193 protein-coding genes and 7 tRNA genes (1 of these 200 only partly in view) are annotated in these 230,686 nt (G+C 45.3%); 88 read left to right on the top strand and 112 right to left on the bottom strand.

Annotated elements, in window-relative coordinates:
• The 7 genes from H3S94_RS08105 to H3S94_RS08075 form a co-directional block, all read left to right on the top strand.
• Positions 1-440, top strand: partial view of an LLM class flavin-dependent oxidoreductase gene (locus H3S94_RS08105; RefSeq protein WP_198240755.1) — the end only. Its footprint begins 547 nt before the window's first position; the window shows 440 of its 987 coding nt (coding positions 548-987); the start codon falls outside the window, past its left edge; the stop codon is at positions 438-440.
• Between the two features lie 510 nt (positions 441-950).
• A complete protein-coding gene (locus H3S94_RS08100) occupies positions 951-2,405 on the top strand; it encodes a cobyric acid synthase (RefSeq protein WP_198240754.1) in 1,455 nt (484 codons plus the stop codon).
• Positions 2,406-2,671: 266 nt separating this feature from the next.
• The gene (gene cobU / locus H3S94_RS08095) at positions 2,672-3,184 is read left to right on the top strand and encodes a bifunctional adenosylcobinamide kinase/adenosylcobinamide-phosphate guanylyltransferase (RefSeq protein ID WP_198240753.1); all 513 of its coding nucleotides are present in this window, start codon (positions 2,672-2,674) and stop codon (positions 3,182-3,184) included.
• A gap of 5 nt (positions 3,185-3,189) precedes the next feature.
• On the top strand, positions 3,190-4,257 hold the full coding sequence (cobW, locus tag H3S94_RS08090; protein ID WP_198240752.1) for a cobalamin biosynthesis protein CobW: 1,068 nt from the start codon (positions 3,190-3,192) through the stop codon (positions 4,255-4,257).
• Complete coding sequence (gene cobN / locus H3S94_RS08085; protein WP_198240751.1) at positions 4,257-8,006, top strand: cobaltochelatase subunit CobN; 3,750 nt, start codon at positions 4,257-4,259, stop codon at positions 8,004-8,006. Before cobW ends, cobN begins: the two co-directional genes overlap by 1 nt.
• Positions 7,985-8,611 carry a cob(I)yrinic acid a,c-diamide adenosyltransferase gene (cobO, locus tag H3S94_RS08080; protein WP_198240750.1) on the top strand — a complete coding sequence of 209 codons (627 nt, stop codon included), beginning with the start codon at positions 7,985-7,987 and terminating at the stop codon, positions 8,609-8,611. The genes cobN and cobO overlap by 22 nt, the downstream gene beginning before the upstream one ends.
• On the top strand, positions 8,611-9,039 hold the full coding sequence (locus H3S94_RS08075) for an EamA family transporter (protein ID WP_077992447.1): 429 nt from the start codon (positions 8,611-8,613) through the stop codon (positions 9,037-9,039). The genes cobO and H3S94_RS08075 overlap by 1 nt, the downstream gene beginning before the upstream one ends.
• Positions 9,040-9,140: 101 nt before the next feature.
• On the opposite strand, the gene H3S94_RS08070 is transcribed toward H3S94_RS08075, so the two are convergent.
• A complete protein-coding gene (locus H3S94_RS08070; protein WP_198240749.1) occupies positions 9,141-9,929 on the bottom strand; it encodes a TSUP family transporter in 789 nt (262 codons plus the stop codon).
• A 159-nt stretch (positions 9,930-10,088) separates the two neighbouring features.
• Here H3S94_RS08070 and H3S94_RS08065 point away from each other — a divergent pair, with 159 nt between their 5' ends.
• Genes H3S94_RS08065 through cobM form a run of 3 tightly spaced genes read left to right on the top strand, consistent with a single transcriptional unit; the run spans position 10,089 to position 11,692 of the window.
• The gene (locus H3S94_RS08065; protein ID WP_077992443.1) at positions 10,089-10,526 is read left to right on the top strand and encodes a TerB family tellurite resistance protein; all 438 of its coding nucleotides are present in this window, start codon (positions 10,089-10,091) and stop codon (positions 10,524-10,526) included.
• A gap of 15 nt (positions 10,527-10,541) precedes the next feature.
• Positions 10,542-10,928 carry a cobalamin biosynthesis protein gene (locus H3S94_RS08060; protein ID WP_198240748.1) on the top strand — a complete coding sequence of 129 codons (387 nt, stop codon included), beginning with the start codon at positions 10,542-10,544 and terminating at the stop codon, positions 10,926-10,928.
• The gene (cobM, locus tag H3S94_RS08055) at positions 10,925-11,692 is read left to right on the top strand and encodes a precorrin-4 C(11)-methyltransferase (RefSeq protein ID WP_198240747.1); all 768 of its coding nucleotides are present in this window, start codon (positions 10,925-10,927) and stop codon (positions 11,690-11,692) included. The genes H3S94_RS08060 and cobM overlap by 4 nt, the downstream gene beginning before the upstream one ends.
• Here cobM and H3S94_RS08050 read toward each other — a convergent pair.
• Both H3S94_RS08050 and H3S94_RS08045 read right to left on the bottom strand, forming a co-directional pair.
• Positions 11,625-12,404, bottom strand: a complete 780-nt coding sequence (locus tag H3S94_RS08050; RefSeq protein WP_198240746.1) for a cobalt-precorrin-6A reductase — start codon at positions 12,402-12,404, stop codon at positions 11,625-11,627. The genes cobM and H3S94_RS08050 overlap by 68 nt on opposite strands.
• Positions 12,391-13,494, bottom strand: a complete 1,104-nt coding sequence (locus H3S94_RS08045) for a cobalt-precorrin-5B (C(1))-methyltransferase (protein ID WP_198240745.1) — start codon at positions 13,492-13,494, stop codon at positions 12,391-12,393. The genes H3S94_RS08050 and H3S94_RS08045 overlap by 14 nt, the downstream gene beginning before the upstream one ends.
• 117 nt (positions 13,495-13,611) lie before the next feature.
• Here H3S94_RS08045 and cobA point away from each other — a divergent pair, with 117 nt between their 5' ends.
• From cobA to cbiB, 4 genes are all read left to right on the top strand, one after another.
• A complete protein-coding gene (cobA, locus tag H3S94_RS08040; RefSeq protein WP_198240744.1) occupies positions 13,612-14,433 on the top strand; it encodes a uroporphyrinogen-III C-methyltransferase in 822 nt (273 codons plus the stop codon).
• The gene (locus H3S94_RS08035; RefSeq protein WP_198240743.1) at positions 14,430-15,728 is read left to right on the top strand and encodes a cobyrinate a,c-diamide synthase; all 1,299 of its coding nucleotides are present in this window, start codon (positions 14,430-14,432) and stop codon (positions 15,726-15,728) included. Before cobA ends, H3S94_RS08035 begins: the two co-directional genes overlap by 4 nt.
• A gap of 237 nt (positions 15,729-15,965) precedes the next feature.
• Positions 15,966-17,189, top strand: coding sequence for an MFS transporter (locus H3S94_RS08030; RefSeq protein ID WP_198240742.1), 1,224 nt, complete (start codon positions 15,966-15,968; stop codon positions 17,187-17,189).
• A gap of 5 nt (positions 17,190-17,194) precedes the next feature.
• On the top strand, positions 17,195-18,172 hold the full coding sequence (gene cbiB, locus H3S94_RS08025) for an adenosylcobinamide-phosphate synthase CbiB (protein WP_198240741.1): 978 nt from the start codon (positions 17,195-17,197) through the stop codon (positions 18,170-18,172).
• On the opposite strand, the gene H3S94_RS08020 is transcribed toward cbiB, so the two are convergent.
• The 4 genes from H3S94_RS08020 to grxB form a co-directional block, all read right to left on the bottom strand.
• Complete coding sequence (locus H3S94_RS08020) at positions 18,131-19,588, bottom strand: MFS transporter (RefSeq protein WP_198240740.1); 1,458 nt, start codon at positions 19,586-19,588, stop codon at positions 18,131-18,133. The two genes, cbiB and H3S94_RS08020, sit on opposite strands and share 42 nt — an antisense overlap.
• A 158-nt stretch (positions 19,589-19,746) precedes the next feature.
• Positions 19,747-20,958, bottom strand: a complete 1,212-nt coding sequence (locus H3S94_RS08015; protein ID WP_077994560.1) for an NADP-dependent isocitrate dehydrogenase — start codon at positions 20,956-20,958, stop codon at positions 19,747-19,749.
• A gap of 79 nt (positions 20,959-21,037) precedes the next feature.
• Complete coding sequence (locus H3S94_RS08010; RefSeq protein ID WP_077992428.1) at positions 21,038-21,388, bottom strand: DMT family protein; 351 nt, start codon at positions 21,386-21,388, stop codon at positions 21,038-21,040.
• 20 nt (positions 21,389-21,408) lie between these two features.
• A complete protein-coding gene (gene grxB, locus H3S94_RS08005; protein WP_198240739.1) occupies positions 21,409-22,059 on the bottom strand; it encodes a glutaredoxin 2 in 651 nt (216 codons plus the stop codon).
• Between the two features lie 626 nt (positions 22,060-22,685).
• Between grxB and H3S94_RS08000 the strand changes: the two genes are divergently transcribed.
• A complete protein-coding gene (locus H3S94_RS08000; RefSeq protein ID WP_077992425.1) occupies positions 22,686-23,330 on the top strand; it encodes a hypothetical protein in 645 nt (214 codons plus the stop codon).
• A gap of 289 nt (positions 23,331-23,619) precedes the next feature.
• The gene (locus tag H3S94_RS07995; protein ID WP_198240738.1) at positions 23,620-24,099 is read left to right on the top strand and encodes a thermonuclease family protein; all 480 of its coding nucleotides are present in this window, start codon (positions 23,620-23,622) and stop codon (positions 24,097-24,099) included.
• Positions 24,100-24,667: 568 nt separating this feature from the next.
• Here the strand turns inward: H3S94_RS07995 and H3S94_RS07990 are convergent.
• A complete protein-coding gene (locus H3S94_RS07990) occupies positions 24,668-25,384 on the bottom strand; it encodes a FadR/GntR family transcriptional regulator (RefSeq protein ID WP_198240737.1) in 717 nt (238 codons plus the stop codon).
• Between the two features lie 115 nt (positions 25,385-25,499).
• On the opposite strand from H3S94_RS07990, the gene H3S94_RS07985 reads away from it, so the two are divergent.
• The 11 genes from H3S94_RS07985 to H3S94_RS07935 all read left to right on the top strand — a co-directional run bounded on the left by H3S94_RS07985 (position 25,500) and on the right by H3S94_RS07935 (position 37,990).
• Positions 25,500-26,252, top strand: coding sequence for an SDR family oxidoreductase (locus tag H3S94_RS07985; protein WP_077992421.1), 753 nt, complete (start codon positions 25,500-25,502; stop codon positions 26,250-26,252).
• A 17-nt stretch (positions 26,253-26,269) separates the two neighbouring features.
• Positions 26,270-27,112, top strand: a complete 843-nt coding sequence (locus tag H3S94_RS07980) for a fumarylacetoacetate hydrolase family protein (protein ID WP_198240736.1) — start codon at positions 26,270-26,272, stop codon at positions 27,110-27,112.
• Positions 27,113-27,198: 86 nt separating this feature from the next.
• Positions 27,199-28,509: an MFS transporter gene (locus tag H3S94_RS07975; RefSeq protein ID WP_198240735.1), complete on the top strand. Its 1,311-nt coding sequence runs from the start codon at positions 27,199-27,201 to the stop codon at positions 28,507-28,509.
• Positions 28,510-28,577: 68 nt separating this feature from the next.
• Positions 28,578-29,855: an L-fuconate dehydratase gene (locus H3S94_RS07970; protein ID WP_198240734.1), complete on the top strand. Its 1,278-nt coding sequence runs from the start codon at positions 28,578-28,580 to the stop codon at positions 29,853-29,855.
• A gap of 18 nt (positions 29,856-29,873) precedes the next feature.
• Positions 29,874-30,698 carry an amidohydrolase gene (locus H3S94_RS07965; protein ID WP_198240733.1) on the top strand — a complete coding sequence of 275 codons (825 nt, stop codon included), beginning with the start codon at positions 29,874-29,876 and terminating at the stop codon, positions 30,696-30,698.
• A gap of 24 nt (positions 30,699-30,722) precedes the next feature.
• Entirely contained in the window at positions 30,723-31,502 is a 780-nt protein-coding gene (locus H3S94_RS07960; protein WP_077992411.1) for an SDR family oxidoreductase, read from the top strand.
• 14 nt (positions 31,503-31,516) lie between these two features.
• Positions 31,517-31,858: an L-rhamnose mutarotase gene (locus H3S94_RS07955; protein ID WP_198240732.1), complete on the top strand. Its 342-nt coding sequence runs from the start codon at positions 31,517-31,519 to the stop codon at positions 31,856-31,858.
• 19 nt (positions 31,859-31,877) lie between these two features.
• Positions 31,878-33,095, top strand: a complete 1,218-nt coding sequence (gene fucP / locus H3S94_RS07950) for an L-fucose:H+ symporter permease (protein WP_198240731.1) — start codon at positions 31,878-31,880, stop codon at positions 33,093-33,095.
• 154 nt (positions 33,096-33,249) lie between these two features.
• Positions 33,250-34,209, top strand: a complete 960-nt coding sequence (locus tag H3S94_RS07945; RefSeq protein ID WP_077992404.1) for a 2-keto-3-deoxygluconate permease — start codon at positions 33,250-33,252, stop codon at positions 34,207-34,209.
• Between the two features lie 817 nt (positions 34,210-35,026).
• A complete protein-coding gene (locus H3S94_RS07940; protein WP_198240730.1) occupies positions 35,027-36,460 on the top strand; it encodes a PucR family transcriptional regulator in 1,434 nt (477 codons plus the stop codon).
• 126 nt (positions 36,461-36,586) lie between these two features.
• Positions 36,587-37,990: an amino acid permease gene (locus H3S94_RS07935; RefSeq protein WP_198240729.1), complete on the top strand. Its 1,404-nt coding sequence runs from the start codon at positions 36,587-36,589 to the stop codon at positions 37,988-37,990.
• 1,461 nt (positions 37,991-39,451) lie between these two features.
• Here H3S94_RS07935 and H3S94_RS07930 read toward each other — a convergent pair.
• Positions 39,452-40,003 carry a cupin domain-containing protein gene (locus H3S94_RS07930; protein WP_077992396.1) on the bottom strand — a complete coding sequence of 184 codons (552 nt, stop codon included), beginning with the start codon at positions 40,001-40,003 and terminating at the stop codon, positions 39,452-39,454.
• 148 nt (positions 40,004-40,151) lie between these two features.
• On the opposite strand from H3S94_RS07930, the gene H3S94_RS07925 reads away from it, so the two are divergent.
• Positions 40,152-41,480, top strand: coding sequence for an aspartate aminotransferase family protein (locus tag H3S94_RS07925; protein WP_077992395.1), 1,329 nt, complete (start codon positions 40,152-40,154; stop codon positions 41,478-41,480).
• A 1,211-nt stretch (positions 41,481-42,691) separates the two neighbouring features.
• Here H3S94_RS07925 and benD read toward each other — a convergent pair.
• From benD to H3S94_RS07890, 7 genes are all read right to left on the bottom strand, one after another.
• A complete protein-coding gene (gene benD, locus H3S94_RS07920; RefSeq protein ID WP_198240728.1) occupies positions 42,692-43,486 on the bottom strand; it encodes a benzoate diol dehydrogenase BenD in 795 nt (264 codons plus the stop codon).
• Positions 43,483-44,517 (bottom strand): benzoate 1,2-dioxygenase electron transfer component BenC, encoded by a 1,035-nt coding sequence (gene benC, locus H3S94_RS07915; RefSeq protein ID WP_198240727.1) that lies wholly within the window; start codon positions 44,515-44,517, stop codon positions 43,483-43,485. Before benC ends, benD begins: the two co-directional genes overlap by 4 nt.
• A gap of 49 nt (positions 44,518-44,566) precedes the next feature.
• Positions 44,567-45,055: a benzoate 1,2-dioxygenase small subunit gene (gene benB / locus H3S94_RS07910; RefSeq protein ID WP_198240726.1), complete on the bottom strand. Its 489-nt coding sequence runs from the start codon at positions 45,053-45,055 to the stop codon at positions 44,567-44,569.
• Entirely contained in the window at positions 45,052-46,410 is a 1,359-nt protein-coding gene (locus H3S94_RS07905; protein WP_198240725.1) for a Rieske 2Fe-2S domain-containing protein, read from the bottom strand. Before H3S94_RS07905 ends, benB begins: the two co-directional genes overlap by 4 nt.
• A 156-nt stretch (positions 46,411-46,566) precedes the next feature.
• Positions 46,567-47,505, bottom strand: coding sequence for a catechol 1,2-dioxygenase (catA, locus tag H3S94_RS07900; RefSeq protein ID WP_198223064.1), 939 nt, complete (start codon positions 47,503-47,505; stop codon positions 46,567-46,569).
• 102 nt (positions 47,506-47,607) lie between these two features.
• Positions 47,608-47,898 (bottom strand): muconolactone Delta-isomerase, encoded by a 291-nt coding sequence (gene catC, locus H3S94_RS07895; RefSeq protein ID WP_198223063.1) that lies wholly within the window; start codon positions 47,896-47,898, stop codon positions 47,608-47,610.
• 12 nt (positions 47,899-47,910) lie between these two features.
• Positions 47,911-49,080 carry a muconate/chloromuconate family cycloisomerase gene (locus tag H3S94_RS07890; protein WP_198240724.1) on the bottom strand — a complete coding sequence of 390 codons (1,170 nt, stop codon included), beginning with the start codon at positions 49,078-49,080 and terminating at the stop codon, positions 47,911-47,913.
• Positions 49,081-49,241: 161 nt separating this feature from the next.
• Here H3S94_RS07890 and H3S94_RS07885 point away from each other — a divergent pair, with 161 nt between their 5' ends.
• Positions 49,242-50,153, top strand: a complete 912-nt coding sequence (locus H3S94_RS07885) for a LysR family transcriptional regulator (RefSeq protein WP_198240723.1) — start codon at positions 49,242-49,244, stop codon at positions 50,151-50,153.
• Between the two features lie 436 nt (positions 50,154-50,589).
• Here the strand turns inward: H3S94_RS07885 and H3S94_RS07880 are convergent.
• The 6 genes from H3S94_RS07880 to H3S94_RS07855 all read right to left on the bottom strand — a co-directional run bounded on the left by H3S94_RS07880 (position 50,590) and on the right by H3S94_RS07855 (position 55,806).
• Positions 50,590-50,665 (bottom strand) — tRNA-Thr (locus tag H3S94_RS07880).
• A gap of 137 nt (positions 50,666-50,802) precedes the next feature.
• Positions 50,803-51,408, bottom strand: a complete 606-nt coding sequence (gene aat / locus H3S94_RS07875) for a leucyl/phenylalanyl-tRNA--protein transferase (protein ID WP_198231192.1) — start codon at positions 51,406-51,408, stop codon at positions 50,803-50,805.
• A gap of 5 nt (positions 51,409-51,413) precedes the next feature.
• Entirely contained in the window at positions 51,414-52,769 is a 1,356-nt protein-coding gene (gene accC, locus H3S94_RS07870) for an acetyl-CoA carboxylase biotin carboxylase subunit (RefSeq protein ID WP_198231191.1), read from the bottom strand.
• 14 nt (positions 52,770-52,783) lie between these two features.
• The gene (gene accB / locus H3S94_RS07865; protein WP_198231190.1) at positions 52,784-53,260 is read right to left on the bottom strand and encodes an acetyl-CoA carboxylase biotin carboxyl carrier protein; all 477 of its coding nucleotides are present in this window, start codon (positions 53,258-53,260) and stop codon (positions 52,784-52,786) included.
• 253 nt (positions 53,261-53,513) lie between these two features.
• Positions 53,514-54,302, bottom strand: a complete 789-nt coding sequence (locus H3S94_RS07860) for a DsbA family protein (protein WP_246786446.1) — start codon at positions 54,300-54,302, stop codon at positions 53,514-53,516.
• An 88-nt stretch (positions 54,303-54,390) separates the two neighbouring features.
• The gene (locus tag H3S94_RS07855) at positions 54,391-55,806 is read right to left on the bottom strand and encodes a M48 family metalloprotease (RefSeq protein ID WP_077992387.1); all 1,416 of its coding nucleotides are present in this window, start codon (positions 55,804-55,806) and stop codon (positions 54,391-54,393) included.
• A gap of 119 nt (positions 55,807-55,925) precedes the next feature.
• Between H3S94_RS07855 and H3S94_RS07850 the strand changes: the two genes are divergently transcribed.
• Positions 55,926-57,071: a pyridoxal phosphate-dependent aminotransferase gene (locus H3S94_RS07850; protein WP_198240721.1), complete on the top strand. Its 1,146-nt coding sequence runs from the start codon at positions 55,926-55,928 to the stop codon at positions 57,069-57,071.
• A 33-nt stretch (positions 57,072-57,104) separates the two neighbouring features.
• The gene (dusA, locus tag H3S94_RS07845) at positions 57,105-58,088 is read left to right on the top strand and encodes a tRNA dihydrouridine(20/20a) synthase DusA (RefSeq protein WP_198240720.1); all 984 of its coding nucleotides are present in this window, start codon (positions 57,105-57,107) and stop codon (positions 58,086-58,088) included.
• A gap of 67 nt (positions 58,089-58,155) precedes the next feature.
• On the opposite strand, the gene H3S94_RS07840 is transcribed toward dusA, so the two are convergent.
• Both H3S94_RS07840 and cobS read right to left on the bottom strand, forming a co-directional pair.
• Positions 58,156-58,848 carry a TIGR02281 family clan AA aspartic protease gene (locus tag H3S94_RS07840; protein WP_198240719.1) on the bottom strand — a complete coding sequence of 231 codons (693 nt, stop codon included), beginning with the start codon at positions 58,846-58,848 and terminating at the stop codon, positions 58,156-58,158.
• 36 nt (positions 58,849-58,884) lie between these two features.
• Positions 58,885-59,658 (bottom strand): adenosylcobinamide-GDP ribazoletransferase, encoded by a 774-nt coding sequence (cobS, locus tag H3S94_RS07835; RefSeq protein ID WP_246786445.1) that lies wholly within the window; start codon positions 59,656-59,658, stop codon positions 58,885-58,887.
• 94 nt (positions 59,659-59,752) lie between these two features.
• Between cobS and cobT the strand changes: the two genes are divergently transcribed.
• Positions 59,753-60,763 (top strand): nicotinate-nucleotide--dimethylbenzimidazole phosphoribosyltransferase, encoded by a 1,011-nt coding sequence (gene cobT, locus H3S94_RS07830; RefSeq protein WP_077992381.1) that lies wholly within the window; start codon positions 59,753-59,755, stop codon positions 60,761-60,763.
• A gap of 27 nt (positions 60,764-60,790) precedes the next feature.
• On the opposite strand, the gene thiM is transcribed toward cobT, so the two are convergent.
• The 3 genes from thiM to H3S94_RS07815 all read right to left on the bottom strand — a co-directional run bounded on the left by thiM (position 60,791) and on the right by H3S94_RS07815 (position 62,846).
• Complete coding sequence (thiM, locus tag H3S94_RS07825; RefSeq protein ID WP_198240718.1) at positions 60,791-61,612, bottom strand: hydroxyethylthiazole kinase; 822 nt, start codon at positions 61,610-61,612, stop codon at positions 60,791-60,793.
• 2 nt (positions 61,613-61,614) lie between these two features.
• Entirely contained in the window at positions 61,615-62,100 is a 486-nt protein-coding gene (locus H3S94_RS07820) for an Lrp/AsnC family transcriptional regulator (protein WP_077992377.1), read from the bottom strand.
• A gap of 95 nt (positions 62,101-62,195) precedes the next feature.
• Entirely contained in the window at positions 62,196-62,846 is a 651-nt protein-coding gene (locus tag H3S94_RS07815; protein ID WP_198240865.1) for a uracil-DNA glycosylase family protein, read from the bottom strand.
• A 34-nt stretch (positions 62,847-62,880) separates the two neighbouring features.
• Between H3S94_RS07815 and H3S94_RS07810 the strand changes: the two genes are divergently transcribed.
• Positions 62,881-63,084 carry a hypothetical protein gene (locus H3S94_RS07810; protein WP_198240717.1) on the top strand — a complete coding sequence of 68 codons (204 nt, stop codon included), beginning with the start codon at positions 62,881-62,883 and terminating at the stop codon, positions 63,082-63,084.
• 452 nt (positions 63,085-63,536) lie between these two features.
• On the opposite strand, the gene H3S94_RS07805 is transcribed toward H3S94_RS07810, so the two are convergent.
• The 4 genes from H3S94_RS07805 to H3S94_RS07790 are packed head-to-tail and all read right to left on the bottom strand — an operon-like array spanning position 63,537 to position 65,877.
• Complete coding sequence (locus tag H3S94_RS07805) at positions 63,537-64,073, bottom strand: thermonuclease family protein (RefSeq protein ID WP_198240716.1); 537 nt, start codon at positions 64,071-64,073, stop codon at positions 63,537-63,539.
• A 53-nt stretch (positions 64,074-64,126) separates the two neighbouring features.
• Positions 64,127-64,750, bottom strand: coding sequence for a glutathione S-transferase family protein (locus tag H3S94_RS07800; protein WP_198231183.1), 624 nt, complete (start codon positions 64,748-64,750; stop codon positions 64,127-64,129).
• 1 nt (position 64,751) lies between these two features.
• On the bottom strand, positions 64,752-65,279 hold the full coding sequence (mobB, locus tag H3S94_RS07795; RefSeq protein WP_077992366.1) for a molybdopterin-guanine dinucleotide biosynthesis protein B: 528 nt from the start codon (positions 65,277-65,279) through the stop codon (positions 64,752-64,754).
• Complete coding sequence (locus H3S94_RS07790; RefSeq protein WP_198240715.1) at positions 65,263-65,877, bottom strand: molybdenum cofactor guanylyltransferase; 615 nt, start codon at positions 65,875-65,877, stop codon at positions 65,263-65,265. Before H3S94_RS07790 ends, mobB begins: the two co-directional genes overlap by 17 nt.
• A gap of 530 nt (positions 65,878-66,407) precedes the next feature.
• Here H3S94_RS07790 and H3S94_RS07785 point away from each other — a divergent pair.
• On the top strand, positions 66,408-68,417 hold the full coding sequence (locus tag H3S94_RS07785) for a murein L,D-transpeptidase (protein ID WP_198240714.1): 2,010 nt from the start codon (positions 66,408-66,410) through the stop codon (positions 68,415-68,417).
• A 459-nt stretch (positions 68,418-68,876) separates the two neighbouring features.
• Here the strand turns inward: H3S94_RS07785 and rpmG are convergent, their stop codons facing one another.
• From rpmG to topA, 4 genes are all read right to left on the bottom strand, one after another.
• The gene (gene rpmG, locus H3S94_RS07780; RefSeq protein ID WP_075870557.1) at positions 68,877-69,044 is read right to left on the bottom strand and encodes a 50S ribosomal protein L33; all 168 of its coding nucleotides are present in this window, start codon (positions 69,042-69,044) and stop codon (positions 68,877-68,879) included.
• Positions 69,045-69,149: 105 nt separating this feature from the next.
• A complete protein-coding gene (locus H3S94_RS07775; RefSeq protein WP_198240713.1) occupies positions 69,150-70,322 on the bottom strand; it encodes an MFS transporter in 1,173 nt (390 codons plus the stop codon).
• Positions 70,323-70,625: 303 nt separating this feature from the next.
• The gene (gene rnr / locus H3S94_RS07770; protein WP_198240712.1) at positions 70,626-72,890 is read right to left on the bottom strand and encodes a ribonuclease R; all 2,265 of its coding nucleotides are present in this window, start codon (positions 72,888-72,890) and stop codon (positions 70,626-70,628) included.
• 24 nt (positions 72,891-72,914) lie between these two features.
• Positions 72,915-75,560 carry a type I DNA topoisomerase gene (gene topA, locus H3S94_RS07765; RefSeq protein WP_198240711.1) on the bottom strand — a complete coding sequence of 882 codons (2,646 nt, stop codon included), beginning with the start codon at positions 75,558-75,560 and terminating at the stop codon, positions 72,915-72,917.
• 240 nt (positions 75,561-75,800) lie between these two features.
• Here topA and H3S94_RS07760 point away from each other — a divergent pair, with 240 nt between their 5' ends.
• A complete protein-coding gene (locus H3S94_RS07760; RefSeq protein ID WP_188318004.1) occupies positions 75,801-75,968 on the top strand; it encodes a hypothetical protein in 168 nt (55 codons plus the stop codon).
• On the opposite strand, the gene dprA is transcribed toward H3S94_RS07760, so the two are convergent.
• The 4 genes from dprA to H3S94_RS07740 are packed head-to-tail and all read right to left on the bottom strand — an operon-like array spanning position 75,949 to position 80,074.
• On the bottom strand, positions 75,949-77,124 hold the full coding sequence (dprA, locus tag H3S94_RS07755) for a DNA-processing protein DprA (protein WP_198240710.1): 1,176 nt from the start codon (positions 77,122-77,124) through the stop codon (positions 75,949-75,951). The two genes, H3S94_RS07760 and dprA, sit on opposite strands and share 20 nt — an antisense overlap.
• 21 nt (positions 77,125-77,145) lie before the next feature.
• On the bottom strand, positions 77,146-77,784 hold the full coding sequence (gene plsY / locus H3S94_RS07750) for a glycerol-3-phosphate 1-O-acyltransferase PlsY (protein ID WP_077992356.1): 639 nt from the start codon (positions 77,782-77,784) through the stop codon (positions 77,146-77,148).
• Between the two features lie 35 nt (positions 77,785-77,819).
• The gene (locus tag H3S94_RS07745; protein WP_198240709.1) at positions 77,820-79,115 is read right to left on the bottom strand and encodes a dihydroorotase; all 1,296 of its coding nucleotides are present in this window, start codon (positions 79,113-79,115) and stop codon (positions 77,820-77,822) included.
• Positions 79,112-80,074 (bottom strand): aspartate carbamoyltransferase catalytic subunit, encoded by a 963-nt coding sequence (locus H3S94_RS07740; RefSeq protein WP_077992352.1) that lies wholly within the window; start codon positions 80,072-80,074, stop codon positions 79,112-79,114. Before H3S94_RS07740 ends, H3S94_RS07745 begins: the two co-directional genes overlap by 4 nt.
• A gap of 130 nt (positions 80,075-80,204) precedes the next feature.
• On the opposite strand from H3S94_RS07740, the gene H3S94_RS07735 reads away from it, so the two are divergent.
• On the top strand, positions 80,205-81,833 hold the full coding sequence (locus H3S94_RS07735) for an acyl-CoA dehydrogenase family protein (RefSeq protein WP_077992351.1): 1,629 nt from the start codon (positions 80,205-80,207) through the stop codon (positions 81,831-81,833).
• On the opposite strand, the gene ruvX is transcribed toward H3S94_RS07735, so the two are convergent.
• Positions 81,818-82,297 carry a Holliday junction resolvase RuvX gene (ruvX, locus tag H3S94_RS07730; protein ID WP_198240708.1) on the bottom strand — a complete coding sequence of 160 codons (480 nt, stop codon included), beginning with the start codon at positions 82,295-82,297 and terminating at the stop codon, positions 81,818-81,820. The two genes, H3S94_RS07735 and ruvX, sit on opposite strands and share 16 nt — an antisense overlap.
• Positions 82,298-82,413: 116 nt before the next feature.
• On the opposite strand from ruvX, the gene H3S94_RS07725 reads away from it, so the two are divergent.
• The 3 genes from H3S94_RS07725 to gatA all read left to right on the top strand — a co-directional run bounded on the left by H3S94_RS07725 (position 82,414) and on the right by gatA (position 84,994).
• The gene (locus H3S94_RS07725; protein ID WP_198240707.1) at positions 82,414-83,118 is read left to right on the top strand and encodes a metal-dependent hydrolase; all 705 of its coding nucleotides are present in this window, start codon (positions 82,414-82,416) and stop codon (positions 83,116-83,118) included.
• Positions 83,119-83,195: 77 nt separating this feature from the next.
• A complete protein-coding gene (gene gatC / locus H3S94_RS07720) occupies positions 83,196-83,483 on the top strand; it encodes an Asp-tRNA(Asn)/Glu-tRNA(Gln) amidotransferase subunit GatC (protein WP_077992347.1) in 288 nt (95 codons plus the stop codon).
• A 29-nt stretch (positions 83,484-83,512) separates the two neighbouring features.
• The gene (gene gatA / locus H3S94_RS07715; protein ID WP_198231171.1) at positions 83,513-84,994 is read left to right on the top strand and encodes an Asp-tRNA(Asn)/Glu-tRNA(Gln) amidotransferase subunit GatA; all 1,482 of its coding nucleotides are present in this window, start codon (positions 83,513-83,515) and stop codon (positions 84,992-84,994) included.
• A 566-nt stretch (positions 84,995-85,560) separates the two neighbouring features.
• Here gatA and H3S94_RS07710 read toward each other — a convergent pair.
• The 6 genes from H3S94_RS07710 to H3S94_RS07685 form a co-directional block, all read right to left on the bottom strand.
• Positions 85,561-86,271, bottom strand: a complete 711-nt coding sequence (locus tag H3S94_RS07710) for an ABC transporter ATP-binding protein (RefSeq protein WP_198240706.1) — start codon at positions 86,269-86,271, stop codon at positions 85,561-85,563.
• Positions 86,258-87,040, bottom strand: coding sequence for an ABC transporter ATP-binding protein (locus tag H3S94_RS07705; RefSeq protein ID WP_077992342.1), 783 nt, complete (start codon positions 87,038-87,040; stop codon positions 86,258-86,260). Before H3S94_RS07705 ends, H3S94_RS07710 begins: the two co-directional genes overlap by 14 nt.
• The gene (locus tag H3S94_RS07700) at positions 87,037-88,095 is read right to left on the bottom strand and encodes a branched-chain amino acid ABC transporter permease (protein ID WP_198231169.1); all 1,059 of its coding nucleotides are present in this window, start codon (positions 88,093-88,095) and stop codon (positions 87,037-87,039) included. Before H3S94_RS07700 ends, H3S94_RS07705 begins: the two co-directional genes overlap by 4 nt.
• Positions 88,095-89,171: a branched-chain amino acid ABC transporter permease gene (locus H3S94_RS07695; RefSeq protein ID WP_198240705.1), complete on the bottom strand. Its 1,077-nt coding sequence runs from the start codon at positions 89,169-89,171 to the stop codon at positions 88,095-88,097. The genes H3S94_RS07700 and H3S94_RS07695 overlap by 1 nt, the downstream gene beginning before the upstream one ends.
• 113 nt (positions 89,172-89,284) lie before the next feature.
• On the bottom strand, positions 89,285-90,418 hold the full coding sequence (locus H3S94_RS07690) for an ABC transporter substrate-binding protein (protein ID WP_077992337.1): 1,134 nt from the start codon (positions 90,416-90,418) through the stop codon (positions 89,285-89,287).
• 124 nt (positions 90,419-90,542) lie between these two features.
• The gene (locus tag H3S94_RS07685) at positions 90,543-90,983 is read right to left on the bottom strand and encodes a VOC family protein (RefSeq protein WP_198240704.1); all 441 of its coding nucleotides are present in this window, start codon (positions 90,981-90,983) and stop codon (positions 90,543-90,545) included.
• Positions 90,984-91,226: 243 nt separating this feature from the next.
• Here H3S94_RS07685 and H3S94_RS07680 point away from each other — a divergent pair, with 243 nt between their 5' ends.
• The 5 genes from H3S94_RS07680 to H3S94_RS07660 all read left to right on the top strand — a co-directional run bounded on the left by H3S94_RS07680 (position 91,227) and on the right by H3S94_RS07660 (position 94,411).
• Positions 91,227-91,805, top strand: coding sequence for a cold-shock protein (locus tag H3S94_RS07680; RefSeq protein ID WP_198231167.1), 579 nt, complete (start codon positions 91,227-91,229; stop codon positions 91,803-91,805).
• A gap of 115 nt (positions 91,806-91,920) precedes the next feature.
• On the top strand, positions 91,921-92,400 hold the full coding sequence (locus H3S94_RS07675; protein WP_198240703.1) for a DUF192 domain-containing protein: 480 nt from the start codon (positions 91,921-91,923) through the stop codon (positions 92,398-92,400).
• Positions 92,401-92,426: 26 nt separating this feature from the next.
• Positions 92,427-93,200, top strand: coding sequence for an alpha/beta fold hydrolase (locus tag H3S94_RS07670; protein ID WP_077994553.1), 774 nt, complete (start codon positions 92,427-92,429; stop codon positions 93,198-93,200).
• Positions 93,201-93,255: 55 nt separating this feature from the next.
• The gene (gene cysE / locus H3S94_RS07665; RefSeq protein ID WP_198240702.1) at positions 93,256-94,065 is read left to right on the top strand and encodes a serine O-acetyltransferase; all 810 of its coding nucleotides are present in this window, start codon (positions 93,256-93,258) and stop codon (positions 94,063-94,065) included.
• A gap of 133 nt (positions 94,066-94,198) precedes the next feature.
• A complete protein-coding gene (locus tag H3S94_RS07660) occupies positions 94,199-94,411 on the top strand; it encodes a DUF3126 family protein (RefSeq protein WP_077992331.1) in 213 nt (70 codons plus the stop codon).
• A gap of 131 nt (positions 94,412-94,542) precedes the next feature.
• Here H3S94_RS07660 and radC read toward each other — a convergent pair whose 3' ends face one another.
• Positions 94,543-95,316: a DNA repair protein RadC gene (radC, locus tag H3S94_RS07655; protein WP_198240701.1), complete on the bottom strand. Its 774-nt coding sequence runs from the start codon at positions 95,314-95,316 to the stop codon at positions 94,543-94,545.
• Positions 95,317-95,331: 15 nt separating this feature from the next.
• On the bottom strand, positions 95,332-96,162 hold the full coding sequence (gene map, locus H3S94_RS07650) for a type I methionyl aminopeptidase (RefSeq protein ID WP_077994547.1): 831 nt from the start codon (positions 96,160-96,162) through the stop codon (positions 95,332-95,334).
• Positions 96,163-97,163: 1,001 nt separating this feature from the next.
• Between map and H3S94_RS07645 the strand changes: the two genes are divergently transcribed.
• From H3S94_RS07645 to ttcA, 4 genes are all read left to right on the top strand, one after another.
• The gene (locus tag H3S94_RS07645; protein WP_198240700.1) at positions 97,164-97,994 is read left to right on the top strand and encodes an RNA methyltransferase; all 831 of its coding nucleotides are present in this window, start codon (positions 97,164-97,166) and stop codon (positions 97,992-97,994) included.
• A complete protein-coding gene (murI, locus tag H3S94_RS07640; protein WP_198231162.1) occupies positions 97,987-98,790 on the top strand; it encodes a glutamate racemase in 804 nt (267 codons plus the stop codon). The genes H3S94_RS07645 and murI overlap by 8 nt, the downstream gene beginning before the upstream one ends.
• A 532-nt stretch (positions 98,791-99,322) precedes the next feature.
• Positions 99,323-99,940 carry a 30S ribosomal protein S4 gene (rpsD, locus tag H3S94_RS07635; protein WP_077992327.1) on the top strand — a complete coding sequence of 206 codons (618 nt, stop codon included), beginning with the start codon at positions 99,323-99,325 and terminating at the stop codon, positions 99,938-99,940.
• 84 nt (positions 99,941-100,024) lie between these two features.
• Complete coding sequence (ttcA, locus tag H3S94_RS07630; protein WP_077992326.1) at positions 100,025-100,858, top strand: tRNA 2-thiocytidine(32) synthetase TtcA; 834 nt, start codon at positions 100,025-100,027, stop codon at positions 100,856-100,858.
• Between the two features lie 213 nt (positions 100,859-101,071).
• Here ttcA and H3S94_RS07625 read toward each other — a convergent pair whose 3' ends face one another.
• From H3S94_RS07625 to purC, 8 genes are all read right to left on the bottom strand, one after another.
• Positions 101,072-102,352: a multidrug effflux MFS transporter gene (locus H3S94_RS07625; protein ID WP_198240699.1), complete on the bottom strand. Its 1,281-nt coding sequence runs from the start codon at positions 102,350-102,352 to the stop codon at positions 101,072-101,074.
• A 72-nt stretch (positions 102,353-102,424) separates the two neighbouring features.
• Positions 102,425-102,757 carry a Grx4 family monothiol glutaredoxin gene (gene grxD, locus H3S94_RS07620; RefSeq protein WP_077992322.1) on the bottom strand — a complete coding sequence of 111 codons (333 nt, stop codon included), beginning with the start codon at positions 102,755-102,757 and terminating at the stop codon, positions 102,425-102,427.
• Between the two features lie 98 nt (positions 102,758-102,855).
• A complete protein-coding gene (locus tag H3S94_RS07615; protein WP_077992321.1) occupies positions 102,856-103,101 on the bottom strand; it encodes a BolA/IbaG family iron-sulfur metabolism protein in 246 nt (81 codons plus the stop codon).
• A gap of 64 nt (positions 103,102-103,165) precedes the next feature.
• The gene (purL, locus tag H3S94_RS07610) at positions 103,166-105,373 is read right to left on the bottom strand and encodes a phosphoribosylformylglycinamidine synthase subunit PurL (protein ID WP_198240698.1); all 2,208 of its coding nucleotides are present in this window, start codon (positions 105,371-105,373) and stop codon (positions 103,166-103,168) included.
• 49 nt (positions 105,374-105,422) lie between these two features.
• Positions 105,423-105,824: a hypothetical protein gene (locus H3S94_RS07605; RefSeq protein WP_077992317.1), complete on the bottom strand. Its 402-nt coding sequence runs from the start codon at positions 105,822-105,824 to the stop codon at positions 105,423-105,425.
• On the bottom strand, positions 105,821-106,489 hold the full coding sequence (purQ, locus tag H3S94_RS07600; RefSeq protein ID WP_077992315.1) for a phosphoribosylformylglycinamidine synthase subunit PurQ: 669 nt from the start codon (positions 106,487-106,489) through the stop codon (positions 105,821-105,823). Before purQ ends, H3S94_RS07605 begins: the two co-directional genes overlap by 4 nt.
• Before the next feature lie 18 nt (positions 106,490-106,507).
• On the bottom strand, positions 106,508-106,747 hold the full coding sequence (purS, locus tag H3S94_RS07595; RefSeq protein ID WP_077992313.1) for a phosphoribosylformylglycinamidine synthase subunit PurS: 240 nt from the start codon (positions 106,745-106,747) through the stop codon (positions 106,508-106,510).
• A 61-nt stretch (positions 106,748-106,808) separates the two neighbouring features.
• Positions 106,809-107,573 carry a phosphoribosylaminoimidazolesuccinocarboxamide synthase gene (gene purC / locus H3S94_RS07590; RefSeq protein WP_077992311.1) on the bottom strand — a complete coding sequence of 255 codons (765 nt, stop codon included), beginning with the start codon at positions 107,571-107,573 and terminating at the stop codon, positions 106,809-106,811.
• A 206-nt stretch (positions 107,574-107,779) separates the two neighbouring features.
• Between purC and H3S94_RS07585 the strand changes: the two genes are divergently transcribed.
• A complete protein-coding gene (locus tag H3S94_RS07585) occupies positions 107,780-108,100 on the top strand; it encodes a DUF1476 domain-containing protein (RefSeq protein WP_198231159.1) in 321 nt (106 codons plus the stop codon).
• Between the two features lie 85 nt (positions 108,101-108,185).
• On the opposite strand, the gene H3S94_RS07580 is transcribed toward H3S94_RS07585, so the two are convergent.
• The 3 genes from H3S94_RS07580 to rpe all read right to left on the bottom strand — a co-directional run bounded on the left by H3S94_RS07580 (position 108,186) and on the right by rpe (position 110,878).
• Complete coding sequence (locus tag H3S94_RS07580; RefSeq protein WP_198231158.1) at positions 108,186-108,734, bottom strand: alpha/beta hydrolase; 549 nt, start codon at positions 108,732-108,734, stop codon at positions 108,186-108,188.
• Between the two features lie 155 nt (positions 108,735-108,889).
• Complete coding sequence (gene purB / locus H3S94_RS07575; RefSeq protein ID WP_198231157.1) at positions 108,890-110,191, bottom strand: adenylosuccinate lyase; 1,302 nt, start codon at positions 110,189-110,191, stop codon at positions 108,890-108,892.
• A gap of 18 nt (positions 110,192-110,209) precedes the next feature.
• Positions 110,210-110,878, bottom strand: a complete 669-nt coding sequence (gene rpe, locus H3S94_RS07570; protein ID WP_198240697.1) for a ribulose-phosphate 3-epimerase — start codon at positions 110,876-110,878, stop codon at positions 110,210-110,212.
• Between the two features lie 207 nt (positions 110,879-111,085).
• Here rpe and H3S94_RS07565 point away from each other — a divergent pair, with 207 nt between their 5' ends.
• On the top strand, positions 111,086-111,622 hold the full coding sequence (locus tag H3S94_RS07565) for a flavin reductase (protein WP_077992303.1): 537 nt from the start codon (positions 111,086-111,088) through the stop codon (positions 111,620-111,622).
• A gap of 57 nt (positions 111,623-111,679) precedes the next feature.
• Here the strand turns inward: H3S94_RS07565 and H3S94_RS07560 are convergent, their stop codons facing one another.
• From H3S94_RS07560 to H3S94_RS07545, 4 genes are all read right to left on the bottom strand, one after another.
• On the bottom strand, positions 111,680-112,213 hold the full coding sequence (locus H3S94_RS07560; RefSeq protein WP_198240696.1) for a hypothetical protein: 534 nt from the start codon (positions 112,211-112,213) through the stop codon (positions 111,680-111,682).
• A 103-nt stretch (positions 112,214-112,316) separates the two neighbouring features.
• Positions 112,317-113,351, bottom strand: a complete 1,035-nt coding sequence (locus tag H3S94_RS07555; RefSeq protein ID WP_198240695.1) for a YcjF family protein — start codon at positions 113,349-113,351, stop codon at positions 112,317-112,319.
• Positions 113,348-114,784: a YcjX family protein gene (locus H3S94_RS07550; protein WP_198240694.1), complete on the bottom strand. Its 1,437-nt coding sequence runs from the start codon at positions 114,782-114,784 to the stop codon at positions 113,348-113,350. Before H3S94_RS07550 ends, H3S94_RS07555 begins: the two co-directional genes overlap by 4 nt.
• Before the next feature lie 101 nt (positions 114,785-114,885).
• Complete coding sequence (locus H3S94_RS07545; protein WP_198240693.1) at positions 114,886-115,389, bottom strand: histidine phosphatase family protein; 504 nt, start codon at positions 115,387-115,389, stop codon at positions 114,886-114,888.
• A 191-nt stretch (positions 115,390-115,580) separates the two neighbouring features.
• Between H3S94_RS07545 and dksA the strand changes: the two genes are divergently transcribed.
• Positions 115,581-115,997 carry an RNA polymerase-binding protein DksA gene (gene dksA, locus H3S94_RS07540; RefSeq protein ID WP_075870874.1) on the top strand — a complete coding sequence of 139 codons (417 nt, stop codon included), beginning with the start codon at positions 115,581-115,583 and terminating at the stop codon, positions 115,995-115,997.
• Positions 115,998-116,644: 647 nt separating this feature from the next.
• On the opposite strand, the gene H3S94_RS11895 is transcribed toward dksA, so the two are convergent.
• Positions 116,645-117,505 (bottom strand): flagellar biosynthetic protein FliO, encoded by an 861-nt coding sequence (locus tag H3S94_RS11895; RefSeq protein WP_246786443.1) that lies wholly within the window; start codon positions 117,503-117,505, stop codon positions 116,645-116,647.
• A 258-nt stretch (positions 117,506-117,763) separates the two neighbouring features.
• Between H3S94_RS11895 and H3S94_RS07530 the strand changes: the two genes are divergently transcribed.
• Complete coding sequence (locus H3S94_RS07530; RefSeq protein ID WP_198240692.1) at positions 117,764-120,328, top strand: PAS domain-containing sensor histidine kinase; 2,565 nt, start codon at positions 117,764-117,766, stop codon at positions 120,326-120,328.
• Positions 120,329-120,438: 110 nt separating this feature from the next.
• Positions 120,439-121,542, top strand: coding sequence for a branched-chain amino acid ABC transporter substrate-binding protein (locus tag H3S94_RS07525; protein WP_369805249.1), 1,104 nt, complete (start codon positions 120,439-120,441; stop codon positions 121,540-121,542).
• 108 nt (positions 121,543-121,650) lie between these two features.
• Here the strand turns inward: H3S94_RS07525 and H3S94_RS07520 are convergent, their stop codons facing one another.
• The 3 genes from H3S94_RS07520 to purM all read right to left on the bottom strand — a co-directional run bounded on the left by H3S94_RS07520 (position 121,651) and on the right by purM (position 124,900).
• Positions 121,651-122,802, bottom strand: a complete 1,152-nt coding sequence (locus H3S94_RS07520) for a hypothetical protein (RefSeq protein ID WP_210327994.1) — start codon at positions 122,800-122,802, stop codon at positions 121,651-121,653.
• 416 nt (positions 122,803-123,218) lie between these two features.
• Positions 123,219-123,830, bottom strand: coding sequence for a phosphoribosylglycinamide formyltransferase (gene purN, locus H3S94_RS07515; RefSeq protein ID WP_198240690.1), 612 nt, complete (start codon positions 123,828-123,830; stop codon positions 123,219-123,221).
• A complete protein-coding gene (purM, locus tag H3S94_RS07510) occupies positions 123,827-124,900 on the bottom strand; it encodes a phosphoribosylformylglycinamidine cyclo-ligase (RefSeq protein ID WP_198240689.1) in 1,074 nt (357 codons plus the stop codon). Before purM ends, purN begins: the two co-directional genes overlap by 4 nt.
• Before the next feature lie 206 nt (positions 124,901-125,106).
• Between purM and H3S94_RS07505 the strand changes: the two genes are divergently transcribed.
• Both H3S94_RS07505 and hdaA read left to right on the top strand, forming a co-directional pair.
• Positions 125,107-126,291, top strand: coding sequence for an AI-2E family transporter (locus H3S94_RS07505; RefSeq protein ID WP_246786463.1), 1,185 nt, complete (start codon positions 125,107-125,109; stop codon positions 126,289-126,291).
• Positions 126,288-126,983, top strand: a complete 696-nt coding sequence (hdaA, locus tag H3S94_RS07500) for a DnaA regulatory inactivator HdaA (protein ID WP_198231146.1) — start codon at positions 126,288-126,290, stop codon at positions 126,981-126,983. The genes H3S94_RS07505 and hdaA overlap by 4 nt, the downstream gene beginning before the upstream one ends.
• Before the next feature lie 15 nt (positions 126,984-126,998).
• Here the strand turns inward: hdaA and H3S94_RS07495 are convergent, their stop codons facing one another.
• Positions 126,999-127,634, bottom strand: coding sequence for a hypothetical protein (locus H3S94_RS07495; protein WP_198240687.1), 636 nt, complete (start codon positions 127,632-127,634; stop codon positions 126,999-127,001).
• A 154-nt stretch (positions 127,635-127,788) separates the two neighbouring features.
• Between H3S94_RS07495 and H3S94_RS07490 the strand changes: the two genes are divergently transcribed.
• The 3 genes from H3S94_RS07490 to H3S94_RS07480 all read left to right on the top strand — a co-directional run bounded on the left by H3S94_RS07490 (position 127,789) and on the right by H3S94_RS07480 (position 128,360).
• Positions 127,789-127,865, top strand: a tRNA-Pro gene (locus tag H3S94_RS07490).
• Positions 127,866-127,952: 87 nt separating this feature from the next.
• Complete coding sequence (locus H3S94_RS07485) at positions 127,953-128,258, top strand: ETC complex I subunit (protein WP_198231144.1); 306 nt, start codon at positions 127,953-127,955, stop codon at positions 128,256-128,258.
• Positions 128,259-128,283: 25 nt separating this feature from the next.
• A tRNA-Arg gene (locus H3S94_RS07480) sits at positions 128,284-128,360 on the top strand.
• 769 nt (positions 128,361-129,129) lie between these two features.
• Here H3S94_RS07480 and H3S94_RS07475 read toward each other — a convergent pair.
• Both H3S94_RS07475 and H3S94_RS07470 read right to left on the bottom strand, forming a co-directional pair.
• Positions 129,130-129,204, bottom strand: a tRNA-Glu gene (locus H3S94_RS07475).
• A gap of 63 nt (positions 129,205-129,267) precedes the next feature.
• Positions 129,268-130,524: a D-Ala-D-Ala carboxypeptidase family metallohydrolase gene (locus tag H3S94_RS07470; protein WP_370541015.1), complete on the bottom strand. Its 1,257-nt coding sequence runs from the start codon at positions 130,522-130,524 to the stop codon at positions 129,268-129,270.
• A gap of 375 nt (positions 130,525-130,899) precedes the next feature.
• Between H3S94_RS07470 and H3S94_RS07465 the strand changes: the two genes are divergently transcribed.
• The 4 genes from H3S94_RS07465 to glpX all read left to right on the top strand — a co-directional run bounded on the left by H3S94_RS07465 (position 130,900) and on the right by glpX (position 134,983).
• Positions 130,900-131,247, top strand: a complete 348-nt coding sequence (locus H3S94_RS07465; protein ID WP_077992274.1) for a hypothetical protein — start codon at positions 130,900-130,902, stop codon at positions 131,245-131,247.
• Between the two features lie 61 nt (positions 131,248-131,308).
• Entirely contained in the window at positions 131,309-132,502 is a 1,194-nt protein-coding gene (locus H3S94_RS07460; protein WP_198231143.1) for an LL-diaminopimelate aminotransferase, read from the top strand.
• Positions 132,503-132,505: 3 nt separating this feature from the next.
• A complete protein-coding gene (locus H3S94_RS07455; RefSeq protein WP_077992271.1) occupies positions 132,506-133,822 on the top strand; it encodes a homoserine dehydrogenase in 1,317 nt (438 codons plus the stop codon).
• Between the two features lie 171 nt (positions 133,823-133,993).
• The gene (gene glpX, locus H3S94_RS07450) at positions 133,994-134,983 is read left to right on the top strand and encodes a class II fructose-bisphosphatase (RefSeq protein ID WP_198240686.1); all 990 of its coding nucleotides are present in this window, start codon (positions 133,994-133,996) and stop codon (positions 134,981-134,983) included.
• 692 nt (positions 134,984-135,675) lie between these two features.
• Here glpX and H3S94_RS07445 read toward each other — a convergent pair.
• From H3S94_RS07445 to H3S94_RS07430, 4 genes are all read right to left on the bottom strand, one after another.
• Positions 135,676-136,785 carry a branched-chain amino acid aminotransferase gene (locus H3S94_RS07445; RefSeq protein WP_198240685.1) on the bottom strand — a complete coding sequence of 370 codons (1,110 nt, stop codon included), beginning with the start codon at positions 136,783-136,785 and terminating at the stop codon, positions 135,676-135,678.
• 1,055 nt (positions 136,786-137,840) lie between these two features.
• On the bottom strand, positions 137,841-140,918 hold the full coding sequence (locus H3S94_RS07440) for an SPOR domain-containing protein (protein ID WP_198240684.1): 3,078 nt from the start codon (positions 140,916-140,918) through the stop codon (positions 137,841-137,843).
• Positions 140,919-141,104: 186 nt separating this feature from the next.
• The gene (gene argS, locus H3S94_RS07435; protein WP_198240863.1) at positions 141,105-142,862 is read right to left on the bottom strand and encodes an arginine--tRNA ligase; all 1,758 of its coding nucleotides are present in this window, start codon (positions 142,860-142,862) and stop codon (positions 141,105-141,107) included.
• A 30-nt stretch (positions 142,863-142,892) separates the two neighbouring features.
• Positions 142,893-144,095, bottom strand: coding sequence for a deoxyguanosinetriphosphate triphosphohydrolase (locus H3S94_RS07430; protein ID WP_198240683.1), 1,203 nt, complete (start codon positions 144,093-144,095; stop codon positions 142,893-142,895).
• A 96-nt stretch (positions 144,096-144,191) separates the two neighbouring features.
• Between H3S94_RS07430 and H3S94_RS07425 the strand changes: the two genes are divergently transcribed.
• On the top strand, positions 144,192-144,518 hold the full coding sequence (locus tag H3S94_RS07425) for an iron-sulfur cluster assembly accessory protein (protein ID WP_077992261.1): 327 nt from the start codon (positions 144,192-144,194) through the stop codon (positions 144,516-144,518).
• 86 nt (positions 144,519-144,604) lie between these two features.
• Positions 144,605-145,663: a hypothetical protein gene (locus tag H3S94_RS07420; RefSeq protein WP_198240682.1), complete on the top strand. Its 1,059-nt coding sequence runs from the start codon at positions 144,605-144,607 to the stop codon at positions 145,661-145,663.
• Positions 145,664-145,979: 316 nt separating this feature from the next.
• Here the strand turns inward: H3S94_RS07420 and thrS are convergent, their stop codons facing one another.
• The 3 genes from thrS to H3S94_RS07405 form a co-directional block, all read right to left on the bottom strand.
• Complete coding sequence (gene thrS, locus H3S94_RS07415; RefSeq protein WP_198240681.1) at positions 145,980-147,959, bottom strand: threonine--tRNA ligase; 1,980 nt, start codon at positions 147,957-147,959, stop codon at positions 145,980-145,982.
• A 122-nt stretch (positions 147,960-148,081) separates the two neighbouring features.
• On the bottom strand, positions 148,082-148,414 hold the full coding sequence (gene yidD / locus H3S94_RS07410) for a membrane protein insertion efficiency factor YidD (protein ID WP_225868161.1): 333 nt from the start codon (positions 148,412-148,414) through the stop codon (positions 148,082-148,084).
• A gap of 4 nt (positions 148,415-148,418) precedes the next feature.
• On the bottom strand, positions 148,419-148,856 hold the full coding sequence (locus tag H3S94_RS07405; RefSeq protein WP_198240680.1) for an iron-sulfur cluster assembly scaffold protein: 438 nt from the start codon (positions 148,854-148,856) through the stop codon (positions 148,419-148,421).
• Between the two features lie 123 nt (positions 148,857-148,979).
• On the opposite strand from H3S94_RS07405, the gene folE reads away from it, so the two are divergent.
• From folE to H3S94_RS07365, 8 genes are all read left to right on the top strand, one after another.
• Entirely contained in the window at positions 148,980-149,600 is a 621-nt protein-coding gene (gene folE, locus H3S94_RS07400; protein ID WP_077992254.1) for a GTP cyclohydrolase I FolE, read from the top strand.
• 16 nt (positions 149,601-149,616) lie between these two features.
• Positions 149,617-150,045, top strand: coding sequence for a phosphoribosyl-AMP cyclohydrolase (hisI, locus tag H3S94_RS07395; protein ID WP_210327993.1), 429 nt, complete (start codon positions 149,617-149,619; stop codon positions 150,043-150,045).
• 155 nt (positions 150,046-150,200) lie between these two features.
• Positions 150,201-150,285 (top strand) — tRNA-Leu (locus H3S94_RS07390).
• 535 nt (positions 150,286-150,820) lie between these two features.
• The gene (locus H3S94_RS07385) at positions 150,821-151,894 is read left to right on the top strand and encodes an HlyD family secretion protein (RefSeq protein WP_077992250.1); all 1,074 of its coding nucleotides are present in this window, start codon (positions 150,821-150,823) and stop codon (positions 151,892-151,894) included.
• On the top strand, positions 151,891-154,737 hold the full coding sequence (gene rbbA, locus H3S94_RS07380) for a ribosome-associated ATPase/putative transporter RbbA (protein ID WP_198240679.1): 2,847 nt from the start codon (positions 151,891-151,893) through the stop codon (positions 154,735-154,737). The genes H3S94_RS07385 and rbbA overlap by 4 nt, the downstream gene beginning before the upstream one ends.
• A 4-nt stretch (positions 154,738-154,741) precedes the next feature.
• On the top strand, positions 154,742-155,854 hold the full coding sequence (locus tag H3S94_RS07375) for an ABC transporter permease (protein ID WP_198231135.1): 1,113 nt from the start codon (positions 154,742-154,744) through the stop codon (positions 155,852-155,854).
• Entirely contained in the window at positions 155,851-157,035 is a 1,185-nt protein-coding gene (locus tag H3S94_RS07370) for an alpha/beta hydrolase (protein ID WP_077992247.1), read from the top strand. The genes H3S94_RS07375 and H3S94_RS07370 overlap by 4 nt, the downstream gene beginning before the upstream one ends.
• Before the next feature lie 130 nt (positions 157,036-157,165).
• Entirely contained in the window at positions 157,166-158,314 is a 1,149-nt protein-coding gene (locus tag H3S94_RS07365) for a hypothetical protein (protein WP_198240678.1), read from the top strand.
• Positions 158,315-158,873: 559 nt separating this feature from the next.
• Here H3S94_RS07365 and H3S94_RS07360 read toward each other — a convergent pair.
• The 4 genes from H3S94_RS07360 to H3S94_RS12105 all read right to left on the bottom strand — a co-directional run bounded on the left by H3S94_RS07360 (position 158,874) and on the right by H3S94_RS12105 (position 163,915).
• Positions 158,874-158,949: transfer RNA gene (locus H3S94_RS07360), tRNA-Ala, on the bottom strand.
• Between the two features lie 164 nt (positions 158,950-159,113).
• Entirely contained in the window at positions 159,114-161,618 is a 2,505-nt protein-coding gene (gene torA / locus H3S94_RS07355; protein WP_077992245.1) for a trimethylamine-N-oxide reductase TorA, read from the bottom strand.
• A gap of 9 nt (positions 161,619-161,627) precedes the next feature.
• On the bottom strand, positions 161,628-162,293 hold the full coding sequence (locus H3S94_RS07350; RefSeq protein WP_077992243.1) for a molecular chaperone: 666 nt from the start codon (positions 162,291-162,293) through the stop codon (positions 161,628-161,630).
• Complete coding sequence (locus tag H3S94_RS12105) at positions 162,293-163,915, bottom strand: c-type cytochrome (RefSeq protein WP_077992242.1); 1,623 nt, start codon at positions 163,913-163,915, stop codon at positions 162,293-162,295. Before H3S94_RS12105 ends, H3S94_RS07350 begins: the two co-directional genes overlap by 1 nt.
• A 1,304-nt stretch (positions 163,916-165,219) precedes the next feature.
• On the opposite strand from H3S94_RS12105, the gene adhP reads away from it, so the two are divergent.
• The 3 genes from adhP (at position 165,220) to H3S94_RS07330 (ending at position 169,273) form a co-directional block, all read left to right on the top strand.
• Positions 165,220-166,254: an alcohol dehydrogenase AdhP gene (adhP, locus tag H3S94_RS07340; RefSeq protein ID WP_198240677.1), complete on the top strand. Its 1,035-nt coding sequence runs from the start codon at positions 165,220-165,222 to the stop codon at positions 166,252-166,254.
• Positions 166,255-166,943: 689 nt separating this feature from the next.
• On the top strand, positions 166,944-168,989 hold the full coding sequence (locus tag H3S94_RS07335; RefSeq protein WP_198231132.1) for a carbon starvation CstA family protein: 2,046 nt from the start codon (positions 166,944-166,946) through the stop codon (positions 168,987-168,989).
• Between the two features lie 86 nt (positions 168,990-169,075).
• Positions 169,076-169,273, top strand: a complete 198-nt coding sequence (locus H3S94_RS07330) for a YbdD/YjiX family protein (protein WP_077992235.1) — start codon at positions 169,076-169,078, stop codon at positions 169,271-169,273.
• 1,115 nt (positions 169,274-170,388) lie between these two features.
• Here H3S94_RS07330 and H3S94_RS07325 read toward each other — a convergent pair.
• Together H3S94_RS07325 and mprF are read right to left on the bottom strand one after the other, a co-directional pair.
• Complete coding sequence (locus H3S94_RS07325; protein ID WP_198240676.1) at positions 170,389-171,798, bottom strand: virulence factor family protein; 1,410 nt, start codon at positions 171,796-171,798, stop codon at positions 170,389-170,391.
• A complete protein-coding gene (gene mprF, locus H3S94_RS07320) occupies positions 171,795-174,419 on the bottom strand; it encodes a bifunctional lysylphosphatidylglycerol flippase/synthetase MprF (RefSeq protein ID WP_198240675.1) in 2,625 nt (874 codons plus the stop codon). The genes H3S94_RS07325 and mprF overlap by 4 nt, the downstream gene beginning before the upstream one ends.
• Before the next feature lie 194 nt (positions 174,420-174,613).
• Between mprF and H3S94_RS07315 the strand changes: the two genes are divergently transcribed.
• From H3S94_RS07315 to glmS, 3 genes are all read left to right on the top strand, one after another.
• Positions 174,614-175,402 carry a cytochrome c biogenesis CcdA family protein gene (locus tag H3S94_RS07315; protein WP_077992231.1) on the top strand — a complete coding sequence of 263 codons (789 nt, stop codon included), beginning with the start codon at positions 174,614-174,616 and terminating at the stop codon, positions 175,400-175,402.
• Between the two features lie 15 nt (positions 175,403-175,417).
• The gene (gene glmU / locus H3S94_RS07310) at positions 175,418-176,773 is read left to right on the top strand and encodes a bifunctional UDP-N-acetylglucosamine diphosphorylase/glucosamine-1-phosphate N-acetyltransferase GlmU (protein ID WP_198240861.1); all 1,356 of its coding nucleotides are present in this window, start codon (positions 175,418-175,420) and stop codon (positions 176,771-176,773) included.
• Positions 176,774-176,937: 164 nt separating this feature from the next.
• Entirely contained in the window at positions 176,938-178,761 is a 1,824-nt protein-coding gene (gene glmS / locus H3S94_RS07305) for a glutamine--fructose-6-phosphate transaminase (isomerizing) (RefSeq protein WP_077992228.1), read from the top strand.
• Between the two features lie 55 nt (positions 178,762-178,816).
• On the opposite strand, the gene H3S94_RS07300 is transcribed toward glmS, so the two are convergent.
• Complete coding sequence (locus H3S94_RS07300; RefSeq protein WP_198240674.1) at positions 178,817-179,731, bottom strand: phosphodiester glycosidase family protein; 915 nt, start codon at positions 179,729-179,731, stop codon at positions 178,817-178,819.
• A 3-nt stretch (positions 179,732-179,734) separates the two neighbouring features.
• On the bottom strand, positions 179,735-181,843 hold the full coding sequence (recG, locus tag H3S94_RS07295) for an ATP-dependent DNA helicase RecG (protein WP_198240673.1): 2,109 nt from the start codon (positions 181,841-181,843) through the stop codon (positions 179,735-179,737).
• 719 nt (positions 181,844-182,562) lie between these two features.
• On the opposite strand from recG, the gene dnaE reads away from it, so the two are divergent.
• The gene (gene dnaE, locus H3S94_RS07290) at positions 182,563-186,051 is read left to right on the top strand and encodes a DNA polymerase III subunit alpha (RefSeq protein ID WP_198240672.1); all 3,489 of its coding nucleotides are present in this window, start codon (positions 182,563-182,565) and stop codon (positions 186,049-186,051) included.
• A 134-nt stretch (positions 186,052-186,185) separates the two neighbouring features.
• Here the strand turns inward: dnaE and H3S94_RS07285 are convergent, their stop codons facing one another.
• Positions 186,186-187,355: a cystathionine beta-lyase gene (locus H3S94_RS07285; RefSeq protein WP_198240671.1), complete on the bottom strand. Its 1,170-nt coding sequence runs from the start codon at positions 187,353-187,355 to the stop codon at positions 186,186-186,188.
• Between the two features lie 182 nt (positions 187,356-187,537).
• Here H3S94_RS07285 and H3S94_RS07280 point away from each other — a divergent pair, with 182 nt between their 5' ends.
• From H3S94_RS07280 to H3S94_RS07265, 4 genes are read left to right on the top strand one after another with little or no spacing between them, the layout of a single operon-like run.
• The gene (locus tag H3S94_RS07280; RefSeq protein WP_077992218.1) at positions 187,538-188,569 is read left to right on the top strand and encodes an amino acid ABC transporter substrate-binding protein; all 1,032 of its coding nucleotides are present in this window, start codon (positions 187,538-187,540) and stop codon (positions 188,567-188,569) included.
• A gap of 46 nt (positions 188,570-188,615) precedes the next feature.
• Positions 188,616-189,794 carry an amino acid ABC transporter permease gene (locus H3S94_RS07275; RefSeq protein WP_077992216.1) on the top strand — a complete coding sequence of 393 codons (1,179 nt, stop codon included), beginning with the start codon at positions 188,616-188,618 and terminating at the stop codon, positions 189,792-189,794.
• A gap of 1 nt (position 189,795) precedes the next feature.
• Complete coding sequence (locus H3S94_RS07270) at positions 189,796-190,956, top strand: amino acid ABC transporter permease (protein ID WP_077992214.1); 1,161 nt, start codon at positions 189,796-189,798, stop codon at positions 190,954-190,956.
• A gap of 49 nt (positions 190,957-191,005) precedes the next feature.
• A complete protein-coding gene (locus tag H3S94_RS07265; RefSeq protein WP_246786462.1) occupies positions 191,006-191,719 on the top strand; it encodes an amino acid ABC transporter ATP-binding protein in 714 nt (237 codons plus the stop codon).
• Here the strand turns inward: H3S94_RS07265 and H3S94_RS07260 are convergent.
• Together H3S94_RS07260 and H3S94_RS07255 are read right to left on the bottom strand one after the other, a co-directional pair.
• Entirely contained in the window at positions 191,714-192,952 is a 1,239-nt protein-coding gene (locus H3S94_RS07260) for an FAD-binding protein (RefSeq protein ID WP_198240670.1), read from the bottom strand. The genes H3S94_RS07265 and H3S94_RS07260 overlap by 6 nt on opposite strands.
• Before the next feature lie 30 nt (positions 192,953-192,982).
• On the bottom strand, positions 192,983-193,246 hold the full coding sequence (locus H3S94_RS07255) for a zinc-finger domain-containing protein (protein ID WP_198231121.1): 264 nt from the start codon (positions 193,244-193,246) through the stop codon (positions 192,983-192,985).
• Positions 193,247-193,926: 680 nt separating this feature from the next.
• Here H3S94_RS07255 and H3S94_RS07250 point away from each other — a divergent pair.
• Both H3S94_RS07250 and ppx read left to right on the top strand, forming a co-directional pair.
• Positions 193,927-196,146, top strand: coding sequence for an RNA degradosome polyphosphate kinase (locus tag H3S94_RS07250; RefSeq protein ID WP_198240669.1), 2,220 nt, complete (start codon positions 193,927-193,929; stop codon positions 196,144-196,146).
• Positions 196,147-196,153: 7 nt separating this feature from the next.
• Positions 196,154-197,668, top strand: a complete 1,515-nt coding sequence (gene ppx / locus H3S94_RS07245; protein ID WP_198240668.1) for an exopolyphosphatase — start codon at positions 196,154-196,156, stop codon at positions 197,666-197,668.
• Between the two features lie 1,099 nt (positions 197,669-198,767).
• On the opposite strand, the gene H3S94_RS07240 is transcribed toward ppx, so the two are convergent.
• Both H3S94_RS07240 and rnd read right to left on the bottom strand, forming a co-directional pair.
• Positions 198,768-199,733: a 1-phosphofructokinase family hexose kinase gene (locus H3S94_RS07240; protein WP_198231120.1), complete on the bottom strand. Its 966-nt coding sequence runs from the start codon at positions 199,731-199,733 to the stop codon at positions 198,768-198,770.
• 82 nt (positions 199,734-199,815) lie between these two features.
• Positions 199,816-200,967 carry a ribonuclease D gene (gene rnd / locus H3S94_RS07235; RefSeq protein WP_198240667.1) on the bottom strand — a complete coding sequence of 384 codons (1,152 nt, stop codon included), beginning with the start codon at positions 200,965-200,967 and terminating at the stop codon, positions 199,816-199,818.
• 148 nt (positions 200,968-201,115) lie between these two features.
• Between rnd and aspS the strand changes: the two genes are divergently transcribed.
• Complete coding sequence (aspS, locus tag H3S94_RS07230; RefSeq protein WP_198240666.1) at positions 201,116-202,906, top strand: aspartate--tRNA ligase; 1,791 nt, start codon at positions 201,116-201,118, stop codon at positions 202,904-202,906.
• A 78-nt stretch (positions 202,907-202,984) separates the two neighbouring features.
• Here aspS and H3S94_RS07225 read toward each other — a convergent pair whose 3' ends face one another.
• The gene (locus H3S94_RS07225) at positions 202,985-204,262 is read right to left on the bottom strand and encodes a hypothetical protein (RefSeq protein WP_198240665.1); all 1,278 of its coding nucleotides are present in this window, start codon (positions 204,260-204,262) and stop codon (positions 202,985-202,987) included.
• A 131-nt stretch (positions 204,263-204,393) separates the two neighbouring features.
• Between H3S94_RS07225 and parC the strand changes: the two genes are divergently transcribed.
• The gene (gene parC, locus H3S94_RS07220) at positions 204,394-206,643 is read left to right on the top strand and encodes a DNA topoisomerase IV subunit A (RefSeq protein WP_198231116.1); all 2,250 of its coding nucleotides are present in this window, start codon (positions 204,394-204,396) and stop codon (positions 206,641-206,643) included.
• 95 nt (positions 206,644-206,738) lie between these two features.
• Here parC and queF read toward each other — a convergent pair whose 3' ends face one another.
• The 20 genes from queF to H3S94_RS07120 all read right to left on the bottom strand — a co-directional run bounded on the left by queF (position 206,739) and on the right by H3S94_RS07120 (position 229,191).
• The gene (gene queF, locus H3S94_RS07215) at positions 206,739-207,209 is read right to left on the bottom strand and encodes a preQ(1) synthase (protein ID WP_198240664.1); all 471 of its coding nucleotides are present in this window, start codon (positions 207,207-207,209) and stop codon (positions 206,739-206,741) included.
• A 42-nt stretch (positions 207,210-207,251) separates the two neighbouring features.
• The gene (queC, locus tag H3S94_RS07210) at positions 207,252-207,959 is read right to left on the bottom strand and encodes a 7-cyano-7-deazaguanine synthase QueC (RefSeq protein ID WP_198240663.1); all 708 of its coding nucleotides are present in this window, start codon (positions 207,957-207,959) and stop codon (positions 207,252-207,254) included.
• An 85-nt stretch (positions 207,960-208,044) separates the two neighbouring features.
• Positions 208,045-208,668 carry a YrbL family protein gene (locus H3S94_RS07205; protein ID WP_225868160.1) on the bottom strand — a complete coding sequence of 208 codons (624 nt, stop codon included), beginning with the start codon at positions 208,666-208,668 and terminating at the stop codon, positions 208,045-208,047.
• Positions 208,669-208,697: 29 nt separating this feature from the next.
• Positions 208,698-209,444 (bottom strand): arginyltransferase, encoded by a 747-nt coding sequence (locus tag H3S94_RS07200; RefSeq protein ID WP_198240662.1) that lies wholly within the window; start codon positions 209,442-209,444, stop codon positions 208,698-208,700.
• Positions 209,445-209,561: 117 nt separating this feature from the next.
• Positions 209,562-210,875, bottom strand: a complete 1,314-nt coding sequence (rimO, locus tag H3S94_RS07195) for a 30S ribosomal protein S12 methylthiotransferase RimO (RefSeq protein WP_077992188.1) — start codon at positions 210,873-210,875, stop codon at positions 209,562-209,564.
• A 322-nt stretch (positions 210,876-211,197) separates the two neighbouring features.
• Positions 211,198-211,917, bottom strand: coding sequence for a transcriptional repressor LexA (gene lexA, locus H3S94_RS07190; RefSeq protein ID WP_198240661.1), 720 nt, complete (start codon positions 211,915-211,917; stop codon positions 211,198-211,200).
• 1,737 nt (positions 211,918-213,654) lie between these two features.
• Positions 213,655-214,287 (bottom strand): TetR/AcrR family transcriptional regulator, encoded by a 633-nt coding sequence (locus tag H3S94_RS07185; RefSeq protein WP_198240660.1) that lies wholly within the window; start codon positions 214,285-214,287, stop codon positions 213,655-213,657.
• Positions 214,288-214,769: 482 nt separating this feature from the next.
• Positions 214,770-216,887 carry a TonB-dependent receptor gene (locus H3S94_RS07180; RefSeq protein WP_198240659.1) on the bottom strand — a complete coding sequence of 706 codons (2,118 nt, stop codon included), beginning with the start codon at positions 216,885-216,887 and terminating at the stop codon, positions 214,770-214,772.
• A gap of 98 nt (positions 216,888-216,985) precedes the next feature.
• Positions 216,986-217,948, bottom strand: a complete 963-nt coding sequence (locus tag H3S94_RS07175; RefSeq protein WP_077992181.1) for an ABC transporter substrate-binding protein — start codon at positions 217,946-217,948, stop codon at positions 216,986-216,988.
• An 11-nt stretch (positions 217,949-217,959) separates the two neighbouring features.
• Complete coding sequence (locus H3S94_RS07170) at positions 217,960-219,021, bottom strand: FecCD family ABC transporter permease (RefSeq protein ID WP_369805723.1); 1,062 nt, start codon at positions 219,019-219,021, stop codon at positions 217,960-217,962.
• On the bottom strand, positions 219,018-220,028 hold the full coding sequence (locus H3S94_RS07165; protein WP_077992179.1) for an iron ABC transporter permease: 1,011 nt from the start codon (positions 220,026-220,028) through the stop codon (positions 219,018-219,020). Before H3S94_RS07165 ends, H3S94_RS07170 begins: the two co-directional genes overlap by 4 nt.
• Before the next feature lies 1 nt (position 220,029).
• Positions 220,030-220,830: an ABC transporter ATP-binding protein gene (locus H3S94_RS07160; RefSeq protein ID WP_077992177.1), complete on the bottom strand. Its 801-nt coding sequence runs from the start codon at positions 220,828-220,830 to the stop codon at positions 220,030-220,032.
• A 540-nt stretch (positions 220,831-221,370) separates the two neighbouring features.
• Complete coding sequence (locus H3S94_RS07155; RefSeq protein ID WP_198240658.1) at positions 221,371-222,183, bottom strand: MBL fold metallo-hydrolase; 813 nt, start codon at positions 222,181-222,183, stop codon at positions 221,371-221,373.
• A 10-nt stretch (positions 222,184-222,193) separates the two neighbouring features.
• Positions 222,194-222,967: a TatD family hydrolase gene (locus tag H3S94_RS07150; RefSeq protein WP_198240657.1), complete on the bottom strand. Its 774-nt coding sequence runs from the start codon at positions 222,965-222,967 to the stop codon at positions 222,194-222,196.
• A 2-nt stretch (positions 222,968-222,969) separates the two neighbouring features.
• Positions 222,970-224,517, bottom strand: a complete 1,548-nt coding sequence (metG, locus tag H3S94_RS07145) for a methionine--tRNA ligase (protein ID WP_198231104.1) — start codon at positions 224,515-224,517, stop codon at positions 222,970-222,972.
• An 80-nt stretch (positions 224,518-224,597) separates the two neighbouring features.
• Positions 224,598-225,644, bottom strand: coding sequence for a DNA polymerase III subunit delta' (locus H3S94_RS07140; RefSeq protein WP_369805233.1), 1,047 nt, complete (start codon positions 225,642-225,644; stop codon positions 224,598-224,600).
• Positions 225,628-226,281, bottom strand: a complete 654-nt coding sequence (gene tmk, locus H3S94_RS07135; RefSeq protein WP_077992169.1) for a dTMP kinase — start codon at positions 226,279-226,281, stop codon at positions 225,628-225,630. The genes H3S94_RS07140 and tmk overlap by 17 nt, the downstream gene beginning before the upstream one ends.
• 28 nt (positions 226,282-226,309) lie before the next feature.
• Entirely contained in the window at positions 226,310-227,473 is a 1,164-nt protein-coding gene (locus tag H3S94_RS07130; RefSeq protein ID WP_198240656.1) for a D-alanyl-D-alanine carboxypeptidase family protein, read from the bottom strand.
• A gap of 52 nt (positions 227,474-227,525) precedes the next feature.
• The gene (locus H3S94_RS12055) at positions 227,526-228,680 is read right to left on the bottom strand and encodes a septal ring lytic transglycosylase RlpA family protein (protein WP_198240655.1); all 1,155 of its coding nucleotides are present in this window, start codon (positions 228,678-228,680) and stop codon (positions 227,526-227,528) included.
• Between the two features lie 435 nt (positions 228,681-229,115).
• Positions 229,116-229,191, bottom strand: a tRNA-Lys gene (locus tag H3S94_RS07120).
• A 548-nt stretch (positions 229,192-229,739) separates the two neighbouring features.
• Between H3S94_RS07120 and gpt the strand changes: the two genes are divergently transcribed.
• The gene (gpt, locus tag H3S94_RS07115; protein ID WP_077992167.1) at positions 229,740-230,237 is read left to right on the top strand and encodes a xanthine phosphoribosyltransferase; all 498 of its coding nucleotides are present in this window, start codon (positions 229,740-229,742) and stop codon (positions 230,235-230,237) included.
• Positions 230,238-230,462: 225 nt separating this feature from the next.
• Here the strand turns inward: gpt and H3S94_RS11825 are convergent.
• On the bottom strand, positions 230,463-230,686 hold a 224-nt coding region (locus H3S94_RS11825), incomplete at its 5' end, for a hypothetical protein (RefSeq protein WP_210327991.1).

The following is a 230,686-nucleotide window of genomic DNA, read 5'->3' as shown; positions in this document are numbered from 1 at the left end:
CGTTTGCCTCGCATTTTGCACCGGCCGAGCTTTATCGCGCACTCAAAGTTTACCGCGATAATTTCCAGCCGTCGGAATATCTTGATAAACCGGTTGCAATGGTTGCAGCCAATGTCGTTGTTGCTGAAACGGATGACGAAGCAAAGTTTCTATTTTCTTCCCAACAACAATCCTTTGTCAATTTAAGGACGGGGCGCGCCGGTCCATTACCGAAACCGGTCATGAATTATGTTGACAATCTTCCCTTCAATCACCGTCTGGTGCTTGAACAATCTTTGTCCTGTTCTGTGGTTGGTTCATCCGAAACAGTCGAGCTGGGCCTAAAAAAACTGATAGCCGATACAAATGCAGACGAGTTGATTGTTACGAGCCCGATTTGGGATAATAAAAAACGCATGGATTCATTCACACTTCTTGCCCGCATCATCAAGAACCTTTGAAATTCGTGCAAGTCCTTTATTTAACGCATAGCAAGCGGTGATAAACATCCCACTTCAGATAAATTTGTCGGCTTAATGTCACTTTTGAAGAACAACGCTTGCTGTCAAGCAGTTGGCAGCTATCACGCAGTTGAAATGTCCTCGGCAACGTGGCTCGCAACAAGTCACATTTTTAAAAATGTGTGGAGGAATTTTAAAAAGTGTGGAAGCTCGATCAAGCCTTATTTCAATAGTCGCAGATAAGGGCTAAAAAACGTAAAACTGCGCAAGCGGTGGCCCGTTTACGCAGTTTTATCTTACGCATTTTCCGGACGATACTCATACACATGTCCGGAATTACACCTCTGGTACGCACTACCTGATCCAGAGAGAAACAAGTTGTTTTTGTTTCTGGAGCCTTTGTAGATGAACAATGTTAATCACGGGTTAGCGAACACTTAATGAAGTATGAAAATCGCTATTTTTTTTTAAAAAAATTGCGGTTTTTTTTATTGGTAAAGGGTGATTGATTTGGCGCGTGCATTGATGTTTCAGGGCACAGGTTCGGATGTCGGAAAAACAGTTCTTGTTGCCGGCTTTTGCCGTTTGGCCTCCCGAAAAGGAATCAAGGTAATGCCGTTCAAACCGCAGAACATGTCGAACAATGCCGCTGTTGCCGACGATGGTGGCGAGATCGGGCGTGGTCAATGGCTGCAAGCTTTTGCAGCAAATGAGAAACCTTCCGTTCATATGAATCCGGTTTTGTTGAAACCGCAAAGTTCTACCGGTTCCCAAATCATTGTGCAGGGTAAGCTTTCGGGTTTTAAAAAAGGCGCCGATTATCAAAAAATGAAGGGTGAACTTCTTGATCGGGTAATGGAATCTTTTGCCCGATTGAAGGAGAGAGCCGATTTGGTGCTGGTGGAGGGGGCCGGTTCGCCGGCAGAAATCAATTTGCGCGCTTGCGATATTGCCAATATGGGATTTGCACGAAGCGCCGATGTGCCGGTTATATTGATTGGCGATATTGACCGCGGTGGCGTGATCGCTTCACTTGTCGGCACGGCAACAATTCTTGATCGTGAAGACCGTGCAATGGTCTCAGGTTATCTCATTAACAAATTCCGCGGGGATTTGAGCCTTTTTGATGATGGAATCAAAGCAATCCGGAATTTTACCGGCTGGCCTTGCCTCGGCGTTATTCCCTGGCTTGAAGGGGCAAGCCTTTTGCCTCCTGAAGATTCGATGGCACTTGAACATAGATCGCCGAAAAAACACGGCAAAGTAAAAATAGCTGTACCGGTTTTACCCCATATTGCCAATTTTGATGATCTCGACCCGTTAGTTCACGAAAGTGATGTTGAAATTGTCTTTGTCCGGAAGGGTGAGTGTTTTCCAACCGACAGCGATGTTATTATCCTTCCCGGTTCCAAATCGACCATAGCGGATATGATTGCCCTTCGTGAAAATAAGTGGGACGGGGAGATTATCGCACACGCCAAAAAAGGCGGCATGGTTATCGGCATTTGCGGCGGCTTTCAAATTCTTGGCCGAAAAATTTTTGATCCCGATTCTCTGGAAGGAAATATTAGCGAAACAGAAGGGCTCGGACTTCTTGATATGGTAACCGAAATCGGAGAACGAAAACTTACACGCAATAGCAATGCTGTTCATCTTTTAAGCGGACTTCCGCTCACAGGCTATGAAATCCATATGGGCAAAAGCTTCGGTCCGGATTGTCGCCATGCACCTTTAAAAATAAACAATGTTGAAGACGGTGCGGCCTCGCCTGATGGGAAAATCTGGGGAACCTATCTCCATGGTTTGTTTTCGGCAGATGCTTTCCGTCATTATTTTATTGGAAGTTTTGGTGCAAAGCCTGATAAGTCCGGACATTTTGAAAAACTTGACAATGCGCTCGATAAAATAGCCGATGAACTGGAAAAGGCCGTCGACGTAAACGCGCTTTTTCGGCTTGCACGATAAAGTTTAAGCAGCTATCTCTATAAATAACCGGTTTTTTGCAAAAGAATTTGCAAAAAATAAACTGGAATTTCAGGAAGTGGACCCAATTCGGGCATTTCATTCAAGCCGGTCAGTCAAATTATTGTATTTATGAATGGGCTAGAAATCCGGTTCCGGTTTGTGTTCTCATCATTCAAGAACTCTGATTCTGTATCAAAGGCATGAAGCCGGTTTTTCAGCTTTCTTTGTAAAGTGATGAATGTCTATTCCGCAAATGGAGGAGATTTTTGGCAAAGATAACATTGATTCTTGGCGGGACGCGTTCGGGTAAGTCGGTTTTTGCCGAAAATTATGTGTTGTCTGCCAATAAAGTACCGGTCTATCTCGCAACCGCAGAAATTTTCAATGAAGAGATGAAAAAACGGGTCGACATGCATCGCTCACGCCGCGAGATGGGCTGGATCAATGTTGAAGAACCGATTGATATTATGGGCGAGATCGCAAAACATAATAGTGAACAAAAGATCGTCCTTATTGATTGCCTCAGCGTTTGGCTTGGCAATCTATTGGAGCATCACCGGAACGTTGAAACAGAAATAGTAAAGCTTGTCGATGGTCTTGCAAAGCTTGAGGTCGAAACAGTTTTTGTTTCGAGCGAGGTAGGGCTTGGCATCGTGCCGGACAACAAGCTTGCGCGTGAATTTAGTGATTATGCCGGTCTCATGAACCAGAAAATTGCAAATATAGCAGAAACGGTGTTTTTTGTTGCGGCCGGTCTGCCGCTTAAATTGAAAGGCTAAGTTTGATGTCGGAACAAAAATTTTTACAAAGCAAAATCCCAACCACCGTCATAACCGGATTTTTGGGTTCCGGAAAAACCACGATGATAAGGCATTTATTGGAAAATGCGCAAGGCAAACGCATTGCTCTCATCATTAATGAATTTGGCGAGCTTGGCGTGGATGGCGGTTTGCTCAAAGGCTGCGGTCTTGATAATTGTCATGACGACGATCTCATTGAACTCAATAATGGCTGCATCTGTTGCACGGTTGCCGAAGAATTTATTCCGACTATGACGAAACTGCTTGAGCGTGAGGATAGACCCGATCATATTGTGATCGAAACATCCGGTTTGGCACTTCCCCAGCCGCTTGTTGCAGCCTTCAATTGGCCTGAAATCAAAACACAGGTGACCGTTGACGGGGTGATTACCGTGATTGACGCTCCGGCTGTGGCCGAAGGCCGGTTTGCCGATGATATTGACAAAATCAATGCGGAACGGGCTGAAGATAGTTCGATTACCCATGAAAGCCCGCTTGAAGAATTGTTTGAAGATCAAATTCATGCGGCTGATCTCATTGTCCTCAACAAGGTCGATCTTATCGACGAAGACACGCTCGACAATGTGCGCAATATCATTTCAAGCCATAGCGACAGAGTTCCCCAAATGGTCACATCGAGTTTCGGCAGTATCGGAACCGATCTTATATTGGGGCTTGGCGTCGGCACAGAGAGCGATATTGAAAACCGCAAATCTCACCACGAAATGCATCATGCAAATGGCGTTCCGCATAATCACGACGAATTCAAAAGCTTTGTCGTTAACGCACCATCAATCCATGATCCCAAGGCTTTGATCGAGCGGTTGAAAACGATCATTGCAGAAAATGATATTTTGCGGCTCAAAGGCTTTGTCAATGTAGTGGGAAAGCCGATGCGTCTTGTTGTTCAAGCCGTCGGTCAGCGGATTGATTCCTATTTTGATCGTCCCTGGCAAAAAAACGAAGAGCATAAAAGCCATCTTGTTGTTATCGGCCTTCACGAAATCGACGAGGAGAAGGTGCGCAAAACTATTGAAGCGCTTGATGTCTGATGCATTTGCTTCTTGCCCAGAAGGGAACCATAGCCGAACAGGACAAGGCGATTGATCTTGGACAGTCGCCTGCCGACGTTATTTTTCTTTCGGCAGCAGATACCGAATTGGCAAGCCTTTCGGTTGCAAAGGCCGCGTTGAAGAAAACAACGTCTTCGCTAAGGCTTGTCAATTTGCTTTCGCTTTCACACCCCATGTCGGTCGACACCTATGTCGAAAAAACCGCGTCATATGCGAAATTGATTGTGTTGCGCGTGATAGGCGGCGAAACTTATTGGCCTTATGGCTTGCAAGTTCTCCACTCGCTGGCACTAGAAAAGAATATCAAACTGGTAGTCTTGCCAGGTGACGATAAAATAGACGAAAATTTGCAAAAATTTTCTACTGTTGCCGAAGAGGATTGCCGCAATCTTTGGCACTATCTTATTGAAGCGAGCGCGCAAAATATGCGCTCCTTTCTTGAATATTGCGATTATTTGTTAGGCCGCCACGAAAAGCCGGTCGAGGCGATCCCCTTGATGAAGGCAGGTCTCTGGTCACCGGATGACCCGCCGTTCACTGTTGATGATCTTGTAAAACGTCACAATGCCACCCATAAACCGGTTGTAGCGATCTGTTTTTATCGTGCATTGGTGCAGAGCGGGCAAACAGCAAGCGTGGAAGCGCTCATTAACGCTCTTCAAAAACGCGGCTTAATCGCGCTGCCGATTTTTGTTTCAAGTCTCAAAGACGAATTGAGCGTTGCAATTGTCGATTCAATTTTTGACCGGCTTTCGCCCGATATTGTGTTGAATGCAACGGGCTTTGCGGTTTCAAACGGGCATACGGGACGCAAACCCACTGTCCTAGAAAAGCGCGGTGCAATGGTTTTGCAGGTGGTTTTTGCCGGAAGCAGCAAAGAGCAATGGGAAAAAGATGGGCGTGGATTGACCGCCCGTGATCTAGCCATGAATGTTGCGCTTCCGGAAGTTGATGGGCGCGTATTCACCCGCGCTGTGTCTTTCAAATCGGCAGTGGAATATGATGACGAGACAGAATGTAATGTTGTCGTCCATAAACCTTTGAACGACAGGGTCGACTTTGTTGCAGAGCTTACCAAAAACTGGGTAAGACTGCGCAACAAGAAGCCTCATGAGCGCCATATTGCCATTGTCATGGCCAATTATCCCGGTGGCGATGGCCGCTTGGGGCACGGTGTCGGGCTTGATACACCGGCTGCGATGATTGTGACGCTTAACGCCATGAAAAGCCAAGGCTACGAAATAGAAAATATTCCGGAAAATGGCAATGAGCTCATGCGGTTGATGATTGAAGGTCCAACCAATGAAGGGGTGAAGGGAAGGATAGTGCGGACAGCACTTTCTTTGAGTCTTTACAAGAAGTTCTTTCAATCACTTGATAAAAAGATTCAAGATGAAGTGACTGCACGTTGGGGGGCGCCGGAAGACGATGCCTATGTGGTTCAAAATGGATTGGCCTTGCCGGTTTTAATGTTGGGGGAAACGGTTGTCGGATTACAGCCGGAACGCGCATTCGGAATGGTTGCAAAGCAAGTCTACCATGCACCCGATATTGTTCCCACCCATCATTACCTTGCATTCTATTTCTGGCTCCGTTTTGTTTATAAAGCCGATGCCATTATTCATATGGGTAAACACGGCAATCTTGAATGGCTTCCGGGAAAAGCTTTGGCACTCTCGAACCATTGCTATCCCGAAATAGCTCTTGGACCGATGCCGCATATCTACCCGTTTATTGTCAACGACCCCGGTGAAGGAACACAGGCAAAACGACGCTCTTCAGCCGTTATCATTGACCATCTGACCCCGCCTTTGACGCGCGCGGAAAGTTATGGCCCGTTAAAAGATCTGGAGGGGCTTGTTGATGAATATTACGAGGCGTCAGGCGTTGATCCGCGTCGTCTCGTAAAGCTCAAAGGCGAAATACTTGATCTAGTGCGGCTTACCGGTCTCAATCATGATGCCGGAATTGAAGACCATGATAGCGATGATCTGGCACTTGAGAAACTTGATGCCTTTTTGTGTGATCTTAAAGAATTGCAAATCAGGGACGGGCTACATATTTTTGGCAAAGCGCCTTCCGGCGAACAATTGGAAAATCTCCTTGTTGCAACGGCGCGTGTCCCTCGTGGAGAGGGGGAAAACGGCAGTTTACACCGCGCTATAGCCGATGATCTCGGCCTTGCTTTTGATCCGCTTGATTGTGTTTTTTCAGAAAAATGGCAAGGTGAAAAGCCTGAAATATTGAAGGGCATGACCGACAGCCTATGGCGCACAAAAGGCGACACGGTTGAACGCATCGAGCTTTTGGCGCTGGCGCTGGTTTCCGGAAAGAGCACCCTTCCTCAAAATTTTACGAAAACAGCGCCAATTCTTAAAAATATTGAAGAAACATTGCGGCCATTGATTTTAAGTTGCGGCAAGGCGGAAATTGACGGGCTTTTAACCGCTCTTGACGGGCACTTTGTCGAACCGGGGCCATCCGGCGCCCCGACACGCGGCCGGCCGGATGTATTTCCGACAGGGCGAAACTTTTTTTCGGTCGATACAAGGGCAGTGCCCACACAATCGGCTTGGCAATTGGGTAAAAAATCGGCCGAGCTTCTCATTATCCGCTATGTTCAGGATCACGGTGATTGGCCGAAGGCTTTCGGCCTCACCGCTTGGGGAACGGCCAATATGCGCACCGGTGGTGACGATATTGCGCAGGCTCTCGCACTTATCGGCGTCAAACCTTTGTGGGATGCGGCATCCCGCCGTGTGACCGGTGTTGAAGTTATTCCGATAGCAGTTCTTGGAAGGCCACGTGTCGACGTAACATTAAGGATTTCCGGTTTCTTCCGCGATGCATTTCCCGAACAGATAGCCTTGTTCGATCAGGCGGTGCGTCTTGTTGCCTCGCTTGACGAGGAGGAAGAAGATAACCCGCTCCATGCGCATTATTTGAAAGACGTAAAAACGCTCACAGAAACCGGAAGAACCGCAAAAGAGGCAGAAAGAGAAGCCGGTTTTCGTGTTTTCGGCGCTCGTCCGGGTGTTTATGGAACCGGCGTTCAGGAGCTTCTCGACAAGGGCGAATGGAATGACCGTAATGATCTAGGTAAAGCATGGATTGCCCATTCTTCATTTGCTTACGGTAAGGAAGACGGGTTGGCTGCACAAAATATGCTTGAAAACCGGCTTCATCATATCAATGCCGTTGTCCAAAATCAGGATAATCGCGAACATGATCTTCTCGATTCCGGTGAATATTATGCCTTTGAAGGGGGCATGGCTTCGGCAGTTGCCGATAAGCAGGGTGCTTTTCCGAAAGTCTATCACAATGATATGTCGCGCCCCGAACGGCCGATGATAAAAACATTGCAGGAAGAAATCGGGCGGACACTCCGCGGGCGGGCTGTTAATCCGAAATGGATAGAAGGGGTTATGCGACACGGCTTTAAAGGTGCTGTCGAAATGGCTGCAACTGTCGACTATCTCTTTGCTTTTTCGGCTACAACAAATGCCGTATCCAACGAACAATTCGAGGCGATTTATAATGCCTATATCGACGATGAAACGGTGCGGAATTTTTTGATCGGGAACAATCCTGCAGCTTTAAGAGAAATGGCACATAAACTTGAACAGGCAATCCGGAGAGAATTATGGAAACCGCGCTCCAATTCTGCTTTGTTTGAACTGGAAGAACTACAGAAAGGCTCGATAACATGGACGCCAAGGAAAAGCTGACGGAAGCGGAATTGAATGCCCGTCATGCCGAAAAAATGAAAAAGAAAGATGCCGCGCGCAAAAAAATAGAAGCCGGTAAAACCAAGGAAAAAGGCCTTCTCATTGTTCATACGGGCAAGGGCAAAGGCAAGACAACAGCCGCTTTCGGTATGGTTTTTCGTGCTCTCGGCCAGAATATGAAGGTTGGGGTGGTGCAGTTTGTCAAGGGATTGCGCCAAACCGGCGAGCGTACCGCACTTGAAAAATTTGGCGATCAGGTACGCGTTTATGCCCATGGCGAAGGCTTCACATGGGAAACGCAGAATCGTGAAAAAGACATTGCCGAAGCGCGAAAAGCATGGGACATTGCCAAAGAGATGATCCTCGATGACACCACGGATATGGTGCTTTGTGACGAGTTGAATATCGTATTGCGCTATGATTATCTACCATTGGAAGAAGTGCTTGATGTATTATCGAAGCGACCTTTCATGAAACATGTTATCATTACCGGTCGCAATGCACGAAATGAATTGATTGAGGCTGCCGATCTGGTAACAGAAATGGAATTGGTCAAACACCCGTTCCGTTCTGGCATAAAAGGACAGAAGGGGATTGAATTCTGATGACCGCTACCTGGCAGTTCTGGGCATTTCTTTCAGCAATTTTTGCGGCTTTAACCGCTATTTTCGCAAAAGTCGGTATAAGCGGTATCAATTCCGATTTTGCCACTTTGATAAGAACAATTGTTATCATTGCTGCATTATGTCTCTTTTTAAGCATCACTGGACAATGGCAACGTCCGGGAGCTATTCCGGCAAAATCATGGGTTTTCCTTGTTCTGTCAGGTCTTGCCACGGGTGCTTCATGGCTTGCCTATTTCCGCGCTCTGCAATTGGGAGATGCTTCCCATGTTGCTCCGATAGACAAATTGTCGGTTATCTTTGTTGCCATTTTTGGCGTTACTTTTCTTGGTGAAAAATTGACAGCCATCAACTGGACCGGTGTCGTACTGATCGGCGCAGGCGTTATTTTGCTGGCATTAAAAATCTAGAAGAGCATAATTGTTCTGTCTTTAAAACCGGTTCGGCAGCTTTATCTAAACCGGTTTTTTAAAAGCCCTATGATGATATTCTGATGGAGAGGCTTTAAGTCTCAGAGGTTCAGCCATTGCCGCAACGGATTGTCATGTGCTTGTAAGAGTTTATAGGCAAGAATAACGCATACAATAACCAATAGCGGTTTTATGAGCTTGGCGCCGGTTTTCATGGCAACGCGTGCCCCCATTTGCGCACCGATAAATTGGGCAATTCCCATAGCAATGCCGATTTTTACATTGATCGAGCCCATGACGGCAAAGGTCAGGAATCCACCGAGATTGGATGAAAAGTTCAACAGTTTGGTATGGGCTGTCGCTTTGAGGATTCCGAACCCTGACAGGGAAACAAAGGCAAGCATATAGAAAGAACCGGCACCCGGACCGAATATGCCGTCGTAAAAGCCGACAAGAGGTGCCATAGTCAGCGAAAAGATGATCGGCCGCATCCGCTCCTGTTTATCAATGTCGTTAAGGTTTGGCTTGAATGCAAAATAACAGGCAACAACAATGAGCAGAACGGGCAACAGTGCTTGAAATAATTTGACAGGAATGAGGGTCGCAACCAATGCGCCGATAATACTTCCGATAAAGGCCATGGTGGCTTGGAGGATTTGTTTCCTGATATTGACATGTCCACCACGGGCATAGGCCACCATTGCAGAAAATGAGCCGAAAAGTCCCTGCAACTTGTTTGTGCCCAATGTTTCGACAGGCGGAAGGCCCGAAAGCATAAGGGCAGGGATGGTGATGAGGCCACCGCCACCGGCAATTGAATCTATAAAACCGGCAAGCAAACCGGCAAAAATCAAAATCAGAACAGTCGGGTCAGAAAGAAATTCCAGCATTTGCGAATATTACCTGAACAGAATAGAATAAGGAATAATAGAATAATTTCTATAAAGAAACGTCAAACGTTGCATTCATGCACTTGTGTTTTTTGTGCAATATTGGCAAGCTCTGCTTTTAGTTCAGCTCTTCTAACGTGGCAAGAAGCGGAGTTTCGCATGTTTGACAGCATCGCAAATTATTTTTCCCGTCATAATTCGGTTCGTAAAGTGGCCGAAAATCCGGCAACAGCGGCCGAACTTCTCTTGCTCATTCATTTGGGTTTTGCCGATGGCAAACATACACCAAGCGAAACCGCTGCTTTTTCAAAAATTGCCGAACAACAATTCGGCGTATCTCCCGATGCTTTGCCGGATGTCATCCAATATCTTTATGATTATGGCTATGAAACAACAACCGGTCAGGCTGCGGCTCTCTTTGGCGAATTGGCGCCGGATAGGCGCATTGCACTTATCGAGAATTTGATGACAATTGCCGCTGCCGATAACCATGTCGACGCTGATGAAGTTGCGCTCATCCATCGGATAGCAGCCATTCTCGGTGTTCCCTCACAAGAGGTAGAGCGGATTTATAACACCGTCAAAGAACGCGCTTGAAAGGCAAAACCGGACATGGTCGCTAGAAGCTCTATGCCGGTTTTTGTGGGCATAGGCATTTCATCATCTGCCACAACGGGTGACATGGAAAAGGCTCTCGAAACTCTTGAAAAATGGAATATTGCGGCTTTTTCAACGCTTGAAGGTAAAGAATCCAACGGTCTTATTTTAAGCGCTTTGAAACGTCTTTCTGTTCCTCTCCTTACATTTTCGTCTGAAGAGTTGGAAACAATGACTTGTTTTCTCAAGAACCCTTCCGATATTGTTTTTCAACATACGGGCTGCCATGGCGTTGCGGAAGCTGCGGCTTTGGCGGCTTCAGGTAAAGGTGGTATTTTGCTCATTGAAAAGACAAAAATTGGTGGGCTTACCCTTGCTGTGGCAGGACGGAAGGAAGAATGACAGTATATTTTATCGGCGCAGGTCCGGGGGCATATGATCTCATTACAGTGCGCGGGCTCAATCTCATAAAACGTTGTCCGGTCTGCCTTTATGCCGGCTCGCTTCTTTCGGATGAATTGATTGCCGAAATTCCTCATGAAGCACGCCGTGTCAATACCGGTCATCTTGACCTTGATGCCATTGTCGAAGAGTTTGTCAAAGCGGAAAAAGAAGGAAAGGATGTTGCAAGGCTTCATTCCGGCGACCCTTCCATCTATAGCGCAATAGCCGAACAGATGGCAGCACTCGACAAGCTTGCGATCAATTACGAGGTGGTACCGGGGGTGGCTTCCTATGCGGCAGCAGCGGCAGCCATGAAGCAGGAATTGACACTTCCAAAGCTAAACCAATCGGTCATTTTGACACGGACATCGGTCAATTCTTCACCAATGCCGGAACTTGAGACATTGTCAAATTTAGGACAAGCAAAAGCGACAATGGCAATTCATCTTTCGGCAAAAAATATTGCAGCAATCCGGAAAGAATTATTGCCAATTTACGGCGCCGATTGCCCCGTTATTGTTGCCTATCATGTAAGCTGGCCGGATGAAAAAATCATTTCAGGCACACTTGCCGATATTCACGAAAAAATAGCGCAAGAAAAAATAGAAAAAACCGCAATCATCTTTGTCGGGAAAGCACTTCGGCCGGAAAAGCTTAGCCGTTCGTCCCTTTATGCTTTTCCGCACGGTCCGCTTGGTAAAACTTCTGCACCAAGTCGATAACATCTTTTTCCGCACTCAAAGTGACGACATCGGGCAGGGGCTTTCTGGTTATCATAATCACCGGAAGGCCGAGTTTGCGTGCAGCCTTCAACTTTGGAAAAGAGGCAGAACCTCCGGAATTTCTGCACACGAGACAATCAAAATGATGGTTGACGAGAAAGTCATATTCTTCTTGTTCATTTTCCGGTTTACCGAGCACAATTTCTATATTGGCTTCGGGAACAAAATTTTCCGGCTTCTCGACCATACGTGCGACAAATGAAGCATCTTTACGCACCAGAAATTCATTGACGTGCTGGCGCCCTATCGCAAGAAAGCAGCGGCTGTTTACTGGAATAGCGGCAACGGCTTCCGCAATATTATTCACTGTCAGCCACTTGTCTTCTTTCGCCGCTTGCCAAAGCGGACGCTCGAACCGGATATAGCCGATTTTTTCCGCGCGCGCTGCCCGCCAGGCATGATCGGTCATTGTTTCGGCAAAAGGATGGGTTGCGTCAACAATAAGCCCTATGTTTTCTTTTTCGATTGTATTGATAAGCCCGTCAATGCCGCCAAACCCGCCAATGCGATACCGCCCCGCCGGAATTTTCGGATGCGAGGTACGACCAGCGAGAGACGAAAGAACCGGATAGTTCTCTTCGGCAAATTTTTCTGCGAGAGCATAGGCTTCGCTGGTGCCACCCAATAATAAAACTGTCCTACTTTCTCGCAAGAATATTTCCCTTTCTGTCGGTCACAATGATTTCGACAGCAACCGGCGCATCCCTTAATGTTTCTTCAGCAATATGTTTTGCCTGAAGCGCAATAGGAGTGGCAATATCAATTCCTTCTTTTGTAGCAATATCAAGCACTTCTTTTGCAGTGTTCGCATTTTCGATGAAGTTCTTGAAAGATTGGTTCAAGCCGACATTCTTTGCAACATTCCACAAAAATGTCTTGTCGACTTGGGAGCGGGAAGAATGAAGATCCATTTCCCCTTGCGCGAGTTTTGTCAATTTTGCAAAACCGCCTGCAATTGTCAGTTTATCAATCGGGTGGTGACGCAAATATTTTAACACGGCACCGACGAAGTCTCCCATATCCAATATGGCATAATCGGGAAGATGGTAGATTGCCTGAGCCGCATCTTCCGAAGTTGCTCCGGTTGCACCAAGAACATGGCTTGCCCCTTCTGCACGGGCGACATCAATACCGCTATGAATAGAATGGATCCATGCCGAACATGAGAACGGATGAACAATACCGGTAGTGCCGAGAATGGAAATACCGCCCAGAATCCCAAGGCGCGGATTCCATGTTTTGAGCGCGATGTTTTCGCCATCCGGCACTGAAATTGTAATGACCAGATCTTGCGGAAAAGAATATTTGTCACAAATTTCCTTGCAAACCTCGCTCATCATGCGGCGCGGAACGGGGTTGATGGCCGCTTCCCCGACATCAAGCGGTAAACCCGGTCTTGTAACAATTCCAACACCTTTTCCGGCTTTGAATATAATTCCGCTGTTTGGAGAGGCAGGGGTGACAGTTGCAATAATGGTCGCCTTGTCTGTCACATCGGGATCATCGCCTGCATCTTTGACAATTCCTGCTGTCGCCTGATTTTCTCCAAGACTTTTGAGAGATAGCGCAAATTGCGGCATTTGCCCTCTTGGTAATCTTATCTCGACGGGATCGGGAAAAGCACCAGTTATGAGAGCAGTGAGCGCTGCCTTGGTTGCAGCGGTTGCGCAGGCCCCTGTTGTCCAGCCCAAGCGAAGGGGACCTTCCGGTTTGTGTTTCAATGTGCTTTGCAGGTCTGCCATTTTGACAATATTTCTTGAAAATTAAACGTTTACAGTGGTTGGAAACTGCACAATAGATAACACATATAATGCATTGATTCTTGTTTTCTATAGATTTTACCATCAAAAGGACCCGAAATGACGGCAGATTTGCCATTCAAATTGCCACAGTTCATTGCCGGGCATGTATGGTTGGTGGGCGCAGGGCCAGGTGACCCCGGACTTCTCACACTCCATTGTGTCAATGCACTCAAACAGGCCGACCACATCCTTTATGATGCGCTGGTCGATCATTCGTGCCTCAAGCTTGCAAAACAAGGCGCAATTTTAGAATTTGCCGGTAAACGCGGTGGCAAACCCTCGCTTAAACAGCAAGAAATCACGGAACGCATGATTTGCCTTGCCAGAGAAGGCAAACGGGTTTTGCGTTTGAAAGGCGGCGATCCATTTGTTTTTGGCCGTGGGGGTGAAGAGGCGCTCGCCTTGATAGAAGCGCATATTTCTTTTCGTGTTTTTCCCGGAATAACAGCAGGAATAGCAGGACCTGCCTATGCAGGTATTCCGGTTACACATCGCTCCATTAATCACAGTGTGTTGTTTTTAACCGGTCATGATGCAGACGGTACAGTGCCGAAGTCTTTTGACTGGAAGGCAATTTCCCAAGCCGCACCGGTTCTTGTGTTTTATATGGCAATGAAACACATTGATGAAATTGCCGATGACCTTATCAAAGGGGGGCGCAAGGGTGATGAGCCGGTCATGTTTATCACGCATGCGACGACTTCCAATCAGCGGATTTATAAAACCGAACTTGGTCATGTAAAACAAACGATCAAAGAGCATGACATTGAACCGCCGACAATTGTTGTCGTTGGTAAAGTTGTTTCGCTTGCTGATAAACTCTCGCCGGACAGTGTTACAGACGAATTGGAAGACGAATTGGATAACAGATCATTATGAATGGCTTTATGGTGAGCGCTGCCAATTCGGGAGCCGGTAAAACTGTTATCACTCTGGCATTGATGCGAGCCTTGAACGAAATGGGATTAGATGTGGCTCCGCGAAAAGCAGGGCCTGACTTTATAGATCCGGCATTTCATAAAGCGGCAACAGGTGAGGATAGTTATAATCTCGATTGTTGGGCAATGCGTGACCCGCTCATAAGAAATATCAATTTTACCGACAATTCGGAGCAGAAGTTTTTTGTTGTTGAAGGCATGATGGGGCTTTATGACGGCGCCATCAACGGCAAGGGTTCGTCTGCCGAACTTGCCCGCTTGTTGGATTTGCCGGTATTTTTTGTCGTTGATGTGACAAGCCAATCACATTCGGTCGCGGCACTTGTTAAAGGTTTTGCCGAATTTATGCCGGGGTTGCGCTTTTCCGGAATTATCCTGAATAAAATTGGAAGTCCGCGGCATGAAGCCATGCTTCGCGCGGCCTTGCAACCGCTTGATATACCGGTGGTTGGTGCTGTTTACAGAAATAACGCGCTGACACTCCCCTCACGCCATTTAGGGCTGGTTCAGGCTTCCGAACGAACCGACCTTTATGCTTTTATCGGAAAAGCGGCAGAAATCATAAAGGAGAGCGTTGATCTTGAGGCGATGATCGCATTATCGACTTCAAATCGGGTGAAAGTTGCTCGTGCGACGATTGATTATATCCCGCCACTTGGACAGCGTATTGCGGTGAGCCGTGATGATGCTTTCCGCTTTTCTTATCCACATTTGCTTGATGGCTGGAGAAAAGCCGGTGCCGAAATTACATTCTTTTCGCCTTTGGCGAATGAAGTGCCGGATAAAGAGTGTGATAGCGTCTATTTATGTGGCGGTTATCCGGAACTTTTTGCCGGAAAACTGGCGGCAGCAGAGAAGTTCAATAAAGCCATGATTGATATGGCAAAAGCCGGAAAAACCATTTATGGCGAATGCGGTGGTTATATGACTTTGGGGGAAACATTGGAAGATAGTGAAGGGGTTAAACACCCGATGCTTGGTCTCTTGCCACTGAATACCAGCTTCAAACAGAAAAAACTGCATTTAGGCTATCGTCGTTTGGTTTCTGAAGGGGAGTTTTTCGGAAAAACAGGCTTTCGAGGGCACGAATTCCATTATGCTTCCATTGTAGATGAAAAAGGCGGCATACCGCTTTTTAAAGCCTATGATGCGCTTGACCATTCTTTAGGGACAAGGGGAATGAGAATAAACAATGTTGCCGGTTCGTTTATCCATCTGATAGATATAGAGGGATGAAAAAATATCCTACACGCTAAAAGAAAATGCGGCGTTACTGTTTGATGTGTTTTCGAGTAAATTTACCAAAAAGCCTGTCGTTTCGGCTTTCTATCAAGAGAGCAGGCGAGGCGACGGTGGTGGAAACAAACTGCCTCGAACAGATTGAATTTGGAAGATATTTTCTTGCGCCGACAGGGTGTTGACTGGCAAACCGGATATTTGAACCAAACGCATTCAGGGATTCGTTCTTAGGCTATGAAATATAAAATTGATCGACTCAATGTTGCTTCGGGAATTGACGCCAAAACGCGCCGTTTGTGTATTTTCGCGCTCGCCGTCGGTGCGTTTGCAATAGGCACGTCCGAATTTGTGTCCATGGGGCTGCAACCGGAAATGGCCAAAAGTTCGGGTGTCGATATACCGACCGCCGGCCAATATATTTCAGCCTATGCACTCGGCGTTGTTGTAGGTGCGCCGGTTCTGGCTGTCGCGACCGCGAAATATCCGCGGAAATATGTTCTGGTTGCTTTGATGCTGTTTTATGCGTTCTCGAACATTGCCAGTGCCTGTGTGACGAGCTTTCATGCCCTTGTCGGTTTGCGATTTATGAGTGGTTTGCCCCACGGTATCTATTTTGGCGTTGCCTCTATTGCCGCTTCCTCCATGGTAGAGATGAAAAATCGCCCCAAGGCAATTGGTGCGGTTATGCTTGGGCTTACAATTGCAACAGTTGTCGGTGCGCCTTTTGCGACCTGGCTTGGTCAGCAACTTGGATGGCAAATGGCTTTCGTTATGGTGGGCAGCATCGGAGCCCTTTGTGCAATTTTGGTGTTTTTCTTTCTGCCCAGTTTGCCGACAGCATTGGGAACAAGTCCCTTGACCGAGCTTAGCGCGTTGAAAGAAAAACAGGTCTGGTTCATGCTGGCAACAGTCGCCATTGGAACAGCCGGTCTCTTTGCTGTTTTCAGCTATATCAAATCGACTTTGACTGTCGTTTCCGGCCTTTCAATAGGTTGGGTTCCCTTTATCATGCCGCTTATCGGCCTTGGCATGGTTACGGGAAATATTCTGGGCCCTAAAATTGCTGTGAAAATCGGTCCGATGAGAATGCTGTTTTTCGCTCTGCTATGGAGCACAATTACATTCTTCCTGTTTTATTTCCTTTGCCATTCCGGCATCACGGCTGCCATCGGTTGTTTCCTGATTGGTACGTCTTTTGCCAGTATGCCTTCAATCCAGACGCGCGTTATGGATGTTGCAGCCAACGCCCAGACCCTTGCCGGTGCACTTATGCAATCGGCTTTCAACGTTGCCAATGCTTTGGGTGCTGAATCCGGCGCGGAAATCTTGCGGCTTGGTTTCGGCTATCAGGATACGGCGATTTTGGGAGGCTGTCTCACATTTTGCGGCCTGTCGATTTTTACTCTCTCCTGGTATGTTGAAAAACGCGATCAGGCTAAAGCATTAAAACAGGCGTGAAAGCTGTGGAGCGTCTCTGTTTTATCCTTTTATTGGCGCTCCTGATTGATCGGTCAATTGGCGACCCCGACTGGTTATGGCGCAAGCTCCCTCATCCGGTAGCTGCATTCGGGGCAGGCATAAAGTGGTTTGAAACGCGATTTAACAAGAAGACAATGTCTTCCCGCTGCCGCAAATGGTATGGCCTCGGTGCGCTTCTCATCTTGTTGCTGGCAACCTTTATTGTTGGGCTTGTTGTTCATAGGCTTTTGCTTCCACTGGGGTTTACAGGGATAATCATTGAAGCGCTGGTTGCCTCCATCTTCCTTGCGCAAAAAAGCCTTGTCGATCACGTCGCTAGAGTTGAAAAAGCGTTCAAACAAGGTTCGCTTGCCGAAGCGAGAGGCGCTGTTTCGCTCATAGTCGGGCGGGACACAAAAAATCTCGATGAAAGCGCAGTTTGTCGCGCAGCTATTGAAAGCCTCGCCGAAAATAGCTCTGATGGCGTTGTAGCACCGGTGTTCTGGTATCTTATCCTCGGTCTTCCCGGCCTTTTTTGTTATAAATTGGTGAACACGGCCGACTCGATGATCGGCTATAAAAACGAGCGCTTCAAGGATTTCGGCTGGGCTTCGGCACGGCTTGACGATGTTGTCAATTCTATACCGGCAAGATTGACAGCGTTTATCGTTATCCTGACAAGCGGACTTTTTATCAATAAGAAAGCTGCCGCAAAGTCACTTGAAGTGGTGAAACAAGATGCGCGCCACCATCATTCGCCCAATGCCGGTTTTCCCGAATGTGCCTTTGCGGGCGCCCTTGATGTCAAGCTTTTGGGACCAAGAATCTATTCAGGCGAAGCTGTTGACGAACCTTTCCAGAATGAAAGCGGGAAAATGGCCGCTCCCGACGATATTTACCGTGCCATCCGACTCTTCAAGCGTTCAATGGATGTGCTATTTTTAATTATTCTGGTTGTGTTTCTGATTGCTTTTGTTGTCTGAATGTTTCCCATCAGGCCGGTTGAGCATATCGCGGGAAATAATAAAGGCAAGCGGCACTGCAAGCAGCAATATGATAATCAGAAAGATAAACAGCACTTTGGAAGCCGCAATCATACCGCTCACTCCGCCCGGATCAAATAATCCGGCAAGATTGGTAATGCTTCCGGCGAGTGCTGCACTTAAAGCTGTTGAAAACAACTGGATTGTTGTAAGGGATGCACTGGCACGTGTCGCGTCTTTTTCGGAAGCACATTGTAATACGCGGGTGAGCAAATGCGGCCATGACGTTCCAGCCCCGACACCGATCAGGAACAGCGCGAGACAAATCGAAATCAGAAATCCCGATGACTTCATTTCAGACGGGATGAAATAGAACAACGTCGCCATTCCGAGCATATCAATCACGGGTGCGAGAATGATGATTTTGCGCACAATTTTCGGCGAAGCTCCGGCACTTGGCAATGAACCGCAGGTCCAGCCGATGCTCATAAGGGCGGCAATATAGCCTGCAACAAGTGGCCCTCTCCCGTGAAGTTCCTGAAGAAACAGGGGAAGGTAAAGCTCCGCACCGTTTACCGCGACCGAGATAATAACCATCAGGCCGTAAAGCGGCAGAAATATCGACTGGATTGAAAATGAACCGTCGGGAAGCATTTTATTTTCCGATCGTTTGTCGATAATCCCAAGAACAAGAAGCAGAATAGCACCGATAATAATACCGGCAATTTTGATATTATTGTCGCTCACCGCACTGCTTGCCGAAATGATAAGAACCATAACAGTCAAAACAGCAAGCTGGATAACAGGAAGCCGTTCCGAAACGTTTTGACGTTCTGTCGTGCCGGGCAAAACTTTAAGCGCAACGCCGGAAAATAAAAGTGCCAGAATACCAACTGTCCAGAATGAAGCACGCCAAGTGCTGTATTCGGCAAAAATGCCGCCAATGGCGGGGCCGAGTAATGTCGAAATTCCCCACATGCCGGAAATGAGCCCCATCGCCCGTGGCCATAACGCAGGGTCAAATACAATTCTCACCATGGAATAGGAAAGTGATAGCAAAAAGCCGCCACCGAAACCTTGAATAAGCCGACCGAACAGGAATGTTGCCATCGTCGGGGCAACACTACAAATAAGGGTTCCCGCAGCAAACAGAAGTGCCGAAAGGACATAAGCGGTTTTGGGCCCAAAACGGGACAACAATTTTGCTGCAAGCGATGCACCGATGAGCGATGCTGTCACAAAAATTGTTGCTGCCCATGAATAATATTGCTCACCGTGAATATCGGCAACAAGGGAGGGCAGGATAGTGACGACTATGTAGACATTGACCGCATGCAGAGCAACCCCGCCTGCAAGTGTTACAGAGCGGACACCATTTCTACCTGAAAGAAGTGTTGACCAGCCTTGTTCATTCATTGTCATCCCTATATTTTTTTAGAATCAGTGTCGGTCTTTTAAATAGCCTCATAAGGCTTTAGTGCCAAGAAACGAAACTTTGATCGGCAATTTTTGTTCCCGCAAAAACAAAAAGCCCCGTGTGAAACGGGGCTTTTTGCTTTTCAAATTGGAAATGTTCAAGCAAGTGCTTTGGCAAGATTTTCCGCAATTTTGTCGAGAAAACCTGTTGTTGAAAGCCATTTCTGGTTCGGTCCGATGAGCAAGGCAAGATCCTTGGTCATGAAACCGGATTCAACAGTATCGACACATACTTTTTCAAGTGTATCGGCAAAGTGCTTCAACTGGTCATTGTTGTCGAGCTTTGCACGGTGTGCCAAGCCACGTGTCCAGGCGAAGATCGAAGCGATCGAGTTGGTCGATGTTTCTTCGCCGCGCTGGTATTGGCGATAGTGGCGGGTTACTGTTCCATGTGCGGCCTCGGCTTCAACAGTTTTGCCGTCCGGTGTCATGAGAACGGAGGTCATGAGTCCCAAAGAGCCGAAACCCTGAGCCACTGTATCGGATTGGACATCACCATCATAATTCTTACAAGCCCAGACATATCCGCCGGACCATTTAAGTGACGAGGCAACCATATCGTCGATCAGACGGTGCTCATATGTGAGATTATATTTATCGAATTCGGATTTGAATTCCTTATCGAAAACTTCCTGAAAAATATCTTTGAAACGGCCATCATAGGCCTTCAAAATGGTATTCTTTGTGGAAAGATAAACCGGAACTTTGCGCTGCAAGCCGTAATTGAATGATGCACGGGCAAAATCGCGGATAGATGCATCAAGGTTGTACATAGCCAATGCAACACCGGCACCCGGTGCATCATAAACATCATGTTCGATAACGGTTCCGTCTTCACCGACAAATTTGATTGTCAGCTTGCCTTTGCCGGGGAATTTGAAATCTGTCGCTTTATATTGGTCACCAAAAGCATGACGGCCGATAATGATCGGTTTTGTCCAGTGCGGAACGAGACGGGGAACGTTTTTGCAAATAATCGGCTCACGGAAAATAACGCCGCCGAGAATGTTGCGGATTGTGCCGTTCGGCGACTTCCACATTTTTTTCAGGTTGAACTCTTTTACGCGGGCTTCATCCGGTGTGATTGTCGCACATTTAACGCCAACACCATATTTCTTGATGGCGTTTGCAGCATCGGTTGTTACCTGATCGTTGGTCGCATCGCGATTTTCAATCGAAAGATCATAATATTTCAGATCTATGTCGAGATAGGGATGGATCAATTTTTCCTTGATATATTGCCAGATAATGCGTGTCATCTCGTCGCCGTCGAGTTCGACGACGGGATTTGCGACCTTGATCTTTGCCATATGATAATCCTCTTCCATAATTTTGGTTTTTTGCCGTTATAACATTCATGAACAGGACCTGGAAAGCCCTAAACCGATATTATAACGGACCTTTGAAGATGAAGTAGGCTCCGCTTACAATAAGTGCAAAGCCGACAAAATGGTTTATCGTCAGTTTTTCGCCCAGATAGAGAATCGAAAAACCGGAAAATATCAAAAGGGTTATAACCTCCTGAATTGTTTTGAGTTGGGCGGCGCTATAAACGGTGTGTCCCAAACGGTTTGCGGGAACCGCAAGGCAATATTCAAAGAATGCAATTCCCCAGCTTGCTATAATGACGATCATTAATGGCTTGTTGGTGAATTTTAAATGGCCGTACCAGGCGAAGGTCATAAACACATTCGACAACAACAACATGCCAATCGGGGCGATGTAAGGTAAAATCTGCATTTGTGGCAAACCGACAGAGCTTAAAATGCGCGATCGTAATAAAGCTGAACGCCGGTCAGAGCAGAAATATGTTTGACATAATCCTCAAGTTGCTGTGGCATTTTGATGTCTTTTACAATCGTCAAATTGCGTAATGTCGGAAATATCATGACATCATCCCAACCGAGACCGTTACTTGTATTATCGGGATTAAAAGACAAAGTAGCCAGTCTCTCTTCAACATTCTTTTTATGCTCGGCTGTTTCACTCATAGCCTGATCGAATGATTTGCCGAGTGACTTTTCTTTTTTTGCCTGAAAATATTCAATGGCCGATTTCGTAGCAAATTCGGGAAGTGATGCTTTTACATTGCGTGGATAAAGCAATGCATTAATATCCGAAGAGACCTCGGAAAGCTCGTCGGTGACCCGCTTTTGAATATCGGTTGCCGGAACAATAACGCGACTTTTCTCGCCAATTTCATCAAATTTATGCGCAATATCCAGGCTTTCGACCATGGCCGAACCATCGTCAAATTCCAGAATAGGAACCTGTTTTTTATGAACAAGCCGCATACACGTTTCGGAATCATCATTCAGCAAAACAATATATTCAACTGGAACTTGTTTATATCCCGCTGTCATCTTGGCACGGACACAGAACGGGCAATGGTCGTAATAATAAAGTTTCATCGGAATTTCCTTGGGCGTGTTTCTGGCTATTGAATGGTAAAGCGGTCAAACGGTGTCGTTTGGGCGTGTCGTTTGGCTCTGAACGTATGCCAGCTTACCGCAAAACAATTGAATGTGAAAGAAAAGTAAAATTGATAATAACAGCCTTATCTATCTCCTCATATTTCATTCAAGTTTACCGCGTTTCTGGAGCCGGAAATTCTATTTTCACCCGCGAATGAAAAAGGCGGAACAAACAATTTTCAGTTTTATTTGCGTATTAAAATCAAAGTGCCTAAACTGGTATAATTATCTTTAATTCAATTCAAAATATAACGACAGGAAATTGTAATAATTGTTATTATAAATATTATATTCATAAATCAATTTTCTTGATTTGATTTTATATCATTGATTCAATAAAAGAAAGTATCAGTTATTATCAACATAATTGAGATATTCAGATCGACGTTTATCAAAAGACCCTTGTAATAGTGGGAGCTTGAACAGTTCAAGAGCTGGCCCGTTCTGTTTGACAGCCGGCTTTTTCAGAGTTTTGCGGGATTATTTGCATAATTTGACTATTTGAACTATATTATAAACAAAGAATAGTGCACGCTCATATCGGCATTATATCGGAGGTTAAAATGGTATCTGTTACATCAACCGATTTGAATCTGGTCAATCATGGTTTTGATGTTCCGGGATTGCGAGCAGCCCAGAATATTCAGGAAATTGTCCAGTCGAAAAATACGACACAATCTGTTCGTGTCGATGATCGTAACGTGATGTCGCCTCGTATTTCCGACGCTTTGTCGCGTATTCAGGAACTTGTTGAAAAAGGTATCAGTGCATCCGGCATTATCAATCAGCAAGTCAACACGAATATGACCAATCCGCAATATTTCACCGGTACATTAAAGGACGCGGATGCTGCAAAATATGCAGGTTTCGAGGGCGTTCCGGCTGGCAATTTTCAGGTGTTCACCCCGCCTGAAATCAGCGACGACAAGCTGAAAGACCTTGTTAAATCGGCTGCCCAGCTTGGCGGCTTCCCGAATGGCGATGATGCATTGTTCAAAGCACTGCAAAATAATACAGCGAAGATCTACAACCAGAAAGATTCCGAAAGTCTTCTTGGCAAACCTGTTGATTGGAAGCAGGGGAGCATTGGCGGTACAATGTGGGATCGCACTGCAGTTGACCAAAAGGCAGTGCAACAAGTTGCACAAGATGGCAAGAAAATTTTTGCCGGTGCAATCGGGTCTATCCATTTCGCGGTTGTTTACTAAAGCTTGATTGCCAGTTTCAGATTTCAATGGCTCAATTCATGATAAATGTTGAGCCATTTTTATTTTAACAATTGTAATGTGAATTTTTGCACCCGATGAAAAAAGCGCATCTCCTCATTGAAGTGATAGCTTGGCTGAAGGCTGCGTTATAGCGGAGAGTTCCATTATCGCTCGCATGAGACAAAATATTTTGCTTTATAGAACCTCATTTGGCCCGAATTTATTCTTTGAAATAATGTAAGAAACGTCTAAACTCTGGTAACTTCCGAAAGATAGTATGGTGTGAACGATGCGCTTTTTCATTTCATTTCTGTTGTGTATTTTGTCATTGCCTGCCTTGGCTGAAAGTCGCGCAGCGATAACGGGAGCTATCAATGTAATTGACGGCGAAACACTGGAAATCCGCAATCAACATATAAAACTGTGGGGGGTTGACGCCCCGGAGCTTGGGCAGATATGTCGGAGCGCGAATGGTAGTGGCTATGACTGTGGTAAGCAGGCAGCATCTGCACTTTCGGATTGGTTGACCAATTTACAACCGGTTCAATGTGAGCCTCGTGGCAATGACAATGCTGGAAATGTCATTGCTATTTGTTATTCGTCCACAGGGGATGATATAGCAGGCTGGCTGGTGCGCAATGGCTACGCCATTGATTGGCCAAAATATTCCAACGGCTTTTATGGTGTCTCACAAAAAGAAGCTCGACAAAACAAGAGCGGTATTTGGCAACATGATGAAGCCGCACCGTGGAAAATCACCGAGAAGTAGAACGATTTTTCAACTTGAAATCGAACTTGTAAGTGGATGTGAAACACGCAAATGCGGTTATGACATATCATAAAAACTGCCGCTTTTGCATGAGTTTAGTGGAAGTTCTGTTTGCAACGTTAACCGGAAAAAATTTGCCTATCCGTTCGATTGCAGAATTTATTTGATTTCTGACCGGTGTGGATACCAGAATTCAAAATAAAAACATTAATAAATATAAATATGTTATAATAAAAATCAATAAAAATAACTATATTTAAGGATTGATGTAATTATAACATTATTTAATGTATAAACATTTTAAAAATCTTTTTTGTTTTGAATTTTAGAAATTCTATTCAATTTTTTTTAAAATGGTTTGTTTTGAACAATATTCCGGAAAAATAAATGAAAACCTGAGAAGACAGAACCGAAACAACCGGATTGAAGTCGGTCCGAATTTGCATTGCGATGACACCTTTGATCGGCAGGATTTCAGCCAACATATTTTAAAATTTATGTATGTTGTTCAGAAATAAAATTGATCTTCATAGGCTCATGGCACAAAGCAATAATAATCGGAAAATCTCTATTCGGTTTTTCGTGAAAAAATGTTTATAACATTCCGGATATGGTTCGCCATTGCGGAACGCGCCCTATCAGGTTGTTTTTGTTCGATTGCTACCAATATCTGGTGATGTTCAATCTGTGAACGGAGCGGCATATCCTCTGGCGTATAAAGCTTCTGTAATCCGCTGAAAAGTTCGGTATATTGCTGTCCTAAAAGATATTCGAGGAAATAAACGTAAGCAGCATTTTGTGACGCTTCAGCGATTCTGATGTGGAACAATCGGTCGCCGATATGGTCTTTTGAATGTTCGAGATTGTCCGAGACATTCATGATGTAAGCCTGTTTAATTCCTTCCATCTGCTCGTCGGTGCGTTCCAATGCTGCAATTTCGGCAAGATGTGGTTCAAGGTACAAACGCGCTTCCAGTAGCTCGAATGGAGCTACGTCGCCATTAGACTTGAGATAAGGTTGAAGCAGAGAGTGGATTTCCCGCTTCAAATTCGGCGAGCGGGCACTTTTGGTCGATAACACATAAACGCCGCTACCGACTTTGACTTCGACGATACCCGATACCTCAAGTGCAATAATTGCCTCGCGAACGGAAGTGCGGCTAACTTTCAGTATTTCAGCAAGATCGCGTTCAGGCGGAAGTTTATCGCCAATATGATAGCAACCGTCTTCTATGTCCTGCACAATTCTATTTGCGATAGATTGGTATAAACGGGAATTATTCATCAGGTTGTTTCCAAAAAAAGTGCTTGCCAAGTTTAAAATTCCATTGTTAATTGGTCGAGCCAAAATAATTGGTCTAACCAATAAACATGACAATACTGTCATATAAGGAGGAACGATGCGCCTCAATAGGAAAAGATGTGTCATTACCGCAGCAGCGCAAGGTATAGGACGTGCTTCGGCACTGAAATTTGCACAAGAAGGCGCGCAAGTGATTGCTACAGACATTAATAGCGAATTACTTGCAACCATTCGGGAGGAAAATCCGGATATAGAAATTGCTGTTCTTGATGTAACCGATAGCCAAGCGATTAACGCTTTTGTACATAAGGTAGGCACAATTGACGTACTTTTTAACTGTGCAGGATGGGTTCCTGCCGGCTCGATCGAAGAATGTGACGACGCGCAATGGCAAAAGGCATTCTCGATAAATGTTGACTCGATGTTTCATATGATAAAAGGGTTCTTGCCATTGATGCTGAAAAATGGTGGCGGATCCATTATTAATATGTCATCCGCAGCCTCCAGCATAAAAGGTGTAACAAACCGTTTTGCATATAGTGCTACGAAGGCTGCAGTGTTGGGAATTACCCGCTCGGTTGCCGCCGATTATGTAAAAAAGGGTATCCGCTGCAATGCAATTTGTCCCGGAACAGTAGATTCACCTTCGTTACGCCAACGCATTTCAGTGCAAGCCAAGCTTGAAAATCGCAGCGAAGCAGAAGTTTATGAACAATTTGTCGCGCGCCAACCTATGGGACGGATAGGTAATGTGAACGAGATTGCCGCTCTTGCGGTTTATCTGGCAAGTGACGAAACGTCGTTCACTACCGGTACATTCAACATGATTGATGGTGGTTGGACCAATTAATTAGCAGGAGGATAAAAGTGAAATTATTGCGTTTCGGAAAAAAAGGATATGAAAAGCCCGGAATTCTGGATAGGGATAACAATATTCGTGATCTTTCAGGCATTGTTCGCGATATTGACGGGGAAGTGCTTGAGAACGAATTAACCAGAATTCGTGATATAGATATATCAAGTTTACCGATTGTGGATGGATCGGTACGACTTGGCCCCTGCGTTGCCAAAACAGGAAAATTCATATGTATCGGCCTCAATTATTCCGACCATGCAGCCGAAACAAATGCTCCGATCCCAAGCGAACCGGTTATATTCAATAAGTGGACCAGTGCGATCATTGGCCCCTTTGATGATGTTGAAATCCCCCGTGGTTCCAAAAAAACCGATTGGGAGGTCGAATTGGGTGTGATTATCGGCAGAAGCGGTCGCTATATCGAAAAAGATCAGGCGATGGACCATGTCGCAGGATATTGTGTGATCAATGATATTTCCGAACGTGAATACCAGATCGAACGCGGCGGGACATGGGATAAAGGAAAAGGTTGCGATACATTCGGGCCTATCGGTCCTTGGCTCGTTACAAAAGACGAGATTGAAGACCCGCAAAATCTTGATCTCTGGCTTGATATAGACGGGAAACGTTACCAGAACGGCAATACGCAAAAGATGATTTTCGACGTTGTTACAATCGTCAGTTATGTCAGTCAGTTCATGAGTTTGCAGGCGGGTGATATTATCTCGACCGGTACGCCTCCGGGAGTGGGTCTGGGGTTGAAGCCGCCGGTTTATCTGAAGCCGGGGCAAACGATGCATCTTGGTATCACCGGTTTGGGCGAGCAAAAACAGAAAGTTGTTTCCGCCGGTTAACGGACCGAATTCAATAGTATAGCTTCCGGCGCGGGAGGTGCCTGAAGCTTTGCAAGCCACAGACATGGTATTTTGGGAGGATAACCATGAAAATAATTGCGGCATATCAAGATCCGTTATTAAACAAAACAGTTACAAAAGTATGGGTAAGGCTTATGCCATTATTATTCGTACTCTATTTTGTGGCTTTTATAGATCGGGTAAATATCGGCTTTGCCAAAGATGCAATGCAAAGCGATCTCCATCTTTCCGATAATGCCTATGCTCTGGGGGCCGGAATATTTTTTTCCGCTTATGCGCTTTTCGGTGTGCCGGCCAATTTGATATTAAATCGTATCGGCGCACGAAAATGGATAAGCATGACCACTATTGTGTGGGGTGCGTTGTCCATGACAACCGGCTTTATCACGAACGAATATGAATTTGTTCTTCTCCGGTTTTTCCTTGGAGTGGCGGAAGCCGGGTTCTATCCGGGTATTCTTTTGTTAGCTTCAATGTTTTTTCCCGATAAAGTACGCGGAACAGTTATAAGTGCTTTTGTTTTAGCTGTTCCATTTGCCCTCGCATTGGGTTCCCCGATCTCCGGTGCACTTCTGGAACTCGAAGGCTTGTTCGGATATGCCGGTTGGACGTGGATGTTCATAATAGAAGGACTTCCAGCAGTATTCACCGGTATTTTTTGTTATTTCTACCTTGATGACGCTCCTGACGATGCAAAATTTTTGTCTTCTGACGAGCGGGCGGTACTGTGCGGGCAATTGGCAAAAGAGAGCAAGAAACAGCAAGTGCGTCATTTTGGCGGAGCCGTAAAAAGTATGGCACTTTGGCATCTTGCATTGATATACGGATTTCTCCAAATCGGTGTTTACGGGATGTTATTCTTTTTGCCTTCCCAGGTTGCCGCTCTTATGGGTACGACAATAGGCTTCAAAGCGTCGATAGTCGCATCCATTCCCTATATAGCCGCTATATTCGGAGTTTATTACATACCGCGTTATACCGATAGACATCCCCATTTGCGTTTGATGGTAGCCGCATTGATCGTTATCCTTGCAGCGATCGGATTGGTTGTTTCCGCCTATGCTTCTGCACCTTTCGCAATTGTTGCCCTTTCGTTTTCGGCAATCGGTTTTCTCGCTGTACAACCCATTTTCTGGACATTTCCGCCGCAGGTATTATCAGGCAGTGCGCTTGCTGCGGGAATAGGCATATGCACCATGGTTGGAGCGATAGGAAGTTTTTTTGCTCCGATAATTCGTGTTGAATCGGAAAGGCTGTTGGCAAGCAAGTCGGGCGGCCTTGTCGTTCTCTCCCTATGCACGCTCGTCTGCGCAGCTCTCATCGCTACATTTTCCGTGTACCGCCAATACGGCTATGAAAAGCAGGCGGCAGCGTGACAAGCAAAAAATATGTCATCGGATGCAAACAGACCAATTAACTTGAACGCTTATCAAAGGTAGAAATAATGACAAAAATCATCGATATGGACGTTTTGGACATACGGTTCCCGACTTCACAAGATCTGGATGGTTCCGACGCTATGAATCCTGATCCGGATTATTCTGCTGCATATGTAATTTTAAAGTCCGATGACGACAGCCTCAGCGGACACGGGCTGACCTTCACAATCGGTCGGGGGAATGAAATTTGCTGCGCCGCAATTAAAGCAATGCGCCATTTGGTAGTGGGAATGGATCTTGAGGAGATTAAACGAAGCCCTCGCAAAATGTGGCGTACTCTCACCTCTGACAGCCAACTTCGCTGGATTGGTCCCGACAAAGGAGCAATCCATCTCGCAACAGGGGCAGTAGTGAATGCCATATGGGACTTGTGGGCTAAAAGCGAGGGAAAACCCGTTTGGAAGCTTGTTGCGGATATGACACCGGAAGAATTGGTGAATTGTATTGATTTCCGTTATTTGACCGATTGTGTCGACGAAGATGAAGCAACGGATTTATTACGCAAATGGGCGGCGAACAAGTCGAATAGAGAGGCAATCCTTCGCGAAAAGGGATATCCCTGTTATACAACTTCGGCAGGTTGGCTAGGTTATAGCGACGAAAAATTGGCGAGGTTATGCAAAGAGGCAATCGACGCCGGTTTCAATTATGTCAAATTAAAAGTCGGGCGCGATGTCGAAGAAGATAAACGGCGCATAAAAATTGCGCGTGAAATCATTGGCAATGATCGCCAATTGATGATCGACGCAAATCAAACCTGGGAAAGAAATGAGGCAATAGATTGGGTAAAACAGCTTTCTTTTGCCAATCCCTGGTTTATCGAAGAGCCGACCAGTCCGGACGATGTCGAAGCGCATCGTGCCATACGTCAGGCAGTCAGCCCGGTCAAGGTTGCGACGGGAGAAATGTGTCAAAACCGTATTATCTTCAAACAATTCATCATGCGCGAAGCAATAGACATCGTGCAGATCGACGCTTGCAGGCTTGGGGGTGTCAACGAGGTACTCGCAGTATTGCTTATGGCGGCAAAATATAAGCTGCCGGTGTGTCCGCATGCCGGAGGTGTTGGTCTTTGCGAATATGTGCAACATCTCGCCATGATCGATTATCTTTGCTTTTCCGGCAGTATGGAGGGAAGGGTAACAGAATATGTCGACCATCTCCACGAACATTTCGTTTCTCCCTGCATCATCCGTAATGCGGCCTATGTTGCACCTGTAGATCCCGGATTTTCTATTGAAATGAAACCGGAGTCGTTAAAAAAATACTCGTTTGCCGGATAGCGTGTGACGGAGAACAAGATGATCGATTGTCACGTACATTTCTGGTCTTATAACAAAGCAGAATTTCCTTGGATTTCAGGAGATCTGAGTTCCATTCAATGCGATCGACTTGTCGATGATCTGTTGTCTGTTATCGGCGATAAAGTCAGCAAGGTTATTGCCGTGCAGGCCCGCCCCAAACAGGGCGAGAATAATTTTTTGTGCACTCTCGCCCGGAAGTATCAAGCAATAGCCGGCGTTATTGGCTGGTTCGATTTCGATGGTGATGCAGAGCTTCAACTGGCAGACGCAAAACAACAATCCGTTATAAAAGGTTTCAGGCATCTCATTCAGGACGAAATTGACCCGTCAAGCTATCTTCGTGAACATTCGGGACTTCACTATGCAATGCCCCTCATTCAGGCAGAAGAGTTTGTCTATGAAATATTGATCCGTCAAAAAGATATTGATGCGGCTTTGGAATTTTGTTCCCGACATGATCGACATTATCTGGTCGTCGACCATCTGGCAAAACCGATATTCGGAGATGAAGAAGCATTCATTGACTGGAAAAACCGGGTTCTGCAACTCACCGGAATGGATCATGTATGTTTAAAGATTTCCGGATTGATGCTTGAAGCGGGAGGGGATGTTCCGCCTGATACTTTTCGTCGTTACACCGATTTTGTTTATGAAACATTCGGGCCGGAACGTCTCTTATGGGGCTCGGATTGGCCTGTGTCGTCAGTGGTCAAAAGTTATGCAAGTGTTTTGGATTACTGGAAAATCTGGACAGAACATTGGGACGGGAATGAAAGGCTGATTGTGGAGGAACAAACTCCCAAGCAAATTTACAGACTTTAGAAACATAATTACGGGAGTGGAATAATGGATCTTCATCTGAAGGACAAAGTAATTATCGTAACCGGTGGCGGAGCAGGAATTGGAGGAGCAATATCGCTCAATCTCGCAGCCGAAGGGGCAATTGTTGCGATTATCGGCCGATCGGCCTTGCATGATGATTTTGTCGAAAAGCTAAAGAAAAATGGTGCCCGTTACTGGTTCGGTCAATCCGATTTAATGGATGAGCAGGCCTGCGCAAATAATGTTCAGGAGATAGCAACGCGTTTCGGCAGGATCGACGGACTGGTCAATAATGCAGGTGTCAACGACAATATAGGAATAGAAAACTCCGTTCAGGAATTTCGACAATCTCTTGAGAAAAGCCTCGTACATTATTTTACAATGGCTCATTATGCCTTGCCCCATTTGGTCAAAACGCGTGGCTCGATTGTTAATATCGGGTCGAAAACCGCAATTACGGGACAGGGACATACCAGCGGATATGCGGCGGCCAACGGCGGCCGGTTGGCCTTGACACGTGAATGGGCTGCCGCGCTGGTGAATGACGGTATTCGCGTCAATGCGGTTATCCCCGCCGAAGTCATGACACCGCTCTATGAAAGATGGATTAAAACGTTCAAAAATCCACAAGAGCAACTTGAAAAAATCACTGCCAACATTCCTCTTGGAAAACGAATGACGACAGTGGACGAAATAGCAAACACTGTTGTTTTTCTTTTGTCGGACAGAGCATCTCACACAACCGGTCAGCATCTTTACGTCGATGGAGGATATACGCACCTCGATCGGGCGCTCACAGTTTGATCGAGGAGCCTTGAATGAAACGGTTTTGTCAAGCTTTGGATCTTGTCGATGATCCCGAAAAAATGAAGTTATATCAACAATATCACGAGCATATTTGGCCGGAAGTTGCGGCCAATATAAAGCGGCGCGGCATTAAAGACATGCAAATCTGGCAAGTCGAAAATCGGTTATTCATGATTATGGAAGTCGCCGATGATTTTAATCCCGAAGAAGCTCAAGAAATAGCGGAAAATGATCCGGTTAACGAAAAATGGGAAGCGTTAATGTCACAATTTCAAAAGCCGCTTGGCGTCGCAAAACCGGATCAAAAATGGGTCGAAATGACGAAAATTTTTGATTTGTCGGATTGCCGTTAGTCACTCTGGGAGGAAATCTATGAAGGCAAAGATAACAGAGCCAAAATATCTGACGGGATTTATTCTTGTCACAACACTGTTTTTCATGTGGGGGCTTTCTTACGGGCTTGTTGACGTATTGAACAAGCATTTCCAGGAAGCGCTACAGATTTCAAAAGCGCAATCCGGTCTCATTCAAGCTGCCTATTTCGGAGCCTATTTTGTAATTGCATTACCTGCGGGGATATTTATCTCGAAACGTGGCTATAAATCGGGCATCATAATGGGACTTTCATTATATGCTCTGGGAGCCTTATTGTTTGTACCAGCATCTATTGTAATGAATTTTTACTTCTTTCTTTTTGCGCTGTTTGTTCTGGCTCTTGGCTTGGGATTTCTGGAGACATCTGCCAATCCATATTCGTCGGCACTTGGAAATCCGGAAACAGCCGAGCAACGGCTCAATCTTTCTCAGTCTTTTAACGGACTTGGGCAGTTTATCGGGCCGTTGATAGGCGGGATGTTCTTCTTCAAAACTGTCGCGCCGGATGCTCAGGGGAATTTCGACGCTGTAACATTGACTTACGTTGTGATTGCTTGTGCTGTTGTCGGCCTTATTTTCCTGTTTCTGAAAACACCTTTACCTGATTTACGCTTGTTAGAAAGCGAGCGCGATGGAGCCAACGCTAAAACCCATCACGCGTCAATGTGGTCACATACAGAATTTGTGACAGGGGTTATAACGCTTCTGTTTTATGTGGCGGCGCAGGTGGGAGTTGGCGCATTCTTCATTAACCTGACAGTGGAAACATGGCCTAACGCCACGAGTCAGAACGCCGCCTATTATTTGTCGATCGCAATGTTGGCCTTTATGGCAGGCAGATTCATAACGACAGCTTTGATGATTAAAATAAACGCCGTAAAATTGCTGTGCATCTATGCGATTATCAATACGATTTTATGCGCAGTCATTTTGATAGGTTGCAATTACATCTCGGTTATTGCCGCAATCGGAATTTTCTTTTTTATGTCGATTATGTTTCCGACAATCTTTGCAATGGGAGTTAAAAATCTCGGTTCTCACACCAAGATGGGTAGCTCTTATATGATTATGGCGATCGTCGGTGGTGCTATTCTGCCATATTTTATGGGACGGCTTTCAGATGCATTCGGAACCCATTATTCCTATGGTTTGCCTCTCGTTTGTTTTCTCATAGTGGTGGCATATTCAATTTCGTATCGAAAATTGGCAGCTTGACCCCCGAAAATTCGCCTTTCTGCCAACAAGCACATCAAGGCGCAACAGGCTTTGCGCCCCAATAAACAAGCGATGAAGTTTCAAAAGGAAACTTGTTCGCAACACCAACATATCCACAATAGCAGTTATTACGCACAAAAGCGGAGGAGTTGGAATGCGTATATTACATTATGTTGAAAAAATACCCGGCGGGCTTATGATCGTCCCTCTTTTTTTGGGGGCATTGGTAAAAAGTTTTGCCCCCGGCACAGCTTCCTATTTCGGTTCATTCACCCAAGGGATAATTACGGGCGCTATACCTTTATTAGCAGCATGGCTTTTTTGTATGGGCACGTCAATCGACTTGCGAGCGACCGGAACAGTTCTAAGAAAGTCGGGAACGCTGATTGGTACTAAAATTCTTGTTGCCTGGATAGTTGCGTTTATCTGTATGCGGTTTTTGCCGTCGGCTGGCATAACGGAAGGGTTTTTCGCAGGTCTCTCAACTTTGGCAGTTGTCTCGGCGTTAGATATGACCAATGCCGGTCTTTATGCGTCTCTCACCCATATGTATGGCTCAAAAGAAGAAGCTGCCGCTTCGGTTCTCGTATCAATGGAATCGGGACCATTGGTAACAATGATAATTTTGGGTACTATCGGAGCCGCAGCATTTTCACCCGCCCATCTTGTCGGCGTATTAATTCCGTTTCTGGTCGGATTTGTGCTCGGTAATCTTGATAACGATTTAAGAGCGCTTTTTAGCCCCGGAAGTAAATTGTTGATCCCGTTTTTTGCATTCGCACTTGGGAATACCATTGACTTGAGTATTGTAGTGCAGACCGGTTTGCTTGGTATTACAATGGCTATTGGTGTTGTTGTCATTAGCGGTATTCCACTTATTTTGAGTGATATTTTTATAGGCGGAGGACGCGGAACAGCCGGAATCGCAGCTTCCAGTTCGGCTGGCGCGGCAGTAGCCACACCTGTAGCGATTGCGCAGATCAACCCCGAATTTTCGGCTGTTGCACATTCTGCTACAGCATTGGTTGCCACATGCGTCGTTATTACTTCTGTTATTGTGCCGATTGTAACAGGCTTATGGGCGAAAAACATCGCTCCCAAGGTGAGGGCGTAATCATTTTGAATGCAAATATAATAACTTATGATGGAGCTATTGTGCTCCATCATAAGTGAAATTCCGGTTTAACACTTAAAATTTTACATTTAAAAATTATATTTTTGGTTGTGTTCAGTAAAAATTTTATTATTAATAAATAAAAAATATATATTATATTTTAAATAAATTTAATTAATAACGTAAATTATTATGTTTTTTAAAAATGAAAAAAATATTTTATGTATTTTTTAAATTGTGAATTATATTATTTATTTAATTAGAAGTGATCGTTTATGTGTCAGTATTTTTTTGAGTTTTACGGATGTTATTGTTGGCTTGCTATAAGGTTATCCGGACTATTCTGGTAAATCTATTGATTGTTGGCATATCATTACATGGTTACATGCATTTCTCCGGTCTTCCGGATTGAAAATATGCGCCATGTATCTCTTTTTTAATCGACGATAACAAGCTGTCTTCTCCGCAAAATAATCTCCGAAATTCCAATCATATTTTCGGTGGCTTGGTGCATAAGCATATCATTGTGATAGCTTCAATATTGGCTGCGAAGATAGAGTTTATCTTCAGTATGGTGGAAGCCATTCTGACAAGTTGTTGGTAATAGCGTTGATAAAGTTCAAATAACCGGAACGGGACATATAGCGATAGAATGGGTCGTTCATATAGAACTTTAAAAGCCCCGATTTAAAATAATCTTTGTTTGGTAATGACAGTGGAATAAAATTATTTATTATTTGAAATAAACGTTAAACCGGCGCTTTTCCGCGTGGGCAAAGGCGATCATGTCAATGATACCGGAAGAGGGGGGAGAATAATGATTACAGTCAACGATTTGGTTGCTAACAAGGGCTTGCAATTAAGCTATAAAGCAGGCACGCAAGGCGGCGAAAAATTAATCAATTGGGCTCATGCCGTCGATCTTCCGGATCCTTGGAACTGGGTTTCTGCGGGTAATCTGGTGATGACTACCGGTGCAGGCATACCCGTAAATGCCAAAGAACAAGTTGAATGGATTACCAGGCTCATAGCCTCGAATGCCAGTGCACTTGTTATTACTCCCCGTAGTGATGCAGCCAACCTCACCAGAGATTTGCTTGATATTGCCGATGAACATAACTTTCCAATTCTGGTTGCTCATTTCAAGGTGAAACTCGCTTGCATCGCGCGCATCGTTATAGAAAGCAGTATGAATACCCGAAGGGACCAATTGGAAGCGGGGCACAAGCTCTTTCAAGCTTATGCACTGTCTTTGCATGAAAGTTTGGAACTGAATGAACGCCTTGAAAATCTGGGGCGCCGCCAATTATGGCATATGATTGTGAGCGACATTCGCAGCCACCAAATAATTGCAGCCTCATCAAAAGCATTGAAAGTTCCAGATAACGTTCAGCCGCTTGAAGTACCAGGTCGTAGTCATGTATTGCTCTATCTTTGGCATCATGACGAGAAAACCATTATTGACCCATTGCTGGCCCATTATCTCAATGGATTGATCGGCATTGAAATGGAACGCCAGATGATCGAGTGCGACCGGCAGCGACAAGAGGGCGAAAAACTATTCAAGGATATTCTTTCAGGTGATGTCGATTACCGTGCAACGAAAGCAATTTTGATGCGCCGCAATCTGGAAAATCCACTTGTCAATCTTGCAATAGAAGTAGGTGGCCCCGCCAAATGGACATTTGAAGACATCCATTATCATCCGGTTTTTCGCAATTCGTTTCCGCTTATTCTTGCCGGTCAACCCGATTATATTACCTTACCCGATAATGAAGACATGATTGGCGCTGTGGTTGAAGCTTTCGGCCCTGCTACGAAAATTGGCGTTAGCCAGCCGGTTACATTGGCAACAGGATTTGTCGAAAGTACACGTCAGGCAAAAATTGCACTTTCTCAAGCCAAGGAAAACAGTTGCAATATCATGCGATACGGAACAGAGGGACAAATCGTCAGTCTGTTTCCGAAAACAGTTTCGGAAACGCGGGATATTGTCGAGCATTTTTTAGGGAAACTGATCGATTACGATAAGCAAAACCATACTTCTTTGCTCCAGACTTTGGATATATTTATCGCACAGGATTGCAACTGGAAAGCTGCGGCATATGTGCTCGGAATCCATCGTCAGACGTTGATTTACCGCATTCACCTGATTGAACAATTGACCGGTCTTAAGCCGAACTCCTCACAAGGTACTGCAACGTTCTGGCTGGCACTAAAGGCGGGAAAAACTGCCGGTATTCTACCGTGATAAAGAATTGTTCCCAATCATACATATGTATTAACGAAAAGCGCATTGGCGTATAATCGCCAATAGAGGAGTTTATCTTGTTACGTTAGCTTATCTTGTAAAATAAAAATAATGGGAGCAAATACAATGATAGAGCAAACGGAAAAAAATCCGAAGCTGCAACAAAAACTGAAAACACGTCACGTGACGATGATTTCATTAGGAAGTATTATCGGTGCAGGACTGTTTGTCGGTTCCAGTGCTGTAATTTCGTTAGCAGGCCCTTCGGCCTTTGTGGCATATGCCTTTACCGGCGTTCTTGTTATGTTGATTATGCGCATGGTTGGGGAAATGGCTGCCGCCCATCCGGTTTCAGGGTCGTTTGTCGAATATGCGAGAATGGCGTTCGGCAATTGGGCCGGTTTTTCCACGGGCTGGCTTTATTGGTATTTTTGGGTCATTGTTGTGGGATTTGAAGCGGTTGTCGGAGGCCAGATCATCAATGGTTGGTTCCCCGATTTTCCTGTGTGGTCGATTGCACTGGTACTGCTTATTGTGATGACTGCAATCAATTTACTCTCTGTCGGCTCTTTCGGTGAGGCCGAATACTGGTTTTCAGGACTTAAAATCATCGCCATCGTGGTGTTTATTGCAGTAGCTGCGGCTTATGCGTTCGGGCCTTGGCCGGGGTCTTCCGCTTCGATCTCGAACCTCTTCAATCACGGTGGTTTTTTTCCGCATGGAATAGTGGCCTTTTTATCATCTATCGTGGTTATCATCTTCTCGATGACCGGTGTCGAAGTGATTGCAATTGCCGCTGCTGAATCTGCAGACCCTGAACGGAGTATGCAACAAGCAGTCAAAAGCGTTATTATCCGCGTTCTGGCTTTCTTTGTAATTTCAACTTTTCTGATTGTTGTCATCCAGCCCTGGACCGAAGTTGTTCCGGGTAAATCACCTTTCGTTACCACATTTGACACTATCGGTATTCCAGGAGCCAGCACGATGCTGACAATTGTCATTCTTGTGGCAATTCTGTCGGTGATAAATGCAGGCCTTTATACAGCATCCCGCTTGCTGTTTGTGCTTAGTTTGCGCGGAGAAGCGCCAAAAACTCTTACACATGTCAGTGCTCGCGGAGTACCTATAAAAGGCGTGCTTTTTTCAACTCTGATCGGTTATGCATGTGTGATTATTGCAGCTCTTTGGCCGGATACCGTCTTTCTTTTCCTGATTAATTCATCCGGTGCGGTATTTCTATTTATTTACTTGATGATTTGTTTGTCACAAATGAAACTGCGCAAACGGTGGGTCGCCGAAGGAACGCTGAAATTCAGAATGTGGGGTCATCCCTGGCTACCACTTGCTGTAACTGCTTGCATTATTGCTGTTATCGTCAGTATGCTGTTTGAAGATTCAACGCGGATCAGTCTTATGCAATGTTTGATCTCGGTGGCGTTTATTTTGATTGTCTTTGTCATTATGAACAAATTCAAACAAAACAGGTTTAACATCAGTACGAGCCAAAACGCAGTATCCGAACCCGAATGATTTGCGAGCGATAGCTTGCGAAGAAAGTTCAATTATATAGCAAGTCGATCTGTTCGTTTTCTATAAGCGGGTAGTATGATGACCAATTCAAGCAGGGAAATATATGAACGTATATTTCCCTGCATATAAGCGATGACATAAAAGGCATTCTTTTAACGAAATCAATTCATGGTTTATTTTAAAATCGGCAATCTGTCGGTTTTGGACGTTATGTCTATTGTCTTGACGATAAGAAAGCGGGTTTGTGGATGTCATACATGACCTTTAAAAAAACAGGAATTGCTTTGTAGAAAGGTGCGAGGGCGTAACTAAACAGATTGCCAGCCTCGGAATTTTTGAAGAAAAATCCGATAGTTTCAAGCTTTTGCTTTTTCATGAACATCTATAGCTCATCAATGTTGAACCCATGAACATTGGATCCGGCTCTTCAAATATTAATCTGAACTCGAACGCAGCCGGCTATAAAATCGGGTGGTTATTCTGCATTCTTTTTGGAGAGCTGTCATATTGAAAAAGGTGTCAGGACAACTGGCGAAAGCGGAGGGATTGAACAGGATGAAATGTTAAAACGCATAGGCTCGATGGTTTGAAGCAAGGGGCAGGGTAGCCGACCCAATTAAACCGGGCGGATGAACGTTGTTACCCGATCGTCTGTCAAAAAGAGATGAATTTTATCCATTAATTACAATAAAAATCCCGAAAATGATGGAAATAACTTATGGGGCATCAACCCGTTTGCAAGTCTCGCACGAAACGATAAAAGATTGCCACTTCCTTCCTGAAATCGGGTTAGACGCTCTCGATGACATGCCTCATCCGACCCCACCAAGAAGAGAAATATCCGTTCATGTTTAGAACATCACCGTTTTACAGTGAGCGATAAATATCATGCTGTATGACGGGAATACCGAAAAAGGCCGTTCATGCAGCAAATGAGTATTCAGACCATCAGGAAATCATTGGATACACAAGGCCGTCAAAGCGTTAGACTACGACACAATTTTCTCTAAACATTATAAATTGGCCAAGGTGGTAGAACTCGAAACATGGAACCGCGATATTTATAACTTCTCTGTAAACGGCTTTCATTAAATTGTGATTGTCGGCATATTGTACGGTTTCCCCACTAGGCTTTGATTTTCAATTCCGTCGGTATATCGCGGTCTTTATGAATGGTACGTTTTAATCGACATAAACAAAGTGTCGATGAAATACCCCTGTTTTATCCTTCAAGGCTTTCATGAAAACCTCGAAAACGTTGAAAATACTCTTCGATCTGTCTGAATGAAGTTGTCTGTCCGTCAATTGTCCATCGTCAAATATTCGGCACTTGAGCTTGTTGGTGATGTGTTTTGTGTCATAAGAAATGCGATCGTTTCTATCAATATCTCACCGGCAACACATTGTTCTGCTTGGGGCAAAATAAAAATTTCCGCTGAAGATCAATAGCGTTCAGACTGTTCAGAATGTCGGTGGAGTACAGGCGCTGACAACTTCACAAATGGCATCACCAACACAGCGAAAACCGTGAGGCCTTCTGCTTTCAAAATAATAAGCATCGCCTGGTCCGAGAATTCTTCTTTCATTGTCTACTATGACTTCAAGTCTGCCCGATATAACGATACCGCCTTCCTCGCCTTCATGAACGAGAAGCACTTTTCCTGTGCCCGATCCCGGTTGATAACGTTCTTTCAGGATTTGCAATGCACGGTTGGGAAAACGCTCGCCAATTTGCCGATAGGAAACCTTGCCTTTGCCGATTTCGGTCAATTCGTCAGCTTTATAGAAAAACTTGGCAGGCATTTCCGGTTTTAACGAGAAGAATTCTCCGAGATCAATCGGAATCCCGTCAAGTATACGTTTTAACGCACCAACCGAGGGATTACTTCGACCGGCTTCAATTAACGAAATCGTCGAAGGTGTAACACCTGCCCGTTCTGCAAGTTTGCGTTGCGATATATTTTTCGCCAATCGGACGTAACGCAATCTCACGCCTATATCTGTGTTTTCCATTCTATTCCCCGTTCATAGTGTTGAAAATATCGAAATATTTGTAATACAAATTAATAAAATCAGATAGTTAAAAATATGAAGAAAACGACTTGTTTAATCTGGAAAAAACCACCTTAGTATAAATAATAATAATTTAACGGAGGGATTCATGACAAAGATTAACAATACGATTTCACTTGAAAGTTACTGGATGCCCTTCACGGCCAATCGCCAGTTTAAAGCAAATCCTCGCATTCTTTCGGCAGCAAAAGGTATGTATTATACCGACATCGACGGCAATAAAGTTGTTGATGGTACGGCCGGCCTTTGGTGCGTCAATGCAGGGCATGGTCGTGACGAGATTACCAATGCAGTGCAACACCAATTGGCAACATTGGATTATGCCCCCGGTTTTCAAATGTCCCATCCGATCGTTCACGAGTTTTCCAACAGGCTCGTTGAAATGGCACCGGGAGGTAAAGATAGTGGTCTCAATCACGTATTTTTTGCCAATTCCGGTTCGGAAGCCGATGATACTGCTCTTAAAATTGCTATTGCTTATCAACGCGCTATCGGGCAAGGAACACGCACCCATCTGGTCGGGCGTGAAAAAGGCTATCACGGCGTCGGCTTCGGAGGTATTTCGGTGGGAGGTCTGGTGAATAACCGACGTGTATTTCCGCAGATTCCGGCAAGCCATATGCGCCATACGTTGAATATCGAGAAAAATGCTTTTACTCGCGGTTTGCCCCAGCACGGTGCCGAACTTGCCGACGATCTTGAACGCATTGTCGCTTTGAACGGTGCTGAAACGATTGCAGCCGTTATCGTTGAGCCAATGTCCGGATCAGCCGGTGTTATATTACCTCCCGTCGGATATTTGCAACGCTTGCGGGAAATTACGCGAAAATATGGAATTCTTCTGATTTTTGACGAGGTTATTACCGGTTTTGGTCGCCTTGGAACACCATTTGCGGTCGATTATTTCGGAGTTGTTCCCGATATGGTGACATGCGCTAAAGGACTTACCAATGGTTCCGTTCCGATGGCAGCAGTCTTTGTTCAGGAAGATATTTATAAAGCATTAATGCAAGGACCGGAAAACCAGATAGAGCTATTCCACGGTTATACTTATTCCGGACACCCTGTTGCCTGTGCTGCGGGCCTTGCAACGATGGATATTTATAAACGAGAGGGGTTGTTGACACGTGGAAAAGAGCTTGAAAAATACTGGGAAGACGCGCTCTTTTCACTTAAAGGGCTACCCAATGTCATTGATATTCGCACAATCGGTCTTGTCGGGGGGGTAGAATTGGCACCTCGCGATGGAGCGGCCGGACAACGTGGATATGAAATTTTTGTCGATTGCTTCAAAAATGGTGCCTTGGTTCGTCAAACCGGCGACATTATAGCACTTTCTCCTCCGTTGATTGTTGAAAAAGATCAGATTGATGTGATTGTCAGCAAACTGGCGGACGCCATAAAACGTACGAAATGATCTCGACGTTTGAATTGAAACAAACGGTTTGATTTGAAGTAAGTTCAATCGACAGGTTTTGAAAAATAGACTTACCGACCAAAAGATGTAACTTTTTGGTCGGTAACTATTTTCGTTCTCTAGTTGGTAATGATTCTCTTTCTCTAAGGGAGCTTTGCTAGCGTTTTTGCCTGAACTTACAGCGGGGGTTGATTATCATGCATCTTTTGGCGGCAATAAAAACTCAAGCCGTGGTCCACGATAGCAAGGCACATATGTCCGCCAGTTCTTAACAAAAGTAAAAACTGCCTATCAACTTTCTTCATGACGCGAGAAATATGGATAACGTCGGCAAAGACCAATAATTTAATGTCCTGTCTAAATTGAGATCGTTTTAACAAGAATAGAAGTTATAGGTAACGGCCACGCAGATAGCAGACAGGCATATACGTACTCATAGCTCGTAGCGTGTCACTATCTGCCGGCCGTTGTCAAATTTTGCGACCAATTCTCCATTTTTTGGTGGTAACCGCAAATTTGTCTATTCAAGCTTGTCTGTTAAGGAGAACTAAACGGTTCTTCAGCTTCTGCTGGCAGTCCTTCAAATTTTTGCCAAACACTGCCTTTCGGAACCAGCCTGCTTCATCCTGTTCGTCGATGAGTTCCTTTATAACCGGTAACACCCCTAATTCACAGGAGAGCCACTCTTTTGTTGTTACTCGTCTCTATTTTTTTTACAAATAGGGCATATCAATTTTCCGGTTGACTCGAACTGCATGCAGTTTTGAGTTCAAGCCAGCTTTTGTGCGACCAATAAGACGGGTAAACACCCCCGTTTTTTTTAAAACTTACGCCAGTGAGGTGCGCCTTTAGAGTGGGGTATCAATCATCATGTGTTGAGGTCTTGGGGCTTACGCGGTAATGTCGAAAAACTGCAATCAAATACACCTGATTTGTTCCAGAGGATAAAGCGAATAGAGAGCTTCTTATTCGGGGTATGGGAGACAGAAGTATCTTTCTATTGAAAATGATGTTTGATGAGGCAAACAATGCCGCTGATGATGCGCCGGTCATCTACGACATGCATTATTCCGTGCGACAATAAAAAATAGGGCGATATCCGCGCTGTCTAATCAACGCAAAGTAAAAAATCATTCATTTGGCAATCTTCCATAAGACCAATGAATATAATTCACTTATCGTGTTCATTGATAAAATTAATGGTTCTGCTCCTAGCCTGTGTCACCTCCCGCGACAGGCAGGATCGTTCCGGTGATATAGGAAGCCTCATCCGAAGCAAGGAACAGGATTGGAGCGGTCTGCTCATCAATTGTTCCATAGCGCTTGAGAAAAGTAGATTCCTTAACTTGATCGACGACCTCCGCCATCCAGGCTTTTTCAGCAGGAGTTTCCCCCTCGCTATTGCGTGGAATGCGGCGAGGTGGCGCATCAGTACCGCCCGGTGCTGTGGCGACCACCCGAATGTTGTTGCCAGCCATTTCCATGGCCAGTGATTGGGTAATTCCATTGATCCCGCCCTTAGCGGCAGAATAAGGCAGCCGATAAATACCACGCGTGGCATTGGACGAAACATTGACAATCGTACCGCCGCCCCGCGCGATTAGATGCGGTAGCACTGCATGGCAACCATAAAGAGTTGGCATCAGCGAGCGCCGTATTTCGGCATCAATCTGTTCGGGTTCAAATTCCGTATAGGGGCGCATGCGGATGGCGCCACCAACATTATTGATTAAAATATCAATACCGCCATAAGTTTCTTTGGCAAACGCCATTGCATCGCGTGCGCCCTCCCATGTTTCAAGATCGGCATTGAAAGCAGCAGCTTCACCTTCAGATTTGTTTGCTTCCGCAGCAATATCACCGACGAAATGTGCCCGATCAACCAGAAGAACTTTGCCCCCCTCTGCCGCCGCTCGCAAGGCAACTGACCGGCCGATACCTTGTGCCGCTCCGGTTACAACCAGCACTTTGCCACGAAAACGACCATTGAAATAGACTCTATTCATGCACTTGTCCCCGATGAGGCATTGGGCGTAAACTTTTCGTAATGGAAGCTTCTGGGACTTATTGCGTTTTCAAGAAGATAACGGCGCACAGCGTCAACCATAGGGGGAGGGCCACAAAGATAGATGTCGACCTCGCCATCTGCCAGCATTTCTTCGGGCATATGTTGTGTTACCCAGCCTTTACGCGGATGATTGGAGGCTTCTTCAGCAACCACTGTCGTAAAGCTGAATTTTGGTAACCGCTTGACATAATCCTCCAATGCGTCAACCAGCACTAAATCAAGATCGCGGGTAACACCATAGACAAGATGAATTTTTTGCTGTGAATTTTCGCGCGCCAATACTTCCAGCATTGACAAAAAAGGAGCAAGTCCAGTGCCGCCAGCCAAGAACAATAACGGCCGGTCATACTTGCGCAAGTAGAAGCTACCCATCGGTCCCGTTATATCAAGTTTGTCGCCGGTTTTTGCCTGTGCCAACCAGCTACTCATCATTCCACCAGGAACCATTTTGACGAGAAAGCACGCACGGCTTTCACCGGGAGCCGAGCTAAATGAATAAGAACGTTTAATGTCACTATCAGGCACATTAATATTGACATATTGACCGGGCATGAACATCGGTATTGCTTGATTGCTATCCGGTGCGAACTCAAGCTCCAAAACAATAGCTGCATCCTGATGCTTTTCAATTCGCGCAACAGTAGCCTGAAATGTCTGCTGACCAGTCTTACAACTTGTGGATGTTGCCGGTACCCGTATTATACAATCGGAAGCTGGCATCATCTGGCAAGTGAGAACAAAACCTTCGGCGGCTTCATCCTCACTCAACGCATCTTCAATATAATCATTGCCAAGACTATAGATACCGCTCTCGGCTTGGCACTTACAAGTACCACACACGCCGTCGGAACAATCCATCGGCAGATTAATCTTGTTGCGATAAGCAGCGTCGAGAACCTTCTCTCCGGCTTTACAATCAACAAAACGGGTCACACCGTCTTCAAAATTGAAGGCAACTCTATATCCCATGAAACCTCTCTCCTTATAGCTCGCCAGTGTATAGTTGTCCCGAGATGGATCAGACGTGATAGACGTCGATCACCTGGCGGATATAGTCGTTTTTGAGAACAATTTTTTTATTGCTAATAAGCAATTTGTCATCTGATTTACGCAAAGTAACAAACGTAGTCCCAAAAAACTGGTCAGTAATTTTATAACGATGGTTCAAAGTCAAAAAATTGTAACGCACGTCAATATGCATCCCGTCATTAGCCACGATCTCGATATTAGAGATATTATGACAAGTGCGCGGTTCCGGTGTTGATGCACCGGAGCGTTCCGTCTTGATACGAAATACCCGATCCTCTAAACCTTCACGGTTCGGGTAATAGATCAACGAGATTTGCGATTGAGGGTCCTCGGTAATCTGGTCATTGTCGTCCCATGCGGGCATCCAATAGCCAACATCGGGCGCATAACAAGTCAACCAGTCATCCCACTGCCGGTCATCCAGCAGCCGCGCCTCGTAATAAAGGAAGGCGCACACAGCTCTGTAATCATGACTCATGTCATGTCTCCAATCTTCTCCGAGGCCACTGCATCGCGCATTACCCGAGCCCAATATTCGTGCTGGACAACGAAAAGACCTTCGTCCTCGCTGCGTTCACCGGAAATCAGCGGGTTCATCCCCATGCGGCGTGCATTCTCGTCGGGGCCGTGAAGCCATAATGGTGCACCGCGTGACATGTCATTCCAAAACGGCACACTACCAGCATAAGCTGTCTGGCAAGCACGAAACTCTTCCAGATCATCCGAGGTTCCCATACCTGAGACATTGAAAAAGTCTTCATATTGGCGGATGCGGTGTGCGCGATCTTTGGTATTTTCGCCTTTAGGAGCGAAGCAGAATATCGTCACTTCAGTTTTATCCACTGATAATGGGCGCACCACACGGATCTGGGTACTGAACTGATCCATCAGGAACACATTCGGATAGAGGCACAAATTTCGTGTCTGATTGACGATAAACGCAGCCTTTTCCTCACCCACCCGAGCAGCAAGCGCCTCGCGATGACCATAGATCGGACGAACTTCAGGATTTCTGACATTGGTCCAGAGCAGGATATGTCCGTGATCAAACCCATAGACACCAGCGACCGACTTGCTCCAACCATTGGCATCAACTGCCTTGGTACCGGTTTCGCTGCGGCGTTCCATTGTCGTAGCGTAGTTCCAATGAACAGAGCTGACATGATAACCATCGCAGCCATTTTCCATTTGTAGCTTCCAATTCCCGTCATAGATGTAAGAAGAATTGCCACGCAATACTTCAATCCCGTCCGGAGCCTGATCAACAATCTGATCAATGATAACGGTGGTTTCACCCAAATATTCCTTCAAAGGTATGACATCAGGGTTTAGACTGCCGAAAAGAAAGCCACGGTAATTCTCGAACCGTGCAACGGGGGGCAAATCATGCGAACCATTCGTATCGAATTGATCCGGGTATTGTGTCGTTTTTGCATCCTTTACCTTCAGCAATTTGCCGCTATTAGCAAAGGTCCAACCATGAAACGGGCAAGTAAAGCTGCCTTTATTGCCCTGCTTACGACGGCATAACATAGCCCCCTTGTGGGCACAGGCATTGACAAGAGCATTAAGCTTGCCAGTCTTATCACGCGTAATAACGATTGGCTTGCGACCGATCCAAGTGGTGTAATAATCGTTATTTTCAGGAATCTGGCTTTCATGCGCCAGATAAACCCAATTGCGTTCAAAAATATACTTCATTTCGAGCGCAAACAAATCTTCATTGGTGAAGATATCGCGTCGACAGCGAAACACTCCTGCTTCTGCATTATCTTGCACGGCATCAGCAAGCAGATAGTCGAGATCGCGCGCATTTTCGATAACTGTGGACATAATTCCTCCTCCCGGGATTGCCCATTGCGGGCAATCCTTAACCATTTTTATTTTTATAGATTGGTTTTATGGCCGGGCACTTTTCTATAAAGATTACCGATCTATAAAGAATGCAGGCTCGGCCATTTATAATAGTTCAAGGTCGGCAATGCCACCTCAGCCAACGGCGCGGCGGCGCTGTTCGTTGATCTGGTTGTCCACCCCATCAACCAGCGGAGTGAGATGAACGTCAAAGACTATCTCGGCAAAAGGAACATCTAGATTGTTGGCTTTCATGCTTTCCTCATCTTTATGTTCAATCACTGGGGGAACCAAACCATCTCGTGTCGCATAAGCAAAATCATCATGAAGAAGAGGATCTCCTTCGATATTTATTTGCGTCGTCAGCTTACGATGGCCATCAGCCGTGATGAAAAAGTGGATATGCGCCGGACGTTGGCCATGACGGCCCAATGCGGAAAGCATTTTATCTGTCGGGCTGCCCGCAGGAACACCATAGCCGCTTGGCAGAATACTCCGGGCCTTGTATTGACCATTTTCATCGGTATAGATCGTGCGGCGCATATTAAACGGTGACTGTTTGCCCGTTGGATCAAAATGGGAATAGAAGCCACGTGTATCACAATGCCATATCTCGACTTTAGCACCCGGTAGCGGTTTGCCTTCAGAACTATAAACAACACCATGCAAAATCAGTGTTTCGCCATCTTTATCCCTGCCGTCGTCCATACGTGCAAATCCGACGAATTCAGGTGCGCCAGCCACATAAAGCGGTCCTTCAATGGTACGAGGTGTCGGGTTATCAATGCCGAGTTCAGCATCTATCGCATCCAGACGTTCGTCAATAAAATGATCCAAACCGAGGCCGGGGGAAGCAAGTCCTGCCTGACCAGCGGCGCCTAAATCATTCAACCAGGCAACGGCTGTCCAATATTCATCAGGAGTCACATTGAGATCATCCATCGCTTTGAAAAGATCCGACATCAAACGATGAGTGATTTCTTTCACACGGGGATTGCCAGTCTCTTTGTTTAAACCACTCAATTCACGTAAAAACTCCTGAATGTCAGGGCGATTAAAAATTTTAACACTCATAATAACTCCTCCAATATTGTGTCATGTTAATCTATAAGCCGATCCTCGCATCAGCTTTGTTTTGCAACTTAGACCACTATTTTTAATAAAAATACGAGAGGTCTAGCTGTCATCCTCCCGGATTGACGACGGGTGACGCAATAACGGCGTCACTTTAATTTTCATGTATGGGAACAAAGGTAATCCGGACAATATCTGATGCAGCTCTTCGTTGTTCTCGACGTCGAAGATACTGTAATTCGAGTATTCGCCAGCCAGACGCCAAATATGGCGCCATTTTCCACGGTGTTGAAGATCCTGCGAATATTTTTTTTCGCGCGCAATAATCTCGGCCGCTTTATCGGCAGGTAATTCATGGGGAATACAAACATCCATTCGGACATGATAAAGCATTATGTGATCTCCCTAATTAAACTGATTACGTCGGAATCCATCGCGAGCAAAAAACGCGATACGATCATCATCAAGTTCTATCCCAAGCCCAGGACCCTTCGGCAGGTTCAGGCCAAAATCACGATAATCCACCGGTTCACGCAAGATTTGTTCAGTCAAAAGCAATGGGCCAAAAAGCTCTGTCCCCCATTGTAAATTGGCAAAGGTCGAAAACACATGCGCTGATGCAATTGTACCAACGCCACCCTCCAGCATTGTTCCCCCATAAAGGCCGATACCGGACGCATCGGCAATGGCTGCAACACGTTGGGCGTTGAAGAGACCACCGCATTGTTCGATTTTTATAGAAAAGGCATCTGCCGCATGGATGCGTGCGAGTTCAAATGCTGATTCAGGACCGGTTAAAGATTCATCCGCCATCAAAGCTGTCTGAAAACGCCGCATCAATCGCGCCAAAGCACTGGAAGATGCAACAGGTTGCTCCACCAATTCGCATCCGACATCGGCAAGAGCAGCCATTCCCCAAGCAGCTTCCTGCTCGCTCCAAGCCATATTCACATCAACCCGTAGACCAGCCCTGTCACCAAGCGCTTTCTTGATCGTAGCAACATGGGCAATATCCTGGTGGATATTACGCGCGCCGATTTTTAGCTTGAAGATATTGTGACGACGGCGCTCTAACATCTCTTCAGCTTCGGCAATGTCCCGCGCGGTATCACCTGATGCCAGTGTCCAAGCAACTGGAAGACGATCACATCGGCGTCCGCCAAGGAGTTCGCTTACCGGCAAGTTAAGACGTTTTCCTTGTGCATCCAATAATGCTGTCTCGATCGCACTTTTAGCAAAACGGTTATCCTTGACCATTTTGCCAATACGCCCCATGAGCGTTTGAATTTGACTCGCATCCTGCCCTATCATTACAGGTGTGAAATAGGTATCAATATTGAGCTTCATACTTTCAGGGCTTTCGCCACCATAGGCTAATCCGCCGATGGTTGTGCCTTCACCGATGCCTATATGTCCATCGCTGCAATGGACCTTTACCAGCATCAGCGTTTGGCCATTCATGGTAGCGACAGAAAGCTTATGCGGCCGGATAGTCGGCAGATCAACAAGCACTGTCTCGACCCGTTCAACGACGGGCACGATAGATGTAGAGAGTGGTGTAAATATCTTGGTCATGTTAAAAAAGTATCAGCTGTTTCAACAAATCGTCCAATATTATTTACATTTAATATTATACCTAAAAGGTATTACATTTTAATCGCGCGGTTCTTGGATTTTATCTGTTAGAATGCAAAAAAAATAAATTGATACGGAGTCGAAGTTTGGGGGGGAGAAACATGGATTTGCGTCAGTTGAAATATTTTGTTGCTGTTGCGCGTTTGCTAAATTTCACGAAAGCTGCGCAAGAGCTCAATATTGCCCAACCACCATTAAGTCGCCAGATCCAATTGTTGGAAGAGGAGCTTGGTGTCATACTTATTCACCGTGATGTTCGTCCCATCAAATTGTCGCAAGCGGGACGAATATTCTATGATCAGGCTTTGCAAATATTAGGTCGCGTCGAGACGATGCGAGATTCCACGCGCCGCGTTGGTCTCCAACAAAACAGCGTCTTTTCTATCGGATTTGTTGCATCTACACTCTATGGTGGTTTGCCTATATTGGTGCGTAAATTACGCAAAACTGCGCCTGAAATAGACATCCGTTTAATCGAGTTGTTCTCGGTGCAACAAGCCTCCGCATTGAAGGAAGGGCGAATCGACGTAGGCTTCGGTCGACTTCACCCTAATGATCCTCATGTGGTCAGTACCACCCTGCGTGAAGAGCGCTTGATCCTTGCTGTACCCCCTTATTCCATTTTGGCTGCTGAAAAAAAACCGATCACTTTAGCCGAACTTGCGGATCAAACGGTCATTCTTTATCCAAAAGAACCGAGGCCTAGCTATGCTGACCACGTCATGGCGCTCATTCAATCCGAAAATGTCCGGCCAGCAGAAATTATGATGGTTCGGGAAATCCAGGTGGCTTTAGGTCTTGTTTCAGCCGAATCTGGAGTTTGCATAATACCGACATTGGCAAGGCAAATGCGTCCGGATTTGGTGTATCGCTCAATCGCTTCCGAGCGAGCAACATCACCCATCATAATGAACTACCGCGAAGGCGATACCTCACCTAATTTGGAATTGATAAGAAGCCTGCTACGCGAGTTGTATGAAGAAAATCAGCTCTGGTTAAATAACAGTGATTGAAATATACGCCAGAGCCACACCATCTTTTGTTCCGCATATTATAGCTTATTGTCAACGCAGTTCAGCTTAAAAACATTAAGCCTCAGCCGATACTGACATATATGATTAAAGTTGAGGTAACCGATATTTTACGAGAAAAAACCACCATTACAATTACATAGCTTATACGTAGTTTGTCCAATAAACGGATTAGAGCTAAAACTTCATGTGCCTATTTTATTAACTAAAACCCAACGAATTATTCGCATGGATAGGTGATGAAATGCCTTCACTTTACACCAAGAGTGTAGACCGCATCGGATTCGCAAGAGAGGCAAACAAAAAACTAGAGAAATAGAACAAAATAAAAACTTCTATGCCCTCGCTTTTACAATTTTTGCCCTCTATCAAAAAATACTAAACAAAAACAATAAATTATAAGCGGGAAAAATGATAATGGTGCCCCCAGAGAGACTCGAACTCCCGACCCCCTGATTACAAATCAGGTGCTCTACCAACTGAGCTATAAGGGCGCCGCACTGCAACTAGCATAAACTTCGCCAAAGGCAAACAGAAAAATTGCCAAAACAACAATCTTTTTTTCGTACCAAAAATTTTTGAAAAACATGTGGGAATTTAGGCGGCAATTTGGTGAGAAAATACGAAGAATTTAAAACTCAGCGTGTCCGGATAGGGCTTTTTTCAGGCGCATTTCATAATCTTGTCGCGTAATTTCGACAGCACCGAAATGTTCGAGATGAGGTGTTGTAAATTGTGTATCAAGAAGTGAAAAATGATGGCTTTTTAAATGTTCGACAAGCGCAACAAGGCATATTTTAGATGCATCGGTGGCACGCGAAAACATGCTTTCACCGAAAAATGCTTGCCCCAAGGCCAGACCGTATAACCCGCCTACAAGCTCGTTATTTTGCCAGGCTTCAACAGTGTGACAAAAACCGAGTTCAAAAAGTTCACCATATGCTTTACGTATCGGATGATTGATCCATGTTGTTTCGCGTCCGGGTTTTGATTCGGCACAACCGGAAATCACACCTTCAAAATCTGTGTCCATGAGAATTTTGAACGGGACTTTTTTGATGCGTTTTTTCAGACTCTTCGGAATATGGAAATTTTCCAGAGGAATAATCCCGCGTCGTTCGGGTCGTATCCAATAAATATCGGGGTCTTCTGCATCATCCGACATTGGAAAAATACCCTGCGCATAAGCGCTCAGCAATAGCGCAGGGGGAAGTTTATTATCGTCGTTTTCCGACAAGACGATCAGTTGCCCGATGCTGCCTTATTGGCAAGATATTTTTCTAACCAATGGATGTCATAATTTCCTTTGGCTATATCTTCGTTACCAATAAGATCACGGAAAAGTGGAAGTGTCGTTTTGATGCCATCCACAACGAATTCATCAAGTGCCCGCCGCAACCGCATCATACATTCAAGCCGTGTTCTTCCATGAACAATCAGTTTACCGATCAGGCTGTCATAATATGGCGGTATCCGATAACCCGAATAAACGCCTGAATCGACACGCACACCCAAACCGCCAGGCGTATGGAAATGCGTAATCAATCCGGGAGAGGGGGTGAAGTTCACCGGATCCTCGGCGTTAATACGACATTCAATCGCATGGCCTGAAAAGTGGATTTCACTTTGTTTTGCCGAAAGACCTTCGCCTGCTGCAACCTGAATTTGTTCGTGAACAAGGTCAATGCCGGTTACAGCCTCCGTTACCGGATGCTCGACCTGAAGACGTGTATTCATTTCAATAAAATAGAATTCGCCGTTTTCATACAGGAACTCGATTGTACCGGCACCGCGATAGCCTAATTCGGCGCAGGCGTTGGCAACAATCATGCCGATCTTCTGGCGCGCCTCTTCATCAAGTACAGTAGAATTTGCTTCTTCCCAGACTTTTTGATTGCGTCTTTGCAAGGAACAGTCGCGCTCGCCCAAGTGAATAGCGTTTCCAGAGCCATCCCCCATGACCTGAACTTCGATATGACGCGGGTTTTCGAGATATTTCTCGATATAGACAGCGTCATCACCGAAAGCCGCCGCCGCTTCACTACGGGCGGTATTGAGGGCAATTGAAAGCTCTTCACGTGAACGTGCAACCTTCATGCCGCGTCCACCGCCTCCTGCAGAAGCTTTTATGATAACCGGATAGCCGATTTTATCGGCTACCTTATAAGCCTCTTCGTCCTCTGTTACACCACCATCAGACCCTGGAACAACCGGAATGCCCAAGCGTTTTGCGGTCTTCTTGGCTTCAATTTTATCGCCCATAATACGAATATGAGCTGCCGTCGGGCCGATAAAAGTAATTGAATGGGCTTCAAGAATTTCGGCAAATTTGGCATTTTCCGAAAGAAAACCATAGCCGGGATGGATGGCGTCGGCACCTGTTATCTCGCAAGCTGCAACAATTTGTTGGATATTGAGATAGGAATCGCGCGAAGGCGGCGGGCCGATGCACACACTTTCATCGGCAAGCCTGACATGCATGGCATCAGCATCGGCAGTCGAATGGACTGCAACCGTTTTGATACCAAGCTCTTTGCAGGCGCGCAGAACTCTGAGTGCAATTTCACCACGGTTGGCTATCAGGATTTTCTGAAACATTTCGCGATCCTGTCTTATTCAACAACGACCAGAGGTTCACCAAATTCTACCGGTTGCGCATCTTCCACCAAAATAGCTTTCACTGTTCCTGAACGCGGTGAAGAGATCTGGTTCATCGTTTTCATTGCTTCGATAATTATAAGAGTTTGCCCTTCGGAAACTTTTTGTCCTACTTCAACAAAAGGACGGGCTCCCGGTGCAGGTGCGAGATAGGCAGTGCCGACCATGGGAGATGTGACTGCGTTTTTAGTCAAATCCTCTTTTACCGGTTCGACAGGTGCGGGCGCTGCTGCGGGAGCAGCCGGAGCCGGAGAATAGACGGTTTGAACCGGTGTACCACCACTCAATTGCCGTGAAACACGGATACGCAGATCTCCTTGCTCGACCTCAATATCTGAAAGATTTGTATCATTGAGTATTTCTGCGAGATCGCGGATGAGATCCTTGTTTACACCTGTGCTCTTGACGGTACTTGTTGTTTTTGTAGCCATCTCTTTTATTACTCCTCGATCGTCGTGACCGTTTTTATTTATTAAGATCGGACTAATTTATGTCTGATCGCCATCCTCTGGTTGAAGCAAGGATGGCATTTAAATTCCCAATTGACGAAACTGTAGCATTTCCTGCAACAGTCTGACACATAAAACGCTTATAAGCATGTTGGAAAAAAAGCGAAAGTGCAAAATTCCCCACTGCAGCACAGTGTCAACAAAAGTTTCAACGACTTGAAGCGGCGAGAAGTTCCTATTTTTCAATAAGTCCAATTTTCTGTTTTAAAATATTTTCACCAACAGCACCAACCAGAACTTCATCGCCTAAAATATAGGATGGAGTGCCACTAATATTGAGTGCATAAGCTATTTGACCATTCGTCGAAAAAACCTGTTGAAGCTTTTCATCTTTCATAGCATCGCGCAGCTTTTTTTCATCAACCCCAAGTTTTAAAGCGATTTTGATTGCTTTTTCTTCATTTGCCCGCCCCTCGCTTGTGAGCATTTCTGTATGAAATTCAGGATATTTCGCCGGAATTAATTTCAGCACGGCGCGTGCAACAATGTGGGCTTTTACCGAATCAGGACCCAATATCGGAAAATCCTTGAGGACAATACGCAAATTCGGGTTGTTTTTGATAAGTGTTTGCATATCGGGATAAGCTTTTTTACAATATCCGCAATTGTAATCAAAAAATTCGACCAGAGTGACTTTTCCTTCCGGGTTGCCGATGACGGCATCATTACCGGAATTGAATATTTCGTCTTTCATCGAGTTGATGGCAGATGATTGATTTTCTGCAATTTTCTGAGCCTGCTTTTTGTCGAGAGCTTCTTGCACTTCAATCATTACTTCTGGGTTCTTGACCAGATAGTCTTTTACAACCTCGCGAATATGGTCGTCCGTTGCCTGATTGCCGATTGCTTCCCCTACCGCTTTAATGAAGTTCGGGTCGGCAACAATCCGGTTTTTTATTTCATTTGCTGTGTCATTTTGTGCAGATGCTGCAAAAACAGTGTTTTGAAAAGGAACGAACATCATTGTTGCTCCCATCACCAACGCAAACGAAAACTGTTTATTTATGAATGATGACTTGAAAGATTTCATTGATAGTTTCTCTCATCTGGTATCAATTTTTCAGTTGCGTTGTATTGAGAATGTCTTGCGCACGCAACCATTCGGCAGAACCGGGTGCCAATTTCTGTTTTGCCCGCGTTGCAAAAATGCGCGCTTGCATACGATTACCACTATAATAATGCATGTCGGCCGTTGCAAGGTCGGCTAGTGCAACCTGACCGCTTCGCCCATAGGCAAGAGCGAGATAGCCATAACCGGCTGCAAATTCCGGTTCTTTGGCGATTCCTTCGCGTATTTCTGTTATAGCAATGGGTATATTTTTGGGATCATTTGTCAAAAGCAGTGCATGCCCGTAGCTGACCTTGAGCAGGCTTGAGCCACGCGGATCAATATCTGCCGAGCGTTTATAAGCACTTGCTGCACCGGCCGGATCATTTGCTTTAATCAGCGCATCGCCTAACAATTCCTGAAAAAACGGATTTTTCGGCTCGTCCTTGACAAGGTCCTTGACTTTTTGAACAGCATTTTTCGGCGAACCGCTTTCGACTGCCAATATCGCTTCGCCGTAGCGGGCAGGAAGTCCGCGCGGATTATCCTTGAACATCCGGCGCAATTCCGTGAAATGATCAGTATAGGCGGCTATTTTCGCCCGTGCCATATCGTGGCGCAACTGCAATTCCGGCGGGTCCTTCTTGTCATAATACGGACTTTGTTTTGCAAGCGTTTCCAAGGCTGCTATACGTTCGCGGGGGAGCGGGTGGCTTACCCTGTAAGGATCGACCTTGGCGCCTGAAAGTGCGAGTGCATTGGAAAAACGTTCAAATGTGATGAGCATACCCTTTGTCGATTGACCGGTTGCATTGAGATAATTAACGGCGGCTCTATCGGCTGCGGCTTCTTCGCTACGCTGATAATTGAGCAATGTTCGCATAGCCATTTCACTGCTTCCTGCCGCAATGCCACCACCGGCTCCTGCGGCGGAAGAATTGCCTGTCGCTGCTCCGGCTACTCCGGCACCGATGCCAAGCAGCATACCGATGACAGCCATTGTTTGTGCATGTTTCAACTGTTCGCGCAAACGCTGTTGGTGACCGTTTGCCAAGTGCCCTGTTTCATGAGCAATGACGCCGATCAGTTCATTCGGTGTTTCCGCTTGCATGATTGCACCGATATTGACAAACATGCGTTGGCCGTCAACAAAAGCATTAAAGCTCTGGTCGTTTACGACGATGATCTGGATTTTGTTCCTGATGCCGGCAGCTTTAAAAATGGGGGCGGTATAATCGTATAGTAATTGTTCGATTTCGGCATCACGAATGATAGGAACCGATTGCGACTGGGCTTGCGCAACGCCGATAGATGGTGCAAACACCAATATTACAGCCAAGGCAATGCGTAGCAAGAGAGATATTGATCGTTTTGTAAATGACAGGATTTTTTGTCTTGAAGTCTGCAACTCTATCTTCATAAATACTCCCCGGAGTGCTCAGAGCAGAGATACGTTTTGTTTATTGTTTTATCCATGGCTTTCAGGCTTTTATGCGGCACAATGCTTGAGCTTATATGTTTTTTTAAGTGGAGACCAGTATGATTTGTCTATCGAAAAGAAGTGATGTCGATCCCTTTTTTGCAATGGACGTGCTCGCGTCGGCCAATAAAAAGCGGGAAGCCGGAGAAGCAGTTATTTCAATGGCAATAGGCCAGCCTGCTGCACCATGTCCGCTGATTGTCCGTGAAGCAGCCGAACGGGCGTTGAAAGATGGACATATTGGCTACACCGATTCGCTTGGAATAACCGGATTGCGCGAGAAAATAGCTGCCTATTATGAACAATATCATCGATTGGCGATTTCTCCGGAACGTATTGCCGTTACAACCGGATCATCAGCAGCGTTCAATCTTGCTTTTTTGACTTTTTTTGATGTGGGGGACAGGGTTGCGATAACACGACCCGGCTATCCGGCTTACCGCCATATAATGAAAGCCCTCGGACTTGACGTTGTTGAAATTGATACGAAGGGAAACGGTCTTCTCGACGTAAAAATGCTGGAAGAACAACATTCACGTGCACCAATTAAAGGCGTTTTGTTTGCGTCTCCCAGCAATCCCACCGGTGCTTCAATCAAACCGGAAGAGTTGAAAAACATCGTCGAATTTTGCCGCGAACACAATATTACAGTGATTGCGGATGAAATTTATCACCGGCTTAACTTTGCCGCCCCCGATACGACGGCATTGGCTTTTGGCGACGACGTAACTGTCATCAATTCTTTTTCCAAATATTACTGCATGACCGGTTGGCGCGTCGGTTGGATGGTGCTGCCAAAAAACGCGGTGAGGGCGGTCGAGCGGATTTCGCAAAACCTCTATATTTCAGCGCCGGAACTGTCACAAATTGCAGCAATTTCCGCATTTGACGCGACAACCGAGCTTGAAAAAGTAAAAGATACCTATCGTATCAACCGCGAAAACCTGAAGAAAGCTCTACCGGCTCTGGGTTTAAAACTATTGGCACCGATGGATGGTGCGTTCTACGCTTATTGCGATATTTCCAAATTCAGCAATGATAGCACAGAATTTGCCCGCAAAATGCTTGAGGAGACCAATGTTGCTGCAACTCCGGGTATTGATTTCGACACATTGGAAGGAAAACGTACATTGCGCTTTTCCTATGCCGGCTCGCCGGTTGCAATTGACGAGGCACTAAAGCGGCTTGATAACTGGCTCAATTGATTGTCGGCGATGAAAACAGGAGCATTCATTAATATGTCGCTTTATGAAGGGTCGGATAAGCCGAAATTTGCAGTGGCGCCAATGCTCGACTGGACAGATCGACATTGTCGCTATTTTCACCGTTTGATGACAAAACATGCATTACTTTATACCGAAATGGTGGTCGCAGATGCTGTTATTTTCGGGCATCGGGAGAAACTTTTAGGGTTTAATGAGCGCGAACACCCGCTGGCCTTGCAATTGGGCGGCTCTTCACCCGAAAAACTTTCAGAAGCTGCAAAAATCGGCGCGGATTTCGGTTATGATGAAATTAACCTCAACGTCGGTTGCCCGTCCGATCGAGTGCAGTCGGGCGCTTTCGGGGCTTGCCTTATGCTGCAGCCGGATCTTGTCGGACAAATCGTTGAAAAAATGAAGCGGGCTGTTTCCATTCCCGTTACAGTAAAATGCCGCATCGGCGTTGATGAGCAGGATGTGCTACCAGCGCTTGATAATCTCGCTAACGAGGTATGGCGAAGCGGTTGTGATGCCTTGTGGGTGCACGCCCGTAAAGCATGGCTTCAAGGCTTGAGCCCGAAAGAAAATCGTGACATACCGCCGCTTGATTATCAACGCGTTTATGACCTGAAATTAAAAAATACGAATCATTTCATAGGAATAAACGGCGGTATTCAAACGCTGGATGAAGTAGAAAACCATTTGAAGCATGTCGATGGTGGCATGGTCGGCCGTTCTGCCTATCAAAATCCGGCAATTTTGCGCGAGGTTGACGCTAAAATTTATCATGATGATCGGGTTCTGCCCGATGACAGCGCAATCATTGATGAAATGTGTGAATATGCGGACCGTTACATTAAGGACAGTGGCGGCAAACTTTCGCATGTTACCCGTCACATGATAGGGCTATTTTCCGGCCGGCAAGGCGCAAAAAAATGGCGCCAGACGCTTTCCTCCGAAGCCAATCGGGAGGGGGCACAGTCATCTGTTCTTCGCCGTGCCTATTCTTATATCGAATAGATTGTTTTATGGTGCTTCGTCTGCCATCCGATAGTTTCGACCTTAGTGTGAATAGAGTTCGGATATTTCAATCAACAAGAATAAGCCGGTCGCCGCGAACGGAGTAACCTGAAAGCCGGTCGAGGAAGCTCATCCCCAATAAACTTCCTGACAAGTCTCCTGGACGGCTGACAAGAGCGCGAACATTGTTGCGTTCAATATCGCCTATTTTCAGGCTATCAATCATGATCGGTGCGGCATTCGTGTAGCCGTTTGCCGTCGCTACGGGAATATTGAACCCCAATTTGTCGACATCAAGATTGGCTGCGATGGCGTCGTCATAGGTTAGAACCACAGCAGAAGCGCCGGTGTCCACAGTGAGGTTCACACTGTTGCCGTTGACAAGCCCGCGTATCAGGAAATGGCCATTGGTAGAGCGTTCGATATTCACTATTCTACCGTTTTCATTGTAGCGCGTCAGTGGACTTCCCGGAATAAAACCGGCGGTTACCCGATGTGCAAAGTCCTGTATTTCGTAACGTAAACTATAGCCGCACATGAGTGCGAAAATAATAACACACCATATTGCTATATTCCGTAAGGCATCACTCAATCTGATTTTTGATCCGAGCAGTGCCGACGTTGCTGCAAGCCCCCAAATTCCGTAATAGGTTAAATTGGCAATCCTGTCCGTTGTGGTGTTGTCTGGATTATCGCCAAAGGCGAATATAAGTATAACAATCAAAGCTGCTACAGAGATAATAAGCCAGAACGGTTTCATAGAGCTTTGTCTCCGGTCAATTTGCGGTTATGAGGCTCAACGGCCAAGACTGGCTATAGCCAATAAAATCAATGCAAGACATTGCTCGACGGCACCCAGAGTGTCTCCGGTATAGCCGCCAATGCGTTTTTGGCACTCTAGGGAAAATAGATAAATAAACAAGAATAAAACTGCGATGGATATTATCATCGAGATGACGCTGTTGGAAATAATACCGCCGACGAGAAGAATAATGGCCGAAATTATCAATGATTTTCGTGCTATATCGGCCGCTGGTTCTCCGGCAGCGGCTGCCGTGCCATTTTTTCGTGCAAGTGGAAGCCTTGTCCAGAACCAGACCATGCCACCACGGCTTACAGCTTCGCTCACTATTAAAGCAATGATTGTTTGGTATAGGCCGTGGTTTATTTCGATTGAAGCAATAAGCGCAATTCGCGAAAAAACCGAAAAAATCAATGCCAATGTGCCATAAGTTCCAATGCGCGAATCTTTCATAATAGTCAGGCGATTTTCCGGCGATTTTGAAACAAAAAAAGCGTCTGCCACATCTGCCAACCCGTCCTCATGAAGTGCGCCGGTCAGAATGATTGTAAAGAAAACGCAAAAAATTGCCGAAACCCATATATCAAACCCGATCAAGCGTGCGATTGCCAGACAACATCCCGATAAAAGTCCGATCAGGAGGCCCGCTATAGGAAAATAATGTGCGTCGGTCGAAATCGGTTTTTCAGGCAAAAACCAATGGCTTTTTATGGGCAAACGCGTGAGAAAGCCCAGGCTGCGCATGAATGGGCCAAGAAAATCGGTCAAGATTTCTCTTACTCCTGTTAAAGTGGTTTCAAATTGCTTATAGAACAGTCCTAGATAAGATTCTATTCGTTCATTTTGTTTGAAGGGTGTTTCCGTGGCCGCTTCCAGTCCTTTTGATGATTTCCGTGCTTTATTGAACAGTTTGCCTGATCCTGATGAAAATGCCATAAGGTTGGCGAGGAAGCGGCAATCGGAACTTACAAAACCGGAGGGTTCGCTGGGGCGACTGGAAGATATTGCGCTCTGGTACGCAGGCTGGAGAGGCAAAGAAAAGCCGATTGTTACAAGGCCTCTGGTTGCGGTGTTTGCCGGCAACCATGGTGTCACCGATGAAAATGTTACGCCGGTTCCGCGTGCCGTCACGCAGCAGATGGTTGAAAATTTTGCTGCCGGTGGAGCTGCGATTAACCAGATATGCGTTGCCTACGATCTCGGGTTGAAAATATTCGACCTCGCTTTGGACTATCCGACCATGGATATTACCAAGGATGCGGCAATGGATATGCGCGGCGCTGCCGCGACGATGGCATTTGGCATGGAATCAATTGCCGGTGGTACCGATTTACTGTGTTTGGGAGAAATGGGTATAGGCAATACAACCATTGCTTCGGCGATTTCTCTGGCACTTTATGGCGGAAAAGCCGAAGAATGGACAGGGCCGGGGACCGGCTCCAAAGGTGATTATTACCGGCGTAAAATCGCGGCGGTAAAAAAGGCAGTCGAACTTCATAAAGATCACTTGAATGATCCGTTTGAAGTTATGCGGCGGCTTGGCGGGCGTGAAATTGCAGCTATGATGGGTGCAATTCTTGCTGCCCGTATGGAAAAAATCCCCGTTATTCTGGATGGCTTTGTGGTAACGTCGGCCGCAGCCATTTTGCATAAAATAAATCCTCATGCGCTCGATCATTGCATTGCCGGACATGTTTCAGCAGAGCCTGCGCATCGCCGCTTGCTGGACAAGATAGGAAAGAAACCGCTTCTTGACCTTGGAATGCGATTGGGCGAGGGGACGGGAGCCGCAATTGCAGCAGGTGTTGTCAAAGCAGCCGTTCTCACACATTCGCAAATGGCAACCTTTGAACAGGCGGGAATTAAAATCTGATAGCCCGTTGATATAAGGCAGTTATTTTTATTCTGTTTCAATGTCGTTTTGCCAAGGCGTAACCGAAATGTGTGCAGCAATGCTTTCATCATCTATGGTTGCAAGCGCGTCGATAAAAAGAGGTACGAAAGTGCCGGGGCCTTTAGCATTGTGACCGGCAAGAGCACCCGCAGCAGAAAATATTGAAAAAGCTTTGATAGCTGCATCGAACGGTTTATCGGGTGCAAGCGCAATAAAAGCTCCGGTCACGCAGGTAAGCGCACATCCGCATGCCGAGACTTTGGACATCAGGCTGTTGCCACCTTCGATGATGACGTGCCGTTTACCATCGGTAATAAAATCTTTTTTGCCGGACATGGCAATAACAGCCTTTGTCAATCGGGCTGCTTTGATCGCCGCTTCAAAGCTTGTTTTACCCTCATCACGACTGTCGACACCATGTGCTTCTGTCGTCTTTGTAAGTGCCGTGATTTCCGAGGCATTACCGCGTATAATTCTTGGAGATAGAGTGAGGAGGTGCGCTGTCGCCTTTTGGCGGAAGGTTGTAGCAAAATGCGCGACCGGATCGAATACAACAGGTTTGCCCAGTATTTTCGCGCGTTCCATTACCAACCGTATGCCGGCATATTTTTCGCGCGTCAATGTGCCTATATTGGTTGTAATCGCAGAAGAATGTTCAACAAACTCGGCTGCTTCATCGGGAGCAAAAGACATGACCGGAGACGCGCCTAATGCATTAAGAATATTGGCAGAGAAGTTCATTGCAACTTCGTTGGTTATGCATTGGATAAGAGGGCATTTCGCCCTCAAAAGAGCAAGGCTGATATTTTTATCAAGTTCAAATGACATTTTTAGAGATGATTTACTTCCTTTTCGATCACCATATAATCGAGCGGTAACTCGGTCGTGTATTTTATTTGTTCCATAGCAAAAGCTGAAGATACATCTCTAATATCAATTTTTGCGATCAGTTTTTTGTAAAAAACATCATAAGCTGCAATATCGGGAACAACAACGCGCAACAAATAGTCTACATCGCCGCTCATACGGTAAAATTCGACGACTTCCGGAAAAGCATGAACAACTTCTGAAAATCTTTTTAACCATTCATGGTTGTGCGCACCGGTTCTCACAGAGACGAAAACAGTAACGCGTGTGTTGACTTTATCAGGAGAAAGGATTGCGACGCGCCGCTGTATAACTCCATCTTCTTCAAGTTTTTGTATCCGTCGCCAGCAAGGTGTTGTCGACAACCCGACTTTTTTGGCAATATCTGCGACAGCAAGCGTTGCGTCTTCCTGCAAAAGACGAAGAATTTTCCTATCAAGACGATCCATTATGACATCCAAAATTTTTGATAAACCATGCTACGAAATCGTTATATAAAAAATAAATTCTTTTTAATAGTAATAAATAAAAATTATTCTACAATTTATCGAATATATTTTTTAATAAGAGTTTTCAGGGTCGGTAGTAATTCACTTTCAAACCATGGATTCGTTTTAATCCAATGAGTATTACGCCATGACGGGTGAGGAATAGGAAGAACGTGATAACCATTAGCTTGGGTTCGGGATAGAATATTTTTCCAATTTTTTACGGTATCTGTTACCGATTTTTCCTTCAGATCAGAAATATGATATTTTTGGGCGTAGCCGCCAATCGCGATGACAAGTTCTACTTGCGGCATTAGTTTGAAGACCTGTTGGTGCCAGGTCAATTTACATTCTTTTCTTGGTGGAAGGTCACTTTTGGATTTACTGTAGCCGGGGAAACAAAACCCCATTGGTACGATGGCAAATTTGCTTTTGTCGTAAAAACAGTCGCGATTTACTCCCAGCCAATTGCGCAGGCGATCGCCCGACGGATCATTGAACGGTATTCCGGTATTGTGAACGCGAAGACCGGGTGCTTGACCGGCAATGACAATGCGAGCCGTAGAAGAAAGATAGATAACAGGGCGCGGTTCCTGAGGCAGTCGCGGTAGAAATAGTGGTGCGTCATAGCATATGCGACATGCCGATATTTGTTTTTCCAGAAGCCCGATTTGTCGGGCGTTTGTTGTTTCAGGTTTGTTTGCCATGGGTATAATATGAGCCAATGAGGTTTTTCCTTCAATGATCCGGCATAGCTATCAACGGAAAAGCGCTGTTAGTCGTGAAGAAAATAATCAAGAATTGGGGCCTTTTACCACTAAAGAAAGACAGAATTTAAAAATAGCAGGAAAAGATCTGCTTGGAAAACATAGAAAAACAGGCGTGAAAAGTGAAATAAAAGGGGCGAACCCCGATCAAATACGCAGTACTTTGCCGGATTCTTGAAAATAACGGACAAAAGTGAATTGAATTTTGTGAATGCCTATCGGAATGTGAAATCCCGAAAGCCGGACAAATTTTATATTATTCGGCTTCATGCTATTCGGGTTTCATACTATTCGGGCTGGTTTTTCAGGCCTTTGATATAAGGGGTAGGGAACGCAGTGGTGCAACTTGCAGCTTTTAGTCATAAAACGAAAGCAATAACGCTTTATTCCATCTTTTGAAGATAAAAGCACAGCTCTTCAACCGGTAAAACATTGTCGTTAAACGAATTACCGGCAAGCAAATTATTGGTAAGCGAATTATCGGTAAGCGAATTTCACCGCGAAACATTCAGGAAACTTTTCGGTTCCAGCAATACATATTTCTGTAAGGGAAACGCTTGTCCGGATTTTCTTATAATCGCATAGTCGAATAAAGCTGTCGGGAATCCATTCATTTCAAGTGTTGAGAAATCAGCGTGGATGGGCACGTCGCCATGCATGGGGCCACTCGAATGACCCCGCCCATATTCCACGCTTTTGTTTGCGCGCTTCAGCTTCTTCCTGCTTGTAATCATAATAACTGACAGCCCAGCCGTCTTTTACCATTTCACGGTTGAGATCATGGCTTCCTGCACGGCATTTTGCTAACAGGCGATGGAACTTATCGTATTTGGTCGATGTGCAAATAATCTCGTTTCGGTCTATCAAAGTTTCCAGATGTTTTTTAGCCATTTCGCCACAAGGGTAAGATGCACCATCTTTATCGCAAAACTGGTGAAGTTCGGGAGCATCTATTCCCAAAAGTCGGACTTTTTGTCCATCAAGATGGAAAGAGTCACCATCCGATAGCTGTGTTTTTCCTTGAATGACGTCAACTTTCTCGGCTTGGTAATCCGGACCGGGATCAATGATTGTTTTTTTTGTTTCGGAAAAATAAAGATATATGGCAATGGCAACAAGTGCCAATGCCACCACAATGTCCAATACACTGATATTTTTGCGAGTCATAAGTTTTTTGATAATGACCGGAAAAACTGAAAAAGCTTTTCCGGAAAGACATGTTAGCTGATCGGAATCATCACATGTTTTTTATATCCGGGACGTGTCTGTAATTTCTGGTACCATGCTTCGACATTACTGAATTTGTTTTTACGCGGCAATTCCATAGCGTAATAATAATAGACGAATACGCCCGGAATAATATCGCCAATGCCCAGATTTTCGCCAGACAGAAAAGGCTGTTTTTTTAATTCGCCATCCATAATGGATAAGCCTTTTTCAAACTTTTCGACACTGGCGACAACTTTTTGCGCGTCACGTTTTTCAGGTGCAAGACGCACGACATTCATCAGGAGATCGACAAACGGGCTAAACAATGTAGCCATCGTCCAATCCATCCATTTTTCGGCAGCCGCGCGTTTGCCACAATCCTCGATCCACAACACGCCTTTGCCGTAGCGGGCTGCTAGGTAGCGCACGATCGTATTGGATTCCCAGAGTACCAGCTCGTCATCCTTGATTGTAGGAACAAGTCCGTTCGGGTTAAGTGCCAGAAACTCCGGTGTATCCAATCCGCCATAGGGACCACCCGCTTTGACAAATTGATAATCGAGCCCGATTTCTTCGAGCGTCCAAAGAACTTTTTTGACATTGCTGGACGTAGGGCGCCCCCAAAGTACGAGCATTCTATGCCTCTTGTTTTTGTTCGAGTTTCATATGATCGACAATAAAATCTGCAATCGCCTGTACATCATTAATGTTGAAAACAGGCAAATGCTTTTCTTCCACCGGCATATCAGACGCAATAGCGACTATATGGGGATCCGATTTATTGAGCGGCTCGCCAACTTTACCACCAGTGTGGCGAACCTCAAGTTTGTCGTGATTGTCCCGTTTATATCCTTCCACAATCACAAGATCACATGGTGATAAAAGTTCGAGAATTCGGGAAAGCGGTGTCTCTTCCTCTGTTTTGTTTTCGTGAATAAGTGCAAAGCGCCGCGAAGACACTACAGCAACTTCCTGCGCTCCCGATTTCCGATGCCGCCACGAGTCAGTGTTTTCATGGTCAATATCAAAATCATGATGAGCATGTTTGACCGTTGCAATCTTGTAACCGCGAGAGGTCAACTCTTCCACCAAGCGTACAACCATGGTTGTTTTTCCGTTGTTTTTCCAACCGGTTACGCCAAATACTTTAAGCTTTGGTTTCATCTTTTATCCCGAATTTTTCCTGTAAATATTGATAATCTTCAGGCGTGTTGACGTTGAAGAATGCACCTTCAGAATAGACATTGTCAAACCGCACTATAGACACATTATGCGCAAAAGCGAATGATCTGATACTTTTATTTCCCGCCGCCTTCAGAAATTTTAAGAGCTCGGAACAAAGCTTCGTAGACCAGAGAGCAAATGTCGGTTGAAGACCGGATGGCGTAGAAGCAATCTTAAGAGTCGTGTTTTCATCGAGACCGGCTGTGATTTTGACAAAAAACTCGTCCGGTATAATCGGACAATCCACCGGCACTGTGAGAATGTAACCGAAGCCATTGGCGCTAGCATATTGAAGTCCTGCATATACGCCGGCAAGAGGCCCGCCATATTTTATTTCTGCGGGGTCTGGTAAAACTGCAATATGTCCAAGTTCTGCTTTGTCGAATGTATTGGAACTGACAGCAACAGGAAATTTGTGGCGTTCAAAACTTGCGATCTGGTTTTGAACGAGGCTTTTACCGCCAAATATGAGGCCTGCTTTATCTCGCCCCATGCGTGAGGAATGTCCACCGGCCAAAATCAACCCCAGAATTTTCATCAATTCAACTCCGACATATCATCTCGACCATGCCCGACCATATCGGGCAAAACCGGAATGTGAAATTTCATCATGCAGGTATTGAATGCATCCAGCTTCAAGAAGTTGCCTCCGAATGAACCGTCACGGATTTAAACAATAATTTTAACGGATGAAACGGTCAAAGTCGATAAAAATACCATAACAGCTTGGCTTGCCGGATCAGGTTGTTTTTTGATTCTGACGAAAGAGGTGAGGGATGAATAACGATAATGACGGGAAAAATAATGCAATCTTTTTAAAGGTTTATCTGCAAGGTTGAAGCCTTTTCGGGTATTTTAGAAATGCCTTGAGCAAGTGTTTTTGCGACATCAAACATGTTGTCGGGCATTGTTGCCGGTAAAATCAGCGGGAAGGGTGAAAGCTACGTGGAAAGACAAAGTTTTTGAGAGGTAAAATTATGAAATTTTTGTGATCGTCGTTTCCCGTTTAAGAGCTTGGTTACCAAAATCCCGTAAAAGATTTTTGTAACTTTCCGGATCAGCCAGACAATGTTTCAAAAACCAATCAATCGCCTTGTTTTTACCTTTCTTGCCAGTTCGGTGCTTTATGTCTCACCTTATTTCGGTGTGGAGCAAGCATCTGCTATCAATAATTTGATGGAATTGTTCAGTAAAAAAACAAAGCCGGCAACAGTGGTTGAAATGCCAACAGATTCGGGCAGTCAAACCAACAGGCAAGACAATTTTCCGGCCAAGCCGCAAAATGCGTTATCCGATAAAATACATGACAAGTCGACAAAGAGACCGGATGTCGAAAAGACGAGACAGGCCGACAGCGCAAGGCCGAAAGTTGCCGATTATAAGCCGGAACGGCTAGTGCCTGTCGAATTTTCAAATGTCGACTTCATCGAAACAAATTCGGTAATGAAGTCTTCCGGTTCAGGCAGTTTGCCGCTCTCGGAGCCTTACAATGTTATTCTTGAGGGGAGCGATGAGGGTAGGAATAACCCAACAGCCCGAATAGTGAAATCGGATTTTTCCCGCATTGACGTGAAGGTGGAAAACGCGATTGCCGAATCTGTCACCAAACATTACGTGAATCATCCCGACCTTTTATGGTCGAAGAATGGCGAAATCACCGATGCAACAAGAAACATTATGGCCTTTTTGTCCAATGTCGACGAAGATGGTTTGGAGCCGCAAGATTATTTTGTAAAGCTGCCGGATGAAACGCTTGATGGCGAAGAACGTAGCCTCGCATTCACCAATTTCGATGTCGCTTTGACAAGCCGGATTTTTCGTTACATTCAGGATGCGGCAAACGGCCGGATTATTGCCGACCGTCTTTCGCCTTTTCATGATTTGCCACGCAACCAAATCGACTTTGAAAAGGAATTGGATAGATTTACAAAAAGCGATGATCCGGTTGCCGAGTTAAAGTCATATCTCCCACAGTCCGATTATTATAAGGCACTGAAACACGCCTTGGCAGAAATGCCAAAGAGTGACCATGGAGACAATATCAGAATATCGCTCACAACCCTCATCAAACCCGGTCAAACGAATGAAGATTTACCTCAATTTACAAATCTTCTTTTGAAACGGGCTCCATCCGGCTATCTTTCCGATCACAAAACGATATTGGAAAAGTTTCAACACGAAACCTCCTATAACGTGCAATTGGTAGAAAGCGTAAAAGACTACCAAAAATTTATTGGCAAGACGGCAGACGGTATTATCGGCCCCTCGACGATCGCATCACTGGAAAACAATACTGTCGCAGCCAAAAGACAAAAAATTATGGATTCGATGGAACGTTTACGCTGGCTGCCGCACAGTTTCGGTTCACGTTACGTTTTTATCAATCAGGCAGCTTTTAAGGGGCAATATATCGAAAATAACGCCGTTAAACTCGATATGAAAGTCGTGGTTGGTAGCCCTCAAAGACAAACCTATTTTTTCTATGACAGAATAAGACTTGTTACATTCAACCCTTCCTGGGGCGTTCCACATTCGATCGTGGTCAACGAAATGCTGCCTCGTATCATGCAGGATTCGGGCTATCTTCAACGTAACAATTACCAGCTTTATGACAGTTCCGGTCGGCCGATTTCCGCTTCGTCTGTCAATTGGCAACAAGTGGGCTCTAAGGCACGCGGAATCAGTATTCGCCAGACACCGGGCAGAAATAATGCTCTGGGTGAACTCAAGATACTTTTCCCGAACAAGCATGATATTTATCTCCATGATACGCCTAATAAAACCGCTTTTTCGCGCGATATGCGGGCACTTAGCCATGGTTGCGTGCGTCTTGAATATCCGCGTGAAATGGCAGCCGCCGTACTTGGCAAGAATGTAGACGATTTGAAGCCTTATTTTGCAAAAGGCGAGCGGAGCCTGTCACTAAGCGAGCCGGTTCCTGTCTATCTCACCTATTTTACTGCATGGCCTGATTTGAAAACCGGCAAGATCAATTATTATGACGATATTTATGGACGCGATGAATTGATGACCAATGCTGTCCAAAAAACAGATTCAATGCGACAATCCGATATTTAAAAAATAAAGGGTTTGTGTGATTTTACGCGTTTTTTTCGCTTTTTCCGGCGCTCTAATCCGCTTGTGAAAGCCGCGTATTGCAATTGGTGACAGGTAATACCGCGTTTTTATCCGACGGGTTCCGGCGCTATTATCGTTCCAGAAACCAATCCTTTTGGCTAAAGGTGCTTTTAATCTGAAATACCGGTGCCAGAAAAAATTACACATAACTGGCGGAGTGAGTTTTCGGCACGAGAAATTCCGACCTTCTCATCTGTGGAATTTATAGGCGAATGTAAACGGAAATTTTACATGAGTCTTGTTGCTCAATGCAAAAGACCCACTATCCGGTTTGAAAAAACGGATTTCAAAAAAATCCGGCAGGGTAAGCGGCCGACGCCAATAATATTTTGGCTCTCTGAAAGGGTCAAGAAAAAGGCCGTTTCTAATAACAGAAACGGCCTTTTTCTTGAAAACGAATTACTTGATTTTTGTTTCCTTGAACTCGACATGCTTTTTTGCAATCGGGTCGTATTTACGTTTTGTCATTTTCTCTGTCATTGTGCGGCTATTTTTCTTTGTAACATAGAAAAAACCGGTATCTGCAGTCGACAAAAGCTTGATTTTAATGGATGCTGCTTTAGCCATAATTAAGGATCCTGTTCCTGAACATAAATTCACCACCTTCATACCGGAAGCAGTATTCCGATAGAAGTGGATTTTGCCGCGACACTAAGGATGTTCTACAAAAAGTCAAGAGCGGATTAGCTTTAACACCACTCTAGTGACGACTAAAATGATATAAAGTCCGAAAAATGTAGCCATTGTGTCTGAAAAGCCGAAGGGCGGGAAAATATCCATGGCTTTACCGATTGCTGTTGGCCCTACCAGCATTCCGATGCCATAGCAGAAAATAAACGCCGAATTGGCGGCAGCAAGCTCGAATCCTTTGAGGCGTGATCCCAATTGTGCAAGCCCGATTGTATAAAGTCCGGCAGAGACACCGCCAAGAACAAAAAGATCAAGTGTCAACAGCCATTTGGTTTGAGCGATCAACGGAATCAACAAGGTTCCCGACAAGCCGATAATTGCACATCCTGTCAGAGGATAACGTCTGTCTGTAACGAAGTCGCTAATCATGCCGATCGGTATCAGAAGCAGTACATTTCCCAACGCTAAAACCGACATAAACTTGGCGGCTTCGCTTTCGCTATAACCCAAATTCAGACTGAATGGCGTAATGAGTGTTAAAGCACCCATCTGTATGGCGCCGTAAACGAGAACAGCCATGGTAGAACTGGGGACAGCAAAGATATAATGGAAAAATGCGACATGGTCGCTGTCTTTGAATTGCGGACTTAAATTCCATGCAACAATGATCGGGAGTGCAGCAATGGCAATCAGAAAACAAGCAGTACCGAACGGTGCAAAGCCCTGACTTCCGACATAAGCGAGAAGGGTGGGGCCAATGGTAAAGCCAAGACCAAGTGTAATTGCGTAAATTGCCAGAATAGTGCCACGTTTTGCGGGTGGAGCCGAGCTGTTGACCCAAAATTCGGACAGTACAAACATCACTGTGATGGCAAAGTGCAAAGTGAAGCGCAACACAAACCAGATAACAATAGAATCAAAATAATAAAATCCTAAAAAGCTTGCGCATCCGACAGCCATCATAGTCAGAATTGAACGCGCAACGCCGATCTTCTTTGCAATAGGAGCCGTAAAAACAGCCGCGATAATTGTAGCGACACCGCCAACGGTACCGCTATAGCCAATAACACTACTGGAAAAACCCCGTGCAGCCATAAGGATAGAAATAAGCTGTGTCCCCAACCCCAAAGCAACGCCGACTGCTCCAATCGTTGCCGTAGCAGCAATAATCGCGCGCCAGGGCTTTTTATTTCTTGGGGATATACTAGGTTGCATATTAAACTAACTTGTTATCTCCTGGAAAAATTTCCGGTAATAAACTTGCTTCAGGCTAAAAAACGGTTGAACGGAATTTAATATTAAATAAAGACAATAAAACCCTTGTTACTTTAATCAATTTATTATCATCGTTCTAAAGTTCAATCATTTACCTGCTCTGTTCCTGCAAGTCAAATTGCCGACTTCAATTCTGGTATCCGTTTAAACAGTCAACAAACTTGAACGTGATTCATGCGGGAAAAACGATCGTTAATGTTCCGTTCCCGATTACCAAATTTGTTTAATCGTATAGATAACAGATTAGGCAGAACCACGCCCTTTTCGAGCCGAACGATTGAAACGACGCATACCTGTTCTGCTTTTATGATGGGAAACCGGTGAAAATGGTAACGGTCGCGCCGGACTTAACATTTCAAAGCGCAAAGCACCTGCAATCGGCTGGGCTTCGATCAATCGCACATTGACACTATCGCCCAATTGATAGCCTTTGTGGCTTCTTTCGCCGATCAGCGCGTGGCGTGCTTCGTCATAAATATAATAGTCTGTAGAAAGAGACGAAATGGGCGTGAAGCCGTCGGCTCCCAAACGGTCAAGCGAAATGAACAAACCGGATTTTGTGACACCGGCAACACGCCCGCTGAATTCGGCACCAATTTTATCAGCCAGAAAATGGGCGACCAGCCGGTCGATTGTTTCCCGTTCTGCCGCCATTGCACGCCGCTCGGTCAGAGAAATTGCCACTGCGATTTCATCAAGATTTTTCTCTTCTTCATCCGTTAAGCCGTCATTGCCGAGCTTGAGCGATTTAATCAATGCGCGATGAACGATCAAATCTGCATAACGGCGGATAGGCGAGGTGAAATGAGCGTAGTTACGCAAATTAAGGCCAAAATGACCGATGTTTTCAGGTGCATATTCGGCTTGCGATTGCGTACGCAATATGACCTGATTAACGAGTTCCTGCTGATCTGTGTCTTTTACACGTTCAAGTATTTTGTTGAAGCGTTCTGGCGTCAGCTCCGCGCTACGGGAAAGTGACAGTCCGAGCGAGTGCAAAAATTCTCTCAATCCTTCCTGTTTTGCCAGTGAAGGTTGGTCATGAATACGATAAATAAGTGGCTGATGTTTCGATTTGAGTGTTTCGGCAGCCGATACATTCGCCAGAATCATAAATTCTTCAATGAGCTTATGGGCATCAAGTCGCGGCGGTATAATAACGTCGCGAATGCGTCCGGTTTCATCAAGAATAATTTTCCGTTCGGGTAGGTCAAGTTCGAGCGGTTGGCGTTCGTCACGGGCTTTTTTCAATAATTCATAAGCCGCCCACAATGGCCTCAATATATTTTCGAGTATCGGAGCCGTCTTTTCATCCGGCTTTCCATCAATGGCTCTTTGCGTTTGTTGATAGGAAAGTTTGGCGCTAGAGCGCATCATAATACGGTGAAAACTATGGCTTCGCTTTTTCCCCTGATCGTCAAAAATCATACGGACAGCCATGGCCGGACGATCTTCTCCTTCACGTAAAGAACAGAGATTGTTGGAGATATGTTCCGGTAACATCGGAACGACCCGGTCGGGGAAATAAACGGAATTTCCGCGTTTTAAAGCTTCTTTGTCCAATGCACTGTCAGGACGCACATAATAGCCGACATCGGCAATAGCAACAGTTACAATTGCACCGCCTTTGTTATCTTCCGAAGTGTCCATTTCAGCGCAAACAGCATCATCATGATCTTTTGCATCTTCCGGATCGATCGTAACAAAAGGAAGATCGCGCCAATCTTCACGATTATCCATTGTTGCGGGTTTGGCTTCATCGGCTTCTTCGAGAACACGTTCGGGAAAAACATAGGGTATGTCATGCGATATAATCGCAATCATGGACAAAGCTTTTTCGCTTTCGACACTGCCAAGAATATTTTTGACGATACCGCGTTTCAAACCGTAATGCTTGTCGCGGCCAATCTCGACCTCTACAAGGTCACCGGCTTTCGCTTCGCTATCGGGGGGTAAATCGATAGCAACTTCATGTGCTTTACGATCAATCGGTTCGAGACGCCATTTGCCGTTTCCGATAGCGCGAAGCACTCCCATGGTGGTCAGTTCCTGCCGCTCGATTCGCTTGATCGCACGGCCGGTATAAGCGGGACCTTCCGGTCTTTTGTTACGGAATATTTTGGCGAGAATTCTGTCGCCAACACCGATTGCCGGTCCTTTTGTGTGTCGCGCCGGATGAAGAGCGACAAGCGGGGCATCTTCACCCTCCCATTCCGCGGGTTCGGCAATAAAACCGCCATCATGGTCGCGACCTTTGATGTCGAGTACGGCAACTGGCGGGAGGGCGTGTTTTGGAACAATTTTCTTTCTTTGTTTTGAAACTACGCCTTCGCCCTTGAGTTCGCGCAACAGATCTTTCAGCCAAATTCGTGCGTCACCTTTAAGGTTGAACGCTTTGGCCAATTCGCGTTTTCCCGACAAATTCGGATTTTCTTCGATAAAAGCGAGAATGTCATTCTTTGTCGGTAAATGCGAAATTTTCCTGTTATCGGGATGTTTCTTCATCATTCATTTTCCATCCCGTTTAACGGGTTAATCGGCTTTTTTGGAAGTCGATTTTTTGGTTGCGGCTTTTTTTGTTGCCGTTTTTTTTGCAACAGTTTTTTTGGCTGTCGCGGTTTTTGTTGCGGTTTTCTTTACCGCTGCTTTGCGGCCTTTTTTGGGAGCGTCGGCTTTTTTTGAAATCAGCTCCAAAGCTTCTTCCAGCGTGACGGATGCGGGATCCTGCCCCTTTGGCAAAGTTGCGTTGATCTTGCCCCAGTTAACATAAGGCCCATAACGGCCGTCACGCACCGTAACATCGCCCCCTTCCGGATGCTGTCCAAGAGTTGCAATAGCTTTCGGTGTTGCACTGCGGCGCGAGCTGCCACGCGCCTGTTTTTCTGCAAGAACGGTTACGGCTCTATTGATGCCGATGTCGAACACCTCTTCAGGTGTTTCGAGATTGGCATATTGACCATCGTGCGAGACATAAGGCCCATATCTACCGATGGAAGCCGTAATCGGCTTGCCGGTTTCCGGATGTAACCCGACTTCACGCGGCAAGGCCAAAAGTGCCAGCGCCTTTTCAAGGTTCATCTCGTTCGGTGACCAACTTTTAGGAAGGCCTGCACGCTTCAGTTCTTCACTATGTTTACATTCCACATAAGGACCGAAACGCCCGATTTTGAGAACGACATCTTCACCATTTTCGGGATTTTTTCCGAGTATTGTCGGCCCGTCTGCCTGCTGTGCTTCGCCATCGCCCACGTCTTCGCTTCCCAATTGTCTTGTATATTTACATTCGGGATAGTTGGAACAGCCGACGAACGCACCATAACGACCAAGTTTGAGGGATAGCCGGCCTTCATGACAAAGCGGGCAGGAACGTGGATCGCTACCGTCTTCGCGAGGTGGAAATGCAAGCGGAGCCAGCGCGTCATTCAACACATCAAGAACATTGCTCACGCGCAATTCCTTGATGTCGGCTACCGAAGCGTTGAAGGCATCCCAGAATTCCCGCAATACCTGTTTCCAGGACAGTTTTCCATCCGAAATAAGATCAAGCTTTTCTTCGAGATCGGCGGTAAAGTCGTATTCTACATAACGGTTGAAGAAATTTTCAAGAAAAGCGGTGACAATACGCCCTTTTGCCTGCGGTATGAGCTTGCGTTTTTCAATTGTCACATAATCGCGGTCGCGAAGTGTAGCGAGTGTTGATGCATAAGTGGAAGGACGACCAATTCCGAGTTCTTCAAGCTTTTTGATGAGTGTTGCTTCCGAATAGCGGGCAGGTGGCTCGGTCGTGTGTTTGAGAGCCTCAATACCAAGCTTTTTCAATTTCTCATCGGCTTCCATCTTTGGCAGCCTTATGGAATCTTCACTCTCCGTCGTGTCGTCATCTTTTTGATCGGAATAGGCAGCAATAAAACCGTCAAATGTGATTACCGAACCGACGGCTCTCAGATTTGCATGATCGGAACCTTTTATCGCTTCAATTTCTACAGTTGTGCGTTCAATATCGGCCGGCTTCATTTGACTGGAAATAGCCCGTTTCCAAACGAGTTCGTAAAGTTTGAACTGGTCGCTATCGAGATATTTTTTTACGTCATCGGGTTTGCGCATGAAGTCGGTGGGGCGAATGGCTTCGTGGGCTTCCTGGGCATTTTTAGCTTTTGTTGAATAGAAACGTGGTTTGTCAGGCACATAATTTGCGCCGAACATCCCGTGAATTGCTTTTCTTGCAGCTTCGATTGCTTCAGGCGCAATTTGAACGCCATCGGTACGCATATAAGTAATGAGACCGGTTGTCTCGCCTCCTATATCAATACCTTCATAGAGCTTTTGGGCAACTTGCATTGTACGTGAGGCAGAAAAACCGAGTTTGGAGGATGCTGCCTGTTGTAGCGTCGATGTGGTAAATGGCGGGACAGGATTGCGTTTTGTCGGTTTTGCTTCGACACTTATTGTTCTGAAATCGGCACCGTCCAACATTTTACGGATGTTTTCTGCCTGTTCAAAACTTTTTATATCAAGTTTACCAAGTTTTTTCTGATTGAATGCAACGAGTTTTGCCAGAAAGCTGTCGTCAGCTTTGGTAGCAAGCTTTGCTTCTATCGACCAATAATCTTCACGTTGGAAACGTTCAATTTCCGACTCGCGGTCACAAACAAGACGCAAAGCCACCGATTGGACACGACCGGCAGAACGGGCACCGGGTAGTTTACGCCAGAGTACCGGAGAAAGAGTAAATCCTACAAGATAGTCGAGAGCCCGTCGCGCCAAATAAGCATCAACGAGCGGAATATCAATCGAACGCGGATGAGCCATTGCTTCCAGCACCGCGTGTTTGGTAATCGCATTAAAAACCACCCGTTTGACAGGTTTACCTTTTAACAGTTTTTTATGCTGCAAAACGTCAAGTACATGCCACGAGATGGCTTCACCTTCACGGTCAGGGTCGGTTGCGAGAATAAGACCGTCGGCATCCTTTAGTGCCTTGGATATTTCGGCAAGTCTTTTGGCACCGGTCGGGCTGGTATCCCATTTCATTGCAAAATCTTCGTCCGGCAATACCGATCCGTCTTTTGCAGGAAGATCGCGTACATGCCCGAATGATGCCAGAACTTTGTAATCGGGCCCTAGATATTTATTGATCGTTTTAGCTTTTGCCGGTGATTCTACGACGACAACATCCATAATAATATCCGTTTCCCTCAACCGATGATTTTTCCTGTTCCTCAATTGAACGGCTGAACACCATTGGTCAAGGCTAAATGAAAAAAAAACCTGTATGCAACTAATGATTGCACACAATAAAAATACACGTTATTATCGCTAAGCTAACTAACCATTGTTGCTAAATCCTGTTTGATCCTGAACGTTTATTGTCTACTCCATTTATATAAGAAACGGGAGGATTTATATAAGGAGAGAGGGATGCCGTCAGACAGCACGAAAATTATCGGATATATTACCGATATGTCCAGACAAATGACAATAATGGCGATGAAAGCCAATTCGCCCTTTCTGGCTTATCTTCTGGAATTGGCCGCCAAAGAGGGGCAAAACATCTTGAACAATGATTCTAACGAGGAAAATCGTTAAAAGCGAGAGAAACAAGTCCACCGCTATGGCGGACGAGCTTTCCGGCCAGATCCAGTTCGACGAGTATCAGATAGATTTTATCAATCGGCACACCTGAGGAATTGCTCAGAGTTTCTATGTCTATGGGGGTTGTTGAAAGTGCGTCTATTATTGCATCGCGTTCTCTGTCATTTGCGTCAATATCGCGAGCTTCGGTGTTATCAATTTTTGTTTGATCGGTTTCCTCAATACTGTCTACGGGGGCAAAAAGCGAAGTTTGGTTTTCGTTCGACGTTGTAAGTGGCAGAAGCGTTTCGGCAATGTCTTCAGGGCGGGTAACGAGAAGTGCGCCCTCCTTGATAATATTATTGGTGCCTTGCGCTCTGGGATCAAGAGGGGAGCCGGGTATTGCAAACACGATACGCCCCATTTCCGCAGCCATGCGCGCCGTTATGAGCGAACCGGAGCGAATCGCTGCTTCACAAACCAGAACTCCCAATGATAACCCTGCAATGATTCGGTTACGGCGAGGAAAATCCTGTGCACGCGGTAGGGCGCCGATTGGCATTTCACTGATAATGGCGCCACCTTTTTCCAATATTTTTTCGTAAAGCGCGTTATTTTCAGGTGGATATATATGATCGATACCGCCGGCCATAACGGCGATTGTACCGGTTTCAAGACTTGAAATATGGGCTGCTGTATCTACTCCGCGCGCCAATCCTGAAATGATTTTAAATCCCGTTTCTCCCAATTTCTGGCAAAAGAGCGTTGTCAGCTTTTTTCCTGTCGCCGATGCATTGCGCGACCCCACTACGCCGACAGAAGGAGAAAAAAAGCAATCGCAATTTCCCTTTATCGCAACGAGTGGTGGCGGCGTTTCGGCTGCACGCAAATAAGGCGGGTAATCCGGCTCGCCCACACCAACAAAGCGTACGCCTATTTTTTCGGCTCGTTCGAGTTCCTGTTCGGCATCCTTTCTGCTTGCAATCCGGATAGGCTTGCCTTTGCCCCCCTTTATACTCAATTCAGGAAGTGCAGCGAGAGCATTTGACGCAGAACCGAAATGTTCGATCAGATTGATAAAGGTGACTGCTCCGACATTTTCACTTCGTATCAATTGCAACCAGCTAAGACGCTGGGCATCGCTCAGAGTAATCCCTTTACGTTTTTCCATTGGATTGCAAGTTCCCGCTATTTATTTTTTTGAGCCGATTTTACTTTCGTTTCCTGTCAATAAACGTCTTATATTGGCGTGATGTTTTAAAATGACAATGACACTCATGAAGGAAAGTACAATTGCAAAAAGATTTTGCGAAGGCCTGTCCATGAAAAGCCAAATGAAAATCGGCACCAGAATAACTGCAAAAAGTGCCGATAATGAAGAATAACGCGTGACGAACGCTGTCAATAGCCAGACACATATGAATACCAATGCGGCGGGAGGATAAAATCCGAGACAAACGCCGAGATAGGTGGCAACGCCTTTGCCACCTTTGAATTTCAGCCAAACCGGATAGAGATGGCCGATGAATGCCGCAAATCCGCCCAGAGTGACAATGACAATATTGTTATAGTCCAAAGCCGACAGCAGAAAAGCAATATAAACCGCCAATGTTCCTTTAAACATGTCGCATAGCAGTGTTAACAGTGCGATCTTTTTATTGCCGGTTCGCAAAACATTTGTTGCACCGATATTACCCGATCCTATTTTGCGCACATCCCCAAGGCCGGCAAGCCGGGTAAATAATAGTCCGAAAGGTATCGAGCCGATAAGATAACAAATCAAAAGCGTCAGCCAGGAAACCATTTTCGGAGATAAAGCAATATCGGCCATAGAGTTACCCTTTTCAAGATTTGCCGTTCGACCTGTCAGTTCTGATAGTCATATACGCATTTACCGGCGACATAGGTTTTCAATACATGTCCCTGAAAACGTGCATTCTCGAAAGGCGTATTCTTGGATCGCGAATGGAGCATATCAAGGGTTAAAACCCATGGTTCATCGAGATCGACCAGAATAAAATCGGCCATTTTTCCTGACTGCAAGGTTCCCGCGTCAATTTGAAGGGCTTTTGCCGGATTGGTGGAAAGGAGAGCTGCAATTTTGCCGAGAGGAAGCGATTGGTCGTGATAAAGGCGCAAGGCTGCTGCCAGCAATGTTTCCATACCGACGGCACCGGCTTCTGCATCTTCAAAAGGCAAACGTTTTGTATCCGCTCCTTGCGGATCGTGACTGGATACAATGATGTCGATTGTTCCATCGCGAACCGCTTCAATCATGGCGAGGCGATCCTCTTCCGATCTGAGCGGAGGCGAGAGCCGGAAGAACGTACGGTATTCGCCAATATCGTTTTCATTCAAAGTGAGATTATTAATTGAAACACCTGCCGTTACATTATCCAGATTTTGTTTGGCACGGCGGATAGCTTCAGCAGACATTCCGGTGGAAAGTTCGGCAGCATGATAACGGCAACCCGTCAAGGCGGCCAAACGCAAATCGCGTTCGAGAGGGATGACTTCCGCCTCTTTGGGAATACCTGCAAGGCCTAGCCAGCTTGAAAGCAACCCCTCATTCATCACTCCGGCACCGGTTAGCCATTTATCCTGGGTTTCGTGGATAATCAGCGCGTCAAAGTCATGCGCATAAGTCATAGCACGCCGGAGAACCAGAGAATTTTCAACTGTTTTATGACCGTCGGTAAAAGCTATTGCGCCAGACTCTTTCAGCAGACCGAATTCGGTCATTTCCTGTCCTTCAAGTTGTTTGGTAATCGCCGCTGAAGGATAGACATGAACCGATGCATTTTCACGTGCGGTCTGTTTGACAAATTCAACCAATGCGACATCATCAATAACCGGATGGGTATCCGGCATCATCACAAAAGAGGTGACACCGCCAGCAGCGGCAGACCGACTCGCCGAACGAATGGTCTCGCGGTGTTCATTGCCGGGTTCACCGACATAAACGCGCGCATCGACAAGTCCGGGAAGAATTGCTTTTCCTTGTGCATCAAAAACCTCGGCGCCCTCCGGCGCTCCCTGATTTTGTGCATTTTCACCACATGCCTTGATGACGCCATCGACGACAATAAGCGTGCCTATTTCATCCTTGTTGCATGAAGGATCGACGATGCGGGCGTTTTTATAAACCAGAGATCTCTTCATTGGATTTCTCCTTCGCTGCGACGTGGATCCAGTAATGCTTCAATAACAGCCATTCTGACGGCCACCCCCATTTCGACCTGTGTATGGATTACACTCTGCGGGCCATCCGCAATATCGGAAGCGATTTCGACACCACGATTGATCGGTCCGGGGTGCATAACAATGCAATCTTTATTTGCAAGTGCGAGTTTCTGTTTATCCAGTCCGAAGAAATGGAAATACTCCCTTACGGAAGGAATAAACGCGCCTGACATGCGTTCGCGTTGCAGACGGAGCATCATAATAACGTCTGCATCTTTCAAACCTTCTTGCATCGTTGTGAAAACTTCAACACTCATATTGCCAATATCAAAGGGAAGAAGTGTCGTTGGTGCGACCGCCCGTACCCGTGCGCCCAAAGCATTCAGGCTTAAAATGTTGGAACGTGCAACGCGTGAATGCAATATGTCGCCGCAAATAGCAACCGTTAGACCGTCAATTCTGCCTTTCGCACGCCGGATAGTCAGTGCATCAAGAAGGGCTTGTGTGGGGTGTTCGTGTGCACCATCACCCGCATTGACGACGGCACAGCTAACTTTTTGGGCAAGAAGTGCGGCTGCACCGCCCGATTTGTGACGAACGACCAGAATATCGGGATGCATTGCATTCAATGTCATTGCCGTATCTATAAGAGTTTCGCCTTTTTTGACAGATGAATGGCTTACCGCCATATTCATGACATCTGCGCCAAGCCGTTTTCCGGCAAGTTCAAATGATGATTGTGTGCGCGTGGAATTTTCAAAAAATAAATTTATTTGTGTTCGTCCGCGCATAGACGTTTTTTTCTTGTCAATCTGGCGCGATATTGCGACATTCGCATCTGCGCGGTCGATTAATGTTGTCAGATCATGTGCACTCAGGCCTTTAATGCCCAAGAGATGGCGGTGTGGGAAGATAGGGAAAGAAGTTGTTTGAATCATCACAGAAATTTCCTAAAGAAACTGAGTGACACTACAACAAGGGTTGCTTTTTATGCAATGTCTGTTTTAACCGCACCAATAACTTAATTTCACCGCAACAAAGAATTTTTGACGGAATCGGGAATAAATTGTGAACACTGTAGCCAATCGGAATATCATGCGAAAAAATGCTTTTTTAGATGATGCGGTTCTGTTCCGTTTTTCGTCTCTTTTGCCAACGCCTCTCCTTGCCGGTTTCGAGGAAATAGGTGCATTTGTGGCAAGCAGGGAAGCGCAGGATCTTGCTAGACTTGCCAATATTCACCGGCCAATTCTCAGACGTGAGAACGAATGGGGCGATGGTCTGCAACAATTGGAAACCCATCCGGCCTATCATGCATTGTTGCGGCGTTCCCGTCAGGCTGGTCTTTGTTCTTCATTGTGGGAAAAGGGGCCGGCCGAAAATGGCGTCCGTTATCAATCGCGCGCCATCCGGCTTTTTCTCATGTCGGGTCTTGAAACCGGTCATTTGAACGAGATTACGTCTACGAGTGCCGGCATTTCGGCTCTTATTGGCGAAGCCGATCTGTTCGGCAAATGGCAAAATGTTCTATTGTCACGCCAGCACGATTATTCTTCTCGTCCGATCTCTACAAAAAAATCGGCAAGCCTTACATTTGCCTGCGACGAGGTAAGAAATAGTCTGCAAAATGCAACGCAGGTTTCGGCAGCAACGCGCATTTCATTTGATTCCGCAAACGGAAGAGATCTCTACCGGATTGATGCCGTTAAACAGTCGGTACTCAACCCGATGGCTGACGGTTATTTTGTAACCGCCGAGGTAGGCGGGCAAAAATGTTGCTTCTTCGTTTCCCGCTTTCTCGACAATGGCGCATTGAACGGAAATATTTCGGTGGATTTTCTCGTCCATCGCGCTGGCGAATGTTCGTCAGCAGAAGGGCAGGTTTCTTTTCGCGACAGTCTCGGCTGGTTGATCGGCAAAATCGGCGAAGGTGATAAAGTCATCAGAGATGTTGAAACGATGACGCGTTTCGATCAGGCGGTGATTTCTGCGGGTGTCTTGCGCGCAGCACTTCAAACGGGTGTGAATTTCTTCAGACGCTTCAATCCGCGTCAGGTTTTGTCACCTTTGACCGAGCGTATTTTTGCTGATCTTGCACTTGATGTTGTGGCTTCCCAATGTCTCGTTATGCGGCTTGCACGTGCATTCGATAGTGCCGCAACCAATCGCGGGGAGGCGGCATTTGCCCGTATTATGACGCCGATTATAGCAATCCATATTAACGAGCTGGTGGCTCCGGTTATCGGGGAAATTATTTCTCAAATGGGTGCTCAGGCATATATGTTCGATAGCCGCATGGGTAGAATGCTTGTCGACGCCCCGATGCGTACCATGAAGGGCAATGGCGGCAATGATATTGTCGTCGACACGATTCGTTTAGGCGAAAGGGCGCCCGGTCTTTTTCAGGGGTTACTTGACCAGATTGGACGAGACATTGGCCCGGCCGGTCCGAAGACAGTTGAAATACTCAATGCGGCGGCAAGGGTCGCTGCTAATGACATCGGTGCCGGTCGACTTTTTATTGAACAAATGGCTTATGCGGGTGCTGCCGCAGCCCTCCAGCAAGCCGACATGCCCCATATAACTGCTGCTTATATTGAAAGCCGACTCGGCGGGCAGTGGCGTTCTTCTTACGGTATGTTGAGCGCACGTCATCATGCGGGACATATATTGGATACACTTTATCCGGCCGTTTGAGCCAGTCGGTTCAGCCGGTCGAGCGCACCTTGCAAAATAAAAGCGGCCGCCGCAGAATCAATTCTGTCGGCACGTTTTGCGCGCGAGACATCCATTTCGAGAAGTCCTCGTTCTGCGGCCACTGTCGACAGCCGTTCGTCCCAGAATACAAAAGGAATTTCCGTAAAACTGTTCATATTATGGACAAAAGCGCGTGTGGCCTGAACGCGCGGGCCGCTTGTGCCGTCCATATTTTTGGGCAGGCCAATAATTGCAACGCCGATATTTTCTTCTGAAAATATTTTTACGAGCTGTTCGGCATCAATAGAGAACTTTTTTCTCTTCAATACAGGGCGAGGGGTGGCGAAACGCCACCCAAGGTCGGAAATTGCAATACCTATTGTTTTTGTTCCCAAATCAAGACCAATAATATTTTTATCTGCCAAACCGAGAGCAGGAATTTCAGTAATATCTATAACCGGCATTGATAGAGGCCTTTATCGAATATCCCGTTTGAACAAGCAGGTACTTGGCATTTTTGAATTTTGCGTTCAATATAAGGTAAAACGTCGAACTTCCAATGAAAAACAAGGATAGTGGCATGAAAATAATATGGCTCGGTCATGCAGCCTTTCGCATTGAAGTCGGAAAAGCGGTTATTCTGATAGATCCTTTTTTGACCGGCAATCCTGCAGCAAAAGACCTCGATATAAAAAAAGCAGTCGAAGGTGTTACGCATATTGCACTTACTCATGGTCATAGCGATCATGTCGGAGATACGATTGCTATCGCGAAAGAAAAAAATGTTCCGGTGACTGCAAATGCCGATCTTGCCGCCTGGCTTCAGTCACAAGGCGTGAAAAATGTTGTGCCCGGTAATGCCGGTGGTACACAGACGCATGACGGCTATAGCATCACCTTTGTCAACGCCATCCATTCATCTGCCATGCTCACCGATAACGGCATGTCGCAATGTCTTGGCAATCCGAACGGATTGGTCTTCCATTTCAACAATGCGCCGACGCTCTATCATATGGGCGACACAGATATTTTTTCCGATATGCAGCTCATTAACGAGTTACATGAACCGGAAATTGGCATTGTACCTATTGGCGACTTTTTCACGATGGGTGGTGCAGTTGCAGCTCTTGCATGTCAGCGCTATTTCCATTTCAAAACAGTGATACCTTGTCACTGGGGTACTTTCCCTGTTCTCGACCAAACGCCGGAGCGTTTTGTAAAAGGTATGACCGGAACAAAAACGACCGTTGCATTGCCAAAAGTCGGTGAAACGCTCAATTTCTGAACGTCTTTTCTTGCTCTTGTGTGCTTCGGCCTGTATAGCTTCATCAAGGAAAATATCTTTCATACGGGATTTGTTTAATGTCTGTAGATATCAAAACGGTCAAACGTGTTGCCCGTCTTTCGCGCATTGCTGTGAAAGACGACGAGGCGGAGCGTATGGCAAACGAGCTGAACGCTATTTTAGGATTTGTCGAACAGCTCGATGAAGTCAATGTAGACAATATAGAGCCGCTCACATCTGTTATTCCGATGTCTTTGCGTACACGTGAAGATGTTGTCAATGATGGTAACAAAGCGGCCGACATTGTGGCCAACGCCCCTTTGAGTGAAGACAATTTCTTCCTCGTTCCAAAAGTGATCGAATAGCAATTTGAATATTTATTTTGAGGCATGATATGACCGATTTGACGAAGCTGACAATTGCCGAGGCTCGTGACGCGCTCAAAAAGGGTGACTTCAAGGCAACAGAACTAACTGACGCATATATTCATGCCATTGAAGCAGCCAATCCTGCTATTAACGCCTATGTTGCCGTGACGGCAGACCATGCGCGAAAAATGGCAAAAGCGTCTGATGAACGAATTTCGCAAAAGAAAGCGGGCGCACTTGAAGGTATTCCACTCGGCGTGAAAGACCTTTATGCAACTTATGATATCCACACCCAGGCGTGTTCTCACATCCTTGATAACTTCAAACCGAAATACGAGTCGACTGTAACAAGCAATCTCTGGGCTGACGGTGCAGTTATGCTCGGAAAACTGAATATGGACGAATTTGCTATGGGTTCGTCCAATGAAACATCTTACTATGGTCCCGTCATCAATCCGTGGCGTGCTGAGGGTTCGGATGAAAAATTGGTGCCCGGTGGCTCTTCGGGCGGGTCGGCTGCCGCTGTTGCTGCCCATTTGTGCGCTGGTGCAACTGCCACCGATACAGGCGGTTCTATTCGTCAACCTGCTGCATTTACCGGCACTGTCGGAATTAAGCCCACCTATGGACGTTGTTCGCGCTGGGGAATCATCGCTTTTGCCTCTTCGCTCGATCAGGCCGGTCCAATTGGCCGCGACGTACGTGATTGCGCTATTTTATTAAAATCCATGGCTTCCTTCGACGAGAAAGATTCAACTTCCGCCGACATGCCTGTTCCCGATTATGAAGCATCTATCGGCAAATCGGTTAAGGGCATGAAAATTGGTATTCCAAAGGAATATCGTGTTGATGGTATGTCGGAAGAAATAATGGCGCTTTGGCAAAAAGGCATTGATTGGTTGAAAGAAGCTGGAGCTGAAATCGTCAATATTTCTCTCCCTCACACGAAATATGCATTGCCTGCCTATTATATTGTTGCGCCTGCCGAAGCTTCGTCGAACCTTGCACGTTATGACGGTGTGCGTTACGGCCTTAGAGTTCCAGGCAAAGACATTATCGAAATGTACGAGAATACACGTTCGGAAGGTTTCGGGCACGAAGTCAAACGGCGTATTCTCATTGGCACTTATGTGTTGTCGGCCGGTTATTACGATGCCTATTATCTTAAGGCTCAAAAGGTTCGCACACTTATCAAACAGGATTTTGACAAGTGCTTTGAAGCAGGTGTTGACGCCATTTTAACTCCGGCGACACCAACTGCCGCGTTCGGAATTGCCGACAAAAAATTGAAAAACGATCCTGTAGCCATGTATCTCAATGATATTTTCACCGTTACAGTGAATATGGCGGGTCTCCCCGGAATTTCATTACCAGCCGGTTTATCAAAGAATGGTTTACCGCTAGGCTTGCAGCTCATTGGCAAGCCATTCGGCGAGGAACAATTGTTCCAGACCGCCAATATTATCGAGCAGGCGGCAGGCAAGTTTTCTCCGCAAAAATGGTGGTAAGGGTTTAACGCCATTTTTTGGCAATGGCCAAACTCTAAAATCTATTCGACACGGCAAAATTTTTGCCGTGTTTTTTTATTTAAGAAAAACGCAATAACAGAATGAAATCGTCAATTAGGCATTTGAAGGTTGAATGGTATTCGACATTGCAAATGGCGGCGGGGGGTGTGGCGATAAAGAATTAAAAATTTATATAATATTCAATAATTACAATAAAATACGATAAAAAGTTAAATTACAACATAAATGTTTTGCGCTTGCTCTTATCGGGAACTGTGAACAATTTTGAGGTTATCAAGGAAGCAGGTTAAAAAAGGAAGTAATGTAGACTCATCGCTTTCGTTGAACTTTGAAGTTTTCTCAATGTTTTTTAACCGCTCCAAACGCGCCGCGCCTTAAATTCAGCTATCCATACACAGTAAAAATATACGAAATTCAATATTTTTCCCGACAGGATAATGCAAATGGGTAAGGATAAAAAGCCGATTGGAATGTCTTAGAAAACCCGGAAAATTAGTCCGTCTATTGAATGATTGCGAAATTCACCCGATGAATGGAAAGGTTTATTATCCGCCGAGATAGGCTGCTTTGACACGTGGGTCTTTGAGCATTGCCTTGCCTTCTCCTTCGAGAATAATCTTACCGACTTCCAGAATATAGGCATAATTGGCAATTGATAACGCTGCGAACGCATTTTGTTCGATAAGCAGAACTGTTTTGCCCATTTCGTTTATTTTCCGGATAATTGAAAAAATCTCCTGAACAAGAATTGGAGCCAATCCCAGAGATGGTTCATCAAGCATAACGAGTTCGGGATTACTCATAAGCGCCCGTCCGACTGCGAGCATTTGCTGCTCGCCACCCGACATCGTGCCACCCAATTGTTTCGACCGTTCTCTAAGCCTTGGAAAAAGATCGAAAATCCATTCAATATCCCGCTTGATCCCTTCTTTATCGTTGCGAATATAAGCACCGAGTTCGAGGTTCTCCAAAACGGTCAGATGCGGCATGATACGACGCCCCTCAGGGCTTAACGCAATTCCTTTTTTCAGAATTTCTTCAGGCTGCTTTCCGAGGATATTTTCACTTTTATAAAGAATCTCGCCGGTTACCGATTTATTCAAACCCGCGATAGAGCGAACCGTACTGCTTTTTCCTGCACCATTTGCGCCGATAAGTGTAACAATCGAGCCTTCTTTGATCGACATGGACAAGCCTTGGACGGCTTTGATTGCACCATAATTGACTCGAAGGTCATTAATCTCAAGAATGTTCATGAATTTCTCCGCCAAGATAGGCTTCGATGACTTTTGGATTGTTACGAATGTCTTCAGGTGTGCCGTTTGCAATCAGTGCACCATATTCCAGTACCCAGATATGGTTACATAATCCCATAACGACCCGCATATCATGTTCGATAAGCAGAATAGTCAGTCCGAATTCTTCCCGTATCCGTGAAATGAATAGGCGCAGTTCCTCACTTTCCTGAGGGTTCATGCCGGCTGCCGGTTCATCAAGAAGCAGTAATTCCGGTTCGGTTGCCAAAGCGCGGGCAATTTCAAGGCGGCGTTGAGCGCCGTAGGGGAGTGCCGTTGCCGGCTGATCTGCGAGATCTGCAAGGTGCACACGATCCAGAAGTTCAAGAGCTTGTTCACGAATTTTCTTTTCTTCCCTTACCGCTGAGGGGATGAAAAGGGCACTCGCAAACCACGGACTTTTTTGACGCACATGTGCGCCAACCATGACATTTTGTAAAACGCTCAATCCTGTAAACAAGCGAATGTTTTGAAAGGTACGGGCGATGTGGCGTTTGCAAACAATATTGGGGTGTAGACCCGATACTTTTTTGCCGTCAAAAGATATTGTACCGCTTGTCGGAGTATAAAATCCGGAAATCATGTTGAAAACAGTTGTTTTACCGGCACCGTTGGGACCAATGAGACCGGCGATTGTGCCCCGTTCAATAGCGATATTGATGTCATTGACAGCAGTCAATCCGCCAAAGCGCATTGTGACATGGTCGAGTTTCAATATTGTGTCGCTCATGACCGGTCTCCGCTCTTGGCTTCAGAACCTTTCTTGAAAAAATGGTAAATACCGTTCCAGGAAAATTCACGTGTTCCAAGCAAACCGCTTCTCCAAAACAGGATTATGCCCATAAGCAATATCGAAAAAATAACCATTCTCAGTCCCGGAATTCCGGGAATATGAATGAAACCGAAATCGATTGGCTGCTCGACGATACGTAACCATTCCAACATAACAGTGATGATAACACTACCAATAATGCTTCCGGTAATCGAACCAAGACCACCGGCAACGACAATCATCAAAATATTGAACGTCAAAAGGAAGTTGAACATTTTAGGATCGATTGTCGAAATGAGTGCTGCCGTCAGTGCGCCGCCGACACCGGCAAAAAAAGCGCCGATTGTGAATGACAATGTACGGTAGAAAAAGGTGTTGACGCCCATAGTTTTAGCTGCAATCTCGTCATCGCGAATGGCGCAAAGTGCATTTCCTGTATTGCTTTTTAGAAGCAGCACAATAAAGACGACAGTAAAGGCAAGCCAACCATAGTTCCACCACAAATTGGCATATTGCGGTATTCCTTTAATGCCGAGCGAACCATTTGTAATAGGTGTAGCATTGGTAATGACGACGCGTATAATCTCGGCAAATCCAAGCGTTGCAATGCCGAGATAATCTCCGCCAAGCCGCAAAACAGGAAGGGCAATGACAAGGCCTAGGAGTGCCGCGCAAATACCCCCCAAAACAACCGCAAAGAAAAATGGAACCTGCAAATGTTGCAAGGGTTCAAACATCGGCTGTAAAATCCACATCATCTGCTTTTGTTCGGGTGAAAGCAGTAATATGGCGCAAACATAGGCTCCTATGGCCATGAAACCCGCATGGCCCAAAGAAAACATTCCTGTAAAGCCATAAATAAGATTGAGCGATACCGCCAGAATGGCATTGATTGCGATAAGATTTAGAATGCGCACCGTATAAGCATCAAAGTGGTTCTGGGCATAAAACAGAAACGCTACGAGGCATAGAATAGAAATCAGGGATAGAATGATTTGCGAGGATTTCGACATCAGATTTTTTCCTCACTTTTCTTGCCCATGAGTCCCGTTGGCATAACAAGCAGAATCATGATGAGCATGATAAAAGCAAATGCATCACGATACCCTGACAGCGACGGGAAAAATGCAATAATCATGATTTCTATGAAGCCCAGAAGTAGGCCGCCAAGCATTGCCCCTTCAACCGAACCGATACCTCCGATGACGGCTGCAATAAACGCCTTAAGTCCCGGTATTACTCCCATATAAGGGTTAATCTGCGGGTAACGTAACGCCCACATAATACCGGCGATTGCAGCCAGAGCCGATCCCAAACCGAATGTGAAAGCAATGATCTTGTCCACAGAAACGCCCATTAAGCGCGTGGTTTCGATGTCGCGTGAAATTGCGCGCATGGCAAGACCGGGTTTTGTTTTGTTGATAATCCATAACAGAAGAACAACGAGCAATAGTGAAACAATGGGCACGATGAGCGCCATTGGCACAATACGAATAATCCCTTGAGCACCTTCACCAAAATGCCATTGAATAGGTGTGACAAGCAATTCGGGCTGTTTGACGCTTTTTGGCACGCCTGTGAACAATACAGTTGCGAGATTTTCTATAAGAAATGACATGCCGATTGCACTTATAAGTGCAGAAATACGTGGTGCATCCCGCAACGGCCGATAGGCTATACGGTCAACTGCAATGCCGCCGGCACTGGTAACGAATACCGCAAAACAAACGGCAAGTAACCAGACCGGCGTAAAATCGCGCGGACTTAAAAAAGCATAATAGGCAAGAGCCAGAACAAGAATGATAAAGAGCGCTGCCCAATAGGGCTTTATGCGTGTTTTAAAGCCGATGAAGACCGAATAATAAACCAGAATTGCCAGAATAACGAGCAACACAGCCGCCCATGCAGGCATGAAACTGATTGTCGAGAAAAAAACAAAATACGCACCCAACATAAAAATATCGCCATGGGCGAAATTGATAAGCCGCAAGATGCCGTAAACCATTGTGTACCCAATGGCTATCAATCCATAAAGTGCCCCTAGCGCCAAAGCATTAAAGAAATGTTGAATGAACATTTCTGTAGTCATGTTTTAGCCTTCCTGATATTGCAACCGGTTTCGTCGAGAAGCACATATACAACGTAAATTCATCCGGTCGAGTTTTATTCGACCGGATCAATCATTTAATTGTGTTTATCCCCTTATAAAGCGGGTTTAACTTCACCGAGATATTCACGCTTTCCATTCTTGATCTCGATAACACCGATCGGAATTTCAGGATTATGATTATTGTCCATAGTCATCGCACCGAATGGCGTCTCGAAATCTTTCAGTTTTGCAAGTTCTGCTGTGATCGCCTCACGGTCACCGCTTCCGGCTTTTTCAATTGCTTGCATAAACATCATATAGGCAGTGTAGCCGAGAACCGCATTCACGTTCGGTTCTTTGTTAGGATAAGTTGCTTTCCATTCTTGTGTAAATTGGGCCGCAGCTTTCGGCATATTCGGCATACTTGCGTCATAGGGAAAAGTGGTATGCAGAAAACCTTCGGAAGCACTTCCACCGATTGTAACGGTTTCCGGATTATCCATTGCGTCGCCGCCCATAATACGGAATGTTGCACCAAGTTCACGTGCCTGCTTCAGAATGATGGCACCTTCTGCAAAATAGGCAGGAATAAAAAGAACGTCCGGTTGTTCAGCGATAATCTGGGTGAGTGCGGCGGAAAAATCCTGATCTCCCGAATTATAATTGAGGTTTGCTACGACTTCGCCGCCAAGTTTTTTGAACGAGCTATCGAAAAAATTGGCAAGGCCGATTGCATAGTCGTTTGAAACATCTTTCAAAATCGCTGCTTTTTTTGCGTGAAGCGTGTTGAATGCATATGTTGCAGCTCCGGCTCCCTGATAGGGGTCGATAAAACATGCGCGAAAATAGTATTTTTTGCCTTGGGTCACCAAAGGATTGGTTGCCGAAGTTGCGATTGCAGGTGTTTTTGCCGGTTCCGAAACTTCGCCGCCGGCGAGCGCCAGCGATGAACCGTAAGTACCGATAATCCCGTTGACTTTGTCGGAAGCAGTGAGTCGCATGACAGCATTTGCAGCTTCGACTTTATCCGATTTGTTATCGACGACGACCAGCTCGACCTTGTGTCCGAGAACTTCGGGTTTGATTTTGTTGGCAAGTTGAACGCCTTCAAGCTCCAATTGCCCACCGAAAGCGTTTTGCCCTGTTAGCGGAAGGAATACCCCGATTTTAATGGGGTCTTCGGCGAATGCACTGAAATTCAGTGCTGTGGCAGCAATTGCTGCTGCAATCAATTGCTTGAAAGCCATAGTAATCGATCCCTCTTTTTTGTTTTAATAAAATATTGTAATAAAACTTCATAATATGAACCGGCTGACAGCACAAGTTCCATACCCGAAATTAGATTTATTGTTCATGGTTCAAAGTCATTTGTCACCATGTTCCAGTATTTTCCATTGAAACCCAAGGCTCTTCGGGGCTTAGTTTTTCACCTTTTTGCAAGAGTTCGATAGAAATACCGTCAGGCGACTTTATAAAGGCCATATGACCGTCACGCGGTGGACGATTGATAACGATGCCTTTTGCGGCCAAATTTTTGCAAGTTTCATAAATATTATCAACCTCATAGGCCAAGTGACCAAAATTGCGTCCGCCGGTATAGTCTTCTTTGTCCCAATTATACGTCAATTCGAGTTCCGGCGAATGGACGGATTGTGCGGCTTTAATATCTTCAGGAGCTGCGAGATAAATGAGGGTAAAACGGCCTTTTTCATTCTCTATGCGGCGTGTTTCCTTGAGGCCGAATACGCTACAATAGAAGTTGAGTGACTGTTCAAGGTCTTTAACACGAACCATAGTGTGCAAATATCGCATTTTTTCTCGCTTTCTTGTTTTATCAGGTTTTTAAAAATCTAACGTCTTTTGTACGGGATGTGAATATGGCGATCGGCTTTAAAATTGTCGGTGAAAAAACAAAAAAATGATTTATCGTCGTTGAACGTCCACAATTTGGGGAAATCTTGTTGTCGGGGCTTGCGTCACAATGAGTGAGCAATATTTACTGGGGTTCAAGAGAATCATTCGTGATTAATTGGTATTGACAGGACTGTAGGAATTATGGCGAGCGATGAAATGTTGGAAGGATTCCTTCCGTCTCAAGATAGTTCTGAAACAGCAGCAACAGATGTTGTCGAGATTAGCGGCACCATCAAATGGTTCGATGTAAGCAAGGGATATGGTTTCATCGTGCCGGATATTGCCGGTGTTCCGGATATCCTTCTCCATGTGACAGTGATGAGGCGCGACGGCTTTCACACCGCACTCGAAGGAGCGCGGATTGTTTGCATGGTCAAAAAAGGTGAACGTGGATTACAATGCATTCAAGTGAAGTCGATTGACCTTTCGACCGCCGTCCATCCTTCGGAACTGCCGGCTCGTACACATGTTGTCGTCACACCGGAAAGCGGCTTGGAACGGGCAATTGTCAAATGGTTCAACCGTGAAAAAGGGTTCGGCTTCCTCACCCGCGGTGAAGGAACAGAAGACATTTTTATCCATATGGAAACTTTGCGTCGTTTCGGTCTGGCAGAATTGCGTCCGGGGCAGGTTGTGCTTGTTCGCTACGGGCGGGGTGAAAAGGGCTTGATGGCAGCGGAAATCCACCCTGATATTGCAGTACCTTTTCCCACCCATTAAAATCTTTGTTTCCGATATTGATGAATAATTGATGAATAATTGCCGGACACGTCCGGTTTTTATCGGCTCCGGCTTTGTTAAGGAAATCCCGGCCTTTGTTAAGGAAAACTTTGTCATGAAAGCTTTGTTTGCCGGACTGTTATTTCTGATGTCGGCCATGGTGGGCCGTGCTTATTGTGAAGAACCGATGCGACTACCGGTCGATGCTACGCAATTGGTTATCATCACAGCAACCGGAAAAGTATCTTATGATGTCGAGGTTGCCAAAACGCCCGAACAAAATGAAGCAGGCTTGATGTACAGAACGGATTTACCGTCCGATCGCGCCATGTTGTTTGTTTTTCCGGAGAAACAAATTGTAACAATGTGGATGGCTAACACGCCGTTGCCACTCGACATGATATTTCTTGACGATAAAGGTGTGATCGTATCCATTACCGAAAATACGATACCTTACTCAACAAAAATTGTGTCGTCACATGTGTTTGCCAAGTTTACAATCGAAGTGAATGCAGGTGAAGTTCAAAAAAACAGGATCAAAATTGGCGATAGGGTATTTCATCCTGCAATATGCGGTGCATGTAAAGTAGATTAACGTGGTGGATGCAAAGTGAATTAGAAATGAGTGCAGAGGACGTTCAATATTTCAATCATGACGGGTTCAAACTCGCCTATCGGGAAGAAGGTACGGGTGACCCGATCTTGCTGATCCACGGTTTTGCATCTTCTTCCTATGTGAATTGGTATGCACCAGGCTGGTTTCGTGTCTTGAATGATGCCGGTTACCGGGTGATTGCCATTGATAATCGCGGCCATGGTTTTTCGGATAAAAGTCATGATCCGGCAGTCTATACGCCTCAGGCAATGGCTGGCGATGCGGCTGCACTTCTCGACCATCTGGGGATTAAAAAAGCGCAGGTGATGGGCTATTCCATGGGGGCGAGAATCACAGCCTACATGGCAATGCTCTATCCGGATTATGTTAATAGTGGCATATTTGGCGGGCTTGGTATCGGTATGGTAACGGGCGCCGGAAACTGGGAACCTGTCGCTGAAGCACTGCTTGCAGAAGATGTCGCAAAAATTACCAATAAGCGCGGCTTGATGTTCCGGACATTTGCCGACCGAACAAAAAGCGACCGCAAGGCACTTGCAGCATGTGTTATTACGTCAAAACAGGAATTGACAGCAGCCGAAGTCCATTCGATAAAACAACCGGTTTTGGTAGCAGTGGGTACGCTTGACGAAATATCCGGTGAAGCCGAGCCGCTCGTTGCACTATTGCCGCACGGAGAGGCACTCAATATCCCCAATCGCGATCATATGTTGGCGGTTGGTGATCCGGTGTATAAAAAAGGTGTTATCAACTTTCTGGCAAAACATCCGATTGCCTGATGAAGAAAGACAGGAAGGCAAACAGCATTGCCTGAAATAGAAAAGAGGGACTATATTGCCTTGTTGTAAGCAAAAGGGCGAAGCTATCGACCCGCTCGTGCTATTCGAGACCATCAAACAGGAAGCAAGAGCTGCTATCGAGCAGGATCCGGCTCTTGTGCAATTGTTTCAAAGCGCAATTCTAAACCATAAAAACCTGTCGGAAATGATAGCAGGGCGCATTGCCGCACGGCTATGGACACGTGAGTTGAATGAAGAAAATCTTTACGAGATATTTGTCGAACAGATCGACAAAATAGATCATCTGGAAGAGATTGTTTCATCCGATATTTCAGCGGTATTCCACCGCGATCCGGCGTGTAACCGGTTTATGGAACCGGTACTTTATCTCAAAGGTTTTCTGTCAATCGAAGCACACCGTTTTGCCCATACTTTATGGGAAACAGGCAGAAAAGACCTCGCATTATTCCTGCAGGGGCGCTCATCATGCGTATTCCAGACAGATATTCACCCCGCAGCACGTATCGGGCGCGGTATTTTTCTTGACCACGCAACGGGTCTCGTCGTTGGAGAAACAGCAGTGGTCGGCGATAATGTTTCGATATTACAGGATGTTACCTTGGGTGGAACCGGTAAAGAATCGGGTGATCGCCATCCGAAAGTCGGTCACGGCGTACTGATCGGGGCGGGTGCGAAAGTGCTTGGCAATATCACAATAGGGGATTGTGCAAAGATCGCTTCATGTTCTGTTGTTCTTAAGCCGGTCGAGGCCTATAGTACTGTTGCCGGTGTCCCTGCAAAAGTTGTCGGAAAGATAGAGGATCGTGAGCCGGCGTTAAGCATGGATCAATTGATTAACGATTAAACATGGATCAATTGATTAACGATTAAAATTGAAAGCAATTAATGAATAAAATTGAAGGCCAATATCTTTACAGACGTTTGGCTGTGCCTTATCTGGCATTCTTGTTTAACCGGAGCAATTTTAGGAGAACGCTGTGAAGCCTGACGAAATCAAGAAACTTGATGGCTACTTTAAGCGCAAATTTCAAAATCCATCACTGCAAGTGAAGCCGAGACCGCGCAAGGATGATTCATGCGAAGTTTATCTTGATGATGAATTTCTCGGTGTCATTTATCGCGATGAAGACGAAGGGGAATTGTCGTATAATTTCTCGATGGCCATTCTTGATATTGACCTCGACGAATAGTCGCAACCATTGAAATCGGAACTTTGTTTTTGAGTTTGAAAGGCCGCCGATGATTGCGGCTTTTTCCGTTTTATCGGATTTCTTGTTTGCCGGATTTTTTATTCGTTGGAGATTTAATTTATCGGATTTTTTTAGAGCAATTTTTGTGCCCGAAAGCTTGTATAACCATTGCGGGCGATAATAATATGATCGTGGACGGTTATGCCCAAAGCATTCGCCACATCCTTAACCATATGCGTCATTGAAATATCCTCGCGTGAAGGGGAAGGATCACCAGAGGGATGGTTGTGAACAAGAATAAGCGCAGACGCTGATAGTTGCAAAGCCCGCTTGACAACCTCGCGCGGATAAACAGGTGTATGATCGACCGTACCTATTTGCTGGATTTCATCAGCTATCAATCCATTTTTCTTATCGAGGAATAGAACCCTGAACTGTTCGCGTGTCTCATGTGCCAAAGCTGCCTTGCAATAAGCAAGCACTTTGTCCCAGGACGAAAATATATCGCGTTTTCTCAATTCCGCGCGGTTTACCCGCTCACTTATGCCTGAAAGAATTTTAAGATCACGCGCAACAGCCCGACCACATCCGGGAACTTCTTGCAGAAGATTGATGTCGGCACCGAGTACATCGGCAAGACTGCCAAAGCGGTTAAGCAAGGCTTTTGCCAAGGGCTTTGTATCAGCCCTCGGAATTGACCGGAACAATAATAATTCAAGATATTCGTAATCGGGAAATCCCACGCCGTTTGTTTCAAAATAACGTTCCCGAAGTCTTTCCCGATGGCCTTTATTTTCGTTATTGGCGTTTTCTTTTGGCGATTTTTGTTTGTCTGGCGTAACTCCTGATAGCAACATATCTATCATGTTTTCGGCAAATATATTTTTGTCGGGAGTTTTAGCCATAACAGGAACACCGGTTTATGCCTTGGTTACGGGTACGTAAAAAGTATTATTCCGCGAAAGAGTAAAAATTTCGCAACCATCTTTTGTAACGGCCATTGTGTGTTCGTATTGAGCTGATAGAGACCGGTCACGTGTCACAGCAGTCCAACCGTCATTGAGGATTTTCACACCCGATTTTCCCAAGTTTATCATCGGTTCGATTGTGAACATCATTCCTTCACGTAGTTCCGGTCCTTCACCGGGATTTCCGTAGTGAAGAATATTCGGCGCGTCATGAAATATAAGCCCTACACCATGACCGCAAAAATCGCGGACAACAGAACAACGTTCGGATTCAGCATAGCGTTGGATGGCAGCGCCAATATCACCAACCGTTGCTCCGGGTTTAACCGCAGCAATACCGCGCATGAGTGATTCGTGTGTAACCTCAAGCAAGCGTTCGGATGCTCTTTTCAATGCCCCGACAGGATACATCCGGCTGGTGTCGCCGTGCCAACCGTCTTTGATAAATGTAACATCGACATTGACAATATCACCTTCATGAAGCTGTTTATTGTCCGGAATACCATGGCAAACGACATGATTGATCGACGTGCAGCAGGATTTGCTGTAGCCGCGATAGTTCAAGTCTGCTGGTAATGCGTCGCGGTCGGCACCGAAGGCAAAAACAAAATCGTCAATTTCCTGAGTCGTTATGCCAGGCTTGATTATATCGACGAGTGCATCAAGACATTCGGCAGCAATACGACCGATTTTGCGCATTCCGACAAAAGCTTCTTCATCATAAATGCGAATTTGTCCGGTATATTTTATAGGTGAATTTTTATAATTGACGTAACTAACCATTTGCCTAACTATTTCTATCTTTTTATATTGGCCGCACTTCAAGCAACTTGAAGTGCCAAGTGCATCCTGAACGATGTCTGCGTGTTCAACTCCATCTTTCGCATGCAACGGAAACAACCATTCCGGTTCCCGCACAAGATGAAAGCAACTCATGATCTTAACACTGAATCGTAATAAGCATAGCTGTTGATTGCAGCGATTGCACGTTATTTATCCGAAGGAATTGTGCCCTTTTGAACAGATAACGCGTTTTTGACCTGAACAGTCGGCATTTTTCCGTTGAAAGGTCACAACGAAACGCACAGTGAAATCATGCGCTAAAGCTTGGGTAAAAAAATAGAATTTGATAAAAAAATTTTTGAAAATTTAACCAAGGAAATAAACAAGGAAGACAGCATCATCAATGTTGAATAGCAAAATGGAATGCGGCTGACTGAATTTTTGTAATAATATTTCTGGATATGTTTCTGGACGTGTAACACATTACCCATAAATAAATTGGTAAATATCACTATAAACATAGAATAACGTTTTATTACGAATAAGTTTTTCTATGAAAACAGATTTCAGGTTCAATCAAAATTGGCTAAACAGTTAAAATAGTATTTAATGTTCATGACATAAAAAGTTTTTATACTGAAGATATTGACACTGTGCAGTTCAACGCAGTGGATAAAATCGAAACAGCGGAAAATGTAATTTGGAAGTAAAGAAAAGAGTTAAAGTGCTGCCAGAACATCACTAATTGTCATATTTGCACAAAAAACCATGACCGTCGTTATGATTGCCATTGCCATAAGAGTAAGCGTGGTTTTGAACTCTATATTCATTTGGTAAACCCCTCTGCAACAGATATTACGCAATCTATATCAATGGCAAAGATGACCGCATTTAGGCATGAAAAAGGCATTTTATGGTTCTTTTCAAGATTACAGTTAATGATTGGTTGAGGTTCCTTGAAAGCTGCATTAAAAGGCATCAAAACCGAAGAAGTGAATGAAATGGCCGGAACTGATAGAAAAAGAGAAAATATGACGGGGGGACCCGTTATTGTGTTGGTTGAACCACAATTGCCTGAAAACATCGGTATGGTGGCGCGTGCAATGGCGAATTTCGGTCTTTCCGAATTGCGGCTCGTTCATCCGCGTGAAGAATTTCCGAACGATAAAGCCATAGCAACTGCAAGTAAGGCCGATCACATAATTAACGGAGCGCGCGTCTTTGATACTTTGCGGGAAGCGATTTCGGATATAAATTATGTGTTTGCGACCACTGCCCGTGAAAGGGGCGGCTTCAAACCGGTAAAAAGTGCGGTTGAAGCAGCAAATGTTTTGAGGATGAAAGAAACAGCGGGTGAACGGACCGCCATACTTTTCGGTCGTGAAAGATGGGGTTTGAATAATGAGGAAATCAGTTTGTCTGACGAAATTGTGACATTCCCTGTCAATCCGGCTTTTGCCTCTCTTAATATCGCACAGGCTGTTTTGTTGATGTCTTACGAATGGATGAAATCGGGGCTGGAAAAACAAACCGATACTGCGTTTCGTAATGAGGAAATGGAGCCGGCACATAAGGCAACGCTTTATGGTTTGTTCGACCAGTTGGAAGAAGCTTTGGATATTCGCGGGTATTTCCGTCCGAAGGAACGGAAGGAAATCATGGTAGAAAATTTACGGTCTGTTCTGACACGTGCCACTTTCAGCGAACCCGAAATTCGCCTGTTGCGTGGCGTTGTGGCATCTCTCGACCATTTTTCGCCCAAATTGCCACGTGGGGCAGGTGCTCCGGATCATCGCAAACGTTCAAAGGACAATAGTAATCAAAATGAGTGAACGGCCTATACTGTTTTTTGACAGTGGTATCGGCGGGCTTACCGTATTACGCGAAACACGTATTTTTATTCCCGATCGCAAATTCATTTATATCGCAGATGATGCGGCATTTCCCTATGGTGGTTGGGAAGAAAACGCACTCAAATCGCATATTATCGAACTCTTTCAAAAGCTGCTGAATGCCTACAATCCGGTTCTTTGTATTGTCGCGTGCAATACAGCTTCGACATTGGTGTTGAAAGATTTGCGTCGCGCTCATCCAAATGTTCCTTTTATTGGCACAGTGCCGGCAATTAAACCGGCGGCGGAGCAGACACGTTCGGGTCTGATTTCGGTTTTGGCAACGCCCGGAACTGTCAAGCGCGCTTATACACATGAGCTTGTTTCATCTTTTGCGTCAAAATGTCATGTCAGACTGGTAGGGAGTGCGAAACTTGCAGGTTTTGCAGAGGATTACCTTAGAAGAAAACCGGTTGATCGTGCTTCTTTAAAAGCCGAGATAGCCCCCTGTTTTGTAGAAAAAGACGGTCATCATACAGATATTGTTGTGCTCGCCTGTACGCACTATCCCTTCCTCGTCAATTTGTTCCGGAAAACCGCCGCATGGCCGGTCGATTGGATTGATCCGGCAGAAGCAGTAGCCAAGCGTGCTTTATCTCTGCTACCGAACGCCGAAGAAGTCCAGCCACTCACCGAACATCTGGATCTTGCCCATTTTACTTCCGGCAGAACCGATTACGCGACAAACAGATTGCTTCATGGCTTCGGTTTGCGTTTGACTCCGTTAAATATGTAAATAAAATTCAAGCTCTAAAGCAGATTGAAAAGAAGCGTCATAGAAGAAAAAACGGTTATGATTTATCTGTTAGGTCGTTTTCCCGTCCGACTGTTTATATGAAGCCGGTGAAGCACGGTGATGGTGCCTTGGCAATTTTTTTTCCCACCTTCATGTCGTGCCTAATTTATAAACATCCTATGATGATTATAAAACCTGAATGAGAACGCATTCCGTCAAGGCAAAAGGAACGTCAATTGAAGTCACCGGAACAGTGCGTGCGTGAAGTGTTTCGGCATGTTTGGAAAATCTTGAAGAAACAGGCTTTCCTTGACGCGAAAAAGAACGCGTTCACTTGACTCCTGCGGTCAATTTCACTAAAGAACCACACAAGTTTTTTCAGTAATGGAAAAGCGATCACTGACGTGTCCCGTGGACATTTGCGCAAAGCGTGCGCGATCTGTCCTGTCAGTCCATAAATTTTATGGGCAGAGGAGGGCGCGTTTCCCTGAGGCAATTTTATTGCCTTGTTATCCAGTTTTAAGGAAATGCGATGAGCAAGCGCGAAACTACGAAATATAAAATCGACCGCCGTATGGGCGAAAACATTTGGGGCCGCCCGAAATCACCGGTCAACCGTCGTGAATACGGTCCTGGCCAGCATGGTCAACGCCGCAAAGGCAAGCTTTCGGATTTTGGTACCCAATTGCGCGCCAAGCAGAAACTCAAAGGTTTCTATGGCGATATTTCGGAAAAACAATTCCACCGTATTTATGAAGAAGCCGGCCGTCGTCGTGGTGATACCGGCGAAAATCTGATCGGTCTTCTCGAATCACGTCTTGACGCTATTGTTTATCGCGCAAAATTCGTTCCTACGATTTTTGCAGCACGTCAATTCATCAACCATGGTCATGTGAATGTGAATGGTCGTCGTACAAACATTCAATCCTACCGTTGCAAACCCGGTGATGTGATTGAAGTTCGCGAAAAGTCGAAGCAATTGGCACTTGTTCTTGAAGCAACCCAGTTGCCGGAACGTGATGTTCCCGATTACATCGAAGCAGATCACACCAAGATGAAGGCAACTTACACACGTATTCCGGCCTTTGCCGACGTTCCTTATGCTGTTCAGATGGAACCGAATCTGGTTGTCGAATTTTATTCACGTTAATCGTGAGATTATTTATTCTGTTCAAGCAGGGAGCCTTCTGGCTCCCTGTTTTCGTTTTAAGGCATATTGTTGAAGGAAGGTGAAATGATCGGGCAGACTGATATTGATGAAGCGGCTGATGGTTGCCATCCCTTATTTCGCGATGCGCCTTCGACAGTGGAATTCAATAAATTGAGAAAACGTCTATTACGCCATATGCGTCAAGCATTGGACGATTTTTCAATGGTTAAACCGGGGCAAAAATGGCTTGTAGCCTTGTCGGGTGGTAAGGATTCCTATGGTTTGCTTGCTCTTCTTCTGGATTTGAAGTGGCGTGGTTTATTGCCGGTGGATCTTTTGGCGTGCAATCTCGATCAGGGTCAGCCCGGATTTCCGAAGAATATTTTGCCGGATTTTCTGAAACATTATGAAATTCCTTTCCGGATTGAATATCAGGACACTTATTCGATCGTTACGGAAAAACTCGATAATACGCAAACCTATTGCTCTCTCTGTTCCAGATTGCGGCGGGGTAATCTCTACCGGATTGCACGGGAAGAGGGGTGTTCGGCTCTCGTCCTTGGACATCATCGTGACGATGTATTGGAAACATTTTTCATGAATTTTTTCCATGGCGGGCGTTTGGCTGCCATGCCGGGCAAGCTTGTTAATGACGAGGGCGATATGTTGGTTTTGCGGCCACTTGTCTATGCAGCAGAAGAAGATCTTGCCAAATTCGCTGAAGCTATGAAGTTTCCGATTATTCCGTGTAACCTGTGTGGCAGTCAAGACGGCCTTCAGCGGAATGCAATGAAAAATATGCTGAATGACATCGAGAAAAAAATGCCGGGTCGTAAAGATACGATGATACGTGCGTTGACCAATGTACGTCCAAGCCATTTGTTGGATAACAAGCTTTTCGATTTTGGTTCGATTTGAACAAAATTCATTGAAGCATAAGACAATTTCATTGAACTTTATTGAACCCGCCGAAGATCGATAGGCTTACTTTATGTCGTCTGGTGCGTGAAAATCTTTTAAGCCCGCTTGAACTATATGCTTTGTCGCGCTTGCAGTCATAGATTGTGCCTGATGTCGGAAATTGCGTTCAATCCATCAATACCACGCGTTTCAACCCAAGAATATGCGGGGTTAGTCTTTTTCCGTGTTTATAACGCTCACATGGGAAGCATGAGTGTGTCTCGAAAACAGCTTTCCCTTTTCCGCAATGAGAATGAGCACAATTGCTCCGCATGAAAGTACAAAATATCCTCCTGCTACCGGCACGGTTGTTCCGTTGAATCTTTGTGCAATGATAAAGCCCAGTCCGGCACCGATGATCGTCTGTAAAAAACCGAACACCGAAGAAGCGGTTCCGGCTACTTTACCGAGCGGCTCCATAGCAAGCGAATTGAAATTGGCACCAAGCCCGCCGAAAGAAAACATAATAATAATGAGCAACAGCATGAAATAAATGAACGGTGTCGAGCCGCCGGAATAAACCGAACCGATAAACCACACAAAAGACGTTATGCAGAACATGAGCAACAGAGTATGCGAAATTTTGCGCATTCCGAACCGCCCGACGAATAACGAGTTCAAAAATGACGATAGTGCCTGAAATGCTGCGACAAGTGCAAACGCAGCCGGAAACCAGACGCCTAAATGATATATGCCGTCATAAATCTGTTGCGACGTATTGAGCGTGCAGAAAAGGCCACCAAGAACCAGCGAAAACGCCAATGTGTAGCAGAGCGATATACGGTTGGACAAGACCATCCAAAGGCTTTGCCCGACAGAGGAGAAAGTCAAAGGCCGCTGTTCAAATAGTGTTTCGGGTAAACGGAAATAGACCCACAGAACGATAGCCAATCCGGCGATTGCCATAAATAGAAAGATGAATTGCCAATGGCCAAGAACCATAATGGCTTGCCCAACGGCAGGAGCCAAAACCGGCACAACCATGAACACCATCATCACGATTGACATGACTTCGGCCATTTGACGACCACCATAAACATCGCGCACGATTGAAACTGTCAGGACACGCGTCGCAGCCGCACCAATTCCTTGAATGGCACGCAAAATCAATAGCCACGCGAAACTTGGAGCAAAAGCACATGCCGCAGATGAAAGCGAATAAAATATCAAACCGGCCATGATAGGCTTGCGGCGGCCAAAACGGTCACTTATTGGACCGAACGCCAATTGTGATAATCCGAAGCCGACTAGATATGAAAAGATAATATAATGTTGGTCATTTTGACCCGACATACGAAGACTATGGGACATATCGCTCATGGCGGGCAACATGATGTCAATGGCGATTGCATTCGTTGCCATGAGTGTCGCGATCATGACAATGAATTCTTTATAGCCAAGGCTGGCTTTTATTGCATCTATGTGCTGTTGTTCGCTCGACTGATGTGACATAAGTTCCCCATAACAAAAGTGCCGATCATAAGACCGGCACAATGATAAAAATGCAATAGTCCAAATGTGATTTCATGCAGTTTTAACAGCAATGCCTTTCTCTTCAAGCAAATTTTGCAATTCACCATTCTGGAACATCTCGCGGACAATGTCGCAACCACCGACAAATTCACCCTTGACATAAAGTTGCGGTATAGTCGGCCAATTGGAATATTCTTTAATTGCCTGACGCAATTCGTCCGATGTCAGAACGTTGACTCCCTTATAATCAAGCCCAAGGTAATCCAGAATCTGTACAACTTGTCCGGAAAAACCACACTGTGGGAAACCGGGTGTACCTTTCATAAAAAGCACAATATCGTTGGATTTGACTTCGTTATCAATAAAATCGCGGGCAGCTGTCATTTCAATTCCTTCCGTCTAAGCCTTGAAAGGCTATCGATAAATCCAGTTATATGTATGGTCAAAGAGAAGGCGACACAAGCCCCCATATCGGGATGCTTTTAATCGCGCCCATCGGTCGGCACACTGGTTTGCAACGCCAGCGCATGAAGAACGCCGCCCATATTGCCTTTCAAAGCGTTATAGACCATCTGGTGTTGTTCTACACGGTTTTTGCCACGAAAGCTTTCAGCGACAACTTCGGCTGCATAATGTTCGCCATCACCGGCGAGATCGCGGATTGTCACTTTGGCATCGGGAATGCCATCACGAATGAGTTTTTCAATCTCGTGTGCGTCCATTGCCATAATGCGTCTCCTCTGTTTTCAGGCGGCCAGAATAGCACAAGCCGGGTTACTAATCGACGTTTTGTTATTTATTTTCCATAAAATCTGGAAACCAGCTTTCATAAGCGTTTTCAAGGTCTTTTGCAGATAATTCGATATGCTCTTGGACAACAAGTTTGTCGCCAACCACTGTTCCCAATTCGGTCAATTCCACGCCCGAATCTTTTGCCTGCTGTTTTAATTGGTCGAGTTTCTCACTGTTAACAGCAATCAGATAACGTGCCTGATCTTCACCGAAAAGTTCGGCATGTGCGGGCGTTTTGCCAGTCAGTTTTATTTTTACTCCGCGACCGGATTTGATGACCATTTCCGCCAGAGCAATTGCCAAGCCCCCGTCGGAAAGATCATGACAGGCAGCGACTTCATTATTTTCAATCAATTTCCATACAAAGTTGCCATTCTTTTTTTCTTCTGCAAGATCAACCGGAGGAGGGGTTCCTTCTGCCTTCCCCAGAATGTCACGCAAATAAATTGACTGGCCGAGGTGGGAGCCGCAACGCCCGACGAGCAGGATAATATCATCATCCTTCATCCCGTCGATTCTTGCCATTTTATGCCAGTCAGCAATAAGTCCGACACCGGCCATCGTTGGCGTCGGTAAAATTCCTTCGCCATTGGTTTCGTTATAAAGCGAGACATTTCCCGAAACGATCGGGAATTGCAGTGCTTTACAAGCCTCGCCAATGCCTTTGATAGCATAAACAAGCTGTCCCATAATTTCAGGCTTTTCCGGATTACCGAAATTCAGATTGTCGCTACAAGCAAGCGGCTTGGCACCGGTTGCACAAAGATTGCGCCAACATTCGGCTACAGCCTGTTTGCCACCTTCAAATGGATCTGCCTGACAATATCTCGGTGTGACATCCGAGGTAAAGGCAAGTGCTTTGCGAGGATTGCCCTCGACACGGATAACCCCTGCATCGGCTCCCGGACGTACAAGACTGTTCCCCTGAATAAGGGTATCATATTGTTCATAGACCCAGCGCCTTGAACTTTGATCGGCGGAGCCGACAAGTTTCAGTAACGCTTCCTGAAGATCAACCTGTTTGATTTGTGCGAGCGAGACTGGCGAAGCTTCATGCGGCTTAACCCATGGACGATCATATTCCGGAGCTTCGTCACCCAATTCCTTGATCGGCAGGTTGGCAACCTCTTTTCCATGCTGGAGAACTCGAAAACGTAAGTCGTCTGTTGTTTTCCCGACTATAGCAAAATCGAGACCCCATTTTTTGAAAATAGCAGAAGCTTCTTTTTCAAGCTCCGGTTTCAAAATCATCAGCATTCTTTCCTGACTTTCGGAAAGCATCATTTCATAAGCTGACATATTGGTTTCGCGAACCGGTACGCGGTCAAGATCAAGTTCGATGCCAAGATCGCCTTTTGCGCCCATTTCGACGGCAGAACAGGTAAGTCCTGCTGCACCCATATCCTGAATAGCAATGACTGCACCGGAAGCCATAAGTTCCAAACATGCTTCCAACAAGCATTTTTCGGTGAACGGATCACCGACCTGAACCGTTGGGCGTTTTTCACCTATCGTGTCATCAAATTCGGCCGATGCCATAGTGGCTCCGCCGACGCCATCACGACCGGTCTTGGCACCGAGATAAACAACAGGAAGCCCGACACCTTCGGCTTTCGAGTAGAAAAGCGCATTGGTTTTTGCAATTCCGGCAGCGAATGCATTAACCAGAATATTGCCATTATAGCTTTTATCAAAATTGACCTCTCCGCCAACGGTAGGCACGCCGAATGCGTTGCCGTAACCGCCAACACCGGAAACAACGCCGGAAACGAGATGTCTTGTGCGCGGATGATCGGGAGCACCGAAGCGAAGTGCATTCATTGCAGCAACCGGACGGGCTCCCATGGTGAATACGTCACGCAAAATGCCGCCAACGCCGGTTGCAGCGCCCTGATATGGTTCAATATAGGAGGGGTGATTATGGCTCTCCATTTTGAAAACAACGCACTCGCCGTCACCTATATCGACAACACCGGCATTTTCACCGGGGCCTTGAATCACACAATCACCTTCAGTGGGTAGGGTACGGAGCCATTTTTTGGAAGATTTATAAGAGCAATGTTCGTTCCACATTGCTGAAAAAATTCCAAGTTCCGTGAATGACGGTTCACGCCCGACAAGTTCGAGGATGCGCCCGTATTCGTCGGGTTTCAGCCCGTGAGCTGCAATAATTTCGGGTGTAATGGCAATGTCGTTTTTCACGCTCATTGAACGGCTCCATCAAACATATTTCGTTTCAATGTCGATAATCGTTTCATCAACACTGGTTATCGCCTTTGACCCAGCGGTCAATATCTTCACCGATTGCGTTGCCTTGGGGGGCTGCCATCAGCGGGCCATAGACTGAAACTCTCGCAGGATTGCCTTCTGCTTCAACAACCAATACCGGTTTTCCGCCCGGTGTGCTCTTCGGAACAATCAACATACGCGGGCGGCCGGAATAGGACTGTAGCTCCGGTTCAAAACCATAGCGTTTGAATTCTGCTTTATCAGATTTGAACCAACAACGGTTTGCTGTTTGTGCAACATGTTCCATTGTTTTAAGGGCAGGCTGTCCGCTTGCCAATTCAATGTTGCCGGGACCGGCTTTTTGTGTACAGGCATTCATACCCAAAACAAGTGTCAGAAATGAACAGGTCGTCAATATACGGATTTTCATGCTGCAATTCCTAATGCACTGGTAAAAAGCCTTTTTCCATCTGTTCCGCCATGGGCGGGTTCGATCAGATCTTCCGGATGGGGCATCATGCCGAGTATGTTGCCTTTTTCATTAATGATGCCGGCAATATCATTGATAGACCCGTTCGGATTGGTTCCTTCCGCGTAACGGAATACAACCTGTCCGTTTCCCTCTAACCGATCTATGGTATCTTTGTCGGCATAATAATTGCCGTCGTGATGGGCAATCGGGCAACGAATGATCTCGTTTTTGCGATAGGCCTTCGAGAAAGCAGTATTTTCATTAATGATTTGGAGCTTTATTTCGCGACAGGCAAAACGCAAAGACGCGTTGCGCATCAATACGCCCGGAAGAAGTCCTGCTTCGACCAATATCTGGAAACCGTTGCATACGCCGATGATTTTCGTACCGCGTTCGGCATGTTTGAAAATGGCGCCCATAACCGGCATTCTCGCCGCAATAGCACCGCAACGCAAATAGTCGCCGTAAGAAAACCCGCCCGGAATGACGATAAGGTCGACATCCGGAATAGTGGTTTCCGTCTGCCAGATTTTTAATGGTTCTACGCCCGTAATCAGTCGTAGAGCGTCAATCATATCACGGTCGCGATTTAGTCCGGGTAACTGGATAACAGCAGTTTTCATTCCAATATCCGTTTCCGATTATAAAAGTTCTATCTGATAATTCTCGATGACTGTGTTGGCGAGTAATTGTTCGCACATCTCGGTTAATTGCTTTTTTGCTTTGTCCTGTGGCAGGTCATCAAGTACTATATCGAAGACTTTGCCCTGTCTTACCGACTGGACACCTTTAAAATCAAGGCTATCCAGCGCACCGACAATAGCTTTTCCCTGAGGGTCGAGAACGCCTGCCTTTAGAGTGACGGTTACGCGCGCTTTCATCTTTTATTCCTGCGTATCTTTTGCCAAAAGCTAAGGCGGCTTTTTTAAGCCGCCCGACGAATTATTTTACCAGAACGGGGCCGTTCGGCCGAGGCTGTTCATTCTCATTCATGATTCCAAGCCTTTTTGCAACTTCCTGATAGGCTTCAATCAAACCACCCATATCGCGGCGGAATCGGTCTTTATCCATTTTTTCTTTGGTGTTGATGTCCCAAAGCCTTGATGAATCGGGTGAAATTTCATCTGCCAGCACAATATGCATTACGTCGCCTTCCCACAACCGACCGAATTCCATTTTAAAGTCGACGAGTTCGATACCGACGCCCACAAACAACCCTGTCAAAAAGTCGTTGATCCGGATTGATAGCTGCATAATATCTTCGAGTTCGGCAGGAGTGGCCCAGCCAAATGCCGTAATATGTTCCTCGGAAACCATCGGATCATCAAGCTTGTCTTTTTTATAATAGAACTCGATAATCGACTGGGGAAGGGGAGTGCCTTCCTCGATACCCAAACGTTTCGATAAAGACCCTGCGGCAATATTTCTCACTACGACTTCCAGCGGAACCATATCAACAGCCTTGATAAGCTGCTCGCGCATGTTGACGCGTTTTATGAAGTGGGTTGGAATTCCAATGCGTGCGAGTTGGGTAAAGATATATTCGGATATACGGTTATTTAACACTCCTTTACCATCAATGACCTCATGTTTTTTCGCATTGAATGCAGTAGCGTCATCCTTAAAGAACTGGATATATGTACCTGGCTCTGGCCCTTCATATAGAATCTTGGCTTTGCCTTCATAAATGCGGTGACGACGGTTCATGGCTTTTTCCTTAAATTAACCGGATAAATTAGCTCGCTGTTTCACTAGCTCAATTCAGAGACTTTCACAATGATCTCTTGTTAATAGACACTGAAAATTCCGGTTTTGATACAAGTTAATTTCCACTATACTATTGCTAACAGGATTTAAATGTTGCAAAAACATGCCCGTGAGCCGGATCATGGCAAAAATTAGGAGAGAGTCTCATGGACGGGATGAAAGAGCGTGCGGACGCTTTTGAGCACAAATTTATGATCGATGAGGAACTTCGTTTTAAAGCCAATGCCCAGCGCAACCGCATGATCGGTTTGTGGGCAGCCGACCTTCTCGGTAAAACAGGTGATGCGGCCGATCAATATGCCAAGGAAGTCGTCAAGGCGGCATTCCATCCTGATAAAGAACAACACGTTATTCAAAAAATTATGCAGGATTTTCACGCAACAAATGTTTCAATCAATGAAGCCGACTTGCGCAAAAAAATGGCTCAACTTTTAAAAGAATCCATCGAACACGTGCATAATAGTTGACAATATTTATCAATATAAAAATGATTTTGCGTCTGTTGTTTTAGTATTAGTTAAAGACATTCTTTAAATTTGCTATTTTCCCAAATCAGAGTTTTGCAAGAAATTGGGAAAACACCATCAGTCCTTCCGGCCATGGTCCGTATCCGGAAGCAGAATTGATATGTCCGGCGTCGCCTGCGTCAATAAACAATGATCCCCAATCTTTTGCAATGTCTTCGGCAACAGCAAAGTCGCAATATTCGTCGTTGCGACTGGCGATAACAATCGAAGGAAATGGCAAACGTTCTCTCGGATAAGGCCCGAACGTCATGAGGTGCTTCGGGCGAATATCCGGATTTGCCACATCCGGAGGTGCAACAAGAAAAGCCCCGCGAACTTTCTTGCCAAGAAAGGGGACAGATAGAATGAACGTGGGTACGCCGAGAGAATGGGCGACGATAACAACGGGTTTTTGAGCCGCTTCGACTTCTTTTATCAATTCCCGTGTCCAATCTTCGCGAACAGGCTTCGACCATTCAGCCTGTTCGACACGATGGGCTGTTGAAAGCTTTTGTTCCCAACGCGTTTGCCAATGATCGGGACCCGATCCCTGATAGCCGGGAACGATGAGGATATCTAGCTCATTTGCTTTCATCAAAAACCTCTTGGCCAGTTTTACCGGATTATCCGGAAACGCTACGAAATCCCGAAGACTGATTCATTCAAACCGGTCCCGGTATCAATGCAAAATCGTCACAAAAATACTGATCGACAGCCGAATTGGCTGAATTCAATTCAAGCCGAATTGCATTATCCGAAAACACGATGGAAAATTGTATCAACATGTTTTGTGTGATAACCGAGATCGAATTTTTCTCGAATCTCTTCTTCACTCAAAACACGGCGGACATCCGGATCTGCAAGCAGTTCCTGAAGAAAATCCTTACCGTGTTCCCAGACCTGCATAGCGTTGCGCTGTACCATCCGATAAGCGTCTTCGCGGCTTACGCCTTTTTGTGTCAAAGCCAGAAGTACGCGTTGCGAATTTACCAACCCATGAAATTTGTTCAAGTTTTTCATCATATTTTCAGGATAAACGAGCAGTTTATCAATGACCGAAGTAAGTCGTGCCAACGCAAAATCAAGAGTGATTGTTGCATCAGGACCAATAAAACGTTCAACCGACGAGTGGGAAATGTCACGTTCGTGCCATAACGCCACATCTTCCATGGCGGGGAGCGAGAACGAACGAATCATACGTGCAAGACCGGTCAAATTTTCCGTGAGAACAGGGTTGCGTTTATGTGGCATTGCAGAAGAACCCTTTTGACCGGGAGAGAAGAATTCTTCCGCCTCAAGGACTTCTGTTCTCTGCAAGTGACGAATTTCTATTGCAAGGCGTTCCACCGAAGAGGCGATCACTCCGAGCGTTGCAAAAAACATAGCGTGCCGGTCACGTGGAATAATTTGTGTCGAAATCGGTTCCGGACGCATTCCCAACTGCTTGGCTACATAGTCTTCCACACGGGGGTCAATATTGGCGAATGTCCCGACTGCTCCGGATATTGCGCAAGTGGAAATTTCTTCTTTTGCCGCAACGAGTCGTGCCCGACAACGTGAAAATTCCGCGTAAGCATAGGCAAGTTTCAATCCGAATGTTGTCGGTTCTGCGTGAATTCCGTGACTGCGGCCAATCGTAACCGTATCTTTATATTCAAAAGCACGTTTTTTTAACGCGGCAAGCAGGCCATCCATATCCTTGATAAGAATATCGGAAGCGCGCATCAGTTGAACGTTGAGTGTCGTATCAAGGACATCCGAAGAGGTCATGCCCTGATGGACAAAACGCGAATCCGGACCGATAAACTCGGCAAGATGCGTTAAAAAGGCAATAACGTCATGCTTGGTAACAGCTTCGATTTCCTGAATTCTCGCTACATCGAATTTTGCTTTGCTCCCCTTTTCCCAAATATTTTTGGCAGCCTCTTCAGGGATAACGCCGAGTTTGGCAAGAGCAGTGCAAGCATGTGCTTCAATCTCGAACCAGATGCGGTATTTTGTTTCTGGCGACCAGATGGTGACCATTTCAGGACGGGAATAACGCGGTATCATGATCGAGTTCCTTATATTTCAGTTTCCAGCCGCTTTTCGCAAGGCTTCTATGCGTGATTTATAAATTTCCTTATTGCCATTTTTGAATATGGCAGAACCGGCGACAAAAGCATTAGCGCCGGCTTTTGCAGTGCTTTGGATCGTATCGGTTGTAATTCCACCATCAACTTCCAGTGTTATCGGGCGTTCGCCTATCATAGCTTTGATTTTTTTAATTTTTTCAACCATTGCAGGGATGAAACTTTGCCCGCCAAACCCCGGATTGACCGTCATAACAAGAACAAGATCAATTTGATCCAACAGATATTCTATGGAACTTTCCGTTGTGCCGGGGTTTAAAGAAATTCCGGCTTTTTTCCCCAATGCTCTGATTGCCTGTAGGGAACGGTGTGGATGGGGAGTGGATTCTGCGTGAACCGTTATAATATCCGCCCCGGCTTTGGCGAAGCTTTCAAGATAGGCGTCAACCGGTGAAATCATCAGGTGAACATCAAAAACCGCATCTGTAACCGGACGGATTGCTTTCACAACGTCAGGCCCGAATGTTATATTGGGAACAAAATGCCCATCCATCACATCGACATGAACCCAATCCGCTCCGGCAGCCATCACATCGGTAATCTCCTCACCAAGACGCGAAAAGTCCGAAGCAAGAATAGAGGGGGCAATTATTTGTTGGCAAGCCATATCAATCTCCTCGGCTGATGCTTCCTATCACGGTGTTTCAAAGGTTAAAACCCGCTTTTAGCAGCCGATCCACAGGTGAACACTTTTATTATCAGGTTATTTTAACCGAGATTGCTAGCATTTTGCGAAAATTTTGCATACTAATGCACCGTAAATATTAACAAAAAACACCAAATATGCCGATCCGGCAAATGTGAAATTTGAATTATGACAGAACATTCGACACATTTAATATCGTCAGAAAAGCCGATTGTCACAGTTTCTCCCGTTGAATATCGGGATGCTATGAGCCATTTTGCCGGTGCCGTTCATATTGTAACGACAAATGGTACAAATAAAAAGCGCGGGGTTACCATTTCGGCCTGTTGTTCGCTTTCGGATAATCCCCCGACTGTTTTAGTCTGTCTCATGCGCCAGCACGAAGACAACAGGTTTTTCATTGAAAACGAAAAGTTTTGTGTCAATACACTGGGCGGACAACACAAGGCGTTATCCGATATTTTCGCCGGTCGCGGCGGATTAACCCAGCAACAACGCTTCGCACATGCCAACTGGCAGACATTAAAAACGGGTTCACCCGTTTTGACAGATGCACTTGTCGCATTGGATTGCCAGTTGGTAGGCTGGCACGTCCACGCCACCCATTACGTTCTGATTGGAGAAGTTGTAGCGGTTAAAAAACATCCGGGCATTGATGCTTTAATGTATCTTGATCGTTCTTACCGTACTTTGCCATTACTCTAAGGGCGACGACCGAAATAATCTGCAGCCATGCTCGTTTAAGACCATAGCTGTTCATTGTTATTTTTTGGCAAAATTACGCGTTACATCACCTGTCCGCTTGAGTTTCATTCCGACTACCGGAATAAGGTCGTCCTCGATTTTGACGGAAACGGTAATATTCATCGAGTTTTTGTCTTCAAGACGAGCCATCATGGCGCCGTTCAATTGTTTCCGGTTAAGCCCGAAAACCATCCGGTCAGCACCGACTTTGCCGGAAATGACATCCAGACCATCTCCCTTTGAACCGTCATTGAACTCGCCGGAAAAGCCGGATGGCCCCCGCAAAACGGTTGCCTTCATCGGCTGGGAAAAAACGCCGACACGGCAATTGCCATCAAGTGTCATACCTACTTGGGTAACCTCCGAAGTACCGGCGAAAGTGCAGGTAAATTTTGTTCCTTTATATTTTCCCGCAATCACTTCACCCGGTCCGGCCCAGCTTCCTTCAATCGAACGGAAGAAGTCGACATCACTGTCGGCGGCACGACTTGCGGCAACCATAGAATATGTGGCGACAGTCAATCCAACAAAAGCCGATACAATTTTTTTCATAATGGCGTTACTCTGCCTTTTACTCAAACGCTGATAGAAAAAGATAAATTCCTGCCAAGCAGGCTATCGTTGCGTGCCATTATGGGAAAAAATGGTTAATTCTTTATTTTTTATCTTCGTCGTCTGACAGTTTTTTCGGCTTTTCTTTGGTGTTATGCCTGCCTAGCCCGATAAGATCACCGGTAAAATCGCTAATTCCGGGGCGTTTCTCGCCATCGAACGGGAATGGGCGGAGCGCATCCATTGTCGCGATTCCAATACGGGTCGTGAGCAAGCCGTTTACCACACCTTCTCCCAATCTGGCCGATAAGCGGGTTGCCAGACCTTGTCCGATAAACTGTTCCACCAAACCGTCACCCACCGCCAGTGTTCCTGTTACTGCAAGATGAGAAATCACACGCTTTATCAGAGAAATCAGCCCGAAACGCTCAGGCCGTGCGCCGTAAAGACATGCAAGCCGCCGGATGAGGCCAACGACCTCATAAAGAACATATCCAAGGTCGATGATTGCACGCGGGCTTACGGCAGTTACAACGGAAACACGTTTGGCCGAATTGAGAATCATTTTGCGTGCTTCTATGTCGAGTGGTCGCAGGATTTCATATTCGGCGAGATGAATAAGCTCTTTGCCGTCGATAATATCCTGACGATGCAATTGCATCGCTTTTCGTCCCGCAACGTTATAAGGGCTATGAATTGTATAACCTATCAATTCATCAACTGATTGGCGAGCGAGATTGACATCGTCTGTTTTTGAAGCTTGTTCGGCATTCTGCCTGATTTTATCGACTGAAGCCAACCGCATTATCGCGCGTATTTCTCCGATGATAAAAAAGCAAAGCGCAATTGTTCCGACAATTGTAATGGCTAGTGCGATAAACCCCAAATATTCGTATTGTTCAAACAGCGAACGTATCAGGTTGTTGGCCCACAGACCGAGGCTTAAGATCAGTAACAATAGAACCGACAATAAAAATATTTTGCCGCTTGATATGCCACGTCCCGAAGAATCGTTGTTTTTGAAATCGGGATTATCGAGATGATCGAGTTCATCCAACGCCTCTTCAATAAACGGGTCATTCCGGTCTTCCGAAACCGATTCGAGATCGTTGATTGCCTGTGGTTTACGGTTAATCATAAGAGATAATCTCCAAACAGAAATTCCATTGCCCGATCAAGACGGATATGAGGAAATGGCTCATTCACACGAAGTTCCGGTGGTAAAAAACGAACGAATTGGAGGCGGTCTTGCCACCCTTCACTCAATAGTTCTGATAAGGATCGGGGAAGATCACCGGGAAAGATGGCCGTTTCGGTTTTTCCATCAAAGACGGTATCGCCAATTTTTTCGCCTTTCATTGGCGTACCAATGACCACCGGCAAGCTTTCGCCATTTTTTTCACTTGTACCTTCTTTTGTGGAACGCAATGAAGCGAGTGCAACTGTATCCGTCAAAACACCATTGATTTTGGCTTGGGCTAACGCTGCATCGACGATTTCACCGGTAATTTTTTCAAGATTCTGATGATTGACGTGATGGAGATAATCAACTTTTGTTGCAGCTATCAGAATACGGTCGATTTTATGTTGTACAAGATTACTAATGAGATGCTTTCTGCCAGCGCGAAAACACACAAGAATTTCACTTAATGCGTTTTGCATTTCAAGGATTGACTCTTTTCCGCCATTAATAGCGTCAAGTGAGTCAACGAGAATGACCTGACGATCGAGCCTTGCGATATAATCGCGAAAAAACGGTTTTATAACAAGATTTTTATAAGCTTCATATCGTTGTTCCATGACTTTGGCGATAGAATTTTCGGGAAATTCGGCAATGCCCAAATCGGGAAGGGGAGAAAAAGTGAGAACCGGTGCGCCTTCAAAACCTCCCGGTATTAAAAACCGCCCCGGAGGAAGAGCAGAAATCATATTTCCGGAATTTTTTGCTGCTTGTAGATAAGCTTTGAAACTATCGGACAAAGTTTCAATATCTTTTTCATTGGCTTCGTTCAAAAAATTGATGCTCTGGATTGCCCCCAACCAGGCTTTCGCATGTTGTTTGTGGGCGGGCGAGTTAGCCCTTGCAATGGATTGGGCACTGAACGTGCGGTAGCTTTTGCCAAGCAGCGGCAAGTCGAGAAGCCATTCGCCCGGATAATCAATAATATCAATGTTGAGTTTGGTTTGTCTGAGGCTCGAAAATGTCTGCAAACGGGGCACAAATTGCAGTTTCAACCTGAGTTGCGTAAGAGAACGTGTCGATTGCGGCCAGTTTTTGTCATGGACCAAACAATCAATGTGTTTTTCAAATTCAAATCGGGCAATTTTGCTGTCGGGTTGTTCAGTGAGCTTGGCGCTTGTGAGCCGACCTTCACGCGTAACGCCAAAAACCGGCAAACGTCCGGCATGAAGCAGATTCTCGATGAGCGATGTGATAAAGACAGTCTTTCCTGCTCTTGATAGACCGGTAACACCAAGCCTGAGCGTAGGGTTGAAAACGCTTCTGGCGCGATCGCTCAACGTGTCGAACGCAATAGCAGCTTTGTCAGTTAATGATGTTAATGAAGGCAAATAACGAAATTCCTGCAATTGTTGAAAATCTGTTTACCAAATAACCGGACAATTAAAGCATATGGTGCATCACCTTGATATGTGCAAGATAATCGGAAGTGTTACGGTTTCAATATGGTGAGGAGATTTCCCCGTCCGGCAAGCTGTTTTACCGGAATATCAGAAAATTCGAACAAAGCCGTATGGGCGGTATCAAGAAACAACGGTAAAGATAGCTTGACGCTTGCCGGATTGCATAATTCTGTAGCAAGGCTGCTCAATACAGGATTATGCCCGATCAATAATAGCGGAAAGCCCGTTACAGTTGTCGATTCAATAAGAGATAGATAGTCGTTGATACTTCCATAATATAGTTTTTGAATAAAATCGGTTTTTATACTTGTATCAAGCTCCAGAGCATCCAGTGTTTGTTGCGTACGTAGGGCAGGAGAACATAGGATTGTGCGTGGGTGGAAATGGTGTTCTCCAAGTAATTTTCCGATTTTTCTGGCGCTTGCAATGCCTTTTCCGGATAATGGACGGTCAATGTCTTTTCCTGTTTTCGCAGTGTCTACGGCTTCACCGTGGCGCATAAGAGCAATGAACATTTTTAGACAACCAGCCATTTATTAATCACAAAAAAAGTAACCTGTAATTTAAAATTGAAAAAAATGAATTTATAATCGTTTATACTGTCTTATAAATTGTTATAGTATCAATATGTTAAAAATTTGAACGAAAAATTATTTTTTGTCTTGTGTTAGAATTTTTTGCACAATATATAGAGCCGCACATACAACATGTGGAGGCTTTGAATATGAGCGAAACACAGAACGCTGAGTATCATCCTACCGAAGATGAGCCTTTCATGAGTGAAAGGCAAAAAGTCTATTTTCGTGCTAAACTTATAGCTTGGAAGAATGACATTTTACGCGAAGCGAGAGAAACGCTCGAAAATTTACAGGAAGAAAACGCCAATCAACCGGATTTGGCTGATCGTGCGTCATCCGAAACGGATAGAGCAATAGAATTGCGTGCTCGCGATCGGCAAAGAAAGTTGATCGCAAAAATTGATGCGGCGTTGGAACGACTGAATGATGGCACTTATGGTTATTGCGAGGAGACCGGAGAGCCGATCAGTATCAAGCGTCTTGATGCGCGTCCTATTGCGACACTTTCTATAGAAGCGCAAGAACGCCATGAAAAACGTGAAAAAGTTTATAAAGACGAGTAAAACGTCTGAAGAGTAAAATTAAGCCAAGCCTGTGTCATGACAAAGTGTGACACAGGCTTGTTTGTTTTAATTAAAGTGATGGGGATGTTTACGGCAAGAATTTAAGCACTTTGATATATCACGAAAGCCGCGGGAATTCGGTTAAAACAGGCGAGTGGTAGCAAAATTGGCTGATGATGGCAAAATCCGGTTTTTATGGATAATTTGCTGCATGAAATTCGTAGTGAGAAAATTCAATTTAATTGAAACGGTCGCGTAACCGCATTTATTAAAAATCCCGTTCGCGAGGCTCTTGCGCGTTCATATTGGATTTCGGAAATGAACCGACCAAAATTTTTGTTCAAAAATGGCTTACTTGAAAATAACCGGAACACATTTGCCTAAAATGAAATGGCGTAGAACTCCAAATTTCAATGAAATACAGATAAAATCGGAAGCCCCGTTTTGGTTGATGAAAATGCCGCTCATGCAGCTTTTGACGTAACGGTTCAAGTGCAGGTGTTCGCCATTTTCACGGAAACGGGTGTTACCATTCTTCCCGAAACAGGAATGACAATGTAGCTATACCGCGAAACGGTTTTGGTTTCGCTTAATCACTTGAACAAGCAAACATTTTCAGCGCCCGAATAGGCAAATATTTCGCAAGTTTAGTGTTTTTCGTTTTTTATTGCGTCTTTCAACTCATCTTCAAACATGTGGTCGAAATCGTCGTCAAGATTGACCGCAGGATCAATCGTTTTTTGCACAGTTCCAAGAGATGGATCGCGCCGACCTTCTATTTCAGCACCAATCGTACTATCTCTAACAGTCGGAGCAAAATCGGGCGTAACGGGCGGCTTTTCGTGCAAACGAGGTGATACTCTTCCCGTCGGGAGGGGAGAAAAATCCGGTTCAGAACGGTCACGTGGCGAGAAAACGGGCGGTTCTACACTGCGATTGTCCACTTTGTTTTCATCGGCAGGGCGTATATTCAATTCGGGAGAAATATTTGTAAAATTTCCGGTGGATTGGGTCACGTTAAGAGAGCCGGGCGCGGGATTTGGTTTTATGCCGGACCGATCATTGGCACGATGTTGCAAAGGCGAGACAGAGATGTTTTCGGCGGGCGTCGGATTGGTAAATCTTGTTTCTCGAAAGCTCTGTGCAGGCTGCGGATTTTCGGCCAATTTGTCGGAAGGCGTGAACAAGCCTGGTTCTTTTCCCGCCATTTCGCCAATTTTGATATTGGTTTCAATGACGATATCGGTAGGTCCGCCAATCATCAACAAATGTTCGACATTGTCACGTCGTACCAGAACAAGTCGGCGTGTGCGATCAACGGCGGCAGCGTCACGCACCGATAGACGTGGTGTTCGTGATTTTCCGCCAACAACAAATGTACCATTGTTGAATTTGCGTAACAGCGAAATGGTGATTGCGATTGCAGCGATAACAACGATGAGCACCACAAGGCTGGTAATGATGTTAGCAGCCGATTGTCCGATCTGGTTTTCTAACCAAGCGTGCATACTTTCTCTATCTCCTATTGGAAGAACGTGACCATATCCATTCTTTCACAGTTATGCCAGAAAATTTATAGACCAAAGAAGGCCGCATAAAGGAATGGAAAGTTGTTTTTTAGAATATGCACCAATATTTAGAGTTGTCGCCAGAGCCGGGACTGTTGTGAAAAATTGCGTACCGTATCATTATTGCTTCATGGATAGGGTGTTTTCGGGCAAAATAGCTCGAAGAATCAAAATAAATGTCAGAGGCAGTCCTGAATTATGAAGAAGCCGGAAGAAATGGATAACAAACTGGTTTTTTCGGAAAAATATAAGCGATTTGTAAAGCTTATTGCCGGTGCTATTGTACTCGTTTCAATTGCTATGGCGTTTGGGGGTGTGTTTGTCCGGAATCGTCAATTCGATTTTGCCGCCAGAATTATGTTTCTGTTTTTGGCACTGATCGGATTTTCTGTGCTTATTGTCTTTTTATCTGGCACATTCGAGCGGTTTTACAGAAAAGACAGGGGTGGAGACGGGCTTTCCGGCGATATGGTGGAAGATGCACTGCTTCTCACCGACGCATCCGGTCACATCATTAACGCTAACGCGGCATGCCGCAAGCTCACAGAATTTGACAAGTCGAAAACAGTTTTTTCGCTTTTTTCTTCGCTACAAAACGCCGAACAACTTATCTATCGGCTTACTGCAAAAGCACTTTCAGGTGAAGTGGTGCGCGAGCAAGCGCAGGGAACCCGTCCCTTATGGTCTGAAACAAATGGAGAAACTCAAAGCTGGTACAATTTGACAGTTAGACCGATAAAACGGGAAGGTGTTTTATGTCTCTTATGGAGGCTTCAAGATATTGGTTTTGCCCGTGATATGTACGCGCCGCTTTTCCGGAATCTTCAGGAAGCGATCAATTATCTGGACCAGTCGCCTGCCGGTTTTTTATCAGTCGATCAAAATGGATCCGTTCTCTACATCAACGCCACATTGGCGAATGCGTTGAATATTGACTTGTCAAAATTCAAGAGGGGCGAATTGACTTTCGACAGCCTCTTCAAATCGGGTGATTATGGAGAAACGTGGTCACAATTAAAGCAACATATGAAAGAGGGTGGGAATAATCATCGTTTCCACATTGAATGGCGTAATCGTGAAGATAGGCACAAGACTTTCCTGGCTCTCGCTGCAAGCCAAACAAGCGAAGGCGAGGATGAAACATTTTGTCGTCTTGTGTTTATTCCTGCCGAAGGCCAAGCAGATTCAATAAATGTATTGCCGGCAACGTCGGACATTTTCCGTTATTATTTCAACTATTCGCCTCTGGCACTTGCCACAATTGGTCGCGATGGAACTTTGTTTGCAATCAACAAGCCTTTTCATGAACTATTCGATATAAAAAACGATGATAGCGGCAAAAAATCACTTATCGGGTTTTTCAGCGAGTCCGGTAAACGTGACATTGGCGAAATCATTCGGAAAATATCGCAAGACGGGCATGGCAGCTTGACCACAGAGGTTAGCCTTGCAACAAATGAAAACCGGCATTTCCGGTTGTATTTTTTAGGTTTATCGAAAGAAATCAACCAGGCTGACGACGAAATAGCCATTTTATCAGTGATTGAGACGACAGCTCAAAAAACGCTGGAAGACAAGATGGCGCAAGGGCAAAAGTTACAGGCAGTCGGTCAACTTGCTGGTGGCATAGCCCACGATTTTAACAATGTTTTGACCGCGATCATTATGTCTTGCGATCTTCTATTGGCAAGTCACAGGAGTTCCGATCCAGCTCATGCGGATCTTATCAATATCAAGAACAATGCCAATCGGGCGGCTTCACTTGTCCAACAATTATTGGCATTTTCACGCCGACAAACACTCCGTCCCGAAGTCGTCGATTTTACCGAACTATTATCGGATGTAAGAAATCTTTTAATGCCTCTTCTTGGAAGCAACATACATTTGAAATTCAATCACGGGCGCGATCTTTGGAATGTAAAAGTCGATCAGGCATCATTTCAACGTGTTCTGATGAACCTTGTCATCAATGCCAGAGATGCAATGCCCAAAGGCGGAACGATTACGATTACAACAACAAATATGCCACGACAAAAAATAACCAATCTTGCCTTTAACGGCCTTAACGCCGGTGATTATGTCGAACTTGACGTGGAGGATACGGGAACCGGTATTCCCAAAGCTGTTCAGGATAAAATGTTCGAGCCATTCTTTACGACAAAAGAGGTCGGCAAAGGAACAGGCCTCGGCCTTTCTATGGTTTACGGCATTGTCAAGCAGACCGGTGGTTATATTTATTGTGAAAGTGAAGAAGGGAAGGGTACAAGGTTCCGTATCTTTTTGCCGCGTTTTGTCGCTGAAAACACTCAAAACACTCAAAAGCCGACAGAGCCGGCCAAATTGCCAATCGAAAAAAACGCAGATCTTTCGGGAACAGCAACTGTGCTGTTGGTAGAAGATGAGGCAGCGGTGCGAATGGGGGGTGTGCGTGCATTGCAATCACGTGGATATACTGTTCTGGAAGCCGAAAACGGGCTGGAAGCACTCGACATTATTGCAGAGCATAACGGAGCAGTCGATCTCGTTGTATCGGACGTCGTTATGCCGGAAATGGATGGTCCGACTTTATTGGGCGAAATGCGTAAGAGATATCCCGAAATAAAGTTTGTATTTGTATCGGGATATGCGAAGGATGCTTTTGCTAAAAATCTACCTTCGGATGCGGTCTTCGGTTTTCTGTCAAAACCGTTCACTTTGAAACAATTGGCGATGAAAGTGAAAGAAATGTTGTCCGATAATTCCAATAATAGTGCACCAAATTAAAACCTGTTTTATTTTTCCTCGAAACATTGCGTTTAGGTGATTGAAATCCTCGTCATCTAATGCAAGATAAACACCACTAAATTCGGTAAAGAGGGTGAACCATGCGCAAAATTCTGATTTCTACAGTTTCCGCCTTGGCATTAACTGGCAGTCTTTTCACAATGTCGGCATATGCCGATATTATTATCGGCTTTATCGGTCCAATTACCGGTTCGGTCGCAGCCTATGGTATTCAGGCAAATAACGGCGTAAAAGTTGCCATTGACGAATTCAATAAAAAAGGTGGCATTAACGGCGAAAAACTGGTGTTGAAAGTTTTTGACGACGGTGCCGAGCCAAAGCAAGGCGTGTCTGCAGCCAATCAGCTTGTTGGAGAAGGTATTCAATATGTGGTTGGGCCGGTCACCTCGAATATAGCCTTACCTGTTTCAAATATTCTGGAGGAAAATGATGTTTTGATGATAACACCTTCCTCGACAACACCCGAACTTTCAAGCCGCGGGCTTTGGAATGTCTTGCGTACAACCGGACGTGACGACCAGCAAGGTGATTATGCAGCAAACTATTTCATCCAACATTTGAAAGATAAACGTATTGCCATCGTCCATGACCGTGCCACTTATGGCAAAGGACTTGCCGATGCATTCAAATCGGCTTTGAACAAAGGCGGCGTAACCGAAGTTTTTTACGGTAACATCACACCGGGCGAAAAAGACTATTCGGTCATGGTCAGTCGGCTCAAGCAGGAAAAAGTCGATTACGTCTATTTTGGTGGTTATCACCCTGAGGCAGGACTTCTTCTCAAGCAGTTGCGCGAACAGGGCGTTGACGCACCACTTATCGGAGGCGACGGCTTCAACACGTCCGAATTGTGGTCGATCGCTGGAAATGCAGCCGAAGGATCTCTGTTTACCAATGCTATAGATGTTAAAGGCAATCCGTCTGCGCAAGATGCGATCAAGGCGTTGAAAGCCCAGAATATTCCGCCGGAAACCTTTGCCATCAATGGTTATGCTGCAGTCGAGGTTCTTGCCTATGGTATTGAAAAAGCGGGTTCGGCGGACGATCCGGAAGCCGTCGCAAAAGCTGTCAAATCCGGCGAGCCGATCAAGACAACGCTTGGCGAGATCACTTATGGTGATCGCGGTGATATAACATCAAAGGTTTTCGGCATGTATAAATGGCATAATGGCGAGATTATTTCAGCCGAGTAAACGAGCGTAGAACGAAATAACAGACTATATCGGAAAGGCGGTGTAAAGCCGCCTTTTTGTTCGAGCTATATTTGCTTAAGTTTTCAATCACGAAAACCGGAGCGTCATTCAATTGCTTGCAACAGCGGTTGATTGGTAAATGCGGGCAAGCATTCGGGAACCGTCTTTTTGCATGTTGGTTTGCATTTTATTTTCCGTCGCATCAATGAGAGCGGCAACGGTATTATTGCGAATAGCAACAGGGTTGCGTTCGTAACCGGGGCGCAGGAAGAAATTCGCTGTAGGGACTTTGTTCCGGTATTGTGCCGGCATTGTCACCATATCGTAACCATTGCCGTCTCCGGTCAGGTTCAGCATTTCGAGTTCTGCACCGGAAAGTGGACGGGTCACACCCTTTCGACGTAAAAATGTTAAAGACGTCTTCAATTTATGGATTTGCAATAGCGGACCTACATCTTTATCCATCGTCATTGCATGCATTCCAAGACCTGCATCGGTTTTTGCAAGTTCGCTCTGTGCCGTCCAGTTGTGAGGCACTGTCCTTGCCCTTGCCGTCATCCGTTCGACGACATTGGCTTTTTCGAGTAACCTCATTCTTTGTGCCCCCGATGCCATTTGCGCTTTTTGCCGCAATTCCATGACAATGTCGTTGCCATATTCCCACATCAGGCTCACACTTGCGGTTGCAACAAGTTGGTTATAGCCGATCGCGGTCGATGCCGGTCGGGCGTTTGCTTTGCCCTTAATCATACCCGATTGAAGATCGTGGCTGCCATCCCCACCGGTTTCAAATGCATAGATAGAAACGAGCTGGTCACGGTTGAGGCCGATTTCACGCGCTGCATCGACATAAGTGCGCATAAATTCTTCCTCGCTTGCGGGAGCTTCCGGTTGGAAGCCATAAACGCGTTTTGATGCTGCAATAAAATCGTCAACGCCCGGTATTGTTCGGGATGGGGCTGAAGAACCGCCTGTCTGTGGTTTTGAAGGTCCGGTGTAGAGCGGCGGCTGGGTAAGTACATAATCGGTAAGTTCTACAGTTTGTCCGCGTGCGCGTTTTTGATTCCGCAACTTGCGCTTGGCGCTAATCTCGTCCCAATAGGCTGAAGCTTTTTGATTATAGGCGCTATAAGCCGCCCGCCACGCTTCATAATCACCACTATTGCCGGTTTTTAACGGGCTGGAAGGCCGGATACTGGATGTTGTTTCACTTGACGGACGTGATGATGACAATTGCAGAGACTGGAGCGAGTCCGACATGCAACCGCCAACAAACAAACTGCAACCGATGAATAATATAGTTTTCGTTTTTAACACAACAGCACGATCCTGTGAAAACTTCACTGGCCATTATGTGGTTAATTGGTTGACAAGTTGTAAAGACGTAACTTGTTCTTCGCAGGACGGCCGATCCGGAGAATTTAAAAATTCTGCGACGTTATTATTCGAGGTATAAAAATTGCAGCAAGACCATCGCGAAAAGGGTAAAGAACTATTCGGCTACGGACAGACAATACGTGCGACAGGCAATACTCAGGATTTGTTAATTCGGTTTTTTCCACCGCTTGTCATGGCTTTTAAAGGCAGGGGGTAATCGCTGTCTCTTCAAATCATTGTTCGGAACATTCCTACAAAGTAGAAAAGCTTTACAACAAGCAGACAATCTTCAAATGAAGTCAAAACGAAATGATCTGCTGTTCGCCATTTACACCATCGTGCCGATGTTCGATAAATGCGCGCAAGGTTGCCGGATAGAGCTGGTGTTCGACTTTGAGTACCCGTGCAGCCAGACTGTCGGCTGTGTCATTTTTCAAGACCGGTACTGCTGCCTGACCTAATATTTCCCCTTCATCCATCCCTTCAGTGACGAGATGTACAGTGCAACCGCTTATTTTTACGCCTGCATCAATGGCACGTTGGTGGGTATGTAATCCTCTAAAAAGAGGGAGGAGAGCCGGATGAATGTTCAATATTTTTCCCTCATAAGGAGAAATAATACGTTGTGAGATCAAGCGCATGAAACCTGCAAGGCACAGAATATCCGGCCGGTATTCGTCAATTCGATTAAGCAGTGCGATTTCAAAAGCTTCCTTGTCGGCGAAATCTTTACGTTCGACAACATGAGTCGGAATATTGAAAGCTTGAGCTTTTTCAATGCCTTTCGCGTTTTTGTTATCACTCAATACGGCTACAATTTCGGCCGGATAGTTCTCCTTTCTGGTCGCTTCTACAAGCGCCACCATGTTGGATCCGCTGCCGGAAATGAGAATTACAACTTTTTTTTTCATAATCCGAGGTGTCCTTTATAGACAACGCCCTTATTTTGCCGGGGAATAACTGTTCCAAGCGCAATAACTTTTTCACCCTGTTGCTGAAGGAGTGAAGTAACGTCGGCTGCATCTTTTGCTTCGACGATGACAATCATACCGATGCCGCAATTATATGTGCGTAACATTTCATGTTCTGCAATATTTCCCTGTTTTGCGAGCCACGAGAAAACCGGAGGGACTTCGATCGCAGAAAGATCAAGCTCGACGGCCAGATTTTTCGGTAAAACTCTTGGAATGTTTTCAGGAAAACCGCCGCCGGTAATGTGAGCAAGTGCTTTTATGCCGCGATGGCTTTTTAAAACGTGAAGGAGAGACCGGACATAAATCCTTGTAGGTGTCAGTAAAGCCTTGCCGAGTGAAAGAGTTTTGTCGAACGGAGCAGGGGCGTTAAAATCAAGACCACTTTTTTCTACAATTCTACGCACAAGGGAAAAGCCGTTTGAATGTAGACCGGTGGAAGATAACCCCAATACAATATCACCGTTTTCCAATTCTTTGGATGGCAAAAGTGTACCACGTTCAGCCGCGCCGACAGCAAAACCGGCGAGATCATAGTCACCTTTTTTATACATACCCGGCATTTCGGCTGTTTCACCGCCGATAAGAGCTGCCCCCGCCTGTCTGCATCCCTCGGCAATTCCGGAAACAATGGCTGCTCCCTCATCAGGATCAAGCTTGCCGGTTGCAAAATAGTCAAGAAAGAAAAGCGGCTCTGCACCTTGAACGACAAGATCGTTGACACACATGGCGACAAGATCAATTCCGACGGTGTCATGAATGCCAGTATCAATGGCAATTTTCAGCTTTGTTCCAACGCCGTCATTCGCGGCAACAAGAACAGGGTCTTTAAAGCCCGCAGCTTTCAAATCGAACAATCCTCCAAAACCGCCAAGTTCCGTATCGGAGCCGGAACGTCGGGTCGTCCGTACGACAGGTTTTATCTTCTCGACCATAAGATTTCCGGCATCAATATCGACACCGGCATCAGCATAAGTCAGATTGTTTTGAACAGGATGTGTGTCGCTCATCGGATTTATCCTTAACTATGTTCTTGAACACGTCAGAGCAATGCCACGTTCAAGCGCCACCCGCAAGTTTTATCAAGCTTAAAAAAAAGATATAAACGATTGTTTCTTGACGATGCGACGGGAAGCTGCATATCCTTAAAAAACAACAAATTCAGTGGACGTTTATGAGCAATACGGATTTTGATACCGCCTCCAAACAACAGGCAATGTCAGAGGGCAAAAAAGGTTTGAGACTGGGAAGGCCTAAAAAGACGGTCTATATTCCGGCTTATGCCAATGTTGCATTCCGTGGTAACGTAAAAAAGCAAGCCATATTCTGGCTCTTGACATTGCTTTTTTTCATTATTTTCATGTTCGTCTTCAGTTCCATTCTGTTGCCATTTGTCGCCGGAATTGTGCTTGCCTATTTTCTTAATCCGATTGTTGAAATACTGGAAAAAATCGGAATTTCGAGAATGTGGGGAACGGTTCTTATTACAATTGCAATCGTGCTTATACTCGTTATAGCACTTACAATTCTTATTCCGGTTATTACTTCACAGTTACAGCAATTTATCCGCGACGGATTGCCGGTTTACGTAAATCGTATTCAGGCATTTTTCGCCAATCATAGTTTTGAATGGATAAAGCGATATATCGGCAGCGATGCATCTGAAATACAGGCAAATATTCAAGGCCTGCTGGGGCAAAGTTCGGATCTTATAAAATCGGTGCTCAATTCTGTTCTTGATTCGGGAAAATCACTGGTTAATCTTGTGAGCCTGTTTGTTGTTGCACCGGTCGTTGCATTTTATATGCTCCTTGATTGGGAGCGAATGGTCAATACAATCGATTCATGGATTCCACGCGACCATCTGGAGACGGTAAGGGGCATTTTTCATGAAATGGATCGGGCTGTTGCAGGGTTTATTCGTGGGCAAACATCGGTCTGTCTCGCGCTTGGCGTTTATTATGCAGCAGGTCTCACCATATCGGGCTTGAATTTCGGTCTCCTGATCGGATTGTTCGTAGGCTTAATCAGCTTTATTCCCTATGTCGGTTCTATGACCGGTTTTGTTCTTTCGGTTGGTGTTGCGTGGGTACAGTTTTATCCCGAACATTGGGAAAGAATTATAGTTGTCATGGGAGTGTTTTTTGTCGGACAGTTTCTTGAAGGATATGTTTTGCAACCGAAGTTGGTCGGGCAATCGGTAGGGCTTCATCCTGTCTGGCTTATGTTTGCGCTCTTTGCTTTTGGTTCGCTTTTCGGCTTTACCGGTATGTTGATCGCTGTTCCTGCTGCTGCGGCTGTCGGGGTTCTTGTAAGGTTTGCACTTCATACCTATCTTGAATCACCACTCTATTCACCGAGCAGCAATTCCGCAGCCGATCAAGTCGGAGGAAAGGAATGAATAAAAGGTTAGAGCAATTACCGCTCTCACTTTCGCATCCAACAGATTTCTATTCAGATGATCTGGTTGTCACCAAAAGCAATATTGCTGCATACGAGCTCATTGAACACTGGCCGGATTGGCCTATGCCAATCGCAGTTCTTGTCGGCCCGAACGGTTCGGGAAAAACACATTTTTCCAGTGTTTGGAAAAATATCAGCAACGCGCGTCAGGTTTCTCCGGATCGGCTTGGCGAGGCTATTGTAGAGATTGATAAGGGTAATCCGGTTCTGATAGAAGATATTGATAGTGTCGAACTCGACGAAGTGACTTTTTTCCATCTTATCAATTCGGTCAAACAAGCCCGTTTGGTCAATCGGGTGGCGACATTGTTAATCACATCAACATCGGCTCCTTTAAGCTGGAAGGTAAAACTTGATGACCTCACAAGCCGTTTAAGGTCGGTTACACTGGCAGTCATCGGGCAGCCTGACGACGAATTGCTTGTTTCTGTTGCTTCCAAGCTTTTTTCCGACCGGCAGATAACGGTAGATCCTTCGGTGGTAGAATATCTCGTAAGTCGTTCGGAACGGTCGCTTTTTGCGTTAGGGAAAACTGTCGATGCAATCGACAGGCTCGCATTGCAAAGAAAAAGCAAGATTACCAAAGCACTCGTCTCTGACGTTATGAATAACGTATCGGAACAGGATTAAACGAGGGAAAACCGGTCACGGGGTTATCGAACCGGTTAAAGCACCATCAATCAAAGAAGAAATATCTGGTGCTCTGGTGCTTAAACTTGTTCCGTTTGCCCAGCCGATGATATTGGTGGAGGGAACAACCACGCGGTGCCAATTGCCCTGACGTTCATAGGAACGCATTTCCTGCCCTGCTTTGACGTTAGCAACAATTTTCGAGTGCGAATCAGCCTTTGTATAGATCGCAGTCGGCACTCTTGCAAAAATAACATTGGCGGCATTGTTAACGGCAAATCTTGCTTGGGGCGGTAAGTTTGTATCCGGACGATAGGGTATAGAAGGTGAAGTGAGGTCAGGTTTTTCGATCGGAGCCTTGGGTGCGACCGGCTGGAATGTGACCGGATCCGGTACTTTTGAAACGGGCTTTACAGCAATTTCCGGAAGCTTGATTGATGAAAGTTCGGTTTTGCGAACGGGCATGGCAGAGGAATTCGCAAGGGTTCCGGATTGTTTCTGGTTGGCATTTGTCTCGTATGTATTATGGTACCAACCGGCACCACCCAAAAGAGTTAAGCCGCCAAGAAGAAAATAACTTAATGTGGACGAATATTTTTTTCGGTTTGAAGTTTGCCGGATTTTTTTTGCTCTTGTCCGATGTACCGCCATAGCAAATCCTTTCTTTAAGGCGATTTTGACATCAAATTATTTTAGAAAAGTTATCGCCCCAAAAAAATTACGGAATAATCGGAAAAAAGCGAGATTTGCGCTTGCACTTCACAGCGGAAAAATTTAGGGAATGTGCGTCGAACTTAATTAATGTCGGAGCGTAGCGCAGCTTGGTAGCGCACCTGATTTGGGATCAGGGGGTCGTAGGTTCGAATCCTATCGCTCCGACCATGACTTGATTTGACAAAAAGATGATGCGACAAAGTGGTCGTAAAAGTTTATAATAATGACCACGGCATGATCCGAAGGGAATAAATCATGGTAGCTCGAATTTTCAGCCCGGCTAAAACGGCGATGCAATCTGGAAAACGCAATACCGGTTTTTGGGTTCTTGAGTTTGAACCTAGTGAAGCCAAGATGATAGATCCGTTGATGGGATATACATCTTCTGCCGATATGCGTAGCCAAATCAAATTGACGTTCGAGACACAAGAGGAAGCTATTGTCTACGCGACAAAGAACGGAATAGCCTACCAACTCGAGGAACCGCACGCGATGACACGCAAAAAGGTTTCCTATTCGGATAACTTCCGGACGGATCGTCAGGTTCCTTGGACACACTAATCAAACTATCGTTCTGAACAATTTCGGTCCCGTAGCTCAGCTGGATAGAGCAACGGCCTTCTAAGCCGTGGGTCACAGGTTCGAATCCTGTCGGGATCGCCATTTCACCTTGAAAACAAATTTTTTCCGATTTTCAAGGACACTTGTGATGTTGTCGGTCGGGACGAAATCCGTATTCTTGAGTTCGACATTACAGTTCACAATAACATAAATCATTCGTTTCGAGTCGCTGCCTGTCGCCTTCGTCTGCAAAGTTTCAAAATAGAATCATTTAGTTTTCTATTCCCGTTCTTTTCCGGTTTTACGGCTTGAGTGCGGAAGAAAGCGGATATTACGGCTGTTGCTCTTCTTCATTGCGCCGCATCTTTTTTTTAGTAATTTTTCTTTTCAAAATCGTTTTTCACGAAAGTGATAACTTATCTGAAAAGCTCGTTAAATTATCCATGAGTGCGAGTTTGTTTTTCACATGCGTTGAGCGCAAAAATTAAGAGATGATAGAAACTCGTCGGAAGTGAATTGCGATTTTTACGAATCAGTCGGGCAACGGGAATCAACATCCGGTAATTCAAATCAATAAAGAGTCCTGCATTCTTTTATATTCGTTAGAACAAGAATGGGCAGGCAATGCAATGTCTCGACTGCATCGGGAAATCATCTTCAATATCTGAAATATGCGTCCAGAGCGCTAAAAGTGGATAAGGGGCAATTTCCCTTTTGGTGAGTGCGGATTTCTTTTGAACGCGAACGTACCGCTAATATTCGTAGAACACAGGATAATAGCCGATATTCAAGCTGTTTATCGGGCAGGGAACAGACCGAACAATCCGCTGCACGGCTATTTTCTATTGTCACTGAAAGGGAGGAAAACTGCTGGTACGCCCAAGGGGATTTGAACCCCTGTTTCCGCCGTGAAAGGGCGGCGTCCTAACCACTAGACGATGGGCGCTTGGCAGTGAAACGGCTTATAGAGAGGATATTATTTAATCGCAAGCCCTGTTTGCAATTTTTTTTAATTTTTTGCTGAACAAGTCCAATTCCAATCGCGTTTTGGACCAACATCGACGTGAATTGACTGGTGACAATATGTTCCCACTCCGCCTCGATTGGGCAAAGCACGAACAAATTTTGCGACTTCCCACTTGTTTGTGTCGGGCACTTGTATGTCTGCTGCGGCACAAGACATATGCATGGAACGCTTTGCACCGTTGACTTTCTGGTTATAGGAGGGGCTACGATAACCCGACGTTATAATAACCGGCTTATTGAAGCGACGTTCAATGGTTTTTAAAATCGCAACCAGTTGGGGCCTTAAACACGAAACTTCGACATCTTTACGCGCGACTTTAAGTCCGTTTGGCAGCGAACGGCCGTACATGCTCACCGAGGCAAGTGTATAAAGCGACGGCGAATCAATTTCATTCGCATCAATATCGGTATCGTCATAAAGACTTGTGCGATGTTTGATAACAATTCCGCCATTGGGACGTACCCCCGGTAATACATCGTTATATTCGTGAGGATCTTTTTTCGGCAGTGGCACAAGGGCGGTTTTTGTCTCGCTATCGACGGGCTTGTTTTCTTTGTTATTATCGGAGCGTCCGAAAAGACGCATCAAACTGCCTTTTTTTTGACTTGTTGCATCATGTTCGGGCGGCAGGTTCCGGTTTTCGGGCGATTGAGCTGTCGATTGTGAAGAATCACTGCCGGTCGCACCGGCATTCGCCTTTTCCGTGGGTGTTACAGTATTGGTTGCAGGCGTGGCAACGGACGGGTTGGATGTCGAATTGTTGGCAGTCGGTAACGTTCCGGAGGACGGACTTTGACCGGAATCAGGTGGATCTTGTGTCTGGTCTGTTTTTTCTTTTGACCGTCCAAAGGAAAAAAATGCCGTTTTCTTAGGTTTCGGTTCTTCAGTGGTTGCAGGTGCTCCCGCTGTTACTTCTGCCGGAACCTGATTGCCAATCTTCGCGGCTGACTGATCGGGCAACGGAGACTCTGTCATCGCCGTTTGCGGTTTTTCGTTCAATTTTTGTCCCGACAATGGCAAAGGGGTCGGAACAGGCACATTTTTAGGTTGATCCTTGCCTTGACCGTTATCATCCGGATTGACATTGTGTTCTGTCGAATTGATAGAGCCTTGAGTACTCTCAGCCGAATTTGCCTCGATAGAATTATTGTCAGGCGTTTGCGTTTGGGGAGTTTTTGACGATTTATCAAATACGCCGAGCCCGTTATTATTTGCCGTGCAGGAGGTCAACGCCAACACCAACGAGATCACGAGGCCTGAACGCAATAAATGTTGGCATAAGACAAAGGGTTGTTTGTTCGTTTTCGGAAAAATGTCGTTACTAGCTAACAATCAACAACCTCTTGTGGGGGCCTTAAGGCTTATGTTCCCAGCCTAACGCGTGGATAAACACAAGTGAATTATTTGGCGGCCAATTTGCGTTTATTTTATGCTAAAAATTAAAAATGGTCATCACATGACGATTCACTTTTGAAATATATGTTACTTTAACCACACAATTCACCGAAAACAACAAAACCTGACGAATATCGTTCAACATCTCTTGACGTTGGCTTCATGATAATCTCATGATAGGTGAGACTTTTATCATAGCGACGGGAATATAGAAGAAAGATGAAGATGCCCTTCAACAAAATGCAAAGTGTTGTTCTGACTTTGGTCGCGATTGCAGCTATGGGCTGCGCTCGCAGTGCCGAATTTACAGCACCGGAACAAGCTGGGGCATCCCACTCGGATATATATCCGCGTTTTTCCAATAAACCCAGAGCTGCCACAAAACAGTTTTCGGAAGCTGAAAAACAGTCTCTAACCGAAAAACTCGATTCCGAGGCAACCGCTCTGAAAAAAGTCCCCGGTCCCACTGCAAACAGCGCATCCAAACTTGCAAAAGCCAAAGATGATGCCCGCCGCGAGGCCGAAGAAACAGTTCGTCAAATCGAACAAAGTGGCAAACAGGATTAGTCATGTATATGCCACTGATTTATCAACAACATTAACTTCAATTTTTGAACCGGATTAGAAAATGTCGGAAGAATTCCATAAAATTCGTCGTTTGCCGCCTTACGTATTTGAACAGGTTAACCGCCTGAAGGCCGCGGCGCGAGCGAAGGGAGCCGACATTATCGATTTGGGAATGGGAAATCCCGATTTGCCGACGCCGCAAAATATAGTTGATAAGCTTTGCGAGGTTGTTCAGGATCCACGAACACATCGTTATTCGGCTTCACGTGGCATTCCCGGATTAAGAAAAGCGCAGGCCAAATATTATGAACGCCGTTTCGGTGTAAAGCTCGACCCGAATACGCAGGTCATTGCGACATTGGGTTCCAAGGAAGGCTTTGCCAATATGGCTCAGGCTATAACCGCGCCAGGTGACGTTGTTTTATGCCCGAACCCGACCTATCCGATTCATTCATTCGGTTTTATTATGTCTGGCGGTGTCATTCGTTCCATGCCTGCATTTCCGGGTGAAGAATTGTTGCGTGCTCTTGATCGTGCCGTCAAACATTCGATTCCGAAACCGATTGCCGTTATTCTGAATTATCCTTCCAATCCGACGGCTTATGTTGCCGATCTCGATTTTTATAAGGAAGTTGTCGATTTCGCTAAAAAGAATGACATCATCCTGCTTTCCGATCTTGCTTATGCCGAAATCTATTTTGGCGACAAAGAACCGCCATCAGTTTTGCAGGTGCCGGGTGCTATTGATGTAGCCGTGGAATTTACATCCATGTCGAAAACCTTTTCAATGCCTGGCTGGCGCATGGGGTTTGCTGTCGGCAATGAGAGATTGATTGCCGCCTTGACGCGCGTCAAATCATATCTCGACTATGGAGCTTTTACACCTATACAGGTTGCTGCTGCCTATGCTTTGAATGGTGACGGCTCGGATATTGCTTATGTCCGTTCTGTCTATAAAAAACGCCGTGACGTTATGGTCGAGAGTTTCCATCGTGCCGGTTGGGATGTACCTTCGCCGGAAGCAACAATGTTTGCATGGGCACCAATTCCTGAGCAATATAAACATCTTGGGTCGCTGGCTTTTTCCAAACTTCTCATCGAGAAAGCCGACGTTGCCGTTTCTCCCGGTATCGGATTTGGAGAACAGGGCGATGATTATGTACGTATTGCGCTTGTCGAAAACGAACACCGGTTGCGGCAAGCTGCGCGTAACATCAAGCGCTTCTTTTCCGACGAGAAAAACAAGGCAGCCTGACGAATGGTTAATGCGTTGAAGATCGGCATTGTCGGGCTTGGAACCGTTGGAAGTTCTGTTGTCCGGATATTGAAAGAAAAACAGGACTTGCTGACCAAACAATGCGGCAGACCTATCGAGGTTGTTGCTGTAAGCGCGCGTGACAGAACACGCGAACGCGGGATTGATCTTCAAAACATAGAGTGGGTTGATGACCCGTTGGTTCTCGCTGGAAGTAAAGATATTGATGTTTTTGTCGAATTGATTGGCGGTGAAGAGGGGATAGCACGTTTTTGCGTTGAAGAAGCGCTCAAACGCGGTCATCACGTCGTTACCGCCAATAAGGCTTTGCTTGCGCGCCATGGTGTGGCGCTTGCGAAAATTGCTGAAAAAAAAGGTGTTTTGCTGAATTTTGAAGCCGCCGTGGCGGGTGGAATTCCGGTCATCAAAGCAATGCGCGAGTCGTTATCCGGCAATAGCGTTTCGCGGGTTTACGGGATATTGAATGGAACATGTAACTATATCCTGACCCGTATGCTTGCCGAAGGAATTTCTTTCGAGGAATGTCTTAAAGAGGCGCAGATACTGGGCTATGCAGAGGCAGATCCTACCTTCGACATTGAAGGGTATGACACGGCACACAAGCTTGCATTGTTGACCAGTCTGGCATTCGGTTGTGTCATATCGGTCGACGACATTTATGTCGAAGGAATCAGTAATATTTCGCTTGCCGATATTCATGCAGCCGATGAACTCGGTTATCGTATTAAACTGTTGGGCGTGGCTGTGAAAACCGACACCGGTATCGAACAGCGTGTTCACCCGACAATGGTACCAACTTCAACCGTTATTGCCCAGGTTCAGGGCGTTACGAATGCTGTTTCCATCCAGACCGATCTGTTGGGAGAATTGCTTTTGTCGGGGCCGGGGGCCGGTGGAAATGCGACTGCATCAGCCGTTATTGGTGATATTGCAGATATAGCAAAATCCCATCCCGGTTTTCAGCACGGGCCGGTTTTTGGAACACCTGCCCAAGCACTTGCGCCTTATAAACGTGCTCGCATGCGTGCTCACGCGGGCGGCTATTTCATACGTTTGACAGTAACGGATAAAATCGGTGTTTTTGCAAGTGTTGCAAAACGGATGGCCGAGAATTCGATTTCACTGGAATCGATTGTTCAGCGGCCGCTTGCCGAAAATGTGCAGCCCAATACTAAAAACATTGTCCTCGTCACTCATGAAACGACCGAGTCGTCAGTACGTAAAGCGTTGATGTCGATCATGGAGGATGGACATCTTATAGATAAGCCGCAGATGATCCGCATTGAACGCCCGAATTAAAGGCCGTTTTTTGCGTTTATTTTGTTTATTATCACTTATGTTTCAATAATAATTTATGAATTGATCGTATGCCCTCTTGCGGTAAAGCGGAGTCTTTGCGAAAAGGCTATACTATAACGTTGAAAAACAACGTTGGTTTTTCTTTAACAATTATCCGGTGGGATTAATCATATGTCGAACTCGGCTGACCCTACATTACATGGACTCAATCGTATTTTAACACTTGAGCTGGTTCGCGTAACCGAGCGTGCAGCGGTTGCCGCAGCACGCATTCGGGGATGCGGAGACGAAAAGGCAGCCGATCAAGCCGCCGTTGACGCAATGCGTAAAGAATTGAACCGTTTGCCGATCGACGGAACTGTTGTTATCGGCGAGGGCGAACGTGATGAAGCACCCATGCTTTATATCGGTGAAAAGGTTGGAACCAAGGAAGGACCGGCTGTTGATATTGCATTGGATCCTTTGGAAGGTACAACAATCTGCGCCAAGAACTTGCCGAATTCACTGGCCGTTATTGCAATGGCGGAAAAGGGTAATTTGCTTTATGCCCCGGATGTCTACATGGAAAAAATTGCTATTGGACCGGGTTATCCCAAAGGGATCGTCGATCTTGATGCAAGTCCGGTTGACAATATCAATACTCTCGCCAAAGCGAAAGGCGTGAAGCCCAATATGATTACCGCTTGTATTATGGATAGACCACGCCACGCCAAGCTTATAGAGGCCGTTCGCACAACAGGTGCCTCGATCCGTTTGATTGGCGACGGTGATGTTGCAGGTATCATCCACACGACAGATCCGGACGAGACAGGCATCGATATTTATATGGGCATTGGCGGCGCACCGGAGGGTGTTTTGGCTGCGGCGGCACTTCGTTGTATTGGCGGACAAATGCAAGGGCGCTTGCAGTTGAATACTCAGGAAAAAATTGACCGTGCGGCAAAGATGGGTGTTACCGACCCGCATAAGGTTTATGCGATGGAGGAAATGGCAAAAGGCGATGTTCTTTTTGCCGCGACCGGCGTAACAGATGGTAACCTGCTTTCAGGTGTAAAATTTGCAAAAAATTATATCCAGACGGATACAATCGTCATGCGCTCACACAGTGGAACAATTCGCAATATCATTGCTCGCCATCAGGATATGACAAAGTTTGATTGATTTTCGTGATTTTCTAAACCGGTTTTGCCGGTAGTTGCGAAATTATGATTATTTTTAAAGCGCGTTTTCAAAAAAGAACGCGCTTTTTTCTTTTTCTGGATAGTCAGGAATCCGGTTGAAGTAGAGCGTTATACGATAGGGATAGACTATAAGTGGACTATCGTTTGATGATTAAAAACGAAGCGCGTTTTCTACCGGTCAGATAATATATTCCGAATGCGCTTTATATTTCTCTCTATTATTCTTGCAAAAAGAAGAGGCCTGAAAAGAGTTCACTTAAAAAGTTTTTCAGATTTATTATATCCACTCCTGCAGACAAACAAGACCGCGTGGTTTAAAGAAAACACGAATAGTATCCATCAGGAAAAGTGTTATTCACGTTTATCGGGAGAGTTTTAACGCTCGTAAACAACAGACGATATATATAATATACGGGCTTCGTTTTACCTTAAATTCCGTATCTCTCGCGATCAGCTAACGGTTAACGGGAAATATCCGAATGGAGAACCGCGTGAAACGCGTTCATTCATGGTCGGGAATAAAAGTTATGAAAAATACATGACCCCAACGTTACATTGTCGAACGATCGAAGCCGCTTAAAGCATATGAGCTAACGGAAATACCGCAAGTTTAGTAAAGAGAAACAAAAAAAGTGCAGCCTGATAAGGCTGCACTTTCAATTAAATGTATAATCAATCAATTTTAACAGTCTTTACCCAGCCGTAAGGATCTTTGGCTTCACCTTTTTGGATATGGATGAGCTGTTCACGTAGATTCTGGGTAATTTCGCCGCCATTTCCATTACCAATGACAGTTTCACCGCCTTCATATTTGAATACTCCGATCGGCGTTATCACGGCAGCGGTACCACATGCAAAAACTTCCTTGAGGTGGCCACTTTTTGCATCCTTTTTCAAATCGTCAAAGGAATAACTGCGTTCTTCCACCTTCATTCCGTTGTCTTTGGCAAGTTGCAAAATCGACTTTCTCGTAACACCGTGAAGAATCGTTCCGTCAAGTTTCGGTGTAACGAGCCGATTGTCGTCCATGACAAAGCATACATTCATGCCGCCAAGTTCTTCGATCCATTTACGCTCGACCACGTCGAGAAAAAGAACCTGATCGCAGCCGTTTTTCTCGGCATTAATCTGGGCGAGCAAGCTTGAAGCGTAATTGCCACCGCATTTTGCTTCACCCGTTCCGCCAGGGCCGGCGCGGCTGAATTCGGTATCAAGCCAAACGCTGACCGGTTTTGTGGAACCGCTTTTGAAATAGGAACCGACCGGAGAAGCAATAACACTGAAAATATACTCGTTAGCCGGATGGACGCCCAAAAATGCTTCATTTGCGAACATGAACGGCCGTAGATAGAGACTGGAATCAGGTGTTTCTGGAATCCAGTTCCGGTCGATTTTAACAAGCTCGTTGATGGCGGCAAGAAATACATCCTTATCAAGAGGAGGCATTGCAAGCCTTATAGCGGAATTATGAAAACGTTCAGCGTTTGCCTCAGGGCGGAAAAGAAGAATGCGGCGATCATGTGCACGATAAGCCTTGAGGCCCTCGAAAATTTCCTGCCCATAGTGAAGAATAGCACTTGCCGGATCAATCTCGAAAGGCTTGCGAGCGGTGATGACCGCATCATGCCAGCCTTTTCCGGCTGACCATTGCACCACTGCCATGTGATCGGTGAACACCCGACCAAATCCAGGATTCTTCAATAGGTCCGCACGCTTTTCTGCACTGAGCGGATTTGGATTTTTTTCAATTTTAAATGGAAGAACAGTACTGGAACCTGTCATGACAATAACCTTTTGAAATGTATGTTCATCTTATTGCTCTTTTAACAATTGGTGATTTCTGTAAAGCAATAAGGTTTGAACATTAGAGTTTATTCGGCACAGGTGTCAACGATTTTAGAACGGTTGTCACGTCCGAGAACAACATTGTGAAACGTTTTTATAAGTGCACATTAAATAATGATTAAAAACAGCAAGGGAACACAACAATATTCCATGCGTTTAAGGGATACAGAAATCATCATAGCCCGTGAGGACTATAGTTCTTATCTCTAAATTGAACTTATAGATCTCATGAATGAAAGCCTCTCTCAATGTCAAACAACAAGACCAACAGTATAATTACGCGCTTGTCAGCGTTTATAACGAACCGTATCCTGATAGAAGCTTTTGCAGTTTTTGCGGTTACAACATTGTTTACGTGGGCAATATTTACTGCGACCGTTCTCGTCAACTGATGAACACATTGATGATTGTATCAAACATGTTTGCTCCATTGTCACGACGCTTCCTTGGACGGCTTGTCTGTTATGCGCTCGAACATGATTTACACAGAAATCGGGACGCTATCCACGTCAATTCGGTACGATATTTTTCGGCCGATAACCAGAATAAATTTTTATAATTTTACAATCAAGAAAATAGCATACAAGAATATTACGGATGGAACCAGTATAAATATATTAATTTATTCATAAAAAATACACGTAAAATTGATACTGAATTATTTATATGAAATTTTATTTAATTACTTAAAATAGCGTTCTCAATTTGATAGAAAAATATAGAAATTTAGTTTTATATCAGATTTATTATTTATTTTAATATAAATAATTCTCATATATTACAATTGTGAATTATTGAATGATTATATTATGTGATGAATACCTATCATTTATCTGTATTTATTCCATGAATTTTATGAGTAACCGTTAAAGACAGCAGTCCGGATTACGGAGCGCCCAGTATAAAAAACCAAACCGTCCGTTGAAAAAAACGAAAACTTAGAAAACGTCTGGCGGCGACGGAAAATATTTGCGGTAACAATAGACCCGCTATTATTTTCCGACAAAACAGCTTCCGTTTTGGCTCTTTATCTTATCACAAAGACTTACTGCATCATCACGCGGGCCTACTTGTATTCTGACGCGATAATAAGTGCCTTTACCGGGAATGGAAGCCGGTTGAATACTTAAAGGTAATGAACCGATGAGCGAGCCGAATAAGCTCTTGGCTTTATTCATTGACGTTGTAGCCGCTTCCTGAGTGGGTTGTGAGGCAATCTGGACGTAATAGCCGCCTGAGCCAACGCTAGCTGTCACGGGAGCAGTAGTTTTCGGCTCTGACGTTTCTAACGGGCGAGTGGGTGTTTTTGGAAGAGCTGGCGGAGATTGTCGGGGCGTTTCTGCGGTGATGATAGGTTGCGCCTGTTGTTGACGCTTGGGACTGTGTACTGTGTTGATACCGTTTAAAACGCTTTCACTGGTTAGTGAACCGGTTTGTGAATTGTCACCATTATCATCAGGCGTTCCGTGATTGGACTGTGCATCTTCATTGATAATCTTGGTCAGTTCGGAATCAGCTGCTGACATGCTGGATTCGGAAGAAGCCGTACCATCGGAAGAGGCTTGCTCCGTCCCGTTTTGGGCATTTGCTTCTTTATCGTTTATTGTTGCGGAAGAACTATCCTGTTTTTCGGCTGTATTTGAACGCGGACTCGGAGTGATTGTACCGTCAGGATTGACTACAACGGATTGAACTTCTCTGGTCGGGACGCTCTGATTTGAAGCCGCAGTAATTGCATCTTCCACGTTTGACGGGTCGGCATATGTATCGACGCCGTCCGGTACATCATTTAATGCAGTCAAATCTTCCGGCGTTTCGGAGTGGTCGACCAGTTTATCCTGATTGCCTTCAGAGCCATTTTGACCGTTCGCTTGATTATAAACGTCCTGATTGTTTTGTGTTTCGTTAGTCGTGCCGGTTTGTTCTGCCTGTACTTTATAAGGCGAATCATCCGCATGTATGACGGTTGAAGCGCCACCGCCTTGCGATGGCATAAAATACTTCATTGCCGCATAGCCGCCGCCAAGTAAAATAAATAAAGCAACACCGCCGATCGTTAATTTTCGTGCAAAGGATTTTGGTCTGTTTTGGTTTTGCAGTCCTTCCAACGCCGCATTTCCTGCAAGCAAAGCTTGTTCGCTTCCATCATAGGGAACGTTCGGCTGGGGTAACGGGTATTGCCCCTGAAGAGTTTCGCTGGCGTTTTCAGGTTCACGGGTTTTATCCTGTCCATAACCGGATTGAGCATAAGCTTCTGCGAAAAAATCATCCTGTTCCTGGGGGGTATTCGTGGCTTCCTGTTTGTTGCCTACGCTGAATACATCGGCAAATTCACTCTCTAACGCATCAGCCGATTGTGCCGGTTCTTCAGCAGGGTAGGGAATCTCCGGCACATCGACCGGCTCTGTTGTTTCCACTATTTCATCTGCAAATTTATAAGTATTGACGTCGGGTGGCTGGTTGGCATCATTTTCGCCCGAATTTTGCGCAAACGCCTCTTCGGAAGCAGGGTAGGAGGTGTTAACCCCACCATTTTCTTCAGCCGGTTGAGGATAATCCGGATTTGGATTTAATGCTTGCGTATTTTCCGTAGCCTGTTCACCGGTTTGAGCATAGCGGGTTTCCGAATTTACGCTTTGCATAAACTGTTGTTCGGTTTCCTGAGCTTCTAACGGTAAATGTGGAATATCTGCTACGTCATTCACCATATCCGGTTGAACATCTCTTGATTCTGGCGAAGCAACAGGAGACGGGTTTTCATGGAACGGGGGATTGACAATGGCATTTTCGTCTGCCGACAAGTCCTCAAGGCCGAAGGGATCAGCGCTTTGCGGTCTAGCATCCGGAGCGGCAGCCGGTTCAGCATGATGTAAACCGCTATCCGGTGGTACATTTTCGCTCAAAGGGTGACCGTCGTTCGCAAACACATCATCAAATCCGAACGGATCATCCGAATTTAAAAAATCGGTTTCAGTGCCGGTTTGGTTTTGCTGCGGAGGTTCGTAAGGTAAAGGTGCAGCATTGGTTGCACGGCTCTCACTATAAGTGTGGGCAGAATAGGGCTTATTTTGCTCGAATTGACTTCTATGTGTTTGAAACTGCGGATCATTGCCGCTGGTTTCTATATTCGAGAGTGAATTCAAATTACCCGAATATTGGTGATTTTCGACTGGCGGGTTTACAGCCTGTCTGACCGGATCGTTATAATGTGAAGTAGACGGTGCAAGATTTTCAGCCGCATTTTGCGAGCCGAAATGTTCTCCGGATGCAGGAAGCGGGTCATTAACGAGAAGGTTTTCGAGTTCTTTGTCAAAACCCATTTCATCAAAAATAGGATCCCGACGAGCCGTTTGTTGAACTGTTGTCTGGTCGTTGGTATTCTGCTCAGGCAGTTCTTGTGAAAAATTATGCACAGGTACCGGTTGAGAAAGCTCGTTTGGCGAATTTAGTGGTTGTCCAAAACTTGTATTCTGGAAACCTGATGTAGTTTGTTCGGGAACAAAATCCGGGCTATTCGCAACTCTTCCATATTGGGCTTGCTTATCAAAAGCCGGATTTACCGGATTAACCGGCTGCGACGGCTCGTTTCCAATTGGAAGATCCGGTAAAGTGTCCAAGTCAATATCGGGAAAGCCTGCAGGCGGCTCTATCGGCGCACCGGTAGCACGAGCCTGCGGGGTAAACGATGGCATGTCATAAAGTTCGTTAAAAGGAAGATCGGGTTCCTGTTGGCGAGGTGCAGGCGCGGAATCTTCAGCCTGTGGCAGAAAATCAAGATCATCATTATTTCGCGCGGCAGTGTTCCTGTCATTTGTCAGTCCACTTGCCGGCCGTGAGCTGGTAACTGGAGGTTGAGCGTCAAGAAAAGACAAATCGGCATCATCCGCACCGCTGTTCTGGGGGTGTTCAGATGGGCCTGTCTGCACAGTGGATGTTACCGGTTTGCGAGTCGGACTATCACCATTCGCATTAAAGTCCAGATTGAACAGGCGCGTAAGTTCGAGAAGCGGGTCTTTCTCTTCTGAAGCCGGTCGTTCCGGACGGGGGGCATTGCGATCATTGTCGGTCATAGTTTTTCCCACATAGTCGGTTACGCAATCTGGTATTTATTGCATTCCGCCAGACATTAAGCTCATTCATCTTAAAAATCTGAAATTCTGCTTTAATATCATAAATATACGTTAGATAACCTTAACACAAGACATAGTTACAAAGCCCGTCTGGAAAGTCTCTTTATCAACGCATTTCCACCGGAATCAACGCATTTCCACCGGAGCATCAACACCAATAATGCCCAAGCCGGATGACAGAACATCAGACACAGCCTGAATGAGGCCGAGTCTTGCTAAAGACAATTCTCTATCGTCAAGCTTGATAAAACGTAAATCCTCATTTTCTGTACCTTTGTTCCAATGTCCATGGAAAAAAGAGGCAAGATCGTAAAGATAAAACGCCAATCTGTGCGGCTCGTAATTCATTGTAGCCTGTTCGACGATACGTGGATATTCCGCCAATTTCTTGATTAAAGCAATCTCTCCGGCATCTGTCAATTTTTCGAGATGCGAAACCAGTTCCTCCCGTTGGAAATTCGACAGATTAAGGAGTTCTTCAGCTTTCCGGAAAGTGGAATGGCATCGTGCACACGCGTATTGGACATAAAAGACCGGATTGTCTTTGGACTGTTCTGTAACTTTGGCAAAATCAAAATCAAGCGGAGCATCGCTTTTCCGATAAATCATCATAAAGCGCACGGGATCCCTGCCGACTTCGTCGACCACTTCACGAAGAGTAACAAAAGATCCGGCTCTTTTCGACATAACCACCGGCTCGCCATCGCGGAAGAGCTTTACCAATTGGCAAAGAAGCGCTGTTAATTTGGCTTTTCCACCTGAAATGGCTTTGGCAACCGCTTGTAGCCTTTTTACATATCCACCATGATCTGCACCCAGTACATAAATCATTTCATTGAACTGACGTTCAAATTTATTGCGGAAATAGGCTACATCGGCAGCGAAGTATGTATACGAGCCATCCGATTTGATTAATGGTCTGTCCTGATCGTCACCAACTTCCGTCGAGCGAAACAGTGTCTGTTCACGATCTTCCCAATCTTCCGAAACCTGTCCCTTCGGCGGCGGCAATGTTCCCTTATAGACATATCCTTTCAATGTCAGATCATTGATCGTACTGCGTATCGCTTTTGCATTATCGGCATGCAAAGTTTTTTCAGAGAAAAACACATCATGATGAATATTGAGTGCAGCAAGATCATCGCGGATCATCTGCATCATTGCATCAACTGACCGTTCTTTTATGAGTGGCAATCGCTCCTCTTCCGGCATTTCCAGAAGCTTGTTGCCAAATTCTTTTTTCAGTGCCTCGCCGACAGGGACAAGATAATCGCCGGGATAAAGCCCTTCGGGAATTTTGCCTATCGTTTCACCAAGTGCTTCCCGATAGCGCAGGAAAACAGAATTCGCCAATACATCAATCTGCCCGCCCGCGTCGTTGATGTAATATTCCTTTACAACGTCATGTCCTGTAAAAGAGAGAAGGTTTGCCAGCACATCACCAACGACTGCCCCGCGACAATGTCCGACATGCATGGGGCCGGTGGGATTGGCCGAAACGTATTCAATGTTGACTTTTTTCCCCAATCCAAGCTTTGTACGGCCGAAATTGCTACCCGATTTAACGATGGTTTTTAATACATTACGCCAAAAATCGTCAGTCAGCCGGAGGTTGATAAAGCCGGGACCCGCAACATTAACAGATTCAATATCATCGTCCGCTTCCAGAAGAGATACAATTCTTTCTGCCAGCGCTCGCGGATTGCAACCGACAGATTTCGATAGAACCATTGCCGCATTCGTCGCCAGATCACCATGTGACGGATCGCGCGGAGCCTCGATGGTGACCCTGCTTAAATCAAGTGGCTGACCATCTTTTGCTTTAATATCAGACTGCTGAAGCAATTGTTTAATTTTTTGCTCGAACTCATTAAAAATATTCATCATCGAAATCCGTGTTGTTGTCACCTTCGTTTAGGACAAATAAGTTGCGCGGTCAAACAATCGTCGATATTCGCGCAGTGCATAATTATCGGTCATTCCTGAAAGGAAGTCGGAGATCACTCTTGCGCGACCGTTGTCACTTAGATCAATTGTCGCTTTAAACCACTCTTCCGGCATTGCATTCGGATGTTCGTAATAAAAATCGAACAGGCTTGAAACAATTTTTTCGGCTTCGTTGCGTCGTTTCCAGACATATTCGTGATGATAGAGGTTATCATAAAGAAATTGTTTCAGTTTTTTTTCGGAACCGGTCATAAGCGGAGAGAATGCGACAAGTTGGTGATCTGCGCCATGGACGTCGTCAATAGTGTGAGGTGAGAGCTGATGGATGAGGTCCAGAGAATGTTTTATAACGTCTTCCACCATTGCGGTTATTTGGCGTCTTACAAGTTCATAACCGGTGCGGGTTCGATCCAGATTCGGAAATTCGTTTTTGATAAGACGCAGGATGTCACCTGACAATTCGACATTTTCAAGTTGCGTAAGGCTTAGAAGTCCGGATCGCAAGCCATCGTCAATATCATGGGCATTGTAGGCAATATCATCAGCTATAGCCGCACATTGGGCTTCGAGACTGGCAAATTTATCAAGTTCCAGATTTTGAATCTTGTTATATTCGGCCAAAGTAACAGGGATAGCAGAATTTTTTGCGTAAGGTCCGGAAAGTGGGCCGTTATGTTTGGCAAGTCCTTCCAGCGTCTCCCAGGTAAGGTTCAAGCCATTAAACTTCGGATAACGATGTTCAAGACTGGTGACGATGCGCAAGCCTTGAGCATTATGGTCGAACCCGCCAAACGGTTGCATCTTGCTGTTTAAAGCATCTTCACCTGCGTGACCGAATGGTGTATGACCAAAATCGTGAACGAGTGCAATGGCTTCTGCCAAATCTTCATCAAGGCGCAATGCACGAGCCAAGGCGCGGGCAATTTGTGATACTTCGATTGTATGTGTTAGACGTGTGCGGTAGAGATCGCCTTCATCGGCGATGAATACCTGGGTTTTATGCTTCAATCGACGAAATGCATTTGAATGGATGATACGGTCGCGATCGCGTTGGAAAGGTGTTCTCGTCGGACTTTCCGGCTCATAAACCAGACGTCCACGACTTTTTGCCGGGTCACTGGCATAAGGCGCACGAGAGTGGTAACCAAAGCCTATATCTTCTATATCCATTGTAACTTGTCCAATCGAGACCTAGATTCAGATGTAAATATCTTTTATCTGATATTCAGGTTTACGAAAACAGTCTATAGCAAGGAAGTGTTGATAATGGGTGTTGTAGTTACAGAATCAGCGGTCAAACGCATAGCTCGTATTCTGGCCGGTGAACCTGACAAGACGGCTTTGCGGATTTCTGTCGAGGGAGGCGGTTGTTCCGGCTTTTCTTATAAATATGACCTTGTCAACGAACCGCCCGCAGAGGATGATTTGGTAATTAAAAAAGACGGTGCCACAATATTGATAGATTCGATGTCTCTACCTCTCATGGATGGTTCGGAAATCGATTTTGTCGATAACCTTTTGGGACAAGCATTCAAAATCAATAATCCCAATGCTGTGTCCTCATGTGGTTGCGGTGCCAGCTTTTCAATATAGCCGGACAAGCGGATAAAAGTGATACTCGATTGCTTTTACCTAATTCATAACACCAACGACTTGAAGCTACTGACAGTTAAAACCAGATGACGTTTCTACTCCGCCCAAAGCAAAAAACTACGATCACCATTCTGGCAAGTCTTGTAGCTTTGACAGAAGCTTTTGCCCTGTCTCATGCCGGTGCCGAAGAAAAACAGCATGAATTGAATTTGACGGCACCCGAACCGCAACATCATGAGAATAAATTCAAACCACAGGCCGCGCCTAAAGGAGAAAACCCGCCGACCAATGTTCCCCAACCCGCAACCGGCGCGCCATCTCAAAGCCAATCTTCAAGCGAGACTGAGCAACAAAAGGCCAAACTTGATCTCAATGCGAGATTGACAGATAAGGGGACGGACATTTCACGCGGGCTCGTTTGGCGTATTTTTGAACCGATTTATGGAGTGGATAATAAATTACCACTTGTCGCTTCTTCCCAAGGGGGAAGTGCACATTTTGCTCTCGACCCCGGAAGCTATATTGTCCATGTTTCATTCGGGAATGCGAGTGCTATGCGACGCGTAACGGTGAGTGCGGCGCAACAACTGTCGGAAACTCTGGTTCTGGATGCCGGAGGCTTGAAACTCAATGCGACCATGCCGGAAGGTAAAATCAACCCGCAATATTTACGTTTCTCGGTTTATTCGGACGATAGTGAAAATGACGATACCTCACTTATTCTTGCAGATATTAAACCGGGAAAAGTCATAAGGTTGAAAGCGGGTAGCTATCATATTGTATCGAATTACGGAACGGCTAACGCCATTTCCAGATCCGATATTAAAGTTGACGCCGGCAAGATAACCGAAGCCACAATGCAACATCACGCGGCACTTGTTACTTTGAAACTTGTTCGCCAAGAGGGTGGAGAGGCATTGGCCGATACGAGTTGGTCAATTACCAATGACTCTGGCGATATTATCCGCGAAACGGTGGGTGCATATGCAACTCTTGTATTGGCCGAGGGTGATTATGTCGCAATTGCAAAAAACAAAGACCAAATCTATCAAAAAGAGTTTTCGGTTTCTTCCGGCCATGACCAGGATGTCGATCTCGTTACAACTGCGCCGCCTCAGCCGCCAATTGATGATTCGATGGATTGACGGAACGCTGTCAGCAGGCGATAGCCGGATTTGGCAATAAAAACGATTATTATCATTAAATAATTTGAAAACCAGCCGCTCAATTGAACAGTCCGGTGCCACGTTTGGTCTCTGCCAAGTTTTGAATTAATTCTTGCAATTTTTCTTCACAGAAACGTTGAAACCAATGTCACACCGGTTAACCTGATACCTGACGCTGATAGATGGTCGGGTTCAGTCAAGTTTTTTTCGGCGGGAATAGTTATGGCAACCTATCAAGCTGTAAAATAAAATCTGGCAGGTCATGTTTTGCCTGCCAGAAAAAGCATTGAGACAATTAATCTTCTGACGTATTGCGGCGAATATCGGGAGGCGTTGCTTCCTCTTTAAGGTCGGCGATCACCTTTTCAAGAGGGAGAGACACTTGTTCCTGACTCCCCAGACGGCGCATATTTACCGAACCGTCTTCGGCTTCGCGTTTCCCGCAGACCAGAATGACCGGTACTTTTTGTAGCGAATGTTCGCGTACCTTATAGTTGATCTTCTCGTTTCTGAGATCGGATGTTGCCAACAAACCGGCGGCTTTGAGCTTTTTGACGACTTTTTTGGCATAGTCATCGGCTTCCGATGTAATCGTGGCGACAACGACCTGAAGGGGAGCAAACCACAAAGGCAAATGACCTGCATAGTTTTCAAGAAGAATACCAAGAAAGCGTTCCATTGAGCCGCAGATTGCACGGTGGATCATAACCGGCTGACGTTTTTCTGAATCTTTATCGATGTAGAATGCACCAAAACGTTCCGGAAGATTAAAGTCTACCTGTGTCGTTCCGCATTGCCATTCACGGCCGATCGCATCTTTCAATGTATATTCAAACTTCGGCCCGTAAAAAGCACCTTCACCCGGCAGGATTCCGGTTTTGATACGCCCGTTCGATTTTTCCTCGATTGTGCGCAAAACCTCCGCCATGACGCTTTCGGCGTGATCCCATAATTCGTCCGAACCAACGCGTTTTTCAGGTCGTGTCGACAATTTTACGGTAATTTCGTTAAAACCGAAATCGGCATAAGTGCTTAAAATCAGATCATTAATTTTCAAACATTCATCGGCGAGCTGTTCGTCGGTACAGAAAATATGGGCGTCGTCCTGCGTAAAGCCGCGCACACGCATCAAACCATGCAGTGAACCGGAGGGTTCATAACGGTGAACTACACCGAATTCTGCAAGGCGGATAGGTAATTCGCGGTAAGACTTCAGACCGTGCTTGAATATTTGCACGTGGCCGGGGCAATTCATCGGCTTCAAGGCATAAACGCGGTCGTCGTCGGCATCGTCACCTGCAGGCGTTACCTTGAACATATTTTCTTTATACCAACCCCAGTGCCCCGATATTTCCCATAAAGACTTGTCGAGCACCTGAGGAGCATTGACTTCCGAATATCCCTGATCGTCAAGGCGGCGGCGCATATAGCTTACAAGATTTTGGAACATCCTCCAGCCTTTTGCGTGCCAGAAGACAACCCCCGGACCTTCTTCCTGAAAATGGAACAGATCCATTTCACGCCCCAAGCGACGATGGTCGCGTTTTTCGGCTTCTTCGAGCATGTGGAGATAGGCCGCAAGATCCTTTTCATTGGCGAACGCGGTTCCGTAAATACGGGTCAACATCGGATTGTTGGAATCGCCCCGCCAATAGGCTCCGGCGACCTTCATCAATTTGAATGCATTGCCGATCTGGCCTGTCGATTGCATATGAGGCCCGCGACAAAGATCGAACCAATCCCCTTGATGATATATCTTAACGTCTTCGTTTTCCGGAATTGCGTTAACCAGTTCGACCTTATAGAGTTCGCCTTTATCCGCGAAAATCTTTTTGGCTTTTTCGCGCGGCAAAACTTCCTTGGTAAATTTTGCATTGCGCTTGATGATTTCGTGCATTTTCTTTTCGATAACCGGCAGATCTTCAGGCGTAAATGGCTGGTTACGGGCAAAATCATAGTAAAAACCATTTTCGATAACCGGACCGATTGTGACCTGTGTTCCGGGAAAGAGTTCCTGTACTGCTTCGGCTAGAACGTGTGCACAGTCGTGACGAATAAGAGCAAGTGCGCGCGGGTCGTCACGTGTAATAATCTCGATCGAGCCGGATTGTCCGAGTGGATCCGACATGTCACGTAAAATGCCATCAAAGCTGTATGCAACAGCATTTTTTGCCAGTGATTTTGAAATGGATTGTGCGAGTTCCAATCCGGTCATATCGGCGGGATAATCGCGTTTTGAACCGTCAGGGAAAGAAATGGAAACGGTGGAAGACATAAAATTACTCCTAATCCAGTCCCGCCAACGAATGCGGGTGGGGGTGTTGATTGCTCCGGTTGATGACAACAAAGCGGTTTAATGTCTGGTCTTTTATGTTTTCTTTTGAAAAAAAGAAAGTCCTATTCATGTTTCTTTTGCGCAATTTTCCAATAACGCCATGGTGTATACCAGTGATAGGTTTCATCGAGATATGTCGGAACAGGATCAAAGCCGTGGGTTCCGAACGGTCCGCAACGCATAATGCGAAATAAACCCATCCACGAGCCTGCCCACAAGCCATATCTTGCAATTGCTTCAAATGTATATTCGGAACAGGTGGGCAAATGCCGGCATTGGTTGCCGATGAATCCTGAAAGCGTGAGCTGGTAAAGGCGAACCAGTCCGGTTCCCAAAAGTCTTCCCGGTGTTTTGCGCCAGACTCCTGAAAAATTGCGGCTTTCCGACTTCGTCATTCTGTCACTCTTTGTTGCGGGCTTCGATCTGGTCAATGCAATCAACAACGGCATCGAAAGTCAGCATAGTGGAAGGCTGGCGGGCTTTATAGTTTTTTATCGGTTCAAGGCAGGCAAATTCGGCAAATTTTCCGGTTGGTGCAGGACCATTTTCTGTAAGCATGAGCCAGACAGTATTGCGTAAAGAACGCAGTTCTTCACCCGTCGAGCCGATTATATGACTTGCCATAAGTGAAGAGGAAGCCTGCCCCAATGCGCAAGCGCGCACGATATGCGCAAAATCTGTTACAATGCCGTTTTTCATTTTTAAATCAACCGTCACGGTCGATCCACAGATTCGGGAATGTTTTTGTGCCGTCGCATCGGGAGCGTCAAGACGGCCAATTTTATCGATATGCGCCGCAAACCCTAGAATTTTATCGTTATAAATTTCGTCAATCATATTTTGTTGCTCGAAAAACAACCTGTTTTTTATGAACTTACTTTGATTCTGGATATATGTGTCTATATAGGTGTAGTCATTATAACTACCAAGTTTTCTTTGGCGGTAAATCGGAGTTCATTTATGCAATCCCTTCAAAAAAGTCCGAGCGTTGAAACTCATCAAATTGCGAATAAGCGTCCAAGCCGTGAAGAGGCTGAAGCAGCAGTGCGTACTTTACTCCTCTGGGCGGGCGAAAATCCCGACAGGGAAGGGCTTGTCAATACGCCAAAACGGGTCGTTAAGGCTTATGAAGAAATGTTTTCAGGCTATAAACAATCCGCAAAAGAAATTTTAGGAACAGTCTTTGATGAAGTGTCCGGATATAACGATCCCGTTCTTATCAAGGACATTCCTTTCTATTCGCATTGTGAACATCATATGGTGCCGATAATAGGGAAAGCGCATGTCGCCTATATGCCTGATGGTCAAGTCGTCGGTCTGTCGAAAATACCGCGTGTTGTAGACGTTTTTGCAAAACGCTTGCAAACGCAGGAAAGTATCACCGCAGAAGTTGCCGACGCCCTTTATCAATATTTAAAACCTCGCGGCGTAGCTGTGCTCATAGAGGCTGAACATATGTGTATGGCCATGCGAGGCGTCAAAAAACAGGGGTCAACCACTATTACCGCCACATATCGGGGAGCCTACAAGGATAACGTCGAGGCGCAGGTCAATTTTGTCAAGATGATACGCAATCTTTGATTTTAGGGAAAAGAAATTGTCTGAAGAAAAAAATAGCTTGGAAGAAGGTTCGCAGTTTTTACCGAAATTTGATTCACAAGGGTTGCTTACCGCAGTTGTGAGTGATGCCGATGACGGGACGCTGTTGATGGTCGCTTTTATGAACAAAGAAGCACTGGCATTGACACTTGAAACGGGTATTGCGCATTATTGGTCACGATCACGCCAAAAAATATGGAAAAAAGGCGAAAGTTCGGGAAATTTCCAGATCATCGAGGAGATTCGGGTCGATTGCGATCAGGATGCAATCTGGTTGAAAGTTCATGTAGAAGGCGCGGGTGCAACCTGTCATACCGGTCGCAGAAGCTGTTTTTATCGCCGTCTGGAATTGGTCAACGGAAAAGCTACACTTGAAGAAGATGATAAGAAGCGTCTTTTCAATCCGGACGAGGTTTATAAAGCCTGAAAAGCGACGTGTATCGAAAGTCGCTCTCACAAGCCGAAAAAATTATTTCAACCAAAATGTTCAATAAATATGCGGTTTTTTAAAAAAAGGTCTTGTTTTGCTTCTGTCGATTTGTTAAATGCCGCCAGCCGGTTAATTATCGGCTTCTACCATGTGCGGTCGTGGCGGAATTGGTAGACGCGCAGCGTTGAGGTCGCTGTGGGGAAACCCGTGGAAGTTCGAGTCTTCTCGACCGCACCATTTTTTCTTTTATTTTTGAACAGTTTTACTGTTGTGAGATCTAATGCAAACATTTTGTCTCCTCGCAGTTTTTTGGAACTATCAGCTACTAATGCAAGGCAAACAGTTGAATAGCCGGATAAATCGAATTTTTAATTGTTTTGGCTGTCGGAACTAACGGATAGGTTGCCCGAACGGAAAATGTGGATTTTTTAGAACCCGATTAGGACAAGATATAATCAAACTGAAACTAATATTCTAATTTTACAAAATAATTTTATAAAATATTGTTTATACATTTGAAAGAATTATTTTTAGTTATTTGTGCCTATACTATCTATGTGTTTTATAGAGATGCGTTCTTGTCTGTTGTAAAAAATGAAATCGTTTAGAACGTCTATATTTCATATTTTTATGTTAACAAGAAAATTGTTTTTATTGGAAAATATTTACCAAAAAGGCAACTTTTCAAATACAAAGATGAATGATAATGTGACGCGCCAAACTTGGTTAAAAGCGTATTCCTGTTTGTCGGAATGGAAATGGAGACTGTTTGATGGCTGCAAAAGGTAAAACAAAATGGGGTTGGATAGCGATCGGTGTGATTGCTATAGTTGCAGTCTATAGTGGCTTGAAAACCTATCTTCACCCCGGACTGCCCGAAGGTATTGCCATGGGAAATGGCCGCATAGAGGCAACCGAAATCGATATCGCCTCCAAGCTTGCCGGTCGTATTCAGGATATTACGGTAAGAGAGGGCGATTTCGTCAATATTGGTGATGTGGTTGCCCATATGGACACCGACAATTTGCAGGCGCAATTGCGTGAAGCTCAAGCCCAATTGAAACGCGCTGTCATTAATGTTGATACGGCAAAGATGGAAGTGGAACAACGTCAGGCCGAACAGGAAGCCGCCGAAGCGACAGTGGCTCAAAACGAAGTCCAGCGCGATAATTCCAATCGACGTTATCAACGTTCAGCCACATTGCAGCAAAAAGGCACGGTTTCGACACAGGTCAGAGATGACGATCAGGCAACCTATGACGGTGCTCTGGCGGCTGTTGCAGCCTCGAAAGCACAATTGGCAGCGGCAAAAGTTGCTGTTTCTACCGCAAAAGCCAATGTCGTGAATGCGGAAGCCGCAGTCGACGCGGCAAAAGCAACGATCGAACGTATCCAGTCTGACATCAATGACAGTGAATTGAAAGCAACCCGGTCGGGAAGAATACAATATCGCATAGCTCAACCCGGCGAGGTAGTAGCAGCAGGTGGGCGTGTGCTTAATCTGGTCGATCTGGGTGATGTCTATATGACATTTTTCTTGCCCACCAAAGTTGTTGGCAAAATCGCAATTGGTACGGAAGCGAGAATCGTACTTGACGCTGCTCCCCAATATGTCATTCCGGCTAATATTTCCTTTGTATCCGATGTGGCGCAATTCACGCCAAAAACAGTGGAGACAGCCGAAGAGCGCACCAAGCTGATGTTTCGTGTTCGCGCCCAAATTCCACAAAATCTGTTGGAAAAATATATAAAACAGGTCAAAACCGGTTTGCCCGGAGTGGCCTATGTGAAGACCGACCCGAACGCAAAATGGCCAAAGATTGTTAGTACACCAGTAGTTCAATGACAGAGCCTTCAAAAATCACGAAACCGGAATCAGGTGAACCAGTTGTAAAACTGGAAAGTGTCCGTTTGGTCTACGGCGAGAAGATTGCGCTTGACGGGATTGATCTCGACGTACCGTCCGGTAAAATGATCGGTATGATCGGCCCTGACGGTGTTGGTAAATCAAGTCTTCTGTCGCTGATTACCGGTGCGCGCGAAATTCAGGAAGGAACCGTTTACGTGTTGGGCGGTGATATGCGTGACAAACAACATCGCCTCGATGTTTGTCCGGATATTGCCTATATGCCTCAAGGCTTGGGAAAAAATCTTTATCCGACCTTGTCTGTTCAGGAAAACGCGGATTTCTTCGCGCGGCTTTTCGGGCAGGGTAAAGAAGAACGTGGTGCGCGTATTGCCGAACTCTGCGAGAGAACGGGTCTTAACGGTTTTGAAGATCGTCCGGCCGGCAAACTATCCGGCGGCATGAAACAAAAACTTGGTCTTATTTGTTCGCTTATTCATGACCCGAAGCTTCTTGTGCTCGATGAGCCTACAACGGGTGTCGACCCGTTATCCAGACGGCAATTCTGGGATTTGATTGACGATATTCGCAAAGAACGTTCCGATATGAGCGTGATGGTGGCCACTGCCTATATGGAAGAGGCCGCACGGTTCGATTGGTTGATTGCCATGTATAATGGTAAAATTCTGGCAACAGGTACACCTGCCGAACTGCTTGAACAGACAAAAACCAAGACACTGGATGAAGCATTTATCGCACTTATGCCTCAAGAAGAGCAAAAGGGGCATGTGGAAGTTGTTATTCCGCCGCGTAAAGAAACAGGCAACGAGGAAATAGCGATTGAAGCTGATGGTCTCACACAGCGTTTTGGAGATTTTACCGCTGTCGATCATGTCAGCTTTCGTATCAAAAAAGGCGAGATTTTCGGTTTTCTTGGGTCCAACGGGTGCGGAAAAAGCACAACCATGAAAATGCTTACCGGACTTCTTCCGGCGACGGAAGGCACTGCCAAACTGTTCGGTCGTCAGATAAATGCCAATGACATGGAAACGCGGCGTCATGTTGGCTATATGAGTCAGGCTTTTTCGCTTTATGCCGAATTGACTGTTCTCGAAAATTTACAGCTTCACGCAAAACTTTTTGAAATTCCTGCGGAAAAGGTCAAAGAACGCATGCAGGCGATGATTGACCGGTTCGAGCTGAAAGATGTGCTCAACGCCATGCCTGATTCTTTGCCGCTTGGTATCAGACAACGTATGTCGCTGGCTGTAGCGTTGCTGCATGAGCCGGAAATTCTTATCCTTGATGAACCGACTTCCGGTGTTGATCCGATTGCGCGCGATCAGTTGTGGCAACAACTTGGCGAGTTATCGCGCAACGATAATGTGACAATTTTTATCACAACCCATTTTATGAATGAAGCCGAGCGATGCGACCGCATTTCTCTTATGCATGCCGGCAAGGTTTTGATTACCGATAAACCTTCTGAAATTGTTAAATCGAAAAATGCTGACACGCTGGAAGAAGCGTTTATCGAATATTTGCAGGATGCGATTGATAAGCAGAATGCCGGGAAAAAGGCAAAAGCCGATGAAACCAAGGCCGCCGCTGAGAACAGCGCGGAAAAATCGCATGTGACAGCGGAGAACGCGAAAAGTTCCGATAATGATAATCCGGTCGATGTCAAAAAAACACACGGAGACCGTTTTAAACGACGTTTCGATTTTATGCGGATGATGAGTTATGCCAATCGCGAGGCGCTCGAACTGCGTCGCGACCCGATACGTGCAACGATGGCGTTGCTTGGCAGCGTTATTTTGATGTTCGTTATCGGTTATGGTATCAACATGGAAGTCGAAAATTTGACTTTTGCAGTGCTCGATCATGACCAATCGGTAATCAGTCGCGATTATGTGCAACAGATTTCCGGTTCCCGTTACTTTATCCAGAAAAAAGACATCGTTGATTATGATGATCTTGATGCAAGAATGCGATCGGGCGAAATCAGTCTTGCTATCGAAATTCCGCCCGAATTCGGCAAGGATATGGAACGCGGACGCAATGTGGAAGTCGGCGCATGGATTGACGGAGCAATGCCGCTCCGCGCCGAAACCGTGCGTGGCTATGTGCGGGGTATGCATGCTTTATGGTTGCAGAACAAGGCGCGAACTTTGCAAGGCAAAGCCGCAACTATGGGCGATTATCATCTGGAGGTTCGCTACCTTTATAATCCCGGCATAGAAAGTCTTACGGCCATGGTTCCGGCCGTTATCCCGATTTTGCTTCTGATTATTCCTGCTATGCTTGCAGCTTTGTCGGTTGTGCGCGAAAAGGAAATGGGCTCGATTATCAATCTCTATGTCACTCCGGTAACAAGGTTGGAATTTCTGGTTGGAAAACAACTTCCTTATATCGGCCTTGGTCTTATCAATTGTATTTTGCTGTGGTTGTTTGCGGTATTTATTTTCAGAGTGCACTTCACCGGCGGTATCCTGACATTCATGTTCGCAGGGCTGCTTTATGTGGCGTTTTCAACGGCATTCGGGCTTTTGATTTCAACCTTTATGAATAGCCAGATTGCTGCAATTTTCGGTGCTGCCGTTTTGACTATTTTACCGGCAACACAATTCTGCGGCTTGATGGATCCGGTAAGCTCCCTTCAAGGAGCTGGCCGGTTAATCGGCGATATTTATCCGACAACCTATTTCATACTGATTTCGCGTGGCACATTTGCCAAAGCCCTTCAGTTCCATGATCTTGTCGGTTCATTTATTCCACTCATACTGGCAGGTCCGATTTTGGTCATCATAGCCTCGTGGCTTACTAAAAAACAGGCGAAGTAAAGTCATGAAGTTAAATCATATTCTGGATTTGGGAATCAAAGAATTGCTCGGCGTTTTCCGTGACCCGATGCTCTTGGTTCTGATTGTCTACGCGTTCACAATATCCATTTATATATCGGCTAACGCAACGCCTGAAACTTTGAACAAAACTCCTATCGCGATCGTCGATGAAGATAGTTCACCTTTGTCGACACGTATTGCCACTGCATTTCTCCCGCCATATTTCATAACCCCCGAAGACATCGACCAATCCGAACTCGATTCCCGTATGGATCAGGGAATAGATACATTTGCTGTCGATATTCCGCCGAATTTTCAAAGGGATGTGCTTGCCGGACGCTCTCCGGCCATACAGCTTGATGTCGATGCGACACGTACGACGCAAGCTCTCACCGGTTCACAATATATCCAGCAAATTGTTGATGCTGAAGTGAAAGAGTTTGTCTCCCATTATCGCTCGAAAGAGCCGCAGCAGGTTTCGTTGACGTTACGTGCACGTTTCAATCCGGAATTAGAAAAATCGTGGTTCGGTTCGATTATCAATGTGATTGATAATGTGACAATGTTATCCATCATTTTGACAGGAACTGCGCTTATCCGTGAACGCGAACATGGAACTGTCGAACATCTTCTTGTTATGCCGGTCACACCGACCGAAATTATGATTTCAAAGGTGTGGTCAATGGGATTGATCGTTCTCGTTGCTGCAACATTTTCGTTGATCGTTATTGTGGAAGGCTTGTTAAAAGTGCCGATTGAAGGCTCTGTCATGCTATTTCTTGCCGGAACTGTTTTGCATCTTTTTGCAACGACATCCATGGGCATTGCCCTTGCGACCGTTGCCGGTTCGATGCCGCAATTCGGTCTGTTGCTCATGCTGGTACTTATGCCTTTGCAAATCCTGTCAGGTGGTATTACTCCGCGTGAAAGCATGCCGGAAATTATCCAGAATATCATGCTTGCCGCGCCGAACACGCATTTTATTATGATGGCTCAATCAATTCTTTATCGTGGTGCCGGTTTTACGGTTGTCTGGGAAAACTTTGCGGCTTTAGCCGTGATCGGATCTGTGCTATTCGCGTTCTCTCTCAATCGGTTCAGGGCTACACTTAAATGAGAAAAACAATTTTGGCTCGATATATTTGTTTCTTTGTTTGTCTTGTTTTTTTAACAAATTGCGGTGGATCACGAGCCGTTTTATGGCATGGAAAAAATGCGACACCGGCAACGGTGGCCGCTCAAAATGCGGCTATTCGGAAACCCGGTAAGCCGAAGGCAGTGGTTCCTGTCTATGTTGCTACAAGCAGGCAGTCGCAAAACGATTATTCGGAACCGTTCGGAATAAAAAGATCGAAAACGTTGAATTACGCGCGCGTTGACGTTGGCATTCCCCAAAAACATAAAAAAGGCGAGGTTGAAACAAACGGTTACAAACCGGATCTGGAAAATTATTTCTCTGCGGTTAATGTTGTTAAATATGACGGTCGCGAGGCGTTCAAACAACAACTGAATAATGCGCTCGACAAAAAGCCCAAGGGAAAGCGGGAAATATTTTTATTTATCCATGGCTATAACAACAATTTTGCCGACAGCACATTCAGAGCAGCACAATTTGCATATGATTATTCATTAAACGCTGTTACTGTTCATTATTCCTGGCCTTCGGGTGGCTCTATCCCGCTTTACGTCTATGATCGGGATAGCGCCGATTTTGCCCGCGACGGACTTGCCGATCTGCTAACTTTATTAAGTGAAACAGATGCCAACGAGATTACCGTTGTTGCCCATTCGATGGGCAATTACGTAACCATGGAGGCATTGAGAAGTCTAGCTCTTCAGGGCAAACGATACCCGATTGATCGCATTTCAAGTTTCCTTATGGCAGCACCGGATATTGATGTTGATGTGTTCGAGCGGCAGCTCAAAGACGTGAAAAAAATGCCGCAACCGACCGCTGTGCTTGTTTCGCGTAAAGACAAGGCGTTGGCTGTTTCCGGCCGACTGGTGGGAGGGCATGCAAGGGTAGGGGATGGCTCCAGCATACCGCTTCTGCAGAAAAACGGAATTGCCGTTCTTGATCTATCCGATGTCGATGGTGGCGCACATAATGTATTCGCTTCGTCTCCGACTTTAATGGCACTTGCTCACGACGGTTCGCTTTCAACGTCAATGATGAAAGAAACCAGTGAAACCGGAGGACAACAGATGATTGATGATAGCGGAAACATTTTGAGAGGTACGACAAATCTCATTTTCTATACGCCTGCTCGAATTATTTCTGCTGTTAGTCAGAATTGAAACAAACCGGATTGAAAAATCGAGCGCTAAGCATAGAGATAAGCCGTGGAGCGGTTTATCTCGATAATGCAACAGGTTGGTCACAGTGTTTTCAAGGGTAGTTAAACGTTTTATATGCATTTTAGCGTCGATGGCCGCTATATTAGTTATTGTCACGTCGGCGCAGGCAGAATTCGATAACGGTGCCTTTGTCAAACGTTTCTCAGAAGCCTTCGGGAAATCGGTTACTGTTTCCCATACTGGAATTGCGGGCAATAAAGATCGTTTGACTTTAGACGATGTCCGTATAACCGGAACGCCACTCTCGCCGGATACTTCATTAGGACGGGTCGAATTTTCAGGAATTCAGGAACAGGAACACGGAGCCTATTCCATCAAAAAAATTGTGTTACCGCAGATTGTCTATATCTATGAAGGAAATACTATACGGGTTTCCGGCATTACCTTGAATGATGTAACATTTCCGCCAAACAAGGGAATTTACAATCAGGATACAGGTTTCAGGTATAAAACCGGACAATTCAAGAATTTGGAATTGTTTGATAATAAAAAAAAGCGGTTAGGTCTTCTGGAAAATGGGGCAATTGCTCTTCACCCGTCAATACGCGCAAACCCGATTGATTTTGTTATAAACATCAAAAAAATAACCGTCTTCGTCGACAATTTCCCTGAAGGCTCGACCCGTCAGGATTTTATCTCGATGGGTTATAAGAATGCAACCGGACGGCTTGATATAGCCGGAGCCTATGGTGGCTATCTTTCGATGATGGATTTGAAACATTTCCATCTTTTACTGGATAAAGGTGGCGTTCTCGATGTCAGCTTGAAGATGGATGGTATGACACTTGATTCCTTGCTCACAGTGGTCACGTTGCAACGCGAAAATGAACACGGGCACATAAAGTCGACACAGATGTGGCTTGGTATGTTGGCACAAGTGCAACGTTACAATTTTTACGGCGGAAAATTACGTTTTGAAGATCATTCTCTTACAGGGAAACTCGTTGCTACCGAAGCGAAGCGAATGGGAATCGACGGAAATGCGTTGAAAACAAAGTGGAAGAATAGTCTGCCCGGTTGGCTGGCTTTTGCAAAAGATACCAACTTTGAAGCCGACGCTCAAAAAGCTATAACCACCTATCTGGACGCTCCACATTCTCTAACCGTTTCATCTACGCCGATGGATAGATTGCCGGTTATCATGCTGGCAATTTCAGGAAAACTTAGCCCGAAAGAGCTTGTGCGCGAACTGAATCTTGCAATTTATGCCAATAAATAATCGGGTATTTTCCCGTTCGGACGATATGGACAATTGTTCATTATCCGATATTCTTTATCGCGTGTTCAGTTTTGACTGATTGATTTGAATTGACCAAATCCTGAGCTTTACAACATGAATTATCGTCGCTGTTGTTATCAACCGGCACGAGGTCTTCATAGAAAAATGTAGTTTGGATAATCCGGCTCGCGATTTCCTGGCAATAATAGAATTCAATCGTAATTAAAAATGGCTGCCATCCCGTATTACCCGACTATTTCTGATGTACTCTTCTCGCTCACCTTCTGATACAGCGGTTGACTTATCTTCAGGAATTTCCGATTGCCTGCGCAAAGATAAGATGATGAAAATTCAACTGTCGGCAATTATCGACTGTCGGTTATAAAAAATATCGGCACTTAATTTTAATTGCTTTCATACTATTCTGCTACGGCTTGAAGCCCGCATCATAGCAAAACATCGACGACGAATTTTTGTTCAGCCGGTATTTCACACAATTTATCCGGTCGATAAGCCAAAGTCCGGTTTTGTGAAGCAATCGGTTAAAAAGAGAAAGGGTTGGTGGAGCTAAGCGGAATCGAACCGCTGGCCTCTTGCGTGCGATGCAAGCGCTCTCCCAGCTGAGCTATAGCCCCGTCCTACAAGGTTTGTTTTCCTCTAGGGGGTATTAAAGTGCAACGCATTGAAGATCAAGAGCCATTTTGAATTCAGGTCAATAATCGAACAATTTTATCAAAACCGACCAATAAAAAAGGAGGCGGAAGCCGCCTCCTTTCGCAATATTTGAAAATGAAAACAATCAACCGGCTTTGCGCGGTTCGATAAATACTTCAACAGGAGGCAGAGATCCTGTGAATTTTTCAATTTCGACAACGGCGGTCTGGCCGCAATTGGCTTGCGCCAATTTAGAGGTCGATACACTGGTCGTGAGGTTGTTCACATCACCGTACCGGCAGAGAGTTTTTGCTTCTCTCGGATTGACCGGATCATACCAACCGCCTTCATTGATACGGATAACGCCAGGCCGGATAACATCGGTTACCTTGATGCCGACAAGAATCTGACCACGATCGTTATAAGCGCGAGCAATGTCACCATCTTTCAAGCCGCGTGCTTCCGCATCTTTCGGGTTGATCCAGCAAGGTTCACGCCCACCTATTGCATATTTTTCCCTTAATTTCGTGCCGCACAATTGGGAGTGCAGACGGTAAATCGGATGGTTTGAAGCAATATGCAGCGGATATTTTGTTGTGGGTCCGTCAAGGCGTTCGATCGGCTCCATCCAGGTTGGATGGGGAGGGCAATCGTCATAATGCATCTTCTCGATATTAAGCGAGTAGATTTCGATTTTGCCAGAAGGAGTTCCGAGAGCGTTAAGCAGCGGATCCTCACGGAAATCGGCATAACGCACAAACTGTTTCTGTGCATCTTTGACGGGGAAGCCCAAAGCTTCTTCACTTTGCCAGAACGTATCGAAGACCGGCATTTCCATGCCCTTGGCACGGGATTCAAGACGGGCTGCTTCATAGAAGCTCTTGATCCAGTCCATTTCATTCATGCCTTCGGTGTATTCTTCCCGTTTGCCGAGACGTTCACAAATATCGGCGAAAATGTCGAAGTCGGAACGTGCTTCATACATCGGTTCGACAAGTTTCTTCATGGGAACAATATGGCTTAATGCATAGTCACCCAATTGTTCGATGTCATTGCGTTCATAGGAAGTTGTGACCGGCAAAACGATGTCGGCATGACGTGCCGAGGCGGTCCATTGGAAATCATGAACAACAAATGTATCCAGTTTTTTCCAAGCTTCGACCATTTCGTTACGGTTCTGCTGATGCGAGAACGGATTACCACCCGCCCAATAAACCATATGAATTTCAGGCAGAACAATATCCGACCCGTTATATTTGATGGTTCTGCCAGGGTGGAGCAGCGCTTCCACAAGCCGACAAACCGGAATGGCATTGGATTTAGGTTGGCAAGCAGATTCGGTAGAACCCGGATGGCAACCGGCAGGCAGATCTGTTACCTCGGCTGCAGGACCATCTGTAATACCACCCAGAATCGGACTTGTGGCTGTTGGTGTGCCGCCGCTGCAATAGTGGTAGCTAAAACCGAAACCGCCACCGGGAAGGCCGATTTGACCGAGCATCGAACACAATGTTACCAACATCCAGTGGGCTTGTTCGCCATGGTGTTGACGCTGGATAGACCATCCGGCTGCAATCATTGTACGGTTCTTGGCAAAGTCACGAGCAAGCTGTTTTATTGTGCCCGCATCTATGCCGCAAATCTTTGACGCCCATTCTGCGGTTTTCGGCGTGCCATCTTCTTTGCCGATAAGATAGGCAAGGAACTTGTCGAAGCCGACTGTATATTTTTTCAGAAAATCTTCGTCATGAAGCTTTTCTGCGTAGAGTGTGTGGGCAATACCGAGCATCATTGCAACGTCGGTCTGCGGGCGGGGAGCCAGCCATTCACCATCCAGATATTGACAGGTTTCTGTTTTGATAGGATCAATGCAGATAACCCGAATACCGGCTTTCTTGACTTCCTCAAGGCCGACAAACGCGCCATGGTCGGCAATCAGCCAGCCGATCTGGTCGGTATTGACAGGGTTACAACCCCAGAAAACAAGCGTTTTTGTGTTGTCGCGAACAACATCCCATGATGTACATTGTTCATAGACTTCCAAAGATCCGACAACGTGAGGCAGAATAACCTGTGCCGCTCCCGTCGAATAATCGCCGAGCGAGTTGACAAAACCACCGGTTGTTTTCAGCATTCTGCGCAAAAGTGTCCGGCAATTATGGAATTTGCCAACGCTTTTCCAGCCATATGAACCACCGAAAACGCCGTTTGATCCGTATTTCTTGCGCACGCGCGTGAGTTCACCGGCTACAAGGTCAATAGCCTTTTCCCAGCTCACGCGAACAAAGTCGCCTGTGCCACGCCCTTCAGGATCTGCACCGGGACCTTGTTCAAGCCAGGCGCGACGAACCATCGGATATTTGATGCGCGACGGCGAATAGATGGAATCCATCATTCCTTGCAACATAGGAGTGGGATGCGGATCCTGTTCCCAAGGCGTAACTTCAACCAGACGGCCTTGGTCAACACGACCGCGGAAAACGCCCCAGTGGCTGCCCGACATAGTCAGTTTCGTGCCGGATTGTGCCTGTGCGCCACGTGTGAGAAGTGAACCGCTCGCGGCACCCACCATCGTCAACATAGCACTACTTTTGAGAAATGAACGACGATTCATTTCCGGCAGGGTGATTTTTGTTTTGTCGAATGACATAGCATTCTCCTAGTGTTTAATGTTGTCTTGGTTGCCATAAAGGCGACTGAAAGACGAAAGATAAATAATAAGCAAGTCGACCAGGCGGGCATAGAGACTATGACCAGCCACCTTACCCAGCGCTGAACTCATTTCAGGAAGCCATAGAAAGAGACGTGAAGTAACATCTGCTATGACTTTCTGTTCGTGTTGGCGGAAAGCTTCAGCCAATGCGGCCAATTCCAATGAAATATGATCGGCCGGTTCTTTACAAGATGCACTTACCGAAACATCAAGTTTCTGCAAAACATCCAGCATTTCAACATAAGGAGCCTGAAAAAGTCTTCCGTTTTCATCCCGATAATAACTTTCATACGGAGGAACAGAAAGCGGGCCGGAAGCACCATCAAACAAACTGATATATTGTTGCGAAAGCTGGTGGTTAAGCACTTCTGGAGAATGACTGCGGAATAAATCCGCAATCATTTTTGTTAATTCGGTTGCACCGAGTTCTTTACCGAATTCACCCAGAAAAGTCATAACGGAATGCGATTGACATTCTTCGAGAAGTTCGATGCTTGGTGGCGCTATGAACAATCTGGCGAACCAATCGATTATTCTGGCCTCTGCTTGATCTTCATTGGATGTCATTTGACGTTCAGCGTTAAATGACGCTTCTGATTGAACAACAGCCATCAATGTGCCTCTTCACCTTCATTAACATCTTTTGAATGGTTCTGGAGATAGCTCAAAAGCAAGCGATACTGATCCGGTGTCAAGGAAGTATAACGCTTCATTGCATTCAAATTGCCGATCCATTGATTGGCAAGCAAATGTCCTGCTTCGGGTAGTGAATGGCAGACGCTACATGTCGAACTGAAAAGATCAGACGTATAGGCCCACATATCTCCGAGAGAAACATTGACATCTTTATCGCTTGTCCACAATTCAAGGCTTACAGGATACCATGTTTGCTTGGTTTCAGGATCAACAACAGCCTTGCCAAGCTTATAGGATGCCATAGCCTTGTCGCCCAGAACCGCATACATAATTCGCTGACCTTGCAGGGCATAGACAACAGATGGTGCTCCATCCATTTGCCAACCATCCAGACGTACCTTCAACTTGTCGCCTTTATGTTCGAGAACTGAAAGTTTTGCCGCCGCCAATAATTTGCCGTCTTCATCTCCGGAACCATTCTCGTCAATATAGAACGGTTTTGTGTAGACCGAATAAACTGTATCTGCATTTTTAACAGCATTATCGGACGATGTCGGCAATGTCACATCAAGCTTGTTGGTTTGTGGCAACATAACAATTTTTGATGTGTGGTTTGATTGCGGTTGTCCGGGAGCAGGCAGATCGACACCGGGGAGGGTTTTGATATAAGCAGCCATGGCACGGAGATCTTCATCGGGAAGCTGTTTCGTGTTTTTAATGACTTCTGCCATATCGCCACCGGCAACTTTATTGATCGGGCTCTTGCCGGTCTTCAAATAATTGAAGATGGAGTTCTCGGCCCAGAATTTGATACCGGTATCGTCCTGACTGATATTCGGGAAATGCCCGTTACCATCAGGTGTAGCACCACCGCCATAACGTAGATTGCTTTTTATTACACCCATAAAATTACGGGTTGAATGGCATTCGGCACAGTGACCCGCACCTTCAACGAGATAACGTCCGCGTTCAAGCAGGGCTTCCTCGTCTTTTGTTTCCTTGGTGTTGGTAGTCGCAGTGACTTGCATTGGTGGCAATGCTTTGCCGTCAAGAAAAGCCAAACGCCAAACGCCAACACCACGACGCATATTGAAAGGAAATTTCAAATCATGATCGGGTGCAGCACCTTGAACAGGTTCAAGCGATTTGATGTAGGCAAACAGGTCGCGGACATCGTTCGCTGTCAAACGTTGATATGATGTATAAGGAAATGCCGGATAGAGGTTTTGACCGTCAGGCATAATGCCATTAGGACCAACACCTTCACGTACAGCTTTGGTAAACTCGGCAAGTGTCCAGTTACCTATACCGTCTTTTTTATCCGACGAAATATTGGGCATATAAAAACGCCCGAATTCAGTATCCAAGGCACGCCCGCCACCTAACTTCAACGGATTGTCCTGATTAGGGGAAGCATGACAAGTCGAGCAGTCGCTGGCTACAAATACAACGCGACCATTTTCCAGATCCGGCGCAGTATTGTCAGCTACGTCTCGTGTGGGATGAGTAAGTGACCATGTGATCGGGGAGGTAAGAACAAAAAAACCTACGATCCCTATAACAACAAGAACCAAAAACCATCGGGTTAGCCGTTTCATATTTTTGGCATCCTTCTATGCAATTTTATATTCAATTTTCTCTTTCGACATTTGAAACCTGTTTCTACCTCCGCAACAGGAATGCCCTGATATTCAAGTTAAAACTAAATGTGACGACACACTTATAATAGCTAAATATCACGATTTCGTGACGGATTGAACATTTTCCCCAAAAACCGATTTGAATAATTTTATGCTTTAAAAACAGCAAGTTGTTAGTTGATTTATATCAATTCCAGGTAAAAATGCCTTTTTTCAATCCTATTTTGAAACAATTTACATTAGCCGGAGAATAAAAATAAAAAGCTGAATATTTTATTCATATTTCATCCGGGTTTCGTTTATGAGACGTGAGTCTCGATTGGAAAATGAATCCACATTTCGGGTTGGGATAAGAACAATAGTCCAGAAAATTCACCTCCAGTTTTTTGCCAATGAACGATAAAGAGGGGCAAACATTGATAACGGGAAAGGCAAGATATGCAGATCTTGCCTGTTCAATGATTGGCCGAACAATTTGTTCCGATAGCATTTCGACGTTTTGATTTTTCCATTTTTTTATTCAATCCGGCGTTTGAATATCCGATAAATTTGAGCAGTATGGTCGCCAAACAATGATAATCGCAGATCGGGGAAGTAAGAGGAAAGCCCGGACACTTGAAAAATAAATCCGAATGAACCGCCCGATCAAATTGGCGGGTCTTTTTGTTATGTATCGGTTATTTTTTGTTCTGTATCGGTTATAATGAACCGGTTTATTACCGGAGTTCATAAGCGATGGCAATCAACTCACGCGTTCTTTGAACACTGTCATCACTTTTAAACATATCTCTCGTTGATTGGAAAGTTGTTCTTGGTAACGGATATTTCCGTTAACATAACGAACCCGTTTTCAGAAAAAAATAAACCGGAAAAAAAGCGTTCCGGTTTAATGAACACAATATGTTTGTCTCTTTGATCGAATTACTACAAGAAATTGATTGTTGTTAAAAATAAAATAATTATAAATTAAAAAATGCCTTTTTGTCTATAATCGGAACAATAAAATAAAAAATATAAATAAAGAATATAGTAATTTTCTGTTTTTTGTTTATAGTGAAGGAGGAGAGGGGTATTTTTGCGGGATAAAATGTAAAAATTTTCAAAAGTGAACTTGCTCGACAAGAAAAATTTTCCATATCGTTATGAGTGCGCGAAATAGCGCATCTATTCAAAATTCGTCAAAACCAACTACAGAATACGTGAAGTGATTGTTTGATTTTTGGATAATATTCACGTGTTCCTAGCCAATGAAGGAGACCATCATGGCAAAGACGATGCAAGCCGCAGTTGTGCGGGAATTCGGAAAGCCCCTTACCATTGATGAAGTACCAATTCCGGAGCCGGGAGATGGCATGATTCAGGTGAGTGTGCAAGCTTGTGGTGTTTGCCACACAGATTTGCATGCAGCACACGGGGATTGGCCGGTCAAGCCCAAGCCGCCTTTTATTCCCGGCCATGAGGGTGTCGGCTACGTATCGGCTGTAGGCCGCGGTGTCAAACACGTAAAAGAAGGTGACCGGGTTGGCGTGCCTTGGCTATACACTGCATGCGGATGTTGTTCACATTGTCTCGCCGGTTGGGAAACGCTCTGCGAACACCAGTTGAACACGGGCTATTCTGTTAACGGAGCGTTCGCTGATTATGTCGTTGCCGATCCGAATTATGTAGGACATTTACCCTGCAATATCGGCTTTAACGAAATTGCTCCAATTCTATGTGCCGGTGTTACTGTTTATAAAGGTCTTAAAGTAACCGATGCAAAACCGGGCAATTGGGTAGGTATTTCGGGTATTGGTGGCCTCGGTCACCTCGCAGTGCAATATGCTAAAGCTATGGGGTTCAATGTTGCAGCAATTGATGTTGCCGACGATAAAATCGAACTGGCCAAGCAATTGGGTGCCGACGTTGGTATCAATGTCACGAAACATAACGATCCAACCGCCGAATTGCGCAAACTTACCGATGGTGGCGTGCATGGTATGTTGGTCACAGCCGCATCTCCGAAAGCCTTTGAACAAGCTTTGGGTATGGTTCGCCGCGGCGGTACTCTGGCAATGAACGGCTTACCGGCCGGTAGTTTTCCGGTTTCGATATTCAATATGGTTCTCAATGGCGTGACACTGCGCGGCTCGATTGTGGGCACCAGACTTGATTTGCAGGAAGCTTTGGATTTTGCAGAAGCGGGAAAAGTCAAGTCCCATATTTCGACTGATAAGCTCTCCGATATCAACCATATTTTTGACAATATGATTGCAGGCAAAATCGAAGGACGTGTGGTCCTTGATATGACAAAATAAAGTTCAGGGAAAACGTGATTTGCTAATCTTTGCGGGCCTGTCATATCAGGCCCGTTTTTTTAAGATGTTATTTTATTTCGAGAAGCATTTTCCGGTTCAATATCCAATCAGATCTTTCACGATTTTTCGGGGTGACTTGAAGATCGTTAGCGAGCCTAAATTGCAAGTCAAAGACAGTTGCTGTAGTCGGTGCGAAATTAAAATTTTAATACCGGCATTGACCGTGTTTGTTATGGCAACCTCTCGTCAAAAACACAAATTATAGTCAATTGTTGAAAGCGTTCGGCTGTCTGGCCAAATGACGAGTTATCTAAAACAATTTCTAAACGTTCGTTCTTGATAGAGAGTGTTTTTGCTGCCCGACAAAAACCATCTGAAATTCGCCAATATTCGAGGTTGCCGAACTACCCGCCGCCGGGGATGGGCGCTGCCACGTTCTGCAAGTTGGACTTACGTCAAACCGATATTGTTATAGACGCGGTATGGAAATGAAAATTCACCATTCAAAATTGTGTTTTTATATATCCGCAAAGCTTTATTGATATTCACAGTTAAATTTGTTTCGTCAACTAATACTATAGACAACAGTCGATAAATAATAATAAAAAATAATTCGGCTGCTTTTGTTGGAAGGTCGAAGTAACATAAGCAGGTATTTTTTCCCGAAGAATTTCAGGAGGAGGGGAAATATGGAGACCATTCGGAAACCTTTAACCGCCACTCAAGCAATAATTCTCGTTATATTGGCAATCTTGGGTGCTTTTTCGCTGGGATATATAGCACTTCAACGTGGAGAAGCCATCAATGCCATGTGGATTGTCGTTGCTGCCGTTTGCGTCTATCTTGTTGCTTACCGTATTTATGGATTATTCATTTCCGGTGTTGTTCTGAAGGCAGACAGAACGAGAATGACCCCTGCTTATCGTCGAAATGACGGGCTTGATTATGTTCCTACTGACGAGAAAATCCTTTTTGGTCACCATTTTGCGGCAATAGCCGGTGCAGGACCGCTTGTGGGACCCGTGCTTGCTGCTCAAATGGGCTATTTACCGGGTTTATTATGGATATTGGCAGGATGCGTGCTTGCGGGCGCCGTGCAGGATTTTATGGTGCTCTTCATCTCGACCCGAAGGGACGGGCGCTCGCTTGGCGAACTCGTTCGTGAGGAAATGGGAGATGTCGCCGGTGTCATTGCACTTATTGCCTGTTTCATGATTATGATAATCATTCTCGGTGTTCTGGCAATGGTGGTTGTGAAAGCTTTGGCCGGTAGCCCATGGGGAACCTATACAGTCGGTTTTACCATTCCTCTCGCCTTTTTTATGGGAATTTATCTGAGATATATCCGTCCGGGCAGAATTGGTGAGGTTTCGGTGATCGGCCTTGTGTTTCTGCTGTTCGGTATTGTGTCGGGCGGCTGGATAAAAGACAGCAGCATTGCATCGTGGTTCACCTATGAGGCAACAACACTCACTTTAATGATTATTATATATGGTTTTATTGCTGCGGTTTTACCTGTTTGGCTATTGCTCGCCCCGCGCGATTATCTTTCGACCTTCTTGAAGATTGGAACAATTATCGCTTTGGCAATCGGCATTATTGTTGTTCGCCCGATGCTCGAAATGCCGGCTCTTACAAAATATGTAGACGGTACCGGGCCAGTCTGGGGAGGCGATCTTTTTCCATTTCTGTTCATTACAATTGCCTGTGGGGCGGTGTCCGGTTTTCATGCGCTTATTTCTTCAGGGACAACACCGAAAATGTTGGCGAATGAAGAACAAGCCTGTTTCATCGGCTATGGCGGCATGTTGATGGAATCTTTTGTTGCCATTATGGCGTTGATTGCGGCGAGTGTTATCAATCCGGGCGTTTATTTTTCGATGAATGCGCCGTTAAGCGTGCTTTTACCTGAAGGAACAGGAGATTTGGTCCAATCGGCTGCAACCGTTGTTTCAAGTTGGGGATTTCAGGTCACGCCTGAAATGCTGACAAATATAGCAAATGAAGTTGGAGAAAAGTCGATCGTTGCCAAAACCGGTGGAGCGCCGACGCTCGCTGTCGGTATGGCGCATATTTTACATAATGCTCTCGGTGGCTGGATGAGCATGTCATTCTGGTACCATTTTGCCATTTTGTTTGAAGCGCTTTTCATCCTCACCGCTGTTGATGCAGGAACCCGTTCTGCCCGCTTTATGCTACAGGATCTTCTTGGTATTGTGTTCCCCCATATGCGCAAAACGGACAATCTTTTTGCCAATCTGGTCGCCACGGCGCTCGTCGTACTTATGTGGGGATATTTTGTCTATCAGGGAGCGGTTGACCCCAAGGGCGGAATTTATTCTCTTTGGCCATTATTCGGCATAGCCAATCAGATGCTTGCAGCGGTAGCACTGCTCTTGTGTGCAGTTGTACTGTTCAAAATGAAGCAGCAGCGCTATGCGTGGGTTGCAATTCTTCCTGCAACATGGCTTTTCATTTGTACCATGACAGCCGGTTGGCAAAAGGTATTTGACGCCAAGCTCAGTTTCTTTGTTGCGGCAGCGAAAGCCACAAACAAACAATTGGCTTTGGGTAATTATATCAATGGCATTTTGACGGCATTGTTTATGTTAGTGGTTCTGGCTTTGACGTTATTTGCTATCAGGTCTGCCATTAAAGCTATGAAGAGTGATAAGCCGACGGTTCAAGAAATACCCTATGAACCATTTCCCGCCAATCCGATTGAAGTCAAATAGTTCAACCGGAGTATAAGGCTGATAGCCGAACAGCATATAGCATTGTTTTATAGCAATGCTATATGCCATTGATGGAGGATATAAATATGTGCTTGAATTTTCTTGGTATGGGGAAGTTTTTAGGCCAGACAGCAAAGCTCATGATCGGTGTTCCCGATTATGACAACTATGTTGCTCATATGAAACGTGTTCATCCCGACGAGCAGCCTATGTCCTATAACGAATTTTTCCGTGAACGTCAGGAAGCGCGATATGGTGGCAAAGGCGGCTTCAAATGTTGTTAAACTTGACCTTCGCGCGATGGATGACAAGTGATTTCGCTCGGTAGATGATAAGAAACTTCACGCGTTAGGTGACATCGGACTTCACAAGATCGATGAAGATGGCTTCGCGTCATAGTTAGTAAGTGCCGGTTTGCCTCCCGTCCGCGAGGGACGTTCGATATAAATATGCTGGCCTGCCAAATCTGTTTTGTGTCGAGAAAATGTCTGTCCTCTTCTATGGAGGCGTTGATATAACTGCCTACAAACAGCACAACAATCGAATAGGTGGCAGGAGACGTGACAAAACAAGAGAACGGTATTTTTAAACCGAGTTACGAGATATATATGTATTATCCGGTTCGTTCGGGTGGTCTACATGTCACATAACGAAAAATAATTATCAAATAACATGCATGATCGATATTAGGGCGAAGGTCTGTATTAAAAGCCATAGATAGAATGCGAAGATTTGTAATTGGCCGTGTTCAATTACGTTTGATGAGGCGCAAGAAAAACACAGCTTTGGGGGCGCAAGAAAAACGCTGTTTTTAAAAATTCCCTTGAAGAGAAATGACCCGATTATTCAATCATGAAAAAATCCTTCCGGATTTTTGGTTATTCCATTTTGTACAATCAATTACTTAAGAAAAGCGGATTGGTGAATTTGAAATTTTTCGACCAAATGGATAGTGCGGGATATTTGCACCCGCTAGAAATGGGCTTTGACCTATTGTGCCGCATTTTTCAAAAATACTCACGAGAACTGATATAAGTGTGCTGCCAGGCAGCCTATTCCAAAGGTCACATACCGTTCACATTCCAAAAGTCACATACCGTTTACGTTCCAAAAGTCACGTACCGTTTACGTTCCAAAAGTCACGTACCGTTCACGCCTTTGAAGAACTGCTGCTATGTTAGACATATAACCTTCTTTGTTAATGCTTCTGTCAGGGGAAGTTTTAAACGCGATTTAACGCTTGGTGCGAATGATATAGCCCGATATGTGCGCAAATTCGGCTCATAACCGGGCATCTCGATTTTGTTGACACATTGATAATCGAAAACAAGATAAACAGTGCCCCGAAAGTTCAATTATTTATTCCTGCATGTGGAACACTGTCTAGCTTAACAGGTTTTCAATCCTGATTTTGTTTTTTGTCAAGTTTGGCTTTCTCCAACAGGATTGCATGAAGCGATTTGGCGAGGCTTTTATAATCTTCATCAAAATGATGCCCGCCTGGAAGCTTGATACGTTGCATTCCATTCAACTCAGGATCCGGACAGGCAGTGTCGTCCTCGTCTTCGCCATAAATGCAAACAGTTTTATCCGTCGGCATATATTGCATTTGGTCAAGGACGGGAGTGTCGCCGGAACCACCAAGCCAACCATCAATAGAAATTTGGAAATCAGCCGTTTTGGATAATCCCATAAGGGCTATCATGACTGTTTGATTTTTAACGCTATCATCAAGAACCTGCCAGGCAAAAGGTAACACATCCGCACCAAATGAATAGCCGAAAAGTGCAACGGGCAGGCGTTGTTGAGGATCAGCCTCCTGAACAAGCTGTTCAATATCTTTGGCTATTTCTTCCGGCGTGCGTGTGCTCCAGAAATAACGCAGTGAATCAATGCCAATGACATGAACATCCTGACTTTGCAGGAGATCACCTATTTCCATATCAATGTCGCGCCAACCGCCATCGCCGGAAAAAAAGATAACAAGAGCTTTTGCCGGATTTTTGGAAGGCATATCAACTATTGGCAAGTCGGCGTCGGCGGCATCACGAATTGCGTAATCAAGTGCAGTATCGACTGCTGTCTTCAACCTAGATTCAATTGCAGGGTCATGGATAACTGCGGCAGTTTTATCTCGCATAGCCTGTTTGACGTCATTTCCTTCAAGTCTGTTCGATATGATTGTGACCGGCGAAGGAACCTTGGCTCCAATCTCGTAACTATAACCGCCATCAGGGGTTTTTATTGCATCCGCAGCTTCTGTGCAGGATGGAAGTTTGGTGTGTGAGGATTGGGCAGGGTCAATGACGACAGTACCAGCCAAGGTATTTTCAGGAGAATCGGCTGCGGCTGCATAAGAAAGAGTTCCACCTTCTCCAATGCCGACGACAACCGGATGAAAGTAAACGTCAAGATCGAGCCGACGCAGAATATCTTTCGATAGCGCTTCCAAATCGGAATCGAGATAGACGCAATCACCATCTTCCTTATCAAGTTCTTCCCGCCAGTTATCATAATTGACAGTTGCAACGATAAGGTTGCGTTTCAACAATGCCGCCATTATATCGGTTTCGCGGGTTTTCGGGCCACCGGCATCTGAAACAAGAATTACAAGACCTCTGATATCCCCTTGAGGCAAATAAACAGGAATATCGCTGAAACGTTCCCCCTCGGCATAAACAACAGGAGAGGTAGAGCCAATAAAACCGGCCCATAAACGATTGATTTTCCCGCGATGGAGAACACCGTATACCACCGCCACAATAACAAGAACGGCGACCACGAATAAAATTATACGTCTGATCTTCATTTACGTAGAAACTCCAGTGGATTGCCGTTAATAAGTGTTGTGACATCAAAAAGAACTTTGGCGGTTTCAAGGCCTCCCGGACAGATAAGATAGTGGGGTGACCAGACAGGATCAAATTTATCCTTGAATGCTTTCAAGCCGTCAAAATGATAGAGATCACGACCACGATGGTAAATGAACGAGCCTATCCGTTGCCAACGTGCAGCCAGACGGTTTGTTGAAAGACCGGCGAGGGGCGCAGCTCCGAGATTGAACCACTGGAAGCCTTGCTCTTTCCCGTAAAGCAGCAAATGGGCGAACAAAGCATCCATCATGACTTTTGAAACGTTCGGCAGATAGCGCATCATATCGACAGTAATTTCATTTTGATTGCCGCTTTTCCAAACATTTGCGAAAGCCACAATCTGGCTGTCTTTTGTCATGACAGCGACGTCATAACGCTTCAGAAAATCCTCGTTGAAATAACCGATCGAAAAACGTTTTTCCGCTCCCGCTTTCGACGCAAGCCACGTATCCGAAACATGGCGAAGTGCAAGAAGGTGATTTTCAACCTCGTTTGCCGGTATAATCGAAAATTCCAGCCCCTCACGAGCCGCCTTACGCTCGGCATAACGGAAAGGTTGGCGCTTTGGCCCGTCCAACGAAAAATCGGGAAGATAGACTTTTGCAACCTCACCCAGTTTGATAGCGCTTAGCCCCATGTCGAGATAAAGCGGCAAGTGACGGGGGCCGACGCCATAAAATACGGTGCGCAAAGCTGCATCATCGGCATGTTTACGGAATTCCCAAGCCAAATCATTAAAGACTTTCTCGTCATTGCTTACCGGTTCACCCAGCGCTATCAGGCTTCCGCCCGACTTGCTATACATGATGAAACCGTCTTCATTCGGTGAAATCAGAAACTGTTTGTCGCCCAAAAGTGCCAAAGCTGTGTCTGATAAAGGGGATTGGGCAACAAGTCGGGGGATACAATCGGGTATTATTGCCTCTTGTTTTGAACGTTTGCGCAACGGTCTATGAATAATATTGTAAAGTGCAGCAATAAAGACGACAGAAAATATTACAACGCTTGCTCTTAAAAAGCGTGGAGCGTTAGCGTTCCATGCAAAACTCCACCACAATTCATTGGAATATTCCACGTGCCGGTAAACAAAAAATCCGAGCCAGATAACAGCGCAAACGAAGGCGGCAATACTCGCGAGCCACCCCCAACTGATTGTTAAACCATTGTTCAAAGGGCGGCGATAAAAGGAGCGTTTGAACCCCCATAAAATCAAAGCAAATACGCATAGAATGGTTGCCTCTTCCCAATCAAGTCCTTTGGTGAGACAAAAAACCGCTCCCGCAAGCAAAAGGAAGATTGTGACAAACCAGGCATTGACCAGACGGCGCGCCAGCCCATAGGAAATGACGAGTAACGTAACACCTATAAGACTTGCTGCAAGATTTGAGGTTTCGATAAAAATCAGAGGCAAAATATCCGACAATACGTCAAGCCGTATTCGCCGCCCCGGTGTGACAACCGATATTAACATCACAACACCGGCAAGAAATGTCAGTCCGGCTGAAATAGAAGGTATCATCGGTTCGATAATGCGGGATACCTGAGCGGCTTTTGCTGAAACACGCTTGCGTTGCCTGAACATTTCCCAAAACGCAATGCCGACGATTGCCACAAGAAGTGGGAGAATTGTGTAAATCAGGCGATAGGTGAGGAGAGCGGCAACGCCTTCGGCATTACCTGCAAGACCGAGCCCACCGATAAGAATCGCTTCAAACGCACCCAGTCCGCCAGGTGAATGGCTCACCACGCCAACGACAATCGCTACCGCAAAAACCAGATTGAAAGCCAGAAAGCCGGTTTGCAAATCCGACGGCATAAGCACATAGAGAGTTGCAGAAGCCGAGGTAATATCGACAAGCCCCGCAAATATTTGCATCAATGCGCCGCGAGAGCCTGGAAGTTTTAGCGATAACGGGCCGATTTTAAGCTCTCTTGCTCCGCCATAAAGCCATAAGATAAGAGCAACAAGAACAAGGATGATGGCAATGCCGGCTATCCGGTCGCCCACGAGATTGAATGTTCCAAGAAGCGGAAGGTTTTCAGGTTCAAAAGCAAGCGCAAAACCGATAACCGTGAGCAACGCAAACCACATCGAGAACCACGACATGCTGATAATGCGCCCGATATCGGCAAGACCGACACCTTCGCCCGCATAGACACGGTAGCGCAGTGCGCCGCCTGTAAGAAACGAAAAACCTAAAGCATTCGATACCGCATAGCCGGCAGATCCGGCCAATGCCGCTACAGGCATTGTAATTTTCCCGGGCGCAATCGTTCGAGCCGCCACAACGTCATAAAGCGCGATACCGCAAAAACTCAAAATTGTGAAAAAAAGTGCCAATAACAGAGTAGGCGTAGTATAGCTTTTGAACGCTTCAATTGTGTCGTGTCTTGAGGTTGTCTTTAAAAGCTCCCAAAGTACGAAAAAGGAAATGGCCGCAATCGTCAGGCCCAATAAAGGAACGATAGATGTTTTTGCCAGATGTAAAAGGCGCGATGGCTGCTTGGAAGCGGCATTGCCAACGGCATCTTCATCCAGTTTATTCTCGCTTGTCATGTGATTCCTTTTAGACCATGGTCTGGTTTGCGATAGCGGACTTGTTCAGGCACTTATCGTAGAATTATATGAATTTTATTTGACATCCTTATATGAAGGAACATTTTTTTTAAACGGGAGTTTTCGCAAGGTTGAAGGTTTTCATACAGGTTAATATAAGATAGAACTATTGCAAACTTTATGGAACGAGACATTTGTTTTCAGAATTATCCACATTCGGAGTGTTTTTAGGCGGAGCATTATCTTTCCTCTCACCTTGTGTGTTGCCGCTCGTTCCTCCTTATCTTTGCTATATGGCCGGCGTCAGCGTTGAAGATTTTCGTCACAGTGGCGCGCAGGATAAACAGCCCGTCCGTTTACCTTTGTTCATCGCGGCCATTGCCTTTTCGTTAGGTTTTTCAACAGTTTTTATCGCTCTCGGTGCAACGGCCAGTACAATCGGTCACATTATAGGCCAATATCGCGATATATTGGCAATGATTGCCGGAGTTATTATCATCATCTTCGGGCTTAATTTTTTAGGCGTTTTCAGAATTGGTATTCTTGCGCGTGAAGTTCGCTTCCAGACAAGAAAAACACCGGCGGGACCTTTAGGAGCCTACATTATAGGCCTCGCATTTGCTTTCGGTTGGACCCCTTGTGTGGGGCCGGTTCTTGGACCGATCCTTACTTTTGCAGGTACTAAAGAATCAGTTGGTGAAGGCGCATTTTTGCTCGGCATCTACTCATTGGGATTGGCGATTCCCTTCGTTCTCGCGGCACTATTTTCCAACTTCTTTATGTGGTTTTTGAGCTCGTTCAAAATGCATTTGGGGAAAGTGGAAAAAATTATCGGTATATTGCTCATTGTCGCTGGTATCCTTTTTTTAACAGGTTATATGCAAAACGTGTCATTCTGGTTGCTTGAGAAATATCCGGCATTGAGCGCTATAGAAGGGTTAAGCTGGTCAGATATTGTCGAATTTTTTCGGACTCTTTTTTGATTGGTCGTGAGGAAAATAATGAACCGAAGCTGTCTTGCAATTATTTTAGCAGCCGGTGAAGGCACGCGAATGAAATCGGCATTGCCGAAAGTGTTGCATAAAATCGCCGGTTTACCCCTTGTTTGTCATGTTGTCCGACAAGTGCAGTCGGCAGGGGTTGACGAAATCGCCATTGTCGTCGGACGCGGTGCCGATGAAGTTTCCTCCGCTGTCAAAAACGTATCGGCGCGGGCGCAATTTTTTACGCAGAATCAGCGGCTCGGCACTGCGCATGCTGCCTTGGAAGCGCGTGAATTGTTGAAAAAAGATTATGATGATGTGCTTGTCGTTTTCGGAGATACGCCGCTTGTTCAAACTGCTTCTCTCAAACGCGCCAGACAAGAACTGGAAGATGGTGCCGATATTGTTGTTCTGGGATTTGAAACGGAAAATCCTACCGGCTATGGGCGTTTAATCCAGGAGGGTGGAAAACTTAAAGCGATTGTTGAAGAAAAAGATGCAACTGCCGACCAGAAAAAGATAAAATTCTGTAACGGTGGCATTATGGCAATCAACGGCAAATATGCGCTGTCGTTGCTTGAACAAGTAAAAAACGATAATGCCAAGAAAGAATATTATCTCACCGATATTGTTTCGATTGGTGTTGCTCAAGGGCTTGATGTCACAGCGATTTCTATACCGTTTGAGAATGTTATCGGTGTCAATACGCGCGTTGAACTGGCACAAGCAGAAGCCCTCTGGCAAAAACGTAAAGCCGATGAACTTATGTTGTCGGGCGTAACACTGATGCGGCCGGAGACTGTTTATTTTTCATATGATACCGAAATTGCCAATGATGTTGTCATCGAGCCGAATGTCTATTTTGGCCAAAACGTAAAAGTGAAAACAGGTGCAGTCATTCATGCGTTTAGTCATTTGGAAGGTGCAATTGTCGAAGCGCAAGCAGAAATCGGTCCTTTTGCGCGCTTGCGGCCGGGTGCAATTGTCGAAAATTCGGCCAAAGTCGGCAATTTCTGCGAGATAAAAAAGGCAAAAATCGGTGAGGGTGCAAAAGTCAACCACCTTACTTATATCGGTGATGCCGAAATTGGCCGACACACCAATATCGGGGCAGGCACAATTACATGTAATTATGACGGCTTCAACAAGTGGAAGACTATCATTGGCGAAAATGCATTCATAGGATCGAATTCCGCTTTGGTTGCACCGGTTGAAATAGGTGACGGTGCTTATGTTGCTTCGGGCAGTGTGATAACCGATAAGGTACCGGCTAATGGTGTGGCATTTGGCCGAGCACGTCAGTCAAACAAGGAAGGATACGCCGCGACATTGAGAGAGCGTTTTTCTTCCATCAAGAATAAAGATGGTTAATGGCGAAAAAATGCCATTTTTGAGGTTTTAAAGCCTCGACGAGTTCTCTATTTTTATTAAAAATGTTCTAAAAGAGGCCACGCGGAACAAACGAAGCTGGTAAACAGTTAATCGGGTGGCTTTTGTCAAACTGGTTTATTTTTTGATCCGGAGCGGAGTTATATATGTGCGGAATAATTGGAATCCTGGGCAAGCAAGACGTTGCACCTCTTCTGCTTGACGGATTAAAAAGACTTGAATATCGCGGTTATGACTCGGCAGGGGTTGCAACAGTCTATCAGAAACATCTTGGCCGGTTGCGTGCTCCTGGAAAACTCGTCCATTTAGAAGAAAAATTGGCGAAAACGCCGTTAAAAGGCAATGTCGGGATTGGTCACACGCGTTGGGCGACCCATGGTGCTCCGATCGAGCGCAACGCCCATCCCCAGATGACTGATAAAGTCGCTGTTGTTCACAATGGTATTATTGAAAATTTTGCCGAATTACGTGACGAATTGATCGCTGACGGCTGTGTTTTTGAATCGGATACCGATACCGAGGTTCTTGCCCATCTCGTCACAAGAGAAATCAAGGGGGGGTTGACACCGGTTGAAGCAATGCGCGTCAGTTTGAAGCGGTTGCGCGGTGCATATGCTGTTGCACTGATTTTTGAAGGTGAAGAAGATTTGATGATTGCCGCACGTTTCGGCCCGCCGCTTGCTATCGGCTATGGCAAAGGTGAAATGTTCGTGGGATCAGACGCAATAGCACTTGCACCTTTTACCAACAGAATAAGCTATCTCGAAGATGGCGACTGGGTGGTACTTACCCATAATAGCGCGACAATCTATAATTCTGATGACCTCGTCGTCGAACGTGATATTTCTACCTCGTCGGGCAACGAGTTTCTCGTTTCAAAAAGCAATCATCGCCATTTCATGCACAAGGAAATGTTTGAACAGCCGGAAGTGATTTCGCATACGCTTGCGCATTATCTTGATTTGGGTAATGACAAAATAAATGAAAATGCAAACCCTATCGACTGGAAAAACGTTGAACGTTTAAGCTTTGCAAGTTGCGGTACAGCCTATTATTCAACTTTGGTTGCACGTTACTGGTTTGAAAAATTATGTGGGTTGATCGTCGAAAATGACGTTGCTTCGGAATTTCGCTATCGCGAGCCACCTATGACAGACAAAACTTTGGCGATGTTTGTTTCGCAATCCGGCGAAACAGCCGATACGCTTGCTTCCTTGAGATATTGTCGGGCAAAAGGGGTGAAAACCGCCACAGTTGTCAATGTTCTGGAATCGACTATGGGAAGAGAAGCGGACTTCGTACTTCCCACGCTTGCGGGACCGGAAATCGGCGTTGCCTCGACCAAGGCTTTTACCTGCCAGTTATCTGCACTGGCTTCGGTTGTTTTGACTGCAGCAAAACATCGCGGGACACTCGATCGCGCAATGGAAACGAAACTCGTTCGCCAACTTGCCGAATTGCCGCGAATTATAACCGATGTGTTGAAGCTCGATAGCGATATTGAAGAAATTTGCAGAGATCTAATGACTGTAAAAAATATTCTTTATATCGGTCGTGGCACATCTTATCCGATTGCATTGGAAGGTGCACTCAAGCTTAAGGAACTTTCCTATATCCATGCGGAAGGTTATGCGGCGGGAGAACTGAAACACGGCCCGATCGCGCTGATAGATGAAACCATGCCAGTCATCGTTGTCGCCCCTCATGATAGATGGTTTGATAAGACCGTTTCCAATCTTCAGGAAGTGGCGGCACGTGGTGGGCGTATTATTCTCATTACCGATAAAGAGGGAGCGAACGCGGCCGGAATAAATAGTCTGTCAACAATTGTTATGCCGGATGTTCCCGAATTTATCGCACCGATTGTATATGCTGTTCCGGTTCAGTTGATTGCCTATCATACGGCTGTCTTGCTGGGTACAGATGTCGACCAACCAAGAAACCTCGCAAAATCGGTAACAGTTGAATAAATCAACAGGATGTAACAGGTAGAGATCATTCCGGCCTGCAAAAGCAGGAATGATCTCATTGACCGGATTTTGGAACGGTTCTCTCCGGCTCAAGCGGGATCGTGACAGCGATAATCGGCCCCAGTCCATACCACCAATCATAACGCTTCAATTCCGGTGCATAGAGGCTTGAAATCGAACCATCGAGAAAAAGCGCGTTCGGCGTTTTCATTTCGTCACGAAAAAAACGCGCGAATTCATCAAAATTCACTCGTCCTTCCGAATTGACAAAGACCACAGTTCCATCTTTTTTAACACCGACGCCGTTACGGTACTCAAGATAGGGAGAGTTTACGATAAAACGGGGATGGATTTTGTTGTCTATGACAAGCATAGGCCCCGATTGCGTTGCAATATCGGGTTTTATTTTTGACTTCAAAAAACTGTCTGTATCCATAACGCCGGCGGTTTTATTTGCAATAAAGAAAATTCCGTTCGGCTTCATATGGAAATTTCCCGGCCCGTCTCTGGTTGACACGGACTGAAGTGTTTTACCATTTTCAATATATAACCCGACTGCCGAAAAATCTTTGTGATACATACCGCCATTTACCGCAAAAGCTATGCTTTGCCCGCGTTCATTCAGGTATTTTTCGACGTTGCGGAAATATTTGAATGGTTGCCCATCCTGATTGTTGAGAAAAAGTGAAATGTTGTTTTTGCGTGGATCGACTTCACATACGACATAAGACTTGTTTTCAAATTTTTGATGGAAACAAAAATTCGGTCGGGTTCTATTCTGCCGGTCTTCATCTGTCTTATTTCTGTTTTCGCTTTGCTCGCCACCGACTGATGACTTGCTCGAACTGTCAGGGGGCGTTGCGGGTTTTTCGACCAAAGGAGGTTGTCTAAAAAAGAGAAAGCCTCCAACAGTCACCAATATTCCCGTTAAAGCAATCAACAATGGTGTAATGATGTGGTTTTTTTTCATATTTTATCCGGCTCGCAGAAGTCTGATTGCTCCATCCTTTCTAAAAAGATAAAGCAAAAGGCGTAATGCTTGACCGCGTTCGGAAATCAAATGCGGGTCTTTTTCCAATATCAACTGCGCATCTTTTCTGGCAATAGTCAGTAAATCGCTATGAACTTCAAGGTCTGCCATATGAAATTCCGGAAGTCCTGATTGACGGGTTCCGAGAACCTCGCCTTCGCCGCGAAGCCGCAAATCTTCTTCAGCAATGCGGAAACCGTCTTGAGTCTCGCGCATAACATTCAGTCTCGCCTCGGCAATTTTCCCGATCGGAGCCTTGTATAGCAAAATGCAGGAAGATTGCTTGTCTCCTCTGCCTACCCGCCCTCGTAATTGATGGAGCTGGGAAAGACCGAATCTTTCGGCATGTTCTATGATAATGATTGATGCATCCGGCACGTCTACCCCCACTTCAACCACAGTTGTGGCAACAAGCAGACGGGTTTTTCCTTCCTTGAAGTCTTGCATGGCCTGATCTTTTTCCGAACCGGTCATTTTCCCATGTACAACGCCGACAATGTCACCGAAACGTTGGTGGAGAAATTCAAAACGTTTTTCTACCGATGTCAGCTCCAGACTTTCGGATTCTTCTACCAAGGGACAGATCCAATAAATCTTGTCTCCTCTTTGGAGCGCGACATTCACCCGATCGAGAAGTTCTCCCAATCGCTCCTCCGGTAATATAGCGGTGATTACATTTTTTCGTCCCGCCGGTTTTTCCTTCAATATCGAAACGTCCATGTCACCGAATGCCGTCATTACCAAAGTGCGAGGAATGGGGGTCGCAGTCATAACCAGCATATCCGGATGCACACCTTTTGCGAGCAGGTTTAAACGTTGGTGTACGCCGAAACGGTGTTGTTCGTCGATAATGGCGAGTGACAAATGATGATAATCGACGCTTTCCTGAATAAGCGCATGTGTACCGATTATAATGTCGGTTTTGCCGTTTTTTATATCGTCCAGAACTTGCTGGCGCAGTTTACCTTTTTCGCGGCCGGTAAGTAAAACCGTCTTAAGGCCGATGATTTCTGCGAGTGGCGCAATTGTCGCAAAATGCTGTTGGGCCAGAACTTCAGTAGGGGCCATCAAAGCCGATTGACCATTATTTTCCGCAACCTGAGCCATTGCCATAAAGGCAACAACGGTTTTTCCGGAGCCGACATCCCCTTGTAAAAGCCGCAACATCGCTTCATTCGACGCGAGGTCTTTCGATATTTCGGCAAAGGCTTGATTCTGGCCTTGGGTCAAAGTGAAGGGAAGGGCATCGCGTAATTTTTGCGTATAGGTTCCCTTCAGAATATTGGCTTTTCCGGCAAGTTTTTTTGTTTTATGGCGAACCAGCCCAAGTGCCAATTGGCCAGCAAGAAATTCGTCATAAGCAAGACGCTTACGTGGTAAACTGTCAACCGGAAGATCAGAGGGATCAATCGGTGTGTGAATTTTGTGCAAAGCAACGTTGAACGAAGGAAGACCGAATTGCTTCACCATCGTTCGATCAATCCATTCCGGCAATAATGGCAACCTTGCGAGAGCCTCTGTGATTGCCCGTTGCAACGTTTTTGCCGACAAACCCGCAGTCAATGGATATACCGGTTCGATGAGCGGGAGTTTTTCATTTCGGGATGCCGGAATGATATAATCCGGATGAATCATTGAAAGCTGGCCGTTAAAACGTTCAACTTTTCCAGAAACAACCACTTTTTCGCCGATCGGAAGTTGGCTTTGTAGCCAGCTTGTCTGGGCATGGAAAAAAACCAGGGTGATCTCGCCCGTTTCGTCATGTCCAATAACCCGATAGGGCAAACGTTTGTTGAATTTCGGTGGTTCCTGATGATAGTCGACGACAATTTCAACAGTTGTAACAGTGCCATCTATCGCATTGGCGATGCCGGGACGTTGTCTGCGATCAATCACCGAATGAGGCATGATTTGAATGAGGTCAATAAGCCGTGGCTCATCTTGCGCCGCGTCAATACCAAGCAATTTGGATATTGAAAGGCTCACTTTTGGTCCTATGCCGGGAAGGCTTCGTATTGTCGCAAAAAAAGGATCTAATATTGTCGGGCGCATGGGGATAAATCTAGCGGGAGTTGGTTATATTTACCAGTATCGACAATTATTTTTTTGTTTGAATCGCAATTTAATATCAGATGCAACGGTTCTAACTCGGTGGCTATTCAATGGTTCTGCGTCAAGAACCAATGGAAAAGATCAAGATTCGAGAAGAGTGAAAAAGTGAAGAAGTAATGTGAGGAGGGCGGATGCCTGTTTATTTCTCCGCTCATATATGGCTCATCATTTCCCTTCTTTTGTGCCGATCAACGAGTTCAAAGGCAAAAATCTTTTTTCAGCCAGAATGACTAAAAGCATGTTCTATCATTTCTGCTTTTATCCGAAACGTAAAAAACAACAAACCCCGATCGCCGGCAAACCTGAAAAAACCGGAAGGGTAATGATTTGTTAAGCATGAGGTCAATCATGAAAATTGATACTTGAAATAAGAACAAAACACGAACATAAAGGATACATAACATGAAAGGAAAAGATGATGTCCGATATTCTATATGATGTGTTATCCTTCATTTCTGTGAGTTTGTTCGTGACAACCGTGGGAATTTGGTTGATAACGTTCTAGTTTGAAGGAAGGCTTTTGTGCGATAATCTGTTGGCAGGTTGGGGTATAATGCCGACCATAACGGTAAGCCCGCCGCCATTGGGGGCATAAAGTTCGAATTGTACAAAACCGGCTATTCAGGATTCAATGATCGGGAAAAATAGAAGGCATAAACGTGTCAGACGATAGCAAAAGCAACAAGGAAGAGGCGATAGAGCGCCCGCGTTTTATCCATTTAAGGGTTCATTCGGCTTATTCATTGTTGGAAGGTGCATTGAAGGTCAAGGAGGTTATCAAATACGCGCTTCATGACGGGGCACCGGCTATTGCAATGACCGATACCAACAATCTTTTCGGAGCGCTTGAATTTACCCAATATTGTTTTGCCGATGGTATCCAGCCTATCATCGGCTGCCAGTTGGCTATCGATTTTGAAGATGTCGGCTATGATCCGCGAATTACCAAATGGCGTTATCCTTCCGATTTTACCTCTATTGTTTTGCTGGCAGCGACCGAGACAGGTTATAAAAATCTGGTTCATCTTGTAAGCCGTGCCTATCTTGATAAGAGTGAAACCGATCCGGCCAATGCAAAAATAGAATGGGTCGAAGAACTGGGTGAGGGGATTATTGCTCTTACAGGCGGGCCAAACGGGCCGATCAATAGTGCAATTGTAGCCGATAAAAAAGAACGTGCAGTCGAACGGTTGCAACGCCTTCAAAAAATCTTTGGCGATCGTCTCTATATGGAATTGCAACGCCATGGCAATTATGACCATGTAACAGAGGCGGAAATCGTCGACCTTGCCTATAAATATGGAATCCCGCTTGTTGCAACAAATGAAGCCTTCTTTAAAGATAAAAGCGGTTACGAAGCGCATGATGCGCTATTGGCTATTGCCGAGGGACAAATAGTATCCAATCCGGACAGACGACGTGTAACGCCTGACCATTACCTCAAATCACAGGACGAGATGGTCAAACTATTTTCTGATCTTCCCGAAGCTGTTGACAATACGGTTGAAATTGCGTTGCGCTGCCATGCCTATACGCCGACAAGGAAGCCGATATTGCCGCGTTTCACAGGTCAATCCGATGACCCCGAAGCGGCTGTGAAAGCGGAAGCCGACGAAATGATACGGCAGGCAAGAGAAGGGCTGAAAATGCGTCTCGAAACAGCCGGACCATCGGAAGGTTATACAGCCAAAGATTATGAAGAACGGCTGGAATATGAAATTTCCATTATCACAAAAATGCAATTTCCCGGCTATTTCCTTATCGTTTCCGACTTTATCAAATGGGCAAAAGCCCATGATATTCCGGTCGGGCCGGGGCGCGGTTCTGGTGCCGGTTCGTTGGTTGCCTATGCATTGACCATTACCGATATTGATCCATTGCGTTTTTCATTGCTGTTTGAACGTTTTCTTAATCCGGAACGCGTTTCCATGCCGGACTTTGACGTGGATTTCTGTCAGGATAGACGTGAAGAAGTTATTCATTACGTCCAGTCGAAATATGGGAGTGAACAGGTTGCCCAAATTATTGCACTGGGTAAACTTCAGGCAAGGGCTGTTATTCGCGATGTCGGTCGCGTTCTCGAAATGCCTTATCGGCAAGTGGACTATCTTTCCAAATTGGTGCCGCAAACCCCCGGTAACAATGTAGAACTCGCAAAAGCTATCAAAGATGAACCGAAATTCGAGGAAGAAAAGAAAAAAGACCCTCAGGTAGGGCATCTTCTCGACATAGCTTTGCAACTTGAGGGGCTATATAGACACACATCCACACATGCCGCCGGTATTGTTATCGGTGATCGTCCGTTGTGGCAATTGGTGCCAATGTATCGAGATCCGCGCTCGAACATGCCGGTTACCCAGTTCAACATGAAATTTGTTGAAAAAGCAGGTCTGGTCAAGTTCGACTTTCTTGGTTTGAAAACATTGACTGTGTTGAAGACAGCAGTCGATTTTGTGGCTCGCAAAGGAATAAAAATTGATCTGTCCCATATCCCTCTGGACGATAAACTGACATACGACATGTTGACACGGGGTGAAACCGTTGCAGTATTTCAGGTTGAAAGCGCGGGGATGCGGAAGGCTTTGATCGGCATGAAGCCGGATCGTATCGAGGATATTACCGCCCTTGTCGCGCTTTATCGCCCCGGACCAATGGAGAACATACCGACTTATATTGCCCGTAAACACGGCGAAGAAGAAATCGCTTCCATTCACCCGAAGATCGATTATCTCGTGAAGGAAACGCAAGGCGTTATCATCTATCAGGAACAAGTGATGCAGATTGCACAGGTTCTTGCAGGTTATTCTCTCGGACAAGCTGATCTTTTACGCCGCGCAATGGGTAAAAAAATCCATGAAGAAATGGAACGTCAACGCGTACACTTTGTTGCCGGTGCTGTCGAACGTGGTGTCGATAAAAATCAAGCAAATTCGATTTTCGATTTATTGGCAAAGTTTGCCGATTACGGTTTCAATAAATCGCACGCTGCCGCTTATGCATTTGTTTCTTATCAAACAGCGTATATGAAAGCGCATTATCCGGTCGAGTTTCTGGCTGCATCTATGACCTATGATATGAACAACACCGAAAAACTCAATGATTTTCGGCGCGAGGCAAACAGGCTTGGTATTGAAGTGGTTCCGCCTTCGGTTCAGACATCCTACCGTGCTTTTGAAGTTGGCGAAAAGCGTATTTATTATTCGCTTGCAGCGATCAAGGGGGTGGGGGAGCCGGCAGTCAACCATATTGTTGAAAAAAGAGGCAATAAACCGTTCAAGGATTTGGAGGATTTTTGCGAAAGGACTGATCCGCGCATCGTAAACAAAAGAGTGATGGAAAGTCTCATCCATGCGGGAGCCTTTGACTGTTTTCATATTCCGCGTGAAGTGTTGATTGCCGGTATTGATATGATAAATGCCCGTTCGATGCGGGTACTTGATGATAACCGGAGCGGTCAAACCGATATTTTCGGTATGAGCGACGGTCCCAAAGAACCGCTGATGTTGCCGCAGGCCAAACCTTGGCTACCGGCGGAAAAACTTCATCATGAATTTCAAGCGATCGGTTTTTACCTCTCTGCCCATCCACTTGATGAATATAAAGATGTTTTGCAAAAGCTGCGCGTACAAAACTGGAGCGACTTTTCCAATGCCGTTCGTCGGGGTTCTACTGCCGGACGGCTTGCCGGAACCGTCAGCGCAAAGCAGGTGAGAAAAACAAAGTCGGGCAAGAAAATGGGTATTATCCAGTTTTCAGACCCTACCGGTCAATTTGAAGCAATCCTTTTTTCTGAAGGTTTGAGCGCTTATGGAGATATGTTGGAACCGGGGCAATCGGTTGTCATAACCGTAAACGCAGAGAATCGGCCTGAAGGAATCAGTTTACGCATTGAAACCGTCCAATCTTTGGAACAAGAAGCCGAACGTATTCATAAAACAATGCGCATATTTGTGCGTAATGCCGCAATGGTTGAAGAAATCGGCAGTAGCCTTGAACGTGGCGGAGATGGAGATGTCGGATTTATTGTTATCAAGGATAATGGAGCCCGCGAAATCGAGGTTTCTCTACCTCATAAATATCGGGTAACGCCGCAGGTGGCCGGAGCCATGAAAGCCATTCAAGGTGTGGTCGATGTTGAACTCGTCTAGCGTTGAAAAACCGGCTCAACAAATAACAATAAATAACAGTTAAATAACATTAATTATATGACATGAAAAAACATATAGGCAGGCAAATTCATTGCCTGCCCGATGGAGAATTACCAGCTTTTGACAGGCCTTGTTTATAGCCCTGTTGCTGCCAATGCCTGTTCAAGATCGGCTTTCAAATCTTCAAAATCTTCAAGGCCTATCTGCAAACGTAACAATGACCCCATGTAAGAGTGTTTGACAGTCCTGTCGCCCAGATAAACTTCAACGGCCAGGCTTTCATAGCCTCCCCAGGAATATCCGAGTTTGAAAATTTTGAGCGAATTGAGAAAAGCATGGGCTTCTTTCTCGCCACCGCCCTTCAACACAACTGAAAACAGCGCTGAAGCGCCTTTGAAATCCCGCTTCCATAATTCATGACCTTTGTGGCTTTCCAATGCGGGATGAAGGACTTGTGCAATTTGTGGCATGGTTTCAAGCCAGCGGGCGAGGTCAAAAGCTGTTTTGCTCTGGTGAGCAAGTCGAATTCCCATGGTTCGCATCGACCGCAGCGTATTATATGCGTCATCGCCGGAAACGCTCATTCCTAAAAATTTATGCGTATCTTCGACAATTTTTTTTGTTCTCTCGTTGGCCGATATAAAGCCGATGAGAATATCGGAGTGGCCGACGGGATATTTTGTACCTGCGGTTATCGAAATATCGACACCGTGTTCAAGCGGTTTGAAATTGAGTGGCGTAGCCCATGTATTATCCATAAGAACAATGGCATCACGGGCATGTGCCACCGCCGATATGGCCGGTATATCCTGAATCTCGAAAGTATTCGACCCTGGCGATTCGGTATAGACGACTTTTGTGTTAGGCTTCATCAACTGTTCGATTTCAGCACCGATGGTCGGGTCATAATATTCAACGTCAATTCCCATTTTTTTAAGCATATTATTGGCAAAACGACGTGTCGGGCTGTAAATGGAATCGGCAATAAGTACATGGTCGCCCTGTGCCAACGTCCCTAACAGCGGAACCGTGATGGCAGCAAGACCCGAAGGCACTAAAACTGTTTTCACCGCTCCTTCAAGCATATTGACGGCTTCACATAACGCATCTGTTGTAGGCGTTCCGTGCGTGCCGTAGGTGTATCGCTGATTCTCGGTTTTCAAGGTTGCAGCATCGGGGAACAATACCGTCGAGGCATGAACAACCGGTGGATTGACAAAGCCGAAATAATCGGCGGGGTTATTTCCGCAATGGGCGAGTTTGGTATTGATGCCAGACGGGTTGGATATTTTATTAACGGTCATCAACTGTACTTTCCAATTTTTAAAACCACGTTATATTTTACCTTTGATAATTCATGATAAAGGTCAAGCAAAATCTGTTCGCTTTTAGCCTTAATGATAGTATGCAATTTGCTTGACCTTGGGATAATTATGCTTTTCGATAGCCGTTAAGACAGATTTTTGCAAACGCAGGAGAAGACGTTATGTTTTTCAATACTTATATCGCCGCTATCGGCGTTGCTCTCACGGCCATCGGCACCGTTTCGGCCTCCGCCGGCACACTGGACGATGTTAAGGCAAGGGGATATTTACAATGTGGTGTCAGCACCGGACTTGCCGGTTTCAGTATCCCCGATGAAAAAGGTCATTGGACAGGTTTTGATGTCGACTATTGTCGGGCAGTAGCTGCGGCCGTTTTCGGTAGTGGCGACAAGGTGAAGTTTGTACCTCTGAGCTCCAAAGAACGTTTTACGGCACTTCAATCAGGCGAAATCGACGTTTTGATCCGTAATACGACATGGACGATCAACCGCGAAACTGCTTTGGGACTAGATTTTGTGGGCGTCAATTATTATGACGGTCAGGGCTTCATGATTAATAAAAAAAATCTTGAAGGTGTAACGTCTGCACTCCAATTGTCGGGAGCTTCGATCTGCGTCCAATCCGGCACATCAACTGAGCTCACACTTGCCGACTATTTCCGCAACAATAAAATGGAATATACGCCGGTTGTTTTTGATAAGTTTACCGAAGTCAATCAGGCTTATGATGCCGGACGTTGCGACGTTTATACGACCGATCAGTCCTCTCTTTACGGTTTGCGTCTGCAATTGAAAAATCCGGAAGACCATGTTGTTTTGCCGCAGATTATTTCCAAAGAACCGTTTGGTCCGGCTGTACGGCAAGGCGACCCGCAATGGGCAGATGTCGTGCGTTGGACACATAATGCACTTTTGAACGCCGAAGAATTCGGTATTACACAGGCCAATGTCGACGATATGCTAAAATCCGACAATCAGGACATCCGTCGTTTGTTGGGCGTAGAGCAGGGCAATACAATCGGCAAAGATCTGGGACTGGAAAACGATTGGGTTGTCAAAATCATCAAGTCTACAGGCAATTATGGTGAAATTTTTGAACGCAATATCGGGCAGAACACCCCGCTCAAGATCTCTCGCGGCATTAACGCGCTGTGGACCAAAGGCGGGCTGCAATATGGCCTTCCCATACGCTGATAATTATTTATTGTTCTAAATATTGCCAATGCCAAAACACAGCACAATGATGTCTGGACGTTCTTTAAAGGTGGAATTGGGTGCCTTTTTAAACGTGCGTTCACTTTCATCATTTGCTGTGCAGTGCCTGGTCATTATTGCATTATTTCTCGTTATTCGATGGATCACACATAATACAATTGTCAATTTGCGTGCCTCGAATATTGCTTCGGGTTTTGATTTTCTCGATAAAAGAGCGGGATTTAATCAACCATCAAGTATCATTCAATATGACGACAATGCAACGAATGGCGAAGTGATTGAAGCAAGCCTCGTCAATCTGGTTTTTATCTCCGCAATCAGCCTGATAACCGCTACATTTATCGGATTGTTTATCGGCATCGGGCGCTTATCCAATAATTGGCTGATAGCGAAACTTTCACTCTGCTACGTCGAATTTTTCCGGAATATTCCGCCTCTGGTACTGTTGTTTTTCTGGTCGATAGGGGTAATGCAAATTTTACCTCCCGCCAGACAAAGCCTTCATTGGGGTGCAATCGCGATCAATATACGGGGGATTTATTTGCCCCGTCCCGTATGGGGTGAGCATACGGGCTTATTCATCGTGATTTCAATTCTGTTGATCGCGGTTGCGGTAGGACTTCATTTTCGTGCCCGCTACATGATAAAGGAGAGGGGATTGACCTCTATCCGATGGTGGTATGGTTTCGTTATCGGCGTTTTATGTCCGGTCATTTTGTTTTTCTTGTTAGCGTATCCCACCTCATGGGATATTCCGGCGTTGAAAGGTTTCAATTATAGCGGCGGTTACTATATCTCGCCGGAGTTCCTGTCACTTTACCTTGCTTTATCAATCTATACAGGAGCACTTATTGCAGAGACGATAAGGGCGGGCATTCAGGGCGTTGATAAAGGCATGTCAGAAGCGGGATCTTCGCTGGGGTTATCAAACGGTCTCATTATGCGTTTGATTATTTTGCCGCTCGCACTGCGCATTATTATTCCACCGCTGGCAAGCCAATATATGAACCTCGTCAAAAATACTTCTTTAGGCGCAGCAGTCGGTTATTCCGAACTGATGATGGTTTCAAGCACAATAATGGAGCGAACCGGACAATCTGTCGAGCTTGCGGTGATATGGATCGAGGTTTATCTGGGATTGAGCATCGTTGTTTCACTCTTCATGAACTGGTTCAACCGTCATATGGCTCTGGTGGAGCGTTAAAATGGTCGGGCGTTACGTTCAAACCGAATTTATTCCGGCTTCTCCTCCCCCTATTCTTGACAGGGGTATCTGGCATTGGCTGCGGAAAAATCTGTTTTCCACACCGCTTAACTGCGTAATCAGCATAGGACTTGTTTTTGCGATCACCTATATCATGGTTCCGCTGGTTAATTGGTTGGTTGTCAACGCAGTCTGGACCGGCACCGATCGTCAGGCGTGCACCACAGTCACACAAGGCGGGCTGATGCCGGATGGTTGGAGTGGGGCATGTTGGGCCTTTGTCAAAGCCAATTTCTGGCAGTTTATCTATGGACGGTATCCGGATGGTGAACGTTGGCGGGTCAATCTCACGGCGCTCGTCGTTATTATTATTAACCTGCCGCTTCTTATACCGTCCGTTCCGCTCAAAATAGCAAATGCACTTGTGTCACTTTTTGTTGTTCCGGTGATTGGCTATTTTCTGCTTTTTGGCGGGCACTTCAATTTGCCGACAGTGGAAACGCAATTATGGGGCGGCTTGCTTGTAACCCTTACAATTGCCTATTGCAGTATTACGATTTCGCTGCCATTGGGAAGCCTGCTCGCACTTGGCCGACGTTCAAAAATGCCGGTTGTCCACCTCATTTCGGTCATTTTTATTGAAACCGTTCGTGGCATACCATTGGTTGCCGTGCTGTTTATTGCAAGCGTTATGTTACCGTTATTTTTGCCGCAAGACATGACGTTCGACAAATTTTTACGCGCCCTGATCGGCGTTGCACTCTTTACTTCCGCCTATATTGCAGAAGTTGTGCGTGGCGGTTTGCAAGCCATACCACGCGGTCAATACGAAGCTGCGGAAGCATTGGGGCTTGGCTACGTCAAGACAATGCTGCTTGTTATTCTGCCACAAGCTTATAGCCTTGTGATACCCGGCATTATCAACGTGCTCATTGGCATGTTTAAAGAAACAAGTCTCGTTTATATTATTGGCATGTTCGATCTTTTGGGGATTGTGCGACAAGCCATTCAACAGGCGCAATGGAGCACTCCGCAAACGCCTTTAACGGGAATGGTCTTTATCGGTCTTGTATTCTGGATATTTTGTTTCGGCATGTCGCGTTATGCTCATTTTATCGAGAGGCGCTTGAATGCACCTAAAGTCAATGGTGCGGAAGGATAGATCATTGCGGAAAAGTCGCGACGAAAAAGATAAGCAATTGGAAGTATCCATGCACCATGTCAATAAATGGTATGGTCGGCTACATGTTTTGCGCAACATTAATCTCGAAGTCAAACCGAAAGAAAGAGTAATTATATCCGGTCCTTCCGGTTCCGGAAAATCCACATTGATACGGTGTATCAACGGGCTTGAACGCGCCGAAGAGGGCGAAATAACGGTAACAGGTATTCCGCTTAAACATGGAATGTGGAGTCTTAATAAAATACGACGCAATGTCGGAATGGTTTTTCAACATTTCAACTTGTTTCCACATTTGACGGTGCTTGAAAATTGTGTGCTTGCACCAATCTGGGTCAAGCATGTTGGTCGTCGCAAAGCCGAAGAGCAGGCGATGCATTATTTGGAACGGGTTAAAATACCCGATCAGGCCAACAAATATCCGGGGCAACTGTCCGGAGGACAGCAACAGCGTGTTGCAATCGCCCGTTCGCTCTGTATGGAACCGCGTGTCATGTTGTTTGATGAACCAACTTCGGCTCTCGATCCGGAAATGATAAAAGAAGTTCTCGATACAATGATCGATTTGGCTGAAAACGGCATGACAATGCTTTGCGTTACCCATGAAATGGGCTTTGCAAGACAGGTGGCCGACCGTGTCATTTTTATGGATGAGGGGCAAATTCTCGAAGTTGCACCACCGGATGAATTTTTCGATCATCCGGTGCATGAAAGAGCCAAAGCATTTCTAAGCCAGATATTATGAACCCGTTAGCTTACGGGCTGCGCTCTCTGCATCATACCCGTAAAGCCAGTCGAGACCTGCCATAAAACTTTCGGAAGAGCGGAATTTCATTACAACATTGCGAGCAAAAGCTACCGGCCCTGTTGCATGATATACGAAACTGTTAAATGCTCCCCGTTTATTCACCGCCGCTACACGCGGTGTGCGAAGAGTGCTGTAAAGCCTCATCGCATCGGCAAGTGTCAAGTTTTTGTTTGACAACAACTCGGCAAGAGTTGCCGAATCCTCGATTGCCATAGCAGCTCCCTGCGCCGCAAACGGTAAAAACCCGTGCGATGCGTCGCCGACAAAAACGCGAAAGCGATTGTCGGAAAACCGATGAGGAAGCATCTGGAACAATGGCCAATAAGTCCATTTTTCAACAAGATTGAAAATATTTCTTATTTCGGGATGCCAATCATTGAAATGTTTGAACAAATCGTTCTTGTCGCCTTCACGCGACCAGCTTTCACCCGGATTATTTCCTCGTGTAATTGCAACAAAATTGAACGATTTACCAGCCTTTAAAGGATAACCGACAAGGTGATTATCAGGCCCCATCCATGCAACGACCGTCTTTACATCGGCAAATGAGCGGATAAACTCCTTGGGAAGTGCATCTATATCGATTGTTGCCCGCCATGCGATAAAACCGCTAAAACTTGCGTGATCGTCAAGCGGCGGGAACTGTCGCATTTTTGACCAAACGCCATCACAACCAATAACCAACGGTGTAACAAAGCGGTCATCTTCGCCCTGATGATCGGAGCGGATTTCCGCCAATTGCGGTGTTTCTTCGGATATTGCGGTGACTTTTTCAGATAATCTTATATCAATAAGAGAATTCTGTTTTGCTTTTTGATAAAGCACATTTTGGAGATCTGCGCGGTGAATGGTGATATATGAGCCGTGCCACCGGCGTTCCGACACATCTTGTAAATCCACCTGAAGAAGTGTTTTAGCCGAAAGACCATCTCTTAATTCGAGAAAGCGGGCTTTCACACCCAGATCCGTCAACTGGTCCAGCACATCCCATTTCATTAACAGTCTGGTAGCGTTTGGTGCCAGTTGAATACCGGCGCCGACTTCTTCAAGGTGATCGCGGCTTTCAAGAACAAGAGAGCTTATTCCTTTTTCAGCCAATGCCAATGCCGAACTTAATCCGGCGATTCCTGCCCCCACTATGATTGGTTTTTCCTGGTTTTGCCAATCCATAGCTTATTCCTTGTATAGTGATTTTAACGATTATCCCGCTTTTTTATAGTTAATTTGCTCCGGATCAAAAGTGCAGTTGGCCGGCTTTGTTTCCAGTTCTCCAAGAGAAGGATTAAACCGGTAGAGCGTTGAACAATAAGAGCAAATCTTTTCGTCATCAGCTCCCATATCAATAAAGACATGTGGATGGTCAAAAGGCGGGTTGGCACCCACGCACATGAATTTCTTTACGCCGATTTCAATCATTTTATATCCGCCATCATTCTGGAAATGTGGAATGTGATGATCTGCCATGTCAGAACTCCATGTAACAATTGGATTGAAAGTGCAAAACCGCACTGCCGTTGATAACGTTTCTTTCTATAGCCTAATTGTTAGGCGATAGCCAATAGTTTGTAACGCAGGTTTGCCAAACTTTGTAGCCTTAGCTCTCATAGAAAAATACATAAAAGTCGTTTTACCGGATTACCGGCGTATCGCCCAAGATCGAAACTTAAAGCATTTATAATAAATGTCATGAAAAAATAATAAATAATTTTATTATTAAAAACATACATAACAATAACATTTTATACGTTTTTTAATTAAAAATTTTTTATATATAAATTTAAAAAAATTATAAAAATAAAAATTCAATTATAACTCAAAAACTAAAATTATTTGTATTTTTTCTTGTAAAAAACTGAAGCAATTTATCAATTTTTTCAATTAATATGCTAATAAAAATTGGTTTCATTCAAATATTTTTAAAATTCAAAAAATTTATGCCGATTGAGAAAGATCGCAATAGAAACATTGGATAAGATCAATATTAATATCAAAAAGTTGATATAGGATTTGTCATTAACGAGCGCGCGTTGTAAACTTTTTTCGCGGGTCATAAAGACCTTATGATTCAAAATATTTTTGTTTGACGCGGGCTGATGTAATCAAGTCGGTTGCAACATAAAACATCAGATTGAAGGGAAAAGCATATGGCTTTACGTACAAAAAACTCATCAAATTCAGAGATAAAGCAACCAAATGCCGAAACCATCAATATGGAAACTCCGGAACGCTTTGTAAATCGGGAATTTTCCTGGCTACAGTTCAATAATCGCGTATTGATGGAAGCAGCAAATAAAAAACATCCTCTTTTGGAACGCTTGCGTTTTGTATCGATTTCGGCAACAAATCTCGATGAATTTTTTATGGTGCGTATTGCCGGCCTTGCCGGTCAGGTGCGTGCAGGCATTGTTACTCGTAGTGCCGATGGCCGCACGCCACAAGAACAACTCGATTTTGTACTGGCCGAAGTTGCCCGGTTACAGGCTAACCAGCAGCAGGAATTGCGGGCTTTGCGTCATGAGCTTGAACAAGAAAAAATTGTTATTATTCGTCCCGACCGCCTGACCGCGACTGAAAAATCATGGCTTGAGAACCATTTTCTGGAAACCATATTTCCGGTGCTTACACCCCTTTCAATTGATCCGGCCCATCCATTTCCCTTTATACCCAATTTGGGTTTTTCAATTGCGCTTCATTTGTTGCGTCGTGCAGACCATCAACCGATGACAGCACTCTTGAGGCTGCCAACGGCTTTGAAACGCTTCACACTATTGCCTGATGAAGGACAAGGTTACCGTTTCATTTCGCTGGAAGATATTGTGAGCCTTTTCATAGGCAAATTGTTCCCCGGATATGAAGTCAACGGGGCAGGGACATTTCGTGTTATTCGCGATAGCGATATCGAGGTTGAGGAAGAAGCCGAAGATCTTGTTCGATTGTTCGAGAGCGCATTGAAACGCAGACGCCGCGGACAGGTTATCCGTATCGAATTCGACGCGGAGATGCCCGATGATCTACGCCAATTTGTAACGACCGAACTCGGTGTACCTGATAACCGTATCAGTGTTCTTGACGGTTTGCTAGCACTCAACATGATTTCGGAAATTGTTTCTATTCCGCGTGAAGACCTGAAATTCATTCCTTATAATCCGCGTTTTCCCGAACGTATAAGAGAACATGCCGGAGATTGTTTTGCCGCAATCAAAGAAAAAGATATTGTTGTTCATCATCCCTATGAATCGTTTGATGTTGTTGTACAGTTTTTGCGTCAGGCAGCGGCAGATCCGGATGTTCTTGCCATAAAGCAGACTCTTTATCGCACGTCCAATGACAGCCCGATTGTGCGCGCACTGATTGACGCCTCGGAAGCAGGTAAATCGGTTACAGCTCTGGTTGAACTGAAAGCCCGTTTTGACGAGGAAGCCAATATTCGTTGGGCGCGGGATCTGGAACGCGCAGGCGTACAGGTTGTTTTCGGTTTCATCGAACTAAAAACCCATGCCAAAATGTCGCTTGTCGTACGGCGCGAAGAAAACCGGTTGCGTTCCTATGTCCATCTGGGAACCGGTAATTATCACCCGATAACTGCCAAAATTTATACCGATTTATCTTTCTTCACCACAGATGATGACATAGGACATGATGTTCAGTTGATTTTCAATTTCATCACAGGCTATGCACAACCTGACGAGCCTATGAAGCTTGCATTTTCGCCTTTGACGTTACGTCGTCGCATTTTAGGACATATTGAAGACGAAATTGCGCATGCAAGAGATGGCAAACCTGCTGCAATCTGGATGAAAATGAATTCACTCGTCGATCCGCAAATTATAGATGCGTTATATCGCGCCGGACAAGCGGGTGTTCAAGTTGATTTGGTGGTTCGCGGAATCTGTTGTTTGCGTCCCGGAATACCCGGTTTTTCCGAAAATATTCGTGCCAAGTCGATCGTCGGCCGGTTTTTGGAACATAGCCGCATTTTCTGTTTTGGAAACGGTGAAGATTTACCGAATGAAAATGCGATTGTTTATTTTGGTTCGGCCGACATGATGACCAGAAATCTTGACAGACGCGTTGAAACGTTAGTACCGGTATTCAACAAAACCGTTCATCAGCAAATACTCTCGCAAATTATGTTGGCAAATATAATAGACAATCAGCAGAGCTTCGAGATATTGAGCGATGGAACATCCCGGCGTATTACGCCACTTAAAGGTGAGAAACCATTTAATGCGCAGGAATATTTCATGACCAATCCGAGTCTTTCGGGACGGGGAAAATCTCTGAGATCTTCTGCTCCGCGCATTATTGCTCTTCGTCGCCAACAAACCGATGCGTCAAGTGCAGAAACAACGGATAAAGACTGAAATATAAATGGATAATTCTGTAGCTCAGGGCCGATTAAAAGGTCGAAAACCTGTTGCCGTCATAGACATCGGATCGAACTCTGTTCGTTTGGTTGTCTATGAAGGTCTGGTGCGTTCCCCGACTGTTTTGTTTAATGAAAAAATCCTTTGCGGTTTGGGAAAAGGCGTTGCAAAGACCGGTTGTCTCGAACCCGAATCTGTCGAGATGGCGTTAAGAACATTGCGGCGCTTTCATGCAATTTGCGAGCAAATCGGTGTGTCTGCAATTCACACATTGGCAACGGCTGCTGCACGCGAATCGAAGAATGGCCCTGCATTTATAGAAGACGCAGAAAAGATACTTCAAAACCGCGTAAAAGTTCTAACGGGGAAAGAAGAAGCAACCTATTCTGCCTATGGAATTATTTCGACTTTTCATCATCCCGACGGCATTGCCGGTGATTTGGGCGGCGGTAGCCTCGAATTGGTGGATATTCATGAAACAAAAGTTGGCGATGATGGCATTACCTTGCCGCTTGGTGGATTACGCCTTCAGGATATGTCGGATAACAACCTTTCAGAAGCGACAAAAATTGCGCGTAAATATCTGAAAAACAGTGAAATTCTGTCAAAAAACAAGGGGCGTAATTTTTACGCGGTGGGCGGTACATGGCGCAATTTGGCCAAACTCCATATTGCTGTCAAACGTTATCCCTTACCTGTTATGCATGCTTATGAGGTAGAAGCATCCGATATGGATTCTTTTCTTCATAGGGTAACCAAAGGCGAGATAGAACAGCTAAAAAACATTTCTGCTATCTCCAAGAACCGTCGCCAGTTATTGTCTTATGGTGCAACTGTTCTGACAGAAGTTTTGCGGTGTCTGGCGCCAAAGAAAGTTATTTTTTCCGGTGCCGGTGTCAGGGAAGGGTTTATGTTTTCGCAGTTGACGCAAAAAGTGCAGAGTGAAGATCCGCTGATTGCGGCATGTCAGGAAATGGCAACACTTCGTGCCCGCTCTCCTGCGCAGGCTTATGATCTTATCGGTTTTACCAAAAATGCTTTTGAAGTTTTTGGCGTCGAGGAAAATGAAGAACAAAGGCGTTATCGCGAAGCGGCCTGTTTGCTTGCCGATATTGGTTGGCGTTTTCATCCCGATTATCGTGGCGATCAATCAGCCAATCAGGTTGCATTCGGCCCTTATCCGGGAATTACGCATCATGGACGTGTCTATGTGGCCTTGTCGGTTTTCTACCGGAATGAAGGTCTTTTCGTGGATGAAGATGCACCGGCAATCATAAAATTGGCAAATAAGGAAATGATAGAGAGAGCGCGTTTTCTAGGCGGACTTATGCGGGTTGCAAACCTGTTTTCGGCTTCAACCGCCGGTATTTTGCCTGATTTGATATGGAAATCGCAAGAAAAGAAGATAGTTCTGACAATTCCGAAGCGACACGCCGACCTGATCGCTGAACGGCCTTTGGGACGATTGCAACAACTTGCTAAAATAACCAATAAAGAATTAAGCTATCTGGTTGTTTGACATGTCAGGAAACTGAACTTTCGCCATTTGACTAAGGTCAAGGTTCGGGAACATTGATCGAATGGGAAAAGAGGCCGCCAACACTTGAATCCAAAATCGGATTTAACTTTACATAACCGCCAAACCGGAACGAAACGAACCACCTCGAAAAATTGGGAATCTGCCGTTTCGGTCGCCACAAACATCATGAAGTTAATCGCATGATGAAAGTCGGTCTGCGTTGATTTTGATAAATAATGTGTAACGGTTACCTTCGCTTATCAATGATAGAAATTGCCTTACTGCTCTTCAACTTTTGATCTATTCGGAAATCACTTTTGATCTATCCGGAGATGAAATGTGTTATCAGCGTGTATAGAGTTGCTCTTGTGGTGCAAGGTCTGTTTCTCCGCTTATTGCGTCTTAAACGTTGAATAATGAGACAAATTCCATTCCGGTTGAGGTTCCTTTAAAAGCAGACAATAAACCGGAGTTCGTCAAATAAACCGGCACTTACGAAAAACCGGAGTTCGTCTAATAAACCGGTACTTACTCAGTTCACGACCTTTTTTGAACCAGCAATAGCCGGTTTGATGAAGTGCACCTCCTTGCTCAAAGCATGAGAGGCAATTTACCGCTTCAATCGTTCAAGCTTCCTTGCCACTATAGTCACCGCCTGATGTTGAACACTTTCTCTTTTCAAGCTTGCCGTTTTCCAGGCAATATTGCGGCGGCTTTTCTTTTTAGAACGAGATTATGTAACACAGCCGCAACATATACCGGAATTCACGAAGTTACTCTTCAATGTGCAATTTTGACTATCGAACCCGTTTACTCCGGATGTTGCGCAATGAAATGTTTTCACAAAAAGCACAAAACCGTTGTCGATAGATTTTTTTAGATTTAAATATGCCTGACCTGACACAATCAGGCGTTAAAAACATCGGGCCATGTAAAACTGTTCAGCGGCTATTCACTTCACCCGTAAATTCACTTCAAACCGCAATTTTCCAAAATTTTGCAGTTATAATTACGCAGCAAAATATATCTGGAAATCCTGCTAACCAAAAACGGTCTAACAATGAAATTGTCGTGTTTTCTCATGTCTAACCGTACTTGCTCACTCTTGAGATAGTGGTGCAGAACCCGCATTCTTACCCTTACGAGCAAGATAGTTATAAAGTCGTTTGATGTTGGGTAATTGACAAAGACCATTGCCTTTTTCGGCCACTGCTGCTGTGCCGCAGGCGGTAGCTAGCCGGAAAGCATCTTCCGCTTCCCAACCAACAGCCAGCCCATGAACCATACCGGCTACAAAGCTGTCTCCGGCGCCGGAAGCGCTGATAACCCGAACGTGAGGCGAGGGAAGATAAAGTGTCTTATCTTTTGTCGCCAGCACTGCTCCCTGATGTCCGAGTGTCACAGTGATAATATCCGAAGCTCCTTTGAGACAATATTCTTGAGCAGCTTTGGCAATATCATCAGTCAAATTATAGGTTTTTCCTGTGCACGCCTCAAACTCGCCCTGACTTGGTTTTACGAGTGTCAAACCGCCTTTTTGAAGAACATGTTTAAGCGCATCTCCTGACGTATCAATAACAATACGGGCGTTGCGCTTATGAGCAATGTCTATCAGCATATCATAGACATCAATTGGAACATTACGTGGCAAACTACCGCTTACGACAATCCAGTCCCATTCAAGCTCTTTGGTTGTTTCGACTACCGCTTTCCATTCAGCTTCTTCCATGACAGGGCCTTCGGCTACAAAGCGGTATTCCATGCCGGAAGCTCTTTCATGAATGACATTATTGACGCGTGTATTTCCGGAAATAGAAATTTTAATGCATTGAATGCCGCGATCTTCCAAAAGATGATTCAATACATTCCCCATAATTCCGCCGCTGGCATAAAGTGCCTTCACGTCACCACCAAGACGATGAATAACCCGTGCGACATTGATACCGCCACCACCGGGGTGAAAACTCTCGTCAAAAGTTCTGATCTTGTGGGTAGGGCGCACCACTTCAGCTTCACTTGCTGCATCAACGGTAGGATTGAATGTAACTGTCAGGACTTTTTCCATTATCTGCCTCTGCAAACAAAGCACGCTTTTCTGCGGAACTAAAAAAGCTGTATATAAAGCTCGTCTGATTATCTCTCTACAGCTAAAGTTCTTTTGTCAATATTTTACCGTTATGAAAGTAAAATCCCAAATGGCCATTCAACATTTTTTCGGCTTTTTTTCCGAAAATATTATACCGCCATCCTTGCATGGCGGATAAGGTGTCGAGGTGGTCTTGTTTGGCTATTTTTTCCAGCTCGTCATTATTTGCGATAATGCGCGGAGCTATATCTTCCTCATCGGCCACGAGCTTTAAAAGAACACGCAACAGTTCGATTGCGGCGGCTGTGCCATTTCCCGTTGCCACATGTTTGTGTATCGCTGGCAAATTATCAAGTTCAACAGAAAGACCTTTTTGTACCGCTTTCAACAATTCGGCAGCGCTACCGGAATGTTCCCAACCTTTCGGGATGCTGCGCAATCTGGATAAAGCCATCTCGTCTTTAGGGTGTTGTATGGCAATCTCGACAAGACATTCGTCTTTTAATATACGTCCCCGTGGAACATTGCGATTTTTAGCTTCCTGTTCACGCCAGGCTGCCACTTGTTGAAGGACAGCAAGCTCCCTCGGTTTACGTATGCGACCCTTTATTCTTTTCCAAGCTTCATCATTCGGCATAATGTAGGTTTTTGGAGAGGTGAGGATCGACATTTCGTCGTCAATCCAATGAGTTCTACCGTTTTTATCGAGCTTTTCCTCAAGATATTTATAGACATCACGTAAATGGGTTACATCAGCCAAAGCGTAAGACAATTGTTTATCGCTCAGTGGACGCCGACTCCAGTCGGTATAGCGGGAGGATTTATCAATATGTTCGCCGGTTATGCGCTCGACAATTTGTTCATAGGAGACACTTTCACCGAATCCGCAAACAGAACCGGCAATCTGCGTATCAAATAGCGGTGTAGGAATAATATTGCCGAGTTTATATATGATTTCGACATCCTGCCGCGCAGCATGGAAAACTTTTACCACATTTGTATTCGCCATTAATTTGAACAATGGCGACAAATCGATTTCAGGTGAAAGCGGATCAACGATCACAGCAATATCGGGAGAGGCCAACTGGATCAGACAGAGTTCCGGCCAATAGGTGGATTCTCGAATAAATTCGGTGTCTACCGTCACAAAATCGGATTTTGACAGTGTCGATATAACGTCTTCGAGCGTATGTGTATCAGTAACAAGTTTCATATTTCAGGCTATAACGCATTATATTGTATTTGTCTTTTGCTATATTTTTTCATACACAATCCTTCGATAGCTTGACAAATGGGCGGTAAAATGCGCTTTTTCGCACAAGTTTATTATTTCAGAATGCATGTAACAAAAAGGCAAGACTATGCATCGGTATCGCAGTCATAACTGTGCCGCTCTTCGTAAGAGCGATGTTCAATCGAAAGTTCGTCTCTCGGGATGGGTTAATCGTGTCCGTGACCATGGCGGAATATTGTTTATCGATTTGCGTGATAATTACGGCATAACGCAAATTGTTGCTGATCCGGATTCGCCAGCCTTCAAAGTTGCCGAAATGGTTAGAAGCGAGTGGGTTTTGCGTGTTGACGGAGAAGTTCGCGCTCGTTCCGACGATACGGTAAACAGCAATCTACCAACGGGTGAAGTTGAGGTATTTGCCAACGAAATCGAGATTTTGTCGAAATCGGACGAATTGCCATTACCTGTTTTTGGCGAACCGGATTATCCCGAAGATATTCGCTTGAAATATCGTTTTCTGGATTTGCGGCGCGAAACATTGCATAAGAATATCTTGCAGAGAACAAAAATAATCGCTGCCATTCGCCGGCGTATGCAGGAAGCCAATTTTACCGAGTTTTCTACGCCGATTTTGACGGCGTCATCACCGGAAGGTGCGCGCGACTTTCTTGTACCGAGTCGCATTCATCCGGGAAAATTCTACGCTCTCCCACAGGCGCCACAGCAATATAAACAACTTTTGATGATGTCGGGATTTGACCGGTATTTTCAGGTCGCACCATGTTTTCGCGATGAAGATCCACGCGCCGACCGCCTTCCTGGTGAATTCTACCAATTGGATATGGAAATGAGTTTCGTCGAGCAGGAAGACATCCTGCAGGTTATGGAACCGATCATCCGTGGCATTTTCGAGGAATTTTCCAATGGTAAACCCGTCACGCAGAAATTTCCACGTATTCCATATAATGAAGCAATGAGAAAATACGGTTCCGATAAACCGGACCTGCGCAATCCCATTGTTATGGAAGAAGTGAGCGAACATTTCCGCGGATCCGGTTTCAAAGTATTTGCCCATATATTGGAAAGCGACGATAAAGCCGAAGTGTGGGGCATACCAGTCAAGACAGGTGGCAGCCGCGCTTTTTGTGATCGCATGAATTCCTGGGCTCAGGGCGAAGGACAACCGGGGCTCGGTTACATTTTCTGGCGTAAAGAGGGTGACAAAATTGAAGGTGCTGGCCCGATTGCAAAAAATATCGGACCGGAACGCACCGAAGCCATACGCAATCAGCTTAAGCTTGCCGATGGTGATGCATGCTTTTTTGTAGCGGGCGATCCCCGTAAGTTTGCTTTATTTGCCGGAGCTGCAAGAACACGTGCGGGCGAAGAGCTTGGCCTGATTGACCGTGACCAATTCGCGCTGGCATGGATTGTCGATTTTCCTTTCTATGAATGGAACGAAGACGAAAAGCGGATCGAGTTTTCCCATAACCCGTTCTCTATGCCGCAGGGTGGCAAACAGGCATTGGATACTGAAGAGCCTTTAAATATCAAGGCTTATCAATATGATGTCGTCTGCAACGGTTTCGAGCTGGGATCTGGCGGTATACGTAACCATTCACCTGAAACGATGGTTCGTGCATTCGAGATTGCCGGACTTTCACGAGAAACAGTTGAAGAGCGTTTCGGAGCACTTTACCGCGCCTTCCATTATGGAGCCCCGCCGCACGGCGGAATGGCCTGCGGAATTGATCGTATGGTTATGCTGCTTCTGGGTGTCAAAAACCTGCGTGAAATATCGCTTTTCCCGATGAATCAACAGGCTCTTGACCTTCTCATGGGAGCGCCTTCGGAAGTGACGGCAGCCCAATTGAGCGAATTGTCGCTGCGTATTGCGCCGATGAAAAAAGATAACTGATAAATAGAAATGCCAATCAAAAAAAGCCCGGTTTTACCGGGCTTTTTAATGACTGAAACAATTTTGTAATTGCGTAGGCTATTTGTTGGCTTCTACCTTCAGTTTTATCAAATCAATAAGTTTAGCCATAGAGATACTTCCGGTAGCATAGAGCACCGGCAAGGGAACCGATTTGTCGGGAGTAGCACTGACGGTAAGTGACTTCGGATTATCAAGAAAATTTCCGATTTGTTCCGATGTCACTTTGACGAAATCCGGATCATCAATCTGGCCCCCCAATAATGGCAACATTGCCTTGGTTTGCTTTATGAAATCTTCGCGTGTTACACCATTTTTTTTCGCATAATAGTCGAGGATTCTATTGGTAAGGGAATTATCATCATAACGTATAGAGACATCGCCAAATTTTAGCTGTTGGATAATTCCAAAAACACTCAACATCTCGGCCGTTGTATCATCCGGGTTATTCGATCTCTCCAACTGCTTCAGAACGCCGATATTTTTGACAAAATCTTCTGTAAGTCCTTCAACATTTGTGGTGATCGCCAGTTTTCCGCCGTTATCAATGGTAATCTCGTTCTGGTCGCCAATATATTTGCCGCTTTCGATATCCCAACTGGCATGAACATTCAAAGAACCCGACAGCTTGTCATAGCCAATATCTGTTAGCCATTTAGACGCCCCGGAAATGCCGGTCTTGTTTGGCTCGTAACTGAAAGATTTTATGCCGACTGTAATGTCTACACCGTTCGTACCGTTTTTGAAGAGATATGCTATCTTCAGATCTTCGGCATTAAAAACTGTCTGGTCGGCCGGTGACAAATAGATCTGAGCTACTTTTACACTCTCATAGGGGAATTGAACAAATAAGGGATCAGCATCTTTTTTCGGTGTAAGCCTGAGTTTATCTATAGAGATGTCTTTCAAATTCCCTGTAGCATCTGAACTTGTACTCTTCAGCAGAGGTATGGAAACATTTTCTACAAAATAAGTGCCATCCTGACCTTCCGTTACATTTTTAAAGCGCAAGCTGTCGATTTTATCAAAAACAACGCCCTTGGCGGTACTCACATTTTGATCCGGTTCTTTCGATTGTTTGTCCGACGGTGAAGATTGATCGTTTTCCTTTCCACTATTTTGCAACTCCTGAAGCTTTATAGTTACATCACGCAAAACGATATCGTTGCCGTCAGCTTCACAATTCGATGAATCAATCGATAGTTGAGTATTTTTGATAGTTTCTTGCAAGCGGGAATTGAATGCATTCGGATCAACCGCCCATGAGTTCAGGTGAACCGTTGTTGCAGCAAAAAAAGTGCAAGTTGTTAGTAAGAATGCTTTTTTGAATTGTCTCATTGGAAGATACCTTCTCTCTTCGGACGCTTTGAAGATTAGATCTGTCTTGGTGTCATTCCTATCATAGTTAAGTAAGGCTGGAAACAAGTCCATGACTTGCGGTAGATTCTGCGAATTGCTATTCGATACCTATGTCAAATAAAGTGATTCGTTTATCCGAAAAAGACCATATAGAGCCGATAGAATTGCGTTCTGCATTGCAGGAACGTTATTTGGCTTATGCACTTTCTACGATTATGGATCGTGCATTGCCCGATGTCCGCGATGGATTGAAACCGGTTCATCGGCGCATCCTCCACGCAATGCGCCTATTAAAATTGAACCCCGATCAGGCTTACGCAAAATGCGCTCGTATTGTCGGCGATGTGATGGGAAAATTCCACCCGCATGGCGATTCATCTATCTATGATGCACTTGTGCGGTTGGCTCAGGATTTTGCTGTTCGCTATCCGCTTGTAGACGGGCAGGGGAATTTCGGCAATATTGACGGCGATAATGCTGCTGCAATGCGTTATACCGAAGCACGAATGACAGAAGTGGCGACGTTGCTTCTTGACGGTATCAACGAAAATGCTGTCGATTTTCGCCCTACTTACAACGAGGAAGATGAAGAGCCGGTTGTTTTACCGGCTGCCTTTCCTAATCTTTTGGCAAACGGGTCTTCCGGTATCGCTGTCGGTATGGCAACGTCAATTCCGCCCCATAATGTAGCCGAGCTTTGCGAAGCCGCAACATTTTTGATTGCACATCCGGACGCGACCAACGATGATCTGGTTAAATTTGTAAAAGGCCCCGATTTTCCCACCGGCGGTGTGTTAGTGGAACCGGCGGATAGTATACGTGAATCCTACAGAACCGGACGTGGTGTCTTCCGTCTTCGTGCACGTTGGCATAAGGAAGAGGGAAGTCGCGGTAGCTATTCTATCGTTGTTACAGAAATTCCTTATCAGGTACAAAAATCTCGACTGATTGAAAAGACGGCCGAGTTGTTGCTCGCCCGTCGCCTGCCAATGCTCGACGATATTCGCGACGAATCGACAAAAGATATACGCATAGTTCTGGAGCCGAAAACACGTACAGTGGATCCGGAATTGTTGATGGAATCAATCTTCAAGCTTACAGATTTTGAAGTCCGTGTCCCTCTCAACCTGAACGTGCTTACCCTTGGAAAAATACCGAATGTTCTTTCACTCGGTCAGGCTTTGCAACAATGGCTCGATCACCGCAAAGATGTCCTTGTGCGCCGTTCCGAATTCAGACTGCATGAAATTACACGCCGTCTCGAAATTTTGGGCGGTTACCTTATTGCTTATCTCAATCTTGACGAAGTCATCCGAATTATTCGCGAAGAAGATGACCCCAAAAAACAACTCATGACAAGCTTTTCTCTGACTGAAAATCAGGCAGAAGCAATTCTGAATATGAGATTGAGATCGTTGCGAAAACTGGAAGAAGTCGAGATTCGTAAAGAATTCGACACTTTAAAGGCAGAGGAAGCCGAACTTGATGCGCTCTTGCAATCCGACATAAAACAGTGGAAAGCAATTGCAAGCGAAATTGCCAAGGTTAAAAAAGTTTTCGGCCCGGATAGCCCGCTTGGCAGGCGACGCACGAGTTTTGAAGACGCTCCCGATCACGATATTAAAGATATCGAACAAGCGATGATCGAGAAAGAGCCGGTAACAATCGTTATTTCAGAGAAGGGCTGGCTAAGAGCACTTAAAGGGCACTTGAGTGATTATTCCGGCCTTACCTTCAAGGAAGATGACAGGTTAAAAATCGCATTTCCGGCTATGACAACAGATAAGATCATTGTTATGAGCACCGGTGGTAAATTTTTTACCATTGCAGCGAATGCATTGCCGGGCGGAAGGGGACATGGTGAACCTATTCGTATTCTCGTCGATATGGATAATGATGAGGATATATTAACCGCTTTCGTCCACGAGGAAGACAGGAAGTTGCTGCTTGTCTCTTACCATGCAAACGGATTTATCGTGTCTGAAAACGATGTGCTTGGAACGACGCGCAAGGGTAAGCAGGTTATGAATGTAAAACAGCCTGACGAAGCAAAACTGTGTTTGCCAGTTACCGGTGATCATCTGGCGATCGTTGGCGAAAACAGAAAAATGCTCATTTTCCCGCTCGATCAAATCTCCGAAATGACCCGTGGCAAAGGCGTGCGCCTGCAACGTTATAAAGACGGTGGCGTCAGCGACGCTATTACTTTCGATCTATCCGAAGGCCTTACATGGCGTGATGCAGCAGAAAGAAACTTTACCCGTGGCGCTGCCGAACTCGTTGAATGGTTTGGAACCCGCGGCAGTGCAGGGCGGATGGTACCAAAAGGTTTTCCAAGGTCCGGAAAGTTTTCAGGCTAATTCAAAACAATTTTTACAAGTCTACGCGCTGTAAACAATAGTTGGAATTAACTTGCTTTAATTAATCGTCATAGTGGTTATTTGACAGTTATCTATTAACCACGACCACGGTAATTGGGTACATTTTGTTCCGGAATCCAGACGTTTTCCGGCTTTTTTCCGGTTTGCCAGAAGACATCAATAGGTATACCCCCGCGAGGATACCAATACCCCCCGATGCGTAGCCAATGTGGTGACAATAATTCCACCAAACGACGGGCTATCGTGACCGTGCAATCTTCATGAAATGCACCGTGATTGCGGAATGATCCCAAATAGAGTTTCAGCGACTTACTCTCGACAAGCCATTTGTCGGGAACATAATCAATCATCAGATAAGCAAAATCCGGTTGACTGGTGATTGGACACAAAGAGGTAAACTCCGGCGCAGTAAAGCGCACACAATATTCGACATCCGCCTGAGGATTGGGAACGCGTTCCAGAACGGCATCTTCAGGAGACTCCGGAAAAGGGGCCTTCTTTCCTAATTGTTTTAAATTTTCATAAATTGAATGGTCTGAAGTCATCGACAAGAACCCTGAGAACAGAAATTGAAACAAACAAGAATGCTATTTTAACAACTTGCTATTTTTATTACGCTTGACAGCTTCAATCCAGAATTCATTATCTTCATAAATTGTTGGATCATCCACTCCGGCCAATGCGAAAGCTTCCCGCCGTTCAACGCAGGTTCCGCAGCGCCCACAATGGTGTTCTCCTCCTTTGTAGCAAGACCAAGTCTTAGTAAAAGGAACGTTGTATTTTACACCATCTTTAACAATATCCGACTTGTCGCAGCTCACATAGGGCGCAACGAGCTGACATTGCCCTTCCAGTGATAATTGTTCCATTGCGTTGAACGCATTGATAAAATTTTCACGGCAATCGGCGTAAATAAAATGATCTCCACCGTGTACTGCAATAGCAACGCTATCGCCATGTTTAGCCGAGGCAATAGCAAAGGCGATCGAAAGAAAGACAGCATTCCGATTGGGAACGACCGTGGATTTCATATTATCTTCGGCATAATAACCATCGGGAACATCAATATTATCGGTGAGTGATGATCCGGAGAGATTCTTTCCGATTGCGGAAATATCAATTGGATAATAGTCCGCGCCAAGAGCACGCGCACATTCTTTCGCAAAAAACAGTTCTTTTTTATGCCGCTGTCCGTAATCGAAAGAAATGATACCTTGAAGGCTTTTCTCGTGAGCCAGACGATAGGCGAGGGTGACGGAATCAAGTCCGCCTGAACAGATAAGATAGGTTTTCATTTTATCCCTTGTTTTTGAAACCGGGTGGGCTGCGACCGGTGTCTTTTACAGCTATCAAAGGCTTTGATAGCTGTAAAGCCTGTCATTACTTTCCGTTTTTTATTCGCTCCATAAAGCGCTGGAAACGTGCATAAACTTTAAGATTTTTCTTCGCATTGATCGAAGGAAAATAGGTTCTGAATTTCAATGCGGACTTTTCCGATATGCCATCAATAATAACAATTTCCTGTTTGCCATTTCGATGGGCAAGAACCAAATTCCACGGATTCAAATCATATAAAATAACATCGGTTTGTTTGACCCAATTCTCGAATTCATCAAGTGCATCGCGAATGGGGCTTACATCCTTGGCAAAGGCAGCTACCGGTTGCGCATAATTATTGTTCTCATCTTTTTCGGCTCTAACCACGAGCCCCCAACCGAGATCGGTTTGCTGAAGCCCGACAACCGAAAACATGTGCGGCAGCAAGGTTTCAGCATGAGGATTGACGCGGACAATCTCGAAGAATTCGTGCATATTGACAGAATTGGCACCCAACGGCTTAAAACGCTTTTTCCATTCGGCTACTTGTCTGGTTTTAGCAATCCATTCAGGGCGCAGAACTTTCACCAATAAGTCGGGGTTGTCGGGATGAACGAAGACCAGACGTGCATTTCCCTTGAAACGAGGCTTGCACCCCTTCAACTCGATCATCTCTTTAGACAACATATCAATTTCCTCGGCAGATAAACTCTGTCTTATTCTTTTGTTAACGTCCATCCGCTGGATGTCAAATGTTCTTGAGGACGGTAACGGGATTTATAGTCCATTTTCGGTGAACCTTTGACCCAATATCCCAGATAAACATAGGGAAGCCCCAATTGACGAGCTTTGCGGATGTGATCCAAGATCATGAACACTCCAAGCGAAGCGTGTTTTTCATATGGTGAATAAAAAGAATAGACCATCGAAAGACCATCATCAACTTTGTCGGTAAGAGCGGCCGCAACAAGCAAAAAATTATTTTTCTTATTCGCGTCACCGGATAGCTTTCTTCTATATTCGATTAATGACGTTTCAACCTCGGTATCTTCAACCATCATCCGGTAATCCTGAAATGTCATATCGCTCATTCCACCGCCGGCATGACGAACGCCGAGATAATTTTTAAAAAGCGAATATTGCTCCTCTGTTGCCTCACTCCCGCAAACTTCACCGACGAGATCGGCATTTTTTTTGATAATACGTTTCATTGTTCGATCAGGAACAAAATCATCCACGACAATGCGCACCGATACGCATGCGTTGCACCCGTCGCAAACAGGGCGATAAGCAATATTTTGGGAACGTCGAAAACCGCATTGCATCAAAACGGTATTTTTATCTTTTGCGAATTGTCCGGTGAGATAGGTAAATACTTTTCTCTCCCAATGCTCGGCGAGATACGGGCAGGGCGCCGGAGCTGTAAGGAAAAATTGTGGTTCATCTTTATCGCTGTGTGTCATGCTTATCGCATTTAAAGATACCGTCAAGTTGAAACAAATTTACATTTACATAGAAAACTATAGCGCAATCGCCGATCCTTCAAGGAATGATCTTTAAATAAACAGTGATCCTACCGCCTAAACTATCATACCATAGAGATCATAATCATCCGACTGTTCAATCTTTGCGGTGACGAGTTCTCCCGTCCGTATGGGACGACGTGAAGTCAAATGCACGACACCATCAACCTCCGGAGCATCATATTTCGTGCGTCCAATGCCTGTATGGCCATTCGCCTCGTCTACGAGAATTTGCAAACGTTTGCCGACTTTCTTCTTGAGCAAATTGGCCGAAATGGATTTTTGATGAACCATAAAACGGTCCCAACGGCTTTTCTTGACATCATCAGGGACTATTTCCAGCCCCATATCATTGGCCGATGCACCCTCAACAGCCTCATATTTAAAACATCCAGCCCGATCTATCTTTACTTCACTCATCCAATCAAGAAGCATTTTGAAATCTTCTTCGGTTTCTCCCGGAAAACCGACAATGAACGTTGATCTTAAAGCAAGATCAGGACAGATTTTGCGCCATTTCTCGATGCGCTGATTAATTTTTTCCAAATGCGCAGGACGCTTCATGTTGCGTAACACGTTGGGGGACGCATGTTGGAACGGTATGTCAAGATAGGGCAGAATTTTTCCATCGGCCATCAATTCGATGACATCATCGACATGCGGGTAGGGATATACATAATGCATCCGCACCCAAACACCCATATCGCCCAATTCTTTGGCGAGATCATAGAACCGTGCGCGAACCGTACGGTCTTTCCATGGACTTTCGCTATATTTAAGATCAAGCCCGTATGCACTGGTGTCTTGGGAAATGACAAGTATTTCCTTGACGCCTGCTTTCACAAGCCTTTCCGCCTCCCGCAGCACATCGGATGCCGGTCGGGAAACCAGATTTCCCCTTAATTGTGGAATAATGCAAAAACTGCAATGATTTGAACAGCCTTCGGAAATTTTTAAATAAGCATAGTGACGAGGCGTCAAACGTATTCCCTGAGGAGGAACAAGATCAACAAACGGGTCATGGACAGGCGGTGCAGCTTTATGAACAGCCTCCATAACACTCTCATACGCCTGAGGACCTGTAACAGCCAATACATTCGGATAAGTTTTTGTTACCACTTCCGGCTCTGCACCAAGGCAGCCGGTTACAATGACTTTACCGTTTTTCTTTAATGCGTCGCCGATATTGGCCAGCGATTCATCGCGGGCCGAGTCAATGAAAGCACATGTATTGACGATAACAAGATCCGCACCATCATGTCTGGGTGCTATTTCATATCCTTCAGAGCGCAATTTTGTAATGATGCGTTCAGAATCGACAAGTGCCTTAGGACATCCTAAAGAAACAAAACTAACGCGAGGAGCTGACATATCACTTCCTGTAGAAGACACGAATTTCTAAAAACGATCAGATGAGACCTAATCTATTTTGTTAAAAATACAAGTTTGTTAAAAATACAAGGCTGTTTTGCAAAAATTTCGCCAGTCCTGCCGCAGGACATATCCATCTATTCGCATTTTCATTATATCCGGACGATAATCTCGCCCGAAAAACCTCAAACGCCGCTTCTCTCCCGAACTCGTTAAAACAGCTCTAATAGAACTTCCGTCATTCCCGTTGAAAAACACTATCCGACAATTATGATTGAATTTTTTTACACCATAAACATTTAAAACATTCAATGACGTGAGCTTAATAGCGGCGTATCAAGCCGACAAGCTTGCCTTGAATTTTGATACGATTAGGACCGAATATCCTTGTTTCATAAGCAGGATTTGCAGCCTCCAAAGCAATAGACGCACCTTTTCGCCGATAACGTTTCAAGGTTGCTTCTTCATCATCAACAAGTGCCACAATAATTTCACCGGGATTTGCTGTATCTCCACGTCTGATTATAACGGTATCACCATCGAAAATTCCGGCATTAATCATAGAATCGCCCTTGACTTCCAGCGCATAATGTTCGCCGCTGCCCACCATATCGGATGGTAGAGAAAGCATATTTGTCTGGTTCTGGATTGCCGAAATAGGAACACCGGCCGCAATTCGTCCCATTACTGGAACATTCACATTGGCTGCCTGCCCACTTTCGCCACTCGACAGTTCCCTGCGAACAACATTCTTCATATTCTTGTTTTTCTGGCCATCTATAACACTGGGTGAAAACTTCCTTACGCTATTCATCGCAGGTGACATTGTTTCCGGCAGCTTCAAAACTTCAAGAGCGCGCGCACGATTGGGAAGGCGACGTATAAATCCACGCTCTTCCAATGCCGTTATCAACCGATGAATGCCGGATTTTGAAGCGAGATCCAAAGCATCCTTCATCTCGTCATAAGAGGGGGGTATACCGGTTTCTTTTAGCCGGTTATGAATAAACAGAAGCAACTCATACTGCTTGCGTGTTAACATAAAACTCTCCAATGATGCGAATCAACGAGAAACAAAACCAGAACGTACACTATATGTTCTAGTATTGTTCCACAAGTTATTTTGCGTTTTATGTTCGTATTTTTATTTTTATGTTCAAATATCCAATCTAACAGAACGTAAAATTATTTCTAACGAGTTCTGCAACATAAAATTCATCCCGATACGACCTAAAAATCGTGACTTTTATGAGAAATACATTTTTCTTCTATAGGGCTTCAAAGATTAAAGAGCATGAATTTTCTATTTTCAAAAACTTGTCTGATCCGATAGTCGATTTAGGTTTTTGACAGATCATGGACGAGTGCAAAGCGATATGGCCGTAAATATGGCAAGGGATGCAGTCAGAATTTTCCTTCTATGAGCGATTGCTTGCGCAAGGCGGAACGGCGTATTTATAGGCTAGCCATGAAAACCGACGAATTTGAATACAATAAACGCTCATAAAACAGGTTTAACATAAATTGACCTGCGACATTTCAAATCGGCAATGAGACATCATCTGGCAAAGACGAAAATTCCATAGCTGAAAAGGACGAAGTTTTCATTGGAAATGCCGATACGTTGTCGGGTGAATATTGGCATAGAAGGCATTGCGGATTGTTCGAGTGAATGGCCATATGTTATTATAGAAAAAGAAAGCGTCCATGTGATTTTGAAAACGGCATCTATGTGATTTAAGGAATTGAGTGTCTTGACGTGATAGTTGCACAATTGTTGTTTTTTAACGGTTCTCGCCCCTCCTATACAAAAAGTTCCATAATATATCTTATGCAATTATTCGAGAATAAAACTCCAGCGGCAAAAAGTACGAATGAACGAGTGAAAAAGCGCCAAAAAGCCAGAATAAGCGAATGACCAAATGACCAAATGCAGAACGATAGAACGGATAAAATGACAAGATGCCAGAATGTTAGAATGTTAGTTAGACTGACATATCCTGCTATCAAATACCGGTATAGAATTTTTATCGATCAGCGAGAAAACGGATTTTCGCCTCTTTTCCATATCTTTCGAGTTTTGGTGAAACCTCTTCCCTCGGCTTTTAAATTGCATTAGAAACCCGATTTCACAAACAAGTCTTAACGATAGTTCGGCAGAGTGCTTCAGTCATAGTTCGGAACGCTGTTTCGATTGTCGTTCGGAATGCTGTTTTGATGATGTTTTGGTATCATTCCGCGGCTATTTCAATTTCCATTTTTCGATCAAGCACGTGAATATCAATGATAACACGTGAATATCAATGACGAATGGTAGTGAATGTTCGGGCTTGTTTCACTTGCCGGATTTTACCATGCATCTTCAAATTGCATTCACTATCTTCCGATAGAATTGCGACTTTAAATTTTTCTGAAGAGCTGTCGATTTTAAAATCCATCCGAAAAAGCTTTGAAGTTTTTCGCGATATTGCAAAATCAATGTCGAAAGGTAAATTGTGCCATTTATTCAATATGTTATGAAGATGTTTTAATATTCGACATCTGGTGCTTGGTCATTAACATCTGTTAGCACTAAGGCCTATGAAAAGGTTAAGCCCGATAAACGATCGTTGGATTTTCCGATAACCATCGGCTGTCAATCAATGAAACACTAAGACATTTGCAATCTTATCAATCCGGTTTTGAATTCCGGTAACAGGCAGTGTTTTTTCACGCCGTTATTGCTTTTCAGAATTGCTCGAATTTTGAAGATAATATCGGCTTTTTAAACGCTTCCAATTTAATCGTGAGTTCCCTGCTCCTTCTCGGAAATCGTATCAAGAACGGAAAGACATCCAAGAATGAGCGCTTGTATACCGATAGCGTATTCGTCATCAATCCCCGGAATACCCAAATCGGACTGATAACGTGTTAAATCGGCTTCATCTCTATTATCGGGCAAAACACTATCGGCTACTGAAAGTGTGTGATAGGAAATAGTGAATGCCAACCAATGCGCTTGAATCAGAGAAAGATTGTAGGCTTTTGCAAGTCTTTGCTGGTGATTTGAAATCCGCTCTTCAATTGTCGGCGTAATCATATCTCTGCGCAAGAGATACGGTGTGATGCCTTGATGGGTTTCTACGAGCTTCCACATAGACGAAGCGAGCTTTACAAGATAGTCGCGCAACGCAATTTCGGGCGTCCAATGAGGCAATTCCCACTTCAAGAAAATTGTTTCGGCAACCAAGGTCTTTAAAGCTTCGAGACCGTCAACATGATTATAGAGCGCCATATGGCTCACACCCAACTTTTCAGCGACACCCACAAAGGTGATCTTGGGGATGCCAATTTCAATAGCGGCCTCCACTATCCTGTCACGACTGATTGTAGGCGGTCGCCCCCGTGGGAGCTTTTTGGGCGATTGGGTCATTATAGCAATTTTCTGAGTTTGTTATGAATGAGCGAGAAATGTATCACGGATAATTGAACGGTACAACAAAGCGTTCTGTCTTTACTGATACAGCTTATTTATTATGTGACAAGGTGGCCAACATATGGCGCGAAATAGATTTTGCTGTCTTTTTGCGGAAAAGTTAAATCGGACGCGGTATTAGTCTTTTATCTATTATGACAAGCAAATCATATCTATTATGACAAGCAAAAACAGCCAAAAAAGGGAAATATCGGTTGAGTTTCAGAATGATAACTTTAGCCGATTGTTTGTGATTTTTTCGAGCGTTCCGGCATCAATGCACACCCCCTCCCCGTTTTATATTTTATTCCCCCCTATTCAACTTTCAGCTTCTAACGAAGTGGCGGATAATTGGAATAAAAATAAAAAAGCCATACAACAATTCGCGTTCTGTATGGCTTTCTTGGCTTTTGATTGGTTCTGGTTCAATCAGATTCAAATTAGAACTTCATTTTGAGGCCGACACCAAATTCGCGCGGTTCGGTGATATAGGCCTGAATTCCGGCTACACGGTCTCTGTTTTTTTCCGTTGGTACACGTTCGTCAAACAAATTCTTCGCATAGCCAAAAATCTCCATATGATCGTTCGGTTTATATGAAATCTGCATATTGGCAATTGCATAAGAACCGACGCGCAAAGCAGGATCGTTATCGTCCGTTGAATAATAATCATCGGTATAACGGACATCGCCGCTCAAGCGAAGATTTTCGATGATGTCCCAATCGGCTCCGACATTGAACATGTAACCGGGAGCTTTTGCAAATTTTTTCCCGTCAAAGACATTGCCGCGTGTGTCACCGAATTCACTGGTGTCTGTGTGGAGAAGCCCAAGTCCACCACGCAATAGGAGGTTATCGAGAAGCTGATAATCTGCCCCCAATTCTGCACCATATGTTTTTGCTTCATCGGCATTAACAATGATGGAACCGAATTGTTTGCCGTTCATATAATCGGTAACAGAACGCTGCGAGTCCGTATAACGCGTGTAGAAAATATTCGGCGTAAATGAAAGCTTGCTATCAAGCACTGTAATACGGGAGAAAATTTCATAGTTCCAGGCTTTTTCAGCGTCGAAATTATAGTAACGTTTGCCTGAGAAGTTCAAACCTGTACCACCTGGCAGGTAGCCGCGCGATGCCATGACACCGACGGTTATATCGTCACGAATATCATAGGACAGAGAGATCTTCGGAAGTACTGCGTCAAAACTTTCGTCATAAATATGGCGAACACCGGGAACATAGCTTGCAACACCGTCATGTCGGATGCCGTCATATTGATACCGTAGACCACCTGTCAGAGCCCATTTTTCAGCAAAACGATATGTCAACTCACTGAAGACACCGACACTATCCTGATCGACGGTAAAGTCAGTCGACGCAAAATCATGTAACATATGGTTGTCGTTGTTGCTTTTTGAATAAAAAACGCCGCCAAGGCCGCTTAGAGTCGTTGTTTCATCACCAAAGTTGACACGGAATTCGTTCGATATATTGTCATAATCTCTTGATGCGGTACCATTGAAGGATCGCCCGAAATTATAATCGTAAGTGCCGTTGGAATATTGCAACTCGTTAAAAAGAATAACCGTGTTTCCAAGATCATATTTCACGTCGAAAACACCGACATCGGTTTTAGTCTGGATGTTGTCTGTGCTATTACGTGTATCATGAAGTTGGTCATAAGGGTGTGAGGCAATCTCGAAAGCCGGACGCCGTGAATCCATGTGTGAATAGGTGAGCTTACCTTCCAATCCCGGTATTTCGGAAGGCTGCCAAAGCAATTTTACACGACCGTTGACATTCCGAGGGTCGTTATCCATTTCCGAATCCAGAAAGTAGGGATTGGTGTATTTTATGAAAGTATCACGGCCGCTATAATCAAGGGCGATACGTCCGGCAAGTTCTTTGGTAATCGGCCCCGAAGCCATAAGAGAGCCACGTTTTTGTTGTCTGGTGCCATAGAGAGTTTGTATTTCCGCTTCAGGCGTAAATGTCGGATCTTTCGTCTTGATGACAATGGCACCGGCGATCGCGTTTGCCCCTTGTGTTGTGGTCTGCGGGCCGCGGAATACTTCGACAGATTCGACATCCCAAATCGGCGCTGCACCAATTCCGAATTCGCCCGCACTCAGATAGCGGCCGTCAACGCTGATCGTGGCGCGAGGTATAGGATTGGCCAGATAAGCATTGCCTTTAACCAATGGGCCTTTGGTGTCGACACCACGGATAATCGGTGCATCGCTGTCGTTCGTATAAAGTAGGTTCGGTGTACCCTTTAAAAGATCTGTCAGCGTTGTCACTGCAGGTCTTTCCGCAACTGTTTCGCTGCTAAGCACACTGACCGAACTGGCAGTATGCTGAAGCGAGCGCAGTGATTTTTCACCGCTGATAACGACCTTTTGCAATACAGTTGTGTTGGACTGATCTTGTTTTTGTTCATTGCCATCCTCAGCGAAAGCACAGGGAATTGCAGACGATACCAGTATAACCCCGCAAAAAAGTTGGTAATGGGCTGACGATAGAAGAAACCTAGTTTTCGATAACACTTTTGACATCGGATGGAACCTTTTTAGGCAAACAAAGAAAATATGACTTTATTACTCATGATATAAACTAAGTCAACATTAATTTTATATAGTGAAATAAATTATCCCTATTTGGTTTTTGCCCAGTTTCTAACCTCGCTTAAAGTGTAGTGCGCACTCTTGAAGCTGGGGGTGAAAACTTTCGATCCATCGAGATAAATGACACGTCCTTCACGAGCGGGCTTCATATAATTCTCCCATCCCGGAACCAGTTTGTTCAAAGCCTCGCGTGTGGCTTCAGCACTTTTATCAGGTGCTCCCCAATTGATGATAACGACGAGAATATCCGGATCGAGCGAGCCGAATGCTTCGGCGCTGATTGGCAGCACAATTTTGGGCGAACCATCCGAATGCGTTTTATCTTTCGATACCTCGAACGGTTTCATGCCGAGATCATTAAGTGGCTGGGAAACGCCGATTCCTTCACCCACAATATTGATCTGATCCATAATGATAACGGGTAGATAGGTTTTGTTTTCCAGACTTTCCGGCAATTGTTTTTTGGTTTCTTCAACATCTTGCTGGTAATCGGTTTTCAATGCTTGAAAAGCATTTTCCTTACCGAAGAGTTTCGCAAGGTTTTCTTCGATCGCAAAATTGTCCAGATGTCCGGTTGTGTAATGCTGCATATAGACCGGAGCAACCGAAGATAGCTGCTTGAGCTTGTCAACGTCGAACTCGGTGCCGATAATAAGATCAGGCTTCATCGCGTAAAGCTTTTCAAGATCAACTTGACGATTATTTCCTATGCCTTGGGGTTTCTTCTGGTCGGGTCCGAACAGAATATCAATGAAGTCCGCACCGACTTGATAAGTACCATCATCAGCACGACCGAAACTACCGACGGGATTAACGCCCAGTTCAATCATTGGAACACCGATGGCCGGCTCGCTCATCACCACTACCCTATCCGGCTTGTCGGGAATATCGACGGTTCGCCCCATTGTATCAACAACTTCCCGCGCCTCCGTGTTGCAAAGTATTGTCAATGGAAGAGCAAGCATGAAAATAAAAAAGGATAAGATACGCATGAGATATTTCCCTATTTGTGAAAATATTGCCGGAGAGTTCTAAGTCGCAAAACCACGATGAATAACGGGACGCCCAGAATGGTGGTCGTTAGCCCCAGAGGCATTGAAATCGTGGTTGCGTTTTTGGAAATAATATCGGCACCGATCACGAGATTGGCGCCGACAAGGCCAGAAAGATAAAGTCGGCCGCTGCCATTTGCCCCTGTCAAAAATTGGGCAAGTTGGGGGGCAAGAATACCGAGAAAAGCAAGTGGGCCAACAATTGTCACCGAAGCGGCACTCAAAAGCACCGCGAATAGAAGTAACAATGGACGAGAAACGATAACCGGTTCGCCGAGCGCCAACGCCAATTCACTTCCCAGATCATAACGGTTAAGCGAATGACCGGCCATCAGCATTGCAACAAGGCTGAACAGGAATAAGGGGATAAATGCCGTAACACTCAGCCAGTTTGCCTGAAAAAGCGACCCCGCCATCCAGCTTGATGCATTATAAGAAGCTTCGGTAGGCAGGTAGAGAATAAGAAAAGAGTTGACAGATGCCAAGACTGTGGCAACGGCAATTCCCATTAACAGAATGACCAAACCTCCCGCATGACGGTTACCGACCAGAACAATCAGCAGTACTGCTGTTCCCAGCCCTCCTGCAAGGGAAGCAAATGCGATTAGTACGCGCGAGGCTGCGGGGACAAAAGCCAGTAACAAAATGGTCGTTGTCAGCGATCCATGGCTGATGCCGAACAATCCCGGATCTGCCAAAGGATTGCGCGCAATCGGTTGTAGTATAGCGCCTGACACAGCAACACACCAACCGATCAGGAATGCCAAAGCCAAACGTGGCAATCTCACATCCCATAGTGCAAAATAGGATTGCTGTTCGATCTCCTCTCCTCTCATCAACCTCCAGAAGTCATGAAGGCCTGTGTCAATCGTGCCAAGGTTTAACGATATGAGAAAGAGAATGAATATCGAAATTATGAGAAACAATCCGGTAACGAGATTGCGTAGGATAAGCTCTTTACCGTTAAAAAAGCGGATTGATAACCGCCCGTCAAGCGTGCGTGACATCATCATATATCTCTCCTGTTTTGGGGAGAAACATAGAATTTCCGAATCAAAAGGATGAAAACTATGCCACCGAATAAATCCAGAATAATGCCGGTATTGACGACATAAGGCTGAAACGCATTTTGCGAAACACTGCTTGCCAACAGGCATAATATAGCACCTATCAATGCCGATGCCGGTAATGTCAGCCGGAAATCCTGCCCAACAAGCGGTTTGACCATATGGGGAACGATAAGACCTATGAAACTGATTGGTCCACACACAGCCGTTGCCGAACAAGATGCAACAATCGCACATGCCATTGCGAAACGTGAAATTGCTACCGTTCTTACCCCCATAGAGGAGGCTTTCTCGTTACCGAGAAGAATAAGCGTAAGCGGCTTCGATAGTAGAAAAACAAAAACCAGTGCGATCAGACCAATCCACCAGAATTCGTAAAGGCGATCAATATAGGCATGGTTGATATTACCGGCTATCCAGGAAAGAAATTCGCTCCTTCTATCTGCATAAGAAAGCAGAAGTGCATTGCTTAAACCGATGAGCAGCATAGTTGTGAGCGAACCTGATAAAATGAGCATAAGTCCGGTTGTTTTTTCGCTGACACCCGCGATCCTTGCAATGGTAGTACAAAGCAGAAAACCAAAAAGCCCGCCAAGTAGCGCAGCACTCCCCTGCTCTGCTAAATTCGCCTCGAATATCAGAGCACTTCCGACGACAAAAAGTGTCGCACCGGCATTGACACCGAGTGATGACGCAGACGCAAGGGGATTGCGTATAAGCCCTTGAAATACCAGTCCGGAGCTAGCCATGATGAGACCGGCATAAATCGCAATCATTGCGCGTGGAAAGCGTTGATAAAGAATGGATGCCTGTTCATAGCTTTCCGGCTTTCTCGAAATCAGGACACGAAAAACTTCGGAAGGAGATGAAAAAGTTCCGCCCCACGCGATGCTGAGATAGAAAACAACAAGAAATATGATGATGCAGCTCAACCAGAATTTGGAAAAATACATCTTATTCTTCCATATGATGAACTGATTGGGCTGAAGCGGGATAAGGCTGGCAAATAATATGCCCGTTATGGATAAATAATTCTGCCGGAATGCCGAAGACCTGCTGCAAATTCGTCTCGGTTACGACTTCCTGCGTTCGCCCGTGAGCGTGAATTTTACCTGCTTTCAGCATAACAACATAATCGGCAAAATAGGTAGCCAGATTGATGTCGTGCAGAACAACAATGATTGTTTTTTTGAGTTCGCAACTCAAGTCGCGAACGAGTTTCAAAATGGCATATTGATATTTGACATCGAGATGGTTAACCGGTTCATCAAGCAAAATCATATCGGTCTTTTGTGCGAGAACCAAAGCAAGCCAGGCTCTTTGTTTTTGCCCGCCAGAGAGTGAATTAACAGGCAAATGGGCTTTGTCTCCGAGCCCTACAATTTCAAGAACCTCATGAAAATATTGACGATCTTCATCAGAAGGTCCTGAAAATAGAGAATTTCTGGCATAAGATGAAAGTTCGATAAGTTGCCCTAATGTCAAATAATCGGGACAATAGCTCTCTTGAGGAAGATAAGAAACGAGTTGGGCAAGTTTTTTGCGATGAAAAGACCGAATATCCCGACCGTCCAATGTGATAGAGCCTCTTTGCAAATCGAGAAACCCCATAATTGTTTTGAGAAGGGTGGATTTGCCGCAACCATTTTGTCCGATAAGGGCGGTCACCTCGCCGGGGACGAAATTGACGGAAATATCATGCAAGATCGTCAACTTGCCATATCCGGCTTTTACATTCTGCAAATCCAGTTTCATAGCACCCTCGATTTAATTTTAGGGCTTAAACTATATAAAAATAATCAAGTTTGCAATCTCAAAAAAATAAGGGATTTGGCATCATCCCGATGCGCCCAGCCGACCTTTTCAGAAAAATCGGGTGAACTTTTCATCAATTATTTTAAGCAATCAATTAAATGATGAGAATAATAAATATGATGGAGAAAATGAATTTTATTTATTTTATAAATTCTCTATTATTTATAATTTTATTCAAAAATAACTCTTTCCATTTAAAATGACGTTCAATTGGAAATTTATGTCATTTTATTTATAAAAATAATGTCGAATTCAATGTTACAAGATTGTTTCAATAGACAATTATTTTCAATAAAAATTATTTATAAAATCGATATTATCCGGAACCGGTTTGATAAGAAAATTGTCTTTTCCGGTTTCAGACCGGAAAGATTTCGCAGACTGACGGTAAATCAATTGACAATCAATTTTTAAAACCGCTGGCAAGGGACTCGCGCAGAGAGCCATAACCTCGCCAACCATTTATCTTCAAATGTACTTTTATTTTGCGTCGACTTCAAATGTCAGACCATGATAGGCCGGTTCGACGTTGTCCGGGGTGTATTTCATCACTTCATCATAATCCAGAGGAATATGCATGTGTGTCAGAATAACCCGTTTCGCATTGAGCTTTTTGCCCCATTCAACCGCCTGATCGACAGAAAAATGGCTCGGATGGGGGCGATATTGCAGTGCGCCGATAATAAGAACGTCAAGGTTTTCCAGATATGGAGGTGTTTTCGTCGGAAATTCGTTCACATCGGTACAATAAGCCACATTATCCAGCCGAAAACCGAGGGAATGAATATCCCCATGAATTTGCAAAACCGGCATTAAGGTGAGTGGCCCACCCTTCCCGTCTATTGTGAATTTTTCATAAGGTGTGATTTTTTTCCGATTCAATATCGGCGGATAATTTGAACCTTCAGGCGTCTTGAAACAATAACCGAAAGCTTCGTTCAACCTTTGAAATGTTTCATCGTCTGCATAAATATCCATCAACCTATGTTGACTTATTGCATAGGTTCTTAAATCATCAATGCCGTGGATGTGATCGGCATGGGGATGGGTATAAACAACAGACGTTATTTCACGAACCCCCTGCTCGATCATTTGCGATCGGAAATCCGGACCGGTATCAACGACGATTGTTGTTCGTTCGCCATTGCCATTGATACGTTCAATCAATATTGAAGCGCGATACCGATAGTTTTTCGGATTATCGGGGTTGCAAGCCCCCCAATCACCGTTAGCGCGGGGAACACCCGGCGAGGAGCCGCAACCAAGTATTGTAAACTTGTAGCGATCTTGCATAAATCCTGTCCTATTTCATCTTCGAGAAAATACGAAATGCATTTTCCGTTGTATGCTTGGCCACCTTTTCAAATGGAACGCCAAGGACTTCTGCCAATACTAACGCAGTCTGTTTGACAAAGGAAGGTTCATTTGTCTTGCCCCTGAACGGAACAGGTGCAAGATAGGGTGAATCTGTTTCGACCAGAACGCGATCAACGGGCACCGTTTTTGCAATATTTCTTACATTTTCGGCACTTTTGAACGTCAATATGCCGGAAAACGAAATATATCCGCCAATTTCGAGAGCTGTCTTTGCCAACTCTTCGCCCGATGAAAAACTATGAAGAATGAAAGAAAACTTTCCTTTTTTCATTTCTTCGACGAGAATGTCGCTCGTATCAATATCGGCATCGCGCGTATGGATAACCAGTGGCAAACCGCTTTCGCGAGCCGCGACAATATGTTCATGAAAATTATGTTTTTGTTCCTGAGGAGTCGCGTCATCATAATGATAATCAAGCCCCACCTCGCCTATTGCAACAACTTTCGGGTTCTTTGCATATTGTAGAAGTTTTTCGGCAGTTGTGTCATTCTCTTCATGAGAGGAACTGGGGTGGGTTCCAACCGAACAATAAACGTCATCGAACTGTCGGGTAATATCGAGCAACTTCTCCATATCGCGAACAAGTGTGGAAATAGTCACCATACGTTCGACATCGGCTTGATGGGCGCGCTCGACGACCGCGTCCAGTTCATTGCTGAAAGTCTCGAAATCCAGATGACAATGTGTATCGACAAGCATGCTCAGTCTTCATCTTCCGTAGGAATATAACGAGGGAAAACCGGTTCAGGCGTAGGCAATTTTGTGTCAGGCATGATCTTTTTATTGACAATATCATCCAGCATACGTTCATTTTGATCGATTGCCAGCAAATCAAGCAATTTTGCCGCTGACTGCGGGATAAAGGGGCAAAGCATAATGCCAACGCGCCTCAACACTTCAACAGTCACATATAGAACAGTCGAAAACCGCTCCGGATCTGTCTTTTTCAGCGCCCAAGGTTCTTCTGTCGCAAAATAACGGTTTGCGTCCGAAATTACTGAAAAAATAGCCGATAATGCCAAATGGGGGGCCTGTCTATCCATGGTTTCACGAGCAGTTTGAAGCGCATTGCGGCATTTTTCCAAAAGCTCGTTATCCTGATCGAGATACTTGCCCGGCTTCGGTACGAGACCGCCGCAATTTTTCATAATCATTGAAAGCGAGCGTTGCGCGAGATTACCGAGATCATTGGCAAGATCTGCATTTGTCCGATTGACGATTGCATCGTGGCTATAGCTTCCGTCCTGCCCGAATGGAACTTCTCGCAGAAAGAAATAGCGCACCTGATCGAGGCCGTAATGTTCGACCATTTTGAACGGATCAATAACGTTTCCTACCGACTTCGACATTTTTTCACCGCGGTTCAACAAAAAACCGTGTGCAAAAACGCGTTTGGGCAAGGCGATACCGGCAGACATCAAAAATGCAGGCCAATAAATTGCATGGAACCGGATAATATCCTTTCCGATGACATGGACATTTGCCGGCCAAAAATCCGATCTCGGTGTATTTTTCTTCGGAAAACCGGTGGCAGTCAGATAATTGGTCAATGCATCGACCCAAACATACATGACGTGTTTGGGATTGCCCGGAACAGGTATCCCCCAATCGAATGTCGTACGCGATATTGAAAGGTCTTTCAGGCCTGATTTCACAAAACTAATGATCTCGTTGCGACGTTCGTTAGGCCCGATGAAGTCGGGATTTTTTTCATAAAAATCCAATAATCTGTCTTCATATTTGGAAAGGCGGAAAAAATAACTTTCTTCTTCATTCCATTCCACTGGCGAACCGACTTCTTTTTCCCGCCGGATTCCATCTTCCCCTACTTCAGTATCGCTCTCGTCATAGTAAGCTTCCTGACGCACAGAATACCAGCCGGAATAGCGATCAAGATAAATGTCGCCATTGTCTTCCATCATTTTCCAGATCGCCTGACAGGCCTCGTAATGGCGTTTTTCAGTGGTGCGAATAAAGTCATCATTCGACACATTCAGCGTCTTCAACATTTTTTGAAAAACAGCGCTGTTAATGTCGGCCAATTCCAGTGGCGTTAACCCCTGTTTTTCGGCAGTCTGCTGCATTTTCAATCCATGTTCATCGGTGCCGGAGAGAAAAAAAACATCTTTACCATTGGCCCGCTGGAAACGTGCCATCGCATCTGTTGCGATAGCGTTATAGGCATGGCCGATATGGGGATTACCATTCGGATAAAAAATCGGTGTCGTTATATAATATTTTTCACGCATAGGATACCCAACTATATCAATATCAGCTTTCAACCTGACATAGCGGTAGTTGAAGCAGTTGTCACGGAAAAACCAACTATTCAGGTATTTTCCGCAATCAATTTATGAAGTTTATAAAGAACATTAATCACAAATTGTTTTTTATCGAGGTTAAATGCTTCCGTTTGCGCAACCTCTTCAGCAATATTTTTCCAAGCTTCAGCGTAGCGATTACTCAAAGCAGAACGCCCGTCAATTGCTGCTCGCATCGCCTTTCCTGATACGATATTAAGAAGATTATCACAAAATTGGTGAAACTGTATGATAGCGTCGCGACCGGACAAAGCTTGTGCAATTGTCTGCGCTTTGACAACATCAAAAACGGGTTGATTCAAGATCTCTCTTTGTACACGGATAATTTCCATCCCGCCATAACAAACCAATAAGGCCGCTTTGCGCACACTCCCTTCGGACTCGCTGATAATTGCATCCAATTCCGCCGGTTTCGGCAATTGATTTGCCAATACGTGATGAAGCGCTTTTTGCATATTATCATAATCGAGCGGGCGAAATTTGACGAGATGACAACGCGAGCGAATTGTGGGCAATAAACGCCCCGAAGAATGTGATACCAAAATAAAAAGCGTTTTCTGAGGCGGCTCTTCAAGAGTTTTTAAAATACCGTTGGCGGCTGCTCTGTTCATGTCATCGGCTGTGTCAATGATGACAATGCGCCAGCCTCCATTATAGGAAGTCTGTGCCAGAAAACGGTTGATTTCTCTTATATCATCAATGGTTATACCCGTATTGAAGCGTTCGGTTTTATTATCGAATCGTCTTGATATATGGGTAACAGAAGGATGGCTGCCTTGTGCAATTTGGCGCCAGACCGGTGATGTTTCATCAGGTGACTTGAACTCGCCCGAAGACGATACCAGAATATTCCAAGCCAGATGATAGGCTAGCGTTGCCTTCCCGATACCAAGTGGCCCCTCGAACAATAGTGCATGGTGCAGGCGTCCGTCTTCAAGCATTCGGGTAATTGACGAGATGACATCCTCATGACCAAAAATACAGGTATTTTGTGCAGGACGGATAACGCCATCAATATCATCATATTGGCGCGGCGTCTCAATTTCCTGCATCATTTTTCCTTTTCAGAAAATTTAAAGTAATTTGTTCGATGTCCTTGGCAATTTCGTCAATATTACGGTTTGCGTTAATAACACGACAACGTTCCGGTTCAGCTGCTGCTATTTCAAGAAATGCTTGCCTTCGCGCCTCCTGAACTGCCAGATCGTCTTTTTCAAACCGGTCGACTGTTACCGTTTTTTCCCGACGTTTATCTGCTCTTGCCATTCCGATTTTCGCCGGTAAATCCAATATGAATGTAATATCGGGCATATAACCGACAATGGCTGTTTTTTCGAGCAGCTCAAGTTTACAGCGATTATTGTCCTTTTCATCACCCTGATATACGCGGGTCGAATCAATAAAACGGTCGCACAATACGATTTTTCCCTGTTTCAAGGCCGGTGCAATCACTTCATTAATATGGTCGATGCGCGCTGCAGCAAAAAGCACAGCTTCAAAACACCTTCCCATCTTTTGAGCATTCCCTGAAAGGAGAACATACCTTATCGCCTCGCTGCCCGTCGTACCACCGGGTTCGCGAGTGACAACAACTTCATAACCTTTTTGTTTAAGAAATTCTCCCACTATATTGATTTGAGTTGATTTTCCAGCACCCTCCCCGCCCTCGAATGTGAAAAAATAACCGCTCACAATAACATCCCGATTTCATAAACAACGATTAAAGATATTTTCTTAACCAACCTAATGTCAGTTCATATAAAGCATCTTTGGCTTTTCCGACAAGTCCTGTCTCGGCGACTTCATCAGCGGTAAAGACCGGCTTTTCCAATAAAACGGTTTTATCAGCCAATATTTGCAGTTTTCCAACTTCCACGTCGGCTTTTACAGGAGCATCCAACGGGCCATGATAGATAATTTTTGCAGATATAACAGACTTCTTCTCGACATTCATCAGAATATCGACAGGCTCCTTGACTAACAGCGGTACCAGCGGTTTTTTACCTCCGAATACATGTGCATATCCGACAATGACATCTTTCGGAAAAACCTGCTTGAATTCAAATGCAGTCATTCCCCAGTTGAAGAGCTTTGCTGCTTCCACCGGTCTGTCTTTTTCTTTTTTAATACCATTCAAAACCAGAAACAGTTGTCGATTATTGTTTTGAATAACGGCAGAGGTCGAAAATCCGGAACTTTCGCTGAATGCATTCGCAAACCCTTCGGCTCCGATATTCAAAGCAAAAAGCGGATTTTTGTTACGTTGGGTAATTTTGCTCCAACTTATTTCCGGTTCCGAATAAATCTTGAAATATTTTGGATAACTATGCGCAATATGACGTGACAAACGGATAACGTCACTCACATTTGTATATTGCCCATTTTCCGGCAAGCCCGTTGCATTGACAAAATGACTCGAATTAAGCCCCAATTCTTTGGCGCGTTCATTCATCAAATCGGCAAATTTTTCTTCACTTCCCGAAATGCCTTCGGCTAAAGCAATTGCTGCGTCATTGCCGTTGACGATAATCATACCGCGCAAAAGATCAAGCACACTTATGTCACTATTAACCGGCGCAAACATTGTATTTGTACGCGACGGTGCTCCCCCTGTTCGCCAGGCATTGACGCTGATGTGGAAAAGTTGGTCCTCACGTAATGCTCCATTTTCAAGCAAATGAAACACAACTTCGGCCGTCATCAATTTCGCAAGGGAAGCCGGTTCAAATCTGGTTCGGGGACTTTTCTGGTATAATATCGAGCCGGTCTCGCCATCAACCATAATCGCTTGCGTGGCAGTAATCTGGAAATTTTGAGCAAATGACTGCGTTGCTATAGAACCAAACAAAAAGGATCCAAACAAATAGATGATGACTGCGCGCATAAATCGTCTCCGTGGTTTGTTTTCAGCACAAACCAACGGTTCACTCAAGTATCTAATGTTCACTACCGATGCTGAAAGCTTCGCTCACACCTGTCGCCCATGCAAGTTCCAATGCCCGATCAGCTTTTTTGCCACTATTTTCGGCCACATCACTCATAGACTTTGCAGGGTTCCCGACATTCTCATCATCAATCGTTTTATGGGTCGGGTCGTTCATCTCGCCTTTCATAACCGGCTTTGCCGTTTTTGCCGAAGCGCCGGTTTTGGAAGGCATGATATTTCCTGAAGGCTTATCATTGCCTGCGGAATTCAGAACACTGTTGAAAACCTCCTGTCGTGAATTGGTCGAGGTTTCATCAGCAAATGCCAACAGTTGCGAATTATCCGGTTTGAATGCCGGAAGAGGACCTATTTCTGGCAATTCCGGATAAGTTACACGCATAATTTCCGGCCTGTACGTGCTTTGAACGGATAAAGGCGCAAAGCCTTCCATCGCCTGTGTAGCACTGTCGGCTACCGGTGAATTCAAATTTACACCCGCCATTGCAAGCAATGTATCCGGTGTAATATTGCCAGGCTTATAGGAAGCCATCAGAAATTCATTATCATTTCCTTCAATCGGCGCCCTTCCGACATATTCCACTTTCACATCTGCCAAACCGTCATCTTTATAATCAAGCATCGTTGCAGCCTGTTTTGACAAATCAATCACCCGATCGGCCGCGAAAGGTCCTCTATCATTGACGCGGACAATGAGAGAAGCTCCATTTTCCAAATTTGTTACCCGCGCATAGCTTGGTAAAGGCATTGTCGGATGGGCAGCGGTGAGATTATGCATATCGTAAATTTCACCATTTGCCGTCAGACGGCCATTGAAAGCCGCACCATACCAGGAAGCACGCCCGACCTTTTTATAGGCTCTTTCGGATGGAGAAAGATAGGCAACCTCCCCTATTTCCTTGATCTTGTCATGGATTTGGTTTTCTCGTTCTGCTGTTTTTTTGAAACGGGCAATAGCCGGCTTTGTCGCAGGTATAACCGAATAGGCTTTGACTTGCTCGCTACCGGTCTTCGTTGGTGCTGTAGCCGCTATATCTTTTGCATGATTGGCACAAGCCGCAAGCATCATTGTGGATATTGAAACAACAATTCCGCGAACAAATACAACGCCTTTTTTCTGTGCGTTCTTTCTAGCTTCTGACAACATCAATTACACCGTCCTGTTATGCCACTGATGACGAAGCAAAACCGGAATATGTTATTTTGAATGAACAACACCCGTTTTTGACTTCGCCGCCTTGGCGGAAACGTTTTCTGCTGACCGATTAACACATCTTTAATAATTGTTTAAGAAGCGTATACGCAAGTTCGCCTTGTTTATTAAAACATCGTTAACGCGGCTCAAACGTCAGTCGACGTTGGTATCATTTGACCGCCTTCATGATTGACGAGGGCCACCGGAAATAATGGCTCTGGAGAAAGCGGATTGTGGTAAGCAAAGCAAATTGTCGTAAGAAATGAAACGGTCTTGTCAGTAACCATTAAAAATCAGGTAGGCGCACTGAAGCTTTAACTGCCGACAACTTTAATCGCAGACAATGCAGAACGCGACAATGACAGGATGAGTTTGTTGTTGGGAAAGTGGTGAGCGCGCAGGGATTCGAACCCTGGACCTACTGATTAAAAGTCAGTTGCTCTACCGGCTGAGCTACGCGCTCTTTCATGAAGGTGATTACCTGATGAAAGTGGGCGGAACATACGGGCGAGATCGCTCCAGGTCAACACCTTTTAGCAAAAAATTTTTTTCGTTTTGAAAAAATCTTTAGTTTTGGCAATCCCATCGGCGTTATCAGGGCAAAATACCGACGTTCGGCTATTATTGTTTGCAATTCCTCTCAAACAGCATTTTAAAAAATGTGTCCTGCTTTACAAAAAAGATAAATGAAAGCCTCACATTCTTTGGGTGGAACAAAATGATTGCTTATTCATTTGTCCCTTAAATGTTTCGCCGGATATAAAAATTGCCGGTCTCCCGTTATTCTGCCTTTTCGGCTTCGATATTATGTCCATGTCTGTGTAACATAGAAAATTGCTGTCGGGTCGATCGCGAATCGTTATGTGGAAAGGATTTCCATCAGAACTATGAACAAGTGGAATGCGGCGCCTTATACCGATTCGTCATAAAAGATGACGCTGTTACGCTTGAAATGGGGGATTAAATGGGATTACAAGGCAAAATCGTTTTTTAGAATTTTAGGAGCTTGGTATGTCGCTTCCGGATAAAGCTTTTCCCGTAAGCTGGGATCAATTTCACAGGGATGCCCGCGCTTTGGCTTGGCGCATTGCAGACCAGAAAAAAGAATGGCGTTCGATGGTCGCTATCACACGCGGTGGACTGGTTCCCGCTGCAATTATTTGTCGTGAATTGGGTATCCGGCTTATCGAAACCGTGTGTATTGCCTCTTATCACGATTATCGCCACCAGTCGGAAATGGAAATTCTTAAAGGGATTAGCGACAATGTCAGAGTGAATGATGGCGAAGGCGTTCTGGTTGTAGATGACCTCACCGATACCGGAAAAACTGCTCAAATCGTTCGCAGTATGATTCCGAAAGCACATTTCGCAACAGTTTATGCAAAGCCGAAAGGGCGGGCTTTAATAGACACATTCGTTACAGAAGTCAGCCAAGACACCTGGATCTATTTCCCGTGGGATATGGGATATGCATTTCAAAAACCGATTGCAGATTCACATGCCGGTTGATGGTTTAATTTGTGAATCGATTGGTTTCACTCTTTAATCCGGTTTTCGTTTATCCCCAATCCGGATAATAGGAATTAAAAAACAGGCTCCATGATGGTCGACATTCTGGAGCCTTTTTATTTATCTTGCAGACACAAGAAATCCGATTCGCTATAGCAGATTTTCCGGTTAACGAATTCATGACGTATGAACCGGATTATTAAAAAACGATAATAAGAGATTGTTTTACCATACTAATAACGTATTTTCCAATCGTCGGCGCAGCATTTCTTCATTGCAGCGGTTTTGCTGGAACGACGCGGTGAGCGTTTCGCTGCTCAGGATGACAGAACTTTGAGGCTTTGAGGCTTTGAGGCTTTGAGACTTTGAGACTTTGAGACTTTGAGACTTTGAGACTTTGAGACTTTGAGACTTTGAGACTTTGAGACTTTGAGACTTTGAGACTTTGA

The sequence above is a fragment of the Bartonella sp. B10834G3 genome, from assembly GCF_016102505.1.
GTDB lineage: Bacteria > Pseudomonadota > Alphaproteobacteria > Rhizobiales > Rhizobiaceae > Bartonella > Bartonella choladocola.
This window is presented reverse-complemented; position numbering and strand designations above follow the sequence as displayed.

Coding starts and splice junctions, on each gene's coding strand:
- cobW (WP_198240752.1), top strand. CDS start 3,190: ATGTCGGAACAAAAATTTTTACAAAGCAAAATCCCAACCACCGTCATA.
- cobN (WP_198240751.1), top strand. CDS start 4,257: ATGCATTTGCTTCTTGCCCAGAAGGGAACCATAGCCGAACAGGACAAG.
- cobO (WP_198240750.1), top strand. CDS start 7,985: ATGGACGCCAAGGAAAAGCTGACGGAAGCGGAATTGAATGCCCGTCAT.
- H3S94_RS08075 (WP_077992447.1), top strand. CDS start 8,611: ATGACCGCTACCTGGCAGTTCTGGGCATTTCTTTCAGCAATTTTTGCG.
- H3S94_RS08070 (WP_198240749.1), bottom strand. CDS start 9,929: ATGCTGGAATTTCTTTCTGACCCGACTGTTCTGATTTTGATTTTTGCC.
- H3S94_RS08065 (WP_077992443.1), top strand. CDS start 10,089: ATGTTTGACAGCATCGCAAATTATTTTTCCCGTCATAATTCGGTTCGT.
- H3S94_RS08060 (WP_198240748.1), top strand. CDS start 10,542: ATGGTCGCTAGAAGCTCTATGCCGGTTTTTGTGGGCATAGGCATTTCA.
- cobM (WP_198240747.1), top strand. CDS start 10,925: ATGACAGTATATTTTATCGGCGCAGGTCCGGGGGCATATGATCTCATT.
- H3S94_RS08045 (WP_198240745.1), bottom strand. CDS start 13,494: ATGGCAGACCTGCAAAGCACATTGAAACACAAACCGGAAGGTCCCCTT.
- cobA (WP_198240744.1), top strand. CDS start 13,612: ATGACGGCAGATTTGCCATTCAAATTGCCACAGTTCATTGCCGGGCAT.
- H3S94_RS08035 (WP_198240743.1), top strand. CDS start 14,430: ATGAATGGCTTTATGGTGAGCGCTGCCAATTCGGGAGCCGGTAAAACT.
- H3S94_RS08030 (WP_198240742.1), top strand. CDS start 15,966: ATGAAATATAAAATTGATCGACTCAATGTTGCTTCGGGAATTGACGCC.
- H3S94_RS08020 (WP_198240740.1), bottom strand. CDS start 19,588: ATGAATGAACAAGGCTGGTCAACACTTCTTTCAGGTAGAAATGGTGTC.
- H3S94_RS08015 (WP_077994560.1), bottom strand. CDS start 20,958: ATGGCAAAGATCAAGGTCGCAAATCCCGTCGTCGAACTCGACGGCGAC.
- H3S94_RS08010 (WP_077992428.1), bottom strand. CDS start 21,388: ATGCAGATTTTACCTTACATCGCCCCGATTGGCATGTTGTTGTTGTCG.
- grxB (WP_198240739.1), bottom strand. CDS start 22,059: ATGAAACTTTATTATTACGACCATTGCCCGTTCTGTGTCCGTGCCAAG.
- H3S94_RS08000 (WP_077992425.1), top strand. CDS start 22,686: ATGGTATCTGTTACATCAACCGATTTGAATCTGGTCAATCATGGTTTT.
- H3S94_RS07995 (WP_198240738.1), top strand. CDS start 23,620: ATGCGCTTTTTCATTTCATTTCTGTTGTGTATTTTGTCATTGCCTGCC.
- H3S94_RS07990 (WP_198240737.1), bottom strand. CDS start 25,384: ATGAATAATTCCCGTTTATACCAATCTATCGCAAATAGAATTGTGCAG.
- H3S94_RS07985 (WP_077992421.1), top strand. CDS start 25,500: ATGCGCCTCAATAGGAAAAGATGTGTCATTACCGCAGCAGCGCAAGGT.
- H3S94_RS07975 (WP_198240735.1), top strand. CDS start 27,199: ATGAAAATAATTGCGGCATATCAAGATCCGTTATTAAACAAAACAGTT.
- H3S94_RS07970 (WP_198240734.1), top strand. CDS start 28,578: ATGACAAAAATCATCGATATGGACGTTTTGGACATACGGTTCCCGACT.
- H3S94_RS07965 (WP_198240733.1), top strand. CDS start 29,874: ATGATCGATTGTCACGTACATTTCTGGTCTTATAACAAAGCAGAATTT.
- H3S94_RS07960 (WP_077992411.1), top strand. CDS start 30,723: ATGGATCTTCATCTGAAGGACAAAGTAATTATCGTAACCGGTGGCGGA.
- H3S94_RS07955 (WP_198240732.1), top strand. CDS start 31,517: ATGAAACGGTTTTGTCAAGCTTTGGATCTTGTCGATGATCCCGAAAAA.
- fucP (WP_198240731.1), top strand. CDS start 31,878: ATGAAGGCAAAGATAACAGAGCCAAAATATCTGACGGGATTTATTCTT.
- H3S94_RS07945 (WP_077992404.1), top strand. CDS start 33,250: ATGCGTATATTACATTATGTTGAAAAAATACCCGGCGGGCTTATGATC.
- H3S94_RS07940 (WP_198240730.1), top strand. CDS start 35,027: ATGATTACAGTCAACGATTTGGTTGCTAACAAGGGCTTGCAATTAAGC.
- H3S94_RS07935 (WP_198240729.1), top strand. CDS start 36,587: ATGATAGAGCAAACGGAAAAAAATCCGAAGCTGCAACAAAAACTGAAA.
- H3S94_RS07930 (WP_077992396.1), bottom strand. CDS start 40,003: ATGGAAAACACAGATATAGGCGTGAGATTGCGTTACGTCCGATTGGCG.
- H3S94_RS07925 (WP_077992395.1), top strand. CDS start 40,152: ATGACAAAGATTAACAATACGATTTCACTTGAAAGTTACTGGATGCCC.
- benD (WP_198240728.1), bottom strand. CDS start 43,486: ATGAATAGAGTCTATTTCAATGGTCGTTTTCGTGGCAAAGTGCTGGTT.
- benC (WP_198240727.1), bottom strand. CDS start 44,517: ATGGGATATAGAGTTGCCTTCAATTTTGAAGACGGTGTGACCCGTTTT.
- benB (WP_198240726.1), bottom strand. CDS start 45,055: ATGAGTCATGATTACAGAGCTGTGTGCGCCTTCCTTTATTACGAGGCG.
- H3S94_RS07905 (WP_198240725.1), bottom strand. CDS start 46,410: ATGTCCACAGTTATCGAAAATGCGCGCGATCTCGACTATCTGCTTGCT.
- catA (WP_198223064.1), bottom strand. CDS start 47,505: ATGAGTGTTAAAATTTTTAATCGCCCTGACATTCAGGAGTTTTTACGT.
- catC (WP_198223063.1), bottom strand. CDS start 47,898: ATGCTTTATCATGTCCGAATGGATGTTTGTATTCCCCATGAATTACCT.
- H3S94_RS07890 (WP_198240724.1), bottom strand. CDS start 49,080: ATGACCAAGATATTTACACCACTCTCTACATCTATCGTGCCCGTCGTT.
- H3S94_RS07885 (WP_198240723.1), top strand. CDS start 49,242: ATGGATTTGCGTCAGTTGAAATATTTTGTTGCTGTTGCGCGTTTGCTA.
- accC (WP_198231191.1), bottom strand. CDS start 52,769: ATGTTTCAGAAAATCCTGATAGCCAACCGTGGTGAAATTGCACTCAGA.
- accB (WP_198231190.1), bottom strand. CDS start 53,260: ATGGCTACAAAAACAACAAGTACCGTCAAGAGCACAGGTGTAAACAAG.
- H3S94_RS07860 (WP_246786446.1), bottom strand. CDS start 54,302: ATGATGTTCGTTCCTTTTCAAAACACTGTTTTTGCAGCATCTGCACAA.
- H3S94_RS07855 (WP_077992387.1), bottom strand. CDS start 55,806: ATGAAGATAGAGTTGCAGACTTCAAGACAAAAAATCCTGTCATTTACA.
- H3S94_RS07850 (WP_198240721.1), top strand. CDS start 55,926: ATGATTTGTCTATCGAAAAGAAGTGATGTCGATCCCTTTTTTGCAATG.
- dusA (WP_198240720.1), top strand. CDS start 57,105: ATGTCGCTTTATGAAGGGTCGGATAAGCCGAAATTTGCAGTGGCGCCA.
- H3S94_RS07840 (WP_198240719.1), bottom strand. CDS start 58,848: ATGAAACCGTTCTGGCTTATTATCTCTGTAGCAGCTTTGATTGTTATA.
- thiM (WP_198240718.1), bottom strand. CDS start 61,612: ATGTCATTTGAACTTGATAAAAATATCAGCCTTGCTCTTTTGAGGGCG.
- H3S94_RS07820 (WP_077992377.1), bottom strand. CDS start 62,100: ATGGATCGTCTTGATAGGAAAATTCTTCGTCTTTTGCAGGAAGACGCA.
- H3S94_RS07815 (WP_198240865.1), bottom strand. CDS start 62,846: ATGGCAAACAAACCTGAAACAACAAACGCCCGACAAATCGGGCTTCTG.
- H3S94_RS07810 (WP_198240717.1), top strand. CDS start 62,881: ATGATCCGGCATAGCTATCAACGGAAAAGCGCTGTTAGTCGTGAAGAA.
- H3S94_RS07805 (WP_198240716.1), bottom strand. CDS start 64,073: ATGACTCGCAAAAATATCAGTGTATTGGACATTGTGGTGGCATTGGCA.
- H3S94_RS07800 (WP_198231183.1), bottom strand. CDS start 64,750: ATGCTCGTACTTTGGGGGCGCCCTACGTCCAGCAATGTCAAAAAAGTT.
- mobB (WP_077992366.1), bottom strand. CDS start 65,279: ATGAAACCAAAGCTTAAAGTATTTGGCGTAACCGGTTGGAAAAACAAC.
- H3S94_RS07790 (WP_198240715.1), bottom strand. CDS start 65,877: ATGAAAATTCTGGGGTTGATTTTGGCCGGTGGACATTCCTCACGCATG.
- H3S94_RS07785 (WP_198240714.1), top strand. CDS start 66,408: ATGTTTCAAAAACCAATCAATCGCCTTGTTTTTACCTTTCTTGCCAGT.
- rpmG (WP_075870557.1), bottom strand. CDS start 69,044: ATGGCTAAAGCAGCATCCATTAAAATCAAGCTTTTGTCGACTGCAGAT.
- H3S94_RS07775 (WP_198240713.1), bottom strand. CDS start 70,322: ATGCAACCTAGTATATCCCCAAGAAATAAAAAGCCCTGGCGCGCGATT.
- rnr (WP_198240712.1), bottom strand. CDS start 72,890: ATGATGAAGAAACATCCCGATAACAGGAAAATTTCGCATTTACCGACA.
- topA (WP_198240711.1), bottom strand. CDS start 75,560: ATGGATGTTGTCGTCGTAGAATCACCGGCAAAAGCTAAAACGATCAAT.
- H3S94_RS07760 (WP_188318004.1), top strand. CDS start 75,801: ATGCCGTCAGACAGCACGAAAATTATCGGATATATTACCGATATGTCC.
- dprA (WP_198240710.1), bottom strand. CDS start 77,124: ATGGAAAAACGTAAAGGGATTACTCTGAGCGATGCCCAGCGTCTTAGC.
- plsY (WP_077992356.1), bottom strand. CDS start 77,784: ATGGCCGATATTGCTTTATCTCCGAAAATGGTTTCCTGGCTGACGCTT.
- H3S94_RS07745 (WP_198240709.1), bottom strand. CDS start 79,115: ATGAAGAGATCTCTGGTTTATAAAAACGCCCGCATCGTCGATCCTTCA.
- H3S94_RS07740 (WP_077992352.1), bottom strand. CDS start 80,074: ATGATTCAAACAACTTCTTTCCCTATCTTCCCACACCGCCATCTCTTG.
- ruvX (WP_198240708.1), bottom strand. CDS start 82,297: ATGCCGGTTATAGATATTACTGAAATTCCTGCTCTCGGTTTGGCAGAT.
- H3S94_RS07725 (WP_198240707.1), top strand. CDS start 82,414: ATGAAAATAATATGGCTCGGTCATGCAGCCTTTCGCATTGAAGTCGGA.
- gatC (WP_077992347.1), top strand. CDS start 83,196: ATGTCTGTAGATATCAAAACGGTCAAACGTGTTGCCCGTCTTTCGCGC.
- gatA (WP_198231171.1), top strand. CDS start 83,513: ATGACCGATTTGACGAAGCTGACAATTGCCGAGGCTCGTGACGCGCTC.
- H3S94_RS07710 (WP_198240706.1), bottom strand. CDS start 86,271: ATGAACATTCTTGAGATTAATGACCTTCGAGTCAATTATGGTGCAATC.
- H3S94_RS07705 (WP_077992342.1), bottom strand. CDS start 87,040: ATGAGCGACACAATATTGAAACTCGACCATGTCACAATGCGCTTTGGC.
- H3S94_RS07700 (WP_198231169.1), bottom strand. CDS start 88,095: ATGTCGAAATCCTCGCAAATCATTCTATCCCTGATTTCTATTCTATGC.
- H3S94_RS07695 (WP_198240705.1), bottom strand. CDS start 89,171: ATGACTACAGAAATGTTCATTCAACATTTCTTTAATGCTTTGGCGCTA.
- H3S94_RS07690 (WP_077992337.1), bottom strand. CDS start 90,418: ATGGCTTTCAAGCAATTGATTGCAGCAGCAATTGCTGCCACAGCACTG.
- H3S94_RS07685 (WP_198240704.1), bottom strand. CDS start 90,983: ATGCGATATTTGCACACTATGGTTCGTGTTAAAGACCTTGAACAGTCA.
- H3S94_RS07680 (WP_198231167.1), top strand. CDS start 91,227: ATGGCGAGCGATGAAATGTTGGAAGGATTCCTTCCGTCTCAAGATAGT.
- H3S94_RS07675 (WP_198240703.1), top strand. CDS start 91,921: ATGAAAGCTTTGTTTGCCGGACTGTTATTTCTGATGTCGGCCATGGTG.
- H3S94_RS07670 (WP_077994553.1), top strand. CDS start 92,427: ATGAGTGCAGAGGACGTTCAATATTTCAATCATGACGGGTTCAAACTC.
- radC (WP_198240701.1), bottom strand. CDS start 95,316: ATGGCTAAAACTCCCGACAAAAATATATTTGCCGAAAACATGATAGAT.
- map (WP_077994547.1), bottom strand. CDS start 96,162: ATGGTTAGTTACGTCAATTATAAAAATTCACCTATAAAATATACCGGA.
- H3S94_RS07645 (WP_198240700.1), top strand. CDS start 97,164: ATGGCCGGAACTGATAGAAAAAGAGAAAATATGACGGGGGGACCCGTT.
- murI (WP_198231162.1), top strand. CDS start 97,987: ATGAGTGAACGGCCTATACTGTTTTTTGACAGTGGTATCGGCGGGCTT.
- rpsD (WP_077992327.1), top strand. CDS start 99,323: ATGAGCAAGCGCGAAACTACGAAATATAAAATCGACCGCCGTATGGGC.
- ttcA (WP_077992326.1), top strand. CDS start 100,025: ATGATCGGGCAGACTGATATTGATGAAGCGGCTGATGGTTGCCATCCC.
- H3S94_RS07625 (WP_198240699.1), bottom strand. CDS start 102,352: ATGTCACATCAGTCGAGCGAACAACAGCACATAGATGCAATAAAAGCC.
- grxD (WP_077992322.1), bottom strand. CDS start 102,757: ATGACAGCTGCCCGCGATTTTATTGATAACGAAGTCAAATCCAACGAT.
- H3S94_RS07615 (WP_077992321.1), bottom strand. CDS start 103,101: ATGGCAATGGACGCACACGAGATTGAAAAACTCATTCGTGATGGCATT.
- purL (WP_198240698.1), bottom strand. CDS start 105,373: ATGAGCGTGAAAAACGACATTGCCATTACACCCGAAATTATTGCAGCT.
- H3S94_RS07605 (WP_077992317.1), bottom strand. CDS start 105,824: ATGAAAATCCGTATATTGACGACCTGTTCATTTCTGACACTTGTTTTG.
- purQ (WP_077992315.1), bottom strand. CDS start 106,489: ATGAAAACTGCTGTTATCCAGTTACCCGGACTAAATCGCGACCGTGAT.
- purS (WP_077992313.1), bottom strand. CDS start 106,747: ATGAAAGCGCGCGTAACCGTCACTCTAAAGGCAGGCGTTCTCGACCCT.
- purC (WP_077992311.1), bottom strand. CDS start 107,573: ATGAACCGTCGTCACCGCATTTATGAAGGCAAAGCCAAGATTCTATAT.
- H3S94_RS07585 (WP_198231159.1), top strand. CDS start 107,780: ATGGACGGGATGAAAGAGCGTGCGGACGCTTTTGAGCACAAATTTATG.
- H3S94_RS07580 (WP_198231158.1), bottom strand. CDS start 108,734: ATGAAAGCAAATGAGCTAGATATCCTCATCGTTCCCGGCTATCAGGGA.
- purB (WP_198231157.1), bottom strand. CDS start 110,191: ATGATACCGCGTTATTCCCGTCCTGAAATGGTCACCATCTGGTCGCCA.
- rpe (WP_198240697.1), bottom strand. CDS start 110,878: ATGGCTTGCCAACAAATAATTGCCCCCTCTATTCTTGCTTCGGACTTT.
- H3S94_RS07565 (WP_077992303.1), top strand. CDS start 111,086: ATGACAGAACATTCGACACATTTAATATCGTCAGAAAAGCCGATTGTC.
- H3S94_RS07560 (WP_198240696.1), bottom strand. CDS start 112,213: ATGAAAAAAATTGTATCGGCTTTTGTTGGATTGACTGTCGCCACATAT.
- H3S94_RS07555 (WP_198240695.1), bottom strand. CDS start 113,351: ATGATTAACCGTAAACCACAGGCAATCAACGATCTCGAATCGGTTTCG.
- H3S94_RS07545 (WP_198240693.1), bottom strand. CDS start 115,389: ATGGCTGGTTGTCTAAAAATGTTCATTGCTCTTATGCGCCACGGTGAA.
- dksA (WP_075870874.1), top strand. CDS start 115,581: ATGAGCGAAACACAGAACGCTGAGTATCATCCTACCGAAGATGAGCCT.
- H3S94_RS11895 (WP_246786443.1), bottom strand. CDS start 117,505: ATGCACGCTTGGTTAGAAAACCAGATCGGACAATCGGCTGCTAACATC.
- H3S94_RS07530 (WP_198240692.1), top strand. CDS start 117,764: ATGAAGAAGCCGGAAGAAATGGATAACAAACTGGTTTTTTCGGAAAAA.
- H3S94_RS07520 (WP_210327994.1), bottom strand. CDS start 122,802: ATGTCGGACTCGCTCCAGTCTCTGCAATTGTCATCATCACGTCCGTCA.
- purN (WP_198240690.1), bottom strand. CDS start 123,830: ATGAAAAAAAAAGTTGTAATTCTCATTTCCGGCAGCGGATCCAACATG.
- purM (WP_198240689.1), bottom strand. CDS start 124,900: ATGAGCGACACACATCCTGTTCAAAACAATCTGACTTATGCTGATGCC.
- H3S94_RS07505 (WP_246786463.1), top strand. CDS start 125,107: ATGTCAGAGGGCAAAAAAGGTTTGAGACTGGGAAGGCCTAAAAAGACG.
- hdaA (WP_198231146.1), top strand. CDS start 126,288: ATGAATAAAAGGTTAGAGCAATTACCGCTCTCACTTTCGCATCCAACA.
- H3S94_RS07495 (WP_198240687.1), bottom strand. CDS start 127,634: ATGGCGGTACATCGGACAAGAGCAAAAAAAATCCGGCAAACTTCAAAC.
- H3S94_RS07485 (WP_198231144.1), top strand. CDS start 127,953: ATGGTAGCTCGAATTTTCAGCCCGGCTAAAACGGCGATGCAATCTGGA.
- H3S94_RS07465 (WP_077992274.1), top strand. CDS start 130,900: ATGAAGATGCCCTTCAACAAAATGCAAAGTGTTGTTCTGACTTTGGTC.
- H3S94_RS07460 (WP_198231143.1), top strand. CDS start 131,309: ATGTCGGAAGAATTCCATAAAATTCGTCGTTTGCCGCCTTACGTATTT.
- H3S94_RS07455 (WP_077992271.1), top strand. CDS start 132,506: ATGGTTAATGCGTTGAAGATCGGCATTGTCGGGCTTGGAACCGTTGGA.
- glpX (WP_198240686.1), top strand. CDS start 133,994: ATGTCGAACTCGGCTGACCCTACATTACATGGACTCAATCGTATTTTA.
- H3S94_RS07445 (WP_198240685.1), bottom strand. CDS start 136,785: ATGACAGGTTCCAGTACTGTTCTTCCATTTAAAATTGAAAAAAATCCA.
- H3S94_RS07440 (WP_198240684.1), bottom strand. CDS start 140,918: ATGACCGACAATGATCGCAATGCCCCCCGTCCGGAACGACCGGCTTCA.
- argS (WP_198240863.1), bottom strand. CDS start 142,862: ATGAATATTTTTAATGAGTTCGAGCAAAAAATTAAACAATTGCTTCAG.
- H3S94_RS07430 (WP_198240683.1), bottom strand. CDS start 144,095: ATGGATATAGAAGATATAGGCTTTGGTTACCACTCTCGTGCGCCTTAT.
- H3S94_RS07425 (WP_077992261.1), top strand. CDS start 144,192: ATGGGTGTTGTAGTTACAGAATCAGCGGTCAAACGCATAGCTCGTATT.
- H3S94_RS07420 (WP_198240682.1), top strand. CDS start 144,605: ATGACGTTTCTACTCCGCCCAAAGCAAAAAACTACGATCACCATTCTG.
- thrS (WP_198240681.1), bottom strand. CDS start 147,959: ATGTCTTCCACCGTTTCCATTTCTTTCCCTGACGGTTCAAAACGCGAT.
- yidD (WP_225868161.1), bottom strand. CDS start 148,414: ATGACGAAGTCGGAAAGCCGCAATTTTTCAGGAGTCTGGCGCAAAACA.
- H3S94_RS07405 (WP_198240680.1), bottom strand. CDS start 148,856: ATGATTGACGAAATTTATAACGATAAAATTCTAGGGTTTGCGGCGCAT.
- folE (WP_077992254.1), top strand. CDS start 148,980: ATGCAATCCCTTCAAAAAAGTCCGAGCGTTGAAACTCATCAAATTGCG.
- H3S94_RS07385 (WP_077992250.1), top strand. CDS start 150,821: ATGGCTGCAAAAGGTAAAACAAAATGGGGTTGGATAGCGATCGGTGTG.
- rbbA (WP_198240679.1), top strand. CDS start 151,891: ATGACAGAGCCTTCAAAAATCACGAAACCGGAATCAGGTGAACCAGTT.
- H3S94_RS07375 (WP_198231135.1), top strand. CDS start 154,742: ATGAAGTTAAATCATATTCTGGATTTGGGAATCAAAGAATTGCTCGGC.
- H3S94_RS07370 (WP_077992247.1), top strand. CDS start 155,851: ATGAGAAAAACAATTTTGGCTCGATATATTTGTTTCTTTGTTTGTCTT.
- H3S94_RS07365 (WP_198240678.1), top strand. CDS start 157,166: ATGGCCGCTATATTAGTTATTGTCACGTCGGCGCAGGCAGAATTCGAT.
- torA (WP_077992245.1), bottom strand. CDS start 161,618: ATGTCATTCGACAAAACAAAAATCACCCTGCCGGAAATGAATCGTCGT.
- H3S94_RS07350 (WP_077992243.1), bottom strand. CDS start 162,293: ATGGCTGTTGTTCAATCAGAAGCGTCATTTAACGCTGAACGTCAAATG.
- H3S94_RS12105 (WP_077992242.1), bottom strand. CDS start 163,915: ATGAAACGGCTAACCCGATGGTTTTTGGTTCTTGTTGTTATAGGGATC.
- adhP (WP_198240677.1), top strand. CDS start 165,220: ATGGCAAAGACGATGCAAGCCGCAGTTGTGCGGGAATTCGGAAAGCCC.
- H3S94_RS07335 (WP_198231132.1), top strand. CDS start 166,944: ATGGAGACCATTCGGAAACCTTTAACCGCCACTCAAGCAATAATTCTC.
- H3S94_RS07330 (WP_077992235.1), top strand. CDS start 169,076: ATGTGCTTGAATTTTCTTGGTATGGGGAAGTTTTTAGGCCAGACAGCA.
- H3S94_RS07325 (WP_198240676.1), bottom strand. CDS start 171,798: ATGAAGATCAGACGTATAATTTTATTCGTGGTCGCCGTTCTTGTTATT.
- mprF (WP_198240675.1), bottom strand. CDS start 174,419: ATGACAAGCGAGAATAAACTGGATGAAGATGCCGTTGGCAATGCCGCT.
- glmS (WP_077992228.1), top strand. CDS start 176,938: ATGTGCGGAATAATTGGAATCCTGGGCAAGCAAGACGTTGCACCTCTT.
- H3S94_RS07300 (WP_198240674.1), bottom strand. CDS start 179,731: ATGAAAAAAAACCACATCATTACACCATTGTTGATTGCTTTAACGGGA.
- recG (WP_198240673.1), bottom strand. CDS start 181,843: ATGCGCCCGACAATATTAGATCCTTTTTTTGCGACAATACGAAGCCTT.
- H3S94_RS07285 (WP_198240671.1), bottom strand. CDS start 187,355: ATGACCGTTAATAAAATATCCAACCCGTCTGGCATCAATACCAAACTC.
- H3S94_RS07280 (WP_077992218.1), top strand. CDS start 187,538: ATGTTTTTCAATACTTATATCGCCGCTATCGGCGTTGCTCTCACGGCC.
- H3S94_RS07275 (WP_077992216.1), top strand. CDS start 188,616: ATGATGTCTGGACGTTCTTTAAAGGTGGAATTGGGTGCCTTTTTAAAC.
- H3S94_RS07270 (WP_077992214.1), top strand. CDS start 189,796: ATGGTCGGGCGTTACGTTCAAACCGAATTTATTCCGGCTTCTCCTCCC.
- H3S94_RS07265 (WP_246786462.1), top strand. CDS start 191,006: ATGCACCATGTCAATAAATGGTATGGTCGGCTACATGTTTTGCGCAAC.
- H3S94_RS07260 (WP_198240670.1), bottom strand. CDS start 192,952: ATGGATTGGCAAAACCAGGAAAAACCAATCATAGTGGGGGCAGGAATC.
- H3S94_RS07255 (WP_198231121.1), bottom strand. CDS start 193,246: ATGGCAGATCATCACATTCCACATTTCCAGAATGATGGCGGATATAAA.
- H3S94_RS07250 (WP_198240669.1), top strand. CDS start 193,927: ATGGCTTTACGTACAAAAAACTCATCAAATTCAGAGATAAAGCAACCA.
- ppx (WP_198240668.1), top strand. CDS start 196,154: ATGGATAATTCTGTAGCTCAGGGCCGATTAAAAGGTCGAAAACCTGTT.
- H3S94_RS07240 (WP_198231120.1), bottom strand. CDS start 199,733: ATGGAAAAAGTCCTGACAGTTACATTCAATCCTACCGTTGATGCAGCA.
- rnd (WP_198240667.1), bottom strand. CDS start 200,967: ATGAAACTTGTTACTGATACACATACGCTCGAAGACGTTATATCGACA.
- aspS (WP_198240666.1), top strand. CDS start 201,116: ATGCATCGGTATCGCAGTCATAACTGTGCCGCTCTTCGTAAGAGCGAT.
- H3S94_RS07225 (WP_198240665.1), bottom strand. CDS start 204,262: ATGAGACAATTCAAAAAAGCATTCTTACTAACAACTTGCACTTTTTTT.
- parC (WP_198231116.1), top strand. CDS start 204,394: ATGTCAAATAAAGTGATTCGTTTATCCGAAAAAGACCATATAGAGCCG.
- queF (WP_198240664.1), bottom strand. CDS start 207,209: ATGACTTCAGACCATTCAATTTATGAAAATTTAAAACAATTAGGAAAG.
- queC (WP_198240663.1), bottom strand. CDS start 207,959: ATGAAAACCTATCTTATCTGTTCAGGCGGACTTGATTCCGTCACCCTC.
- H3S94_RS07205 (WP_225868160.1), bottom strand. CDS start 208,668: ATGTTGTCTAAAGAGATGATCGAGTTGAAGGGGTGCAAGCCTCGTTTC.
- H3S94_RS07200 (WP_198240662.1), bottom strand. CDS start 209,444: ATGACACACAGCGATAAAGATGAACCACAATTTTTCCTTACAGCTCCG.
- rimO (WP_077992188.1), bottom strand. CDS start 210,875: ATGTCAGCTCCTCGCGTTAGTTTTGTTTCTTTAGGATGTCCTAAGGCA.
- lexA (WP_198240661.1), bottom strand. CDS start 211,917: ATGTTAACACGCAAGCAGTATGAGTTGCTTCTGTTTATTCATAACCGG.
- H3S94_RS07185 (WP_198240660.1), bottom strand. CDS start 214,287: ATGACCCAATCGCCCAAAAAGCTCCCACGGGGGCGACCGCCTACAATC.
- H3S94_RS07180 (WP_198240659.1), bottom strand. CDS start 216,887: ATGTCAAAAGTGTTATCGAAAACTAGGTTTCTTCTATCGTCAGCCCAT.
- H3S94_RS07175 (WP_077992181.1), bottom strand. CDS start 217,948: ATGCGTATCTTATCCTTTTTTATTTTCATGCTTGCTCTTCCATTGACA.
- H3S94_RS07170 (WP_369805723.1), bottom strand. CDS start 219,021: ATGATGATGTCACGCACGCTTGACGGGCGGTTATCAATCCGCTTTTTT.
- H3S94_RS07165 (WP_077992179.1), bottom strand. CDS start 220,028: ATGTATTTTTCCAAATTCTGGTTGAGCTGCATCATCATATTTCTTGTT.
- H3S94_RS07160 (WP_077992177.1), bottom strand. CDS start 220,830: ATGAAACTGGATTTGCAGAATGTAAAAGCCGGATATGGCAAGTTGACG.
- H3S94_RS07155 (WP_198240658.1), bottom strand. CDS start 222,183: ATGCAAGATCGCTACAAGTTTACAATACTTGGTTGCGGCTCCTCGCCG.
- H3S94_RS07150 (WP_198240657.1), bottom strand. CDS start 222,967: ATGCTTGTCGATACACATTGTCATCTGGATTTCGAGACTTTCAGCAAT.
- metG (WP_198231104.1), bottom strand. CDS start 224,517: ATGCGTGAAAAATATTATATAACGACACCGATTTTTTATCCGAATGGT.
- H3S94_RS07140 (WP_369805233.1), bottom strand. CDS start 225,644: ATGATGCAGGAAATTGAGACGCCGCGCCAATATGATGATATTGATGGC.
- H3S94_RS07130 (WP_198240656.1), bottom strand. CDS start 227,473: ATGCGCGCAGTCATCATCTATTTGTTTGGATCCTTTTTGTTTGGTTCT.
- H3S94_RS12055 (WP_198240655.1), bottom strand. CDS start 228,680: ATGTTGTCAGAAGCTAGAAAGAACGCACAGAAAAAAGGCGTTGTATTT.
- gpt (WP_077992167.1), top strand. CDS start 229,740: ATGTCGCTTCCGGATAAAGCTTTTCCCGTAAGCTGGGATCAATTTCAC.